Below are 228098 nucleotides of genomic sequence, written 5' to 3'. Positions count from 1 at the left end.
CGATTGGAAACTTATGCCGCGAGGGGCCTCGAGCGGGCGTACCGATTTATTACCCAGCTCCGGCGCGGATCGCAAGATCGTGGTCGTCGAGAAACGCCTGACCGAAGGTGCGGGATTCGATTCCGTCGAAGATGCTTTGCGTCAGCAGTTTTCGACGTTCGAAGACCCTTTGCGGTTCGGGGAGTTTTCCGTGCTCGACGATGGTGCAGGAAAACAGGCAGTGGTGTATCTCGAGTTTCCGGACGATTTCTCCGAGGTGCGTTGGCACGTGTACGTCGACAACGGATGGCAAGTGAGTATCGGCTGCCAGTATCTTCGCGGCGAGTGGGACAGTCTCGAAGCGGACTGCCTGCGGACGTGGCAGTCACTCGAATTCACGCCGTGACCTCGGATCGGTTGGTTCTGAAAATATTCTTCGGTCGGGCCGGAACCGTTGGCACTGAGGTCGCGTCAAAGTATGTGTAGCGCACATCAGGGAGTGCCGCTCGACCCCGGTGCACGTCCGACGGACAAGCCGTCGTGTGTGATCGCCGATACCGAACGGTACTCACCGAATCCAGGGGGACGACATGGGCTTTACCGCAACTACCGCTGAATTGATCGATTCGGCGGGGACCATCGACGGACATCTCGGTGACATCAGAGGACTGGTCAACGCTGTTCGGTCGGAGGCCGACGCTTCGCACAATTCGTGGAACGGCGCGGCGCAGGTCGAATACGCAGGGATCATGGAGCGATACAACAGCGCGGCCCTGAAGTTGGACACTGCTCTGACCGACATCTGCGAGCAGATCAAGCAGGCTGCGGGAACTTTCGACTCGACCGAAGACGACAACGTCAGCTCGCTTCGCGGCGCGACGGTGAACATGTCCTGACCGTCAGCTCTTCACCGTGCGATCAAGCAGTTCTCAGCCAGTAGTTCTCACAAGATCTCTTCAGTCACACCGAACCGGGAGCAGTTATGTCCGACAGGATCAAGTACGACTTCGGCGGCCTCGCAATGCTGTCCGATCAGATGAAACAGCAGGCCAAAGCGATCAACGACAAGCAGGGCGACATCAAAGTTGTCGTGGACAAGCTGCAAGCAGGCTGGGAAGGCGCAGGTTCCGAAGCGTGGAACGACGCACAGCGCCGCTGGGCCCAGGCCTCCGAAGAACTGAACATGGTTCTCGCGCAGATCGCCGGAGCGACGGCAAGCGGCTCGGAGAAGATGCAGGAAGCTGATCGGATCGCCGCAAACGGGTTCGGTCGCTGACAGCAATCATGTTGCGATGACACCCGACTGCCCCGGTACCGACAGGTGCCGGGGCAGTCGTGCTGGGCGAAGATGCTGTTGACAGGGATGGCCGCGCTTTGACCTGGCCGCGCTTTGACCTGGCCGCGCTTTGACCTGGCGGTGGGTAGACCGGTATCGTCTATCGGTGGCGTGCCGTAGGGCTCCGGCAGAAATGCGTGGAGACCGGCGGTTCTCGGGTCTCAACTGGCCGCCGAGGTTCGTTTACGCGATACGCACATGGTCAGCAGTGGAATGAATTAAGACGAGGAAGATCTGTGTCTACGTACACCCCGAAGGCCGGAGATGTGACCCACTCGTGGCACGTCATCGACGCCACTGACGTGGTGCTCGGCCGTCTTGCCGTTCAGGCAGCGAACTTGCTGCGTGGCAAGCACAAGCCCACCTACGCGCCGCACATCGACGGTGGTGACTTCGTTGTCATCATCAACGCTGAGAAGGTTGCCATCAGCGGCAACAAGCTCCAGGGCAAGAACGTTTACCACCACTCCGGATTCCCGGGTGGCCTGAAGTCCCGCACTGTCGGTGAGGTCCTCGACAGGACTCCCGATCGTCTCGTCGAGAAGGCCATTGTCGGCATGCTCCCCAAGACGAAGCTCGGCCGCGCAATGAGCAGCAAGCTCAAGGTCTACGCGGGCCCGAATCACCCCCACACCGCGCAGCAGCCGGTGCCGTTCGAGATCAAGCAGGTCGCACAGTGACATCGCCGGAAGAGCAGAACGTGTCCGAAGAGAACATCGAAGCAGTGGAAGAGCTTGTTTCCGCTGACGCAGTCGAGGTCGTCGAAGAGGTTGCTGCAGCTACGCTCGCACCGATCGTCCTCGATCGCCCGGTCCAGACCGTCGGTCGCCGCAAGGAGGCTGTCGTTCGCGTCCGGATGGCTCCCGGCACCGGTCAGTTCAAGCTCAACGGCCGTACGTTGGAGGATTACTTCCCCAACAAGGTTCACCAGCAGCTGATCAAGGCTCCGCTGGTGCTCGTCGAGCGTCCCGAGTCTTTCGACATCATTGCACTGCTGCACGGTGGCGGCCCGTCCGGTCAGGCAGGCGCTCTGCGTCTGGCTATCGCGCGCGCACTCATCGAGGTAACCCCTGATGATCGTCCGGCCCTCAAGCGTGCAGGCTTCCTGACGCGTGACGCCCGCGCTGTCGAGCGTAAGAAGTACGGCCTGAAGAAGGCCCGTAAGGCATCGCAGTACTCCAAGCGCTGATGCTTTGCCGAGGTTGACCCAACGGGTCTGCTTCGGCACCTGTTCACCACAAGAGCGGGCGTCCATCGTTACCGGACGCCCGCTCTTGTGTTTCTCGAAGAAATTCCATGCTCGAAGTTCCACTTTCGAGGTTCTCAGGATTCAGGAGTCGTTCTATGGGTCGGTTGTTCGGTACTGATGGTGTTCGTGGACTTGCCAATTCGGATCTGACTGCAGATCTTGCATTGAGATTGGCAGTTGCCGCAGCGAGCGTACTGACAGCCGACACCTCGGATGCACGTCCGACCGCCGTGGTCGGTCGCGACCCCCGCGCCAGCGGTGAGATGCTTCAAGCCGCGGTGACGGCCGGGCTGAGTTCGGCCGGCGTCGACGTGCTCGACGTGGGTATTCTTCCCACTCCCGCAGTTGCATACTTGACGGCAAAGCTCGACGCCAGTCTCGGTGTCATGATTTCGGCATCGCATAATCCCATGCCGGACAACGGAATCAAGATCTTTGCAGCCGGTGGACACAAGCTGGACGACTCGGTCGAGGTAGCGATCGAGGACGCGCTCGACGGCACCGCGCCACCCGTCCTTCCGACAGGTGCCGGAATCGGCCGAGTCCGTACGGTCGACGACGCAGCTCAGTTGTACCTGGCGCATCTGGCGAGCGCGGCGAGCGAGCCACTCGCCGGACTAACCGTTGTCGTCGACTGCGCCAACGGCGCTGCTTCCGCGCTCGCACCGGTTGCCTACGCCGCAGCGGGTGCTCGCGTCATCGCGATCAGCGCCGATCCCGACGGCCTCAACATCAACGACGGTTGCGGATCGACACACCTGGAGAATCTTCAGAAAGCCGTGGTCGATCACGGGGCTGACTTAGGGCTCGCGCACGACGGCGATGCCGACCGCTGCCTGGCCGTCGACGAGACCGGCGCGGTGGTCGACGGTGACGCGATCATGGCAGTTCTGGCGATCGCGATGAACGAGGCCGGAGAGTTGGTCGAGAACACTCTCGTCGCGACCGTCATGAGCAATCTCGGTTTGCACATTGCGATGCGCGAGGCCGGTATCAACATCGTGACGGCTGCCGTAGGTGACCGCTACGTCTTGGAAGAGCTGCGCGCGGGTGGCTACAGCCTCGGCGGCGAACAGTCAGGCCATGTTGTGTTGCCGGCGTTCGGCACCACGGGCGATGGGATTCTCACCGGTCTCCGGCTGCTCGGACGCATGGCTCGTACGCGTAAGTCGGCATCCGCACTGGCCGCAACGATGACCACCCTCCCGCAGGTACTGATCAACGTAAAGGTCGGGGACAAGGCGACGGTGGCAGCATCGCCGTCGGTACTCGCAGCTGTCGCGGACGCCGAGCGCGTTCTCGGTGACGGTGGTCGAGTGCTCCTGCGCCCGTCCGGGACAGAGCAACTGGTCCGCGTCATGGTCGAGGCCACCGAACTTCCGCTCGCGCAGAAGTTGGCCGACGAGTTGGCTGAGATCGTCGGTTCGGTGTAGTTCTTCGTGACGCGTTCGCTTTTCTGAGAAAGTCTCTACACGTTCGCGTATTTGAGGGAACGCAATCGCGCCCGGCTGCGTCCAAGGAGTCAAAGGCCCCTCGACGTGCGAGTGGTTCCGGTGAAACTTGGGGGCGCTCGTGGACGTCGACCGTGCTGGAACAGACGAATTGGCACGCCACGCGGTGTCTGTGGCTCAGGGTCTGCGCGATTCTGCGGAACCGCTTCGGCGTTTGCGATGGGGCGGTGCCGTTTCGGGTCGTGACTACGTCGAGCACGGAGCCGCTTTGGCGTCGGCATTGGCGGTCCTGAATTCTCGTCTGACTGGGCGTGCCGATCTTCTCGATACGCTGGGGCGCCGGCTTTCCTCCTCGGCTCAGGTGATCGCTGAGGTGGACCGTGAGGGTGCGCAGCGGTTGCGGGATTCCGGCGGGTCGGCCTCGTGATATCGAACAGCCATACAGCCCAGGCAGTACCGAACGGCTACTACTCTTTCGAAGATATTCTTGGACTGCGTGATTCACTCGTGCGTCCCGACGAAATTCTGGACGCCGGCGCTCGAGGGCTGCAGTTTTTCGACCGATTTCACGACCTGGCCACTCGGTTGGGGTTCGAAGAACGAGTTCTCACGTCTTACGAGGATTCGTATCGCGCAGAGGCCGGCATCGATTTCGAGCCCCTGGCGCGAGACGTGTCGGACATGGCTGGGGCGGTGGATGGTTCGGTCACGGAGATCGCGATGCTGACGGTCCTGGCGGAGAATCTTCCTGCGGTGTGGAATGTTTCCGACGTCGACGCGGTCGTAGATCAGGCCTTCGCGGCGCGGCAAGAAGCTCGGTCCGATGCGGATTCGGCGCCATTGTTGATCGTGCTGGCCGATGAACTCGCACAGACTGTTCGAAGGGCTCTGGCAGACAAGGCTTTCAAGGTGGCCAGTCTGGACCGGGCGACCATCGGCGGTCTGGGTGTGGGGGAGATCGATCAGCTGGCCCGCATCGCTTCCGGCGGTCGAGGCTCGGCGCCCTGGCTGGACACAGTTTTTCGTTCGGCGTATCTGGAGGCTCGCGACGAATTCGACAGGGCGTGTGCGCAGTGCGCGAGCGCGGTAGGCGATGCTTTTGATGCCGCGACTGCGTGGGTGACAGACGCGTTCCCGTCGACCTTGCCGGTCGCCGAGACGGACGAATCCGGTACCGCGGCTGCGCCGATCTCTTTCTCGATCAGCGGCAACACGTGGGGCTTCTCGATTGCGCCCGACGGTCGTGGGGTGAGTCTCGATGTCGCCGGCGCCGACGGGAACTCTGTGTCGGTCACCGTGGAGTTGGACGAAAATGGTTGGCCGAGAATAGTTGTTGATGCCGGTCAGGAGTCGGCCATGCAGGAGACACACCCGCAAGAAGCGTCCCAGCCCGCGACACTCCAGCTCGATATTCCCCAGCCTGATATTCCCCAGCCCGAGGTGCCGGTTGAAACCACCGCCGAAGTCTCACCAGCGCCGGACCTGGAGCCGCCTGTCACAGTCCCTGATGAGTCGGTCGCGGTCCCCGACGGAGAGACGGGTGCGGAGCTGGCCGGAGCTGGTCCGCTGTGAGGTCCGTGCACGCGCCGTTCGAAGCGATCCGTCGAACCCTCGACTCTCAACTCGACGACTTCCGTGAGCGCAGAGCAGCCGCGGCGAGCGAGGAATCGCGCCAGGAGTCGCCGTCGCCGCGGTATGAAACGACATCTGCCGAGAACGGCACGGATGGGACCGCCAGAGCCGGCCCGTATCTGCGATCCGCCTCCGAGCCGACGAAGCCGAGCCCGCCGACGAAGCCGAGCACGGACCCCTACTTACGCAACAGTTGGCTGGCCCGCGCGTCGGAGTGAGGGTCGACCGGGAGCAACGGCGCCGTATGCGGAATCTCGACGTCGGGATCAGCGAAGTCCTTGTACTTCTTGTCGCCGGTCAGATGGAACAACAGGAAGCCCGTGAGCAGGCACCGTGTGGCGGACTGTGTCTTACGCTCGGATCCACCGAGTCCCAGGGCACCGAGGAGTCGTCGGCCTTCGATCAGTCCGGCGTCTTGGCCGTCGTTCACGGTGCGTGCGACGACGGGACCGCCCCACTCCACGCTCAGAGGGCGGGCATTGCTGGTCAAGGAATCGACGTCGTCTTCGCCGGCGAGGATCAATCCGGGCGCTGTGATCTTCGACGCGTAGTTCTCTGCCTTGGGTGCTGTCGGGGCCGGGAACAGTGCGGCTACCGCACCGACATCCCCGCGCTGCGCTGCGGCCAGTACCGCCGCGCCCGCGCCCATGCCGTGACCGGCAAAGGCGACCCGATCGGGTTGGACGCTGATCTGGCCGGGGCCGAGTCGGACGCCGACGCAGATGTCGAGCGTCGCCCGAAGATCTGCAGCCAATCCGAGATGTGACGGGACCGGACCGCGTTCGCTGTCGGGCGCCGCTGCGACAATTCCCCAGGAAGCGAGGTGCTGGAGTGTTTGCTCGTACTTGTGTGACCCGACCATCCACCCGTGCGCGAAGGCAACGGCGGGGAGATTGAAACCGGTTTCGGGCGTGTACACGACGCCCGGCTGTCCGGCCAGGGCGAGGTTGCCGCGGAGAACTCGGTGCGGGCCGCGCTTGGACAGCTCACGTGTCAGTGTCTTCAGTTTCGGTGCCACGGGTGAAGACGTTATCCGATGAGCCGCCTCGTGTATGCGGAGCGGACACCGCAACCAGGTGGGGGATGTCTTCGGAACCGCAAAATGCGCCCACCACTGATGTCCAAGTACCCTGAGTCACCATGTGCGGAATCGTGGGATACGTCGGCCACCGCCCAGCTCTGGGCGTTGTGGTGGAGGCTTTGCGACGAATGGAGTATCGCGGGTACGACTCGTCGGGAATCGCGATTCTCGACGGAACCGGTGGGGTCGAGATCGAGCGTAAGGCCGGCAAGTTGGCCAACCTCGAGGCGGAGCTCGGCGAGTACGGTGCGGATCACTTTGTCGGTACGTCCGGTATGGGCCATACCCGTTGGGCGACGCATGGGCGTCCGACGGACCGCAATGCGCATCCGCATCGTGATGCCTCGGGCAAGCTGGCTGTCGTTCACAACGGAATCATCGAGAATTTCGCCCCGCTGCGTGCGGAGCTCGAGGCTGCAGGCGTCGAATTGCAGAGCGACACGGATTCCGAGGTCGCAGTCCACCTCGTAGCCCGGGCGTACGCGCAGGGGCAGACGGCAGGCGATTTCATCGAGAGTGCGCTGTCGGTGGTTCGTCGGTTGGAAGGTGCGTTCACACTCGTCTTCACGCACGCCGATCATGCAGACACGATCGTTGCCGCACGCCGCTCCACGCCGCTCGTCGTCGGTGTCGGTGAGGGCGAGATGTTCCTCGGCTCCGACGTCGCTGCATTCATCGAGCACACACGCGATGCGGTTGAACTCGGACAGGATCAGGCAGTGGTGATCACTGCCGACAGCTACCGGATCTCCGACTTCGCGGGTAACGAGGCAGAGGGACGCCCGTTCCGCATCGACTGGGATCTCGCGGCCGCCGAAAAGGGTGGTCACGATTACTTCATGCTCAAGGAGATCGAAGAGCAGCCGACCGCTGTCGCAGACACGCTCCTCGGCCACTTCGAAAACGGGAAGATCGTTCTCGACGAGCAGCGGTTGTCGGACCAGGAACTGCGCGACGTCGACAAGGTGTTTGTCGTCGCCTGTGGTAGTGCCTACCACTCCGGTCTGTTGGCGAAGTACGCGATCGAGCATTGGACGCGTCTACCTGTCGAGGTCGAACTCGCCAGCGAATTCCGTTACCGCGACCCGGTTCTCGATCGTTCGACGCTTGTTGTCGCGATCTCGCAGTCGGGAGAGACGGCGGACACGCTCGAAGCTGTCAAGCATGCCAAGGATCAGAAGGCGCGGGTTCTCGCGATCTGCAACACCAACGGTGCGCAGATCCCGCGTGAGGCCGACGCCGTCCTCTACACCCGGGCAGGACCGGAAATCGCGGTCGCGTCCACCAAGGCGTTCCTTGCGCAGGTGACCGCGAATTACCTCGTCGGATTGGCATTGGCGCAGGCGCGCGGCACCAAGTACCCGGACGAGGTCGCCCGCGAGTACGCCGACCTCGAAGCGATGCCCGCATTGGTCAGCAAGGTACTCGAGACGGCAGAACCGGTGCGCGCGTTGGCGCGCCAGTTCGCGCACGCGTCGACCGTGCTGTTCCTCGGTCGCCACGTCGGCTACCCGGTGGCGCTCGAGGGTGCACTCAAGCTCAAAGAGCTTGCCTACATGCACGCCGAGGGCTTTGCCGCCGGTGAGCTCAAGCACGGCCCGATCGCGCTGATCGAGGAGGGCCTGCCGGTCATCATCGTCATGCCGTCGCCGCAGGGTCGCGCTGTGCTTCACTCGAAGTTGGTGTCGAACATCCAGGAGATCAAGGCACGCGGTGCGACGACGATCGTCATCGCGGAGGAAGGCGACACCGTCGCTGCGGCGCATGCGGATCACCTGATCGAGATTCCGGCGTCACCGACTCTGCTGCAGCCGTTGCTGTCCACGGTTCCGTTGCAGATCTTTGCGGCCGAGGTTGCCGCGGCGCGCGGATACGACGTCGACAAGCCGCGTAACCTGGCGAAATCGGTTACGGTCGAATAGCTTTCGCCAAAAACACGGGCCCCGCAGTCGAAAGACTGTGGGGCCCGAGTGCGTTACTGCGCCGCAACGACGACGGTTCCGCGCATCTCGGGATGAGGTGTGCAGGTGTAGTCGTAGGTCCCGGGTTCGGTGAACGTGTAGGTGTAGGTTCCCGACTTCTTGAGTGGGCTGCGGAGTTTGCCCTTGGCGTCACCGAGGCCGCTGACGTCGTGAGCCATTCCGTTGTCGTCGAACACCCACGTGACCGTCTCGCCGACGTTCACGGTGATGGAAGCGGGGGAGTACGCCATCCCGGAGATTGTGACCACAGGTCCGCTGGCCGTCGTTTCCGGAGTCGGTGGCGTGGAGTCGGTCGTGGAACTGCACCCGACCAAGCCGAGAGCGAGCACGAGTCCCGCGATTGCCGGGCGAAGACGTGATTTCATGGTTCCGAGGGTAGCGACGGCAACTGAAGGGTTCCGACATGCGTGGGTTCTACACAGCCGATCAGGTGCGAGCAGCGGAGGCGCCACTGCTCGACAAGCTGCCGGACGGGGTACTGATGCGTCGAGCGGCCTACGGTCTCGCGCGAGTCGTCGCGGACGAATTACGTTCGCGCACAGGATCAGTCGCACATCGGTCCGTGACGCTTCTGGTCGGTACCGGCGACAACGGCGGTGACGCCCTGTGGGCCGGTGCGTTGCTCCGCAAACGAGGTGTGAGTGTCCGGGCCGTGCTGCTCGACCCGGCCCGCGCTCATCGGGCGGGCCTCGACGCTCTTCTGAAGGCCGGTGGCCGAGTCGCCGCCGAAGTCGGGTCGCCGGATCTGGTGATCGACGGCATCGTCGGGATTTCCGGGCACGGCGTTCTGCGGCCGAATGCGGCTGCGCTCGTCGGCCAGGTGGATGCGCCGATCGTGGCGGTCGATCTGCCGAGCGGCGTCGACGCGAACACCGGCGCAGTGGACGGTCCGTCGGTAAGCGCTGATGTGACAGTCACCTTCGGTGCGCTCAAACCGGTACATGTACTCGCGGCTCCGCTGTGTGGTCGTGTCGAACTCGTGGACATCGGATTGAGCGTCGGTGAACCGGAGTTCGGCTCACTCGATCCGGCCGAGGTCGGCGCGCTGTGGCCGGTACCTGGTCCGGAGGACGACAAGTATTCGCAGGGTGTGGTGGGCATCGTTGCGGGAAGCGAGCAGTATCCGGGCGCGGGCGTGCTCTGTACCGGCGCCGCGGTGACCGCGACCTCCGGTCTGGTCTGCTACGCCGGGCACGGAGCCGCAGAGGTGCTGTCCCGGTTCCCGGAGGTGATCGCCAGTGAGACGTTCGAGGCTGCGGGGCGAGTTCAGGCCTGGGTGGTCGGCCCAGGTATGGGTACCGACGATGCCGCTGCGCGACTTCTCGCGTCGGTACTCGCTACCGATGTGCCTGTTGTCGTCGATGCGGACGGACTGACCCTGCTGGCTCAGCGTCCCGAACTTGTCGCAGCACGGGCCGTGCCGACACTTCTGACTCCCCACGCCGGCGAGTTCGCACGATTCACACCCCTCGGCGACGACAGAATCGCAGCCACGCGCGCTCTTGCCGGACGACTCGGAGTCACGGTGCTACTGAAGGGCCGTACGACGGTGATCTCGGATCCGGGCGGTGAGGTCCTGGTCAACGACGCCGGCGGCTCCTGGGCGTCGACGGCAGGCTCGGGTGACATCCTCTCCGGTGTGATCGGCGCTTTGCTGGCTGCGGGTCTGAGCCCTCTCGAAGCCGGGGCCGTCGGCGCGCGGGCCCACGCGTTGGCTGCGAATATCGCCGCCGCGGGCGATCAGAGCGATGTCGCCGGAGCACCGATTTCGGCGTCACCCCTGCTGGGAGGACTGCGCGAGTCGGTGCGTGTGCTCCGCTCTTTTGTCCAGAACTGAGTGTGTTCAAACCCGAACACGTGTCCGATCCTGTGTGGGTGGCAGGATTGTCGCCATGACGCTTGCCCAGGGAAGAGCACCGAAGGAGCCTGCGGAGGGGAAGTCGAGCCAACTCGACATCGCAGTATGGCCGCAGACAGAGGCAGTCGTCGATCTGGACGCTATCGCGCACAACGTGCGAGTTCTGCGTGAATTTGCCGGGGATGCAGCGTTGATGGCGGTCATCAAGGCGGACGGATACAACCACGGCGCAGTTGCGGTGGCACGGACGGCACTCTCAGCCGGAGCCCGGGAACTCGGCGTCACCACCATCGCCGAGGCATTGGTTCTTCGCGAGGCAGGCATCACCGCTCCTGTCCTGGCCTGGTTGCACGGCGTCGACGCCGATTTCGCGTCGGCGATCCGCTCCGACGTCGAGATCGGGGTCTCCTCGCCGCGACACCTGGCTGCGGTGGTCGACGCGGCACGAGTTCTGGGACTACCGGCGACGGTGACGCTCAAGGTGGACACCGGTCTCAATCGCAACGGCGTATCGAGAACCGAGTGGCCGCAGATGCTCGACGACCTCGCCGCTGCCCGGGACGAGGGCACGATCCGGCTACGCGGAGTGTTCTCGCACCTCGCGCACTCCGACGAGCCACATCACGACGTCATCGACATGCAGAAGCAACGCCTGATCGACGCGGTTGCCGACGTCCGTGCCCACGGATTCGACCCCGAAGTTGTTCATCTTTCCAACTCGGCAGCGACGGTTACCCGCCCTGACCTGCGATTTGACATGGTTCGACCCGGAATAGCGATATATGGATTGTCTCCGGTGCCCGAACTCGGAGATTTCGGTTTACGACCGGCGATGACGCTGCGAGCGAAGGTGATTCTGGTGAAGAAGGTGGCCGCCGGAGAGGGCGTCTCCTACGGGCATCAGTGGGTCGCACCGCACGACACCACTCTTGCTCTGCTGCCCGTCGGCTATGCCGACGGTTTGTCTCGTTCACTGAGCGGCAAGTTCGAAGTGCAGTTGGGCGGTAAGCGTCGCCAGGCAGTCGGGCGTATCTGCATGGACCAGGTGTTGGTGGACCTGGGGCCGGACGGCGACGGAGTTCGCGAAGGCGACACCGCGATCTTCTTCGGCAACGGCGATCACGGCGAACCCAACGCGCAGGCCTGGGCCGACGTACTCGACACCATTCACTACGAGGTCGTGACCGGAATACGTGGACGCACAGTGCGTACGTACATCGGGGGAGAGACGTCATGAAGACTGCAGGAAAGATGAGCATTCTCGGTGGCCTGCTCAGCGCTGTGGCACTCGGGTCGATGGCCGGCGTGAACGCATTCAAGACCGCGACGCGTCCGGGCCGGGAAATCTACGCCGACGAGGACTTCGACCTCATGACGCGCGACCGCAAGAGCACTGTGCGCTCCGAGGACGGCGTCGAGCTGGCAGTTCGCGAAGTGGGGCCGGACGACGCTCCGCTGACAGTCGTTTTCGTGCACGGATATTGCCTGAGCGCGCTGTCCTGGCATTTCCAGCGCCGCCAGCTCGAAGAGCGATGGGGCAACAAGGTTCGCATGGTGTTCTACGACCAGCGCGGACACGGAGATTCGGGTATGCCGCGCTCGAAGAGTTGTACGGTTTCGCAGCTCGGCCGCGATCTCGCGACCGTCGTCGAGGCCAAGGTACCCAAGGGCCCGATAGTTCTCGTCGGTCACTCGATGGGCGGTATGACGGTACTCGCGCTCGCCGGGCAGCGACCCGAATGGTTCGAGGGCCGAGTGATCGGCGTCGGGCTGGTCGCGACGACGGCGGCAGGTCTGGCCGAGACCGGTCTGACCCGCAATCTGCAGAACCCGATCATCGACGGATTCCGGTTGGCAGTGCGCACCTCACCGGGAGTGGTTCAGCACGCCCGGGGCGCTGCGCGAGTATTGATCACGCCGATCCTGCGCGCGGCGTCGTACGGCACCGATGTGAGCCCGCGGCTGCATGAACTCTCGGACGGCATGCTCGATCGGACCTCGGTCGTGACCATCGTGAATTTCCTGCGGACGTTGGAACTGCACGACGAGTCCGCGTCCCTCGAGGTCCTCGCGCACACACCAGCAGTGGTGATCTGCGGCGATCAAGACATGATGATTCCGTTCATCAGCTCCAAGCGTCTCGCTGCCGATCTTCCCGAATCCGAACTCGTGCGAGTTCACGGGGCCGGCCATCTGGTGCAGCTCGAGTTCCCGGCGATCGTCACCGACGCAATCGACAAGCTGGTGCAGCGTGCGAAGGTCGAAGAGCGTTCCGATGTCGGCTGAGAACTTCACCGGACTTCCCGAATCCGGACAGATCACGTTGGAAACGGCCGAGGACACCGAGGCTTTCGGCCGACGATTGGCGGCGGGGCTTGTTGCCGGCGACCTGGTAGTGCTCGACGGACCGCTCGGGGCAGGCAAGACAGCGTTGACTCGCGGGATCGGAGCGGGCCTCGGCGTGCAGGGCCGGGTGACGTCCCCCACGTTTGTCATAGCCCGTGAGCATCGACCGGGCACCCGTCCCAGCGGCGGCGATCCCGTCGGCATGATTCACGTCGATGCATACCGACTGGGCGACAGCGGACCGCACGCACTCGACGAACTCGATGCTCTCGACCTCGATACAGACCTCACCGACGCAGTGGTGGTTGTCGAATGGGGTGGCGACGTTGTGGAAAGGCTCGTCGAACGGCACCTGCGAGTGCAGCTTCATCGGGAACCTGAATCAGATGTGCGGACGGCCAGCTGGGCCTGGACGTAGTGAAACGGAGTTTCGGGTCACAGACGTAGTGAAACGGAGTTTCGGGTCACAGGCGTCGTGACCCTCCCAGGCCGGAAGTAGTTCTTCACGTGCGGGTACCCTGAGAAATCGTGCTTGTTCTCGCAATTGACACCTCCACTCCGGCAGTCACTGCCGGGGTCGTCTCCCTGTCGGCTTCGTCACCGGAAACAGTGGAGACGCTTGCCGTGCGTGTCACGGTCAATCCTCGTGCGCACGCCGAGGTCCTGACTCCTCACGTCCTCGAATGCCTCGCCGAGGCAGGGCTCACACCGGCCGAGTTGAACGCCGTCGTAGTGGGTGTCGGGCCGGGGCCGTACACAGGCTTGCGTGTCGGCATGGCGACTGGCGCTGCCTTCGGCGATGCTCTCGGTGTTCCCGTGTACGGCGTCTGCAGCCTCGACGCCATCGCGGCTGCGGTACCGACCACGGAGAGCTTGCTCGTCGTGACCGACGCGAGGCGTCGGGAGATCTATTGGGCGCGCTACGACGGCGGTGCGCGCGTCGAAGGGCCGGCTGTGAATTCCGCCGGCGACGTTGATCCTTCGCCCTCGACGCTGATTGCCGGATCCGCGTCGCACGTGGACTTCTTCGATCTTCCCGTCGAACCGGCTGAGACACCGTCACCGGCCGGGTTGGTTACAGTCGCTGCTCGCGAGGTTCTGGCCGGCTCGGTTCCTGCCCCGCTCGAGCCGCTGTACCTCCGACGCCCGGATGCGAAGACCCTCGCAGAACGTGGCAAGTGAGACAGAGCCGGTGAAGTGACAGAGCAGATGAAGTACAGCATCGAGCCGATGAATGTCGATGACGCCGAACGGTGTGCGGAGTTGGAACGCGCCTTGTTCGCGGGCGACGGGCCATGGAGCGCGCAAGCTTTCGTCTCGGAACTTGCGGGCGCACATAATCATTATTTCGTTGCCAGAGAACCCGACGGTCATGTCCTCGGCTACGCCGGAGTCGCATTGTTGGGGGCGTCGCCGAACATGGAGGCCGAGGTTCACACCATCGGCACGGATCCTTCGGCTCAGCGGGTGGGAATCGGCAGCGCGTTGCTCGATGCGCTTCTGACGCTGGCGGATTCACGGCAGTGCCCGGTGTTCCTGGAAGTGCGTACCGACAACGAACCTGCGATCGCGCTGTACCGGCGTGAAGGATTCGAGATCGTCGGAACGCGAAAGAAGTACTACCAGCCCAGTGGGGCAGATGCGTACACGATGCGACGGCCCGCCGTGCTCGGTGTCCGCGAAACTGAGGAGCAGCAAGCATGATCGTCATGGGTGTCGAAAGCTCTTGCGACGAAACAGGAGTCGGTATCGTTCGCTGGAACGGCGATGGAACCTGCGACCTGTTGGCCGACGAGGTGGCCTCGAGCGTGGATCAGCACGCCAGGTACGGCGGAGTGGTTCCCGAAGTAGCCTCGCGGGCTCACCTCGAGGCCATAGTGCCGACGATGCGCCGCGCCCTTGCCGTCGCCGGTGTCGAGAAGCCCGACGCGCTTGCCGTCACCATCGGACCTGGCCTGGCCGGCGCGCTGCTGGTCGGTGTTGCCGCCGCGAAAGCTTATGCGGCAGCATGGAACATCCCGTTCTATGCGGTCAATCACCTCGGTGGTCACGTCTCTGTGGACACTCTCGAGCACGGTCCGTTGCCCTCGTGCGTCGCATTGCTCGTCTCCGGTGGTCACACGCACCTGCTTCACGTCGAAAATCTGGGTAAGCCCATTGTCGAACTGGGCACGACTGTCGACGACGCCGCCGGCGAGGCCTTCGACAAGGTGGCCAGACTGCTCGGACTCGGATTTCCCGGCGGACCGGCACTCGATGCTGCTGCGCAAGAGGGAGATCGGAACGCAATCGCCTTTCCTCGTGGCATGACCGGCCCGCGCGATTCGCGGCACGACTTCTCGTTCTCGGGACTCAAGACGTCGGTCGCTCGCTATGTCGAATCGAAAGAGCGTGCAGGCGAGTCCTTTTCGATCCCGGACATCGCTGCCTCGTTCCAGGAAGCGGTTGCCGACGTACTGACGATGAAGGCAGTGCGTGCAGCCAAGGATGTCGGAGTCGACACGTTGGTTCTCGGCGGCGGTGCCACGGCCAATTCACGTATCCGCTCACTCGCCGAGCAGCGCTGCGCCGAAGCTGGAATCACGTTGCGAATTCCGAAACCTCGACTCTGCACGGACAACGGCGTCATGATCGCTTCGTTGACCGCCCACCTCATCGGGAACGGCGCAGGCCCTTCGGAACTGAGTGTTGCGACCGACCCGGGGTTGTCGGTCTCGGTCAGCCAGTTGATGCGCTGAGAATCAGGCTGCGCTGAGAATCAACCGACTGGGGCCGGTTCCGGATCCGGTGTGGTCGCGGCACCCGGTTCGGGCGTCGAGGTGTTCGGTTCACCGGGCTTTGTCGTCGGATTACTCCCACCGGGGGTCGTGATTTCCGTTTCGGTGGAACCGGATCCGGGATTTTCCGGTGTCGTCGGGTTTTCGCCGCCGCTCTCGCCCGGGCCGATACCGCCGCCCGGGTTGCCCTCGGTCGGATCGATCGGTGGCGTCGCCTCCGTGTCAGGGAGCGTCGGCCACCATGCCGGCGGATCGGGCAGTGTGATTCCAGGGATGGTCGGCCAACTCGGAGTGGTTGTTGTCGTGGTCGGCGGCGCGGTTGTGGTCGAGGTGTCCGGTATCGGCGCCGGCGGAAGCGTGTACTGATGCGTTGTGTGCGTGTGCGTGTCGTACGGCTGTGAGTCGAACGGCGTTGTGGGATAACCGTACTGCGGGTACGTGCTACCCGCTACCGAAGGTAGGGGATCATGAGACGGGATGATTGTCGAACCGGTGCTCAGCGTCGCTTCGGGGCTCACCGTCGTCGTGGTCGAACCGGTTCCGGCGGGCGAGACTGCGGTGTCATCGGTCGGCACCAATTCCTTTGCGCCGTAACCCAGTACAAGTCCGCCGACGACGAGCGCGCCGATCAGAGCGCCCGAGACCTTGGCTGTGGATCCAGAGCGCTGTGCAGTTCCGGAGCCCAGCAAGGGGAAACGGATTGCGGTGATCGAATCGGCAAGGAGCGCAGCACCTTTGGTTGCCGCAGTCTCGGGCTCGTCGATCTCGACCAGGGGGAGGTCGACGGCAGCAGCGACAGCGGACCGCACGGCTGGAATGTGTGCGCCACCGCCGATGAGTACGACGGCACCGACGGGCCGAGGCGAGCCGTTCACGACTTCACGGATGAAGGCGACAGCGCGCTCGATGTCCGGGGCAATGATGGCCTCGAACTCGTCGCGCGAGATCGACATCGCATCGACGGGAAGGTCGATGGTGACCTTGGCGGCCGTCGACAGTTGTTCCTTCGCGACGTGGCACCGGGCGGCAAGTAGTTCCGCGTCGGTGTAGCGGCGCAGGTGCCCTGCGGCCTTCTCCGTGACGAACTCGACGAGAGCCCGGTCGATTCCGGCCCCCGCGAGGGCGTCGATACGGTCGGAATGCAGAACTTCACCGGTGTGGTCGACGACGGACACGGTCAGGCCCTGATCTCCGACGTCCACCTGAGCTGTCGTGTCGTACCGCTCTGTTTTCCCGGTCTCGGCAAGGTAGGCGTGTACGGCGGCAGGTTCGGGGATGGCACGGACCTGCTTCGGCGAGCGGGAAAGCGACGACCTGATGCTCGCGAGTTGGTCGTCCGTGCGATAGCTGACACCGATCGAGCGCGGCGCCGCAGATCCGTCCGTTACCTGCGTCGTCATCAGCTTGATGGAAGCGCGAACGAGGTCGCCGACGTTGGAATTGGCCTGATCGGCCGAGACGAATCGGGTCTCGGCAGGCACGGCTCCTGGTGTGTTTGTGCTGGTATCGGTGTCGACGAGGGCTGAATAGACTCCGGAAGATCCAGTGGAAATTCCCAGTGAACAACTCATCGCGCACCTCCTCACAGTCAATACCGGTCAGTGTTCAATCGACCGCCGTTATATGAACGTTACAGAAGGTTCGTGAGGATTGCTCAGTGCTTTTCGTCTCTGTGATGCTCATTTCGGACCGAAAGGGTGGTTTTACCTGGGAAATTGTCGATCATTGATTCATGCAGAAAAAAGGCGATTCTCCCCACATCGACGGGGGGCGGCGACGCGCGCTGATCCGTGGCGCCGTTCTTCGACCCACGCTGACGGTGATCGCCTTCGGATGCGCATATTTCTTCCTGCCGTGGATCGACGTTCACACGGCGGGTGCGATCTCTCTCTTGATCGGTGGCGGCGCCGCGGTGCTTGCCGTTACCACCTGGCAGGTGTGGCGAATTCTGCGTTCCGATGTGCCTTCTCTGCAGGCGGTGGAAGCTGTGGCGGTGGTGATGCCGACGTACTTGTTGTTGGTGTCCATCACCTATTTTTCGGTCGAGCATGCGAGCGCCGGCAGCTTCACTGAACCACTGTCACGGATGGCGGCGCTGTATTTCTCGCTGTCCGTCTTCTCGACCGTCGGTTTCGGCGACATCGCGGCGCAAACGGATCTGGCCAGGGGGCTTGTGAGCCTGCAGATCATCTGCAATCTGGTGTTGATCGGGTTCGGTGTTCGATTCGTGGTTGCCGCAGTGTCGTGGGCGAAAGCGCACCGCTCGGGTTCGAGCGGACCTGAAATCGCCTAGGGCACTGCGGCAATCGGGATCATCGTCCGGTGTGAACCAACAATTCGACGTTCTGATCGACGCCGGTACCGGTCAACTTCGGGTCGCGGTGGATGTCGTTGAACGACAGTTCCCGATACAGCGAGGCGAGCCCGGCTGCCGACTTGTCGCTGTAGTCGACGGAATTGGGACTCTCCGCCTCGAAGAGCGTCGCAAGCAACGACACCGTTCCGTCGTTGTTGTCCGCGATCTCGACGATGCGTCCGAGTTGCGGGTAGTCGATGTGAGAGGCGGTGTTGATCTCCCAGAAGCCCTGCTCGGGGGTCGCTCCGGGCCACGGGGTGATCTTGTTCTCGTGAGTGTGTCCGTTGACCCATGCGAGCACGTTCGGGAAGCGGTGCAGCAAGTCGAGAAGCTGGGAACCGCGGAAGCGCGGCTCGAGGATGTTCTCGGGGTCGGGAATGAGATTGTCCATCGTGTCGCTTGTGTGGTGACTGAACAGTACGAAGTACGTGTCACTACGCGACTCGGTGACACGCGAGCCCGCTGCGTCGTAGTAGGTGCTGCTGCCGGCGCGCAGGGTGCTCTCGATCCACTGGAACTGAGCGGCGCCCAACGAGCCGTCGACGAAGCCCGCGCGGTTGGTGGAGTCCATGCTGATGCCGACGACGCCCGGTGCGATCTCGAACGAGTAGTAGCCGATCCCGGTTTCGCCGGCGTCGGGGGCGAAACCGTGCCCGACGGGGCCGGGGCCGGTGTGCGCGGGATCAAGATGTGCGGCGATGAACTGTCGCGGTGTGAACGGTGCGCGCGACGGGTCGGGGGTGACCTGGCGCGGCGGCGTCGTGAAGGCGGACAGGATTCCGGGAATCGCACTGGGATCGAACTTGGTGGCGATGTCGATCTGCTTGGCCTGCTCGGGTGAACCGGGCACCTCGAATTTGAGAGATCCCGTGTACATCGCCTCGAGCGGCGGGATGCCGCTGGGCACCGTGCCGGACACCGAATCGTCGTGATTGCCGAACACGCAATACCAAGGGATGTTCAGGCCGGGGCTCGACACGGGAGTGAAAGCGGCACCGAAGAAATCGGGGATCTCGGGGAAACCGGCCTTCTTGTACATGTCGAGCATCGGTGACTCAGGGTTCCAGTACAGATCCGCGCCGGAGTTCTGCACACCCTCGTAGCGATCCTTGGCGCCGGTGTTGGCAACGACGGTTCCGCCGTTGAGGGAGGTGAGGAACCAGTCGAGTTCGGCGAATTCTTTGTTGTCCGTGTTGTCGCCGGTGGTGACAACGGCATCGAAGGGTCGCGACGTGTGTGGGCCACTGCCGATCGAATTGACTCGTCGGACAAGTGAAATCAGCCCGTGTGCCGTCAGGGTCTCCTGTGGGCGGAACGCCGAGCCGGTGATCTGGTGGACGTACTCGAATCGCATGGGGGACTGGGCGTCGACGATGTGGACGTCGGTCAGCTGCACGAGCGAGGCGAGTGCGGTGCGGCGATCCTCGCGTCCTGACTTCGGCTCGGCCAACTCGCTGCGCACGATGTTCGCCCAACCCGGCCCGGCGGTGAGCTTGGTGTAGCCGCTGCTGCTGACGGGGGTGGACACGGACTCGAGAGTGGTGCCAGGACCTGACGTCGGAATGGTCGACGCGCCTGCATATTGCAGGCCCCACGGCTTGCCAAGGCTGACCGCGCCGACGGCGCCGAGTCCGGCGAAGGTCAGAAAACTACGGCGATTGATGTTCGTCACGAAGTGAACAATAGGTGAACGTGGTGGACGGCTGTCCTGTTTCGCTCTGGACGAAGAGAAAAATGCGCCCAGTCCTTGAGGGTTGGCACTCTCACGTATAGAGTGCCAATTGGCGCTGATCGAGTTCCGGCACCCGCGACGACGGGACTGCAGTGACGCGCCGTAAACGGCATACCCAAACAGCTGTCCGAGGATCGCCTCGGACGCACATACCCCAAAGTGGAGGGCTCATCGTGGCGAGCGTCAACATCAAGCCGCTCGAGGACAAGATCCTCGTCCAGGCCAACGAGGCTGAAACGACGACGGCTTCCGGCCTGGTCATTCCTGACACAGCCAAGGAAAAGCCCCAGGAGGGCACCGTCGTTGCAGTCGGCGAAGGCCGCGTCAACGAGCAGGGCAACCGCATCCCGGTCGACGTCAAGGAGGGTGACACGGTCATCTACTCCAAGTACGGCGGAACCGAGATCAAGTACGCCGGCCAGGAATACCTGATCCTGTCGGCACGCGACGTGCTGGCTGTCGTCTCCAAGTAAGACACACGTGATCCGCCCCGGAGTCCACACAGGATCCCGGGGCGGAATGCGTTCACGCCCCGAAGATTCAGGAGCTGACAGAACAGATGTCCAAGCAAATTGCGTTCAACGAGACCGCACGCCGCGCTCTCGAAGCCGGAGTCGACAAGCTTGCCGACGCCGTCAAGGTGACCTTGGGCCCGCGTGGACGCCACGTCGTGCTCGCCAAGGCATTCGGCGGCCCCACCGTCACCAACGACGGTGTGAGCATCGCCCGTGAGATCGAGCTCGAAGATCCCTTCGAGAACCTCGGCGCACAGCTCGTCAAGAGCGTCGCCACCAAGACCAACGATGTTGCCGGCGACGGCACCACCACCGCGACCGTCCTGGCCCAGGCCATCGTCCGCGGCGGACTCAAGAACATCGCTGCGGGTGCAAACCCGATGGCGCTCGGCGTCGGCATCAACGCCGCAGCCGACAAGGTCGTCGAGGAACTGCTCGCCGCAGCCACCCCCGTCGAGGGCGAGAAGTCGATTGCTCAGGTCGCTACGGTCTCCTCGCGTGACGAAGAGATCGGCAAGCTCGTCGGCGAGGCACTCACACGTGTCGGAACCGACGGCGTCGTGACGGTCGAGGAATCCTCCACCGTTGCAACCGAACTCGTTGTCACCGAAGGCGTTCAGTTCGACAAGGGCTACCTCTCGCCTTACTTCGTCACCGACATCGATGCGCAGAAAGCCGTCTACGAAGACGCGCTGATCCTGCTCTTCCGCGAGAAGATCAGCTCACTTCCCGACTTCCTGCCGCTGCTCGAGAAGGTTGCCGAATCCGGCAAGCCGCTCTTGATCATCGCCGAGGACGTCGAGGGTGAAGTTCTCTCCACCCTGGTGGTCAACTCCATTCGCAAGACCATCAAGGCCGTCGCCGTCAAGGCGCCGTTCTTCGGTGATCGTCGCAAGGCATTCCTCGACGACCTCGCAGTCGTCACGGCAGGCACCGTCATCAACACCGACGTCGGTCTTTCCCTCAAGGAAGCCGGCCTCGAACTGCTCGGTAGCGCTCGCCGCGTTGTCGTCACCAAGGACGAGACGGTCATCGTCGACGGTGCAGGCACCTCTGACGACATCGCGACCCGCGTTGCGCAGCTGCGTCGCGAGATCGAGAACACCGATTCGGATTGGGACCGCGAGAAGCTCGAAGAGCGTCTGGCAAAGCTGTCCGGCGGCGTGGCCGTCATCAAGGTCGGCGCAGCCACCGAAACCGATCTGAAGGAACGCAAGTTCCGCGTCGAGGATGCGGTCAACGCAGCCAAGGCAGCAGTTGCCGAGGGCATCGTCCCCGGTGGCGGATCGGCTCTCGTACAGGCCGGTACGGCACTGATCGGGAACCTCGGACTGTCGGGCGACGAGGCCACCGGCGTAGCCGTGGTCCGTGAAGCCCTCAACGCACCGTTGTTCTGGATCTCCAGCAACGCAGGCATCGACGGTTCCGTCGTTGTCAGCAAGGTCGCCGAGATGACCAAGGGCGAAGGCTTCAACGCCGCCACCCTCACTTACGGCAACCTGCTTGCCGACGGCGTCGTCGACCCGGTCAAGGTCACTCGCTCGGCAGTGGTCAACGCCGCTTCCGTCGCGCGCATGATCCTCACCACCGAGAGCGCCGTCGTCGAGAAGCCGACCGAGGTAGTTGCCGACACCGGACACGGTCACAGCCACTAATTCGCTGCTCGTAGTTTCGACAAAGAAGAGATCCCCCACCGGAAACCGGTGGGGGATCTCTTCTTTCGTTCGGTGATCAGATGAGCGGGATCGTCGCGAACGGCTCGCTGGTCGGCTGCTGCGATCCGCCGGGAGGTTCGACCGTGAACGCCAACTTCGTGTTCGGGCCGATGCCGTCGAGCACCACCTGGGTAGTGGGTTTGACGTCGCCCGGAGCCATCGTCCCCATCGGGATCATCGTGGTGCTGTCGGTGTCGCCCGGCACCAGCCACATCTGGTAGACGGTATCCGGACTCGGGGGAGTCACGTCGTTCATCACGAGGACTGCGGCGTCTTCGGAGGGCGAGAACAGCGTCGTGGCACTTCCGCCGCCCGGGATTTCACGCGTCGTGGCATGAACGTCGGGTGCTGCCATGATTTCGGATGCGGGGTTCTGCGGCGGCGTGTTGTCGGACAGCGTGCGTCCGATTCCGATGCCGCCGACCAGGATTGCGACTGCGGCGGCCGCCGCAAGAGCCATGGTCCACGGGCGTCGACGGTTACGACGCTCGGCCAGCGAGATCGGGGCGTCGGCAGCAGCGGTCTGTTCCGAGATCGAGGCGAGGACGCTGCTGCGCAGTGACGGCGGGGGCTCGACGGCATCGACAACGGTCATCGCAGCCATGGTTTCGGCGGTGAGTCGGACCTGGGCGTCGAATTCGGCTCGGGTCGCGGAGTCCGAAGCGGCAAGTCGTCTGTCGACCTCACGGCGCTCGTCGAGGTCCAACGCATCGATCGCGTAGGCGTACGCGTAGTCGATCAGCTCTTCGTCCATCTCACATCACCCCCAAACATCCACGTAGGCGCAGTAGTCCGTCGCGAATTCGCGACTTGATCGTGGGAATCGCCACGCCGAGATCTTCGGCCACCTCGCGGTACGTTCGGCCGCCGTAGTAGGCGAGAGTCACCGATTGGCGCTGAGTGTCCGTCAGCGATTCGAGACAGTCGGTGACAGCACGATGCTCGTCTCTTCGTGTCACTTCGTCGCTGACGACGTCGAACTCGGGAGTCGCATTGGTGGTGTCGTAGAGAGCCTGTCGATCCGAACTCGACTGTTCGGAGCGGACGCGGTCCACCGCGCGGCGGTGAGCGAGCGTCAGGAGCCAGGAGAGTGCGGACCCCTTGGCCGGATCGAAACTGTCGGCCGATTTCCAGGCTTGGAGGTAGACCTCTTGGACAGCTTCCTCGGAGAAGCCTGGATCACGGAGTACACGCAGAACCATGCCGTAGACGCGGGAGCTGGTTCGGTCGTAGAACTCGGCAAAGGCGCTCTGGTCGCCGTCGGCAACGTTCGCGAGGATCACTGCCAGCTCGCGTGATTCCACGATTCGCGCGGTGCGGGCCGCAGAATTGTCCGTCGGGCATGCGTCGGCCGCATCCGACGCATGGTCTGGCTCGCTCACGAAGAGTTGTCTCGCTTCATCGCGTACAACCGTAGCGTGCATGTCCGGTTCTTTTCTCTCGGCCCGCCGTTGGCCGCTGTGCGCCTTTATTAACCGCGGGGGGTTAACAAAGGCGCACAGCAGGTGGGGACTACTGCGGCATCAGCACCGAATCGATAAGGTAGACGGTGGCGTTTGCGGTCTTGACTCCACCGCAGACGACGGTTGCGTCGTTGACCTTGATGTTGTCACCGGATCCGGTGACGGTGACCGTTCCGCCCTCGGCGGTGGGGTGCGTTCCGTCGATCGCGTCAGGGGCGATCTGGCCGGGAACCACGTGGTAGGTGAGGATCTTGGTCAGCGTGGCGCTGTCCGTCTTGAGGCTGTCGATCGTGGCGGGGTCGATCTTGGCGAATGCCGAGTCGATCGGTGCGAAGACGGTGAACTCGCCACCGTTGAGAGTGTCGACCAGGTTGACGTCCGGGTTGAGCTGGCCGGAGACTGCCGCGGTCAAGGTGGTGAGCAACGGATTGTTGGATGCCGCTGTGGCAACCGGATCCTGGGCCATTCCGCTGACCGATCCGGCGCCGCTCGGCACTGCAGCTGCGTAGTCGGCACAACCTGCGCCGACCAGATCAGAAGCGGGCTCTGCCATCGCGCTGCTGGGAGACATGCTCGATCCCATGGGCGAAGACGTCATGGCGGCGCTCGAGGTGTCGGTCGACGAATCGTTGTCGTCGGAGGAGCAACCGACGACGCCGAAGACGGCGAAAGAGGCTGCTGCGGTGACTGCCAGAACTCGAGTAGAGGTGTTCATGGGTCTGCCTTCCTGAAGGGATGTGCTGAGGTGCACTGTCAGAAGGCATTCGGAGTCGGTTGTCGACAGGATGGGTCGGTGTCGGAAATTCTTTTCACGAACTGATGTGGGCATGCAAAAGCCCCCGAAAACTCTCGGGGGCCTTGTGCTCTCGACCTGCGCGTATCAGGACGCTATGCGAGTGGTGCGACGGTGGCGTGCGTGTAGTTCACGTTCGGTTTCCGACATTCCGCCCCAGATGCCGTACGGCTCGGCGACGGTCAGCGCGTGGCTGCGGCACTGCATCAGTACCGGGCACTGACGGCACATTTCTTTTGCGCGGGTTTCGCGCTGGGCACGTGCTCTACCGCGTTCGCCATCAGGATGGAAGAACATCGAGGAGTCGACTCCGCGGCACAGACCGTGCATCTGCCAGTCCCAGATGTCTGCGTTGGGGCCTGGAAGGTGATTCGGTGCAGGCATGTTGACTCCTTACTGCAAGCTCGCGTTGATCAACGAGCGGACCAAGTTGCCCGGAGGTTATCCGGGCCTTCTGAATCGTTCACGCTTGCTAACCGTAAGGGTGCTGAGTAAATCGCGTCAATAGGCTCGTTCAGTGGTGATCGGCATATATCGAAATGCGAGAGTTAACGAAGTATATATTTACATTTCGGTTCCTTCGTGCGTTGTGCTGCGCCGATGTCGGAATCGGGTCGATCGATGGGCTGACCGAGAAACCTGGCTGCTCGAGATGCGAAACCCACAGATCAGGGATATGTTTGCTGCTGATCGCCCGGCGAAATCACTCCGTCGTTCAGCTCGGTTTGCGTCATTTGTCCGATATTGAGCGAACGAGGTTTCGCTCCATTTCGGGACTTAGTGCCCAAGTTTCAACTAGGACATCTGTCCAATAAGTAATGCGCAGTTAACGTCACGGATATATGCCCGTTAAATATCATTACGAGTACATTTGGCAAATCTCAGTTGAATATCTGATTAACTCCGACAAACTTGCCTTTTGGTGTTTCTGTGCGGGTTAGGCACTGGTCGTGCGCTTGTCTTCTGGTGCTGCTGCGATGATCTACCTGTGTCGACACCTGCGCGCCCTGAAGCATCTGTACGATCCAAGACCCTCGAGTCCGCCGCATTCGGCGCGGATCCGGGCCTCGACCGGCTCCCGGCGCCCGGCTCCACCCGGGATTGGTGGACAACGGCAGTAGTTCTGGGTGGTCAGGGGCACTACGCCCGAGCGCGGGCGGCCTTGGATGTCCTGGACCGGCGCACGTCGGGGTTCTCGACGCATTCGGATCGAGTCCTTGCCTCTCTGTCTGCCAGCACAAGAGCGTCGTTTCTTCGTCAAAGCGGACGCCATGCGCTCGCGGCCACGTGGGACGGGTGTGCATTGGCGATAGTCGACGGCCTGCCCGTCAACCCGGAGGCTGCCTGTGATGCGCTGACCGGCCTGGCCGCGGACGCCCTCGGCTGTGGCCGGCTCCCGCTCGGCTGGCGGCTGCTGGGGGAGTGTCGGCGTCGTCTCGACGACGACGGTGCACTGGTTGTCGACGGTGGGCTGTGGCGGCAGGAAATTCGGATCGAATGGGTCTCGGCGGAACTGGCGCTGGCGGGAGGTGACTTCACGCGCGCCGGCAGACACGCAGAACGCGCCGTCGAATTGTCAGGGGAATCGGAGTCCGTCCGGCACCGCGTGAAGTCGGGTCTCCTGCGCAGCGCCGCTCTGACCGGAACAGGCCCGAGCGCTGCCGTGGAGTCGGCAGTGGATGTGCTCGCACAGTGTCAGCAGTACGGTCTGCTGCCCCTGGCCTGGGCGTCGTCGATGTTGATCGAGGGTGTGACCGGCGGGAGGACCTCGCCGAGTGCCCGTGAGATCGGCGATCTGATTGCGATGCGAGGTGGATCACTCCTCCCTTTGTCGTAGCCGCTTCGCTGAAAGTGTCCGGAGAACATTCCAGACAGGGGTGATTCGATATCGCGACTGCTGGGCGGGCATGCGGAGACCAGCCGGTCCGGATGGTTACTCTTAGAGGGTTCCGCTGAGAGCGGGAGCACACCCGCTCGGGAGGTGCCACTGTAACGCCAGGATTTTCGCTGACGATGACAAATACGAGCGATGAGTTGGACACCGCGGTCGCCGCTGCTGCGCAGGGCGACCGTACAGCTCTAGCTTTGGTTCTGGAGAACATCCGACCGATGGTGGTGCGCTACTGCCGCGGTCGAGTGGGTGCGGCCGAGCGAGGACACCTGTCCGCTGACGACGTCGCACAGGAAGTGTGTCTGGCCGTGATGACCGCGCTGCCGCGTTATCAAGACCAGGGACGCCCGTTCATGGCCTTTGTGTACGGAATTGCGGCACACAAGGTTGCGGACGCACATCGAAGCTCCGCCCGTAACAAGTCGGAGCCCGTTTCCGAAGTACCGGATGTAATAGCACTGGATGATGGTCCCGAACAGCGAGCACTCGATTCGGAATCCAGTAGACAGATGCACGAACTGCTCGGCACACTTCCGGAGAAGCATCGAGAAATCTTGATACTTCGCCTGGTGGTCGGGATGTCGGCCGAGGAAACGGCCGTCGCCGTCGGTAGTACCGCCGGAGCTGTACGAGTCGCTCAGCACAGGGCGATCGCGAAACTGAAAAAAGAAGTAACGAAAGCAGGTGAGAGCTTTGGCTAGAGACGAGGAGCGTGACGCTTCGAATCTCGGTGATCTCGCCGACGACGGTACGCCAGTGGATTTGGCTGCGGTTCGGCGTGACGATGCGCTGATCGAATCCATTTCGAGTGGTGGACCGGTAGCAACCGATAGCACCGAACAGTACGAACTTGCGTTGATTCTCTCGCAATGGCGTGACGATGTCGTTGCGACTCCGATGCCCGAGGGTCCGTTGTTGGACGATGTCATCGCTGCGATCACAGCGACGCCGTCCGGCTTCTCCGATCGTCAGCGTTCCCGTTCTCGATTGCGTGTGGTTCGTCCGATCGCCGCCGCTGCAGCTGTTGCAGCAGTGGTCTTCGGTGGCGCCACGGCGATGGCGTACGACGCCCAGCCCGGCGATGCTCTCTGGGGCGTCAAGCAGGTCGTCTTCACCGACGAGGCAAACTCGACGGTAGCGAAAATCGACACGACATCCGAGCTGGAAAAGGCCGAGCGCCTGTTGGCTGCTGGGGACATTCCCGCGGCAAAGATGGTGTTGGACAACGCAGCTCACCGTGCCGATGCGGTCAAGGACTCGCAGGACAAGACGGATCTCGTCGAGCGTTGGGGCAAGTTGATGACGCAGGTCCAGGAGACCACGTCACCCGCCATACCGCCGTCGACGAGTGGTCAGCCGGCTGGCCCGACCACTTCGATCACGGCAATTCCGGGCTCCTCGGTCAAACCGCTCAATCCTCAAGGACCTGGCGAACCGACAAGTTCGACCAAACCAGATCCGGGAGTGCAGCTGCAGTTGCCGCCGACGTCGGCGTCGTCGACACCGTCATCGTCGCCCACGACAACGACCACGACAACAACGACGACAGCCACGACAACGACGTCGCTGGCCCCGGCCTCGTCGCCGTCGGGTGATTCTTCTTCACCCCCGCCCTGATCGCATCGTTTCGATCTAAGTCATACGAATCGAAGTCATACGAATCGAAGTCATACGAAAGTGGCCGACAAGCAATTGCTTGTCGGCCACTTTCGAATGAACTTGGTGGGGTTTCGCTCAGTTGTCGAAACCGTCGCCGTGCATCGCCTCGTTCATCGACGCGTCGGCATATCCGCGGCAGTAGTCCCACGTGACATATGCCTCAGGCATGGGGTCGTAGGCGGGCTCGTGGGGGCGGACGGTTCCGTCCACGAGGAGCTGGAGCAGGTTTGCGCGCAGCATGTCCCAGTCGTGGTAGTGATCTTGTTGGCAGTCCTCGCAGCACACTACGAGACCGCGGATGCCGCGGTGAGCGAGGAGTGCCTCGTAAACGGCGAGGTCAGCGAGATCCTCCTCGACCGCTTGGCGTTCGTGGGGGTCGAGTGGTTGGCCCGGCTCGATGGCATCGAGAGCCGCGGAGGGGTCAGCTGGGTCGCCGGCGAAGGGATCTGGCGGCAGACCGGGGGGCAGTTGATCACGCACAGCACCACGGTACGCAGGTCAGGGGGGTCAGCGCCACTTGTTACGCGTACCCGCAGCGTGGGTGGGATGGTTCGGACCTTTGAGTGAGCCGATACCATGGTGTGCAACGCCGGGAAAAGGTGCCAGGAATATCTTTCTGTGCAGGTGCCTTCTATCCGATATCCAGCTTTCGTAATCCGTTTCGAGGCGGCTGCTACAGCGGTCGCCCTGGGCGAATCTAGGTCCATGGAGGGTCCTGACCGCATGAGTAGTTCTGCAGGACATGTACACACCGGAGGAGACGACCCCAACAAGGTCGCGATGCTGGGACTGACATACGACGACGTGCTGCTGTTGCCTGCCGCGTCCGACGTCATCCCGAGCCAGGTCGACACGTCCAGTCAACTGACTCGCGACATCCGTCTGCGGATCCCGTTGGTCAGTTCTGCGATGGACACCGTCACCGAGTCGCGCATGGCAATTGCGATGGCACGCGCCGGCGGCATGGGTGTACTGCACCGCAACTCGTCGGTCGACGTCCAGGCAGGACAAGTCGAGACCGTCAAGCGCTCCGAGGCCGGCATGGTGACCGATCCCGTCACGTGTAAGCCGACCGACACGATGGGCGAGGTCGACGCGAAGTGCGCTCGCTTCCGCATCTCGGGTCTGCCGGTCACCGACGACGCCGGCCAGCTGGTCGGCATCGTCACGAACCGTGACATGCGTTTCGAGGTCGACCAGAACCGCCCGGTCGTCGAGATCATGACGAAGATGCCGCTGATCACCGCTCAGGAAGGCGTCACCGCTGACGTGGCACTGGGCCTTCTTCGTCGGCACAAGATCGAGAAGCTGCCGATCGTCGACGGAAACGGCAAGCTCACCGGTCTGATCACGGTCAAGGACTTCGTCAAGACCGAGCAGCATCCCGACGCCACCAAGGACCGTGACGGGCGACTGCTCGTCGGCGCTGCAGTCGGTGCTGGCGATGACGCCTTCCAGCGCGCGATGGCGCTCACCGATGCCGGTGTGGACGTACTCGTGGTGGACAGTGCGCACGGGCATTCGTCCAATGTTCTCGACATGATCGCCAAGCTCAAGCGTGAACTGGGCGAGCGGGTTCAGATCATCGGTGGCAACGTCGCTACGCGTGCGGGTGCTCTGGCTCTGGTCGAAGCCGGCGTCGATGCCGTCAAGGTCGGAGTCGGCCCTGGTTCCATCTGCACCACCCGCGTCATCGCCGGTGTCGGTGCCCCTCAGGTCACGGCCATCCTGGAAGCGGTTGCCGCGTGCAAGCCTCTCGGTGTGCCCGTCATCGCTGACGGTGGACTCCAGTTCTCCGGTGACATCGCGAAGGCTCTTGCCGCAGGTGCGTCGACGGCCATGCTGGGTTCGCTGCTGGCCGGTACCGCTGAATCGCCCGGCGAACTGATTCTGGTCGGCGGCAAGCAGTTCAAGAGCTACCGCGGAATGGGTTCGCTCGGCGCGATGCAGTCGCGTGGCGAGGCCAAGTCGTACTCCAAGGACCGGTACTTCCAGGACGACGTACTTTCCGAGGACAAGTTGGTTCCGGAAGGCATCGAAGGACGTGTTCCGTTCCGTGGCCCGCTCTCGCAGGTGACGCACCAGCTCACCGGTGGTCTGCGCGCTGCCATGGGATACACGGGGTCGGCGACGATCGAGCACCTGCAGAACGCTCAGTTCGTCCAGATCACGGCGGCCGGTTTGAAGGAAAGCCATCCGCACGACATCACGATGACTGTCGAAGCACCCAACTACACCGCTCGTTAGCAACCAGTACACGAGAAAGGGGCGCGCGTGCGCGACCTCGTTGAGATCGGCATGGGTCGAACGGCCCGACGTACCTACGAGTTGGACGATGTGAACATCGTTCCCTCCCGGCGAACCCGTTCGTCGAAGGAGGTGTCGACTGCTTGGCAGCTCGACGCTTACAGGTTCGACATTCCAGTCCTCGCACATCCCACCGACGCATTGGTCTCACCGACCTTCGCGATCGAGCTGGGTAAGCGCGGCGGCCTCGGTGTCATCAACGGTGAAGGCCTGTGGGGCCGTCACCCCGATGTCGAGGAGAAGCTCCGGCGTCTCGTCGAGATCGCCGAGAAGGACGGTGGGGTCGACGCGGCCATCCGTTATCTGCAGGAGTTGCACGCGGCACCGCTGCAGGCCGGTCTTCTGGCCGCCGCGGTCGCGCAGGTCCGTGATTCGGGGGTCACCACTGCCGTTCGCGTCAGCCCGCAGAATGCGCGCGCACTGACGCCTGAGCTGATCAAGGCCGGAATCGACCTGTTGGTCGTCCACGGCACGATCATCTCGGCCGAGCACGTCGTGCACACCGAGCAGGAACCACTCAACCTCAAGACGTTCATCTCAGAGCTCGACGTTCCGGTCGTCGCGGGTGGGGTCAGCGACCACCGCACCGCCCTGCACCTGATGCGTACCGGCGCCGCCGGCGTCATCGTCGGGTACGGCTCCACCGAGGGCGCAACCACCACCGGTGAGGTCCTGGGCATCGGCGTTCCGATGGCCACGGCCATTGCCGATGCTGCAGCAGCCAGGCGTGACTACCTCGACGAGACGGGTGGACGCTACGTCCACGTCATCGCCGACGGTGACATCACAACTTCGGGTGATCTGGCGAAGGCCATCGCCTGCGGTGCCGACGCTGCCGTTCTGGGCACGCCGCTGGCCGTGTCCGCCGAGGCGCCGGGTGGCGGCTGGTACTGGCCGTCCGCTGCGGCTCATCCTTCGGTTCCGCGTGGAGCACTTCTTCCGGTTTCCTATGGGGAGCGTCCGAGTCTGGACCAGGTTCTGAGCGGCCCTTCGGACGATCCGTACGGTTCGCTGAACTTCGTCGGTGGTCTCCGTCGGTCGATGGCGAAGGCCGGATACTCCGATCTCAAGGAGTTCCAGAAGGTCGGGCTGACAGTCCGCGCGTAGTCTGTACCTTTCTGTGGCCTTGGTTCCTCGTGAACCGGGGCCACAGTTCGTTGTGCAGGACTTTCTTCCGTTCCTGATACTTGCGGTTACGCTTATAAGACCCCTTGTGGTGGTAGTCACAAGGAATAGGTGCATACTGGCGGGTAACTACGGTTCACGGTGGAGGTGTCCTGATGGGCAAGCAACGGGCAACGGACTACGACGTACTGATCGTCGGATCCGGGTTCGGCGGAAGCGTGAGTGCGCTTCGTCTCGTGGAGAAGGGCTACAAGGTCGGCGTCATCGAAGCCGGCAGGCGGTATGCCGACGAAGACTTCGCGAAGACCAGTTGGGATCTCAAGAAGTTCCTCTGGGCTCCGAAGCTGGGTTGCTTCGGCATTCAGCGCGTCCATCTGCTGCGCGACTGCCTCATTCTCGCGGGAGCGGGTGTCGGCGGCGGTTCGTTGAACTACGCCAACACGCTCTACCAGCCGCCGGAGCCGTTCTTCCAAGACAAGCAGTGGGCGCACATCACCGATTGGCGCAGTGAACTCACGCCGTACTACGAGCAGGCTCAGAAGATGCTCGGTGTGGTCCGCAATCCGCACATGACGCCCGCCGACGAGATCATGAAGTCGGTCGCCGACGACATGGGCGTCGGAGACACGTTCATCCAGACGCCCGTCGGCGTCTACTTCGGTGAGCCGGGCAAGAAGGCGAAGGACCCGTACTTCGGCGGCGTCGGCCCCGAGCGCACCGGTTGCATCGAGTGTGGCGAGTGCATGACAGGCTGCCGTCACGGAGCGAAGAACACGCTCCTCAAGAACTATCTGGGCCTTGCCGAGACAGCCGGCGCCGAGATCATTCCGATGACCACCGTGTCCGGGCTTCGTGAGGCTCGCGACGGTTCGTGGGACGTGTTCACCGAGCGAACCGGTGCATTCGGACGCAAGAACCGCCGCACGTACACGGCTGCGAACGTCATTCTCGCGGCCGGAACGTGGGGCACTCAGCATCTTCTCTTCGACATGAAGGACACCGGAGCGCTGCCCAAGCTCTCCGACAAGCTCGGCGAGCTGACGCGAACGAACTCCGAGTCCATCGTCGGCGCAGGCAAGTACAAGGTCGATCCTGCTCTTGACCTGACCCGCGGAGTGGCGATCACGTCGTCGTTCCACCCGAGCAGTGACACTCACATCGAGCCGGTCCGCTACGGCAAGGGTTCCAACGCGATGGGACTCCTTCAGACCTTGATGACGGACGGCGGCGGCACGACACCACGGTGGATCAAGTTCCTCGGTGTGGTCGCGAAGAACCCGTACCAGATGCTGCGCATGCTGACGGTCAAGGACTGGAGCGAGCGCACGATCATTGCACTGGTCATGCAGAACCTCGACAACTCCATCACCACGTACACGAAGAAGGGCTTGTTCGGTCGACGCAAGGTCACCAGCAAGCAGGGCCACGGTCAGCCGAACCCGACGTGGATTCCGGAGGGCAACGAGGCGACGCGTCGAGTTGCCGCGAAGATCGACGGCGTCGCAGGCGGTACGTGGGGCGAGATCTTCAACGTGCCCCTGACGGCGCACTTCCTCGGCGGTTGCGCTATCGCGTCGGATTCCGATCACGGGGTCATCGATCCCTACCACCGCGTCTACGGCTACCCGACGCTCAGCGTCGTCGACGGCGCAGCGGTCTCGGCCAATCTCGGTGTGAATCCGTCGCTGACCATTGCCGCTCAGGCCGAGCGCTCGGCCTCGCTGTGGCCGAACAAGGGGGAGACGGACCTGCGTCCCGCTCAGGGCAGCGGCTACGAGCGTTTGGCTCCGATCGCACCCAAGTCACCCGTGGTGCCGGCGTCGGCTCCGGCTGCCCTGGTTCTGCCGATCGTGAAGATCACCGGCGGCAAGACTGCTACCGCTGTTCCGGCGGAGCCTGCAGCCGGATAAGGTCGCCGCAAACGAGGATGGGGCGTGTCGTCGAAGATTCGACGACACGCCCCATCTCTGTTTCAGGGTGTCAGCCTCCGAGTGACCCGAACAGGGTGCCGAGGTCGAGGCTGCCGGTCCCGCCTCCGGGTCCGCCGTCCGTATCACCGGGGACGGTCAGGGTCTGCGGCGCAGATGCGGAGGACGTGTAGCCCGAAGCGCCCACGAATTCGGCAGTGACACTGTAGGTCCCGGAGTTGTAGAACGTCGCCGGTACCGTCGCGACACCGTTGACCACGTCGACCGGTCCACCGATGAGGGTGTCACCGACCTTGAACTGGACCTTGCCCGTGGCGCCGGCCGGATCGACCGTTGCCTTGAGCGTCACCGGGGTGTTCTTCTGGACGGTTCCGACGGCGTCGAGAACCGTAGTCGTCTCGACGTCAGCCGGAGCCGGTGTCGTGACACTCACCGGGAAGGCCGGGGCAGCAGACGGCGCGAATCCTGGTGAGCCGGTGAACTTCGCGACAACCTTGTGCGTTCCGGTCGAGGCGAAGGTGTACGGAGCGACGGCAACTCCGTCGGTTCCGACTGTGGCACTGACCGTTTCGGTGCCGTCGACGATGAAGTCGACGGTGCCACCGGTTCCCTGCGGATCGACCTTGGCAGTGAGGTTCACGTCCTGACCGACCTTCGCGGTCGACGGCGAAACCGTGGCAGTGGTGGTCACGGCGTCAGGCGGTGCGTCCGTCGTGACGGTCACGATCTTGGCCGACGCCGACGTCGACGCCAGGAATCCGGGTGCGCCGCTGTAGCTCGCGGTGATGGAGTGCGGCCCGTCCTCGGTGAAGGTCGGGGAGATGCTGGCCGATCCAGCCGTTACCGGCACTGCGTCCTCGAGTGGGTTGTCGCCGTCGAAGAACTGGACGGTTCCGCCGGTTGCGCCGCCACTGATGTTGGCTGACAGCGTGACGGGCGTTCCGTTCTTGGCGTTGGCCGGTCCGACGACCGTGGTGGTGGTTGCCTTGTCCGCCTCGATGATTCGCGTGGTGGCGAGGGGTCCGGCGCCGCTGTTGAGGGGGCCGTTCTCGGCGTCACGCGGGGTGCACCGCGTGGGCGCCCAGGCGGTGATGACCAGGGTGGCCTTGGGGAGGAATGTGAGGAAGTTGCGATCGTTGTTCCAGGCTCCTGCGCTACCGCCGGTGCGTACCTTCATGGCTACCTCGCCCGAGTCGCCGGCCTTGAGAACTGCCTTGACCTGGGGGAGTTGGAACTGGGTGTAGCCGTCGGCATTGTTGGAACCGTCGACGTTCTTGCCGGTCGCCTTGACGACGATTCCGCCTTCGGAGCTGGTGCTCGAGCTGGGGCTGTTTCCGATGACCTGGTTGTTTCCGGAGAGGCGCAGAATCGTTCCGTTGGGATCGACGTTGCCGTTCTCGTTGACGCGCAAGATGTTCGGCGCGGCACCGCTGAGCCCCGCCGAAGTGCCGGGGACGATGGTGGCTTCCACCAGGGTGGCGTTCGCAGGAACGTCGACGTCGACCTTGATACGGGAGACGTTCTGGACGGTCGCCCCCGAAGCGGAGCCGGGAAAGGCGATGGGACCCGGTTGGATGGTGACCTCGAAGGTTTCACCGGCTCCGATGGATTCCGGCGCGTCGACGATGACCGAGCCGGACTGGGACTGCGTGGTCGGACCGGCGACAGCGGACGGGGTTGCCAGGCAACTCGTGCCGAAGGTTGTTGTCACCGGGGCTGCCGATGCGGGGATTCCCGCGAGGATCACGCCACTGGCGAGTGCCGTGACGGCGATCGGCGCCGCGATGCGGCGTCTGGAATGCACGAACATGGATTCTCCTGAGTTCGGTACGGGAGTGGTGTCCAAAGCTGATGTGGGGGACTAGCTTCCGAAGAGCGGGATGAGTCCGCTGAGCGAACCGGTGTCCACGCTTCCGGTGCCGCCGCCGTCGGTCGGTGCGGTGCCGACCTGCACGACCGTCGGGCCGGAGACGGAGTTCTTCCAACCGGCGTCGCCGACGAAGTTGGCAGTGAGGCCGAAAGTTCCCTCGTCGTCGAAGGTGTGCGTGAGCGTCGCGACACCGTTGACGACGGCAACGGGTGCGCCGATGGGCGTCGTGCCGGACTTGAACTGGATCATTCCGTTTGCTGTTCCGGGTGCGACGGTGGCCTTGAGCTGCAATGCCTTTCCGACCTGAGCCGAGCCGCTGACGGTCAGAGACGTCGTGGTGTCGGCGCGAGCGGGCTCGGGATCGGTCACGTTCACCGTGAACGAGGTGGACGTGGAGCCGATGAATCCGGTTCCGCCGGAGAACTCTGCCGTCACGGCCGCAGCGCCCGCTGATGCGAAGGTGTGCGGGAGAATTGCAACGCCGTCACCCGTGCCGACGGGTGCCGTACCGACCTCGCTGCCGTCGACCTTGAACGTCACGGTTCCGCTGCTCGGGATGGGGGAGACGGTGGCCGAGAGGTTGGTCGGTTCACCGACTACTGCGGTGAGCGGTTCGACAACTGTTGTCGTGGTTCCCCAATCGGGATCGCTGACGTCGAGTTGGGTTGCGGTGGAGACGGAATCGCCGTAGCCGGCCTCGCCGGTGAACACTGCGGTGAAGCTGTGTGTGCCGGAAGCGTCGTAGCTGCGCGTCAGGGAAGCTGTCCCGTTGGCAACTGCTACCGGTGCGCCGAGATTGGTTTCGCCGTCCTTGAACTGCACCGTGCCCACGGCGTTTGCCGGTGTGACGACGGCGCTCACGGTGATGCTGTCACCGACCAACGCGGCGTTCGGAGCCGAGATCGTGGTGGTGGTGTCCGCGGAGACGTCGACGGTCTGGACTCCGGAGGTCGAACTGTGGAATCCCGACCCGGCGTTGTACGCGGCGGTGATGTCGTGTGCGCCGACGCTGGCGAAGGTGTGGGACAGGGTGGCGCTACCGCTCGAAACCGTGACCGGTGAGCCGATGTCGTTTCCGCCGTCCTTGAACTGGACGGTGCCGGTCGCGTTGGACGGCGCAACTGTCGCGGTCAGGTCGACCGGAGTGCCGACCTTCGCTGTTGCGGGTGCAACCAGTGTGGTTCCGGTGGCGACCGACGGGTCGACTACCTGGACGTTGACATTGATCGGGTTGAGGCCCTGCTGTGAGCTGAAGGCGTTGACATCGAAGAGCATGCCGCTGTCGTACGTCCCGAAGGCTGTTCCGACGGGGACCGTGTAGGTCGCCTCGAGGGTGACGGGTTGGTTCTTCTTGACCACGAATCCACCGACCAGGAAGGTGCAGCCGCTCGAGCACTTCGCGGTGACTCCGCCATCTGATTCGTTGCTGATCGTGGCCCGGTTGGTCACACCCAGGTAGGTGGCCTTGGCGCTGCCTGGCACGAGGACAAATCCTGCGGGAGGTATGTCACGGATCTTTGCGATCGACCGTTCGATGCCGCTTTCGTTGTGCTTGATCTCGGTCTTGTACGTGACGGTGTCACCTGGGTGAACTGCCGCGTTCCCGATGACACTCTTCGTGAAGATCAGGTTGTCGGTCGTGCCGGTGAAGGTGGTCGGCGGGGCTTCGTCAGCAGTGGCCGGCGTGCCGAGGACTAGAAGTCCGGCGGCTGCCGTCACGGCCGCGACAGGTATGGCGAGTCGTCGTATGAATCGACGCACAGGTCCTCCTCGAGGTGAGCGCCGTTCGGCGGCGCCGGCCGTTTGCGATCGTGATCCTGATCACTTGACGGGCGAGATTACCTTTACTGGACGTTTGGTTCAGGCGAATCGGTCAAACGTCCAGAAAATTCACCCTTCGTCCATTTCGGGCTCTGGCCTGCGATGATGTCGACGAATTGATTGCCGAGGCTAAGGTGCGGGCAATTGAGATGCCGTTGACCTGGACGATGGTCTAGATTGACGTGCCGTCGCCCCTCAGTTGTCAGGGTCGGGCTTTGTAGTGATGTACCTCGCGCCTGCTCGCTCGCGGAGTGGACTGAGTCCATGCGTGCGCAGAAGCGCTGGCTGCGGCGATTAGACTGCACCTGTGGCAGATATCGAGCAGCAGAGACCAGTTCTTGTCGTCGACTTCGGAGCGCAGTACGCGCAGTTGATCGCACGGCGAGTTCGCGAAGCCAAGGTCTACTCGGAGGTGATTCCGCACACCACGACCGTCGAGGAGATCGTGGCCAAGAACCCCTTGGCTGTTGTGCTCTCGGGTGGGCCCTCGAGTGTCTACGCAGACGGTGCCCCCAAGCTTGATCCCGCACTTTTTGATCACGACATCCCGGTTTTCGGAATCTGCTACGGATTCCAGGCAATGGCAGGCGCTCTCGGCGGCACCGTCGCCGAGACCGGTACCCGCGAATACGGCCGTACCGACATCGCGGTATCCGGCGGATTGCTCCACGACGGTCTTCCCTCGACGCAGCCCGTATGGATGAGCCACGGCGACGCCGTCACCGAAGCGCCTTCCGGCTTCGAGGTGACCGCGAGCAGCGATGGTGCTCCCGTCGCAGCGTTCGAGGACCGCGCCCGCAAGCTCGCCGGTGTGCAGTACCACCCCGAGGTTTTGCATTCACCGCACGGTCAGCAGGTCCTGAGCCGCTTCCTGCACGAGATCGCAGGCATCCCGGCGGCATGGACGGCATCCAACATCGCCGACGCGCTGATCGAGCAGGTTCGCGAGCAGGTCGGAGACGGACACGCCATTTGCGGTCTGTCCGGTGGCGTCGACTCCGCTGTTGCCGCTGCGCTTGTTCAGCGCGCAATCGGCGACCGGTTGACATGCGTCTTCGTCGATCACGGTTTGATGCGCGCCGGTGAGCGCACGCAGGTCGAGCAGGATTTTGTCGCGGCAACCGGCGCTCGCCTGATCACGGTGGATGCTGCCGACACCTTCATCGGTGAGCTGGCAGGGGTCACCGATCCCGAGACCAAGCGCAAGATCATCGGCCGCGAGTTCATCCGCAGCTTCGAAGGCGCAGTCAGTGATGTTCTGGGCGAGAACGCATCTCACGGTGCGACCGTCGACTTCCTCGTCCAGGGCACTCTGTACCCGGACGTCGTGGAGTCCGGCGGCGGCACGGGAACCGCAAACATCAAGAGCCACCACAACGTCGGCGGACTTCCGGAAGACCTGCAGTTCAAGTTGGTCGAACCGCTGCGTCTGCTGTTCAAGGACGAGGTCCGTGCCGTCGGACGCGAACTCGGCCTGCCGGAAGAGATCGTCGGACGCCAGCCGTTCCCCGGTCCCGGGCTCGGCATCCGCATCATCGGTGAGGTCACCCGCGATCGCCTCGAAATCCTGCGTCAGGCAGATTCCATTGCGCGCGAAGAGCTTACGTCTGCAGGCTTGGACGGAACGATCTGGCAGTGCCCGGTGGTTCTCCTCGCCGATGTCCGCAGCGTAGGTGTGCAGGGCGACGGCCGTACTTACGGTCATCCGATCGTGTTGCGTCCGGTCTCGAGTGAAGACGCGATGACCGCGGACTGGACGCGTCTGCCGTACGAGACCCTCGAGCGCATCTCGACTCGAATCACCAACGAGGTTGCGGACGTGAACCGCGTAGTCCTCGACGTGACGAGCAAGCCACCGGGAACTATCGAGTGGGAATAAAAACAACTGTGCGCCTTTGTTAACCCCCCGCGGTTAATAAAGGCGCACAGCAGTTTTACTTGCGGTTTCGTCGATTCGGCAGGATCACCAGCAGTAGTCCTGCCACGACGGCGGCACCGACGAACAGCCAACGGAATTGAATATTCGTTGCCGGTGCCAGGGAGAACGGGCCGACCAACGCCCACACACTGATCAACAGTGCGGCCAACCCTGCGATCAGCAGAAGTGCTGAGGGGCGCTTGGATTCTCGGATCTCGTCCGGGTCTGTGGTCTCGTCGAAGTCGCTCATGATTGCGTCACCTTCAGGCTGCCGAACGTTGCTTTGGCGTTGATGGTCAGTGTGGGTGAATCCGGTGTCACATCACGGCCCGGGTGTATTCCGCCGTCGAGGCAACCTGATCCGTCACCCATGACGACGGTGCAGCTGTTCTTGACGTTGACGGTTGGTGGCACGATGACGGTGAACTCGCCGAACGACGCCGCGACGTCGATGGTCTTGTCCTCGGTGAACTTGACCCCGTTGAGGTCGAGAGTGAAGCTGCCGAAGGCTCCCGAGTACGACGGGTCCAGCTCGGAAGCTGTTGCCGGAGTCCACCTTTGCTCACCCGAGGCGTCGAACTCGATCGGGTAGACCAACGAGGCGAGAAGCACGAAACCCACGAGTGGTCCGGTGACGACCAGCAGGCCGTACCCCTTGCGGAAGAATGCCCCGAGGATCAGGCCGAGGGCGATGACGGCGAGTCCGACAGCACCGACTCGGCCGGGAGTGAACCACTCGTTGCCGGTTGCGGCGCCCGCTGCCCCGGTGACGGCGGCGACGATGATTGCGAGTCCGAGGACCGTCAGCGTCCAACGCGAGCGACGCTTACGTGGTGGCAAAGGCAGCAGCGGCGTGGCCTTGACTGCCGGGTCCGGGAGATCCCAGGCGAACGGAGCGACACCGAGCGGATCCCAGGAGGGCGGTGTGATGGCGGCCTCGCCGATCACCTCGGTCGGATTGGTCGTGACCGAAGGTCCCGGGTCCTTGGAGAGGTTGATCGTCGGATGATCGGCTTGGGATTGCGGTGACTGCTGTGATTGCTCAGCCGGTCGTTCCTCGGGCACGTAGCTGTCGGGAAGTTTGGTGTACGGCGTGTACATGGGCGGCTGATTGGGTGCGAAGTATCCGGGAGTGAACGGCCCGGGCGTGAAACCCGTGCCTGGATACGCGGTACCCGCACCGACGTACGGTGACGTGCTCTGTGGCAGCGCAGGCGGGACAGGCGCTCGTTGGTAGAGCAGCCACAGGCCTCCGACCATCAGAATCAGCCCGATCAGACCGGAACCACCCAGGCCGACGCCGACGGGGCCGACAGTCGTAGCCGCGATGGCGAGAGCCACCAACAAGACGATGGTCTTGGTGCTGGAATCGGAGCTGTGTCCGCGGCCCATCAACGACTGCGCTGGGGACGATCCGTCACCGGCGCGGGCGAGCACCAACCAGCCGGCGAGGTAGAGAAGGATGCCTGAGCCGCCGAAAATGGTGGAGGCCACGAACGCCACACGAACCAGAATGGGGTCGATGCCGTACCGGTATCCGATTCCGGCGCATACCCCGGCCACGTGACCTTGTGCCGGCAGACGCACGGGGCGGGTCCGCCACAGATCCTGGATCTGTTCTTGGAAAGTCGGATTGTTCATGAATCAATCCTGGCTTCCGAGGCGGCCTCCGCGCATCAGGGCCAACCCTGATCTTTCTGGTGATCGTGACCAGGGGCAGCGCCCTGATTCAGGGTTGGACCCTGATGTGTGTCTGCGTGGTTCGTGCCAGTATCGACTATGTGCAATATGTGTCAGATCCGCCGTTCGTGAGCGGACCCGCTCCCGGGTTTCCAGGAGGCCCGCCTGTCAACGGGGTACCGGCGCCCGCCGTACCCATGAAGAAGGGTGTGCCCATCCCGGGCGGCGTTCCGCTGCGAAAGTTGGAGCGGCGCTCAGGCGGCCGCATCGTCGCCGGTGTCGCTGGCGGTATCGCCGATCATCTCGGGATCGACGTCCTGAAAGTTCGAGTCGCCTTCGCGATTCTCGCGGCGATGGCCGGGTCCGGCATCGTGATTTACGGCGCCCTCTGGATCTTCACCTCAGCCGGTACGGACACCCAGAAGCCGTCCGCCGCCGAGCGGCAGCGGGCGTACGGATTGATCGCACTCGGTTTGGGCGGTGCTGCGGCGTTGTCGTGGTTGTTCAGTGGCACGGCGGGTTCGGTGCTCGCGCCGTTCTTCGTCGTAGCGATCGGTGCTGCCTTGGTGTGGCGCGAATTCGACTCCGACGGTCCGCGTACCGTCATCGGCTTGCCGCAGCGGCCAACCGTTCTCACGTGGGCGCGCGTGGTCGGGGGCGCCACGCTGATCGTCCTGGGTCTTGGCGTCGTCGTCCTGGCGCAGGTCGACCTCGAAGCATTGCGATCGTCCCTGTTGGCTGTGGTGGTCACGCTCATCGGTGTCGGATTGTTGACAGTGCCGTTGTGGCTGCGGATGTGGCGTGCTCTCGGCGCCGAGCGTGCGGCCCGAATTCGCAACGACGAGCGTGAAGAGATTGCGTCGCATCTGCACGACTCCGTGCTTCAGACTTTGGCGCTGATCCAGAAGCAGTCCGACAATCCGCAAGAAGTTGCGCGCCTGGCCCGTGGTCAGGAACGCGAGCTGCGCAAGTGGTTGTTCAGCGGCGGCGATATCGATCACACGAGTTTGACCGAAGGCCTGAAGATCATCGCCGGCGAAGTGGAAGACCAACACGGTGTCACGGTCCGTCCCGTCACGGTCGGCGACGTGCAACTCGAAGGCGAGGGCGTCGAGAACGGTCTGCCCAAGGAGGCGTTCACCGCGCTCCTCGGTGCGACGCGCGAAGCTCTCGTCAACTCCGCAAAGCACTCGGGGGAGAAGGAAATCAATCTGTTCGCCGAGGTCGAGGGCGACCAAGTCAGTGTGTTCGTGCGTGATCGCGGCGTCGGATTCGACGTCAATGCTGTGCCGGAGGATCGTCAGGGGTTGGCCAAGTCGATTCGTGGTCGCATCGAACGTCGAGGTGGCCGGGTGGTGGTTCGGTCCGACATCGGAAAGGGCACGGAGATCCGCGTGCACATGCCGCTTGGTGACTCTGCTCTAAAGTGGGACGAGACTGCTGACCGTGTCGACAACCCCGAGGAACAGCCCCAGTGACTTCGCTTGCGCCGCCCCCGTACCGCGTATTTCTTGTCGACGATCATGCAGTGTTCCGCTCCGGGGTGAGGGCGGAACTCTCGCGCGAAGCAGACATGGACGTCGTCGGTGAGGCCGGCGGCGTCGCGGAGGCAATCGCGGGTATCAACTCGACGAAGCCGCACGTCGTTCTACTCGACGTCCACATGCCCGACGGTGGTGGAGTGGCAGTTCTGCGGGGAATCGATTCCGGTCCGGTGTGCTTGGCGCTCAGCGTTTCCGACGCGGCCGAAGACGTGATCGCGGTGATCCGCGGTGGTGCTCGCGGGTACGTGACCAAGACGATCTCGGGATCCGAACTTGCCGAGGGCGTGCGACGCGTTGCCGGTGGTGACGCAGTGTTCGGGCCGCGCCTGGCAGGCTTCGTACTCGACTCCTTCACCGGACGTTCCAATGCGCCGGAGCCGCAACTCGATCCGGAACTCGACTCGCTGACCCCGCGCGAACTCGAGGTGCTGCGCTTGCTGGCACGTGGGTACACCTACCGTGAAATTGCGGAGGACCTGGTGATTTCCGTGAAGACGGTCGAGACTCACGCGTCGAATGTCCTGCGAAAGACTCAGCAGTCCAATCGCAATGCGCTGACGCGTTGGGCACATCGCCGCCAGATCGACTGAATTTCCGCGCGCTCTTTCGCGATTGCGTGTGAAGGCGCACCATGGACCGATGACGGAACCACTGGCGCTCGCGTCGAGACGTGGGCGTTGGGTTGTCGCCGCTACCGTTCTCGGCTCGAGCATGGCCCTCCTCGACGGTACGGTTGTCAACATTGCTCTGCCGCATATCGGTGAAGAATTAGGTTCCGGTGTCGCAGGGCTGCAGTGGACGCTCAGCGGATACACCCTGGCATTGGCTTCGCTGATACTGCTCGGGGGAGCACTCGGAGATCGTTGGGGTCGGCGACGGGTATTCGTGTGGGGGACGGTCTGGTTCGCGGTCGCGTCGTTGCTCTGCGGAATTGCACCTGACATCACATTTCTGGTGATTGCACGGATCCTGCAGGGCGTGGGGGCGGCGCTGTTGACGCCTGGCAGCCTTGCCATCATCTCCGCGTCACTTCGTGAAGAGGACCGCGGCGCAGCCATCGGATTGTGGTCGGGTTTAGGTGGTGTCGCCGGCGCCGTCGGACCGCTTTTCGGTGGTTGGCTGGTGGAAGTGGCGGGATGGCGATCGGTGTTCCTCCTCAACATTCCGCTGGCGATCGTCGTGGTGTGGGCAGCGGTGCGCCACGTGCCGGAGAGCCGGGACCCGCATCCACCCGAGCATTTGGATCTGCTCGGATCCGCCTGCGCAGTAGTTGGTCTCGGCGCGCTGACGTACGGGCTTATCGAGGTCAACCCGACAGTCGGGCTGATCGGAGTGATCGCTCTGTGCCTGTTCGTCGTGGTGGAACGACGCTCACCGAGCGCCTTGGTGCCGCCGTCGCTGTTCCGTTCGAGGATGTTCGTCGCAGCCAATCTTGTGACACTTGCGGTCTATGCGGCACTTGGCGGTGTGTTCTTCCTGCTCGTGCTGCAACTGCAATTGGTTGCCGGGTACTCGCCGGTGGCAGCCGGTGTCGCAACCGTGCCGATCACCTTGGCGCTCTTGCTGTTGTCATCGCGGGCGGGAAGCTACGCCCAGACCCACGGACCGCGATTGCCGATGACGGTCGGCCCGGCGGTTGCTGCGGTGGGGTTGGTGCTGATGACGCGAATCGGCCCGGAAGCGTCGTACCTGACCGTCGTGTTGCCGGGTGTTCTGGTGTTCGGACTCGGCCTTGCGGTGATGGTGGCGCCGTTGACCACCGCGGTGCTCGGCTCGGTGCCGGTCGAGCAGTCGGGAATTGCGTCCGGGGTGAACAATGCCGTTGCCCGCACGAGCCAACTTCTTGCCGTTGCGGCCTTGCCGGCGCTCGTGGGTATCGACGCCGCGAGCCTGGTCGATCCGACGAGTTTCTCCGACGGTTTCCGGTACGCGATGTACATCTGTGTGGCGCTGCTGTTGGTCGGTGCGGTGATCGCCGCAACGCTGATCCGTACTCCGACAGTAGAGCCCGTTCAAGAGGCGGATTCGGTTGCCTGCAAGCCGCATTGCGATCTGACGGGACCTGCGGTGCAACCGAATCCGTTGAGGGACTAGACGCTGATGTCGCGATCTCGGCTGGGCACCAAGGGGATTGCCGCGGCTGGAAATGCTGCGACTATCGCGAAGGCGAGCGGGTAGCCCACTGCGCCGATCAGCGCACCGACCACCGGGCCCACTGCTGACGCGGCGATGAACTGGCCGGTGTTCTGTGCGCCCAACGCTTTTCCTTGCCATTTCGGCCCGGCAGCTTCGGCGACGGATGTGAACGCCAACCCGTTGTCGGCGACGCTGACGGTGGTTGCCAACAGCAGGATCAATGCCGGAACACCCCATGGCGCCGCGTCGGCTGCTGCCATTGCCAACATGACCGCAGATGCAGAAACCGCTACCAACCGCAGCGGGCCCACTCTGCTTCCGGCGTGATCACTCCAGATGCCGACAACGATGCGTCCGAGCGCGCCCACGAACTGAGAGATCCCGATCAGGAGACCCGCGGGCGCAGCGTCCCATCCTTGCTCGCTGATCAGCCAGACCAGACCGAATGTCGAAAGGGTGAACTGCGGAAACACCAGCAGTGCCGAGACGACATGGATGCGCCAGAGGAACCAGTTCGAACGATACGGATTTACCGTTTCGACCGGGATATCCGTAGGCCGCGCCGCCGGCCGCGGGGGATTGATCAATGCGACGGCGCAGATCAAGGCGAGGACGCCGTTGAGAGCCACCGACAGCCCGACAGCCGAACCGATTCCTACGTTCGCAGCGAGAGTCGGGATGGTCAGCGACGCAATGGTCACGCCCAGGGGCTGTGACATCTGCCGGATTCCCATCGCGAGGCCGCGCCGATCCTTGGGAAACCAGCCGACCACAACACGTCCACTGGCAGCGTTGGTGCTCGCCGCAGCCATTCCGCCCAGCAGAAACGCGATCCCGAGGAGGGTGTAGTTGTCGGTGGTGGTCGCGGCCAGCGCGGCGATCGCCGTCAGACCGAGCCCGATGGAGATGACCCATTTCTCGCCGAATCTGTCAGCCACCGCTCCCCACGCCACCAGCGTGAGAACCATGCCGAAAGTGGGTGCAGCGGCCAGGGTTCCGGCTTGCGTCAGCGAGAGGCCGTGCTCGGAATGCAGCAGCGGGATCAGGAAGGCTGGGGTGCTGACGAAGACTGTGCCTGCTGCCTGGGCGGCGACACCGATGCCGAGCATCGTCCAAGCCTTCGGGGAGACTGCCGTCTTTTCCAACCGCGACGCCTGCGTCATGGTGCCCTCCGATTTCTGCGCTGTCCGATGTGCCCAGGCTACGCGCGCGGTTTCACATGTTGAAACCGTAATCCCACTATTTGGTAGGACGTCGGCGGTGCTGGGTTGCGACGTGCCCACCCCTTTTCGAGCGAACGGTACGACGATCGCCTTCGATGCGCTGAAAGGTACGTTCGCTCGGGGAGGGGGTCAGCGACGGGGCAGGCGAACCGTGAAGACCGTGCGCCCGTCCACCTGGTCGACGCCGATGGTGCCGCCGTGCAAGTGCACGTTCTCGACGGCGAGGGAGAGTCCGAGCCCGCTGCCCTCGCTGCGCCCGCGCGCAGTGTCGACCTTGTAGAACCGCCGGAAGATCGCCTGCCGATCTTCCGGTGAGATGCCGGGGCCGTGGTCGACGACGGTGATGACGGAGAAACCGGGTTCGACGCTCAACTCGACGCGAACCGGGGGCGCTCCGTGGCGCAGTGCGTTACCGACGAGGTTGGCGACGACGATGTCGATTCGACGCGAATCAACTCTGGCACTGACATTTTCAAGTGCGCGGAGTTCGACGGTTTCCGTCCAACCGCGGCTCTCGAGTGTGCGCTCGGTCAATTCGACGAGGTCGACGTCGTCGAGGACGAGGTGTGCTTGCTGAGAGTCGTGGCGAGACATTTCGATGAGGTCTTCGACCAGCCGAGTGAGCTTGCCGATCTCACTGCTCACGATGCGAGCGGCAGCGGCGGCGTCGGGCGGAAGATGGGGGATCTCTTCACGGAGAATTTCGCTGACCGGAACCAACGCGGCCAGCGGCGTTCGAAGCTCGTGGGAGACGTCGGCGACGAACCTTCGCGACTGCTCTTCCGATTCTTCCAGGCCTCGGATGACCGCTTCGTTGCGAGCGACCATGTTGTTGAACGTTGTTGTGACCTGGGCGAGTTCGGCTACTCCGTCTTCGGGCAGCCGGACACTCAGGTCGCCGTCGGCGGCACGGGCGGCGGCTTCGTCCAGGCGTTTGAGCGGACGGACAAGCGTCGACGCAATCCAAAGCCCGAGCAAACCGCTCACCAACACGCCAGCGGCGAGGGTGAGGCCGACAGCTCGAAGCAGGTCGTCGAACTTGTCCTGCACTCCTACCAGCGGCCGGATGGTGACGGCTTTGACCAGTGTCTCGTTGTCGTAGCCGTCGTCTGCGCTCATGTCCACGACATTGACGGACATACCCAACATGATTCGCTGGGAGTCGAGTCTCTCGAAGCGGATCAGTTGGGGACTGTCCAAACCGTCCTCGAAGCTGGGCGGGATGGTCGCCGCATCCACGGATCCTTGACGGATGACCTCGCCGTCGGCGATCAGTGTCATGTCGGATTGGAAAATCTGTTCCAGGTTGGCAGTTGTCAACTCGTCTACCGGCACCCCGTTGCTGTACTGCATTTCGTCTCGAAATTGTGCCGTTGCGACGTCCTGAGCGTTGGAATAGATCCACGACCGCGCCATGAACGAGACGACGCCTGCGGTTGCCCCGGCAATGATCACGACGATTGCGATGAACACGAGCACGAGCCTGGTCCGCAGACCGTCGACCTGAAGCCAGGGCGGTCTCATCGAGCCGAGCTGGTGTTGAAGCGATACCCGAACCCGCGCACCGTTTCGATGACGGTCGGTGCGGCCGGGTCGTCTTCGATCTTTCCGCGCAGCCGCTGCACCGCAGCATCGACGATTCGGGAATCGCCCAGGTATTCCTGGTCCCAGGCCGCGGACAACAACTGTCGGCGGCTGAGGACCTGCCCCGGGTTCTCGGTCAGCGCGAGTATCAGTCGGAGTTCGGTCGGGGTCAGGGTCAGCAGCGTCCCGGCTTTGCGGACCTGCAATGACGACCGATCCAATTCCAGGTCGCCGAACGTCTCTGCACCCGGCGGCACATCTGGACGCGTTGTTGCGGGTGCCGAACGCCGCACGACGGCTTTGATTCGAGCGTCGAGGACACGCGGACTGGCCGGTTTGACGACGTAGTCGTCGGCGCCGGCTTCGAGTCCGGCAACGGTGTCGATGTCGTCGGATCGAGCGGTCAGAATGATGATCGGGATCGAACTGCGGGTGCGGATACGGCGGCAGATCTCGTAACCGTCAGCTCCCGGCAACCCGAGGTCGAGGAGGACGAGGTCGGTGGCGCCCAGGGCGTCGTCGAAATCGCCGTTACCGTCGGGGCGATGGCTGACGTTGTGCCCGAGTCGGTTCAGTCCCAACGTGATTGCCTCGGCCACGGCTGGATCGTCTTCTATGAAAAGAATGCTCACCATGAGCTCACCTTGGACTCGCCATGATCAGGGGCCTTCTGCGGTCGGAGGAATCTCGGTCAGCCAAGGGTACAGGGATCACACTCGCGAGAGTCGCTCGTTGCCTGAGTCTGCCAGTACCGCATGCCGGGCGATGCTGGTGTTCAACGGAAATGCCGACACAGCGAGGGTGTAGCAGCCGACGAGCAGTAGCGCACCGATCACGTCACTCGGCCGGTGCCATTGCAGCACGACTACGGAGATCGCGGTTCCGATGGTGACCAACGCACCGTTGACCGCAACGACCGCCCGCCACCTCGAGGGTGTGACGATCACGATCGCGCAGACCAGAGCAGCGATGGCCGTCAAAGTGCCGCTGGGGAAGGAATTGTGCATCACCAGACCGTTCAGGTCCGGTCGATCCAGCGATTGTTTGAGAACCCAGGCCGTCGTGATGGGGCCGAGGGTCACGACGACGACGCGTAAAGCTAGCGCAATCGGGTTGTTGCGCAATGTGATCATGAGCGCCACGAGCACTCCTCCCACTATCAGTATCGGGGTGACGAGGCCGATGAATTCGGCGGAGAACACGCTGAGGCGTTCGGAGGTGGCCGCGCCCACCATGAGTTGTTGGTCGACGATCTGACCACCGGTGGTGTTGACCGCCAATTCGAATTCGACGACTCCGAGAATCAAGAGTGCCAGTGCGGCAATCAGTCTCGCTGGTTTGACTCGTGTCATGATCAGCGTTCCGCTCTCTCGTCCGAAGGGTTGCTCAGTTGTGGCGGGCATTCCCCGCCGGGAGTGGTTGCCAACTCGAAATGCCACATCTCGTTGGCATAGGTCTGGCAGAGGCCGTAATCGCTGCCGTGCTGGATGAGCCAGTCGTCAGCGTCGGTCGGTCCGATGTCGACGGCTTGTCCGCTGACATGCTTCGACAGACTCGGGGAGTGCACCCACTTGGACGCTTCGTCCACGCTGCCATACCTGACGACGGCTTCGTCGAACAGACGCTGCTGGTATGCCGCGGACCGCCAACCCGATGTGACGTGCATGTCCACCTCGGATGCCTGTGCGTCGGCCGCTGCCGACTGCAGTGCAGCGAGCAGGGCCGAATCGAGACGGGCCAGTGCGGGCACATGAGTGTCCTGCAAGCTGATGCCGTCCTCGATCTCGCCGCCCGAAGGTCCTGAATCTGGCTGAGTGGCAAGGTAGTTACCGCTCTTCGGTTGCGCTTCTTCCGTGTACGAGCACGCGCTGAGCGTGACCGTACCGAGCACGACTGCACCGAGTGCGACGAGGCGGATGATTCCGCAGGGGCTGGGCATGCACCAGAGCCTGCTCGGTCCATGTCACCGACAAGTGGTCACCGTTCGTCGACGGTGTCACGGTCTGCAACAGCTTTGTAACAGGACGGAACGGGGCTGGTGAGCGCGCGTTATGCGGGGCGCGGGATCGATGCGAAAGTCGAGAGTTCGAACCACGAAGGCAAGCTACGACGCAATGCTGTCGGCCCCGAAATGATGACGTCACCGGACCGTATTGCGTCCGACCAGGTCAGGTTGCCGCGCCAGATCTCGGTCATCGGTCGCAAGCCCGCAGAGACCGACACTGCAACGTCGAAACCTGGATCGATATCGCACATGTCCACCTCGCCGGAATTGATGACGAGCCACCAGTTCCGGGAATGTCCACGCACTCCGGAGAATGCGAAGTGCACCACGGTCTTGCCGTCGGGCACCACGGAATGATCCACCCGGCGATGCATGTCCCACAGCAGCAGTTTCGGATCCAGATCTTCGTCGCCCAGCTCGCCGATCCATCTGGTGCCCCAGATGCCGAGAGCTTCGACCACAGGACGCAGTTCGCGTCCGGCTTCGGTCAGACGATAGCTGACGACGCAGTCGGTTTCTTCTCGCTCCACGATGCCGGCGACCGCGAGCTGGTGAAGCCGGGTCGAGAGCAGTGTCGGTGACATTCGCGGAAGCCCGCGGCGGAGATCGTTGAAATGCTCGCTTCCCATGATCAGTTCGCGGAGGAGAAGCAGTGTCCACCGCTCGTCGAGTAGCTCCATCGCCTTGGCGACGGGGCAGAACTGGTGGTACGAGGACCCCATCTCTCGATCGTAGGCCTCCGGGGTGCTCCGGTACAGATTTCGTACTGGAGAGGCGTGAACCGTCGTCGTAGCGTCGAAGTAACGGCATCAACGTTGTTGGGCTCCGAGTACGAAAAATATTGAAGGAGAACGGTAATGAGTGAATCAACGGGAACGCTCGGGCTGGACCGGGAGCTGAAGGCCAAGCACCGGGCAATGTGGGGTCTCGGTAACTATCCGGCGGTGGCGGCGCAGGTCATCGCGGAACTCGGACCTGTATTGGTACGTGAATGCGGCGTGCAGAAAGGAGATCGGGTGCTCGACGTCGCGGCGGGGTCCGGCAATGCGGCGATCCCGGCGGCTGCGCTGGGTGCGCAGGTGATCGCCACCGACCTGGCTCCCGAACTATTCGTGGCAGGAAAGGAGGCCGCGGCTTTCGCAGGTGTCGAACTCGATTGGCAGGAGGCCGATGCCGAGGCTCTTCCCTTCGGCGACAACGAGTTCGACGTGGTGCTCTCGTGCGTCGGCGTGATGTTTGCCCCGCACCATCAGCGCGCCGCGGACGAACTTCTGCGAGTATGCCGATCCGGCGGAAAGATCGGAGTGCTGAGTTGGACTCCAACGGGATTCATCGGCGAGATGTTCAAAACGATGAAGCCGTATGCGCCGCCGCCACCGCCCGGCACCCAACCGGCGCCGTTGTGGGGCGACGAGAACCATGTTCGTGATCTGCTCGGCGATGTCGACGCCAGGACAGACGTACTGCGTGTGGAGACATTCAGCGGACCGGAAGATTTCCGTGATTTCTTCAAGAAGAATTACGGGCCGACCATCGCGGTGTACCGGAACATCGGCGACGATCCTGACCGAACGCAGGCGCTGGACCGAGATCTGCTCGAGTTGGCGAAAAAGTACGGCAGCGGAAGCAAGCCGTTCGTGATGGAGTGGGAGTACCTGCTTCTCACCGCGACACCAGACGGGGGAGGCGCGTGATGACGACGGTCGAGTTCGCGCCGCTGAAATCGGCGATCACAGGTTCTGTGTTCAGCCCCCGAGATCCGGAGTACGACGACGCCAGGTCGATTTGGAACGGGCAGATCGACCATCGGCCGGCGGTGATCGCCCGGTGCCGGTCGGCGTCGGATGTGTCTGTGGCACTTGCATTTGCCAGAGCCCATTCCTTGGAGGTTTCGGTCAGAGGTGGCGGGCATTCCTATCGCGGCGCATCGGTCTGTGAAGGCGGTGTGATGATCGATCTCAGTGCGATCAACGTGGTAACCGTCGCCCCGTCAGCGAAGCGAGCCAGGGTCGGCGGTGGTGCGACGATTGCCGACCTCGACACGGCGACGCAGGAACACGGGTTGGCGGTGACCGGCGGCGTGATCAGTGATACCGGCGTCGGTGGCCTGACGCTCGGTGGTGGCATGGGATGGTTGACTCGCACGCTCGGCCTGGCGATCGACAATCTGGTGTCGGCAGAGGTGGTGCTCGCCGATGGTTCGATCGTGCGAGCCTCCGAAGACGATCACAGCGACTTGTTCTGGGCACTGCGCGGCGGCGGCGGGAACTTCGGAGTGGTCACCGAATTCGAGTACCGTCTGAGCGAGATCGGTCCGGAAGTGCATCTGGGACTGTTCTTCTGGGGGATGGAGGACGGACCGGCAGCGCTTCGTCTTTGCCGCGAGGTGGTGCCGGCCCTACCGGGAAACGCCGGTGCAATGGTTGCGGTCAGTTTGTCCGCGCCGCCGGCACCGTTTGTCCCGGATCAGTTTCACCTGCTTCCCGGATACGCGTTACTGGTAGCCGGTTTCGGATCGGAAGAGGAACACTCGAATGCGATTGCGCCGATTCGAGATGGGGTGCCGACGCTGTTCGAGTTCGTCACCCCGCTCCCGTACACCGGTTTGCAATCGATGCTCGACGACTCGGAACCGTGGGGTGCATACGCCTATGAGAAGGCTTTGGACCTGGTGGATTTCTCCGACGACGTGATCGATGTTCTGACCGAACAAGCGGGCAAGAAATCGTCGCCGATGTCCTTCATGCCGATCTTTCCGCTGCAGGGAGCTTTCGCTTCCGTCGGTGAGGACGACACTGCGTTCGGTGGTTCTCGCACACCACATTACGTGTGCAACATGACGGCGACGGCCACCGATGCCGGGACACTGGAACTGGACCGATCGTGGGTGCGTGAGACCTGGGAAGCCTTGCGTCCGTTCTCGTCCAATCAAGGCGGGTATGTCAACTTCATGACCGATGTCGACGAGGACCGAGTGCGAGCCTCCTACGGCGCGGCGAAGTATGCGCGATTGTCCGCAGTCAAGGCGAAGTACGACCCGGACAACGTGTTTCACCTCAACGCAAATATTCTGCCCGCGTAAGGCGTCCAAGTCAGAGTGCGAACACCAGTCAGACCGTGAATACCAGGATGACGACGATCAACGCGGCCAAGATGATGACGGCAACCATGCCGGTCATGGCGAGGGGAGCCCAGGCCACTACCTTGTCGCGAGTGCTGGCATCGGCGGGGCCGGTCGGTATTCGCGGCGGCCAGGAGAACATGTCCATCGGACTGGGAACGTTCCGTAATGGCGTGTTCTGTTGCACTGCAGGAAGTCCGGTGATCGTGGATCCGGTCAGGCGATTGCGGCGGTGTGGGTCGGCAAGTTGTGTGGTCCGGTGAGCCCAGGCCGGTACGGCGCCCTCGGACGAGTAGACGGGAGCGTCGATCAGCTGCTCGATCGTGCCGCCGCCCGTCGCGGCTGCAGCGAGAGCGTCGCGTGCCTGAGCCATCGTCGGCCGACAGGTGGGGTCCGGCTCGAGGAGCTGAAGGAGAACGTCGGTGAGCGGTCCGGACTTGGTGGGTCGGTAGATCTCGGCCTTGGCGACACGATGCAGTAGAGCGATGGCGTCCGAGTCGATGCCGAAGGGCGGTTGACCCTCGATCACCGTGTAGAGCGTCGACCCGAGTGAGAAGACGTCACTGGCCTCGGTGGGATCGTCGCCGCGGGCAACTTCGGGTGCAAAGTACGCGGGAGTGCCGGTGATGACCTCGTCCTGGGTGTCGGATACGTCGCTCTTTGCGCGGGCGATGCCGAAGTCACTGATCTTGACGGTGCCGAGAGACTTGCCTCGGTCGGCGATCAGGATGTTGCCGGGCTTGATGTCGCGGTGGACGATGCCGGCGGCGTGCGCCTCGGTGAGTGCCGCAGCGATCTGCGCGCCGATCTGCGCGACCTCCAGCGGTGGCAACGTGTCGGCCAGGTTCATCGCCTGGGCGAGGCTGCGGGCGGGGAAGTACTCCATGACCAACCACGGTTCACCGGACTCGATCGCGACGTCGTACATGGCGATGGAGTGGGGGTGGGTGAGCTTTGCGGCGTTCCTGCCTTCGCGCAATGTACGTTCACGGACCTCTTCGGCCGTTTCGCTGTCGAGGCCTTCCGTGCTTGTGACCTGTTTCACCGCGACGTCACGGCTGAGGAGGGTGTCGCGGGCCAGCCAGACGGCGCCCATGCCGCCGTCGCCGATCTTGGAGCGGAGTCGGTACCGCCCCGCCAGCAGGTATTCGGGCCCGATGCCCCTCCCGGTCTGCTCCTGAGCTGTCACGTCTCAAGGTTAATGGATTGATGCCACTGTGACGCTCGAGGCTCCTGTGAACTGGGTTTTTTGCTCTGCTTGACGTGTCGGGGGTGACACGGTTTACTGAAAACAGTTCGAAAATATGTTCGAAATTGCTGTTCGTTGGATGCATGTCAGACCCGACTTCCCCGCGGTTTGCCGGCTGGTTATGGATTGCTGCCGAGTGAGTTTTTCCGGTGTTCCGGAGGATGGGGATGACCGAGGTGACCGAGTTGGTGGAGCTGTCGGCAGATGCGGCGGGGTTGTCCCGTCAGGATCGGCTGGCACAGCTCCGCCGACAGATCGCGTCCATTCCCTCTCGCGGCGATACGTCGTTTTCGGGACCGAGTGTTTCCGTGGCTGGTGTTTCCGGGACAAGTGCAGCAGCCTTCGAGAGTGTTGCCGACCGGGACATACCGGTCGTGGACCGCGCGCACAAGGCTGGTGTTCTCCCAGTGCCGGAAGGTATCGGGGCATTGCTACCGCAGGGCGGTTTGGTGCGCGGAACCGTGGTGTCCGTCGAGGGCGCTGCTTCCTTGCTTTTGGGATTGGTCGCGTCCGTGACGGCGTCCGGAGGGCATGTGGCAGTCATCGGGCAACCTCGACTGGGATTGCTGGCGGCGTACGAGATGGGTGCGCAACTGGAACGTCTGGCACTCATTCCGGCGCCTGGGCCGGATCCGGTCGAGATCGCTGCTGTGCTGCTCGACGGTATGGATCTGGTGATTCTGGGATTGGCGGGTGCGTCGGTATCCCCGTCGCGTGCGCGAGCGGTGGTGGCGCGCGCCCGGAGCAAGGGCTCGACTCTTGTTGTCACCGAAGGTCACTGGGACGGGGCCGAAGTTCGGTTGGACGCTCGGGTTCATGGTTACGGTGGGTTCGGTCAGGGCCGTGAGTTGGGGCGTGGTCGGCTCAGTTCCCTGAGCCTCGCGGTTCGTGCTCGGGGGCGCTCGTTCCAGCCCCGGACCACGCGTCTGGACATCTGCAGTGCAGCCGGGCGGGTCGAGTGGGTACCTTCCCGGCCGGTCGAGGCCGTGTCGGAGCAGGTGGTGTCGTCGCGGGTGGTGTCACTGTGAGCAGAGTTCTGGCGTTGTGGTGCCCGGACTGGCCGGCGGTGGCAGCGGCAGCGCTTGCCGATCTTCCTGCCACGCATCCTGTCGCGGTCACCTCGGGTAATCGGGTGATCGCATGTTCGGCGACGGCCCGCGCGGAGGGAGTGCGACGAGGCCTGCGCCGACGCGAGTCGCAGGCCCGCTGCCCGGAACTGTATGTGGCGATGGCAGATCCGGAACGCGACGCCAGATTGTTCGAGCCGGTCGCCGCGGCCATCGATGCGGTGGCACCGGGAGTCGAGGTACTCCGTCCGGGTTTGTTGGTGCTCAGTGCGCGAGGTGTCAGTCGGTACTTCGGTTCGGAGGAAGCCGCAGCGGAGCGATTGGTGGATCAGGCATCTGCTGCGGGCGTCGAGAGTCAGGTGGGTGTGGCGGATCAGCTGTCCACGGCGGTCATTGCCGCGCGCCGGGCAGCGCTGGTGCCGCCGGGGGAGGGAGCACGGTTTCTGGCGCCGCTACCCATGCCGGAGTTGGCGGCCGAGCCCAGCCTCTCTGCGCCGCATCGCGGAGAGTTGGTTGATCTGCTGCGCAGGCTCGGGATCAGGACCATCGGTGCTTTCGCAGATCTACCGGCAGTGGACGTCGCTTCGCGTTTCGGTGCCGATGCGGTGCTCGCGCATCGTGCCGCGCGTGGTGAACCCGAGCGGCCACCGTCGGCGCGGACGCTTCCGCCGGACCTGGAAGTGGAGCAGCATTACGATCCGTCGATCGAGCGGGTGGATGCCGCAGCGTTTGCCGGGCGTGCCTTGGCAAGTCTGCTGCACGACAAGTTGTCCGCCGCCGCGGTCGCGTGTACGCGTCTGTCGATTTCGGCCAGCACGGGCAACGGTGAAAATCTTTCTCGGACTTGGCGTTGCGCCGAACCTCTGACACCGGAGGGAACGGCCGATCGAGTGCGATGGCAACTGGACGGCTGGCTCACCGGGCGCAGTGAGACCCGGCCGACTGCAGGCATAGCGGTGTTGCGTCTGGAACCGGTGGAGGTGGTCAGTGCCGGTGCCTTGCAGTTGGGACTGTGGGGCGGTGTCGGCGACGAGGAGGAGCGGGCCAGGCGAGCATTGGTGCGCGTGCAAGGTCTTCTGGGCGGCGAATCGGTTCAGGTCGGTGTCCTGAGCGGTGGTCGAGGGCCCTCGGAGCGAATTACCCTGTTGCCCTTGGGAGACGAGCGGGTAGCTGCCCATGATCCGACAGCCCCGTGGCCTGGTCGTCTGCCGCAGCCGTCTCCGGGGTCGATTTTCGTCGACAATCCCAAGGTATGGCTGGGGGATGTGGCCGGCAACGCCGTGTATGTCACCGAGCGCGGTGTCTTCAGTTCGCAGCCGGGAAGGCTGAAGTGGGGGAGCAAGGAATGGGCAGTGCAGGGATGGGCCGGGCCCTGGCCGGTGGATGAGCGATGGTGGGACGCGGCCTCGGCGCGCACGGCGGCGCGTGCTCAGGTTCTGCTGGAGGAATCGCGGGCGCTGTTGATGATCTGTGAAGGCGGTGGATGGTCGGTGGAGGGTGTGTACGAATGAGTGCGCAGGTACAGCCAGCTGTACCGGACATGGTCGAGTCGGCTGTACGAACAGTAGGGGCGCTGGCGCCATCGTACTGACGCTTTCGGGCACCTAGCGTTGATGACATTCAAAAACTCACTGTTGCAATGATTCTCGTCGTTGCAACTCTTCGCGAGGAGTGTCATGAAAACGGCGGGCCGATCTGACGTTTCGGGAACCGATCGACTTCACTACCAGCCGACGGAGCTACGCGGCGCACAACTTCTGGCGTACGACGAAGCCGGCGAAGGCCGAATCGTGGAGGTGTTCGGGGACGTCGCCACAGCTGAGCACATCGTGATCTTCGTGCCAGGCAACGACAACGGCCTGGGAAACTACTTCGACGAGAACCGTCCGACAGGACCGCGAGCGAGCGGATGGACACTGGGAAGGACACTCCGAACGCTCGGGCCGAACGACCGCGTCGCGGTGATCGTGTGGGTCGGTTATCGGACGCCGTGGGGATTTCTCGAGTCGTTCTCGCGGACTCTTGCAGAACGCGGTGCGATCGATCTGGCGCGGTTGACTCGTATCCTGCCGCGGTCGGCGCATGTCACGCTCGTCGGGCACAGCTACGGGGCGGTGGTGTGCGGACTCGCCCTCCCGTCGGCGCGCGCGGACGATTGTGTGGTGATCGGCAGCCCGGGAATGGGGACCAGGTCGCGCAAGGACCTGTGCTTTGGCGGAAATCTCTGGGCTGCTCTGGGGCCGTCGGACTGGATCCGGTACTTCCCGCGCGTGAAGATCGGTCGTCTCGGGCACGGCCCGTCTCCAGTCCGAGCGCAGCACGGAGCCATAGTTTTCGACACCGGCGCCATTCGAGGGCATTGCGGATACTTCGCCGATGCAAGCGAGTCGCTGCGCAACATCGCGAGGATCGGGCTGGCTCGCTACGACGAGGTCACGAGACCAGGGGAGTTGCCGCCTCAGCTGACCGCGTCAGCAATCCGCGAGGACAGGTCTATCCTGGGAACTCGTGAGTGTCGCTAACGTACGAAGTGCCGGCGGGGTCCAGATCAGCTACCGCGATTCCGGCTCGCATCCCAGTGTGGCAGATCTGCCTCCGGTAGTTCTCGTGCACGGGATGGGCGGCGACAGCGGTACCTGGGACAAGTTCGCGCGGACCTTGCGTTCGCGCAACCGACGAGTTGTCTCGGTCGATCTTCGCGGCCACGGCCGGAGCGCTAGGGCGTCGTCGTACCTGTTCGACGAGTTCGCGGACGACGTCATGGACGTGTGTGATCATCTCGAACTCGATCAGGTGGATCTGGTCGGCCATTCGCTCGGCGGGCACGCGGCGTCGTTGATCGCTCAGAAACGTCCCACCGTGGTGCGGAAGTTGGTCATCGAGGAAGCGCCGTTACCACTACGTGCGGGTGACCCGGAACAGGTGTTCGCGAGGAAATTGCCGAGTGTGCCAGAACTGTGGCACGCCACAACAAGTTTGGTGCGACATCCGCGAGCCGCGCTGACGTTCGATCGCTCGATGACGCGGTCCGCGCTCGAGCAGTTCCGCCGACCGGATCCGCAGTGGTGGGATCGCTTGCCACTCATCGAGGCCGACATGTTGTTCCTGCGTGGAGGTCTGGGCGGGATGGTGGACCCCGTTCGCCTCGACGCTGTTGCGGCCACGGTCGCGCGCTGCGAATTGGTCTCCTTCCGCACCGGCCACAGTGTCCACCGCGACGGTCACCGTCAATTCGAATCCGTTGTGTTGCCGTTCATTTCCTGAAAGCGGAATATCAGATCAGTTCCGGAAAGAACCCATCCACAACGCGTGTGGCACCGAATGTACTTCCATGCATACCAACGGCAACGACTGGTCCGCACACGAATACGTCGACGCGGTAGCACGATCCGTTCACGGTGAGACAGTTCGATGGCCGCAGGGCCCGAGTATGGATGCGGTGATCGTTCTCCCCGTTCATGCCCGAAACCATCCGGGGAAGAACGCAGTTCTGCTCTGGAATCACGACTTCGGTTGGTCGTGGGGCGTCGAGGAGGCTGATGTGCGAAGAACGATTTCGATAGTCGACACTCTCGGCATCGGCCGTACACCGGATCCGCTGCGCTGTGCGGATCGGGTAATCGAGTTGATCAGCGCTCAGGCAGTTTGCTCGAGCATGTGTAGCGAACACTGATTCGGTCAACTCTGGGGCGACAACGCCTCCGAGAGGACGACGCCCGTGAACCCAGAGAACGTTCCAGCCTCGCATTGTCATTCATTGCCACGCCGGACGTTCCTCGGTGGCGTCGGTGCTCTTGTCCTCGCCGGAGTGGCAGACGTCGCAACCGGCGCGGTGAGCGCGGCGCCGGCACAAGCAGCGCCCGCCGATCGGTTTCCACAGAAACCCAACATCGTTGTCATCATCACCGATCAGGAGCGCAGGCCGATGTACTGGCCGCAAGGTTGGGCTGATCAGAATCTGCCCAACCGCAAGAGGATTGCCGATCACGGGCTGACGTTCGACCAGGCGGTGTGCAATACCGCGATGTGCTCGCCGAGTCGCAGTACGTTCTTCACCGGCCTCTACCCCGCGCAGCACCGGGTCACGAGAACGCTCACCGAAGGCGGCACTGTTTCACCCACCGAGCCACAGTTGCAGGTCTCCGAACAGAACATGGCAAAGCTGCTGGCGTCGGCCGGCTACAACGTCCAGTACCGGGGGAAATGGCATCTGAGCAAAGGCGTCGACGGCGGTGATCCGACCAGCGAGGACGTGGCGGGATTCGGCTTCGAAGGGTGGATTCCGCCGGACGCGGGCCAGGACACCAATCCGGATCATTTCGGCGGCGGGTGCGCAGACCATGATCGCCGTGTTGCCGAGGAGGCAGTCGATTTTCTCTCCGGACCAGCAGTCACGTCCGGACAGCCCTGGGCGCTGATTGTCTCGTTCGTGAACCCACACGACGTCCTCGCGTACCCCCAGACCTGGAATGCGATGAACGGAACGTGCGACAACTACGGATCGGACGCACCAGGCGCCTTCGAGCAAGGAATCGACCTGCCGCCCACCTTCGACGAGATCCTGGCGCTCAATCACAAACCGACAGCACAGGTTCAGTCGGAATTGCTGCTTGCAGCCGGGCTCGGGCCGCTGCTCGGACCCGATCAGGCCCGCAACTACATCAACTTCTACGCCTACATGCACAAGGTTGTGGACGAACACATCGGCAGCGTGCTCGACGCGATCGAGGCCACTCCACAGATGCTCGACGACACGGTGATCGTTCGCATGTCCGACCACGGGGAGATGGGGATGAGCCACGGAGGTTTGCGGCAGAAGGTGTTCAACGCCTACGAGGAAACGCTGCGCGTTCCATTGGTCATCAGCAACCCCTTGCTGTTTCCCGAGCCCGTTCGCACCGACGCCCTGGCGTCGTTGATCGACGTGATGCCCACGCTCGCCACTCTCGCCCAAGCGCCCGCGCGTGAATCGTGGAACTTCTTGGGCACCGATCTGACACCGGTCGTCGTCGACGCTGCCGCCTATCCGCAAAGTCCCAGCGCACAGGTTCAGGACACGATTCTGTTCACCTACGACGATCAGAACTGCGCAACGCCCGACGGTCAGAACATCGTCACGCAGCCTAATCACATCCGGTGCATACGTGAGAGTCGATGGAAGTACACGATGTACTTCGATCCCGCGGGAGTTGCTGCGCCGCAATACGAACTCTACGACTTACAAGCCGACCCTTTGGAATTGAACAATCTAGCCAATCCGCTCAATATCGGCTCGTATCGGCCAGATCTGGCGGCTCAGATGAACGCCAAGCTCTTCGCAGTGATGGAGACCAAGGGCGTTTCTCTGAAGGAATAGATCGAATTTCGCCAAAACTGATTCACGTTTCAGTTCTGCGGGCATGCTGGTGGGGCATCTGTCTTCGGTTCGGGAAGAAGGAATGTCATGACTGTCACCTCGCCGGGGCGAGAAGGTTTCAGTACTCTTCGGTCGGGAGGGTTGAACTGGGATTCGTTCCCACTCCGATTGTTCACCAAGGGAAATGCCAAATTCTGGAACCCAACCGACCTCGATTTTTCCCAGGATGCCCGCGACTGGCAGGAGTTGACCAGCGAGCAGCAGCGCAGCGCCACCTTCCTGTGCGCGCAGTTCATTGCCGGTGAAGAAGCCGTCACCGAAGACATTCAACCGTTCATGAAAGCGATGTCGACCGAGGGCAGGTTCGGCGACGAGATGTACTTGACGCAGTTCTGTTTCGAGGAAGCCAAGCACACCCAGGTATTTCGGCTGTGGATGGACGAAGTGGGATTGACCAGTGACCTGCATTCCTACGTCGCTGACAACCCGTACTACCGGCAACTGTTTTACGAGGAGTTGCCTTCGTCGCTACGCATTCTCGAGACGGATCCCAGCCCGGTCAACCAGGTGCGTGCCAGCGTCACGTACAACCACGTCATCGAGGGCAGTCTGGCGTTGACGGGCTACTACGCCTGGCAGAAAGTCTGTGCGACGCGCGGAATCCTGCCTGGCATGCAGCAATTGGTGCGGAAGATCGGTGACGACGAACGACGGCACATGGCTTGGGGGACGTTCACCTGCCGAAGGCACGTCGCCGCCGACGATCACAACTGGGACGTCGTCCAGCAGCGGATGGGTGAACTCATGCCCATGGCGCTCGGAATGATCAACTGGGTCAACGATCAATTCGAGGTGCAGCCGTTCGGTTTGGACAATCAGGAGTTCCTCGAGTATGCCGCAGACCGTGCGCAGCGCCGACTTTCGGCGATCGAGTCTGCGCGCGGGCGCGACGTCGCCGAGATCGACCTCGACTATTCGCCGGAAACTCTCGAGGAAAAGTTCGGGGCGGAAGATGCCGCTGCGATGAGTGAGGCGGCCGGCTGAAATCGAGTTCTATTGGGGCCAAGCCGAGTTCTGGATGACCTCGACAAAATCGATGTGCCGAAATCCCGGTACAAAATGTTCGAGCACGTCACCGTTGACCGTTCCGAACGTGCTCTCGGGGCGGTGCTTGAAACCGTCGGTGAAGGCCTTCAAGATCTGATTCTTGAAATCCGGACGGGGGTGGGCCGCGGTGACGGCGTCGATGTCGGCCCGGTCGAGTTCGCTGTATCCGATTCCGAGTACATCGGTCTCCACACCCGCTGTCACCAAGGCGATTTCGGGCTCCAATCGGGAGGGAACTTCGGGCGTCGTATGTAAAGCGATGCCTTCCCACACTGTGCGGATGTCGGCTTCGTCGACTCCGTAGCCGGTGAGGAATCGCCGTGCTTCGTCCGCGCTGTCCAATTCGAATCGTGCCGTACTGTCTCGGAACTTCTCGGTGAGCCCCAGATCGTGGAACATTGCGCCGACGTAGAGCAATTCGGGGTCGGCGTGCAGTCCCAAACGCGCACCTTGCAGCGATCCGAAGAGGAAGACGCGTCGCGAGTGGTGAAACAGTAACTCGGACGCCGTATCTCGGACGAGTTCGGTGGCGTCGGCAGCCATCTTCGAATCGGGGATTTTCACACCGGCAATGATCGTGTTCATCGGTACCTGCTCTGCTCGTCGCTGCTGCGAATTTCTCGGTCTATCCCAGTGTCGGTCGAGCACGCACGCGGGCGCACCCTGATCTCGGCCATACTGTCCACAGATCAGGACGAAGGGGAGTGATCGTGACCGCAGTGCATCGAGTTGCCGTCCTGGTGTTCGACGGCGTCAAACTGCTCGACGTCGCAGGTCCGAGTGAGGTGTTCGCAGAAGCCAATCGCGGCGGAGCGAACTACGAGTTGGTGATCTGCTCGGTGGGTGGACACGATGTCGACTCGTCGACCGGCATGCGCATTCCGGTCGACTGCGACGTCGCAGATTCCGGTTCCTTCGACACGTTGCTTGTCATGGGTGGCGACGTGTTCCCGTCCACGCCGGTGAGCCCGGAACTACGCGAGGCAGCACGTGACCTGGCAGGGCGTTCGGGGCGGGTTGCCTCGATCTGTACCGGGACTTTCATCCTTGCGGCGAGTGGACTGCTCGACGGACGCCGCGCAACGACGCATTGGCAACACACGGCAACGCTGGCGCGCGCCTATCCGCAGATCACGGTAGTTCCCGACGCCATTTTCATCGAGGACGACACGGTGTTCTCATCTGCGGGTGTGACCGCCGGGATCGACCTCGCGCTCGCATTGCTCGAGCGAGATCATGGTGCAGAGATGGCCCGACGCGTCGCGCAGCTTCTGGTGGTATTCCTCCAGCGTCCAGGTGGGCAGTCACAGTTCTCGCCGTCGTTGAGCGGGCCGCGGCCCCGGGTGCCCGCGCTTCGCGCAGTAGTCGATGCGGTGGCGGCCGATCCGGCGGGGGAGTACTCGGTCGACGAACTGGCTGCCCTGGCGCATCTGAGCCCACGGCATTTGACGAGGCTCTTTCGCGAGGAACTCGGTACGACGCCGGCCAAATACGTCGAGTTGATCCGTTTCGATTCCGCGAAAGCACTCCTCGATGCCGGCCACTCGGTGACCGAAGCCGCGCAGTTGGCGGGATTCGGCAGTTCGGAATCCCTACGCCGAGCGTTTTCGACGCATCTCGGAATCTCGCCGCAGGTGTACCGTCGTCGTTTTCAAGCTTTCGGCTGAGACTGACTTTCGTGCTTGCCTTGCGGCGGGCTCATGCCCTGCCTGTCGAGCCAGGCAAGGCTGTAATCCGCGATCTCACGCCAGCCGTGGTCGATGGTCAGAGAATGCCCCCGATCGCCGAAGACCTTGTATTCGTTGACCGTTGGAGCCTTGGCGTACTTCTTGAACGAGCTGTCCGAACTGGCTTTCGGTACTGTGCGATCCTTGCCGCCGCCGATCATCAGGAGTGGCCCACGGCGGGCGTTGAAATCCACGGCAGCGGGGCTGTGAGGCGCGAAGTTGGCGAGTGCTGCCTCGAACAACGGCCGACCAGGGGCGGGAATCGCATACTGCTCGAACAAGGCGTCGGACTCGTCCTTGGACACGGCGCTGGCAAAGGACTTGTGAAACGACTCTCTGTTGTGGGAGTACGCCTTCCGGTAATTCCCGGGGTTGGACAGGACCGGGAAGACGCTGCCCAGTTGAACGAGGGGAAGTTTCAACACCCCTTTGGGCTGAGCCGGGTCGATGGCAATTGCCGCGGTCGCCAACTTCTGGCCCAGCAGTTTCTGCGCGATCAAACCTCCGAACGAATGCCCCACCACGATCGGTGGTTCGTCGAGATCGGCGATCACCTTGGCGTAGTGATCGGTCACGTCGTCGATGCCGTGTCCCGCGATGTCCTGCGGGTGTTCGCGCGTCTCACCCACCGTCGACGCGTCCCCTGGCCACCCCGGCGCCATCGTGGAGTACCCCTGCGCGTTGAAAACCTGTGCCCAGGAATCCCAGGTGGTCGGGTGCATCCAGAGTCCGTGGATGAACAGAACTGTCGGGTTGGACTTGGGCGACATGCGCGCTCCCCGCTATCGGACCGATGATCGATACGGGATGCCCGCTTTTTGCAACCTCATGCACATTTTCGGCGAGCTTTTCCGTCGGGCCGTTCCGTTCTGTTGTGCGAAGATGGCACGATCGTGGAATGGCACCAACTGGATCTGCGAAGGCGATGGCATTGTGGACCACCGCTTTTGTTGTCTCACAAGCGAATATTGCTCGCCTACTCGGGCCGGTGGCTCCCAAAGTATTGGAAGTGCAGACGGCGTTCTCCGCTCGCCGGTACGTCGAGATCTTGGACTCCATGGACGTAGAGGCCACGGCGCGATTTCGCAGTCACTACTACCCCGACTTCGTACATCCCGCGATCTACGCGATAGCTTTGCGGTCAGCAAGCAAGCGGCTCGGGGAGCGGGTTCCCCTTTCCTCCTCAACTCGGCGCGTCCTTGCCGTCGCACCGGTACTGTCGGCGGCCGGCGACTACGTCGAGAACGTGGTCGGACTCCATTTCCTCGATCATCGCGACAGCATCACCGACTTGAGGGTTCGCGCCGCTTCGACCGTCAGTATTGCCAAATGGCTGCTCGCACTCGGAACTCTCGGATATTTGTCGCAGGGTTTTGTCAGAGTATGGGTATCGAGAATGTGAGGAGCACTGATGGCAGTCGAACTCGATACCGAATACTTCGCTGACGGAGAAGAGTTCCGTCGTTGGCTGTCCGAGAACCACGAGGTGGTCCCCGGCCTTTGGCTGAAAATGGCCAAGAAGACCTCGTCGCACAGCTCTATCGACTACGACCAAGCGTTGGACGTTGCCCTGTGCTTCGGCTGGATCGACAGCCTCGCACGGCGAATCGACGACGATTTCTTCGTACAGAAGTTTTCGCGACGCACCGCGCGGAGTCCGTGGTCCAAACGCAACGTCGAGATCGTCGCCCGCCTCGATGCCGCGGGACTTCTCGAGCCATCCGGCATCGCCGAGATCGAGAAGGCCAAGGCCGACGGTCGGTGGGATCGCGCGTACGAGGGATCAGCCAAGGCCGAGGTCCCGAAAGACTTTCTCGATGCGCTTGCGGAAAACCCGAAGGCTCGCGAGTTCTACGCGACGCTCAATTCCACCAACCGATTCACCATCGCGTACCGACTGCAGGAGGCAAAGCGTCCGGAGACGCGAGCCAGGCGGATCGAGAAATTCGTCAACCAGCTTGCGGAGGGCAAGAAGTTCTACTGAGCTGCCGCGTCACTGAGCCACAGGCACTTGCGAATCGACACCCAGCGCGGCTGACACAATAGGGCACGTGATCGAAGCCGAAACCTGTTCCGCACTGTCTGCTGTCGACGAACCGCTGGCCGGCAGCGCTGCCGTCGTGCGGGGTTGGGTGTGTCTCGAATTCAACGCAGCCTGGGGTCGTGACGTGCTGGACGGAACGGCGTTGGGGGAAGAGCTCGCTGCCGAGCTGAGCCGACGAGCCGACGCTGCCGACGTACGAATCATGTTCGTTCGGCGACCCGGGCGCACCGATCCGATGACTGATGGACACACCGTCCTGCTTGCGCGCTCCGATCCGAGCGACTCATGGTGCGAAAGATTGCGCATCGGTTCACCGACAGACCTGCTGGATGTCGATTTCTCTCTGCTGGATGGGCCGCCACCAGGATGGGGCGAGCAAGTGACCGAGCCGGTCGTATTGGTCTGCGCTCACGGCAAGCGCGATCAGTGCTGCGCTGTATTCGGCAGGCCGATTGCCGCAGCGCTCATGTCGTCCTTCGGGCCTCAGGTGTGGGAGTGTTCGCATACCGGCGGGCACCGATTTGCGCCGTCGATGATCCTGCTGCCGAGCGGCAATACATACGGCCGTCTGTCCGCAAGTGAGAGTGTCACGGCCGTGGAGATGGCTTCCCGAGATCAGGTCCATTTGCCAGGCCTGCGTGGACGGAGTTGCTGGTCTCCTGCGGGGCAGGCTTCGGAAATTGCTGTGCGACAACAAATCAGCTGTGGAATCGACCAGTTGGCTGTCATCGAGCAGGTGAGTGACGGGACATGCGTCGTCGCACATGTGGACGGCCGGCGATGGGCCGTGGAGACTGCAGTCTCCGAACTCGCGCCGCGTCCACCGAGTTGCGGCGCGGCGCCCAAGCCGGTCAGGCCCGTTGTGGTCACGTCGATTCGAGATCTGTGATTCCCTCGTCGGTTTGTACGGCCAGTCTCGATGAACTCGGGTGTGGGTCATCGCTACCGCAACAGGAACGCAATGACTGCGGGTGGTAATTGACGTTGTCCGAGGAGGTTTACGCGTTGGCATCCGTCGAGTTCGACTGCCATCCGAGTGCCGCCCGATCCGTCGGGACGAAGTACGTCGATCGAAGCGATGTGTTGGGCGACGAGATCGCATGGGCCTGCAGGTGGCGCGGTGGATGCAGCCTCCATCAGACCAGTACTCTGCTGGCGTGACAAGCGGATTCGGGACTCGGGCAGCGGCGGTTCGGTGGAATAGCGGCACACCCGTAGTCTGCCGACGTCAGAAATCGGTGTAGCCAAAGCTGTTTCCGTCAGTGGGCGCGCGTGAGTGTCTTCGTATTCTTCCATGCGACTCATGTCAACTTCAGTGGTCGTCGCGAACGGTTGTCCGATCGAGTCGGGGCAGATTCCTGCACCATCGGCGGACGCACCGTCGACCAAGTGTTGTTCGCGGCTGTCCTCCTGCAATCGGTTCAGGGCTGCGTGTGGTTTCTCTTGCAGGCCGCAGGGCGCGGTCGGCCAGGTAGGGCGTATGGCTGCTCCTGCTTCGTCTACCAGCCACAAACCGGCTGGCGGGACGAGACGGTACGCGCAGTCGGCTCGGACGTTGGCAGGAAATCGACGAGACTGTTCGCGGAATGCTTCGTCCACCGCGTGGATGTCCCCCTCGAGGCGTACGGCGTCGATCGATAACCCGCCCTCGGACGTTTCTCCGCGTTCGCATCGAACAACGGCAACGGGGCTGAAATCAGGAGGGGGGTAACCACTTCCCTCAGGGCGAAGAGCGATGCTGATGTCGCGTGCCTCGGGGGCTACGAGCGCGGCGGCGATATCAGGAGCGAGACAGTCCGCTCGATCGACCGCTGTCGCGACCGGTGGAGTGAAAGATTCATAGTCTCGAACGCCGGTCCAAACCAACGTAACGGCGACGACACTGACGACGACGATAAAGACCCCAGCTGTGAAACGTCCACTCATACATCGACACTATGTGCTTTTGCGATGGATTGAGGCGAAGTCTCGACCATTGCGGGGGCGACGTAGCATCGCTGCTATGACAGTCGATTTGGTTGCGCCTGACGAGGCCTTGTGGGTGTCCTGGTTGGAGTCGCGTGACGAGTGGGGCGGACCGCAGGCGGATCAGCCCGGTTCGGCCTTGGGAGTTGCGCAACGTCTGGATCTCGACCTTGCATCCCGCGATGGGTTCGGGCACTGGGTGCAGGAGTTGTTGGCGCAGCCTGAGGCGTTGCCGGGGCCCGACATTGTCCCGGCAACCAACTGGTGGATCGTTCGAGACGGCAGGTATCTCGGTGCTATCCAGTTGCGACACAGCTTGAATGAGTTCTTGGCTGATCTTGGTGGTCATATCGGCTACGGGATCCGGCCGTCGGAACGCCGGAAAGGGATAGCGTCGACTGCTCTGCGGGAGGTGCTCACGTACGCCGGCGACCCGGTAGGGCTCAGTCGCGTCCTGATTACCTGCGACGAAACGAACGAGGGTTCGCGCAAAGCAATCGAACGGTGCGGTGGTCTACTCGACAGCGTGCGCCCAGCTGATCAGTCGTCGCGCAACCTCGGTCATACGGGGGATACGCTTCGCTACTGGGCGGCCACGGGCCGGTCAAGAGTCAGTTGACCCCTTTTTGACCGTCAACGGGAAGTCACGGTCGCAGGGTAGGCAACACGGGCCGCGATACTCTCGCTGAGGTCGTGGATTTCTGCGGCGAGGACGTCTCGGCCCTTCGTGTCCGACTCGTGAACGAAGGTTGTCGATCCCAGTGTGGCACCGCAATATTCGATGATGCCGCGCTCGATCTGTGTCCGGAAGGCCTCGTACACGCCGTGTCGGTCGAAACTCTCAGCGTCGTCACCTGCGACCGGAATCAGGTGGACGGTGAGTCGGTCCAGTTTCTTCACGAATTCGCTTCCCGGGGTGTATTCGTACGCCCATCCGCTGACGAAGACTCGATCGATCCAACCTTTGAGTAGTGCGGGCATCGACCACCAGTACATCGGAAACACGAGAATCAGATCGTCTGCACGATCGATTCGGTCCTGCTCGGCTACAACATCGGCCGGGGGAGTCCCGTTGCCGCGGAACAGGTTCACATCGGCTTCGGAGAATCGGGGATCGAAATTCTCGGCATGTAGGTCCGCGATGTCGACGTCGCCGCCCAGGTCGCGGATCGCGTCGGCGGTAGAACGGGCGACATGCTGGGTAAGTGACTGTGGATCGGAGTGGGAGACTACGACGAGTGTGGTCATGAGCGTTCCTTCGGTAGCTGGTGCGCTTATGTACTAAGAGTAGGTTACTATTGGTATATAGCGCAAGGAGGTGTCCGATGGCACGTACGAGACTGTCGCGAGCCGGCAGGTACGAACAGCTCGTCGAGGTGTCGTGGGCATTGGTGCGAGAGGAAGGCGCAGACGCGCTCACCCTTGGCAGGTTGGCTGAACGTGCCGGCGTTGCAAAGCCCGTTGTCTACAGCCATTTCGCCTCCCGCGCCGCGTTGTTGGCAGCCCTGTTCAAGGAATTCGACGATCGTCAGACGGTGATGCTCGAGGAGTATCTCGATGCCGCGGATGAGTCTTTGAGCGGACGCGCGAATGCCATCGCCGACTCCTACGTCGGATGTTCGCTGGCCCAGGGGCGTGAGCTGACGGGTGTGCTTGCAGCGCTGGAGGGTTCGCCCGAACTGGAGCGAGTCAAGCGTGAATCCGAACACGCGTATTCCGAACGATGTCGAGAGGTGCTGGCTCCCTTTGGTGTGGGCGGCGGACTTGCGCAACCTTCGATGACTGCAATATTCGGTGCTGCAGAGGCACTCTCGCATGCGGCTGTAGCGGGAGCGCTCTCGCCCGACGATGCTCGAAGCGAACTTGCCGCACTGATAGTCGCGGTGGTCGCCCGGGCCTGAGGTCACCGGCTATTGCGGGCGGTCGTGATCGGGCCGCCCAGGATCGTCATAAACTGACGTGCCCATCCAGTTCGACGCGCTCACGCATGGATTCGGATATCGCTGTCAGAGTTCTGACGAACGCGTCGATGGCGGGAGCAAGTGGAGGTTTCCCGTAGGTCGAGACGGAGATAGTGCGCCGCTCGCCGGGAATGCGGTGTGCGCGAATATCCGGGTTCTGATGTGCCTGGAGAGCGAGGGCCGGAAGGGTGCTGACCCCGCTTCCGGAGGCGACCAGCGCTTGGACGGCGACGTAGTCGTCGGTCTCGAACTCGATCCGCGGAATGAATCCAGCTCGATTGCAAGCGGTGAGGAGGTGGGCGCGGCAGCTCGGGCAACCGGCAATCCAGGTCTCGCTGGAGTAGTCGCTGAGCTGGCTGGCGGCATCTGGATCCCGCGCGGAGGTGATCAAGTACAACGGATCTTCCAGCAAAGTCGTCTGCGCGACATGCTTGAGCCCGACTTCAGGGGTGTCCTCATGCGCGAAGACAACAGCTACGTCGACATCGTTGTTACGAAGCAGTGCAAGTGCTTTGGGTGGTTCTGCATCAACGAGGCTGATGGACACATCGGGGTACTGGGACGTGAACGCTGCCATCGCCTGCGGAATCAAACTCGCCAAGGCTGACGGGAATGCGGCCAGTCGTACCCGCCCGGCCCTCAGTCCTGCGTACGTTTCGACTTCCGCTACTGCTGCATCGACGTGGCCGAGGATCTCGGTGGCTCGCCGAACCAGTACCGCACCGGCATCCGTCAGACGTAGCCCACGACCGGCTCGCTGGAACAGCGGAACCCCGACTTCCGATTCGAGTTGTCGAAGGTGGTGGCTGATGGAGGGCTGTGCGTAACCGAGAGAATCGGCGGCGGCTGTCACCGATCCTTCCTGCGCAACAGCGACCAAAACCCTCAGCCGAATTAGATCGAGCATGCCGAAATCATAGAAGATTTCGATGCTTTTGACGAAAACACGTATTGGACCTATGAATCAGTGTTTGGAAAGGTGCTCCACATGGCACAGGCACCTGATCTCGCGGCAACAACCGAGCTACAACCACCCACGTGGGCAGACATCGAGCGTGCCAGTCAGGTCGTCCGTCGGCATCTACCGGTCACGCCCCTGATATCGCACCCGACCTTGGGTGCGGGCTCGTGCAGCCAATTGTTCGTCAAACACGAGAACGTGCACCCCACGGGTGCGTTCAAGGTTCGCGGCGGACTGAATCTGGTGGCAGGATTGGATGAGGCGACGCGGGCGCGGGGGATTGTCGGCTACTCGACCGGAAACCACGCTCAATCCTTGGCGTATGCAGCAGCGGGTGCGGGCGTGCGATGTGTGATCGTCATGCCGGTTGGGGCGAATCCCGTCAAGGCTCACGCTGTCCATTTGCTCGGAGCCGAACTCGTCGAGCACGGTGTGAATTTCGACGAGGCACGTGCTCACGCCGAGTTCATCAGCGAACGTGACGGCCTGCGTCTCGTCAGCGCCGCCAATGAGCCGGCCATCCTTGCCGGTGTCGCTACTGCTTACGTCGAACTCGTCGAACAACAACCCGATCTGGACGCGGTGGTAGTCCCAGTCGGTGGCGGCAGCGGCGCCGCGGCGGCGTGTCTCGTCGCCAATGCGCTCGCACCGCACCTAGAGGTGTTCGCAGTGCAGTCGGAGGCCGCGCGAGCCGCACATGACTCATGGAGTTCCGGCACGTGCGTCGAGCGCCCGAACACCACCCGTGTCGAGGGGCTTGCGACCGGTGCCGGGTTCGCACTGACTCAACGTGTTTTGCGTGAACGACTCGGAGGCTTCCTGCTCGTCACTGACGACGACATCACCCTCGCGCAGCGGGCGTTGCTCTACGACGCTCACACTTTGAGTGAAGGCGCCGGTGCGGCCGCACTTGCTGCGGTCTATGCGCATCCGAATACCTTCGCCGGCAAGCGCGTTGCTGTTGTCTGCACGGGCGCCAATGCCTCCGAGAGTGAAATCCGCAGGGTCGTCGGCTAACCGGTGGCATGATCGGAACCATGGGCCAGTTTGGTAGGGCGGCACCAATTTTGCTTCGCGTATGTGTGTCTGGAACAAGATTTCGCTTCCACGATTGAGCAGAGTGAACAGGGTCGCATCTCGCGACAGCAAGGCCACCGTGGAGGAGACGTGATGCTGCCGACAATCGTCGTTCGGGACGGGACTGTGCTCGATGGTAGAGGGAGTCCGCCCAGGAAAGCGGATGTTGCGATCGCCGGTGACACGATCGTGGAAGTCGGAACGATCGGTGCTGTGCCGGGGGCGAGCGACATCGATGCTCGCGGTTGCATGGTGGCTCCCGGTTTTGTGAATGTGCTCAGCCATAGTTACCTCACGCTGCAGCAAGACCCACGAGGATTGTCGGACTTGTATCAGGGGGTCACAACCCAGGTCTTCGGTGAAGGCGTGTCTCTCGGACCGGTCACAGGTTCTATGACTCCGGCGATGCTCGGATTGGGTGCGATTCCACTTGGGGTGCAATCACATTGGCCGAGGTTGCATGATTTTCTCGAATCCTTGGAGACGAACGGCGTCGGTTTCAACGTGGCGAGCTTCGTCGGCGCAGCGAATCTGCGCATGGTGGTTGCGGGTGTGGACAATCGTCTGTTGAGTGAACAAGAGCTGGCCGAAGCGTGTGCCCTGCTCGACGAGGAGCTTGAAAATGGAGCTCTCGGAGTGGGTTCGGCTCTGATCTATCCACCCGGAAGCTATGCAGATACCGGCGAGTTGCGAGCATTTTCGCAGGTGCTCGCCAGACATGATGCCGTCCATATCTGCCATCTCCGAAGCGAAGGGCAGAGGTTTCTCGAAAGCATCGAGGAACTGATCGATATCGCTCGAACGACAGGAGCGCGCGGGGAGATCTACCACCTCAAGGTTGCTGGTAAGTCGCACTGGCACAAAATGTCCGAGGCTCTGCGATTGGTTGAGTCGGCTCGCGAGGACGGCGTGCGAATCACCGCGGACGTATATCCGTACGAGGCGGGGAACACGTTGCTCAGTGCCGCGTTGCCACCGGAGTTTCGGTGTCGTGACACCACGGCCGGGCGCACGCACCTGAACTCGACCGGTGTCCGAGACCAGATCCGCGAGAGGATCCATCGTGAGGACGAGGACTGGGAGAATCTCTACGCTGCGTCCGGAGGTGCCGATGGGGTGACGATCTTGTCTGAGGTACCGGCACTCGGGATCCGAGCGGGGGAAGCTCTGGGATCTATTGCTCGGAGGATGGGGCATCACGACCCGGTGGACACCATACTGGCTGTTCTCGACGCTCTCCCCACAGCCGAAGCTACCTATTTCATTGCGTCGGAGGACAACACGCGAATTGCCTTCGAGCGTCCCTGGGTTTCGGTTGGTTCCGATGCCGATGCTCAAAGCACGGAGACCCTTTTCGCGGGGCAACCCGTCCACCCCCGTTCATTCGGAACTTTCGCCCGTATTCTGAGCCGCTACACCCACGGCATTGGCGGGCAATCAGTCGAGGAATGCGTTCGCCGAATGACCAGCCTTCCTGCTGAAAACTTCGGTTTGGCGAAGCGGGGCTACATTGCGCCAGGGGGATACGCCGATCTGGCGATCTTCGACCCCTCGCAGGTAGGGGATCTCGCGACATACGACAACCCAAGAGTGTATGCGACCGGAATGCGGCACGTTGTGGTCAATGGGCAACCGGCACTGTCGGACGGGGTGCCGACGGGGAAGCTTGCAGGGCGCGCACTTCGGCGCTCGCGCAACGGGTTCGATGCAGTGAGGTGACGAGCCGGCACCGGGGTCAGCTCCGGATCGGCGAAGCGGCCACTGCCGGGAACGACCCTTCAGCGGCCACTTCGCCGGACCACGTGAGAGCCCTCAGAATTTCGCCGGGGTCTGTGGAACGATCATGGCCACCAAAGCCGCCGCAGCCGTCGCGCCGACCAGGACTCCGAACGCGGCCATGTACGAGAACTGGTCCACCATCCATCCCATCACGAGGGGGGTGATGAAACCGGCAAGCTGTCCACAACCGTTGATCAAACCCATTCCGGAACCGAGGAATTCGGCGGGCAATGCCCGCAACGGGAGGGCGAAGATCGACATCGAGCACAGTCCGCTGACGCCCATCGCGAGGGTTTGATAGAACGTGAACATCGCGACGGTATCGGTGGTAGTCATCAAGAACAGCAGAATGGCGGAGGTGGCCATGCACGGAACGAGCAGAATGCGCGCGCTGTCGTGGAAGTACTTGTCCACCAGACGTCCACCGACGACGATGGCCAATGCCGTGACGACGAACGGGATCGCCGCGAAGATTCCCGTATCGATCAGCGAGAGCCCCTTTTCGTTGAGGAGGTAGCTCGGCACCCAGGTCAACAGCCCATATCCGGCCATGTTGGCCAGACAGAACAGAAGTGCGAACTTCCAGACCGAAACGGACTTGAATACCGCGGCGCGTGAGTGTTCACTGGCGAGCGGTTGCAGTGCGGCCTCCGGATCTTCCGTGATCTCTGTGTCCAACGGCGCCGGGAGCACCAACCAGACGACTGTGCCGATCACGGCGCCGACTATGGCCACTAGCCAAAATGCGTCCCGCCAACCGACGGCCATGAGAACTGGAGCGATGATCAATGGTGCGATGCCGGGGCCCAGGTTGTTTGCACCGATCATGAAGCCCATGGCCGTGGCGCGAGTTTTCGGACGGGTTCGCTCAGCCAGAGCTTTGAACGACGCTGCTGGGAAGAGACCCTGGCTGAGCCCGAACATCGCACGCATGACCATCAGCGAGACGAGTCCCCAGGCGAATCCTGTCAGTGCGGTGAACACCGACCACAGGATCAACGCAACGATCAACAGTGGCCGGGGTCCGAATCGGTCGGCCAGCATGCCGCCGGGGACCTGCCCGAGCATGTAAAAGATGGCGAAGATCGACACGACTCCGCCCAATTGCGTATTACTGAGGGAGAATTCGTCTCCGATCATCGGCAGTGCAAGCCCGATCATCACGCGATCTATCATGTCGATCATCCAGATCGTACTGAGCAGCCCAACAGTCATAGTCGTTGTTCGACGAATTGACTTGTTGTCCAATATGTTTTGTATCGACTTGCCGCCGCTATGCGAGGGTTCCTCAACTGTGGCGCGTTCCGGCTTCATCATGCCTCCTGAATTGCGTTGTGCCGCATGGACTGATGAAGTGTGGCAGCGGACACGTTGGCCGCATTGGTCCGTTCGGCCAATAACCAACCGAATGTTTCGTCGGTCGGTACAGCGTCACTCGGGTGATTCCGGGTGACGCTGTCACCAGAGCTAGCTGCACAAAGCTTTGTCCACGGTGTCTACGACGTGTTGGGTGGCGGACGCAGTCGAGGGAAGAGCAGTCACCGCAAGGTTCACGGCGCGCCCGTTGTCGGTGATGCCGCCGCGGGTCTCGTAACCGACTATGTCGCCGCCATGGCCCCAGTAGACCCCGCCGCACGAGAGAGTCCTGCTGGTGAGGCCGAGGCCGTACTCGAGTCCGGTGGGCCCGCCGACGTGGACGGTGGTACGCATCTGATCGAGTTCGGCTGCGGGGAGCAGTCGTCCGTCGAGTAGCGCGTGGAGGAACTGGTTGAGGTCCGAGGTGGTGGAGATCAGCTGCCCTGCGGCCCATCCCCACGACGGGTCCATCTCTGTGACGTCACTCAGTGGGCTGTCTGGTGCGGTGCGGTGGTATCCCTTGGGATGGGGACCCCGGATGGTCATGTCGCCCGGGGATGGGAAGTAGGTGTCGCGCAGGCCGATCGGCGCGAAGATACGTCGATTCATCTCCTCGGCGAGGGGGCGGCCGGTAACCTTCTGTACGAGTAGGCCGGCCAGAATGTAGTTGGTGTTGCTGTACCCCCAACTCGTTCCGGGCGGTGCGTCGGCGGGGTGTTGGAAGGCGATGTCGAGCAAATCGTGGGGGTCGGCGTAGCGGTATCTGATCTCTTCGTCATTGACGTGTATTCCGTACTCGGGGAGTCCGCTGGTGTGTTGGAGGAGTTGGCGGATGGTGATGTTGTGGCCGTCGATCCCTTCTCCGCGGACGAGTCCGGGTAGGTAGGTCTCGATGGGGGTGTCGAGTTCGATCTTTCCTTCGGCGACCAGTTGCAGGACCACTACTGCGGTGAAGGTTTTGGTGTTGCTGCCGATCCGTATCTGGCCGTTGTGCGGCACCTCTGATCCGGTGGTCAGGTCACCGACTCCTGCGGTGTAGTTGCGGGAGTTACCGTTTCGGTCTTGGACGCTTGCGAGGGCGGCGGGTAGTCCGTCCTCGCTCACCAGTGCGTCGAGGGAGCGTTGAACCGCGTCGGACTCGGTGGAGGAAGAACCGACGGTATCGGGACTGAGGGCGGACGACGGCGAGCAGGACGCCAGCGTCATGGCACCGAGGGCCATCGCGGTAACGACCGAAAAGGTCCGGTGCCGTTTGCGGTCCCGCCGTCGATCTGAGGAAGGGAAGACCTTTCGAATATTGTTACGCATCAGTAGAACTCCTGAGGATTGGTAGGGGTCGGGACATCGTTCGATCGGGAAGAATCGTTGTTCGATGTTGCGCGCGAAGTCGTGCACGAACATGTTTCCTTCACTCCGCGCACATCGCTGCGTCGACAACTCGCTGTGCTCCTACGAAGGCGTCCTCGCTCATCGGGATGTGATTGAGGGTGAGAGTCACAGCGCGTCCTGTGGTATCGACTCCGCCCGAGGTGCCGAAGCCGGGAATTCCGCCGCCGTGACCCCAGATCTCCTTCCCGCAGGAGCTGTTCACGCGGACCAGCCCGAGTCCGTAGCTGTCCTGCGGGCTCCTGTCGAACGGCACGGTGTGCTTCATCTCGGCGAGCCTGTCATTCGAGACGAGATCGCCGCGTAGCAAAGCCGTGAAGAAAGTGTTGAGGTCGGCGCCGGTTGCGACCATCGCACCTGCGGTGTCGGCCCACGACACGTCGCCATCGGTGACATCGACCTGAATGCCGTCAATCGGGTGATAGCCCTGTGCATGAGAACCGCGGATCTGTGTCTCGCGGGAGGCGGGAAAATAGGTGTCCTTCAGTCCGAGCGGATCGATTATGCGGGTGGTGATCTCCTGCGCGGCAGGGCGTCCTGTGACCTTCTCGATGAGCATCCCGAGCAGAATGTAGTTCGTGTTGAATAGACAGCCTTGTCTTTGGCGGCCGGGCCGGGTGGAAGAGACATCGCGATATCGACCAGTTCAGTGGGGGAGAAGTGCTCCGATGGTTGTGCGCTTGTCCCCACCAGCAGCTGGCCGGGCTTGATGTCTTCCGGCCGTGCTCCGCCGGCGGCGAGGTAGTCCGTCAGTCCACTGGTGTGCTGCAAGAGATCTCGAATGGTGACTCGGTTGCCGTTGTTCCCGTTGCCTACGACCGTTCCGGGCAGGTAGTGCTCGATGCTTATATCGAGGTCGAGCAGTCCGTCGTCGACGAGTTGCATGACGACGGTCGAAACGAAGGCCTTTGTGTTGCTGCCGATTCGGACCCGCGCATCATCGGGGACAGGCTCGCCGGTGGCGGTGTTTCCCATTCCCGCACGAATGATGCAAGTGCCCCGCGACGGGTCGGAGATCACGAGTTGTGCGCCGGGGATCCCCTGCTCGATGACGCCGTCGGGCGCCTGTTGCACGGCAGCGTCGCTTTTCCGAGTGGAATCAGTGGAGTCAGTGGTGTCACCACATCCGCTGACGCTCAATATGAGGGCTGCAGCGGTGACTGCCGGAAGTGCGGTGAGCAGGGGGCGACGTCGAAGGGTGGTCATTGGTTGTGGCCTCCTGTTGTCGGATCTCATGGTGAGTTCCATATGCAGAGAACAGTATTGACGTGCGTACGCCTCCTCCATGGTGCGAAGTGCAGTCTCTCGGTGGTGCGTGCCGGAGCGTATGGGGTGTAGCTGGCTGCACCTCGGAGTCCCGCGTCTCGCAGCCGATACTGTCGGTTTGACGAGTTATTCCGGAGTAGGCGACTTTTGGCGATTGACAGGAGAGCCTCAGCGGCAAAGGGCGATATCCACCGCGTGTTCGAGTTTTCTCCGGGTGGCATCGTCGGCGACTTGCATGGTGACCGCGAGGTTCGCTTCGCGTCCGTCGTCGGTAGCGCCCCCGCGTGTCTCGTATCCAGGGAAACTGCCGCCGTGGCTCCAGGACAGGCCGCCACACGGTAGCGGACGGCTGACCAATCCAAGTCCGTAGCGGGCCCCGGGTCCGAAGGTTTCCTCCGCGGGGACGGTAGTGCGCATCTGGTCGAGTTGGGCTGCGGGGAGCAGTCGTCCGTCGAGGAGTGCGTGGAGAAACTGGTTGAGGTCCGAGGTGGTGGAGATCAGCTGCCCTGCTGCCCATCCCCACGAGGGGTCTATCTCTGTGATGTCGACGGGAGGCGCGTCCGATGACTCCCGGTAGTAGCCGCGGGGGTGGAGTTCCGAGATCTTCTCGTCGTATGGTTCAGGAAAGTACGTGTGCTGCAAGTCGATCGGCGCGAAGATTCGCCGGTTCATCTCCTCGGCGAGGGGTTTTTCGGTGATCTTCTGTACGAGTAGGCCGGCGAGGACGTAATTGGTGTTGCTGTACTTCCAACTCGTTCCGGGGGCGAAGTCGGCGGGATGTTCGAGCGCGATGTCGAGAAGTTCGCGTGGATCGTAGTATCGGACTTCGTCTTCCAGGTAGTTGCTGTAGTTGGGGAGTCCGCTGGTGTGTTGGAGGAGTTGGCGGATGGTGATGTTGTGGCCGTCGATCCCTTCTCCGCGGACGAGTCCGGGTAGGTAGGTCTCGATGGGGGTGTCGAGTTCGATCTTTCCTTCGGCGACCAGTTGCAGGACCACTACTGCGGTGAAGGTTTTGGTGTTGCTGCCGATCCGTATCTGGCCGTTGTGCGGCACCTCTGATCCGGTGGTCAGGTCACCGACTCCTGCGGTGTAGTTGCGGGAGTTACCGTTTCGGTCTTGGACGCTTGCGAGGGCGGCGGGTAGTCCGTCCTCGCTCACCAGCGCGTCGAGGGAGCGTTGAACCGTATCGTGCCCCGCAGCGGCAGTATCGGCGGTCGACGAGCACGCACCGAGGGTGACCACGCTGAGAGTCATTGCGACGGAACAGAGGGCGCGGTGCCGTTTCCGGCCTTGTCTTCGGGGTGAGTTAGGTTGGCCCTGTCGACTGTGGCGACGCATCAGTAGAACTCCTTGGAGAGATTGATCGGTCTGGACACGATCGTGTCTGCTGGAGGATCGGTCGCGCATCGCTCCGACGCGGGAAAACCATCTCCCTCGATTGGGGGAGGCCATCGCCGAGCGGCCCAGTCATACTGGTCGAATCATGATCACAGGATTACGACCGCTGATGCGGGGCTCTACATACTCAGCTGTGCTTTTCGCCTTTTGTGGTGTGTTGGCGAGCCTGCCACTTCTGGTGGTTGCGATGTTGCCTGCTCTCGCCTGGCAATCCGCACCCGAGTTCGTCCGGGTGCTTTCGGTCCTGCTCGTATGGGTGACTCTGGTAGGAGCACTCGGCCTGGCGCATCCTGTGCGACGCGCGCTCATCGTGTCTGCCCGCCGACTTCTGCAGGTGTCGCTGCCGAGCCCAGCGCTCGGACACCGTACTCCCAACCTCTCGGACATTGATCGTTGGCGTGCCCCGCTCTGGATTGTCCTGCATGTCATGGTGGGCTGGATGGCGGCGCTCGCGATCATCGTCCTTTTCATCATGGGGATTTCGCTCCCAGGGAACTGGCTCGGCGGCACGGCGCGAATCAGTCTGTTCGATACGTCGGTTGACGTGACGGGTGGATGGACCTGGGTTGTGGCGGCCGGCTGCCTCCTGCTTGCGGCAGGAATTTGTGTCCTGGTGGCAACACTGCTGAGGTGGCTGGCGCCACGACTGTTGGGGCCGTCCACGGCCGAACGGCTCGCGCTGGCGGAAGAACGTGAACTGCAACTGGCCGAACGTAATCGGGTCGCTCACGAGTTGCACGACTCGATCGGGCACACGCTCACCGCCGCCACGATCCAGGCGGCGGTGGCGGGCGAGGTGCTTGCCTCCGATCCTGCCGCAGCGAGGGCCGCCATGCGTAGCATCGAGGAGTCGACACGGGCAGCGCTCGAGGACCTCGACTACGTACTGGGTGTACTTCGCGAGGAGAGGCCTGGGGCTGTACCTTCTCGGACGCTGTCGGACTTGCCCGCGTTAATTGATCGGTTGCGGCATGCGGGGGCGGTTGTGGAGGTGAACCTGTCGGGTGACTTTTCACAGATCCAGGGGACACTCTCTCGCGCGGCGTACCGGATCCTGCAAGAGGGGACGACCAATGCTCTGCGGCACGGGGACAGCGGGCCGATCGAAATCACGGTGGCAGTCGGCTCGGAGAGCGTCGAGCTCAGAGTGGTCAACAGCATCGGGGCAGTGACGGGGGGAAAGGAAGACGTAGTTCGAAGATCAGGGCGCGGCCTGGGCGGTCTGGCCGAGCGCGTGCGACTCTTGAACGGTGAGTTCAAGGCTGGACCGGACGGAGCCCAGGGCTGGCGATTGAGTGTTCAGTTGCCGGTACGGGTGGCACGATGACCGAAGCCAACTGGAGTGAGGACGCCTCCAACCCTGCAAGCATGCCAGTCACCCTGCTGATTGCGGATGACGACGACGTCACCCGCAGCGGCCTGCGTATGCTGCTCGCAGCTCAGCCCGGGATTGTGGTCGTCGGCGAGGCTTCCGACGGTATCGAAGCAGTGGAGCTTTCGCGGCAACTTCGTCCGGATGTGGTGCTGATGGACGTGCGGATGCCGCTGCGCAACGGTATAGAGGCAACCCGGCACCTCCAGGCCGAGTGCATCGAACCGCCGAAAGTCTTGGTAATCACCACTTTCGAGAACGATGGCTACGTCACGGCCGCACTCAGTGCGGGTGCGAGTGGCTTCGTGCTGAAGCGGCTCCCAGTCCCGCAGATCGCAGCGGCAGTACGGGTAGTGGCGGCGGGCGAAGTGATCCTGTTCCCTGCCGCGCTACGCCGTATGGTTACGCCCCGTCCATTGGTTTCCGCCGAGGCGTTCCCGAATGCAGCGCTGACAGCAAAGGAGGAAGAGGTACTGCGGTTGATGGCCACCGGGCTGTCCAACTCGGATGTTGCTCAGGTTCTGGTGGTGAGCCTGGAGACGGTGAAGACGCACGTTGGAAATGTGCTGGCAAAGCTCGGTGCTCAGAATCGAACGCACGCTGTCGTCATCGCCTACGAGTCTGGTCTGGTGGTCCCGGGATCAGGCACCGATACGGAACCCTGTGCAGCTGGCGGTTGATTGCCTTTGCCAGCGTGACCCCGGTGAGGATTCGCCGACTGAACCCGCAGACCCGTTCCTCTTGTCCGTTCCTCTTGCGAATGCCCTCGGGGGCGAAGTCGCACGGCCGGTCACCAGTGTGTCCCGGGCACGAGTCGGGCAGCGCGTCGGCCGAGTTTGCGGATGCGCGAACGTGAATGGTGCTGACGCGTCGGTGTTGCCGGAACGTCTGGCGGAGTTTCCTTGTCTACCTGACCCTTTGCCGCCGGAGAATCGGGGAAGGCCTGGTACATCTGGTTGAGAATCCGGTCCTTGGTGTGCGGTGCGAACAGGGTTCCCAGATCGCCCAAAGTTCCCAGTGGCACGTCGATGCGTTTGGGGCGGTCGATCAGCGCGCGGATCACCATGGCCGCAGCTTTTTCCGGGCTGGTGATCGGGCCGTTGTTGTATTCGCCGGTCGGAGCGATCATCGGTGTTTCGACCAGCGGCATGTGGATAGTCGTGAAAGTGATTCCATCTGCCAGGGTTTCGGAGGCGGCTACGTCCGAGAAACCGTCGAGAGCAGCTTTGCTCGCCACGTAGGCCGAGAATCGGGGCGTCGCCGCCTGAACTCCCGCGCTGCTGATGTTCACGATGTGGCCGAAGCGCCGAGAACGCATGGTCGGCAACAATGCCAGAACCAATCGCACAGCGCCGAAGTAATTCACGGCCATCGTTCGTTCGTAGTCGTGGAAACGATCTGTGGAGTGGTAGATACCGCGTCGGATTGATCGGCCGGCGTTGTTGACCAGCATGTCCACGTGATCATGTTCTGCCAGAATGCTTTTGATCGTGTGCTGGACCGATTCGTCGTCCGTGATGTCGCAGGGATAACCGAATGCCTTGCCCCCGGCTGATCGAATCTCCTGTACCGCGGCATCGAGTTCGTCGGTGCGGCGCGCGATCAGGAGAACGGTGGCGCCTTTCTGAGCGGCGGCAATGGCAGATGCCTTGCCGATTCCGGACGAGCCTCCGGTGATCAGAACTATCCGACCGACGAGTGGTCCTTCGGGATGCTTGCGACGTGCGCGATTGGGATCGAGGTTTGCGCGCCAGTACTTCCACAACACAGTCGAATACGACCCGAACTCGGGGACCGCCAGTCCCGATCCAGATAGGGCGGCAACGGTTCTCGCGGAGGTGAATGTCGGCGCCATCGTCATGTTGTCGAGTAATGCTGCAGGCATGCCGATTCGATCGAGGAAGACCTTCCGTGCCGATTCTGCCGAATCCATCGGCAACGGCGAGACGAAGGGTTTGGCGATCACGCCCGGCAGGCTGAGTGCGGGCCGCGGCGCTCCGGCGGCCTTGGCGAGTCCCGCATAGATTTCGCGTACCGGTTGAGGTTTCGGATTCACGAGATGGAATGCTTCGCCGTCATGGCCGGGTACATGCATCAATTCGACGAGGGCGGCCGCCACGTAATCGACGGGCACCACGTTGGTCGCGCCGAGGTTGGGGATCGGGACGGGGAGTGCTGCAGGTAGTTTCGCGAGTAGCGCCAGCCCTGGGAACAAGTAATACGGACCGTCGATCTTGTCCATCTCTCCGGTGACGGAGTTACCGACCACGGCAGAGGGCCGATAGACACGCCAGGTGAGGCCTTCTCGTTCCCGAACGATTTTCTCGGCCTCGAACTTGGTCCGGTGGTACGGCGTGGGAAAGCCTTGACCGCAATCGAAATCGGTTTCGCTGAAGGTTCGCGGGTAGTCGCCCGCAACTGCGACTGATGACACGTGATGAAGAGTGGCCCCCAGCTGTGCAGCAAGGTCGACCACGGAGCGTGTGCCCTCGACATTCGTCGAAGCCTGCTCGTCTCCGGCGGTGATGTCGTAGATCGCGCCGAGGTGAAGGACGTGGTCGGCAGGTGGGGGAGAATCGATGCCCAGCCCAGGCTCGGTCAGATCTCCAATGAGCGGATGCACGCGATCGCCGCCGGGAATTGCCGACACCTGTTCTTCGAGTTTGGCGACAGAACCGGCTCTGACCAGCACATGGATCTGAGCAGTTTGATCACGCTCGAGCAGGAGTGGCAGTGCAGCTCGTCCGAGAAATCCGGTACCGCCAGTGACGATGTATGTGGCCATAGTCGGTAACTTACTCCAAAGTAAGATCAGCGGCTAGAGGGAAACGAACATCAATGCGTCATGACCCCGTCCTCGGCGTCGAAGTCGATGCCCGCGGAGATGATTCCGGAGAACAAGAACGCGACGGCAAGCGCAAGAGCGGGGATTGCAAGGATCCATTCGAAAATTGTCATGCTCCAAGTCTGACGAAATCAGCTTCGGAGAACATCGCCCTGCGGAGCGATTTAGACGATCGGGCAGTCATCCTCGAGGACGACTGCCCGATCAGGGAAATCCACTAGTGCGCGATCAGTGGCCAGAAATCAGTGGCCGATGCCGACCTTCGCGTGAACCTTTTTCATCCATGCGGGAGCCCACCAGTTCGCTTCGCCCATCAACTTCACGAGCGAGGGCACGAGCAACATGCGGATGATGGTCGCGTCGACGATCAGTGCGACGATCATGCCGACGCCGAGGAACTTCATCACCGACAGCCCGGACATCGCGAAGGCCCCGGTCACCACGATCAGGAGTAAGGCGGCAGCCGTCACGATGCGGCCGGTGCGCTCGGTTCCGAACTTGACCGCTTCCTCTGTCGTCGCACCCGCGTTCTTGGCCTCGACCATCCGGGACATCAGGAAAACCTCGTAGTCCGTGGACAATCCGAAGACCACCGCCAGGATGAGCACGACGAACGTCGCTTCCAGCGGAGTTTGACTGACCCCGAGGAGTTCGACGCCGTGTCCGTCCTGAAAGACGAAGGTGAGGACGCCGAAGGTGGTCGCGAGGCTCAGGGCTGCCATCAGCACCGCCTTGATGGGCAGGACCACCGACCCGAATGCAAGGAACAACAGAATCAGGGTGGATCCGACCATGATGAGGATCATCACCGGTAGCCAGTGCAGGACGGCGTTGTTGCCGTCGTCGACCATGGCTTGACCGCCGCCGACAAGCAGCACCGTTCCGTCCGGAGCGGAGATCGCTCGTAGATCCGTGACTGCGGCGCTCTGTGATTGGGGTGTAGAGCCCTCGCTGTACAGCGCCTGAACCGCGATGAGTTGATTGGTGCTCGCAACCACGGTTGCCTGACCGATGCCCTCGACCTGACCGGCGGACTCGGCGATCGCTGCACCTTCGGCCGGGGTGAGAGTGTTCCCGTCCTCGGCCTGCAGGATCATCGTCGCGCCGTTTCCGGTCTGCGGGAAGTCGTTGACCAATGTATCCATCGCGACGCGAGCGGGGTCGTTGTCCGGCAAGGCGGTGTACGAGAGCTCTCCCAGACGGGCGCCGAGCAGAGGCGAGGCCATCACGAGCAGCACGGCGACGATCGTCACCGAGACCGCCACCGGACGCTTCATCACCCACGTGACGACGCGGCCCCAGAACTTGCGCGAGCGTTCCTCGCCGCGTTGTGCCGCGTCCTTGCGCCACGTCAGGGCATTGATGCGGTGACCCAGAATGGCAAGCAGCGCAGGCACAGCAGTCAGCGACAGGACGGCCGCGCTCAGTACCGCAGCGATCGCGCCGAAGCCCAGAGACCGGATGACGGCCTGGGGGAAAACGAGCATGCCGCTGAACGCACAGATCAGCAGTAGACCCGAGAACATGACGGTGCGACCCGCCGTCAGAACTGTTCGCTGGGCAGCAGCTCCCGGATCCGAGCCTGAATTCAGTTCTTCACGGAACCGGCCGACCACGAAGAGTCCGTAGTCGATCGCCAGTCCCAACCCGAGAAGAGAAGCGACGTTGATCGAGAATGAGGACACATCGGTGATCAAGGTGAGGATCCGGAGAACCGCCAATGCGCTCAGGACGCTGAGTACGCCCACGAACACCGGAACCGCGGCAGCGACGACGCCGCCGAAGATGAAGACCAGCAGCACCAGAGTGATCGGAATGGCGATGGCCTCGGCAACAACCAGGTCTTTCTCGAGTTTGGTGTTGAATGCGACGCCGACGACGGTGTTGCCCGCGAATTGTGCCTCGGCGCCTTCGACTTCGAGCTTGGGCAAGAGATCGGCGAAAGTGGCCGGCGTGACTCCCGAGTCCGGTGCCAACGTGATCGCAACGGCGCCCATGGATCCGTCGTTCGAGAGCAGACTGGCCTTGGCCGCCGCGTCCGTTCCCCAATACGACTTCACCGACGCCGTCGGCACTTCCGTTTTGAACTGGTCGACCGCGGCCGTCACTGCCGGCCCGATGTCGTCCAGGGTCTTACCGCCCGTGGGCGAATAGATCGCGATGATGTCCGGGGTCTGTGGGCCGAGATTGTCTTCGATGATGTCGGCGACCTTCGCGGAGTCGCTGCCCGGATCGATGAATCCGCCCTGGCTGAGCTTGCCGAACACTCCGAGTCCCCACACCCCACTGATGAGAACTATCAGAACCGCGAGGCTCAGTACCCACCATTTCCGGGCAACGACGGTTTGGGCCCAGCGTGTCATGTATCAACTCCGGTGTGTGGGGGCGTCTGGCCAGATCGACTGTAGTGGGCGTTTGGTCTTGAATCGGAAACGTCATGCATACTGCTCGAAGCACTTGCAAGCCACGCGTGTGGGGGAAGCCGGTCCGAATCCGGCGCTGACCCGCAACGGTAGGTCGATTCTCGGTAGTCACCGAGCGTTGGCAAGCCCGATTACCCACCGCGCGGTGTGCGACATCCATTCGTCGTGGTCTACGAAAAGGAAGTCCAGCAGGAGCTCTGGCCGAGGATCAGCGTGCGGGCGGAGTTGTCTGTCGGATTCTCATTCGTGGCTCAGAGCCCTTACGAGGTCCCCGTGTCACTTCAGTTCTCCCCGTCCCGTGCCGCCGCCGTTCTTGTTGCGGTCGCCTTGGTTTCGGCAGGTTGTTCCAAAGGCGAAGCTGCTGGCGGTTCTTCAACCACCGAATCCTTTGCACAGCCAGTTTCCGTCACGAACTGCGATCGGGAGGTGACGTTCGATTCGCCACCGCAGCGGATCATCACGATGAACGATCACGTCACCGAAGTACTCATCGAGATGGGCGTCGGCGACCGTATCGTCGGGATGGGATATGGCGACAGCACGCCCACCCCGGAGACTGCCGAACAGTTCGCGAAAATCACCAACCTGGCCAAGGAATACCCGACAGCCGAGCAGATTCTCGACCTCGACCCCGATTTTGTCGTCGGCGGTATGAGCAGCGCGTTTCAGGAGAAAGAAGGGCGTTCGCGAGACCTGTTCGCCGAACGCGGAATCAACACGTTCCTCTTCTCCGAGTACTGCGGCCAAGGATTCCCGAACATCTCGATGCTGGAAAACGACTATGCGCAATTGGGGCGGATTCTCGGCGTCGAAGATCAAGCAGCCGAGGTGACTGATCAAGTAACGCAGGGGCTCGATGCGGTGAAGGCGGCAGTCGGAGATGCTCCGCCGGTGCCGACATTCTTCTATGACGGAGGGAAGGACGTTCCGACGACGATCGGCGGGGTGGGCGTCGGGCAACTCGTCGCTGGTTACGCGGGAGCGACGAACATCTACTCCGAGGGCGAGCGTCCGTATGTCAAGACCACGTGGGAGGTTGTGGGGGAGCGCGCGCCACAGGCGATCGTCGTCCTGGACTACGGATCTGAGAACGCCCAAGCGAAGATCGACTTCCTGAAGTCACATCCCGTCATGGTCACCACTCCCGCCGTCCAGCAGAATCGATTCGTCGTCATTCCTCTTGACGACTTTTTCGAGAGCCCGCGTCTGGTGCGTTCGGCCCAGACCATCGCGGCAGGCCTGCATCCGGGCGTAGTTCCGGCACAGTGACCAGGTCGCGTTCAAGCTATACAGCTTTGCTTGCTGTGCTCTGTGTCGCGCTTGCCGTCGTTATGGGGTTGGCCGTCTCCTTGGGATCGGTTCGCATTCCCGTCGGTGACGTCTGGGCGATAGTCGGAGCCCGTTTGGCTCCAGGGACTTTCGAGACATGGTGGACCGCGGCGCGGGAGTCGATCGTGATCGATTCTCGCCTACCGCGTGCCCTCACGGCTGCGGTGGTGGGTGCGTCCTTGGCGATGTCGGGTGCTGTTGCTCAGGCTGTCACCCGTAATCCGCTTGCCGATCCGTATCTGCTCGGAGTCTCGTCGGGCGCAGGATTCATGGTGGTTTTGGTTACGGTTCTGGGGATCGGAGCCGGAATGCTCGGCGTATTCACGATTCCTGTTGCCGCGTTCATCGGAGCGATGATTCCGTTGTTCCTGGCGTTGCTGATTGGTGGTAGATATCCGCAGCCGACTGCAATCATTCTTGTGGGTGTTGCGCTCGGACAGATATTTTCGGCATTGATCACTTTTTGTCTTTTGGTGATAGCGGACGAGCGTCACATCACAGGAGTTATGCACTGGCTCGCCGGTGGATTCGGTGATGCGCGGTGGTCGACGTTGATCTTCCCGACAATCACGCTGGTCGTCGTCGGTACCGCGCTCCTGTTCAGTTCGCGATGGATGGACGTGTTGCAGACCGGTGACGACGGGGCTGCTGCACTCGGTATGAACGTCAGACGGTTTCGTGTGTTGTCCTTGCTTGCGGTCTCCGTACTGGCCGGCGCAGCTGTCAGCGTTGCCGGCGGAATCGGTTTCATCGGTCTGCTGATCCCGCATCTGGCCGGTTTCATCGTCGGCACCAGAGCAATTCGACTGCTCCCTGCCGCAGCCTTGCTGGGCGCTGTCGCCATGGTTGCCGCAGATACCGCTGCGCGCTCGGTGGCGCAATCCACTGAAGTCCCGGTCGGGGTGATCACCGCCCTCGTCGGTGCGCCGATTTTCGTCTGGATGCTCTACCGGCAGTATCGGAGGCTCGAACAGTGACACAGGCCAGAGCAGTGACACAGGCCAGAACAGTGACACAGGCCAGAGCAGTGACACTCACGAAGGATGCCGAAGCTGCGCCACTGCTCGAACTCGTCGAGACCCGGGCGCGGCTCGGTAGTCGCGAAGTGTTGCGCGGCATCACTTTCGCAGTTGCGTCCGGTGAAATATTGGGCTTGGTCGGGCCGAACGGCAGTGGCAAGACGACGGCGCTGCGCTGCTGTTACAACGCCTTGACGCCAACAGGTGGCGCAGTTCTGATCGATCAGGCCGACTCGACGACGCTCTCGCGCAAGGACATCGCCAAAACCATCTCGGCGAGCGTCCAGGAACCTACTGTCTCGGCGGGTCTTTCGGTTCGTGAATCGATCGCACTCGGACGAACTCCGCACCGTAGCTGGTTGGACCGAAGCACGGAGCGGGATACCGCCATCGTGGACCGGTGCATCGAGCAGGTCGGTTTGGTCGAGCTTGCCGGACGAGACGTCTCGACCCTGTCGGGTGGTGAGCGGCAACGTGTCTCGATAGCTCGCGCGTTGGCTCAGGAGCCCAAGGTTCTGCTGTTGGACGAGCCGACCAATCATCTCGATCTTCGGCACCAGCTGATCGTGATGGAATTGCTGGCCGAGCTTGCTTCGGCGGGGCTCGCGGTTGTGGTCACGATGCACGATCTACGGTTGGCAGTCGAGTACTGCGACAACCTTGCTGTGCTCACCGATGGTGAACTCCGCGCGTGTGGGTCTACCGTCGAGGTGTTGGACGAGCCGTTGTTGGCCGAGGTTTTCGGTATCAGGGCGCGAGTCGAACGCGGAGTACGCCCGCGGATGGAGATATTGGGGCTGGCATGACGGAATCTATAGCCGGGGTCTACGCCCGTATGGCAGCAGCTGTGCCGTTCTTCGACGACCTGACTGCGTATCCGGATACGGTACCCGCGGTGTTGATGACCGACCCCCAGTGGTTGGCAGCTCGCGTCGCCGATACGGCCAGGCGATGGGGGAGTGCGGACAGTCGAGTCAACGGCACGTTGTGGTGGTACTCGGCCAGCTCAACGCTGGCAGGCATTCCGATCGGAACCGGAATGGCTACCGGGTTCGCGGCCGATCCGTCGCTGGATGGTGGACGGATCTTCCTGCGTGACAACGGCTATCTGGGTGGGTTTGCTGCCGGTTCGGTCATCCCGATCTCGCAGAGTGTGGCGGAGTTGGGTCGCGCGATGTTCGGCTCGCTCGGTCCCGTGATCGAGGTACTCGCCGACGTGTCCGGCGTTCGGCAGCAGGCGCTGTGGGCGATCGCGACGGACTCCATCGCCAATCGCAGCCTTGACGCGGCCGGTAGCGCGCGGGAGCGTGGAAGTGCATTTGCTGCCGGCCTGATCGATGTTCTCCGCGGTGAGAACCCGGGCATTCCGGCCCCGCGTTTCGTCGATGTCGACCGCAGTGAAAGTGTTGTGCGCGTTTCCAATCCATTGATGCCGGTGGCATTCGGGCGACGTAGATTCACGCAGCGGGCGTCGTGCTGCCTGATCTACGAGGTGCCCGGTGAAGGCAAGTGCACCAGTTGCCCGAAGCGCGCACCCGAAGATCGGGTGCGCGCCTTGGCAGCTCTGGTGTGACTGGACCCAGGAATTACCGGGTCGGGTGTTTCTCAGGTCAGTGCGCTGCGACCTTGGAACGGTCGAGACCCAGCGCGTCGGTCATCGTGAAGAACAGATCGGTTTGGTCCGTGAGGCCACTGACGTTGGCGGCGTGGGGGCCGAAAGCTGCTACGCGCAACTGAGTTCCGGTATGTCCTTCGGACTCGACGGCCGGATCCTCGGACGTTCCGTAGCTGATCGTCATCTCCGAGCCGTCCTTGGTGGTCAGCTTGCGGGTCAGGCCGGGGTAGACGATTTCCTGGGCGCGCTCAACCGGGATGTTCTGGTCCTTGGCGATGGTGGCGATGTCGTCGGCGCTGACATTGGTGACGATCTGACTGGTGTGAGCGTGGTCGGCCGTGACGATGACCAGGGTTTCTCCGTCGGTCTTCGCGAATTCGAGTGCCTTCTGCACAGCTTCGTCGAGGTCGACGGTTTCACCGATCTGACCGCACGCGTTGGCTGCGTGATCCTGCTTGTCGATCGAGGCACCTTCGACCTGGAGGAAGAAACCGTTGTCGTTGACCTTCAGCAGATCGATGGCCTTCTGAGTCATGTCCGCGAGCTTGGGTACGTCGGAGGTTCGCTTGGGGTTGTCGACGCAGGTTTCGGCGGGCTGCAGGTAACCGTCACGGGTGGCGACGGATCCTTCCCAGCGGACGGGCATGTTGCCCTCGGCGAACAGGCCGAGCACGGGCGCATCCTGATCGGCCTTGCCGACCTCGTTCATCTCGGCGGCGTTCTTCACCAGCTGGTAGCCGCGAGCCGCAGCCTGCTCGTTGAGTGTCTTGCCCTGCCAGTCACCGGCTTTCGCAGTCTCGGCGAAGGACTTGGCACCACCGGCGAAGGTGACGTCGGCGCGGGTGTCGAGGAGCTGTTCGCTGATCGATCCCTTGCCGCCGTTCTCGAGGGCGTTCTCCGGGCAGGACTTGGACGTCGTCTCCGGCCCGTAGCACTTGCGGCCACTGACGTGCGCGACCTGCACTGCGGGGGTGGCGTCCTGCACCTCGGCGGTGGAGACGTTGCCGGTGGCCTTGCCGTTCGCCTTGGCGATCTCGAGGACGGTCGACTGGGCCTGACCCTTGATGTCGACGGAAATCGCGCCGTTGTAGGTCTTGGTGCCGGTGGACCACGCCGATCCGCTGGCGGCGGAGTCGGTGACGTAGTCGGGCTTGCCGTCCTTGGTCAGTGCGTAGTGCGTGTACTGGCCGGTGATCGGCAGGGCGTCGAGACCGGGGAAGCTGCCGGCAGCACCCTCGGCGTAGTTGCGTGCGGCGGTGATCTCCGAGTCGCCCATGCCGTCGCCGATCAAGAGAATGACGTTCTTCGCGCCGGAAGCGTTGACGGCGTCGCGCACTGCGGCCGACTGATTACCGTCGATACGACGAGCACCACCGTTCGAGGACAGTTCGCCGGTCGCGGCTCGATCGACGGTCGTTCCGTTCGAGCGTGTTGCCTCGTCGGCACTGCTGCTGCAGCCGGCAGCGGCCAGAACGGCGACGGCGCCGGCGACGGCCGTCAACCTACGTGTGTTGCGCGAGAACGACATACGAGTAGTACTCCTGGAAACAGTGTGGATGGAGATGATGAACGCCGCTAATGATCTGGGTCCAAAGTGAACGGAGTGCAGACATGCGTACATCTGAATGTGACGAGACGGTGAGGGTTGAGGTTCGCTCTGTTGACTGCGAGTGAGTGACCTGTCAGACTGAAACTGCATCGAACATCAGTTCGATGCATGTGGTGCGTCTTCCCTTTCGGCATCCTCGAGCAGTCGGTCGTCCGTGACGGCCGGCTCGATCAGGTGCGAGGTCAGTGTGGGTTGGGGAAATGGGCCGCCGACGTGGTCCGAGATGGAACGGGTGCTTTCAGGGCGGCCCGGCCGCGTGGAACACGAGGATTTGTTCCCCGGCGATGGAAGCGACAGCCCCGCCTGGTCGCGAAAGCGCGGCGAGTACCACGCTGGCGAGCTCACCCGTGGCACCGGCGTGGTTCCTTACGCAGAGTTGCATGCTCACTCGGCCTTCAGTTTTCTCGACGGCGCATCGTCGCCGGAAGAGCTGGTCGAAGAAGCAGTGCGTCTCGGGCTCGAAGCTATCGCCGTCACCGACCACGACGGGTTCTACGGCGTGGTGAGGTTTGCGGAAGCCGCACGTGAATGGGGAATGCGCACCGTGTTCGGGGCCGAGTTGTCTCTGGATTCGGTACCCAGAACCGGGACGGCTGATCCCGGTGGAACGCACCTCCTGGTACTTGCCCGTGGGCAGGAAGGGTATCGCCGTCTCTCGCGGGAGATCGCCGCCGCGCATTTGGCCGGCGGTGAGAAGGGCAAACTGCAGTACAACTACGACGTGCTGACCGAAGCGGCCGGTGGGCACTGGCAGATCCTGACCGGGTGCCGCAAAGGTCATGTGCGGCAGGCCTTGACGTCGGGTGGTCGCGAAGCTGCGGCGGAGGCCTTGCAGGATCTGGTCGAGCGTTTCGGGGCGGAGCGAGTGTCGGTGGAGCTCACCCATCACGGGCTGGCGGAGGACGACGAGCGCAATGCAGTTCTGGCCGAACTGGCGAGAGAGCGTGGATTACGCACGGTGGCGACCACCGCCGCGCACTTCGCCGCTCCGCCGCGTCGACGCCTTGCCATGGCGATGGCAGCTGTGCGATCGCGTCAAAGTTTGGACGAGGCGGCCGGATGGCTGGCCCCTACCGGCGGAGCGCACCTGCGGTCCGGCGCGGAGATGGCGACACTGTTCTCGCTCTATCCCGAGGCCGTCAGTGGTGCCGCCGATCTGGGACGTGAGTGCGCTTTCGATCTCAAGCTCATCGCACCCAAATTGCCGCCGTTCGACGTTCCCGCGGGGCATACCGAGGCGTCGTGGTTACGTGAGCTCACCATGGTGGGAGCCATGGAACGCTACGGTCCACCGGAAAGTGCACCGAAGGCATACAAACAGCTCGAACACGAGCTTGCCATCATCGCGGGATTGAATTTTCCCGGATACTTCCTGGTGGTGCATGACATCGTCTCGTTCTGCAAGAACAACGACATCCTCTGTCAGGGAAGAGGTTCCGCCGCGAACTCGGCGGTGTGTTATGCGATCGGCATCACCAATGTCGATCCGGTTCGCAACAAATTGCTGTTCGAGAGGTTTCTTGCGCCCGAACGTGACGGCCCGCCCGACATCGACGTGGACATCGAGTCCGACCGCCGGGAAGAGGCTATCCAGCACGTGTACGCGAAGTACGGGCGTACGTATGCCGCGCAGGTCGCCAATGTCATCACCTATCGAGGAAAGTCGTCGGTGCGGGACATGGCTCGGGCACTTGGCTTTTCGCAGGGCCAGCAAGATGCGTGGAGTAAGCAGGTCGGCCGGTGGGGTGGTATCGACAAGAACGCGGATACCGATATTCCGCGTCCGGTACTCGAACTGGCGGCGCAGATCGAAGGCTATCCGCGGCACCTGGGCATCCACTCAGGCGGCATGGTCATCTGTGATCGTCCCATCGCCGACGTCTGCCCGGTGGAGTGGGCGCGGATGGCCAATCGCAGTGTCCTGCAATGGGACAAGGACGATTGTGCTGCCGCTGGGCTGGTCAAGTTCGATCTGCTCGGTCTCGGCATGCTCTCCGCTTTGCACTACATGATGGATCTGGTGGCCGAACACAAAGGCATCACAGTCGATCTGGCGCAACTCGATCTGTCGGAAACAGCGGTGTACGAGATGCTGCAGCGGGCAGATTCGGTGGGGGTGTTCCAAGTGGAATCACGTGCGCAGATGGCGACACTGCCGCGTCTGAAGCCTCGAAACTTCTACGACCTGGTGGTCGAAGTCGCGCTCATCCGTCCGGGGCCGATTCAAGGCGGATCAGTGCATCCGTACATTCGTCGGCGCAACAAACTCGAACCTGTGTCCTACGAACATCCTTCGCTCGAGAAGGCACTCGAACGCACGCTGGGAGTTCCGCTGTTCCAAGAACAGTTGATGCAGATGGCCGTCGACGTTGCGGGTTTCACACCGTCCGAGGCCGACCAATTGCGTCGGGCAATGGGATCGAAACGCTCGACCGAGAAGATGGAGCAACTGCGGGCGAGGCTGTACCAGGGCATGCGAGACCTACACGGTATCGGTGACGAGGTTGCCGACCGGATCTACGAAAAGCTGTATGCGTTTGCCAATTTCGGTTTCCCGGAAAGCCATTCACAAAGTTTTGCCGCGCTGGTCTTCTACTCCTCGTGGTTCAAACTCCATCACCCCGCTGCGTTCTGCGCTGGGCTTCTGCGCGCGCAGCCCATGGGTTTCTACTCACCGCAGTCCCTGGTTGCCGATGCGCGCAGGCACGGAGTGCAGGTACACGGTGCCGATCTCAACGTCAGCCTCGCGCACGCCACTGTCGAAGCAGGTGGATTCGAGGTTCGGCTGGGATTAGGGGAAGTGCGCAACATCGGCGATGCACTGGCCGAGAAGATCGTCGAACAGCGCGACCTCGGTGGACCGTTCACGTCGTTTCTCGATCTGACCGGGCGGGTGGAACTGACTACCGCACAAGCTGAATCGCTGGCGACCGCCGGGGCGCTGGCCAGCTTCGGTATCTCGCGTAGAGAAGCGCTGTGGGCAGCGGGCGCTGCTGCGGGGGAGCGTCCCGACCGCTTGCCCGGTATCGGTGCATCGGTCACAGCTCCCACTCTGCCCGGCATGAGCGACGTCGAACTGGCGGCAGCGGATGTCTGGGCGACAGGAGTATCTCCCGATACCTACCCGACACAATTCCTTCGCCCACAGCTAGACGCGCTCGGCGTGGTGCCGGCGTCGAGACTTCTCGACATCCCGGACGGTGACCGTGTGCTGGTGGGGGGAGCGGTCACACACCGGCAGCGTCCGGCAACAGCTGCTGGCGTCACGTTCATCAACCTCGAGGACGAAACCGGCATGGTCAACGTCGTGTGTTCGGTGGGGTTGTGGGCAAAGTACCGAAAACTGGCAAATACGGCGCCGGCGTTGCTTATTCGAGGAAAGGTGCAAAATGCAGAAGGCGCTGTCACCGTCGTGGCAGACCGGATGCAGCTGATGGATCTGCGAGTCACGGCCAAATCGCGAGACTTCCGTTAACGCCTGATTCTGGCCACCGTGTTAGTGCCGAGAGACAGTTTTGTGCCGAGGGGACAAATGTCGAGCGCAACTCTGACCCCCGAGCATATGGCGCGGGTCACATTTACTCCCTAGGGTTGTCGCTTGAGCGCGATCGATTCACCACACGCAGCCAGGGCCGGTTGCCTTGCAGGTGAATATCGTCGCCTTCCAAACACGCTGAACCCAAAGCACTTCGAATCGAACAGGAACTCCATGAGCACAGCGATCCTCGTCGCACACGTACACCCCACCGATCCGTCTTCGGAGGAAGCATTCAACCGCTGGTACGACGACGTGCATATTCCGCAGGTCGTCGAACGAGTGCCCGGGGTTGTCTCCGCCTCCAGATTCTCTCTCGCGGATGTGCAGTTGCTGCCCGAGGAGGCCTTGCCCGCTCGCCGCTACCTGAGCATCTATCAGCTCGACACGGAAGATCTCGCAGGGACTGCCCAGGCATTGGGAAGTGCTTTGGGCGACGGAACTCTCGACATGTCCGAGGCCATCGCGACCACCGGTGACACCGGACCCGAATTGCTCTTCTACGTCCCGACCGAGAACTGAAGGAAGCAGCCGACATGTCAGATCTACTCGCGAACAAAGTCGCGATCGTCACCGGAGCAGGCGCAGGCATCGGTGCGGCCATTGCCCGGGCATTCGGGGCGGAGGGTGCACGCGTCGTAGTCTCCGACATCAACGGTGACGCAGCACAGACCGTGGCGGACTCGATCGAGGGCGCCATCGCGGTCACCACGGACGTCACCGACGAACAGCAGGTCAAAGATCTTGTCGCCAGAGCGGTCGAAGAGTTCGGCGGACTGAACGTCGTAGTGCCCAACGCCGGCATCGCCACCACGACTCCACTGATCGAGACCTCGTTCGAGGACTGGCGGAAAGTCATGTCCGTCAACCTCGACGGAGTGTTCTTGACCGTCCGCCATTCGTTGCCCGCGCTCGTCGCATCCGGTGGCGGTTCGATCGTGAACATTTCGTCGATCTCGTCGACCACCGGCTCGCCTTTGATCGGCAGCTATGCCGCAGCCAAGGCTGCGGTTCGCAATCTCACCGAAACCCTCTCGGCCGAACTTCGCTTCCATGGAATCCGCGCAAACGCGTTGCTGCCCGGATTCATCGATACCGACCTGGTCAAGAGTCACCAGCAAGACTTCGAGAACGCCCTCGGCCTCGAGTCCGGGGGATTCGACGACTTGATGGTCACTAAGCAGACACGCTACGGGCGGACCGAGGAAGTGGCCGCCGCAGCAGTGTTCTTTGCGAGCGACCAGTCGTCGTGGTGCAACGGCAGCAGTCTGGTTCTCGACGGAGGGTTTACCGCCTCCCTCCTCTGAGTCGCAGCACCATTCCGAACATCACCCGATCATCATTCGTGCGAGGATCCACACCATGACCAACCGCGCCGTGTACGTACTTCCGCCTGGAGGATTGAACAACCTCGAATCGAGGACGATCGAGACCCCCGGGCCGGGTGTGGGTGAGGTGACGATCGCGATCCACGCGAATTCGCTCAATCACCATGACTACCTCGTAGCGACCGGCGAGATAGCGACCGACGGTCCGCGGATCTTGTTGTCCGATGCTGCCGGGGAGGTCGTTGCCGTCGGAGACGGCGTAACGCAGTTCGCTGTCGGGGACCGCGTGATGAGCACTTACCTACCGCATTGGCGCAGCGGTGCACCGGATTTCGACGGATTCGGAAATTCACCCGGTGACGGTGTCGACGGGTTCGCCCGTGACACCGTCACCGTGCCGGTATCGGCCGTGACGGCGATGCCGCGAAACTACACCTACGAGGAAGCCGCGACCCTGCCTACCGCGGGATTGTCTGCGTGGCGTGCACTGTTCGCGGGCGTCCCGATCATCCCCGGTTCGTCGGTGTTGATCCCTGGGACCAGCACGGTAGCGCTGTTTGCCGTCCAGCTGGCCAAAGCTGTTGGAGCTCGGGTGATCGCAACGTCGTCGGCCCCCGACAAGATGGCACGATTGGTCGAGCTCGGTGCCGATCACGTGGTCAACTACCGTGAGCGCCCGGACTGGGGAACGGAAGCGATGCGGCTCAGCGGCGGGATCGACCTCGTCCTCGACGTCGGCGGGCCGTCCACCCTCGGCCAATCTCTGGCGGCAGTCCGACCAGGCGGGCGGATCTGCGCGCTTGGCATCATGAACGGCCCCTCGTCGTCGATCGACCTGACTTCGCTACTGACCAAACAGGTCACCATCGAAGGCGTCCTGGTGGGCAGTCGTGCCCACCAGGAGGAGATGGTCGCCGGGTTGGAGAGCCTCGCGCTTCGTCCCGTCATCGATTCTTCCTACAGCCTCGACCGCCTCGCTGACGCATTCGAGCAACAGAAATCAGGGCAGGCCTACGGCAAGATCGTCATCACAAACCCTTGACGGCTTGCCGGTCCCAGTGGGGATCGGTGAGAATTTCCGCCGAGTCGCCGACAAAGGCTGGTGCAGCAGTCTGGTCGCCGCTCAGGGTGAACCTCAGCCACGCGGTGAGGTAGCCACGAAATCCTTCACCGTCTGCGGCCCAATTGTGGCTGACTCCAAGCAGTCTGCCGCGGACCGCCGGCCCAGTGGTTTTGTCGAAGTACTCAGCTTGCGGATCGGCGGTGGAGACCGGGTCGTCGGCGCCGGTCATGAAGAACGTCGGTCCGGTCAACTGGGCCACGTCGATCACGTCGACAGGTCGCGAGGCCCACCACGGGTCAGGCAAATCGAGTACCGCCGTGGCGGTGATCAGATTCGCGGACTGGGTTGCCGCGTTGATCGCGCCACCGGCGCCCTGGGAGTGTCCGACCGAGGCAATGTTGTCGGTGTCGATCCGCTGGTGAAAAATGCTCTCAGCGTTGGTGTTCTGATCGACGACGTACTGGGCAGCCCCCAAGATCTCCGTCCCGTCGCCGGTGACGCTGCTGTCGGCCACCACAACGACAAAACCCCAAGAAGCGAGATGCTGCAGGAGCGCTTCGTACTCCTCGTAAGTCGCATAGCTGCCGTTGCCGAAGGTGACGACGGGATGCCGTTCCTCGACTGTGGCGATATCGGTGGGATAGAAGAGCTGATACCCCGTCACCGATTCCTCGGTGACCTCGTGGGAACCCGGATTCGCGAATATCTCACTGACCGACTGCTGTACGACGGCCTCGGTCGTGGACACGTCGGAAGTTGTCGGAACCCCCGCGGTGGCATGAGTGACGGCACCCGAGAGCGCCAGTACACACGATGCAGTCACGACGGCGATCGAGTATGTGGTTCGAGAAGGCATGGGCACAAGTATGTCTTGTACGGTCGTGGTCGGTCAGGCCGAGACGCGTGTGGGCCGTTCTTCGCCGATTCGATCCTTGATGAGGAAGATGGCGATTACCCCGAACACGACCAAGAACACCGTGAGTAGAGAGGTGACGGCGGCGGCGCCACTCACTTCCGTCGTCACCGAGGTATCCAGCCCGCCGGTCGAGAGAATGGTGGTGGGGTCGGTGAGGCCGTGTAACACCATTGCGGCCCAGATCGTGCCCGTCACACGCATGGTCAGGTACATGCACATGCCGAATCCGAACGTGTAGACAACGGTGACAAGGACGGTCGACGGCTTCATCCCGGCGATCAGGTTGACCGTGTGCATGAGTGCAAACACCAGTGAAGACACGACGGCGACGAAGCGTTCGCGGTGGCCGGCGTCGCGCAGCATCTTCACTGCCAGACCGCGTGTGGCCAGTTCCTCCGTCAGTCCGACACACGCACCGAGTACCAGCAGGGCGATTATCTCGCCGGTGGTCCACGCGCTCCAGTCAGTTCCCGCGAGATGCGCAACAATGGCGGCGACCACGATTATCGGACCGATCCACATCCAACCCCGCCCACGAATGGGCTGTGGGCCGAAGATATCGCGCAGCCAGCCGACCTTGGTCGCGAAAACCAGCAGGGCGATTCCGCCGATCGCGATGGGCAATGCGACGCCGAAGATGATGCTGGAGGCCCTCGCGACGACGTTGTCCGTGTCGATCTGGTCTGCAAAAACCCGAGAGGTAACCTGCCCGACAGCGAGATAGAAGGCCAGGTAGCCGACGATCAGCAGGAGTACTTTCCACACCGTGGGGCGACTCCAAAAACCGGACTTTTCGGGAACCGTATTGGTCATTGTCAGATCGTAAAGGGAGTCGCAGGAACGCGCGCGGGTACCGTCTATTCGGACAGCAGCAAACATGAAGGCGGGCGCAGAAATAATGTTGGAAGTCGATTTGAATGCACTGGACACGGCTTTGGCAGCGGGTGAGCCGTTGATCGACGTCCGTGAGGCCGACGAGTTCGCTCAGGTTCGAGTTCCGGGTGCGACGCTCATTCCCCTCAGCGAATTCGTCGCTCGTGTAGGCGAGATTCCGGACGCCGAAACTGTTTACGTCATCTGCGCTGTCGGTGGCCGTAGCTTGCAAGCGGCAGAGTATTTGCAGGCTCGCGGCATCAATGCGGTTTCGGTGGCCGGTGGAACGATGGCGTGGTACCAGTCGGGGCGCCAGGTCGAGACCGGAGCCTAAGGCGTAACCGTTGGGGCAGCTCCAGTTTTCCGGAGCTGCCCCACCAGGTCACTTCCGCCAGAACAAGTGGTGCGTCACGCCGCTCGGGCTCGGCACTATTTCGAGGTTGAAGCGGTCTCGTAGCTCGTCGGGTGACTCCCACAGCCGTAGACCGGATCCGAATTCGACCGGGCAGACGACCACGTGCATGGCGTCGACAAGGTCCGCGTCGAGGAACTCACGGATAGTGCTGACTCCACCGCCGAGCCGAACGTCCTTGCCCTCCGCCGCCTCACGCGCCTGTTCGAGGGCCGTCGCGGGGTCGGCGTCGACGAAGTGGAATGTCGTGTCCGAGAGTGTGAACGAGGGCCGCACGTGGTGGGTCAAGACAAATACCGGGGTGTGGAACGGTGGCTCGTCGCCCCACCAGCCCTGCCACTCGAGATTCTCCCAAGGACCACGTTGAGGGCCGAACTTGTTGCGGCCCATGATTTCGGCACCGATGTTGTTGGAGAAGTCCCGGGTGAAATAGTCGTCTAGGCCTCGGCTGCCGCCGGGATCGGTGCGATTGGGCCAGCTGGCCGTAGCTCCCGCCCACGCAAACATTTCACCGTGGTCGAGGCCGAACGGGCTCTCGAAGCTTTGGTCCGGACCGCATGCTATTCCGTCTCTGGAAACGCCGAAATTCTGCACTCGCAATAACTGACTCACCGTGTACTCCCGCTCTCGACAATGGTCTACGTGAGTACAGACCGTACGGCGACCTGAAACTCATCGCTGCAAACTCGTCGATACAAATTCATGCTGCTGCGGGGAGAGCGCCACTGCGGATCGAGCGGACGGTCCGTACCGCGACGGTTGCCCAGATCGGGATGAGCACAGTCAACAGTGCAAGCGCGATACCCAGGATTGCTGTGGAACCAGTGGCGACTCCGAAGGCGTTCGCGCCGACAGCACAGGCTCCGATGGGGAATGTGAAGCTCCACCACCCGAGTGAGAAGTCCAAGCCGCGGCGCAGTGCGTGGACGGTGACGGTGGTGACTGTGGCAAAGGCGATCACGCCGATGATTCCGACGACGGTTCCGTACGCGATTCCGAATTCGTGCAGGGCGTCGGCATGCTCGGTACTGAGTGCATGCCGGGAGGCGGCGGCCAACAGGTTCGATGCAGCGATCGACTGCCCGATCACGCCCAACGGAATCCACAGTGAGGGAATGGCATTGAACGGGATCACATCAACGCCTGCCGAGCGGTTGCGTGCGAACTGCCTGGCGACGGCCACCAGAATGCCGATGGCGGCGGTCAGTGCCAGAGCGAACAGGATGTAACAGAAGACCAGTACCGCGATGCGCAGTGCGCCTTCAGGCATGTGGGTGCTGACCGCTGCGCCGGTGGTGGCCGAGACCATCGGAGGTACGACAGGCATGAGCCAGAACGGCATAGCCGTTGCCATTCCCGCATCTCGAACCAGACGAATCATCATCACGACGTAGGTGATCAGACCGAGTGCCGTGCCGAGTGTCCACAGTGTCAGCGACACGGTGATCGCTACGTCGTGGCCGAGGAAGTCCGGGCCCGTGATGCCGGTTGCGGATCCCACGGTCAGAAGTGCCATTGCGACGGCGCCGTAGAAGGGGAACATCGCGGGGCTGTGCAGGTAGGCGAGGGCCTGACATCGATGTTGTGACCAATGGGTGGCGAATGCTCCGATCAGGGCGCACAGTACCAGAACCGCCAGCACCCAGAAGATCTCCGAGACCAGTTTCAGGCCCTCGATCTCCGGTTCCAGCGAAGCCGCGGCCACCGACACGATTCCCGTTCCCATCGCTGCCGCGAACCAGTTCGGGGTGATGTGGGCGAAGGTGGGACTCGTGGTGGTGGTCATGTATTTCACTGTCGTCTCATCCGGTTCGTACCGGTAGACCGGTTGTCCTTGAATGCCCACAAACTCGCCTTGTGGGTCTAATCTTGGGTTATGTCGTTGTCTCCTCGGGTGCCGGAACTCAGTGCCCTCGACGTCCTGCTTTCCGTGGGGCGTCTGGGCAGCATGGGTGCTGCCGGCCGGGAGCACGGGCTCAGTCAGCAGGCAGTCAGCGCCCGGGTGCGTTCGGTCGAGCGTCAGCTCGGAATCAAGGTCTTCGATCGCGCAGCGACGGGTGTACGGCCCACTGCCGAGGGCGGACTGATTCTCGAATGGGCCAGCCATATTTTGGTCAGTGCCGAGGAAATGGCGTCGGGAGTTGCCGCTCTTCGCGGTGAACGCGACGCGGCCGTCACGGTCGCGGCCAGCATGACCATTGCCGAGTATCTGGTCCCCGGGTGGACGGTTGCGATGCGCCACAAGTTCCCCAACGTCGTGGCGTCGGTGAGTCTGCACAATTCCTCGGACGTCTCCGCTCAAGTCCAGGCAGGTAAGGCTGATATCGGATTTGTCGAAGGGCCGGATGTGCCGTCGGCGCTCGCGTCGTGCGAGGTGGCGCGTGATCACCTCGTGGTGGTGGTTCCACCGGGGCATGACTGGGCGAATGGTGCGCCTGTTCCGGTCGCGGAACTCGCACGCACACCGCTCATTCAGCGCGAGTCAGGGTCCGGCACGCGTCTGACACTCGAGAATGCTGTTCCCGATTGTGTGCCGCCGTTGCTCGAGCTCACCTCGTGCACCGCGGTCAAGGCTGCGGTGGTGGCAGGCAACGCCCCGGCCGTTCTGTCGTCGCTGGCTGTTGCCGCCGACCTGACGGACGGCCGACTGGTCGCGGTCAACGTCGACGGCTTGCGGATGCCGCGGCGACTGCAGGCCGTCTGGGATCCCGATCGCGGATTACGCGGTGCAGCAAGAGATTTCCTCGACATCGCGCTCGGTTCCAACACCGCTGTTCATTCGCGCTGACGGGTCCGGCGGTTAAGTGACGGTGTCGATCCCCGCGAGGATGAGGTTGATGCCTGCCAGAAACTGCTCGCGGTCGTCGTGGTCTCGCAGTTGTGCCGTCACCTGATTGAGGAACGGGTACTTCGCGGAGTCGAGTGCTTCCCACCGCGTGGCGACGGTCGCGAGGAATGCGGACCGATCTGTCTCACGGGGGAGCAGACGGGCGCCCGCGGCGTACTGTCCGGCGAGACCGAGCACGTAGTTCAGGAGCGCGGACGCGCAGTCGAACTGTGCCGATTCGGGAACGCCGAGCGCCTGAAGTTGCTCGCCGAGACTTTCGAAGATCTGCATCACCGCTGATTGCCACGGCTCACGTGAGAGTTGGGTGCCGACCCAGGGGTGGGCGTCGATCGCGTCGAACACGCCGAGGGTGATGATCCGGATCGCCTCACGCGGTGTTGCGCTCTCCGTTCCTTCGGTTGTCACGCGGGCGATGACGTCGTCGGTCGCCGCCGCGAGCAGGTCGCTCTTGTTGGCAACGTGCCAGTAGATCGCCCCACTGCCTGTTGTCAGGCGTGCGGAGAGAGCACGGAATGTCAGCGCGCCTTCACCCTCGGAATCGAGGATCTCGATCGCGGCCTCGACTATCCGCTCCTTCGAGAGCGCATCCGTGCGTCGTTCGGCCCGCTGATTTCTGGTCGCCATACGCACCATCTTGACATATCTGGAACGGCGTTCCAAGATTGTTGTTGGAACGTCGTTCCAATTCATTGGAAGGAATCAACATGAACACGTCAATCTCGATCATCGGGGCAGGCCTAGGCGGCCTGACCCTCGCGCGCGTACTCCACGTCCACGGAATTCCCGCGAAAATTTACGAGGCGGAACCGTCGGCAGAGGCCCGTACGCAGGGCGGACAACTCGACATCCACGAACACAACGGCCAGGCAGCGCTCGAGGCTGCCGGCCTCACCGACGAATTTCGCGCGATCATCCACGAGGGCGGCGCCGCGTCGCGCGTACTCGATCAACACGCCGCCGTGCTCCTCGACGAACCCGACGACGGCACGGGAACACGTCCCGAAGTGCTCCGCGGAGACCTCCGTCGAATCCTGCTCGATTCCCTTCCCGACGGGACGATCGAATGGGGACGCAAGGTCGAAAGTGTGCGCTCGCTCGGCTCACCCGACACAGCCGACGGCCGCCACGAGTTGACCTTCGCCGACGGTTCGACAGTGACCACCGACCTTCTCGTCGGTGCAGACGGTGCCTGGTCGAAAATCCGGCCGCTGCTCTCCGATGCAATGCCCGACTACGTCGGAACCACGTTCGTCGAGACCTACCTCTACGACGTCGACGAGAAGCACTCGGCGGCAGCCGCAGCGGTCGGTGACGGGGCGATGTACGCGCCCGCGCCCGGACAAGCGATCGCGGCGCATCGAGAGGCGGGGGACATCCTGCACACCTACGTTCAGTTGAACCGTTCGGCGGAATGGTTTGCCGGTATCGATTTCAACGACGCTCCCGCTGCGACAGCGCGGATCGCGGCCGAGTTCGACGGTTGGGCAACGGAACTCACGGCGCTGATCACAGACGGTGAAACCGCTCCGATTCCGCGGGCGATCTACGCCCTTCCCGACGCGCACCGGTGGGATCGCGTGCCTGGGGTGACGCTCCTCGGTGATGCGGCTCACCTGATGGCCCCGTCCGGTGAGGGCGCGAACTTGGCCATGTTCGACGGAGCCGAACTGGGAAAGGCGATCGCCGCGCAATCCGACGACATCGAAGCGGCACTCGCCGAGTACGAAGAAGCGATGTTCGTGCGCAGCGCATCCGAGGCCGCGGACTCGCACGTGATCCTTGATCTCTGCCTCGGTGACCATGCACCGTACTCACTGGTCGACTTCTTCACCGGTGCTGCTTCCGTATCCGGATAATGGGCGAATGCCTGTCGATTCCTCTCCCGCGTCTGCCGCGATTGCACACGTGCACGACCTCTCGAAGGGCGGCCCGCTGGACCGAAATCACCGGGTGACGTTGCACTTTCATCCAGACCTCCCGTTTGAAAGTGGCCTGACACTGGCCTCGATCGCACGTCAGGGCACCTACGTGACCCAGTTCGAGACTCGTACGAGCAACGGGGGACTGACGGCACACCACGGCGGCGACCGTTGGCGCTGGGAGAGTCGGACGCTCGACCGCACCACTTTCTGCTTCCCGGACAGCGTCTTCGAGCCCAGCCTCTTCGGAACGGCGGAAGCGATGAGCTTGGTCGACGCCGCAGGAGCCACCGAGTTCGCGGATCCGCTCGACCACTACATCGAGGCGCACGTTCACGGCGTCGTCGACATCGGAACGGACGTCGAGGCACTCGTTCTGGATCCGAGTTACCGGGGCACACAGGTCGAAGAGATCGCCCACTCGCTCACGTGCCCGGTGTTGTGGCACTACGGTTACGCGGTCGACGCCGACGAGGTCGCCGAACATCCCGACTATCGGGGAGCAACCATCGTCGACCTTGCCAGAGAGGTTGCGCTCGACGGTCGACTGACGCCTGCCATCCTGGGTCTCGCCCGGCGCGGCTCCTACGATCCGCAGGACGTCAAAAAGGTCTGGCACTACATCGCTCGATTCGGCGGCAGGGCGTAGAACTGGGCATTCGCGTATCCCGCCCGTCAACGACTGCTGGTTCCGGGACCGCACATCAGTCCGAAGGCGGCGGTGAGGAAAGAGTGATTGATACGCAACATCGGGCATGAACTCCCGAAACAACTGCATCCGAAGATGGAAGTCGACCTTGATCCTCGGTCGAAGGGATGCATGAATCGATGGGCGCTCAACTCACTACCACCAGTGTCGACACCCTCTGCGCGTACTGCGGCGTGGGCTGTGGACTTGTCCTCGACATCATCACCGATCCCGAGACCGGGCGTCGGAAGGCGGCGAAGTCGTTCGGTTCGAAGACACATCCCACCAATTTCGGACGTTTGTGCACCAAGGGCACCACGACGGCGGACATGCTCGCCGGCCCGGGGCGCATGGAATCTGCGTATCGGCGTCCGCACCGAGGTGAGGCGATCGAAGCTGCGGACATGAGCGCAGTCATCACCGAAACCGCCCACCGCCTGCGGGCAATCATCGACGAGCACGGCCCCGACGCATTTGCGTTGTACGTGTCCGGGCAGATGTCTCTCGAGGCCCAGTACCTGTCGAACAAACTGGCCAAGGGCTTCATCGGCACCAATCAGATCGAATCGAATTCCCGACTGTGCATGGCCAGTGCCGGCACCGGATACAAGCAATCGCTCGGGGCCGACGGACCGCCCGGTTCCTATCAGGACTTCGAACATGCCGACGTGTTCTTCGTGACCGGCGCGAACATGGCGGACTGCCATCCGATCCTCTTCCTTCGAATGCAGGAGCGGGTCAAGGCGGGCGCGAAGTTGATCGTCGTGGATCCTCGACGCAGCGCCACCGCAGACAAGGCGAACTTGTTCCTGCAGATCGCCCCCGGCACCGATCTCGCACTACTCAATGGACTTCTCCACCTACTCGTCGTGAACGGGCACACCGATCCGGACTTCATCGCCGAATTCACCGAAGGCTGGGAGGTGATGCCCAGCTTCCTCGCGGAGTACACACCGGAGAAGGTCAGCGAGATCACCGGCATCCCCGAAGTCGACATTCGCACCGCAGCGCAATGGATCGGTGAGGCCGACAACTGGATGAGCTGTTGGACAATGGGTCTGAACCAAAGCACCCACGGCACGTGGAACACCAACGCCATCTGCAACCTTCATCTGGCGACCGGTGCGATCTGCACGCCTGGCAGCGGCCCGTTCTCGTTGACCGGTCAGCCGAACGCCATGGGTGGGCGTGAAATGGGCTACATGGGGCCAGGTTTGCCAGGTCAGCGCGCCGTGATGGTCGACGCCGATCGCGACTTCGTCGAGGAGCGATGGGGGATCCCGCAGGGTTCGCTGCGCACCGAAACCGGCGGTGGGACCATCGACCTGTTCTCCCGAATGGCGGCGGGTGAAATCAAGGCGTGCTGGATCATCTGCACCAATCCTGTTGCGACGGTGGCCAACCGCAAGACCGTCATCGACGGATTGGAGAAGGCTGACCTCGTCATCACCCAGGATGTGTTCTTGGGCACCGAGACCAACGAATACGCCGACGTCCTGCTGCCGGCGTCATTGTGGACAGAGTCCGACGGAGTGATGATCAACTCCGAACGCAACCTGACGCTCTTCCAACAGGCACTGGATCCGGTCGGGCAGGCGCTGCCTGATTGGCAGATCATCGCCCGAATCGCTTGCGAGATGGGCTATGCGGAGGCATTCACCTACACCAGCGCCGAAGAGGTGTTCGAGGAGATCAAGCAGTTCTGGAATCCGAAGACCGGCTACGACTTACGCGGCGTCACCTACGAGCGCCTCCGCAGATCGCCGATCCAGTGGCCATGCCCGCCCGAGAGTAATCAAGACCGTCATCCCATCCGATACCTCAATGACGGTGTCAGTCAGAGGCTTCTGGTCCGAGAGGACGGCAGCACTCCGCGTCTCGCGTTCCCCACCGCCACGGGCCGTGCGATGTTCTTCGCCCGGCCACACATGCTTCCCGCCGAAATGCCCGACGACGACTACCCGTTCCTGCTCAACACCGGTCGTCTTGCGCACCAATGGCACACCATGACCAAGACCGGCAAGGTGGCCAAGCTGAACAAACTCAACCCCGGGCCATTTGTCGAGATCCATCCCGACGACGCCACACGCCTCGGCGTCGTCGACAAGGACGCGATCGAGGTCGCCTCACGCCGTGGCCGCGCAGTGCTCCCGGCCGTGGTCACCGACCGAGTGCGTCCGGGAAACTGCTTCGCACCGTTTCACTGGAACGACGCCTTCGGCGAGTACCTCTCGATCAACGCCGTCACCAACGACGCCATTGACCCTGCCTCCCAGCAACCGGAGTTCAAAGCCTGTGCCGTCACTATGACGAAGGTCGCCGTGAACACACCCGAAACGGAGCTCGCCGAATCGCCGTGGGTGGCTCCCGTGGCGGATGATCGGGCTTTGTCACGAACCGATGTCCTCGCTGATGTCATCGGCCAAACAGGAACACCCGCAGTGGTATTCGATCCGCTCCAGCAGAGCTATCTGGCAGGTCTTCTCGCGGCGTTGCGTGCGGATGCCGATCGCACTCCCGGGGTGCCGACCTTGCCTCCGGCTGCACCCTTCGATGCCGAAAAGAGGATGTGGGTAGACGGTGTCTTGGCCGGCCTGTACTCACGGGCCTCGCTCCCTGACACTGACGGGCCCGCGTTGTCATCAGGTACGGACACTGCCTCCGAGCGGGCGCCGATCGTCGTGCTGTGGGCATCGCAGACCGGCAACGCGGAGGAGTTTGCCGCCGCCTGCGCTGCTCGACTCAGCGAAGTCGGCTTACCCGTGGTGATGCACGCAATGGACGAGTTCCCGGCTGCCGACCTGGCGGCCACCCGAGAGGTCCTGCTGATCACCAGTACTTCCGGTGACGGCGAATCCCCCGACAACGGCAGCGGTTTCTGGGATGCCCTGGCTGCTGACACAGCGCCTCGGATGGGCGAAACACGTTATGCAGTCATCGCTTTCGGTGACTCGAACTACGACGACTTCTGTGGACACGGCCGAAAACTCGACGCTCGCCTTGCTGAACTGGGAGCCAGTCGTATCGTCGATCGCGCCGACTGCGAGCCCGATTTCGAAGACACTGCTGCTGGATGGCTCGATGCGGTCACGGCCGAACTTCAGAGCACGGAGGCTGGCAAGTCCACCGACGTCGTCGTTGCAATGAAGAACTCCGGCACAACTGCTGTGGCCGCGCCGATTTCACCGGCGATGTCGGCGCCGCTGCAGTACAACAAGAAGGTGCCACTGACTACCGCTTTGACGCGCAATGTCGTGCTCAACCGGCCAGGCTCTTCCAAAGACGTGCGGCAGTTGGGTTTTCACCTTCCGGACGACACGGTCAGTTACGAAGCCGGCGACGCTCTCGGAGTCTGGCCGCGAAACAGCTCCCCGTTTGTCGACGAGTGGCTCACCCTTACCGGCCTCGACGGTGAGGAGGCCGTCGATCTGGGGCAGTACGGCGCGATGACCTTGCGTACCGCGTTGACGGAACGCCTGGAGATCACGCGAATCTCGAGCGACATGATTCGGTTCGTGCATCAACGAACGCGCGATGCGGACCTGGCCGAGTTGATGAAGCCGGAGAACATCTCCACGCTCAAAGACTGGTCGTGGGGACGACAGTCCGTCGACGTCCTTGCGCAGTCGCCGGTTCGTGCTTCGACCGACGAATGGCTCTCGTTACTCAAACCGCTTCAGCCGCGGTTGTATTCGATTTCTTCCAGTCCGAAAGAGAACCCACGCGAAGTGCAGTTGACGGTGTCCGCCGTCCGATACAACGTCGCGGGCGTCCCACGCCGTGGAGTGTGCTCGACGTATCTCGCAGATCACGCTGACGGTGATGACATCGGAATTTACGTGCAGAAGTCGACTCACTTCCGGCCTCCGTCCGATCCCGAGACCCCGATGATCATGGTCGGTCCGGGGACCGGCATCGCGCCGTTCCGCGCTTTCCTGCACGAGAGGAGGGCGTTGGGGCACACGGGTCCTAACTGGCTGTTCTTCGGGGAACAGCATGCGGCGACCGACTTCTACTACCGCGAAGAAATCGAAGAATTGCGGAAGGACGGTTTCCTGACCGAACTCGACCTCGCATTTTCCCGGGATCAAGCCGACAAGGTCTACGTGCAGGACCGGATGCGTGAGCGGGGCGCGCTGCTGTGGGAGTGGCTGCAGAAGGGCGCACATTTCTACGTCTGCGGCGATGCCAACCGGATGGCCAAGGACGTCGACAACGCCCTCAACGGTGTAGTTGCTCAACACGGAAAACTGGCCCCTCGTAGTGCCGAGGCGTATGTGAAGGCTCTTTCGGCGGAGAAGCGCTACGTCCGAGACGTCTACTGACGCCGATCAGACGGCGCCCTTGAACCCATGCTGGCGCCAGGCCTCGTACGTCACCAGGGCGGCAGCGTTGGACAGGTTGAGGGACCGGCGTCCGGGAAGCATCGGGATACGCAGACGCTCGGTGATGTGTTCGTCCGTCAGCACTTCCTCGGACAATCCGGTGGGTTCGGGCCCGAACAGCAGGACATCCCCTGGTTGGTAGGCGATATCGGCATATGACGTGGTCGCGTGCGCGGTGAAGGCGAATACGCGAGCGGGGGTGACGGCTTCCCAGGCAGCGGCCAGGTTTTCGTGGACCGTGACAGTCGCCAGATCGTGGTAGTCCAAGCCTGCGCGCTTGAGCTTCGGCTCCGACAAGTCGAACCCGAGAGGGCCGACCAGGTGGAGTTCGCAACCGGTGCCTGCGACCATGCGGATCGCGTTTCCGGTGTTGGGTGGGATGCGGGGCTCGTGGAACATCACTCGGAACACTCGAGGAACTGTACCGGGCGGCATATCGGCACCCGCGTCTGCGAGAAGAGCGGTTGAGAAGTGTGGGCGAATTGGTAACAAACCGGCCAGTCCGTGCGAACCTATTTCCGGCACTCTTCTCAGAACGGACTTTTCATGAACCCTCCCGCCGGTTGGAACCCCGACCCCTTCGACCCCACGATCGACCGTTACTGGGACGGTCAGCAGTGGACCGCACAGACACGGCCCAAGGGCGTCGACGCACCTACTCAAGCATTCGGTACTCCGACGCAGGTCTTCGGTGCACCGGGATCGGCGGCGCCGGACGCAAACGCCGAAGAAGGAAGCAAGCGGCGGAAGTGGCCGTGGATCGCCGGCGCAGCAGTCGTGGGACTGGTGGCCATCGCTGCGGCGACGGGAGCAGGCAAGTCGGAAGAAGCGACGACGCCTGCTGCGACCTCTTCGACGACAGCTGCAGCGACGACAACCAAGAGCACTGCCCCGTCGACGACAAAGACCACAACGTCGTCCGCCCCGCCGACCACGACTACAGCGACGACGCTGCCGACCACGACCACCACCGTGGCAATCGTGCCGCTGGTGCCTCAGGTTCCGGAGACCACGACAACGCCGTACGTTCCGCCCGCTCCGGCCTACACGCCCCCGAAGACAACAGAACCGGCGTACGTTCCGCCGCCGGCCAAGGTGCCTGACGCGGGGGTGTCTTACGCCAACTGTGCAGCCGTGCGAGCGGCCGGTGCTGCCCCGATCTACCGCGGCGATCCCGGCTATTCGTCCAAGCTCGATGGCGACGGTGACGGCGTGGCCTGCGAGCGCTAGGCGGTCGAACCTGTGTCGGTGCGGCGGGGCAGTATGGACGGCATGCTCCCCGAAGAATCCGACGATGTCGTCGGCGAAGACTATTCAGACGCGCGGCTGTCCGGGCAGAAGTGGCGTCAGCGCACTTTCACCAATTGCAATTTCCGAGACGCCGATCTCACCGGACTCACGACGGAGTCGGTGGTGTTCACGGATTGTGATTTCACCGGCACCGATCTGGGGGAGTCCGTGCACACGGGAACAGCGTTCCGATCCTGCAATTTTGCGCGGACCAGTCTGTGGCACAGCACGTTCCGGAACTGCAGTCTGCTCGGGTCGACGTTCGACGGTTGCCGCATCCGGCCGTTGACGCTCGACGAAGTCGACTTCTCGTTGACCTCACTCGGCGGGGCGGACCTGAGGAAGATCGACTTCACCTCATGCCGCTTCCGTGAAGCAAACCTGGTTCGGGCCGACATGAGGGGCGCGGTGCTGGCGTCCGCGGATCTGTCCGGTGCTCGCACGGGTGGACTCAAACTCGAAGGTGCAGACCTGCGCGGTGCGCGGATCGATCCGAGCCTGTGGACGTCCGCATCCGTCGGAAACGCGCAGATCGAGTTGATGCAGGCGGTGGCGTACGCGTCGGCGCACGGTCTTGTCGTCGACATGAAGTAGGCGCGACGCCTACCCGCAAACGGGCTGCATCACCCCGGCCGAGTATCGAGTACGCCCTACCGGCCGACCACACTCCCACAGCGCGCCAGCCAGCAACTTGTCGAAAAGCGACAAATTGTCGAAGACTGCACTGGTTGGAGCCTCGATTGCGCGTGAATGCGCATGTGGTTGGTCGTAGTGCGGTCGTGCGGATAGACTGTGGCGCTTTCGTTTCTTTCGTTTTACACTTGGCTATGAGCATTACTACTGCACGGACTGTGTTGCCCCCGACAGATCCGACCGGTGAGACGGAAGTCCGCGCGCTGTTCGGGGCGTTCGAGTCCGCGATCGATTCCTCGGTCACGCTTACTGTCGGCAATAAGAGTTTCGTTCTGTCGGATGAAGTGGTGGCGCTCATGCGTGAGGCACTCTCGGCGATGGCGGACCATCAGGCGATCACGATCTCGAAGAGCAACACCGTGCTCTCGACTCAAGAGGCTGCGGAGTTGCTGGGAGTTTCACGTCCGACGTTAGTGCGGTTGCTCGAAGAGGGCGAGATTCCGTTTGAGAAGCCCAGTCGGCATCGACGGGTCTATCTTGCGGACCTCCTCGCTTACAAGGATCGGATCTCCGGGCAGCGTCGCACTGTACTCGCCGAAATGACTGCTGACGCTGCGGAAGATGATGGCTTCCACACCGTCAACGGTTTCATCGAGACTCGTTGAGCAGGCCTATCGAATGACCTTCCCTGTCGTGGTGGACGCGTGCGCTCTGATCCCGTACCACCTTTCGGATTTGCTGCTCCGACTATCCGATGCCGGCTTGTTCGAAATTCAGTGGTCGAAGGACATCCTCGACGAGGTTGAACGAAACCTCCCGAAATTGGGTGTGACCCCGGAAAAGGCTGCGCGTCGTGTTGCACAGATGCAACGAGCATTCCCGCTCGCCCTGATCGAGGGATATGAGGGCCTGATTCCGGCGATGACGAACGACAAGAAGGACAGGCACGTCCTCGCCGCAGCCGTGCGTAGCGGTACAACGGTGATCGTGACAGCCAATCTGACGGACTTCCCGGCTGCATCCTTGGCACCTTACGGAATCGAGGCAGTTAATCCTGATGAGTTTCTTCTCAGTCAGCTTGATCTGGACGAAGAAACCGTCCTCGACTGCCTCGAGGAGCAGCGCGAGGACTACAAGAGACCGGCGTTGTCGTTCAACGAGTTCTACCGATCCTTGAACAAAGTAGCCCCGAAATTCGCTGACGACGCCTCGGCGCTGGAAGCGGCCCGATACCCGGACGAGGTGCCATTGCCGCTCGAGATTGTCGACGGGGAAGACGCAATGTACGCCTTTTTCCCGGACGGGGAGCCGACTCCGTACGAGCCACTCGGATCGGCGTTCATATGGTGGACGGCGTCCATGAACAGAGCCGAATTCCTCAACGCGCTAAGGAATTTAAGCGTGAATCCGGCTGTTTGGGGCGACTACAAAGCAGCTACCGAAATGCTCCAAGGCTGGTCGATGATGCAGTTCGTCGAGTACAACAAGGATGCGCCCGACCGCGTCGCGTACGTAAAGTTTATGCAGGACACCGGGCACACAATGCGTGCGTTCGGGCCAGCGCCGTTGAAGACGGCGATGATTCTTACTTTGCGGCGTTGTGCCGACGGGATCTGGCGCGTGTGGTCGCTGGGAGAGCGGGTATTTCCTTCTGCCGACGAAGTTCTTGCAGACTGACTATGCGCCGGTGCAGTGATTGGAGCGCTCATCGCTACCGCCGGTGCACAATCGCAGTTGCCTTCTGACTGGTTCACGATGACCACTGCATCTACCGCGTCGATTCTGGACAATCCGAGACTGATCGCCACGACGCCCGATGGATCAGCGACTTTCGCCTGTTGCCGTGTTCAGCGCTTTAAGCGCTCCTCGAGGCGCACGGTCACCCGCTCGCCCGTGTCCTTGCCGATGGCTTTGCGCAGATCGGCTTTGACCGGCAGCTTGTGGTTGCCGTCGCCCAACGCCATGAACGAACTCTGGAACGGATGTCCGTCGATCGTCCCGCGCACCTTGACCAGGCCGCGGGTGCCGAAGAACTCGGCGGACTCCGGCCAGATCACATAAGTCCACCCGCCCTTGGCGTCACTCTTCTGCAGGGTGGCCGTGAATTCCTTGTCCAGCAACATGATGTCGGTCCTTTCGAACTCGTCCCAGTCGATCAGCGGATGAATTCCCGAGCAAGGAGATCCATCAACAGTCCGTCCTTCCACACACCGTGGCGATCTCGCGAGTACTCGCGCATCACCCCGACGTCCTTGAATCCCACAGATCGGTAGCAGGCGATGGCGACGGAGTTGTCGACCTCGGGGTCGATGACAAGACGGTGGAATGCGAGGTCGTCGATCAGATGGGCACACAGCACCCGTATCGATTCGCGACCGAACCCTTGGCCGTGGAAGTCGGGATCGAGAAACAAGTCGAGCCCGGCGTGGCGGAAGTCGGGGTTGTCCTCAGCTTCGTACCACTGGATGAAGCCGATCAGTTGGTCGCCGTAGAAAATGCTGTAGCGCGTGGTGCCGGCCTCCGGTGCCGCAGGCCAGTCGTCGTCGGGATTTTGCCACCACTGCACGACGTCCGGGTGCAGGTGAATTGCCCGCAGACGGGCGTGATGATCGGGCACGAGCGGGGAGAGGACCACTCTCGGGCCGCGTAGTTCCGGAGCCGTTGTCACTCATCGACCCTAACCTGGAACAATGGTCGCCGTGACTGCAACGATCCTCGACGGCAAAGCTACCCGCGACGAAATCTTCGAAGACCTGAAGGTGCGGGTGAGCGCTCTGAAGGCAGAGGGCATCACGCCCGGCTTGGGCACCATCCTGGTAGGCGACGACCCCGGATCCGCTGCTTACGTGCGCGGCAAGCACAACGACTGCGCCAAGGTCGGTATCAATTCTTTGCGACGCGACCTGCCTGCCGACATCACGCAGGAGCAGCTCAACGCGACGATCGACGAGCTCAATGCCAATCCCGAGTGCACCGGCTACATCGTGCAGTTGCCCCTTCCTAAGCACCTCGACGAGAACGCGGCCCTCGAGCGCATCGACCCTGACAAGGATGCCGACGGCTTGCATCCGGTCAACCTCGGTCGACTGGTGTTGGGCAAGGAAGCGCCCCTTCCGTGCACCCCGCGTGGAATCCTGCATCTCCTGCGCCGTTACGAGGTGCCGATTGCCGGCGCACACGTGGTGGTCGTCGGACGCGGTGTCACGGTCGGTCGCCCGATCGGACTGTTGCTGACGCGTCGTAGCGAGAACGCCACGGTCACGCTCTGCCACACCGGCACCCGCGATCTCGCGGCCGAGGTTCGCCGCGCCGACATCATCGTCGCAGCCGCCGGCGTTCCCGGCCTCATCACCGCCGACATGGTCAAGCCCGGGGCAGCGGTCCTCGACGTCGGCGTCAGTCGCACCGACGACGGCCTGCGCGGCGACGTCGCAGCCGACGTCAGCGAGGTCGCCGGCTTCGTCTCACCCAACCCCGGTGGTGTCGGACCGCTGACCCGCGCGTTCCTGATCACCAACGTGGTCGAGCGCGCCGAGCGGGTTCTGGCCGGAGTCTGAGTCCGATGTCCTCACTGGTCGGCCTCGCGAAGAAGAATCTGCCCATGCTCGCGGTCCTTGCCGTGATCGCGGCAGCTGTTGTTCTCGTGTTGGCCGACCGGTGGCGCCGCGGCGCTCTCGTCTTCGGAGTTGCCGTCATCATCGGTGCTGCCGCGCGGTGGTTCGTTCCCGAGAATCGTGTGGGGTTGCTTGCCGTGCGCGGAAGGGTTTTCGACACCGCGGCGATGGGCGTCATGGGAGCGTTGATCGCGACGCTTGCCCTGACCATCGATCCGCTCGGTACCGACTGAGAAGGTCAGTCCCCGTAGAACGAGCGGATGTCGATGTCGCTCAAGGGGATCCACTCCGGTGACTGAATGGATGCCGACTTCTTTCCGGCCTTGTCCGGTACGCTTCGCAGCGTCACTGCGAGGACCGGTTCCTCGTCGATTCGCCCGGCCAGGGCATAGATTGCGGCGAGATGGTGAACGCACGGCGAGCGTCGACCTGAGCAGTTGCAACTGGCAGTGCACTCCGAAAGATCAACGGCTACTGCGATATTTCGAGACAGTAGTTCGGTGACGACGCTGTCCGGTAGTTCGCCGGTGGAGACGGATCTGTTGGCCTTTCCCGCCGAGCGGAGAAGGCTCTTCACTGCAGCGATTTCGGATTTGGTCCACAGTGGGACACCAATCGTCACCGACGAGGTTTTTGCTTTGGTGCTCACCTCGGCGACGACGGTCCCCGATGAGACCGCGGTGAATTCCACCGACCCGTTGCGTGCGAGGGTGCGAGCTGTCGGCAGGGATGGGTTCGGACCGGATGCCGCTGTCCGTTCCACCGTGCGCAGCCACGCCCGACCCCAAGCGGTGACGCCGAATTCGTTGGCCATCAGATGATCACCGCGCCGTCGAGTTCGAGAAGTTCACGCAATTCGGTGTCGGGAAGATCTGCCAGGGCGGCCTCCACGTTGCCGGAAACGGCATCGGCTACGGCTCGTTTGGACTCGTGCATCGCTGCGATGTGATCCTCCACGGTTCCGCCCGTCACCAAGGTGTGGACGTTGACGGTGCGCTTCTGGCCGATGCGGTGTGCCCGGTCGGTTGCCTGATCTTCGACGGCTGGGTTCCACCACCGGTCGTAGTGCACGACGTGACTTGCGCGGGTGAGGTTGAGTCCGAAGCCGGCGGCGCGCAGGCTCAGGATCAGAACCGGCGGAGAATCCGCGTCGTTCTGGAACGCGTCGACCATCCCGTCGCGCTTGTCGGTGCTCAGGCCGCCGTGGAGGAAAGGCACGGCGCCGATTCCCAATTCGGATCCCAGGTGCCGCGAAAGCATCTCGCCCATCGTCCGGTACTGCGTGAATATCAGCGCGCGATCGCCGTCGTCGACGATCTCGGCGATCATTTCCGTTGCGCGGTCGAGCTTTCCGGATCTTCCGTAAAGGTCGTCCGTATCGCCGGTCACCTGCGCGGGGTGATTGCATACCTGTTTGAGGGTGGTCAGCAGCGCAAGGATGTTGCCGCGTCGGGCAATTCCCGTGCCCAATCCGGTGTCGAAAGCATCGGCGACTGCCGACCGATAGATCCGCGCCTGTTCCGATGTCAGAGTGCACGAGATGGTGGAGAACTGCTTGGGTGGAAGATCCTTGGCCACTGCGTCTTTGGTTCTGCGCAGAATGAAAGGATCGATGACCGCGGCAAGCCTGGTTGCCGCGGTGGCGGATCGACCGGATTCGATCGGGACGGCGAAGCGTTGACGAAAACGTGCGCGAGTTCCGAGGACTTCGGGATTGGCAACGCGAAAGAGTGACCACAACTCCTCGAGGCGGTTCTCCACCGGCGTGCCGGTCATCGCCACCTTGACGTCGGCCGACAACTGCATTGCCGCTTTCGCAGCGAGGGAAGCGGGGTTCTTGATCTGCTGCGCCTCGTCGAAGATCACCGAACTCCAGTGGATCGGGCTCAATTGGGCTGCGTCGGAACGCAAGACGCTGTAGCTGGTCAGAACGGTGGTGCCGGCGGGGATACGAGTGGGAAGCGCGCGAGCAGTCCCGTGATGAACATGCAGTGGCAGATGCGGAGCGAATCGCTCGATCTCGCGGCGCCAGTTTCCGATCACCGAGGTGGGACACACAACCAGATGCGGACCGTCGTCGGCGCGGATCGCGATCATCGAAATCGCTTGCAGTGTCTTACCCAAACCCATCTCGTCGGCCAAGATCCCACCGCCCGAACCCGACAGCGCCGTCAGCCAGGTAACTCCCTGCATTTGATACGGGCGCAGAGTCGCCTGAATCTTTGCTCGGCGAAGGCTGTCCAGGGCTGTACGCGCATCCGTGAACAACTGCACCGTGGACCGGGCGCTTCGGATCTTCGTGTCGTCGCGGTCGATCGCCGCATGCGCCGCGGTTGGAATGTCATGCGCGCCGGTCTCGATGACGCGCTTCCACGCAAGCAGCGACGGTCCGAGGTCGCCGCGACCTGCATCGAGGTTGTTGAAGGCGTCGATCGCGGTGGTTAGGTCGAGCAGTTGCGCTTCGACGTCCGTTGCTGTGATCGACTCGTCGACCGGGATCGCAAGCCTGCATACGCCCGGCGACCCGCTCGGCATCCCCAGTGTCGACAGTCGCGCTGCCGGGTCTGCGTCACCCCAGAACGCGAAGGACATGTGCTCGGGAATGTACGTAGCCTGCAGGCGCGTCGAGCATGGCTGATTCACGTTCGCCGATGTTAGCCGCGCCGGCTCACGTTCGCCAATGAAAATGTCGGGAAAACCCGCAGATCAGCTGTGGTTTTCCCGACATTGACGAATCCTGAAAATGTGGCTCTGTCCCGGATCAGCGAGCCGTGCGTGCGAACTCCATCGTTCGGCGAAGGAGTCCGGCGACGGCGTCCGCCTCCGTCAGGAAGCCGTCGTGGCCGTCCTTGGACTTGAGAATCTCGAGGCCGCTGCAGGTGGAAATTCCGTCGGCGATCTCCTCCTGCAAACGGAGGGGATACAGCCGATCCGAATCCACGCCGCCCACGACGACCGGTGCCGTGATCGATGCCAACGCCGCGGCAACGCCGCCGCGTCCACGGCCGATGTCGTGCCGGTTCATGGCCTCGGTCAGGAGGACGTACGTGCTCGGGTCGAAGCGGTCGACCAGCTTGTCCGCCTGATGTTCCAGGTAACTCTGCACAGCGTATCGTCCACCGTTCCACGGGTTTTCGTCGTTCTGGGCGGAGTTCTCGAAGCGTGCGTCCAGTTCGGACTCGGTGCGGTACGTCAGGTGCGCGATGCGACGAGCGATGCCGAGCCCGGCGCGAGGTGCCCGCCCCGTTCCGTGGTAGTCACCGCCCTGCCAATCCGGATCGGAGACGATGGCAGCGATCTGCGTCGTCTGGGTGCCGATCTGATCTGCGGTGGCCCGTGAACCGGTTGCGAGAACCAACGCGGAGCGAATGCTGTCCGGGTAGGTAACTGCCCATTCGAGGGTGCGCATGCCGCCCATGGATCCACCGACCACCGAGGCCAACTGGTCGATCCCGAGGAGATCGACGAGCTTCTTCTCCGCCGCGATCTGATCCCGGATGGAAATTTCCGGGAAGCGACTGCCCCACGGCTTGCCGTCGTCGGCCAGTGAACTGGGACCGGTCGTGCCGCGACAACCACCGAGGACATTGGTTGCGACGACGCACCATTCCCCGGTGTCGATCGGTTCGCCGGGGCCGACCATTCCGTTCCACCAGCCGGGGGAGGGCTGATTCGCGGAGATCGGACCGGTGACGTGCGAGTCTCCGGTCAGTGCGTGCTCGACGAGTACGACGTTGTCGCGGTTCGGGGACAGCTCACCCCAGCGCTGAACGGCGAGCGAAACGGATGGGAGTACCGCGCCGCTTTCGAGTTCCAGGGCGCCGATGTCGACGAACCCCACCTGACCGTCGGCTGGGGGCAGGAGGTCGATCCTGGGCTCCAATTCGTTCACGGTCACGAGTTTGCCACCGCAGCCAGGCCGACGGTGAGATCGGCGAGGATGTCGTCGATTCCCTCGATGCCGACCGCGAGGCGGACCAGTCCGGGCGTGACACCCGAAGCGAGCTGCTCTTCGGGGGTGAGCTGCGAGTGCGTCGTCGACGCGGGGTGGATGACGAGTGAGCGAACGTCACCGATGTTGGCGACGTGGCTGTGCAGCGTCAGGGCGTTGACGAATTTCTTGCCCGCATCGATCCCGCCGGGCAGCTCGAAGGTTACGATGGCGCCGGTTCCCTTGGGCGTCAGCTGCTTTCCACGTTCGAACCAGGGTGAGGAGGGGAGTCCCGCGTAGGAGACGGAGGCCACCTCGCCGTGGCCGTCGAGGAATTCGGCGACCTTCTGTGCATTGGATACGTGGCGCTCGATGCGCAGGCTCAAGGTCTCGATGCCCTGCGCGATGAGGAACGCGTTGAACGGCGCCACGGCGGAGCCGAGATCGCGCAGCAGTTGGACGCGCGCCTTCAGTGCAAACGCCGGTGCACCCAGGTCCGCGAAGGTGACGCCGTGATAGCTGGGATCAGGCGTCGTGAAGTTCGTGTGGCGACCCTGCGTCCAGTCGAAGGTGCCACCGTCGACGATGACGCCGGCGATCGCGGTGCCGTGTCCGCCAAGGTATTTCGTGGCGGAGTGAACGACGATGTCGGCGCCGTGTTCGAGTGGGCGTAGCAGGTACGGCGTCGCCACGGTGTTGTCCACGATCAACGGAAGACCGTTCTCGTGGGCCAGCGACGAGATGCCGGGTAGATCGAGGATGTGGTTCTTGGGATTGGCGATCGTTTCGCCGTAGAACGCCTTCGTGTTCGGGCGAATGGCTTCGCGCCACTGGTCGATATCGTCGGGATCTTCGACGAACGTGACTTCGATGCCCAGCTTACGAAGTGTGTAATGCAGCAGGTTGTACGTGCCGCCGTACAGGTACGGGCTCGAGACGATGTGATCGCCGGCCTCGGCGATGTTGAGGATCGCGATGGTCTCGGCAGCCTGACCCGAGGACAGGAGGAGTGCGGCGACTCCGCCTTCCAGGGCGGCGATCCGCTGCTCGACGGCGTCCTGCGTCGGATTCATGATTCGCGTGTAGATGTTGCCCGGCTCGGCCAGGCCGAACAGTGCGGCAGCGTGATCGGTGCTGTCGAAGACGTAGCTGGTGGTCTGGTAGATCGGCAGAGCGCGCGCATGGGTGGCGGTGTCCGCTGTTTGCCCGGCGTGCACCTGCTTGGTCTCGAACGACCAGTTCGCGGTCGGATCCGAAGCTGCTGCGGCGTCGGCTGTGTTGTCGGTCATGATTTGTTCACTCCAGTGGTCTGACGGATAGATGTCGGACGGGGGCGAATGATCGCCGCCCCGTGCTGGGGTCTATCTACAAGTGCGACACATACTGAAATACCTCCGTGGGGCTCGGCCCGGTCTGGGGTCCGTCCCTGTCGGACCCGCGCTTGTCACCCGAATTGCGGTGGAACTGCGCGAGCAGATCCACGTCGGGAAACCTGGTCATCACCCGGGGCACCCCACCGCGGTTGGAGGGTTGCCGTCCAGCGAGCCGGGGCTTGACGCTGGCACTCATGACCAAGTCGGATTCTACCGGGAAGTGAGCGCAGTCCTGACACGGGGCGAAATGTGAGCCGCAACCGCACGCGCGGCAGAGCGACGTAGCCCACTAGCAGGCAAAAGTTACTCGTGAGTAGAGACCGGTGAGTGGACCTGCCGGTTGCGGCCTCACGGGTTAGCAGTACGCTTGTCTTGTTTGGGACTCATCTCCCGAGATCAGTCCACACCGTCTAGGTTTGATAATCGAACCGTTCGCGGACCCACTCACAAAGTGTGACCGCAACCGTGTAACCAGGGAAACTTCCTAGGAGGACGCGAAGCACCCATGTCCAAAATCAAGGTTGAGGGCACCGTCGTCGAACTCGACGGCGATGAGATGACGCGCATTATCTGGCAGTTCATCAAAGACAAGTTGATCCATCCGTATCTCGATGTGAACCTCGAGTACTACGACCTCGGTATCGAGTACCGCGACGAGACCGACGACCAGGTCACCATCGACGCAGCGCACGCGATCCAGAAGCACGGCGTCGGCGTCAAATGCGCCACGATCACGCCGGACGAGGCACGTGTCGAGGAATTCGGTCTCAAGAAGATGTGGCGTTCCCCGAACGGAACGATCCGCAACATTCTCGGCGGCACGATCTTCCGCGCACCGATCATCATCTCCAACGTTCCGCGACTCGTTCCGGGCTGGACCAAGCCGATCATCATCGGCCGTCACGCATTCGGCGACCAGTACCGCGCCACAGACTTCAAGGTCCCCGGCCCCGGCAAGGTGATGATCACCTACACACCCGAGGACGGCAGCGCACCGATCGAGCACGAACTGGTCAACTTCCCCGAGAATGGCGGCATCGTTCAGGGGCAGTACAACTTCAACGATTCCATCCGTGACTTCGCTCGCGCGTCGCTCACCTATGGTCTGCAGCAGAACTACCCGGTGTACCTGTCCACCAAGAACACCATTCTCAAGGCGTACGACGGTGCCTTCAAGGACATCTTCCAGCACATCTACGAGACCGAGTTCAAGGCTGAGTTCGATGCCGCAGGTCTGACCTACGAGCACCGCCTCATCGACGACATGGTCGCTTCCGCACTCAAGTGGGAGGGCGGCTACGTCTGGGCATGCAAGAACTACGACGGTGACGTCCAGTCCGACACCGTGGCCCAGGGCTTCGGCTCGCTCGGCCTCATGACGTCGGTTCTGCTGACACCGGACGGACGGACCTGTGAGGCAGAGGCTGCTCACGGCACCGTGACGCGTCACTACCGTCAGCACCAGCAGGGCAAGCCCACCTCGACCAACCCGATCGCGTCCATCTTCGCGTGGACCCGTGGGCTCGAGCACCGTGGCAAGCTCGACAGCACTCCTGAGGTCATCGGCTTCGCGCAGGCGCTCGAAGACGTTGTCATCAAGACCGTCGAAAGCGGCCAGATGACCAAGGACCTCTCGATGCTGGTCGGCGGAGATCAGGGCTACCTGACCACCGAGGAGTTCCTCGGCGCACTCGACGTGAACCTGCAGAAGGCCATGGCCGCGAAGTAGATTCACCGCTTCACCTTTCGAATGGGACGTCCGGGAAACCGGGCGTCCCATTTGTGTTCGCGGTCTCACGTGAGTGAACTCACCCGCTCTCACTTGGAAGTTCAACCAGGTGTGAGATCACAATTGATCAGTGACTTCGTCTACCCTCTCCCGTTCTGACGCCTCGACACCCGGGGTTCGTTCCGCCAGAGGTCCGGCGATGCTCGCTCTCGCCCTCGGCGGTTTCGGTATCGGCACCACCGAGTTCGTCGCCATGGGACTGCTCCCGGAAATGGCATCCGGGCTCGGTGTCTCGGAACCCATCGCAGGCCACGTGATCTCCGCGTACGCGCTCGGGGTTGTCGTCGGCGCTCCGCTGATCGCTGCTCTCACCGCACGGGTACCGCGCCGCACACTGTTGATCGCGCTCATGGTCGCCTTCACCGTCGGCAATGCCGCCTCGGTTTTCGCTCCCTCGTACACGACGCTGATGATGGCTCGCTTCGTCGCCGGATTGCCGCACGGCGCGTACTTCGGAGTCGCCGCGTTGGTCGCAGCTCACCTGGCCGAACCGGGAAAACGCGCCAAGGCCGTGGCGATGGTCATGATGGGTCTTTCCGTGGCCAACGTGATCGGGGTACCGGTCGCCGCCTGGATCGGTCAGGCACTCGGCTGGCGCAGCGCCTTCGCTTTGGTCGCCGTGATCGGGGTGGCAACCGTTGCTTCGCTCTTCGTCTGGATTCCGCGTTTGGACGGCATGCCGGTGACGAATCCGATCACCGAACTCGGAGCGCTGGGCCGCGTCCAGGTGTGGATGACGCTGATCGTGGGCATGGTCGGGTTCGGCGGCATGTTTGCCGTCTACACCTACATCAGTACGACGCTCACCGACGTGTCCGGGCTCGGCGCTTCGTTCATTCCCCTGGCACTCATGCTCTACGGACTGGGCATGGTGGCCGGCAACTTCGTCGGCGGATACCTCGCGGATCGCGCATTGATGAAGGGTCTGTTCTTGTCGATGGGATCCCTCGTGGTGATCCTCGCGGTCTTCGTGATCGCTGTGCGCAATCCCTACACGGCACTGATCTTCGTCTTCCTCATCGGTCTCGCGGGGTCCTCGATGGTTCCAGGTCTGCAGACACGGCTGATGGACGTCGCCGAGGACGCTCAGACCCTGGCTGCTTCTCTCAATCACGCCGCGCTGAACATCGCCAACGCCTTCGGAGCGTGGATCGGCGGCGTCGTGATCGCGGCCGGTTACGGGTACACGGCGCCGGCGGCAGTGGGGTCTTTGCTGGCGGTCGCGGGTCTTGCCGTGCTGGCGATTGCAGTGATTCTGCAGCGTAGGGCCGTGCGTTGACCTTGGCGCCGATCCGCGTCGGTGGAATCGGCTACGGTGCTTGCCGTGCCACAAACTGCTGACTCCCACATTCTTGCTCCCCACACCATCACGTCCGTGAACGTCAACGGCGTTCGAGCAGCGGCCCGCAAGGGCATGCTCGATTGGCTGGAGAAGACGTCGGCGGATTTCATCTGCCTTCAGGAAACGCGTGCGTCGGACGATCAGCTTCGTGAGACCCTCGAACCAGCACTCGGCAACGGATGGTTCCTGGTCTCGGCCGAACCGTCCGCGAAGGGACGCAACGGAGTCGCGGTGCTCTCACGCACCGAGCCCGACGCGGTACGGATCGGTCACGGAGATGACGAATTTCTCGAAGCCGGCCGGTACATCGAAGCGGACTTCGCCGATCTGACCGTCGCGAGCTTGTACCTGCCCTCCGGTGAGGCGCTCACACCGAAACAGGAGGAGAAGGAACGCTTCATGGCGTCCTTCGCGGTACACCTCGCCTCCACCGCCGCAGCGGCCGAGGCTGCCGATCGTCACGTGGTGATCAGCGGCGATTGGAACATCGCGCACACAGAACTCGACCTCAAGAACTGGAAGACCAACAAGAAGTCTTCGGGATTCCTCCCCGAGGAGCGTGCATGGATGGACCTTCTGTTCGCCGACGACTCCGCATGGGTGGACGTCTTCCGCACCCTTCACCCCGGTGTCGATGGCCCTTACTCGTGGTGGTCGTACCGCGGCAAGGCATTCGACAACGACTCGGGGTGGCGTATCGATTACCAGGTTGCCACCCGCGGCTACGCCGAGCGGGCCAAGGTCGCGGTCGTGGAACGCGCTGAGGCTTACGACCTCCGTTGGTCGGATCACGCACCTGTCACCGTCTCGTACCGGTAGGAACGCAGATGCCTGAAGGTCTGAAGATGCCGAGCGCAAAAACGCGCAACGCCATCATCACCGTCGTCGTTGCCGTGGTGGCGCTTGTGCTGGCGGTGACGCTTTCTTCTCGCGACTCCGACAGTTCGGCGTCGTCGGTCACCAAGTCCTCGAGCGTCCAGTCCTCGGGTGTTCAAGCCAAGCCTGGCGCCACAACCAAGGCTGCGCCGTCAAGTTCGGCGCCGTCGAGTTCCGCTGCCAAGACAACGCAGCAGGCAAACAGCGATGCGCCGGCGCGAGTTCTCGCCACGCTCGTGGAGATCGACGCCGGGAGGTGGCCGGATTCTGCCAACGCGCCGGGCACCAAGGGCGGCATCACCTTCCGCAACAGTGAGGGGCGTCTACCTGCTGTCGGTGCGGGTGGTGGACGTGTCGTCTATCAGGAATGGGACGTCAACGCGAAGAAGAACGGCCAAGGCCGCGACGCCGAGCGAATCGTCACCGGCAACGAGGGTTCGGCGTGGTACACCCTCGATCACTACGACACGTTTGTGAGGATTCGCTGATGTCCGACTCGTCTACCGTCAGCGTGGCGCAGTGGCTGGACCCGTCTTCCGACGTGACTTCGGTGGCCCTGCGCGGCGAGCAAGCGGTCGCGGATGATCTTGCGCGTGAACTCCGTGGCGAGAATTTTGTCGTTCGAGTGGTTCGTGGCGAGAACATGCGGACAACGGCGCAGGTCTTCGACGAGTTCGCGGCGGCCTTCCAGTTTCCGTCCCACTTCGGGCGAAACAAGGATGCTTTCGACGACGTCATGCGAGATCTGGACGATGTACTCGGATTGGGCGCCGGATATGTAGTTGTGGTCCGAGGCGCGGGTTCTCTACTGTCCGAGCAACAGGATCAGTTGGAGTGGTTCCGCGGAACCATGGACTTCTACTCGGAAGAACGGGAACCCGTCGTTTTCCGGACCGTCTACCAGTTCGGTGAGGACGACCCCGTCGCCACCGGTGAAGACCTCGTCGAACTCGACTACCCGGGCACCACGCCACTGCACTGATTTCCACTCGTGAAAAGATCGGAACCATGTCGACCCCTGCAGAACAGAAGCCCACCGCAAAGCCTCGCGTGCTTTCCGGAATCCAGCCGACGTCGGATTCATTCCACCTCGGCAACTACCTGGGTGCACTGCAGCAGTGGGTTCCGTTGCAGGACGATTTCGACGCTTTCTACTTCATTCCGGATCTTCACGCCATCACGGTGACGCAGGACCCGAAGGAACTGCGTCGTCGCACCAAGGTTGCGGTGGCTCAGCTCCTCGCAGTGGGTATCGATCCCGATCGGGCGACACTGTTCGTGCAGAGTCAGGTACCCGAGCACACGCAGTTGGCGTGGGTCCTCAACTGCATCACCGGTTTCGGTGAAGCCAGCCGCATGACTCAGTTCAAGGACAAGTCCGCCAAGCAAGGCAGCGACAACGCCAGTGTCGGTTTGTTCACGTATCCGGTTCTGATGGCCGCGGACATCCTCCTGTACCGCCCGCAACGAGTCCCGGTGGGCGAGGATCAGCGCCAACACCTCGAACTCGCACGCGATCTGGCCGGCCGGTTCAACACCCGCTACGGCAAGGCGTTCGTCGTTCCCGAGCCGCAGATCATCAAGGGCACGGCAAAGATCTACGACCTGCAGGATCCGACCGCGAAGATGAGCAAGTCCGCTGCCAGTGCGGCCGGACTGATCAATCTGCTCGACGATCCGAAGGTGTCGGCGAAGAAGATCAAGTCGGCCGTCACCGACAACGAGCGCGAGATTCGCTTCGACCCGCAGGCCAAGCCGGGCGTCAGCAACCTACTCACCATTCAGTCGGCTCTCTCCGGAGTGCCGATCGAGACTCTGGTGGCCGGTTACGAAGGCAAGGGGTACGGCGAGCTCAAAACCGATACCGCTGATGTCCTGACCGAGTTCGTCACCCCGCTCAAAGCGAAGGTGGACGGTTACCTCGCAGACGAGGCGGAGCTGGATCGCATCATCGCGGCCGGAGCGCACTGCGCCCGCGAGGTGTCTTCACGCACTCTCGCCGCTGTCTATGACAAGGTCGGATTCCTGGCACCGAAGGGCTGACCGACGCGAATTCGGACTCACGACGCCTGACCGAACATGAGGGGGACGGCAATGGCTGACACGGACGACGACGCACCCAGCTTTCTGGAGAAGCAACGGGCAGCGCGACCCTGGCTCGATCATCTGGTTCGCGCCGCTGGACGGTTCCAAGAGCAAAAGGGCGACTACTACGCTGCGGGAATCACGTACTTCAGCGTTCTGGCACTGATTCCGATCATGATGGTCGCGTTTGCCGTGGCTGGTTTCGTATTGGCCGGGCATCCCGAGTACCTGGAGTCGATTCAGGAGCAGATCACCAAGAGCATTCCTGGCAGCTTGGGTGACACCATCAACACGCTGATCGATTCGGCTATCGATTCGCGCGCCAGCGTCGGAATCTTCGGTCTCCTGGGTGCCGCGTACGCGGGTCTGGGTTGGATGGCAAACGTTCGCGACGCGCTGACGGCCATGTGGGAGAGCAAGCGCGAGCCGAAGGGTTTCGTGCGTACCAAACTCGGTGACGCAGGGGCACTTATCGGTCTCGCCCTCGCCATGGTCGTCTCGCTCGGAATGTCAGCACTGAGCAGCGGGCCGGTAGCCACTCAGATCGTGAAGTGGCTCAACCTCGAGAACATCACCGGTGTCGGTGTGGGGCTCAGAGTCGTTTCACTGTTGCTGTCCCTGCTGGCGACGTGGGCGGTGTTCCTGTGGGTGATCGCCCGGCTACCGCGCGAGCCAGTCACGCTGCGTAGCGCCGCGCAGGCTGCGCTTATCGCTGCGGTTGTGTTCGAGATCTTCAAGCAGGTGGGTGCGATCTACCTCGCTGCCGTCACCGGCGGCCCGGCGGGCGTGGCATTCGGCCCGATCATCGGTTTGCTCGTGTTCGTGTTCACGGCGTCGAGGATGCTGCTGTTTTGCACGGCGTGGGCGGCGACGACAAAGGAAAGCATGGCTCTGGCGTTCGTTCCGCCGCCGGATCCGGCCGTGATCTCGCCGCGCGTGGTTGTCAGCGATGGTGCTTCACCGTCGCGTGCCGTTGCATTGATCGCCACGGGTGCGGTTGCCGGCCTGGGTCTTTCGGGCTTGCTGCGTCGTCGGCCGCGCTAGCGCCGTCGACGGTTGAGGGCGACTGCTCCCGCTACCAGCGCGATCACCACTACTCCGCCGACCGCACCGATGAGGATGCGGTCAGTGGTGTCGGACTCGGCGTCGGTAGCGGTGGGTGCAGCCGAGATCGAGCCTGGTGCAGCGGCGGACGGTGTGCGAGTGACATCGGGCGTGGAATCGTCGGTCGATCGGTCCGTCAACGAGCCGACGGTTGTGCTCGCGGGGAGTGCATATCCGTAGTCGAGTAGACGGGCAGCTTGTTCCCACGGACGGATCGGCTTGGCTTCGCCGCCCATCAATGTCACCAGTAGTTTCCGGCCGTTACGCTCCGCGGCACCCACGTACGTGTGGCGGGCGTCGTCGGTGAAGCCGGTCTTGCCGCCGAGTGCACCGTCGTAGTTGTAGAGCAGCTGATTGTCGTTGGCGAGAGTGAATCCGGGCCGGTCCTGATCATCGGGAATTGTCGGGTCCTTGGGGAAGCCGGGGAACTCGACGGTCTCGGTATGGATCAGACCGGCGAATGTCGGGTTCTGCAGGGCGGTATGGAATATCACGGCCAGGTCGTACGGTGAGCTGCTCATCCCCGGGCCGTCGAGTCCGGACGGAGTTGCCGTGCGGGTATCGAGGGCGCCGAGGTCGGCGGCGAGGGCGTTCATCTTCGACACGGCCGCAGCGTCTCCGCCGAGTTGGCGGGCAAGAGCATGCGCTGCATCGTTCCCCGACGCCATTACCAGACCTTGCATCAACTGCCGGTTGGTGTACTTACCGCCCTTGCCGATGCCGACGGCACTGCCTTCGGCGTCCGCGTCTTCGGCCGTTGCGGTGATTTCGGTGTCGAGATCGAGTTCGTCGAGCGCGACGAGAGCCAACAGCATCTTGATGGTGCTGGCCGGGCGGTAGCGACCGTGCGGATCTTTGGCGGCGAGGACCTCACCGGTTTCAGCGTCCGCAAGTACCCATCCGGATGCCGCGATGTCGGCCGGGAGCGGGGGAGCGCCGTCAGGGAGCACAACGCCACACCCGCCGAGCTTGTCTCCACCGACGGGGCTTTCCGGAATCGGTACAGCAGTTGGGGCCGTGGATCCGGGCGCGGGAGCTTCGGAGAGATCGATCGCCGGTGCCGGGCTACTCGTGAAGGGGCAGCTGTCGGTGTTGGGTGTTGTGAACGGCGCCTCGGTGGTGGTCGGCGGCGGCGGGGCCGGTTGGGCGCCGGCGATTCCCGAGCTACCTACGACACCGGAAAACGCAATGCTCCCTGAGAGCACTGTTCCGGCCACTGCCACTGCACACTTTCGACGCCACATCATCGATATACGAGGGTATGCGAACCAGAGTGAACGTCCGAATCGCCACGCAAGCGCGGGGACCGAAAACAGACGATTCGGTTTGTACATCGGTCATAGTGGACGGACGCCGGATGAGTTCCCCGACCACGCACAGTCTGCAACAGTGGGGTAGTCGACTACTCGAATGGCGCACACGCACTGACGACAGGGGATCGGTATGGGCAAGATCGTGGTGACAGAATTCGTGTCTTTGGACATGGTCATGGAAGCGCCCGGTGGCGAACCGGGTTATGCGCACACTGGATGGGTCTTTCCGTACCAGGAGGGCGATCAGATGAAGTTCAAACTCGACGAAACCCTCGCCGCGGACGTCCTTCTACTCGGGCGGCGGACCTATGAGAGCTTCGCCGGTGCCTGGCCTGAGCGCGAAGACGACCAAGGCTTTGCGGACAAGATGAACGAGATGCCCAAGTACGTCGTCACGAGTTCGACCGAACCGCTCGAATGGAACAACTCGACGGCGCTCGACGGTCCCATCGAGGAATCCGTTCCGAAGCTGAAGGAGCAGATCGACGGCGAAATCCTGGTCGCGGGAAGTCGGACGCTCGTCCACGCGTTGCTGTCGGCGGGTCTGGTCGACGAGCTGCGCCTGATGGTCTTCCCGGTCATTCTCGGGTCCGGCGGGAGGGTCTTCCCCGAATCGGCCGACAAGATCGTCCTCGAGTTGAAGGACGATCGTCGATACGAATCCGGAGTTCAGGTACTGACGTACCACCCCACCGTCGCGTAGCCCTGTCGAAAACATCTGTGGCCGAGCCTCTTCGAGAGTCTCGGCCACAAATGTCTTGCCGGCTAGCTGTTCTCGGGGAAGCCGAGGTTGATACCGCCGTGGCTGGGGTCGAGCCAGCGACTGGTGACGGCCTTGCCGCGCGTGAAGAAATGAACACCTTCGGTCCCGTGTGCGTGGGTGTCGCCGAAGAGGCTGTTCTTCCAGCCGCCGAAGCTGTAGTAGGCCATGGGAACCGGGATGGGGACGTTGATGCCGATCATGCCGACCTCCACCTCGTTCTGGAAGCGTCGGGCAGCGCCGCCGTCGTTGGTGAAGATGGCGGTGCCGTTTCCGTACGGATTGTTGTTGATCAGTTCGAGGGCTTGGTCGTAGGTGTCGACACGCACGACGGACAGGACAGGTCCGAAGATTTCGTCCGTGTAGATCGACATGTCGGTGGTGACGTGGTCGATGAGGGTGGGCCCGAGCCAGAAGCCGTCAACTCCACCATCGGCCTGAACTGTGCGTCCGTCGACCACGATGGTGGCGCCGTCCTTCTCGCCGGCATCGACGTAGGAGGCGACCTTGTCGCGGTGCGCCTTGGTGATAAGCGGACCCATGTCGGAGTTCTTGGTGCCGTCGCCGGTGACGAGGGGAGTGGTGCGTTCGACGATCTTGGCCACGAGTTCATCTGCAATGTCGCCGACCGCTACGAGGGCGGAGATTGCCATGCAGCGTTCGCCGGCGGAACCGAATCCCGCGTTGACCATTGCGTCGGCGGCGAGGTCGAGGTCTGCGTCCGGTAGAACGATCGCGTGATTCTTGGCGCCGCCGAGTGCTTGGACGCGTTTGCCGTTGGCGGTGCCGGTGGCATAGACGTACTGGGCGATAGGGGTGGAACCGACAAACGAAATCGCTTTGACTGCTTTGTTTTCCAGGAGTTCGTCCACGGCGAGTTTGTCACCTTGGAGGACGTTGAAGACACCGGGAGGCAGACCGGCCTCGGCCCAGAGTTCGGCGAGCCAGATAGCGGCGGTGGGGTCCTTCTCCGAGGGCTTGAGAATCACGGTGTTCCCGGCGGCGATGGCGACCGGGAAGAACCACATGGGGACCATCGCGGGAAAGTTGAAGGGGGAGATGATGCCGACGGGGCCGAGGGGTTGGCGGATGGAGTAGACGTCGACCTTGGTCGAGGCGTTCTCGGTGTACCCGCCCTTGAGGAGATGCGGTATTCCGCAAGCGAATTCGACCACTTCTTGCCCGCGGCTGATTTCGCCGAGGGCGTCGGAGAGAACCTTGCCGTGCTCGGCTGTGATGATCTCGGCGAGTTCACCTTTGCGAGCATTGAGGAGTTCGCGGAAGCTGAACAGTATCTGTGTGCGCCGGGCCAATGAGGTGTCACGCCAGGCGGGGAAGGCTGCGGCAGCCGCGTCGATGACGGTGCGGGCGTCCTCGAGGTTCGCCAGGGCCAGTCGGCCGGTGATCTGTCCGGTGGCGGGGTTGGTGACGGGGGCGGTGTCCTCGGACGTTCCGGCGAACGGCTTGCCGTCCAACCAGTGCGCGATGACACGAGTATCAGTGCTGGTCATGGTATTTCCTAGTGGTCTGGTGACTCAGGAGTTCGGGGAGGTGTACTTGGCGACGTAGTCGTTCATCGTCTCGCGCTGGTATCGGGAAACCTCGTGCGCGTTTTCGTTCTCGGCGAAGACGCTCGACACCATCACGGTGTTCTCACGTTCGTAGAAGCCGAGTTTTCCCAGGCCTCCGAAGAATTCGTCCCAGTTGACGTCTCCGTCACCGATCTTGAGATGTTGATGCACTCGAACGGCGTTGCCTGGCGGGTTGGTGATGTAGCGCAGTCCGTGGGAACGGTGATGGTCCATGGTGTCCGCCACATGAACGAGACGGACCATGTCGCCGGCGGCCTCCATGATGGCGGGGAGGTCCCCACCCATGTGGAATTGGTGGCACGCCACGATCACCATGCCGAGGTTCTTGGAGTTCACGCCGCGGATCGTGCGGATCGCGGCAAGTCCGTCTTCGACAAAATCGTCCGGGTGTGGATCGATCAGGACGTCGATTCCCTCGCGCTCGATGATCGGAACCAGTTCCTCCATCGAACGATAGAACGCACGCTCGGACTCTTCGGCATTTTCGGGGCGGCCGGAGAATTCGGTGTTCATGACGTTGACTCCGAGGTCGACGGTGATCTGGATGGCCCGTTTCCAGTACCGCACTGCTGCTTCGCGGGCGTCCTCGTCCGGGCCGGACCAGCGAAGGACCGGGAGCACCGAAGCGATGCCGACTCCCGCACTCGCGCAAGCCTTCCGGAATTTGGCGACGAGTGCGTCGTCAGCTTTCGGGTGATTGAAGAACGGGATCATGTCGACGTGCGGTGTGAGTTGCAGGTACTCGTACCCGAGATCGGCAACAACCTGAGGAAGCTCGAGCAGTGAGTAATCGTGGTGGAACGGTGTGGGATCGAGTGCGACCTTCATCGCTTACGCTCCGGCTACCGAGGTTCGCGGAACCATGTCGACAACGACGCGCTGACCCGACTCCAGAGACTTCACACCAGCGGCGCAGACCGCGGCCGCGGCGTAGCCGTCCCAGGCGCCGGGGCCGTCGATGTAGTGACCGGTGTCGGCGCCGGTCTTGACTGCCTTGATCCAGCGGGCGAACTCGGTGTCGTACGCCTGCCCGAAGCGTTCGCGGAATCCTGGGGTGATCTGCCCACCCCAGTTGCCGGGCTTGCTCTTTCGGATCAGTCCCACGTCGAGTCCGACCATCGCGCTGCCGAGCTCGCCGACAACCTCGGTGCGCACCTCGTATGCGACGCCGGTGGTGACAAAAACCTCGGCGTCGACGTGCCTGCCTGACTCGGTCTCGAAGATCGCGATCTGCGGGTCCTGAATACCCGCGGGAGCCAGCGAATTCGCGGCCGGTCGGATGATCTGGACGGAGGTGATTTCTTCGTCGAGCAGGAAACGTGTCACGTCGACCTCGTGGACGAGTGAGTCCTTGACGATCATCGCGCTGTCGAAACCCTTCGGAACCGCAGGATTACGATGCGCACAGTGCACCACGAGCGGGCGACCGAGATCGCCGCTGTCGATCAAATCCTTGAGCTGGGTGTATTCGTGGTCGAATCGCCGCATGAAGCCGACCTGGATCAACTTCTTGCCCAGCGCTGCTTCGGCTTTCACGATCGCAAGCGAACTGTCCGCGTCGGTGGTCAGCGGCTTTTCGCAGAGAACAGGCTTGCCCGCTTCGAGGCAGGCAAGAACCTGCTTCTCATGGGTCGGGCCCGGGGTTGCGAGAACAACGGCGTCGACGTCTTCGGCTGCGATGGCATCGAACGGATCGACGACGACGCGCGCCCCTGGCGTCAGTGCTGCGATTTCCTCGGCGCGGGCCAGCGAGTAGTCGTTGACGACGGTGACGCGGGCACCGCCGATCTTGTTGGTGATGCGGTCGACGTGATCGGCCCCCATGATGCCGACGCCGAGCACTGCGATCCGGAGATCCTGGTTGTCAGACATGCGGTGGTACTCCTCGATTGTGTTGCTCAGCTGAAACGGACGGCGGGGACGCCACAGGTGGACAGGTATTTCCGGGTGCGCGCTGCGATGGGCAGCGGTGCGTCGGGATGGCAGGGATACATGTCCTGCTCGACGATCGCGAACACGTCGATGCCGAGCTTCTCGATGGCCTCGAGAAGCGGTGGCATGTCGGGGATTCCGCGCGGCGGTTCGATCATGGCACCGAGTTTGACGGCCTCACCGAACGGCAGGTCCTCCGCCTCAACCTTGGCGACTATCGCCGGATCCACCTGCTTGAGGTGTAGGTACCCGATGCGCTCCGGATGTTTGTCGATAATTGCGAGATTGTCGCCGCCGCAGTAGCTGATGTGGCCGGTGTCGAGACACAGATTCACGAAACGCTCGTCGGTCCCTTCGAGGAACTTGTAGACGTTGTCCTCGATGTCGACGTGACTGTCGGCATGAGGGTGGTACTGCGCCATGACGCCGTACTCCTCGAGCATTGCCTTCCCGAGAGCGTTCATGCCGTCGGTTTTCTTACGCCACTGCTCGGGCTTCAGATTGCGGTCTTCGAGTACCGCTCCGGTGGAAGGATCGCGCCACATCTCAGGAATGACCACCACGTGCTTGCCGCCGACGGCTGCGGTCAACTTGGCGACGTCCTTGATCTGATTCCAGACGGCATCCCAGGAATCGTCCTGGTGCAGGTGTTCGAAAACGGTACCGGCCGACAGCTTCAGGCCGCGGGCACCGAGTTCGTCCGTCAACTTGGCTGGATCGGTCGGAAGGTATCCGAACGGGCCGAGTTCGATCCATTCGTAACCCGACGCGGATACCTCGTCGAGGAATCGTGTGTAAGGGGTCTGCTGTGGATCGTCCGGAAACCACACGCCCCAGGAGTCGGGGGCTGATCCGACGCGAATCGCGCTCATGTCTAGATTCCTTTCGCGGGCAAGCTTTATGGGGTGTGGTTGTGCGGAATTTTCATTCGGATGGACGGAGGTACGGTCGCTGGATCTTCTTCCAGGACTCGTAAGTTGTCCGTGCTTTCTTGGTGGACTCCAGTTCGGAGGTGGCCGATACCGGTACATCCCACCAGGATTCGCTGTCCGGGGCGCCGATCAGCGGATCGGTTTCGACGTGGATGACCGTACTGGTGTCGCTTGCTTTGGCAACCTTGATCGCTTCGGCGAACTCGGCAGCGGTGTTGGCGCGGATGACGTCGACACCGAGGCTGGCGGCGTTCGCGGCCAAATCGACCGGGAGAACCCCTCCGTCGAGACGTCCGTCATTCGAGCGGTAGCGGTACTGCGTGCCGAAGCGCTGGGAACCGAGCGACTCGGACAGCGAACCGATGGAGGCAAATCCGTGATTTTGCACCAAAATGACGATGACCTTGAGGCGTTCCTGCACGGCGGTGACCAATTCGGTGGCCATCATCAGATAGGAACCGTCGCCGACCATGACGAACACGTCGCGATCGGGACAAGCCATCCGGACGCCCAGACCACCGGCAACTTCGTATCCCATGCAGGAGTATCCGTATTCGACGTGATAGCCCTTCGAATCGCGAGTACGCCACAGCTTGTGGAGGTCACCCGGCATGGACCCGGCAGCGCACACCACGACGTCACGTGGATCGGACAGAGTGTTGACCAGACCGATCACCTGATTCTGATTCAGCGACCCGTCGGCTGCAGGCTCGGCCGGGTTGTAGACCGATTCGACGACAGCATCCCAATCGCGAGCGAGTTCACCGATCCTGGACGCGTACTCGTCGTCCACCCGGTAGTCGCTCAGCGCGAGCGCCAGGGCGTCGAGAGCCTCACGCGCGTCGGCCACCACACTGACACCGCCCTGCTTCACGGAATCCAGTGAAGCGACGTTGATGTTGACGAAGCGAACGTCTGGATTGGTGAAGGCGGTGCGGGATGCGCTCGTGAAATCGCTGTACCGCGTACCGATTCCGATGACGACGTCCGCCTCGGTGGCCAGAGCGTTTGCAGCGGTGGTGCCAGTGGACCCCACCGCTCCGACGGATTGTGGATGGTCGTAGACCAAGGAACCCTTGCCGGCCTGGCTCTGCCCCACGGGGATTCCGGTCTGCGCGCAGAACGCTGCCAGAGAGTCCGTGGCCTGGCTGTAGATCACGCCGCCGCCGGCGACGATCAGCGGCTTGCGAGCCGAACGGATGATCGCGGCGGCGCGTTCGATCACCGATCGCTCGGGGAGCGGACGGGCCACGTGCCAGACTCGTTCGGCGAAGAACGACTCCGGCCAGTCGAAAGCCTCGGCCTGTACGTCCTGCGGGATGGCGATGGTGACTGCGCCGGTCTCGACGGGGTCGGTGAGAACTCGCATGCCGGCCAGCAGAGCGCTCGGCAACTGTTCCGGGCGCCATACCCGATCGAAGTATCGCGAAACCGGTTTGAAAGCGTCGTTGACTGTGACGTCACCGCTCGACGGGAGTTCGAGTTCCTGCAGGACCGGGGCACTGGCTCGCGTCGCGAAAGTATCTGCGGGCAGAAGTAATACAGGTAGACGGTTGATGGTGGCCAGTGCCGCGCCGGTGATCATGTTGGTGGCGCCCGGGCCGACGCTGGACGAGACTACCCACGTCTGCAGGCGGTCCTTCATGCGGGCGTGGGCGACCGCCGAGTGCACCATCGCCTGTTCATTGCGGCCGAGCACGTAGGGGAGCGTCGGCTCACGGCCGGCGTCGAGGTCTTGGATTTCGGCCTGCAAGAGTGCCTGCCCCAACCCGGCGACGTTCCCGTGCCCGAAGATTCCGAAGCAGCCGGCAAACAGCTTGGTGCGCTGGCCGTCGCGTTCGGTGTACTGGTTGGCGAGGAAGCGGACGACAGCTTGAGAAACGGTGAGGTGAACGGTCGGCTCGTCGCGAGGTAGACGATTGCCGATTGCGTTGTTGGTGGGTGCCACAGCTTTCACTTCCGTCAGTTGTGGGACTGCAACGGCAGTCGAGGGTCGATGTCCTGGTGATCCCAGCTTCCGCGCAGCCAGGTGTGTTGCGGATCGTCACAGATGTTCCACGCCCGGATCTCGCCCGAACCTGCCATGACGTTGAGGTAGTACATGTGGTGTCCCGGAGCTGCGATGGACGGGCCGTGATAGCCGTGCGGCACGAGGACGACGTCGCCGGAGCGGACTTCCTCGAGCACCTCGATAGGTCTCTCGGCGGTTCCGTACACGCGGTGGTAGCCGAATCCTTCGGTGCCGGTGGGGCTTCGGTCGATCTCGAAGTAATAGATCTCTTCGAGGGCCGATTCGACGTCGCTGTTCTCGTCGTGTTTATGGCTGGGATACGACGACCAGTTCCCGCCGGGGGTGATGACCTCACACGCGATGATGGAGTCTGCCTCGAAAGTGTCTGCGGTGGCGAAGTTGTGAACCTGTCGGCTGCAGTTCCCGGCGCCGCGGAGCTCGACTGCAACTCCTGAAGCGGGACCGTAGCGATGGGGAAGCTTGGCGCCGGCGCGGGCTCCGCACAGAGCAAAGCGGCCTCCGTCAGCGCTGCTGACCGAGTAGTCGGCGTCGCGTCCTACGTACGCAAAATCACTCGGACCGTCGAAAACCGATGCGCGGCCAGTCAGGGGAATCTCGGTCCCTTCGGCAACAACCACGGCCGAACCCGCCAGTGGAACGACGATGATCTCGTTCTCGCCGGACTGCAGGTGGACGTTCGCACCCGGGGCGAGTTCGAGTGTCCACAAGCTGGATTCGGTCCACCCGGCAGACTCCGGCGTGACCACTGTCGTGAAATCACCGTCGGCGGAGGAGCCGGCGGGGACGTAGTACTTGCTGAACATCTTGCTCCTGCCAGGTCGGTTCTAGTGGACGAGCTTGACGGCGGTGTCGACGGCCGCGGTGACGTCGCTGTCTGGTGGGTAGAGCAGCGCACGCCCGACGATCAATCCGCGCACGGACGGCAGCTGAAGGGCAGCGTCCCACTTTGCGTACGTCTCTTCCGGCGCGATCTGCGGATCGCCGCCCAACAGGAGCGTCGGGAGAGTCGTCGCATCCATGACGCGTTCCATCTCCTCGACGACCGGCAACTTCATCCACGTGTACGCCGAGGTGGAGCCGAGGCCCTGGGAGATATGGATGGACTTGATCACGGCGTCGGGGCTGAGATCGTTGACCACCTTGCCGTTCACGCGACTGGAGAGGAACGGCTCGAGCATCGCGATCAGTCCGGCCGCGGCCAGTTCGTCCACGGCTTCCGCACATGCCGTCATGGTGGGCAGAGTGCCCGCGTCGTCGAGTGCGATGCGCAGCAGCATCTTTCCGCCGTTCATGCCGAACTTTGCGGTACCGGCCGCGGTGTAACCCGTCATGCGGTCGTCGAGTTCGAAGCTGGCGCCTGCCAGGCCGCCGCGGTTCATCGACGAGAAGACGACCTTGTCGTCGAGGGCGCCGAGGAGGAGCAGATCGTCGAGAATGTCCGCAGTACCGAGAACGCCGTCGACTCCGGGATTGTCGAGAGCAGTGCGCAACCGGTCCAGCAGATCGGTACGACTGTTCATCGCTGTCGGCTTGCCGCCGACAGACAGCGCCCCACGCGCCGGATGATCGGCAGCGACGATCATGAGCCGGCCGTTGCCTCGAACAGTGGCGCGAGGAGTTCGTGCAGCCCAAGCCTTTTCGATGATCTGCGGATCGCTCGCACGCAGTTCCGTCACTTCGGCGTAGGTGGTGGCGAGGGGGCGGGCGGCGAGCTTGTCAGACATTGACTGCCTCCGTGGCTGTGGCTTCGGCGAGATCGTGGACTTCTTCGGCGGTCGGCATCGCAGTGGAGCATTCGAGCCGAGATGCGACTATCGCGCCGGCCGCGTTGGCGTAGCGCAGTACCTTCTCCAGCGGCCACCCGGCCAACAGTCCGTGGCACAGTGATCCGCCGAAGCTGTCGCCTGCTCCCAGCCCGTTGACCACGTCGACGGTGTTGGGCGGCACGGTGATCGACTGCTTACGCGTTTTGCCGAGTACACCCTTCGGGCCCTGCTTCACGATGGCCAGTTCGACTCCGAGGTCGAGAAGCGCGTCCGCAGCCTTGTTCGGGTTGGTCTCACCGACAGCGATTTCGCACTCTTCACGATTCCCGACCGCTACCGTCACGTGTGCGAGGGCGCGCTGTACCTGCGTGGTCGCGTCCTGCGGCGTCGACCAGAACATCGGGCGGTAGTCCAGGTCTAGAACGGTCAGCGGGCGGCGTTCGCGGGCTTCCCAGGCGGCGAAGTGTGCGCTGCGGCTCGGTTCTTCGGACAGCCCCGTCACAGTCGACCAGTACAGCGAGGCTGTTCGAACGGCGTCGAGGTCGATGTCTTGCGGGGTGATCCGAAGATCAGGCGCATGCGGCTTGCGATAGAAGTACAGAGGAAAGTCGTCCGGGGGGAAGATCTCGCAGAACGTCACCGGTGTCGGATACTCCGAATTGGTGACGACAAACCTGTTGTCGACACCGAGACGTGCCAATTCGCGTGTGACGAACTTCCCGAAGGGATCGTTGCCGACGCCGGAGATCAATGCTGCTCGCCGACCGAGGCGCGCGGCCGCCACCGAGACATTGGCTGCGCTGCCGCCGAGGAACTTGCCGAACGTCTCGACGTCCTCAAGTCCGACACCGGTCTGAAGTGGGTAGATGTCCACACCCGATCGGCCGATGGCAAGCACGTCGAAGGGTGCGTCAGGGATGTGTGACCCGCTCTGGTGAGTGTTGATGCTTGTCAAAACTGACTCCCGAGAGTTCGTGGTGGGTTGCCCACGCAGGGCACCGATGTATGACTGAAACTGTGCGCCGCGACACAGCGATTGTCAATAGTTTGTCTGGACATTATGACTTGCGGTCAAGTGAATGTTAGTGTTCGCATACACTGCCGAGAGAAGTAGCGTCGATACGGCGCCTTCCCAAGTCAGAGATCGGAGTTGACCGTGGTCGCAGCACTCGCCGTCGAGTTGGACCGCTCGAGCCCAGTGCCGCTGTATTTTCAGCTGGCCCAGGCAATCGAGGGCGCTATTCTCGGTGGCGACCTTGCCCCAGGCGATCGCTTCGAGAACGAATTGGCGTTGGCCAAACGGCTCAATCTCTCGCGTCCGACCACACGACGCGCGATTCAGGAACTGGTGGACAAGGGCCTGCTTGTTCGCAAGCGGGGTGTCGGAACTCAGGTGGTGCAGAGTCCGGTGCACCGCCCTGTCGAGCTCACCAGCCTGTTCGACGATCTGGCGAGGGCAGGCCAGGCGCCGACGACAAAGCTGCTCGAGTTCACGGTGGGAGTTCCCGGCGAAGATGTTGCCGCGGAACTCAACCTCGAACCTGACGCCGAAGTGGCCACCATCAGGCGTCTGCGGAGCACCAACGGTGAACCGCTGGCAGTGATGACCAATTACATTCCGGTGGACATCGCACCCGACCCCGAGGAGTTGGAGACGCAGGGGCTCTACCAGACCTTGCGAACTCGCGGCGTTCACATCCGTGTGGCGCGGCAGCGAATCGGCGCTCGGGCGGCGACTCGCGAAGAAGCAGGATTGCTCGACGAGAAAATGGGTGCTGCCCTCTTGACCATGAGCCGCACTGCATTTGACGATTCAGGTAGTGCCGTCGAGTACGGCAGCCACTGCTACCGGGCGTCGCGTTACTACTTCGACACCACTGTGGTCGACCGCTAGATCTCGATCCCGGTGACACGAGTACCCGCCTGACCGCGTCAGTGGGGGTGATTTGTGACCCCAGAATTTCTGCGATCCTTCGATCATATGACCCGAACGGAGCCTCATGACAGGCATTTCTGTAGCAGTTGCCGGATTCGGATGGATGGGCCGCGTACACACGCAGGCGTATCTGCGTTTGCGGCAGCACTATCCCCAGCTTCCCGTGATCCGCCTCGCTGCCGTCGCCGACGAAGTGCCGGGCCGAGGGGAGGAAGCAGCGGACCAATTCGGTTTCGACGCTTTCACCCAGGACTGGCGCGATATCGCAGCCGATCCGGCGATCGACGCGGTGAGCATCACGGCCCCGAACTTCTTGCACCGTGAAATCGGCGTCGCAATGGCAGAGGCCGGCAAACACATCTGGATCGAGAAGCCCGTCGGGTTGTCCACGGAAGACGCGAAAGCTGTTGCAGCAGCTGTCTCGAAGGCCGGTGTGCAGTCGAGCGTCGGCTTCAATTATCGAAACGCGCCGGCCGTGGCCCTGGCAAAGAGCCTGATCGAGTCGGGGGAGTTGGGCACGATCACCCATTCGCGTTTTCGCTTCCTCAGCGACTACGCGGCGCACCCCGAAGGCGCTTTGAGTTGGCGGTACGAGCGTGAGCGCGGCGGCGCCGGCGTCCTGGGTGACTTGGCTTCGCACGGTATCGATCTCATCCGTCATCTCCTCGGAGACGTCGACGCCCTCGTTGCGGATACTGCCATCTTCATCCCGGAGCGGGCGCGACCGTCCGCCGCAACCAGTGGACATGCACGGGCCATCGGCGGAGAGATGGGGGCTGTCGAGAACGAGGACTTCGTCAGTGCACTGCTGCGCCTCGGTTCGGGTGGCCGCTGCACCCTCGAAGCGTGCCGAGTCGCCGTGGGAGAGCAGAACAACTACGGATTCGAGATTCACGGCACGAAGGGCGCCGTGTTCTGGGACTACCGCCGGATGGGTGAACTGGGCACCAGCCTCGGCTCGAAGTACCAGGACCAATCCGTCACGACGGTTTTGGTCGGCCCAGAGTCGGGTGAGTTCGGCCGCTTCCAGCCCGGCGCGGCCAACGCGATGGGCTACGACGACCTGAAAGTGATCGAGGCTCGCAATTTCATCTCTTCGATCGTGGACGGAGCGCCGCAGGGCGCGACCATCGCTGATGCTGTCGCGTCGGCGCAGGCTCTGGACGCGATGGTCGCCTCGGTGTCCTCCGGCGGTTGGATCACTCTCGGCTGATCGACAGCGTCTCCGAAAGGCTCTGGCGCAGTGACATTTCCCCGCGGGCTGGCGCTGCTGGTGGCAGCAGCGCTGTTCATGGAGATGCTCGACGCGACGATTCTCACAACGGCGCTGCCGTCGATCGCCGAATCATTCGGAGTCGCTGCCGTCGACGTCAATGTCGCCGTTTCTTCGTATCTCTTGGTGTTGGCAGTCTTGATTCCGGCGAGCGGATGGATGGCCGACAGATTCGGAACGCGGCGTGTCTTCATCTCCGCCATAGCCGTTTTCACTGTGGCATCGGTGGGATGTGCTCTCAGTACGTCCCTCCCGATGCTGGTGGGAATGCGCGCATTACAAGGGGTAGGCGGCGCCATGATGGTGCCGGTGGGGCGGCTCGCAGTATTGCGGGTGACGTCGAAGGCGGAACTGGTACGGGCAATCGCCTACCTGACGTGGCCGGCGCTCACAGCGCCGGTTCTCGCGCCCGCTCTGGGTGGAGCCATCGTGTCGATCGCGTCGTGGCGCTGGATATTCCTGATCAACGTCCCGATCGGGATCGTCGGGTTTCTCCTTGCATTGCGCATGGTGCCTGAAATTCGGGAAGCGCAAAAACGAAGCCTCGACTGGCTGGGCCTGGTGGTGATCGGAGCAGGCGTCGCCGTGCTCGTTGTGGCACTCGACAGCGTGCACAGTTCCGGGACCGATTGGATTCGAGTGGGCCTCGGGATCGTTGTGTCTCTGATCTTGTTGACCTTGGCCGTCATTCACCTCCTCCGGTCGGATCACCCGCTCATTGCGCTCGGGGTCCTGCGGCTCCGATCGTTTCGGATTGTCGCGTCGAGCGGCTCGCTGTACCGGCTCGTGATCATGGGTGTGCCGTTTGTGCTGCCGCTGTTGTTCCAAGTGGGATTCGGAATGTCGGCGTTCAAGGCTGGTCTGCTGGTGATGGCTCTGTTTGTGGGCAACATCGCGATCAAACCGCTCACCACGCCGCTCATGCGCAGGTTCGGGATCAGACGAGTTCTGGTGGGGAACGGCGTTCTGTCGGTGGTGTGCTTCGGTGCGCTGGCACTGATTTCGTCGTCGACACCGGACGGAGTTGTCGCCGTGGCGCTGTTCGTCAGCGGCGCGCTGCGATCAATCGGGTTCACCGCGTACAACAGCTTGGCATTCGCCGAGGTCGACTCGGGGGAGCTGACCGATGCCAATACCTTGCATGCAACCCTGCAGGAGCTGGCGTCCGGTCTGGGTATTGCGCTGTCCGCGTTGGTGATCACGCTCTGCACGCCACTGGCGGAGTCCGGCGATCTTGGCGGAGGAGTGCCGTTTTCGCTGACACTGGGTGTTCTCGGGCTCATGCTGGTGCCGACGGTGATCGAGAGTTGGCGGCTCCCGCACGGTACAGGCGCTGCGGTGTTGGCGCGCCGATGAAGAGGGGCCTCCCGCCACATTCATCATAACGCGGGACCGGGGGCTTGCCGCAAGGCCCGGGTGATGGTGCAGACTCGGCTGCTGCGAGCAAGCAAATGCCTTGCCCGGAGGAGGGGTTTGCATGAGTGACGTCATCATCGTCGGTGCCGGACCAACCGGATTGATGCTGGCAGGCGAGCTCCGGCTACACGGCGTCGACGTCGTTGTCATTGACAAGGACGAGGAGCCGACCCGGTTCGTCCGTGCCCTCGGCATTCACGTCCGCAGCATCGAAATCATGGAACAGCGCGGGTTGCTGGACAAGTTCCTCGCGCACGGCCGCAAGTACCCGCTCGGCGGATTCTTCGCGGGGATCAGCAAGCCGGCACCCGCTCACCTCGATACTGCGCACGGATACGTACTGGGCATACCTCAGCCCGAGATCGACAGGATTCTTGCCGAACACGCCACCGACGTCGGCGCGGACATTCAGCGAGGGAAGCGCGTCGTCGCAATCCGTCAAGACAGTGACAACGTCGCAGCGGAATTGTCGGACGGCACAACACTTCACGCGCGGTACCTCGTAGGCTGCGACGGTGGGCGTAGCACCGTTCGGAAGCTGATCGACGTCGGGTTTCCCGGCGAGCCGTCGAGCGCCGACACGCTGATCGGCGTAATGGACGTGACAATGCCGGCTGATGAACTGGCCGCCGTTGTCGCCGAAATCCGGGAAACGCACAAACGATTCGGAGTCGGTCCCGCGGGCAATGGTGCTTTTCGCGTCGTGGTACCCGCGGCCGAAGTTGCCGACGGTCGCGCGGTTCCGACGACGCTCGACGACATCAAGCAACAGCTACTGGCCATTGCCGGCACCGACTTCGGTGTGCACTCGCCGCGGTGGCTCTCGCGCTTCGGTGACGCCACCCGACTGGCGGAGCACTACCGCCGTCACCGGGTTTTCCTCGCCGGCGATGCCGCTCACATCCACCCACCGATGGGCGGACAAGGCCTCAATCTCGGTGTCCAAGATGCCTTCAACCTCGGCTGGAAGCTCGCCGCAGAGATCAACGGTTGGGCGCCGGAGAGCCTGCTCGACACGTACGAATCGGAACGGCGTCCGGTGGCTGCCGACGTTCTCGACAACACGCGCGCGCAGGCGGAGCTGATCTCCACCGCAGCCGGTCCACAAGCTGTGCGACGCTTGATCTCCGAGCTGATGGACTTCGAAGACGTCAAGCGTTATCTGACCGAGAAGATCACTGCGATCTCGATTCGCTACGACTTCGGCAAAGGTGACGACCTACTCGGTCGGAGGCTGCGGAACATCGCGTTGACGCGCGGCAACCTGTACGACCTGATGCGATCCGGCCGCGGACTTCTGCTCGACGGACTTCTGCTCGACCAGGGTGGCCAACTGTCGGTAGATGGTTGGAGTGATCGCGTCGACCACGTGGTCGACACCAGCACCGAATTGGACGCACCGGCCGTACTGCTTCGACCGGATGGTCACGTGGCATGGGTCGGGGATTCGCAGGCGGAGTTGGATACTCAGCTGTCCAAGTGGTTCGGCCGGCCGGCGAGGGGCCCCGTGTGACTCTTCGGATTCGGCAACCGAGCACCGTGGCGACTCGGACGCACTACCGTTGACGACTATGAGGCGAAGGTCAGCACAGGTTGCGGCTGCGGCAGCGGGCTCTGTGGGAGCGCTGATGCTGACAAGCTGCACGACCAATGTCGATGTGCCGAAAACCTTTGCCGCCACGATAACGGTGACCGGTCAGGCAGAGCAGGCCGAGACGGTCTCTGGAGAGTGCGTGATCGACATGATTCGTGTTGCTCCGAACGACCAGATTCAGATTTTCGGGGGCAGCGGCGCTGCATCCACAAGGTCGACACTCGAGGTCGAGGCAATCGATCAACTTCCCGACGGAATGAGCACCTGCTCCTACACCGCACATTTTGATGCCGTCCCCGCAAACCAGAGAAACTATGAGGTGAGCTTGGGCCACTTCTCTCCGGAGTCCTTCAGCTCAGATGAGTTGGAGAACGGTATCACCTATCAACTTCGCCGGCCCTGACTGAACCAGTTCTCCCTCGCGTTGTATCCGGTCCGACTTTCACTCAGCTCGCTTGGTGGTCCCGTCGCCTCCGCGCTGTCGAGCCTTACCGGGGTTGATGTGGAGCCGAACACCCTCGTAGGCGACTGTGTACGGCACATCGTCGTCGTTGTCCGGGTCGCCGGAGTCCGCAGGATCCGGAAGTTCCGCGATCTGTTCGATGACAGTCTGTGCTCGCGCCGCACCGGGATCGAACATCTCCTGAAACGGCCCGACGAACGACCCCCCAAGCCCGCGGCGCCTTGCCCGAACAGCCGCCCACCCGAACACCGCCAACGGGCCGATCATGGCGAACAGCACTAACAAGTCCCACCCCATGCCACGAGCGTACCGACTGACCGGCATTGGGCGGTCCAAGTCTCGTCAGCGCTGTCGTCCCTCAGGCCATTCGTCTCTCGGACTGTGCCTTCAGCAACTCGGCCAGATGGTCAGGCGAGATCCGCTCGCGAACCGCCTCCGTCACGAGTTCTGCCTGCGTCTGAGGCGCGAGGCCGTCGATCGGTTGGTCTCGGTCCAGATTGGTCGGGAAGGCGTAGCCCTCAGCGGAAGCGGCGACGGCACAGCGAACGGACTCGTCGGAACCTGCTTCGCTGAGGGCGAGCAGTGCCGGATAGATCGCGTTGACGAGCGCCTCCCGGTCGATGGTTCCGAGGGCGCGACCGAAGGCTGACGACACCTGAAGAAGATTTGCCATGCGCAGGACGTTGGCGGATTTGTTGTGGCCGGCGGCGTGGAACAGTGCAGGGTTGAAGAAGACGGCATCTCCCTTCTCCAAAGGTAATTGGACGTAATTGGCCTCGAAGTAGTCCTTGAACTCGGGACGCTCGAACGCGAGGTATCCGGATTCGAATTGTTGGGAGTACGGCAGATATTTCGTCGGGCCCGTCTCGACCGGCATGTCCACATGGGCGACTGCACCTTGCAAGGTGAGGGCGGGGGTCAAGCGGTGCACATGCGCCCGAAACTTCGCGGCTACGTCGCTCGACATGAAGCCGAGGTGGTAGTCGCGATGCGGGTTCTGCGCGGATCCACCAGGATTGACGACGTTGACGTCTGACGTCACCTGATACATGGGGCCGAGCCACGCTTCGGAAGCCAGAGCGACGATGCTGTTCGAGTAGTAGTCGACGTAGGCCCCGGGATCTTCGAGCGCCAGCTTCAGCTGTGCGCCCCAGATCCGGTCGTTGGCTCCGGGTTTGGCGAAGTGATCTCCGGACGTCACGCCGGATTCGTGTTGGCGCGCAATGAGTTCACGAAAGACTGCACTGGCGCGATCCAATACCTCCGCGTCGAATGCGCCTTGGAAGACCGTGATGCCGGGCCCGGTGAGTAACGCACGGGCGATCTCGTCCTGAATCTCCGCGCGGATTTCAGGATTCGACGATTGTTCGACCAATGCCTTCGAGTCGTACAGCAGGACCCCGTCGGCCACAGAATCGGCGTATCGGTAATCCACCAAGTCTGTCTCGTATGCGACCAAAGCGGCGAAGTCTTCGATGTTGCAGTTTTGCCGGTGCAACCTACCCGCGGACGGCACGGTGTGGTCGGTCAGTGCTGGAGTCATTCGGGGACCTTTCCTGCGGGATTCAAGATGCGCTGTGACTCAAACACTGCCAAGGAAAAGCCATCGAAACTACCCCTGAAATCCATCAAAAAGACCTCGAGAAGCGTCCCCCATGGTTTCGACCGAGACAGTTTCTCCTTCGGAGTGCATCGACTTGATCACTGCCGCAGCCACGAGGTTTGCCTGCAGTCCGTCGGCTGCTGTGGCCAACGTCGACGGTCTACCGGTGCTCAACGCGTCGATCCACTCGTGAAGTTGGCGCCGATACGACTCGGCAAAACGCGGAATCCAATCCGCCGCATAGCCGTACGAGTGGGAGCGGTCCGTGTCGGTGTGAATGACCACGGGTTCGGCGAGGCGAGCCGCGCCGATTTCGCCCACGACCTCGCACCGAGTGTCGTAGCCGTACCGCGCGTTCAGAAAGATCTCGACCGTGGTGAGAACGCCGTCCGCGGTGCGAAGCATGATCACTTGCGGATCCTGGCGATCGGTCACGAGTGAGCTGGAGCGCCCGCAGTGCCAACTGGCCGCAACGACGGGGGAGTTCAGGATCCACGGCACGATGTCGAGTTCGTGAATCGCGGAGTTGGTCACCGTGGATTCCGAACTGCCGCCTGGGTAGGTGCTGACTGTTCGACTCGAGCAGTGCACGATCAGTGGGTCTCCGATACGGCCCGAATGTGTTTCGGCCTTCAGCGCTACGTATCCCGGATCGAACCGACGCATGAAGCCGACGCTCACCAGAGGGCTTTCGGGGTTCTCGGCTGCAACAACGCGTCGGCAATCCTGCGCTGTCACTGCAAGAGGCTTTTCGCACAGAACCGGTTTTCGGGCTTCGATCGCAGCAAGGGAGAGGTCGGCATGCGTCGAATCGTGGGAAGCGATGACTACGGCATCCACGTCAGCGTCGTTGATCAGTTTCAAGGGATCGGTCACCCACCGTGCTCCGACTGCCGACGCAACCGACACTGCCCGGTCCTGATCGAGGTCTGCGACCACTGAGACCGTTGCCCCGGAGACCGTGAAATGCAGATTGTGGACGTGGTCGGCGCCCATGACGCCGGTTCCGATCACACCGACACGAATCGACATGAGGTTCCTACTTCCAGAGAGTTTAATTGGACAACATAATGTCCTTACATAGTTCGCGATTCGACTCTACAGTTCGAGGCATGACTTCTTCTACCGTTCTGGAACTCCCTCGCACCCGGGTCCCCGATCCGATCGACGCCCCGACTTTGCGCTGGGGGATCCTCGGTCCTGGCTGGATTGCACAGCGCTTCGTGGAATCCCTGCAGACCAATACAGCTCAGGAGGTGACGGCAGTTGCTTCGCGTGGACTGGCCCGAGCGCAGGCCTTCGCGGACCAGTGGGGGATCCGACGCGCTCACGGCAGTTACGAAGCTTTGCTTGCCTCCGAGGAGGTGGACGTCGTCTATGTCGCAACCCCGCACACTGCTCATTTCGATTGCGCGATGGCGGCATTGGATCACGGAAAGCATGTTGTGATCGAGAAACCACTTGCCTTGAACGGCGGACAGGGACGTGCCATTCAAGAGAGGGGAGCAGCGCTCGGATTGTTCTGCATGGAGGCGATGTGGACGTCCTTCCTGCCCAAGTTCGATGTGATCGACCAGATCATCGAGGCTGGACTTCTGGGAACCATACGTACGGTTCTGGCAGATCACGGTGAACGGTTCGAGACCGATCACCGTATTTACGATCCGGCGCTCGCGGGCGGGCCGCTTCTCGACCTCGGGACCTATCCGGTCAGTCTTGCGCATCGAGTGCTGGGTGTTCCGACTTCGGTTTTCGCTTTCGGTCAGCCGGCGAACGACCAAGTGAACGGCCAGATTTCCGCGGTGCTCTCCTGGTCCGGTGTAGCTCAGGCGAGTCTGAGCACCACCATCCTCGCTGACACACCCAACACCGCCTCGATCTGCGGTGACAAGGGGATGATCGTTCTGGACTCGATGTTCTACCGCCCCGGGTCCTTCACGGTCCGGCTCGGAGACGGAAGTTCTGCGCGCTACGACGACCCGGTCGACGGATACGTCGGCGGTCTCGCGTTCGAGGCTGCCGACGCGGCGCGGAGGATCACCGCCGGGGATGTCGAGTCGCCGGTCCATCCGCTCGACGCGGCTGTTGCGACGCTCGACATCCTCGACGAGATCCGCCGTCAGGTGGGGATTACGTTCCCGGGGAAGGCCTAGAGTGTGAAGGCTTTCCGGAAGGCAGTGAGCGCGGTGTCATTGTCTCCCGACGCCCAACCCTCCAAACCGATTGTGCCGGTGTATCCCTGGTCAGCGAGAACGCGTGCGATGGCGGGGTAGTTGATCTCGCCGGTTCCAGGTTCGCAGCGCCCAGGTACGTCGGCCACCTGAATCTCGCCGATGTTGTCACCACAACGCCGCACGAGTTCGATGAGGTTTCCTTCGCCGATCTGTGCGTGGTAGAGATCGAGCATCATCTTGAGGTTCGGGTGTGAGACGGATTCCACCAGTGCCAGAGTGTCTTTGGCTCGGGCCATCGGAACTCCGGGGTGATCGACAATCGTATTGAGATTCTCGAGGCAGAAGACAACTCCGGCGTCTTCGCCGAGGCGCGCGATCTTCTCGAGTGCGCGGCCGGCGGTCAGCCACATCGCCCCGGTAGTTCGATACTGCGGGCGAGCAGCCTGCCCGTCGATCAGCTCACCGGTGTGGAAGTTCAGCCGGGGAACGCCGAGTTTCGCTGCCGGAGCGAGGCACAGCTGCGCCGTGCGTACCAGTTCGGCGCTGCCCGCCTCGTCGAACAAATCGCCGTGCAGGTAGCCGGTCATCGAGGAGAACCGAGCTCCGGTGGCGACAAGAGCGTCGAGGTCCTTGTCCTGCCAACTCCAGATCTCTGCAGCAAATCCCGCATCCGAGATCCGCCGAACACGCTCGACGAAGGGGAGTTCGGTGAACGTCATTTCGGCGGAGACCGCCAAGTCGAACGGGCTCATCGCGGCACCGACAGTAGCGACACCGGCAGCCCGGTTTCCACGGATTCTTTTGCAGCCAAGGCAATTTCCAGCGCGTTGCGGGCATCGAGACCGTCAACTGACGGCGCAGTACCGGAGCGGACGCAATCGGCGAAGTGTGCCAGTTGAGCGACATATGCGTCATGGAAGAGTTCGATGTTCACCCGGGGTGTGTCGGCCAGAACACCCGGCGAGCTGTACTGACGCATCGCGGTCCGAGTGACCTCTCCTGCACTCACCATTCCTCCGGAACCGAAGACTTCACCGCGCACGTCATAGCCGTAGGTGGCCTGGAAGTTGGCCTCGGCCGACGCGAGGGCGCCGTTGTCGAAGCGCAACTGAACCATCGACGTATCGAGGCACCCCTGCTCCTTGTACTGCGGATGGATGAGAGCATCGGCCTGCGCGAACACCTCGACGACGCGTGCCCCCGGGTTGAGCCAGAGCAGAGCGTCGAAGTCGTGAATCAGCGTCTCGTTGAAGATGGTCCACGGCTTGACCCGAGCAGCGACGTCGGCGGTGATGCCCGGATCGCGGGTCAGGGAACGCAGTAGCTGTGGGGTCCCGATCCCGCCGGTGGTGATCACGTCGTGGGCTGCCGCGAAATCAGCGGCGAAGCGCCGATTGAAACCGACCTGCAGCGCAACGTTGTTCGCAGCGCACGCGCCGATTGCGCGATCGGCGTCTTCGAGCGTCAAGGCCATCGGCTTTTCGCAGAAGACATGCTTGCCGGCCTCCGCTGCTGCTACCACGAGATCGGTGTGAGTTGATGCGGGCGTACTGATGAGCACCGCTTCGACATTCGGATCGGCGATCAGTTCGAGTGCATCGGTATACGGGCGAGCGTCGGGCCTGACACGCTCGATCAATGACGCCGCAGCGCCGGCCGCGGGGTCGGCGACGGCGACCAGACGGGTGCCGGGGATGCGCAGCGCGACGGACTCGCCGTGGAAACGGCCGATCCATCCGGCGCCGATGAGACCGACTGCAACAGAGGCAGACATGGGGGCTCCGTTCGGAGTGAGAATGAGGAACTAGATCGTTCTAGTGGTGCCAGTAAAGCGCCGGTTGCGGCGCGCGTCAACGTTTGCGTGCATATTTGCTGGAACGATCTAGTCTGTTGAGGTGAACAGTCGACGCCCCACCTTGCAGGATGTTGCCGATCTGGCCGGAGTGTCACGCGCACTGGTGTCCATCGTCATTCGTGATGTCCCGGGTGCCAGCGATGCGACGCGTGTACGAGTCAAGGCGGCCGCGGACCAACTCGGCTATCGACCCGACAACGCTGCGCGACTGCTGCGTCAACATCGCAGCCGCTTGATCGGTGTCAGTTACGTTGCGGCGCAAACATTTCACGCGGAACTGCTCGATGAGATCTACGACGCAGCGGAAAGGTTGCGCTACGACGTCGTCCTCAGTGCCGTCTCGGATCGCAGGCCTGGCTCGCGCGCCGTGCGTACCCTTCTCGATGACCGATGCGAGGCGATCTTGCTGTTGGGTTCGCAGGCGCCGGAATCGGAGATCGTCGACCTGGCGGCCAAGGTTCCCGTCGTCGTGCTCGCGCGGAAGATGCCCTCAGTGCATGTGGACGTTGTCCGCACGGACGACGAGGCGGGCGCCGTGATGGCCGTGAATCATCTCGTTGAACTCGGGCACCGCTCGATCGTCCACGTCGACGGCGGACGCGGTCCGGGTGCCCAGGAGAGGCGTCAGGGCTACCGGAAGGCCATGCGGGCGACCGGTCTGGAATCGCGGATCCTTCCGGGCGGTCTCACGGAGGCGTTCGGGGCAGACGCCGCGCGGTCGATGGTCGAAGAAGGGCTTCCCAGTGCGGTCTTCGCTTTCAACGATCGTTGCGCGCTCGGAGTCCTGGACGTCTTCTTGCGTGCCGGGGTCTCGGTGCCCGGCGACGTCTCCGTGATCGGATTCGACAACAGTGCATTGGCAGGTTTGGCGCACATCGATCTGACCAGTGTCAGGCAGGACACGGCGTTTCTGGGCGGCGCCGCGGTGGAGCGGATCTCCGAACGCCTCGACGGCGGAAGTGGACTCTTGGGCAAGGACATAGTCGCGCAGCCACAACTAGTAGTTCGAGGTTCAACTGGACCTGCAGCGCGTTGACCTGGCGTTTCCACGGGATCCGGGTTGTCCCGTCTTTGATAAGCAGTCCTAATGTCAGAACAAACTATTGACATTCGACTGTGACGGGTATTACATCTTTCACATACAACCGAGCACCATCCGTTCGCGGGCCGTTGGTTGATGTCGAGAGGGAGTTCACATGTCGTTTCTCACGGGGCGCAAGAGCGTTGCCGTACTGGCCGGAGCCTCAGTCGTGGTCTTGGGTCTGGCCGCCTGTTCAAGCACCGGCGGTAAGCCGGATTCTTCCGGATCCGGAATGGGCGCGGGTACGGCGGACACGCCCCGCGCCACCATTGCGATGATCACCCACGAAGTTCCCGGTGACACGTTCTGGGATCTGGTGCGCAAGGGCGCCGAAACCGCAGCGGCGAAGGACAACATCGAACTTCGGTACTCCGCCGATCCCGAGGCACCGAATCAGGCCAACCTGGTTCAGAGCGCGATCGACAGCAAGGTCGACGGGATTGCAGTCACCCTCGCGAAGCCTGACGCCATGGTTGCCGCGGTCCAAAGTGCCACCGCCGCGGGCATTCCGGTGGTCGCCCTCAACTCGGGCCTCGAAACCTGGAAGGACATGGGCGTCAAGGAGTACTTCGGTCAGGACGAGTCGATTGCCGGTGAAGCTGCGGGCGAGCGACTCAACACCGAAGGAGCGACCAAGGTGTTGTGCGTCATTCAGGAGCAGGGCAACGTGAGCCTCGAATCACGTTGTGCCGGCGTGAAGAAGTCGTTCAAGGGAGCGACGGAGATTCTCAACGTCAACGGCAAGGACATGCCGTCGGTGGAGTCGACCATCACCGCGAAGCTTCAGCAGGACCCGGCCATCGATCGAGTCCTCGCTCTCGGTGCGCCGTTTGCATTGACGTCCGTGACGTCGGTCGGCAACGCAGGCAGCAAGGCGAAGGTGGTCACCTTCGACACCAACGCGGCTCTCGTCGACGCCATCAAATCCGGTGACGTGCAGTGGGCAGTGGACCAGCAACCCTTCCTGCAGGGCTACCTCGCCATCGATTCGCTGTGGCTATACCTCAACAACGGCAACGTGATCGGCGGCGGCCTGCCGACGCTGACCGGACCCGCGTTCATCGACAACACCAACATCGACTCGGTCGCCGAGTACGCCAAGAACGGAACTCGCTGATCCGGGCGCACGGAGGGCTGAGAATCCGCCCGCCGTGCGCCTGTCCAGCACGGAAGGGAAATCATGTCCACTCAGGCAGATCTCGACCTTGCCGCCCACAAAGTCGTGACCGATGAACGGGTGAAGGAGCAGAAGCGCATTCAGCGTCTGCTGCTCCGCCCCGAGATGGGTTCACTTGTCGGCGCCATCGCTATTTTCATCTTCTTCTGTATCGTCGCGGCGCCGTTCCGTACGCCGGAAGCGCTTGCGACAGTGCTCTACTCGAGCTCCACGATCGGCATCATGGCTTGTGCGGTCGCCCTGCTCATGATCGGCGGCGAGTTCGACCTCTCCGCCGGCGTCGCGGTCACCACGTCCTCGCTGGCAGCGTCCATGATCGCCTACAACCTGCACCTCAATCTGTGGGTGGGCGCAATTCTGGCGCTGGTGGTTTCGCTCGCGGTCGGATTCTTCAACGGTTACCTCGTCATGAAGACGAAGATTCCCAGCTTCCTCATCACCTTGAGTTCGTTCCTGATGTTGACCGGCATCAACCTGGCCGTCACCAAGCTCGTTAGTGGTCAAGTGGCCACACCCAGCGTCTCCGACATGGCCGGATTCGATTCCGCCAAAAAGGTATTCGCGTCGTCCTTCTCGGTATTCGGCGTGTCCGTCAAGATCACCGTCGTGTGGTGGCTGCTGTTCACCGCGATTGCCACGTTCATCTTGTTCAAGACCAAGATCGGCAACTGGATCTTCGCGGTCGGTGGTAATCAGGACAGCGCACGCGCGATCGGTGTGCCGGTGACGGCAGTCAAGATCGGTCTGTTCATGACCGTCGGCTTTGCGGCCTGGTTCGTGGGCATGCATCTGCTGTTCTCGTTCAACACCGTTCAGTCCGGTCAGGGAGTCGGTAACGAGTTCCTGTACATCATCGCCGCAGTCATCGGCGGTTGCTTGCTCACCGGTGGTTACGGAACCGCGATCGGCGCTGCGATCGGCGCATTCATCTTCGGTATGACCAACCAGGGCATCGTCTACGCAGGCTGGAACCCGGACTGGTTCAAGTTCTTCCTCGGCGCCATGCTGCTCTTCGCGGTCATCGCCAACAACGCATTCCGCAACTACGCTGCGAAAAGGTGACACATGAGTACCACAGCTGAAGTTCCCGCTCTCTCGAACTCGGGCGGCAACGTGCCACTGATCGAGCTCAAGGACGTCGGTAAGCAATACGGAAACATCATCGCGCTCAAGGGAATCAACCTCCGCGTCGGCGCGGGTGAGGTGACCGGCGTGCTCGGTGACAACGGCGCAGGCAAGTCCACACTGATCAAGATCATCGCCGGCCTGCACCAGCAGAGCGAAGGTGAACTGCTCGTCGACGGCGAACCGACGACGTTCCATTCTCCGAAAGAAGCGCTTGGCAAAGGCATCGCGACGGTCTACCAGGACCTCGCCGTTGTTGCGCTGATGCCGGTGTGGCGCAACTTCTTCCTCGGGCAGGAACTGCGCAAGGGCGGACTCATCAAGTCGCTCGACGCCAACGCCATGCGTGCGACGACGCTCTCGGAACTGTCGAAGATGGGCATCGAACTGCCCGACGTCGACGCACCGATCGGCAGCCTTTCCGGCGGTCAGCGTCAGTGTGTTGCCATCGCACGCGCCATCTTCTTCGGCGCGCGCGTGCTGATTCTCGACGAGCCGACAGCAGCGCTCGGCGTCAAGCAATCGGGAATGGTGTTGCGCTACATCACCGCTGCCAAGGAGCAGGGTTTCGGCGTCATCTTCATCACGCACAACCCGCACCACGCGTACATGGTCGGCGATCACTTCGTTCTCCTCAACCGAGGACGTCAGAAGCTCGACGCCAAGTACGACGACATCTCGCTCGAAGAACTGACCAAGGAGATGGCAGGCGGTGACGAGCTCGAGACACTGACCCACGAGCTTCGCCGCTAGATCAGAACGTCACGACTACTGCCTCGGTTCGAATCGAACCGAGGCAGTAGTCGTTTCGTCAGAGGGTGGTAGTCGGCCGAACCCCGAGGCCGGAATGCGTGTACGCCTCGTCGATCATCGTCATGTTGGCGAGCGCGTCGGCCGGGCCGATGGGAAGTGTCGAGTCCCCGGCCAGATGATCGGCCAGGGCCTCGAGTTGGTAGGTGTACGACGACTTGGTGCCCAGATGCTCGACGATCGTGCGCCCACCGGCCGTGACGGAGACGCGGTCGTCGACGTCCGGCTGCAGGAAGTTGTGCACCAGGACGTCCCCTTCCGTGCCGAAGACTTGGAAGGTGAAGTGATAACGCTCGTCCAACATCGTGGTGACCACGGATGCCGTGGCGCCGCTGGGATATTCGAGTTCGATGTCGAACCACGAATCAACTCCCGGAACGTATTCCTCGTGACGGGTCGCGGTCACTACCGGCGCCCCACCGCACACGTCACTCAGCATCCGGGAAGCGTGTAATCCGTAGCAGCCCAGGTCCATCAGAGACCCTCCCGCCAACGCGAGTTCCCACCGCGGATCGTTCTCGGCGGGGGTCGGCATCCGCAGTACCGTTTCCACTCGAGTTAGTTCGCCGACGGCGCCATTCCGAACCAGATCCAGCAGGCGCCGGTTCACCGGATGAAAGAGGTAGTGGAAACCCTCGAGCAGCGTCACTCCGCTCACGCGTGCTGCCTCGACTACCGCCTGTGCTTCCGCCGCGTTGCTCGAAAACGGTTTCTCCGTCAGCACGTGCTTGCCCGCCTGAATGCCGGCGAGATTCCACGGGCCGTGCAGGCTGTTGGGCAGCGCGTTGTAGACGACGTCCACCTCCGGATCCGAAATCAGCTCCGCGTACGAACCGACCACCCGTTCGATCCCATGCTGGGCCGCATAGGCTCTGGCACGCTCGGGGTTGCGTGCGGCAACGGCCACCAGGCGGTGCCCGGTGGCCGTTGCAGGTGTGATCATCGCGTTCTCGGCGATTCGTGAGGCTCCCAGAATGCCTATTCGCAACGGGGTAGGTGTCACAGAACCGACCGCAGGTACTCGACGCTGGCTCGCACGTCGCGCACCGGCCCCTCGTCCGATGGCGCCTCGGTCAAGATGGTGTCCTGCTCGAGCACGTACCACCCGTCGAAACCGTGTCGCTGCAAGATGGCCGTGACACCGGCGATGTCGACGTCGCCACCACCGAGCGGACGGTACATTCCTGCCTTGACGCCGTCGGTGTAGGTGAGTTCGCCGCTGCGAACGCGTGATGCGAGGGCATCGTCGACGTCCTTGAGATGTACGTGGGTAATGCGCTCGGGAGCTTGACGCGCCAGGTCGACCGGATCGGTCCCGCCGATCAACAGATGGCCGGTGTCGAGACACAGTGGGATGGCCGAGCCGTCGAGCACGCGCAGGACCTCGTCGCGCTGCTCGATCATCGTTCCGACGTGAGGGTGGACGACTGCTCGAATGCCGCGCTCGGCCGCAGCGTCTGTGAGCCGATCGAGATTGTGCAGCAGGGTTTTCCAACTCTGCTCGTCCAATTCCGGACGTGAATCGTAGCCGTCGGAGCCCGTCGCGGCAGCGAGAACCAAAACCTCGGCACCCGAGGCGACAAAACCGTCGAGGATCGGGGAGATGCCGGGCACCGGATCGTGATCGTGATCGTGCAGCAGAACCGGTGCGAACCCGCCGACTGCGCTCAGGTCGTGATCCGCGAGCACCTTGGCCATCTCGGCGGGTGCTGTCGGCAGAAAGCCCTCCGGACCGATTTCCGTTGCCGCAAGACCGACTTCGCGCATTTCACGGAGAACCTGCGCGGGGTCGAGCTGGTAGCCCCAACCCGGGACTTCACACACACCCCAGGAGATCGGTGCGCCGGCGATGCGAGGAGTGCTCATGTGTGTGCCTCATTCTTGTTGTGAAGGAACAGATCTTTGACTTCGGTGATCGTGACGGGCCGGCCCTCGCGCAGAGAGTGCGTTGCAGCTTCGGAGATCCAGGCCGACTCGACTGCATCCGCGGGAGTACAGGGTGATTCCCGACGCCCGGCGACAACGCCGAGGAATGCTTCGAGTTCTGCACGGTAGGCGGAAGTGAAACGGTCCATGAAAAACGTGTACGGCTCCTTCGAGGGAAACGAGATTCCGGGGTCGAGCGAGCGGAGCGGCAAACGGTCGTCGAGTCCCGCAGCGACGGAGTCTCTCGAGCCGAGGACTTCGAGCCGGCAGTCGTGGCCACGGCCGTTGTAGCGAGTATTCGACACGACCGCGATGGTCCCGCCTTCGAACGTGAGAACCGTTGCAGCGGTGTCGACGTCACCGGCATCGGCGATCGCGCGATCACCTTGATTCGAGCCGGTGGCAAAGACCGTGGTGACTTCGCGGCCGCTGACCCACCTGACGATGTCGAAATCGTGGATCGAGCAGTCGCGGAAGATGCCGCCGGAGTGTTCGATGTACGAGATCGGTGGGGGAGCGGGATCGAGGGTGGTCGACCGGAGAGTGTGGATCCAACCGAGCTGTCCGGATCGAACTGCGTCGTATGCCGCCACAAATGACGGATCGAAGCGGCGCTGAAATCCGATCTGGACCGGTACCGAGGTCTGCTCGACAGCCTCGAGTACACGAACGGAGGATTCGATGGAGTCGGCGACCGGCTTTTCGCAGAACGTCGGGATACCCCGGCGGACAGCGGCTTCGATCAAGTCGGCGTGCGAACTCGACGACGCGGCGATCAGAACGCCGTCGACTCCCGAGGCGAAAAGGGACTCCGGGTCGGCGGCGGACTCCACGTCGAGTTCGGTTGCCACGTCGGAGGTGCGAGGTGCGTCGGCGTCGGTGACCACCAGCGAGTCGACGCCGTCCATCGTGAGCAGGTTTCGGGCGTGGTAGCTGCCGATTCTTCCGAGCCCGATGACTCCGATACGAGCGCCCATCAGTCCAGCCCTCCGAAGACGTTCTGGTCCCAGTCGACGATCGAACCCGTCACGACTCCGCTGCGATCGGAGAGCAGGAAGACGACGAAGTCGGCGATTTCGTCGACCTGACCGAGCTTGCCCATGGGAAGGGTGCTGCCCGCACGTTCCTGCCAATCGTCACCGGCGTCGTGAAAAGCTCTCTGCGTGAGGTCTTCCCCCTCGGTCTGTGTCCACCCGATGTCGAGACCGTTGATCCGGATACGATCCCAGCGATGCGCATGGGCGGCGTTGCGGGTCAGACCCGCCAGCCCGGCCTTCGCTGCCACGTACGGCGCGAGATACGGCTGCCCGCCGAGTTCGGACGTGGAGATGATGTTGACGATGGACCCGGGGACCGCACGTTCGCGCATGTCTTTGACTGCTGCCTGCATCGTGAAGAACGGACCACGAAGGTTCACCGCGATGTGCTGGTCGAAGAGCTCTTCGGTGGTGTCGAGCAACGTGCCGCGCGAGGTGAGCCCGGCAGAATTGACGAGGGCATCCACGCGGCCGAAATGTGAGATCGTCTCGGCAACGCTGGCGAGTGCGGAATCCGTCTGTGCCACATCGGCTTCGATGAAGTGGGTTCCTGGAAGTTCTGCCTCGAGAGTCTTTCCGACGTCAGGGCGTCGGCCGGTGAAAGCCACCTGCGCGCCCTCACGGACAGCGGCACGTACGACGCCGGCGCCGACGCCTTGCGAGCCACCACTGACCAGTACGACAGTGTCGGCTAGGAGTGCGGGCCTGATTACGCCCGGCGGAGAAGTCATGGGTTTAGTCTGGCTGTGACGAAGACCTCGAGCAACAGCGAAAAACCATCAAATATCCATCATTGTGAGGTAGTTGTGGCGCATCGATTCAAAGTGCGGGAGATCGCCCAACAGTCGGGCCTGAGTGAGGCCACCGTCGACCGGGTGCTCAACGACCGTCCTGGAGTTCGCGACGGCACACGATCGGAGGTTCGCCAGGCGATCACGGACCTGGAACGTCAACGCTCGCAACTGAAACTGGTCGGTCGAACATTCATCGTCGACGTCGTGTTGCAAACTCCCGCACGGTTTTCCGACGCCGTCCGCGATGCGCTCGAGGCCGAACTGCCGACCCTTGCGCCCGCTGTGGTGCGGTCCCGGTTTCACTTTCGTGAGACCGGTTCGGTAGAAGCGATGACATCGACGCTCGACAAGATTCGCCGACGCGGGTCCCACGGTGTCATCGTCAAGGCTCCCGATACTGCGGAAGTCGTGGCGGCGATCGATCGGCTCGTGACGGCAAAGATTCCGGTCGTCACGTTGGTGACCGACGTTGCCGGCAGCAGGCGAGCCGCTTACATCGGCATCGACAACCGCGCCGCCGGAGCCACCGCCGCGTATTTGATCGATCAGTGGCTGGGGGATCGGGACGGCAACGTGCTGGTCAGCATGAGCAGCGGATTCTTTCGCGGAGAGGAAGAACGGGAGATGGGATTTCGCTCCGCCATGCGCGTTTCGGCTCCGCATCGACGTTTGATCGACATTCCGAACAGTGACGGTTTGGACCAGACAAGTAGGAAACTGGTGCGGGCAGCGCTCGAATCCGATCCGCAGATCCGTGCTGTGTATTCGATCGGTGGCGGCAACCTGGCTACGGTCGACGCGTTCGAAGAACTGAATCGAGAGTGCTCCGTCTTCGTCGCCCACGATCTCGACGGAGACAATCGAAAGTTGCTGGGGGAGAGGCGAATATCGGCGGTGCTACACCACGATCTGCGGGCGGATCTTCGCACTGCCGCTCAGGTGGTCATGAAAGAGCACGGCGCCATGGGCGCCCACTTCGGTTTTACGACGTCACCGGTTCAGGTCGTGACTCCGCTCAACATGCCCCCGACATAGCTGTGCGCGGTCAAGGAGTCCGGAGACTCCCTAACCGCGCACAGGCCGAAGGCCAACTATCGAGCGAAGAGCAGCGCTCGCTTGACTTCCTGAATAGCCTTTGTCACCTGGATGCCGCGGGGGCACGCGTCGGTGCAGTTGAACGTGGTGCGGCAACGCCACACGCCGTCCTTGTCGTTCAGGATGTCGAGACGCTCGGAAGCGGCCTCGTCACGGCTGTCGAAGATGAACCGGTGTGCGTTCACGATGGCAGCGGGACCGAAGTAGCTGCCGTCGCTCCAGTACACGGGGCACGACGTGGTGCAGCATGCGCAGAGGATGCACTTGGTGGTGTCGTCGAAACGAGCACGGTCGTGCTGGCTCTGGATGCGCTCACGAGTGGGCTCGTTGCCACTGGTGATGAGGAACGGCTTCACGGCGCGGAATGCGTCGAAGAAGGGCTCCATGTCGACAACCAGGTCCTTCTCGACGGGCAGGCCCTTGATGGGCTCGACCGTGATGGTGACAGGCTTGCCGTCCTTGGGGAGCATGTCCTTCATCAGCAGCTTGCAGGCCAGACGGTTCACACCGTTGATCCGCATGGCGTCCGATCCACAGACTCCGTGTGCGCAGCTGCGACGGAACGTGAGGGTGCCGTCGAGGTAGCCCTTCACGTACAGCAGCAGGTTGAGCAGACGGTCGGTGGGCAGTGCCGGAACCTGGAAACTGTCCCAGTGCTGGCCCTCGCCCGATTCGGGGTTCATCCGCGCGATCTTGAGGGTGACCATGACGGCCCCCTCGGGAACAGCGGGGAGTTTTGGTGCATCTACAGCAGGCGCAGACATCAGTACTTACGCTCCATCGGCTCGTAGCGGGTCTGGATCACCGGCTTGTAGTCCAGACGGATGTCGGAGAGCAGGCCGTCACCCTCCTTGTACGCCATCGTGTGCTTCATGTACTCGGCGTCGTTGCGATCCGGGAAGTCCTCGCGAGCGTGGCCGCCGCGCGATTCCTTGCGGTTGAGGGCACCGACGACGGTGACCTCTGCCATTTCGAGGAGGAAGCCCAGCTCGATGGCCTCGAGCAGGTCGCTGTTGTAGCGCTTGCCCTTGTCCTGGACCGTGATGTGGTTGTAGCGCTCCTTGAGAGCACGCACATCCTTGAGTGCCTGGGTGAGGCGCTCTTCGGTGCGGAAGACGGAGGCGTTGTTGTCCATCGACTGCTGCAGCTCGGTGCGGATGTCCGCAACGCGCTCGTGGCCGTGATCGGACAGGATGACGCCGACCCAGTCTTCGACCATCGCGGCCGGGGTTTCCGGCAGGTCGACGAACTCGGTGGAGTTCGCGTACTCGGCTGCAGCGATGCCGGCGCGGCGGCCGAACACGTTGATGTCGAGGAGCGAGTTGGTGCCGAGGCGGTTTGCGCCGTGCACGGAGACGCAGGCACATTCGCCGGCGGCGTACAGGCCCTTGACGACCTCGTCGTTGTTGCGCAGAACCTCACCGTTGATCTTGGTGGGGATACCGCCCATGACGTAGTGGCACGTCGGGTAGACGGGCACGGGCTCCTTGACGGGGTCCACGCCGAGGTAGGTGCGCGAGAACTCCATGATGTCGGGGAGCTTCTCGTCGAGAACTTCCTCGGGGATGTGCGTCACGTCGATGTAGACGTAGTCCTTGTTCGGGCCGGCGCCGCGGCCTTCGAGAACTTCGAGGACCATCGAACGAGCCACGATGTCACGCGGAGCGAGGTCCTTGATGGTGGGGGCGTAGCGCTCCATGAAGCGCTCACCGTCGGCATTTCGGAGAATGCCACCTTCACCACGGACAGCTTCCGAGATCAGGATGCCGAGACCGGCGAGTCCTGTCGGGTGGAACTGGTGGAACTCCATGTCCTCGAGGGGCAGGCCCTTGCGGAAGATGATGCCCATGCCGTCACCGGTGAGGGTGTGCGCGTTGGACGTCGTCTTGTACATGCGTCCCGAGCCGCCGGTCGCGAAGATGATCGACTTGGCGTGGAAGATGTGCAGCTCGCCGGTCGAGAGCTCGTAGCAGATGACACCGGTGGCAACCGGGCCGTCTTCGGTCTCGGTGATGGCGATGTCGAGCGCGTAGAACTCGTTGAAGAACTCGACATCGTGCTTGACGCAGTTCTGGTAGAGCGTCTGCAGGATCATGTGACCGGTGCGGTCGGCTGCGTAACACGCACGGCGGACGGGTGCCTTGCCGTGGTCACGGGTGTGTCCACCGAATCGACGCTGGTCGATCTTGCCTTCGGGCGTGCGGTTGAACGGCAGGCCCATCTTCTCGAGGTCGAGCACCGCGTCGATGGCCTCTTTGGCCATGATCTCGACGGCGTCCTGGTCGGCGAGGTAGTCGCCGCCCTTGACGGTGTCGAAGGTGTGCCACTCCCAGTTGTCTTCCTCCACGTTCGCCAGTGCGGCACACATGCCGCCCTGGGCCGCGCCGGTGTGGCTGCGGGTGGGGTAGAGCTTGGTCAGTACGGCCGTGCGGGCACGGGGGCCAGCTTCGATTGCCGCACGCATGCCTGCGCCGCCGGCGCCGACGATGACCACGTCATAACGATGTTCCTGCATGAAGTCTGTGCTCCCCTAGCTCGCCGAGATATTGGGGTCGAAGGTGAAGATGACGTACGTGCCCAGGCCCATGATCAGGATCATCGAGAGAACGAGGATCGTGGTCAGCCAGAAGCGCGTGGAGTCCTTGCGGGAGTAGTCCGCGATGACCGTGCGCAGGCCGTTGCCGCCGTGCAGCTGTGCCAGCCACAGCATCGTCAGGTCCCAGAACTGCCAGAACGGGCTGGACCAGCGACCTGCGACGAATGCGAAGTTCAGACGGTGAACGCCACCGTCGAGCATCAGCATGATGAACATGTGGCCCAGGACCAGAACGATCAGGGCGACGCCGGAGAAGCGCATGAACAGCCATGCGTACAACTCGAAGTTGTTCCGAGCCTTCGCACGCGGGGACCGCGGGTTGTCCAGGCTTGCGGGACGGTCGTATGAGGTGCCCAGGCTCTTGGCTTCGGGTCCGTGAGTAGTCGCCATGTCAGTGCTCCGCAAACATGTTGATGAGGATGCGTCCGGCGCCTGGGATCATCACCAGGAACCAGATCGTCAGAATGGTCCAGAGCATGACGCGCTGGTACTTCGGGCCCTTCGACCAGAAGTCCACCAACATCACGCGCACGCCGTTGAGGGCGTGGTAGAGGACTACGCCGACGAGGCCGATCTCCATGAGGCCGACGAGGGGGTTCTTGTACGTGTCGATGACGGCGTCGTACGTATCGGGATTGACCCGAACGAGTGCCGTATCGAGAACGTGTACGAATAGGAAGAAGAAAGTAGCGACGCCTGTGATCCGGTGTAGAACCCAGGACCACATTCCGGGGTCGCCCCGGTAAAGCGACCTCGTGCGCTCCTTCTGAGGAGCGGCTTCAGTCGTAGTACTCATCGAGTGCTGTGCCTCCAACGTCATTGGTGGACGCGTCGAGCCTGCAGAGAGCTTCGATGTACCTCAGCCCGGGCTCGACGGGATCCTGAACCGACTTGACTCAGACTCTAAACCTATGTGAAACCGGGAACTAATCAGATGCGGGATTCGTACGCGTACCAAACTCTTTGTAAGGTTTGCCTTTCCAATCTTCGGGAGACGGTTACGGCGTGGTTTCTGCATCCATTCAGTCAGCGTGATTGGATAACGAACCATGGGTGACATCGACTGGAAGTTGTTGCGGCACAACGCGCAAGTGGTCATGCGGCAGGCCTATGCGCCGTACTCGGGGTATGCGGTGGGTGCAGCGGCCCTGGTAGACGATGGTCGAATCGTCTCAGGATGCAATGTGGAAAATGTCTCATACGGTTTGAGCCTGTGTGCCGAATGTGGACTCGTCGGTAACTTGGCCGCCACCGGGGGTGGGCGGCTGGTGGCCTTCACATGCTGCGACGCGAAGGGCTCGATTCTGATGCCCTGCGGCAGGTGTAGACAGCTTCTTCTCGAGCATGGCGGGGGTGAGATGCTTGTCGACACCAGCAGTGGCTTCAGGCCGCTGAGCGAGCTGTTGCCCGATGCTTTCGGGCCGGAACAAGCAGAGGGGCTCCGCCATGTTTGACGCAGTTTCCATCATCGGCGCCAAGCGTGACGGCCGCGAATTGTCGGGGACCGAGATCGACTGGGTAGTTCAGGCGTTCACGCAGGGTGTCGTCGGCGACGAACAGATGTCGGCGCTCGCGATGGCGATCTATTTCCGCGGAATGTCGCGGGCGGAGACCGGTCGATGGACCGAGGCGATGATCGAATCCGGCGGGAGGATGGACTTTTCGGACTTGCCGCTGCCCACCGTCGACAAGCATTCGACCGGTGGAGTGGGGGACAAGATCACCCTTCCGCTCGCGCCCCTCGTCGCTGCGTGCGGTCTTGCAGTCCCGCAGTTGTCGGGACGCGGACTGGGCCACACCGGTGGAACACTCGACAAGCTCGAGGCCATTCCGGGTTGGCGCGCCGAGCTCACAGCGGCGGAGATGGTCGACATTCTTTCGGACCCGAAAATCGGTGCCGTGATCTGCGCTGCCGGAGCGAACCTGGCCCCGGCCGACAAGAAGCTCTACGCGCTGCGCGACGTGACCGGAACGGTGGAATCCATTCCGCTGATCGCAAGTTCGATCATGAGCAAGAAGATCGCCGAGGGGACCGGCGCCCTGGTGCTCGACGTCAAAGTCGGTTCCGGAGCGTTCATGAAGGACCTCGGCGACGCACGCGAGCTGGCTCGCACGATGGTCGAATTGGGCAACGACGCCGGTGTGCGCACTAGCGCCCTCATCACCGGGATGGACACTCCACTGGGACTGACGGCCGGCAACGCTCTCGAAGTACGAGAATCCGTCGAGGTGCTGGCCGGCGGGGGTCCGTCGGACGTCGTCGAGCTGACCCTTGTCCTGGCTCGGGAAATGCTGTCCGCGGCCGGGATCGACGGTATCGACCCGGCAGACAAACTTGCCGACGGCACGGCCATGGACCGGTGGCGCGCGATGATCGGCGCACAAGGTGGGGACCCGCACGCAGCACTGCCGGTGGCCCGGCACAGCGACGTCGTCACCGCGGACCGAGACGGCGTGCTGACTCGACTCGACGCCATGGCGGTGGGCGTCGCAGCCTGGAAACTCGGAGCCGGACGCGAACGGCAGGGTGAAGCCGTGCAGGCCGGTGCCGGCATCGAGATGCACGCAAAGCCGGGCGAAGTGGTCCGCGCCGGGCAGAAGCTGATGACTTTGCACACGGACACTCCCGAGAGATTTGACGCAGCGCGTCGAAGCCTCGGTGGTGGCTGGTCCATCGGGACCGAATCCGACACCGTTTCGCGGCCGCTGCTCATCGAGCGAATTGTGGGTGATTCGCGTTAGCGTTGGCGAATGAACGCACCGGAGTTGACCACGATCCGCAGCGCACCCAAAGTTCTTCTCCACGACCATCTCGACGGAGGACTCCGACCCGAGACCGTTCTCGAACTGGCCGAGCAGTGTGGCTACGACGAGCTGCCGGCGACTTCGGCATCCGAACTGGCACAATGGTTCCGAACTGCCGCTGACAGCGGTTCACTCGAGCTCTACCTCGAAACGTTCGCGCACACAGTCGCCGTGATGCAGACCCCGGAAGGGCTTGCGCGGGTGGCACGTGAGTGCGCCGAGGATCTGGCCGACGACAACGTCGTCTATGCCGAAATCCGTTTTGCGCCCGAGCAGCACCTGGAACAGGGCCTGAGTTTGGACGAGGTCGTCGAGCACGTGCTCGAGGGCTTCCGGGCCGGCGAATCCGCTGCCAGGGTCGCGGGACGGGAGATCCGAATCGGGTGTCTCCTGACAGCGATGAGGCATGCCGCCCGGTCGCGGGAGATCGCCGAACTCGCGGTGCGATTCCGGGATCGCGGAGTGGTCGGGTTCGACATCGCCGGCGCCGAGGCCGGGAACCCACCGAGCCGGCATCTCGACGCTTTCGAATACATGCGTGATGCGAACGCTCACTTCACGATCCACGCGGGTGAGGCCTTCGGATTGCCGTCGATCCACGAAGCGATCGCGTTCTGCGGAGCGGACCGGTTGGGACATGGCGTGCGGATCGTCGACGACATCGAGGTAGGCGGCCACGGTCGGGCAGAGTTGGGTCGGCTCGCAAACTACGTCCGTGACATGCGCATTCCCCTGGAACTGTGCCCGAGTTCGAACGTACAGACCGGAGCCGTAGCCGCCCTGGCGGACCATCCGTTCGGACTGTTGGCGGACTTGCGCTTCCGCGTGACCGTCAACACCGACAACAGGCTGATGAGCGACACCAGCATGAGCCGGGAAATGGCGGCGTTGGTCGAGACCTTCGGTTACGGCTGGACCGATCTGGAACGCTTCACCATCAACGCGATGAAGTCGGCCTTCATCCCGTTCGACGAGCGCCTCGCGTTGATCGACGACGTCATCAAGCCGGGTTACGCCGTGCTCATCGGCTAGATGACGCGCACCGACTACTCAGGTCGCAACCGGGCCTCGAACTCACGCTCGAGTTCACGCCAGGCCTCGGATTCCTTGGTGAACGGCGCACTCGGAGCCATCCGGGAGGGATCGGGATTGAGAAGGTAGGAGACGTACCAACCCAGCTCGTTCGACGCGGACAGAACTTCCTCGGTGGAGTCGTCGTCGGCGAAATCTGCTGCATCGGTGAACAATTCGACGGCAAGCTCCAACTGCTCGGCGTCGACCACGTCCGGGCCCTGCGCGAGGTCGTCGGCGATGCCGGGCAGAACGTAGACGTTCTCGTCCGTGACTTCGATTTCGAGTGAACCGTCGACGGCAGCATTCTGAATCTCGCCGTACGTGCTGACCTGCGAGAGATCGTGTTCGTGGTTGTCCGCGAGATAACGAGCGAGTGCGCGCTCGCTACGGAAGACGGTGATCAGTCCGTCCTTGCCGAGGAAGATCGCCTGATCTCCCATGTAGCAGCGCAGAGTGTAGAAAGTCTCGGCCGAGGTGATGATGCGGATCGGATCGACGCCGACCTCGCCCCAGAAGGTCTCGACTTCGTCTTCGTCCACGTCGAGGTCGTCCTCGTCGAATTCCTCGTCCTCGCCCTCCTCGGCGACATCGTCGGCGTCGACGGTGTTCTCGGCAGCAGCGAGCAGTTCAGCTTCCGCGACCGCGACGGCGGCAGCGTCGACCTTCGGGGAGGTGACCACCTTGTCGATGGCGTCGAGAACGGCGTCCCAGTCCTTGACGATTGCGGCACCGACCTGATCCCACAGCTCCAGTCCTTCGCGACCTTCGAAGGTGCCGGCGCCGGTGGCCAGCGCGCCGAGTACCGGATGGCCGCTGAAGAAGCGGATGACCGCGTCGAGTTCGCACACCTCACCGATGTTGCGAGCCATGTTCAGGGTGTCTTCGAGTTCCGAGACCACCAGTGCCTCAGGGTCACCTGCGGCCAACTCGGGCACGCCGACGAAGTCGAAGGTGAAGTTCTCTTCCGGCTCGAGCTCGGCTGCCGACAGTCCGGAGACGACAGCCCACGCCGGATGCTCGACCAGGTCGTTGTCCGAGTCGGTGCGGATGAATGCCGCGAGTTCCGCGACGGAGGAGAACCCGTAGAGGTCTTCCTCATGGCCGAGAAACGCTTCCCACTCGTCGTCGCCCTCGCGCCAGCGGGGTGCCCACAAAGTGACGAGGTCTCCGTCGGTGAGTCCGATTTCGATAGGGACGATGTCTCCAGCCATGGGCGGAAGCCTATCCACCGCAGAGCGAAAGGCATAGCGGGGGTTGGTCACGTTTGTTTCAGCGACACGCGGAGCTCACCCACCAGCCGTTCTCGTTCATCATTGGACTGCTGAACTGCCTGGTGAATGGTTGCCACCGTCAGTGCGGCTACCGTGCGCGAATCCATGGCGGTGATCGCATCGGTGATCCGCAAGTCGACCAGAGCGCCCAGCCCGTCGACAGTCGCTGTGACTATCCCACCTTCACTCGAGACGACCGCCCGCAGAGCGGTGACCCCGTCGACGGCGTCCTGCAACAGCCCGGTCCGGTGTTTCGCCAGCTCCATGATTCGATCCATCTCGTTCATATCGAACGCATCCAGCTCGACGGCAGGCTCTGGTCCTCTGTGGCGTCGACATCAGCCAGTTCGTCTCGCGTCGCGAGACCGAGTCGATCGAGGATCGCCGCCGGCACGCCGGTCTGCTCGAGCTCCACACGATGGCGGACACCGGCTTCGATTGCAGCCTTCGAGGACAGAGCGAGTATCTGCTGCGCCAACCGTGCGCCGCCGTACCGCAGTTCGCCCTGGCTGATCCGCAGGTCCACGGGGACAGCATGCTCCGTGGCACGGACCGCGATGGTTCCGGCGCGGTTGACGGCGACGGCTGTGATGATCGGCGGCGATTCCCGCAGGTTCTCGGACATGTTTCCTGTCATTCGGTCGGGCGGTAGAAGCCGTGAAAGCCCATGCCGCTGTTCGTGGTTCGGATGGAACTGACCTCGACTGGGTCACCAGCTTCGACCATCTGACCGTTGCCGATCACCATGGCGACGTGTCCGTCCCAGACCGCGAGGTCGCCCGGCATCAGATTGTTCTGATCGACCTGGTTCCCGATTCCTTGTTCCTGGGCCAACCGCGGAATATCGACTCCGGCTTGGCCGTACGCCCACTGCGTCAACCCGCTGCAGTCCAGACCGACTCCGGGTGTCGTGCCTCCCCAGGCGTACGGGACTCCCTGTTGAGTGAGCGCGTTGCGTACGGCGGCAGCGGCCTCGGCGTTCGGTGCGGTGGCGATCGAGCCGTCGGGGAGTTCAACCTCTACACCGCCTGCGGAAGCGGAACCACCAGCGGAACCCGAACCACCTGAGGAACCGGAGGTGCCGGCCGAACCCGAGGCGCCTGGCGCGGGTTCCGGTATCGGGACGGGTGGGATCAGCGCGGACATCTTGTCGGTCGACCCGGCCAGTTCACCGCGTACCCGCTCGACTACCGAGACCGCCCGCCCGAGGTGCTCCAACGCGGCCGACAGCAACATCAATTGCCCCATCGGCGTCGCGAGCGTCGGCCCGGCCTTGACGGCGAGCGCCAGAAAGGACTGAAGAATCTCACCGAGTTCGGTCATTCCCGCGGACACGGACGTTGTGGCTTCGTCCACGACACCGGCGATGTTGCTCCCACGATCGGCGAGGTTTCGCGTCGACGTCTGCGTCTGCTCGGTTTTGGTCACCGCGGCGGTGAGGGCATTCGACGAACTCTGGGTGGACGCCAGTTCGCTCAGTGCGACGCTTCCCAATCGGTACGCGATCTCGAGGGCGTCCGAAGCGATGCGGATTCCGACGTCGGGTCCGCCCGGGTCGGCGACACCGGTCCCCACGACGTCGACCAGATCGATGATCGGCCGAGCGAGAGCGTCGACGTCGATCATGAGCGTGCGGCTTCGACGAGAGCCGTTCGGACGGATTCCTCGGAGTCGAGATAGGCGGCGTGGGCGTCAAGGGTGGCGGACTGGACGCCCACGATCACGGCGGACAGTCGATCGATGTCGTCGACATGCGCTTGTTGTGCTCGGCCCGCGACGCGAACGAAGTCTCCGCCGATCAGCCCCAGCACAGCGGACAGAGCGGTGTGATCGCCGCCGGCCGCGTCCTGTCGAGCTTGCGCGACGTTGTCTGCCACCGTGCCCAACCGCGCGGCGAACTCCGCGATGCTTTCGGTGTGTAGATCCAGATTTGTCAACTTGTCTTCCCCCCGTTGCACTTACTCCTTCTTGGACGCCGCGCGGGGTGCTTCGGTTCCCGAGGAACTATTCTGATGGTCATGCAAACGCACGTAGTCGACCATCCGCTCGCGGCGGCCCTCTTGACGACAATGCGTGATGCACGCAGTGAGAACGCGACGTTTCGTTCCGCACTTCGCAGGCTCACGCACATGCTGGTCTACGAGGCCATGCGTGACGCGGAGGTAGAGGAGTTCCCGGTCGACACCCCGGTAGCAGCGACGACGGGCATCCGGCTCGCGAAGCCGCCTTTGCTGGTGCCGGTGCTGCGCGCGGGTCTTGGCATGGTCGAACAAGCCAGTGCACTGATCCCGTCGGCCGGCGTTGGCTTTGTCGGAATGGCCCGTGACGAAGAGACACATCAGCCGGTTCCGTACCTCGAATCCCTGCCCGCCGATCTGTCCGGTATCCCGGTATTCGTGCTCGATCCGATGCTCGCGACCGGTGGTTCGATGGTGCACACCATCGACTTGCTGGTTGCGCGTGGCGCGACCGATGTCACGGCAGTGTGCGTCGTAGCTGCTCCGGCCGGCGTCGACGCGCTGGCAGCCTCCGGACACCCGGTACGTCTGGTCATCGCGAGCATCGACGACGGACTCGACGAGAACGCTTTCATCGTCCCGGGTCTCGGTGACGCCGGCGATCGGCAGTTCGGACCCCGCTAGAGCGAGAGGGCGAAGGCTCGGAGTTCGGCCAGCCGAGCCTTCGCCTGCCCGCGCGCGTTCGCGAGATCGCTGCGGTCCGCCACCGGGACCACGACTTCGAGGTAGCACTTGAGCTTGGGCTCGGTGCCGGACGGTCGCACAACCACGCGGATCGACGGTCCGTCGAATATCACTGCGTCGGTGCGCATACCGCCGCGAACCAGGGACAAGTCTTTGGCGGTCACCGGCTCTCCCGCGAGCTGGCCGGGCGGATCGGCGCGTAACCGTTTCATCATTTCGGTGATGTCGCTCGAGCCCTCGACGCGGCGGGATACTTGGTCCCCGCGATGCAGTCCGAATTCGACGGCGTAGTCGTCGAGAACATCCAAGAGGGTTCTGTTGCTGCCCGCGAGGGTGGCAGCCAGATCGGCCACCAGTACGGCAGCCGAGATGCCGTCCTTGTCTCGCACCACATCCGGATCGACGCAGTGCCCGATCGCCTCCTCGTAGGCATAGACCAGACCGTCGCCGGCGCGCGTGAGCCACTTGAACCCGGTGAGTGTCTGCGCAAACCTGGCTCCGCGGGCTTTCGCCAACTTCGAGAGCAGAGTCGAGGAGACGATCGTCGTCGCCACCAACGAATCTTCGGGCGCGGTGCTCAGCACGTGGTCGGCCAGGACGATCCCGGTTTCGTCGCCGCGCAACATGCGCCACTGATCACCGTCGCGAACTCCGACGGCGCAGCGGTCGGCATCCGGGTCGAGTGCGATCGCCAGATCCGCGTCGACACATCGGGCGAGTGCGAGCAGACGGTCTGCAGCGCCGGGCTCTTCGGGATTGGGAAACTCGACGGTCGGAAACGTGGGGTCGGGATCGAACTGCTCCGCCACGACGTGCAGATCCGCGAACCCTGCTGCTCGCAGAGCTGATATCGCGGTCTCGCCGCCGACGCCGTGCATTGCCGTGAGCGCAATCCGGATCGAGCGGGCGTCGCCGTGCGGGAGGGTCGCGATGCGCGCGATGTACTCCTCGACCAGGGAATCGTCGACGGGAAACACCGGCATTCGAGGGACGTCGGCGGCGCCACCGATGCGGGCGATCTCGCTCTCGATTTCACGATCGGCGGGGGAGACGAGTTGCGCCCCACCCGAGAGGTACACCTTGTAGCCGTTGTCGGCAGCAGGATTGTGGGAGGCGGTGATCTGGATACCCGCCGCTGCCCCGAGCCTGCGCACCGCAAACGCCACCAGCGGTGTCGGCAATGGACGGGGGAGCAGGGTCACCTCGAACCCGGCTCCCGCCATGACTTCAGCGGCGGCGAGAGCAAATTCCTCGGAACCGCGCCGAGCGTCGCGGCCGACGACAATGCGGGAGCCGCCCTGGCAGCGAGCTGTCAGCCAGGCCGCCAGTCCGGCCGTGGTCCGGATGACGACCGCGAGGTTCATGCCGTTGGGGCCGCCGCGCACCGGCCCTCGAAGCCCAGCGGTGCCGAACGCCAGTGGCGAGGAAAAGCGTTCGGCCAGTTCATGTTCCGAAAGGGCTGTCAGTTCTGCGCGGGTGACTGGGTCCGGATCGGCGTCGATCCACTCGGTGACGTGGGTAGGTGTCACAGTTGCTCGACCAGTTGACGCAACAGCACTCCCATCCGGGCTGCCGACGCTTTGCCTGCCGCCAGCACCTCCTGATGGTCCAGCGGGGCACCAGTGATTCCGGCGGCCAGGTTGGTGACCATCGAGATGCCGAGAACGCGGGCGCCGAGCGCGCGGGCCGCAATGGTCTCGTGCACCGTCGACATGCCGACCAGATCGGCGCCGAGTGTACGAAGCATTCGAATCTCGGCCGGAGTCTCGTAGTGCGGACCGGGAAGCCCGGCGTAAACACCCTCGGCAAGGTCCGGGTCGATCGAGCGAGCCAGCGCGCGCAGTTCCGGCGAGTAGGCGTCGACCAGGTCGACGAACTCCGCGCCGACGAGCGGGGACCGGGCCGTCAGGTTCAGGTGGTCACTGATCAGCACCGGTTGGCCGACGGCGTAGTTTTCAGCAATACCGCCGGCCGCGTTGGTGAGGATGACGGTGTCGGCGCCGGCAGCGATGGCCGTCCGGACCGGGTGGACGACGGTGCCGAGATCGTGGCCCTCGTACGCATGCGCGCGCCCGAGCAGCAGCAGGACTTCGGTATTCCCGACGCGCACCGAACGAATGGTGCCCGCGTGCCCGAGCGCCGACGGCGGGGCGAAGCCAGGCAGATCGGCCATCGAGACTTCAGCCGTCACGTCCGCACCGGCGTCGCCGAACACGTCTGCGGCGTCGGTCCACCCCGACCCGAGCACGATGGCGACTGACGGTGACGAAGAACCCGTCATGGCGGACAGAGCAGCGGCGGCGGCCTCGGCGATCGTTCCCATGTGAGCAACCCTACTGAGGAGTCGGGTCGGTTCGCCGGGTGAGTTGGCGGGCGTTACTCTCCCATCCATGCCTTATCTCGAACGCGACGGCGACGTATTCATCCTGTACCTCGGCAACGAGGGCGAAACGGACAACGAGAACCGCTTCGGCCCCGAGTGGATCGACGCTGTTCACAGCAAGCTGGACGAGGTCGAAGCGCACGAGGGGCCGGCAGCCCTGGTGACCACGGCGACGGGCAAGTTCTACACGAACGGCCTGGACACGACGTGGATCTTCGGCAATCTCGACGGTCTTCCCGGTTACCTGGACAAGGTCCACACCATCTACAGCCGGCTGCTGACCTTCCCGATGGCCACGGTCGCGGCCGTGCAGGGGCACGCATTCGGCGCCGGCGCCATGCTCGCGTCCTCGCACGATTTCCAGATCATGCGCGCAGACCGCGGCTTCTACTGCCTTCCCGAGGTCGGACTGAACATGCCGTTCACAGTCGGGATGTCTGCATTGCTGAACAGTCGTCTGCCCAAGCAGACGGCGGTCGACGCGATGACGACGGGGCGTCGATTCGGCGGCGCCGACGCGCTGGCTGCCGGCATCGTGCAGGAAACGGTCGACGGCGACGGAGTGCTCGCGGCAGCAGTGGCCAAGGCGTCGGCACTGACGTCGACTCACGGCAAGAACTTGGCGGGAATCAAGGCAGGCATCCACCGCGATGCACTTGCGGACCTCGCTCAGGTGACTGACAAGAGCAACTTCTCCTTCGGGTGAGACAATGATCGCGTGAATCAGAATGTCGACAGCGCAGTCAGGTCTGTAGAGGCCGATCTGATTGCGCTGTCGCATTCGATTCACAGCGACCCGGAACTCGCCTTCGAAGAGTTCCGCAGCGCTGCCAAAGTGTCGGACCTGCTGGCGCAGCACGGTTTCGCGGTCACTCGCGGGATCGTCGATCTGCCGACGGCTTTCGATGCCACCTACGGCAGCGGAGAGTTGGTCATCGCGATCTGCGCCGAGTACGACGCGCTGCCCGAGATCGGTCATGCCTGTGGGCACAACATCATTGCCGCAGCTGCGGTCGGAGCCGGCATCGCGTTGGCTACCGTGGCCGATGAACTGGGGATCACCGTCCGAGTGATCGGTACTCCGGCGGAGGAAACCGGTGGCGGCAAAGTTCTGATGCTCGATCGTGGTGCATTCGACGGCGTCGGCGCGGCCATGATGGTTCATCCAGGACCGATCGACATTATCGGTGCCACCTCCCTGGCCCTGGCGGACATCGCGGTCAGCTATCACGGTCGCGAGGCGCATGCGTCTGCTGCGCCTGAATTCGGTCGTAATGCCGCCGACGCGGCGACGCTCGCTCAGGTGGCGGTCGGACTGTTGCGTCAGCACCTGCAGCCAGGCCAGCAGATTCACGGAATCGTCAGTGACGGCGGCACGGCTCCCAACATCGTTCCGGCCCGGTCCGAACTGCTCTACTACCTGCGTGCCGAGACGGCCGCGTCGTTGGCCAATCTGTCCGAGCGTGCTGACGCCTGCTTCGCCTCGGGCGCACTCGGCACCGGATGCACCCACGAAATCCGCACGGTATCGCCCACTTACACCGAGTTGACCCCCGATCCGTGGCTGGCGGCGGCGTACCGTGAACAGATCGTCGATCTCGGACGGGTCCCACTGGCGGTGGAATGGGAGCGCTCCCGTCCGCTGGGTAGTACGGATATGGGTAATGTGACCAATGTGATTCCGGGAATTCACCCGGTCATAGGCTTGGATTCATCGGGGGCAGTGACACATCAGCCGGAGTTCGCGGCGGCGTGTATCACCACCTCCGCAGATCGAGCGGTAGTCGACGGTGCAATTGCGTTGGCCCGCACTGCTGTCCGGGTAGCGTCCGATCCAGAACAACGCGCCCGTCTGTTGGAAGGGGTAGATCGCCGGTGAACGCGGCAATCGATACGTGGATTCACGCGCACACCGACGACCTCGTCGCGTGGCGTCGACACATCCATGCCAACCCGGAGTTGGCTCGCCGCGAATACGCGACCACCGAATTCGTCGCGACCCGCCTCACTGCCGCCGGGCTGTCGCCGAAGATCCTTCCCGGTGGCACCGGCCTCACGTGCGACATCGGACCGGAAGGTCCGCGAATCGCACTCCGCGCCGACATGGACGCTTTGCCGATGCAGGAAGCGACAGGGGCGACGTATTCGTCCACGGTCCCCGGTGTGTCCCATGCGTGCGGGCACGACGCCCACACCACCATCCTGCTCGGCGCCGGACTGGCTCTGGCCACGCTGCCCGAACTTCCCGTCGGGGTTCGGCTGATCTTCCAGCCCGCCGAGGAAGTCATGCCAGGCGGAGCACTCGACGTCATCGCGGCCGGCGCGCTCGACGGTGTGTCCAGAATCTTTGCTCTGCACTGCGATCCGCGACTCGAGGCAGGCCAGGTGGGCATGCGTCTGGGCGCGATCACCTCTGCTGCAGACACCATCGAGGTCGTCCTCGATTCTCCGGGTGGGCACACGTCGAGGCCGCACCTGACCACGGATCTGATCTACGCACTCGGCACAGTCGTGACCGGGCTGCCTGGAATGCTCAGCCGTCGTATCGATCCGCGTACCGGCACCGTCATGGTGTGGGGCGCGGTCAGTGCAGGTCAGGCGCCCAACGCGATTCCGCAGACCGGCATGATGACGGGCACGGTACGTACCGGCGATCACGACACGTGGGAGTTGCTCGAACCGCTCGTGGAAGAAATCGTCCACGGATTGCTCGCACCCACCGGCGTTCGCTACCAACTCAACTATCGTCGCGGAGTGCCACCGGTCGTCAACGACGAGGTGTCCACCCGGATGTTCGAGGACGCCATCGCGACCGTCGGACAAGATGCTCTGGCGGACACCCCGCAATCCGGTGGTGGCGAAGACTTTTCGTGGTACCTCGAAACCGTGCCGGGTGCCATGGCGCGGCTCGGTGTGTGGTCGGGTGAAGGCGATCAGCTCGACATCCACCAACCCACTTTCGATCTCGACGAGCGTGCACTCGGCGTCGGTGTGAAGGTTCTCACGAGCCTGGTTCTGGGATAGTTCCGGTTCCCGTCGGGGGTACCGTTTTTCGTTCGTTCGAGTGAAGGTACGGGCATGTCCATAGGTGTGGGAGTGCGAATCGGCACATTGGTGTCGACGGCTGTCGTTGCGTCGAACGATCCGGGTTCGGCCGATCCGGTGGTGTTGGTTCGGGACACGATCCTCAATCAACGCAAGGACGGAACGACGGTGCTCGGTGGCACCGAGCAACTGGGTGCCGGTCGTGAGTTCGCCGAGAGCTGGTCGGGTTTTGTCGGTCGCGTCGGGGACCCGAGTGGCGTCGCAGGAACGGCCGATACTCGTTACCGCGCCGAGGATTTGGTGGCGACCTCGATTCGCTGTCTGCTGCAGGAATGTGAGCCGCTGCCCGATCGCGGTGGCCGGAGCGGGGGAGCCCCCGACATCGTCGCCACGTACCCGTCGCGCTGGGACTCGTCCACTGCCGCTCTCATGCAGGATTCTCTGGTCTACGCGGGCCTCGAACGAGTCACACTCGTCTCGGATGCCGAGGCGGTTTCGGCGTGGTTCGAGTCGGAAATCGCGGCGCTCGCCGGCACGCTCATCGGCATCTATCACGTGGACGACACCGGAGCAGCAGTCACACTGGTGCGTTCGGGTGTCGCCGCGGGCCGCGCATTCGGCTTTGCCGGCGACGGGAGTTCGCCGAGTTCACGCCTCGCGACGGCCCTCGGTGCGTTCGGCTGGATGCCGGAGAACCTGGACGCCGTAGTCGTCACCGGTGACGGAGAACCGGCGACGGACAAAGCAGCCATGATGTCCATAGCTGCCGGGATTGCCGAAAAGCTCGGTGTCAGATGTGAACTCGGTCCAGGACCCGAGCAGTCGGCCGCGCTGGGAGCTGCAATCCTCGCTGCCGGATTCACCTCGACGTCGCACACGATCGTGCCGATCGGGTTGCCGCCTTCACATGACGTGACCGAGGTGTTCGACACTCTGGGACGCGAGAAGGTGGCGGCTGAAACCGCAGCCGGGGTGGCAACAGCCGAGCCGGAAACTGCAGTTGTCGCAGGCGAATCGGCGTCGCGCGGTTCGAAGCGCATTCTCGTCGGAGTCGCGATTGTGGTCGTGCTCGCGGCACTCGCGGTGCTCGCGTATTTCCTGCTGCTTTGAGCAGGACGGCGATCTAGTCCGTCACTCCGTTACAGCGCTTAATCGGTCACTCCGTTACAGCGCTTAATCGGTAACTCCGTTACCCGGACCCACATTGCGGCTGTTTCGCGTCCGCAGTTCACGCACGTACTCGGCCGGCGCTCCGGCAATCTCGGCAGCGTCGGCCATCACACCGATGTAGCGGGCGGACGGCAGTCCGCCTTCGTACGCATCCATGACATAGAGCCACGCGAGGACTGCATCGCCGGCCGTGTCGACCCGTACTCGGATCTTGCGGTGCAGACCCAGTTCGGCGCCTTCCCAGCGGTCCAGGCTTACTTCGTCCTCTTCCGGGACGTCGTAGAGAACCACGAAAACACTGGAGTCAGGATCTTCGACGACGGTGGCGAGAGCGCCCTCCCAGCCGATGTCCTCGCCGCTGAAGGTCAGGCGCCAGCCTCGCAGCCACCCTGTCCCGGACATGGGCGAGTGTGGGCAGCGCAACAACATCTGCTCGGGATGCATGTTGGAACCGTAAGCGGCATAAATCGACACGGGCGCAAGCCTAAACCGTGGTCCGAGGGTGTGGCGAAGCGGACCACCGGACGCAAGTAATCTGGTACAAGCACTGCGCGACACGTAGTGCTCGAATAGCGTGACACTGGTCGACGGGAGACCCCTGCCGGCCACGCGAGGACTTGGAGGACACATGACCCGGATCGTGATCATCGGTGGCGGACCCGCCGGCTACGAGGCGGCACTGGTAGCCGCGCAGCACGGGGCCACGGTCACCCTGGTCGATTCGGACGGCGTCGGCGGTGCGTGTGTGCTGTTCGACTGTGTTCCGTCGAAGACATTCATCGCGTCCACCGGAATCCGCACCGACATGCGTCGTGCATCCGATCTCGGCATCACCTTGGATCCGGAGCAGGCTTCGGTTTCACTGCCGAAGATCCATTCCCGAGTCAAGAGTCTCGCGTTGTCCCAGTCCTCGGACATTCGCGCACGGTTGCAGACGGTTGGTGTCGAGGTTCTCTCCGGCACCGCCGAACTCACCGATCCGCTCCTCGGAATGGCGGCGCACCAGGTTCGCGCGACGCTCGGAAGCGGCGAGCAGAAGACCATCGACGCAGACGTCGTGTTGATCGCCACCGGCGCCAGCCCCCGCATCATCCCGGGAGCCGAGCCCGACGGTGAGCGAATCATGACGTGGCGTCAGCTCTACGACTTGGACGAGCTGCCCGAGCACCTGGTCGTGGTCGGTTCCGGTGTCACCGGTGCCGAGTTCGTCTCCGCGTACACCGAGATGGGCGTCAAGGTCACTCTCGTGTCCAGTCGTGACCGTGTTCTGCCCGGCGAGGATGCCGATGCGGCACTTGTACTCGAGGACGCCCTCGCCGAGCGCGGCGTCTCCCTCGTCAAGCATGCCCGCGCGGACGCCGTCGAGCGCACCGAGAAGGGCATCGTCGTCAAGCTCTCCGACGGCCGCACGGTCGAAGGAAGCCACGCTTTGATGACCGTCGGTTCCGTTCCCAACACCAACGGTCTCGGCCTGGAACGGGTCGGCATCGAGTTGGACAAGGGTGGATACCTGCGTGTCGACCGGGTTTCGCGCACCACGGTTTCCGGAATCTACGCAGCCGGTGACTGCACCGGGCTTCTTCCGCTCGCCTCGGTGGCGGCGATGCAGGGACGCATCGCGATGTACCACGCACTCGGTGAAGGCGTCAGCCCGATCAAGCTGAAGACTGTCGCGTCGGCCGTCTTCACGCGCCCCGAAATTGCAACGGTGGGTGTTTCGCAGGCGGCGATCGACAACGGAGAGGTGCCTGCTCGCACCGTCATGCTGCCGCTCAACACCAACCCGCGTGCCAAGATGTCCGGTTTGCGTCGCGGTTTCGTGAAAATCTTCTGCCGCCCGGCTACCGGCGTGGTCATCGGCGGTGTTGTGGTCGCACCCACCGCTTCGGAACTGATCCTGCCGATCGCGATCGCTGTGCAGAACAACTTGACGGTCAACGACCTGGCTCAGACGTTCTCGGTGTACCCGTCGTTGACCGGGTCGATCACCGAAGCTGCTCGTCAGCTCATGCGTCACGACGACCTGGACTGACAACCGACCAGAATTTTCTTACAATGTGAGAACTCTGTTTCACATACTGAAGTATTGGTGAGATAGTCGAGATACCGGCCGAATCAAGGGTCGGTATCTCGGCGCTCTCCCGCCCCGTTGACCCAGGACGGCTCAGGGTGTTATTCCTCTGACCTTCATTCTGCGTGCCTGGGAGCTTCACATGACACACGCCGCGCTGTCCGCTCGTATGGACGGACTCCGTAGTTCTGCAATTCGCGATCTACTCACCCTGACTGCCCGACCCGACGTCATCAGTTTGGCCGGCGGGCTACCCGATCCCGATTTCATTCCGCGGGAACGAATCTCGAAGGCGGCACACGACGCACTCGGTGACCCCTCGTCCGTCCAGTACGGCGAGACCTCCGGCCTGCGGCGCCTCCGTGAGGTGATCGCCGAGCGCGAATCCACGAAAATCGGGCGATCACTCGACGCGTCCGAAGTTGTGATCACACACGGTTCTCAGCAAGGTTTGAGCTTGCTCGCGCAGGTGCTCCTCGATGTCGGTGACGTCGTTGTCGTGGAGGAACCGGCGTATACCGGTGCGCTGCAGGTCTTTCGGACGGCGCAGGCCCGTCTCGTTCCGGTCCGGCTGGACGAGGACGGGATGGACATTGCCGCGCTCGAGGCCAAACTCGACGCCGGTCTTCGGCCCAAAGTTGTTCACACCGTGAGCAATTTCCACAACCCGCGCGGCGCGGTGCTCTCCGCGCAGCGCCGAACGCACCTGGCCGCACTGGCCGACCGATACGGATTCTGGGTTCTCGAGGACGACCCGTACGGCGAGCTGTACTTCGGCGACCAACCGCCCGCGCCGCTGGCTGCACTGTCGGACAGGGTGATTCGGCTGTCCAGTGCCTCCAAGGTGTTGGCGCCGGCGCTGCGCGTCGGCTGGCTGCACGGCGATCGGCGAGTCTGCGAGGCCGTCGAACTGATCAAGCAAGGCGCTGATCTGTGCGGTTCTTCGCTCACCCAGCAGATCGCCGCTGACCTCTTCTCCGACCGCGAGTGGTTCGACGCGCATCTCGACAAGCTCCGGGCGGGATACGGAGCCAGGGCGAAGGCAATGGTCACGGCCGCCGAGACGGAATTGGGTGGTCGTGCACGCTTTTCCGAGGTCCGCGGCGGTATGTTCTGCTGGATGGATTTTCTCGACGACGTCGATACCACCGAACTCCTGGGGGTCGCACTGAAATACGGAGTCGCTTTTGTCCCAGGTTCGGCGTTCGCAGTCGAAGCGGACCTCAGCCGAAGCGCTCGACTGTGTTTCGCGACGTATCCCGAAGCCGTGCTGGTCGATGCCGTCGGCAGGCTCCGGGACAGTCTCAGCGCAGGTACAGCCTGACCTTGTCGATCGTGTTGCGGAGCAGATCGATCTCCGTGCTCGACGGTGGGGTGGTGACGGTGACATGGTCGGCGACGGCCAGGTCCCATCCCGTCGACTCCCGTACCTGATCGACAGAGATTCCCTCGTGGACGCTGGTCAACTCCAGTTCGCCGCCGGGGCCCTGGTGTGTCAGGACGCCGAGGTTGGTGAATACCTTGGTCACTCCTGCACCTGCCGGCATGATGCCCTTTCCGCTGGCGAGGGCGCGGGCGGGGCTTGGCGAGGTGCAGAAGTCGAGCTCGGCCGGAAAGGAACTGAGGTCGTGGCGACGCATCACGACGAAGATTTCGGCGGCGTTCGCGATGATCTCGACAGCTCCGCCCGCTCCGGGCAGTCTGACCGTCGGATTCTTCCAGTCACCGATGAAACTCGTGTTCAGACTGCCCGTTCGATCGATTTGAGCGGCCCCGAGAAATCCGACGTCGACGTTGCCACCTTGCAGGACATAGCCGAAGAGCGCGGCCATGCTCAGCACGGATTCGGCGCCGGAGACAACCACGGAGTCGGCGATACCCTCGGCCATGGCTGACGGGTGCGCGCCGCACACCCCGGACTCGTAGATCAGCTCGACGTCCGGATTCGACGTGTGCCTCGCGAGATCGACTGCGAGCGTGGGTAGCCCAACTCCGGCAAAGACTCGGCGCTTACCGGCCAATTCGCGTGCCGCGACGGCGACGATGGTCTCGGTGGAGGTGGTAGCCCCGGTGTCGATCGTGGTGGTCATAGTCTGCTCCCGTAGTCGACAGGTGTGGAAAGTTTTGATCCGACTTCGAGATCGGTCCAGTAGTCTGCTCCGAGTTTGGCGAGATACTCGCTGTGACTGTCGAGTGCGTACACCCAATCGTCGAGCCAATCTCTCAGCCGTGAAGGATCTTTGGAGATTTCGGTCCAGCGTCGGTAGAAGCCGCAATCGCGGTCGTAGTATCCCTGTGCGTACGACGGGTGCGCGCCGCGCGGGCAGACGACAACCGCGTCGACCGCGTGCGAGGGAATCAGAGTTCGGCTGGGGTCGGACCTGATGACCTCGTCGTCGACCAGTTCTTCGACAACGACGATCGCCTTCTTCGCGGCGTACACGGCTTCTTGCTGCACACCGGCGATGCCCCAGATCTGTGCGTTCCCGGACGAATCCGCCCGCTGTGCACCGATGATCGCCACATCCGGATTCAGTGGCGGCACGACGTAGACGCTCCCGCCGCCGTACGGGTCGTCGACGAGTCTCAGTTGCGGGTTGAGCGCGGGCAGATCACTCCCGGCGTACGACCGTAGAGGGAAGAAAGGAAGCCTGGCGGCTCCAGCCTGATACCGGCAGACCATGCCGTAGTGGCTGTATTCCTCGACCTCGAGGGGGAGCGGGTCCTGGTTCTCGATGCGTCTGCGTAACTCGTACAGAGACCCCGCGGACCCGCTGGCGAAGAACGATGCAACCAGCTTTCGGACGCAGCCGGCGGCGACGAGCTGATCGGAAACGATGTCCGGCGTCATTCGGCACAGCGTGAGGTCCTTCCTGCCCTGCCGGATGATCTCGTGTGCCGCGGCAAAGGGGATGAGATGCGAAAATCCCTCCAGCGCAACAGTCATGCCGTCTCCGACGTATCGACCGATGGCCTCTTTCATCGAGAGGGTCTTGTCCACGTGTGTACCTCTTCTTGTTCTCTCGCGCACTCGGTCGGTTTCGGAAACTTGACAGGGTCGGCCGGCGTGGCGCAACAATGTCGGGTGGAAATTCATCAGATCAACGCATTTCTCGCGGTGGCTGAGGAGCTACATTTCGGCCGTGCGGCGCAGCGGCTTCGGATTGCGCAACCGCCACTGAGTCGAACGATCAGGCAATTCGAGAAACAGCTCGGTTCGCCGTTGTTCGATCGAAGTACTCGAACCGTGCGGTTGACTGCTGCCGGCGAAGCGCTGCTGCTTCCGGCGCGCGAGATACTGGACGCGTGCCGGATGGCCGAGATCGCGGTGTCCGCGGCAGGCAAGGGAACGACAGGTCGCGTTCGCCTGGGTTTTGCGGGTACCTCGTCGCATCTGCTCGTCGGGCGGTGGGCGAAATTGGTGAGAAAGACCAATCCCGGTATCGAATTCGTGCTCGACAGTTCCGCTTTCGCGAACGAGGCGTTGTTGATGCTGCTCGATCGACGACTCGACATCGGGATGGTGCGGTGGACCGTCCCACCGCTCGGGATCACGTCGAGGCTGATCGCTGAGGAGGACTTTCTGGTTGCCATGTCGAAAGACCACCCGTTGGCGTCGAGGGACTCGGTTCGGTTGATCGAATTGGAGTCCGAGAATTGGGTGACGCTTCCGGCGGAACCCGGGTCGATTCTGCGGGAATCTCTGCTCACTGCGTCGAAGAACGCAGGGTTCCTCGCCCGAATCGTGCAGACGGCACCGGATTCGATGTCGTTGATCGCGCTGGTGTCCGCGGAAATCGGATGCTCGTTGACCATTTCCTCGGTAGCCCAGAGCATCGTGAACCCGGATGTGGTCTTTGTTCCCGTCATGGATCCACCTCCTCCTCTTCAACTGCGTATCGCCTGGCGAGAGGGAGACGACAGACCTGCTCTTCTCGAAGTGTTGAAATTGTCCGAGCAGGCGCTGCCGTCCCTGGCTTAGACGGTTGCCCGACCTGAAGGAATTTCACCCGCTTCGGATTTCGACGAGTTCGCAGTTTCGGCAAGGGTGTTCTCGAGTTCGAGTTCGTCGTAATCCGCCTGCTCGGCCGTCGAGAGTTCGCTTGCGTTGTATCCGGTACGGCGGAGCAGGAGAAGGGTGCAGATCAGCGAGACAAGTGCGTACAGCCCGGACACGATCGCGACCCCGACGATGTTGCCGGAGGTGTTGAGCATCCACTGCGCCAGTACCGGAGTTCCGCCGCCGACGATGAGGGAACACAGTTGGTACGCCGTCGACAGACCGGTGTAGCGGATGTTGGCGGGGAAAGCCCGAGCGAGAACGCCGGCGATCGCGCCGTAGAACATCGAGTGCGGGATCGTGGCCAGACACATCGCGACGACTGCAATGGTGAAGTTCCCGGTTCTGATGGCGAAGAACATCGCGGGCATGAGAACGAACTCCGGTATCACCATCAGACACATAGCTTTTCGCATGTCAATCTTGGAGACCAGGACGGCGCCGAACGGTTGGACGATGAACTGCACGACAAGTGCGATCGCGATGGCGGCGAGGAAGGTTCCTCGGTCGTATCCGAGTTCTTTCGTAGCCCAGGACAATGCGAAGGTGTTCTTGAAGTAAGTGACCTGTGCGAGGGGGAGTGCGCCGGCGCCGAGGAGAACCAGTACCCAATGCTTGCGCAACACTTCGGCGAGCGGAAGTTTGACGACCTTCTTGCGGGCGAGAACGGCTTTCATCTCGTCGGACTCTTCGAGTTTGAGGCGAATGATCATCCCGAGAATGACCAGGCCTGCCGAAACGAGAAATGGGATTCGCCAGCCGTAGAGGAGGAATGACGGAATCGGCATCGAAGACAGCAGGAAGAATGCGATGGTGGCCAACAGATTTCCCGCGGGGGAGCCCTGTTGAGCGAACGCGGAGTAGAGGATGCTCTTGCCCTTCGGTGCGTTCTCGCTGGCGATGAGCACTGCGCCGCCCCACTCGCCACCGACCGCGACTCCCTGGATGACGCGAAGGGTGACCAGGCCGATCGGCGCCCAGATCCCTACCTGTGCATAGGTGGGAAGGAGTCCGATGCCGACGGTGGCGACGCCCATCATCATCAAGGTGATGACCAGAGTGTTCTTGCGTCCGATCCGGTCGCCGAGGTGTCCGAAGATGATCCCGCCGATCGGCCGGGCGAGGAAGCCTGCCCACAGAGTGATGAAGGCGAGAAGCGTTCCGACTCCGCTCGGGAGAGTGTCGGAGAAGAAGATGTCGCCGAACACCAAGGCAGCTGCGGTGCCGTAGATGTAGAAGTCGTACCACTCGATAGTGGTTCCGATGAACGAAGCGATACCGGCTCTTCGTGCCTTGGCGTTGATCTCCTCGGAACTGCGAGAGGGTGAACTCATGCGTGGCGACCTTTCTCTGCATCATTCGCGGCGCCGAAACGTGGCGCGCCTGAATGAGATTCGCAGAGTGGTGTAGGTCACGTCCAATACCAAGTTGGTCGCCTATTGATACCTCTGGAGTATCAATAGGCGACCAGGATCAACTGTTCCGGTATGGAAGATGTCTGACGGGGGAGCCGGTGTCAGTCCGAGCGATCGGGGTGATTACTCGGACCAGTTGTACGTCCTTTCGACGGCCTTGTTCCACTCCGCGTACAGCCGTGCTCGTTCGGACTCGTTCATCGCCGGTTCCCACGTCTGGCCGACGGCCCAGTTGTTGCGGATGTCTTCGGTGTCCGCCCAATAACCGATGGCAAGGCCCGCTGCGTATGCAGCACCGAGTGCTGTTGTTTCGTTGACCACCGGACGGATGACGGGAACTCCGAGGATGTCCGACTGGAACTGCATCAGGGTTTCGTTGACCACCATGCCGCCGTCGACCTTCAGGGCGGACAGTTCGACGCCCGAATCCGCACGCATCGCGTCGATGACCTCGCGGGTTTGGTATGCCGTCGCCTCGAGTGCCGCGCGGGCAAGGTGTCCCTTGTTGACGAAGCGCGTCAGGCCGACGATGACGCCGCGTGCGTCCGGTCGCCACCGAGGTGCGAACAGTCCGGAGAACGCGGGCACGAAGTAGGCGCCGCCGTTGTCGTCGACACTTGCGGCGAGCGGCTCGATGTCCTTGGCGTTCTGAATGATTCCGAGATTGTCCCGAAGCCACTGGACCAAGGATCCCGTCACCGCGACGGAACCTTCGAGTGCATAGACGGCGGGGGCTTCGCCGAGTTTGTAGCAGACGGTGGTCAGCAGTCCGTGCTTGCTGTGAACCGGCTTCGTTCCCGTGTTGAGAAGCATGAAATTGCCGGTGCCGTAGGTGTTCTTGGCTTCACCCTCGGAGAGGCAGGCCTGACCGAAGGTCGCTGCCTGTTGGTCACCGAGAATTCCGGCGACCGGTACGCCGGCGAGATTGCCGCGAGGGCGGCCGGTGCCGTACACCTCGGAAGAACTACGGATTTCCGGGAGCATCGACATCGGGATTCCGAAGTCCGCACAGATCGATTCGTCCCACTGGAGGGTCTCGAGATCCATGAGCATCGTGCGTGACGCATTGGTGACATCTGTCACGTGAACACCCTCGGTCAAGTTCCACACGATCCACGTGTCGACAGTGCCGAAGCACAGCTCCCCGGCCTCCGCTTTGTCTCTCGCTCCGTCGACGTTGTCGAGAATCCAGCGGATCTTCGGCCCGGCGAAGTAGGTCGAGAGCGGTAGTCCGGTCTTGTCTCGGTACTTGTCCGGCCCCTCGTCTCCGCCCAGTTCGACGCACAGTTGATCGGTGCGCGTGTCCTGCCACACGATCGCGTTGTAGACCGGCTTGCCCGTCGAACGCTCCCAAACGACGGTCGTCTCACGCTGATTCGTGATTCCGACGGCACCGATGTCGGCGCGTGTGAGATCGACCTTCGCGAGCGCTCCGGCGACCACCTCTCGGGTGTTGATCCACAGCGCAACCGGGTCGTGCTCGACCCAACCGGCGCGCGGGAAAATCTGTTCGTGTTCTTTCTGCGCAACGCTCACCACAGCGCCGTCGTGATCGAAGATCATGCAGCGGCTCGACGTCGTGCCTTGGTCGATGGCGGCGATGTATTGATTCACTGTGCTCCTAGGTTCGGGCGCGTTCGCGGTAATCCGTGCGCTGTCGCAGTATGTGGATCAAGCTACTAGCCTGTAAACGGATTCGTCGTCGACTTACAGGAGACCGGGTTGAGTAAGCAGCAAGGTGCGCAGTTTCTCGGCCCGCAGCAGCGTGAAGCTGCTTGGGAACAACTTCAGACCGAGCAATTCGACGTCGTCGTGGTCGGTGGCGGTGTGGTCGGTGTCGGAGCTGCACTCGATGCGGCAACCCGCGGACTCAAGGTTGCGTTGGTCGAGGCTCGTGACTACGCATCCGGCACGTCCAGCCGCTCGTCGAAGATGTTCCACGGCGGTCTCCGCTATCTCGAGCAACTCGAATTCGGTCTCGTTCGTGAGGCGTTGCGTGAGCGCGAACTCTCGCTGACCACGCTGGCGCCGCACCTGGTCAAGCCCCTGAAGTTCCTCTTCCCCTTGGCTCACCGCGTGTGGGAACGCCCGTACATGGCCGCGGGAATCTTCCTCTACGACCGGATGGGTGGCGCAAAGTCGGTCCCCTCCCAGAAACACCTCACCCGGGCGGGCGCACTGCGCATGTCGCCGAGTCTCAAGCGCAGTTCGCTGACCGGTGGCATCCAGTACTACGACACGGTCGTCGACGATGCTCGGCACACCATGACCGTCGCACGCACCGCTGCACATTACGGCGCAGTCGTTCGAACGTCGACCCAGGTCGTGGGCTTTCTGCGCGAGGCGGACCGGGTCTCGGGAGTTCGTGTTCGCGACTGCGAAGACGGACGTACCGCCGAGGTCAAGGGGCATGTCGTCATCAACGCGACCGGTGTCTGGACGGACGAGATCCAAGCGCTCTCACGTCAGCGTGGACGGTTCCGGGTGCGGGCCTCGAAGGGCGTACACATCGTCGTCCCACGCGATCGCATCGTCAGTGAAGCCGCCATCATCCTGCGTACCGAGAAGTCGGTGCTGTTCGTCATTCCGTGGGGCAGTCACTGGATCATCGGCACCACGGACACCGACTGGAACTTGGATCTCGCTCACCCAGCGGCAACCAAAGCAGATATCGACTACATCCTCGGTCACGTGAACTCCGTCCTGGTCACGCCGCTGACGCACGCCGACATCGACGGTGTCTACGCAGGCCTGCGTCCGCTGCTTGCCGGTGAGAGCGACGAGACGTCGAAGCTGTCGCGCGAGCACGCCGTTGCCCGTGTGGCTCCAGGCCTGGTCGCCATCGCCGGTGGAAAGTACACGACGTATCGGGTCATGGCGGAAGACGCCGTCGATGTCGCAGCAGAAGACATTCCGGCGCGAGTGGCGTCGTCGATCACGGAGAAGGTGCCGCTCGTCGGCGCCGACGGATACTTCGCGTTGATCAATCAGACTGTGCAACTGGGCGAGCAGTACGGCTTGCATCCGTATCGCGTCAAGCACTTGCTCGACCGCTACGGTTCACTCATCACGGAGGTCCTCGAACTCGGCCGACAGACGCCGGAGTTGTTGCAGCCGATCACAGATGCCCCCGATTACCTTCAGGTCGAGGCTGTGTACGCGGCTGCGGCCGAGGGGGCACTGCACCTCGACGACATCCTTGCCCGCCGCATGCGCATCGCCATCGAATATCCGCATCGCGGTGTCAACTGCGCGCAGCAGGTCGCCGGCTTGGTGGCCCCGATTCTCGGTTGGGATGCCGCCACCGTCGAACGCGAGGTCGACACGTATCGAGCGCGCGTCGAAGCGGAAATCGAGTCTCAGACCCAACCGGACGACGAGTCGGCCGACGCCTTGCGCGCCGCAGCGCCGGAGTCGAGGGCCGAGATCCTCGAGCCTGTCGTCGTGGTGCCGGATCGCGTTTGAGTCGCCTGTCGTTTGTTCTCGGTCCGCCGTGGGTAGACGGGTGTCGAATCACCACCCGTGTCAGCACAGACCGGTCGAGCGTCGCCCAGGAGGATCCCAATGTTCGGTAATCGGTCGCGATCTGCTGAGGAACACATAGCTACCGGCTATCTGGTCACTCACCTGTGCGGGGCGATGGTAGGGCTGCAACTCTCACGGTCGCTCTCGGACTCGTACGGCACCTGGGCTGACGGTGAGTTGGATTCGTTGCCGGGCGAGCTCGAGTACGAGATCGAACAGTTGCTCCAACTGATCGAGGACACGCAGGGCATATCGCTGCCGCGGTACTCGAAGATCGACGCGACGGTCAATCGGATCAGACGTCTCGTCCACGTCGACGCCATCTGGCGCAACCGCCTCGTGAAGCTGGCGACACTCGAGATCATGCGGACGGCTCTGTGTGGCAAGAGTGCGATGTGGGAGGTCTTGCGAGACATTCCGGCCGGGGAGACGGAGGAGCAGTACCGCGAGCTCAACGACCTGGTATCCAAGCAGATCACCACCGTGACGGCTCTGCATCACCGCGCAGCCACGGAAGCTTTTCAGGGGACGGACGGCCGGGAATCGGCCAGGGGCGGCGACCCTATCCGCTCGAGTAAGTAAGGTTTGTACCGTTCGATGAAGAATTCGATGAACGGTAGACCCCGAGGTGTATGGAGATGGCTGAGCGCGACCAAGCACTGACAGATCCCAAGGCAGTGTTCGCGGCGTTGGCGGAGATCCTCTACTCCGCAGCAGACAGCGCCGAGGTGTACTCCGCGATTTGTTCGGCGGCTGTCGAGTTGATTCCCGGTTGCGATCACGCAAGCCTGATGCTGCGACGGGGAAACACCAACGTCACGGTAGCGGCAAGCGACGAGATTGCCGAGCACGCAGACGATCTCGAGCGGGCCACGGGGGAGGGGCCGTGCATCGACGCCCTCGACACGGAGGCGCCGCAACTCGAGTCGGACCTTCGCACACCGAGTCAGTGGCCTGAATTCGCTCGGAAAGTAGTGGCGGAGACACCCATTCGCGGATCGATGGGGTTCCGACTGATGGTCGATCGTCAGAAGTTCGGTGCCCTCAACCTCTTCTCGGATACTCCGGGGGCTTTCACGGAATCCGCTGCCGACCACGCGATCATGTTGGCGTCGTTTGCGTCCGTGGCAGTCACTGCGCTCACGCGAGGCGAGGATGCCGATTCGTTGCGGCGCGGTCTGGCCAGCAGCCGAGAAATCGGTCAGGCAGTTGGTCTGTTGATGGGACTACATCGTGTGTCCGACGACGAGGCCTTCGACATCCTGGTGCGAACCTCGCAGAACATGAACGTCAAGATCGCCGAGTTGGCACGCAAAGTCATCGTTCAGCATCGTTCGACTCTCGACTGAGCGCTTCGTTCGTCCGGGGCGAGCCGAGTAGTTGAGACCGCTTGCGATCCACAGTCTCTCGGAGAGTCGTCACCACAGCCGCCACTTCCGGGCGTCGCAGAGATTCCGAACGGGCCACCAACCAGTAGGAAAGTCTGACCTCGATGTGAGCCGGTAGCACGCGAATCAAATCTTCGTGCTGCTCGGCCATGAAGCAGGGGAGTAGGCCGATACCTGCGCCGGCCCGCGTTGCCTCGATGTGCACGAACACGTTGGTGGACGTGACGGCCTCCCTCATGGAGACCGTGAGCTTGCGAGCCAGATCGAGTTCGTCGACCTGCAGCATCGAGTCGATGAAGTACACGAGCGAGTGATCGGCCAGATCTGCGGCACTCTCGGGAACAGCATTCTGACGTAGATAGTCTCGGGATGCGTACAAGCCCAGCGCATAGTCGGCCAGATGGACTGCCTCGGCGCGGTGAACTTGAGGCTTGCCGACCACAACCTCGATGTCGAGCCCCGAGCGTATCTGTGACGCCTTTCTGGTTGCGACAACTATCTCCACGCTGACACGGGGATGGCGTCTGCGAACCGCGGCGCCGGCGGGGGCCGCGATGTAGGCGCTGAAGCCGTCGGTGGCCGAGACCCGCACGACGCCGTCGAGTTGCTGCTGACCGGTGGAGTCGAGTGCCAGTTCGTTCACCGCAGCCTCGATGCGCTCGGCTGCGCTGAGGGCTTGTCTGCCCAGGTCGGTCAACTCCCAGCCGCCGGACGAGCGAACCAGGACACGGCCGCCGAGGCTCTTCTCGAGCGAGGAGATGCGGCGCGAGATAGTGGTGTGATTGAGGCCCAGGTCGTCGGCGGCGGTGTTGAAGCGCCCGGTGCGACCGACCGCGAGAAGCACCAGTAGGTCGTCCGGGCTCAGTCCGAGAGTCATATCTGCATTTTTGCACCTATGTGGTGCGGGATTTGTCATTGTCGTGCCAAGAATCTGCACCGATACTCATCGAGTCACAAAAAATGTGCGAGCGGTCACATTCCTGATCGTGAAGAGCAGGCGAATCGCGAACTGAAGACGAGGGAGTCCACGATGAGCGTCGACAACATGCCGAAGCCCGAGAGCGAAGCCCCACCATCGGGGCTGAAGAAGGTGGTCGGCGCCTCGATGGCGGGCACCGTGGTCGAGTGGTACGAGTTCTTTCTGTACGGCACGGCGGCCACGCTGGTCTTCAGCAAGGTCTTCTTTCCCGGCGGCGGCAATGAGCTGGATGCGATCATCGCGGCTTTCATCACCTACGCCGTCGGATTCGCCGCCCGGCCACTCGGCGGTATCGTCTTCGGATACTTCGGAGACAAGTTCGGCCGGAAGCAGTTGCTGCAGTTCAGTTTGCTGCTGGTCGGTGCCGCGACATTCCTGATGGGCTGTCTGCCCACCTACGGTCAGATCGGTTACTGGGCACCGGCACTACTGGTCACGCTGCGCTTCATTCAAGGATTTGCAGTGGGCGGTGAATGGGGTGGGGCGGTACTCCTTGTCGCCGAGCACAGCCCGAATCGATCTCGCGGGTTCTGGTCGTCCTGGCCTCAGGCCGGCGTGCCGATGGGCAACCTGGTCGCGACGGTTGTGCTGTTGATCCTGACGTCTACGCTCTCGGACGAATCGTTCATGAGTTGGGGTTGGCGCGTGGCCTTCTGGCTCTCCGCGGTCATCGTTCTGGTCGGGTACTACGTTCGGACCAAGGTCACCGACGCTCCCATTTTCATCGCGGCACAGAAGGAAGCAGAGCTGGTCAAGGCAACCTCGTACAGTGTTTTCGAGGTGGTCAAGCGCTACCCACGAGGAGTGCTGACCGCGATGGGCCTGCGTTTCGCCGAGAACGTCATGTACTACCTCGTGGTGACCTTCTCGATCACCTATCTCAAGGTCGTCGTCCATGCGGACACGGCGCACATTCTCTGGTGGATGCTGATGGCACACGCCGTACACTTCGCGGTGATCCCGTTGGTAGGCAAGCTGTCCGACACGATCGGTCGACGTCCGGTGTACATGATCGGCGCCGTCACAGCCGGAACGTGGGGATTCTTCGCCTTCCCGATGATGAACAGCGGACACAACGCCGTCATCCTGTCGGCAATCATCATCGGACTTGTCTTCCATGCCTTCATGTACGCCGGACAACCCGCGATCATGGCCGAGATGTTCCCGACCCGGATGCGCTATTCCGGTGTCTCCCTGGGGTATCAGGTGACTTCGATCGTCGCCGGCTCGTTGGCTCCGATCATCGCAACAGCACTACTGAGCAAGTTCCACTCCTCGGTCCCCATCGCGATCTACCTGCTGCTGGCTTCCCTGGTCACCATCGTCGCAGTCATTTTCGCGCGTGAGACCAAAGGAATCTCGCTCGAATCCGTCGACGCCGCTGACGCCCGTGTTCTCGCCAACGAGCGGGCCGGTGTTCCCGCGTGACGCTCTCTGGCAAATCGGCGCTGGTCACCGGTGGTGCGAGTGGGATCGGCGAGGCTTGTGTACGGATGCTCGCTGCCCGCGGCGCCCACGTCACCGTCGCTGATCTCGACGACGTCGCAGCGAAGGCGCTGGCCGAGGAGATCGACGGCACCGCATGGGCCGTCGATCTCCTCGACACCGACCAACTCGTAGATCTGGCGCTCGAGACGGACATCCTTGTCAACAATGCAGGTATTCAACGGGTCAGTCCCATCGAGGATTTCGACGTCGAAGACTTCCGGAAGATCCAGCGCCTCATGGTCGAAGCGCCGTTCCTCCTCGCTCGGTCCGTTCTGCCGTACATGTACCGCAACGGTTTCGGCCGCATCGTGAACATTTCCTCGGTCCACGGGCTCCGTGCTTCGGCATTCAAGAGTGCGTACGTCACTGCCAAGCACGGACTCGAAGGGTTGTCGAAAGTTGTTGCACTCGAAGGCGCCCCGCACGGCGTCACCAGCAACTGCGTCAATCCTGGCTACGTCCTGACACCCCTCGTACAATCCCAGATTGCCGACCAGGCAAAGGTTCACGGCATCAGTGAATCCGAGGTTGTCGAGAAGGTGATGCTCACCGAGAGCGCGATCAAACGGATGGTCGAGCCTGCGGAGGTTGCATCGCTGGTGGGATGGCTGACGTCGACCGAGGCGTCGATGGTGACGGGGGCGTCGTACACCATCGACGGTGGGTGGAGCGCCAGCTGAACCACTCAGGCTGCTGAGTTGTTCAGGCTGCCGGGTTCAGGCTTCGGGGATCTCGATTCCGAACTTCTCGCGGGTGATGACCTCGGGCTCGGGACCGCCGCGCACTCCGGTGTCGAGTGCGTCGATTGCGGAGAGTTCTTCGGCTGTGAGTTCGAAGTCGAACACGTCGAAGTTCTCCGCGATGCGCGAGGGAGTCACCGACTTGGGGATCACCTGTCGGCCTTGCTGAAGGTGCCAGCGCAGCATCACCTGCGCGGGAGACTTGCCGTGAGCGGCCGCGATCGCGCCGATGGTGGCGTCTTCGAGAGTCGAACCGTGGGACCCGTCGCGGTAGAACGTGATTCCGCCGATCGGTGACCATGCCTGCGACAGAATGCCGTGATCGGCGTCGGCCTCGAGCAAGGCCGACTGCCTGAAGTACGGATGGACCTCGATCTGGTTGACCGCCGGCACGACGGACGTTGCGCCCAGGAGCCGGGTGAGGTGGTCCGGCATGAAGTTACTGACTCCGATGGCTCGGACCTTGCCGTCTGCCAGCAGCGTTTCCAGTGCCTTGTACGCGTCGATGGTGCGTTCGAACTCGCTCGGCAAGGCTTGGTGGAGTATGAGGAGGTCGAGGTGTTCGACACCGAGCTTGCCTGCGCTCTTGTCGAAGGCGTGCAGAGTCTCGTCGTATCCGTAGTCGGTGATCCAGACTTTCGTTTCCACGAAGATCTCGTCGCGATCGAGGCCGGATCGCCGGATCGCCTCACCGACGCCCTTCTCGTTGCCGTAGGCCGCAGCAGTGTCGATATGGCGATAACCCGTCGACAGCGCGGACTCGACGGCGGCGACTGTTTCGTCCGGCGGTGTCTGGTAGACGCCGAAGCCCAACGCCGGAATGTCGAGACCGTTGTTCAGTTTCAGACTCGGAATGCTCATGTCGTCCACGGTAGCGACGGACCGGGTTCCGCGGGAGTGACTGCTCAGCCGGGTAACGGCAGTACCTCCCTCAACAGGCAGGCATTCAATTCGGTTGGCAGGTACCGCCGATCGGTAGCGCCTGCGCTCGTTCACCTACCCAGCGGCCGATGTCGTTGAGCATCGCAGTACCGTCGGCGAAGGTGCCCGAGTCCGGCTTGGCTGCGATGGCGACAGCGAGTTGTCCGGTGCCGCTGTTGATGATCCCGAATTGGCGTACCAGATAGCCGCCGTCGGTGTCCGGACCCCACCCGCCCTTGAAGCGAGCGGCAGGAATCACTCCTAATCCCCACTGTTGGTCTGGGCTGATGCTGCCCATGAGTTCGAAGACTTCGGCGGCGTCGCTCCGGCAGGGCAGGGTGGCGGCGAATTGTGCTTGGACGGCAAGCGACCATTGTGTCTGGCCGAACGAGCTGAATTCTGGTCGTAGCGTGCGTGATTCCACAGCAGTGGACGAATCTCCCGAGGCTTCGAGGACTGACTCGACCTTCGCTGCAGCAGTTGCCGGATCGCCGAGATCGCGCCACAGTTCCTCGGCTGATTCGTTGTCGGAGGTTGTGACCGCCCGTTCGACCGCGGCGAGTTGTGTGTTGTCGGTTTCATGGAGGGCCGCGATGGACAGTGGGACTTTGATGGTGGACCAGGCGGCTCCGCTTTGCCACTCGCCGGCAACGAGTGACTGACCGCCGCCGACCGGAACGAGGGCGATACCCACCGCGCCGCCGAGGGTGTTGCTCAGGGCGTCGAACCCGGCGAGCGGCCCGACATCGTTTCCCGGGGCGCCGGGCGTCTCCGTCGGCTCCGGTGGAACGACAACGATCTCGGTGATCGTCTCGACCTTCTCCGACGACTCGGCCCGCGTCGGAATCGTGCAACCGGCGAGGGCTGCCGCAGAAACCGCGGCGAGTGCAACCGCCAGGAGGCGTCTGCGCGTCCCGCTACCAGCTCCGACGCGCTGCTCAATAGACATAGACCACCGCATTGTTTCCGCCGGTACACGTGATGACCTTGGTGCCGACACAGTTCATCGAGTACCGAGTTCCCGTGACCGGACTGACTGCGCTGATGGAGACCGGGCCGCCGCGTCGGCCCTGGCTCACATACTGGTAGCGCACTTCTTCGGCGAACTCACACGACGTCACGCTGGTGCCGACGGCGGACGTTGTGAATTCACTGTTCGAGAACACTGATCCACAACGCGCTGCGTTGGCGGGAACCGACTCGTTGGGCGCGGGTGTGACGACGCCGTTTTGTGGCGCGGCCGCAGGTGAGGTGATCACCACGGTTTCCGTGCGCGCGGTGTTCTTGTCGGAATTGTCGTTCAGGACAAGGGGGAGCACCCATACGAAAACCACGACGGCAACGAGTGCGACTGTGACAACTCCCAGGAGGACCCACAGCCAGGCATACGACTTCGGTGGCCGGGGCGGCATCGGCGAATACCCGGCGCCTTGACCGTATGCGGGCCGTGGCGGAGTGTAGGCCGGCTGATGTCCGGAGTACGGCGCGTGACCAGGTGTGACGCCTGGTGGTGGAGGAGGGGGTGGAGGGAGAGGTGTCGTGCGGTTGGGGTCGTTGTTCCAGGGATACGGCGATTGCGGTGTCGTCATTTCGGGCTGCTCCTCTGCCTACTGGATAGAAGTGGGCCGAGTTAGTCGTCGATCACCGCACATCGAAATTTCCGATTGTTAGGTTTCTGCGAATTGCCCGTCTTATTTATATACGACCGGTCTGACTTCTTTTGCTCTTGTGGCTCGTCAGTGCGTGAGCACTATCTTCAATCCGACGATCAGAGTTGCGACGGCGGCCAGGGCAAAGGCCGCGAGGTGTGTGTTGGTACCGACTTTCTCACCGTGAAGTCGGCTGATCACGTAACTGGTGGACCCGATGCGCAGGATCAAGACGATTTCCGCGATCAACTGCGCCGTCCGCGGTTCCAGGATGTTGAACCACGCCGTCGCGAGAATGACGACAGGAACAACCGCGGAGGTGAGGATCGGGACGGAATCGCGAAGCGAGTCGATTCTTTCCGCGGTGGTGAGGCGGCGGTCGTTGCGAATGCTCTCGCCGACGCTCTCGGCGAATGTGTGGGCGATATACGTCGACAATGCCGTGCCGACCACGATCGCGGCGCCCAGCGATTCCTGAGATTTCGTCACCGGTATGAGTGCGGCGAGGACAAGAATGTTGCCGTAGATGTACGCGGTGGTCCTCGCCGCCACACGTTCTTGTCCCAGCGGTGAACCGTGAGACGTGATCGGCCGGTTCAGCAGGGTTCGCAGGTCCCACTCCATGCTCAGAGCATGGCAGATCAGACCCTCGGGCTGTAGTGCATCGGATTATCTCGCTGTTCGAGCGGGGGCAGATTGCGCGCCGGCGTGTGGACCAGTGGTGCGTCGGCGGGGATCCGGCCGCTCGCTCGGTCCCATCCTGCGCGAGCGCGTGGCTGATACCGGTATCGCCACGGCACCAATCGGAAGACGGCGTTGACGCTTCGGCCGACAGTGGTGTGAATTCTCTGATCTCGGCTACTCCACGAGTAACCGAGAAGGTCGCGAACAGGTTGGTCGTACATGCCCACCGTCAGCCACACGAATCCGCGTGCGAGGGGAATCCGCGCGAGTCGCCACAACGGATCGGGAAGCCAGGTCATGTACGGGGGTTTTCCGAGGCCGGACAGGTCGAGGACGTCGCGGGTTGCCTTGTTGTCTTCGAGTACGTTGCGGCACATGTGGTCCCAGTACTCCTGAAATGCTTCCCAGGTCTCGGGAACCGGGCGCATGCTCATTCCGTACAGGCGATACCACTGAATGTGTTCGGTGAAGAGCTGTCGTTTCTGGGCCTCGGTCAAGCCACCGGAGAAGTTGTCGGCCGTGACGATGGTGCCCATGAAGAACGTTGCATGCGCCCAGTAGAAGGTGTCGGGATCGAGGGCGTGGTATCGGCGCCCCAACTTGTCGACGCCCTTGATACGCGTGTGATATCCGCGGACTTCTTCGGCTGTCTGCTGCGCGCGATCGCCGTCGAAAACCACGCCCGCAATGGGATACAGCGAGCGGTACAGCCGTTCCCAGCGCTCGTCGAAGAACTGCGAGTGCTCCTCGACACCGGCGCCGAGCCCTGGATGCATGTTCTGCATCGAACCGGCCCAGACGCCTTGGAGCATCCCGCGCCAGTCGCCGAAATACTTCCAGGTCAGGGAATCCGGACCGAGAGGAACCGGGGTGCTGCTGTCATCAAGTTGACTACGCATGTTGTCAGATTAGGATCGACAACAGCGGTAGTCAAGGATCGAATACCGGTTGAAATCGAATTCCGGTTGCATCGAAGAACAAGTGTCGGCGAAGTGGGGAAGTTGTGAGCATCGAAGAACGCAGGGCCACTCGAAAGGCGACGTTGTTCGACGTCGGAGTGACACTGCTCGGTGCGGTCGACGGTCCGGCCGTCAACGTGCGTGCGGTCTGCAAGGCCGCCGGTCTGACCGAGCGGTATTTCTACGAGAGTTTCACCGATCGTGATCAGTACGTCGTCGCGGTCCACACATTCGTTGCCGAGCGCGCGCAGTCGGCGCTTGCCGCGGCAGTGGAGTCGGAGACGACATCCGAGGCCGTCGCCACGGCTGCGGTCGACGCTTTCGTCAAGCTCATGGTCGACGATCCGGCGATGGGGCGAGTACTTCTGATCGCTCCGCTCTCCGAACCTGTCTTGAGTGGACGCGGTATCGAATCGATGCCGGCGTTCGTGGATCTGGTGTACGACCAGTTGTCCGAGATAGCTGATCCGGTGGACAAGCAATTGGTGGCAGTCGGACTGGTCGGGGCGTTGTTCACGCTGTTCATCGGTTACCTCGACGGCACGATCGTGGTAGACCGCGAACGATTTGTCCGCCACTGCGTCAGGCTGCTGATCAACGCTAATCAGGCGTGAACGGCTGGCACGCAGGGCAGAAGAAGATATTTCGCTCGGTGAGCTGATCCGGTCCCAGGGTGTCTTCTCTGATGCGGGTTCCGCATCGGCGGCACGGTTTTCCGCGCCTGCCGTACACCCATGTCTGCCTACCTGGACGGGTGTCGCCGGTCGTGACCCGGATGCGACGCGCCTTGTTGACGTTGATGGTGCGGAACGACAAGTCCACTATCGCGTCGAGATTTCCGGCGAGGCGCGTCGGTGTTTTCGGGTGAATGCCTCGTAGGAAGCAGATCTCGTTGCGGTACACGTTGCCCAGCCCGGCCATTACCCGCTGATCCAGGAGCGCAATTCCGATCGGTTCGGAGTCTGCAGCGCGAAGATTCTGGGCGGCCACGGAACTGTCCCAGTCGGGCCCGAGCAGGTCCGGTCCGAGATGCCCGACAGCCTCTTGTTCCTGCCCGAGTTCGAGGATCTCGGTAATTCCCAGTGAAAAGCCCACTGCTACAGAGTCTTCGGTGGCCAAGATGATGCGTGCTTGATGGGCGGGTCTGCGCCAGCGCTCGCCGGGGCGATAAATCTGCCACTGACCTTCCATTTTCAGATGCGTGTGAATTGACGCCTCGCCCACTCGGATCAGGAGATGCTTTCCGCGGCTGGCGACGGAATCCACGCGATGGCCCGACAGATCAACGGTGGCATAACGAGGAACGCGGACGTCGCAGGTGGTGAGTACCTTCTCGGCTAGGGCCGCTCGCAGTTCGTTGGCAGCCCGCCACACGGTATCGCCCTCAGGCATGGTCGCCGCTCCCACACTTCAGGATCTCTACTGCCACGATCTCAATCATCATGACCTCAATCATCATGACCTCAATCCTCATGACCGCAACCGGAATCCGCGAGGGGTAGCCGCGAAGCCGGCTTCGACCAGGACCGGAGCGAAATCGTTGCCGTGGATGGTCTCTCCGTCGACCTTCTCCACTACCAACTTGTCGATAGCGCGAGAAGTCACCTTCTGAGCGAGTGACAGTGCTGCCATGCGCAACGTTCCGCCGTCGTCGGTGAATGTCAGGATCGTGCGACCGCCGCGCTCGACGAACAGAACCAACTCACCCTCCACCAGAACTACCAATGCGCCGGCTTTTCGTCCAGGCCGGTGCCCAGGGGATTCCTCGCCCCCCGACGCCGGCCACGGCAGCGCCGCGCCGTACGGGTTTGCCGGATCGCACGCCGCGAGAGTGACTGCAGCCGAAGAGGTGTGGCGTCCCTCGATGGAATCACCGAACGTGCGCAAGCGGTCCACCACGGGAGGCGTGGAGAACTGGGCGCCGCCCAAGGTGTCCACGAAGTATCCGCGTCGAGCGCGACCGTTGTCCTCGAACGTGCTCAGTACCTTGTAGATCAACGCGAAGCCGCCCGGCACGTTCTCGCTCATCACCGAACCGCGGGTGACCACGCCGTACCGTTCGAGCAACAGATCGGCCGTGGCGTGCGCCCGGATGGTCGGATCCGGTTCGACGGCTGGCAGTTGGAACCACCGACCGGAGGCGGTTGCCGGTCCGGTGCGAGCGGGCGTGGAAGCGCGGGCGATTCCGCGGTACGGACGGGCCCGCGGAACACGGCGAGGTGATCGGTGACTGGTTTTTGTTCTGGTGGTGTCGGAGAGAAGTGCGCGAAGCGGTGCGACGGTGTCGTTTCCGATGTGTCCGAGCCACACCAACTCCCACAGTGCCGTCGTCACTGCACTGTCGACCGTGTCCGCAGCCGACTCCGTAGTTCGCAACGCGTCGACCAACTGGCGGAAGAAGTAGGCACCGCCGCCGGACAACAGGTCGAGGATGCGCTTCTGCAACTCCGAGACGTCGGTGTCGGCAGGTGAAGTGAGCGTGATCGGTGCCAGGTCGGCGGGGTGCAGCACTACCCACCCGTCCTTGCCGGAGATTGCTCCGGATCCGGACCACAGGACTTCACCCGTCGACGTCAGTTCGTCCAACATCGCGGGGGAGTAGTCGGCGACGCGACTCGGCAGGATCAACGATTCGAGAGCCGACGCCGGAATCGGAACTCCGGCGAGTTGATCGACCACCGTTGCAACACCGTCGATTCCGCGAAGCGTGCCGCCCACGTGCTGCCAGCCGGGAAGAAATCGTCCGAGCGTTGCGGTACTGACCGGCTCGACCTCTTGGCGCGCAGCAGCGAGCGAGCGGCGGCGTAGGCGACGCAGGACCTCGGCGTCGCACCATTCGCTTCCGGTTGACGCCGGACGGAATTCGCCTTCGAGGACACGCTTTTCGAGTGCGAGTCGACCGAGAACGTCACGTGCGACAGAAACACCGATACCGAACCGGGCGGCCGCGTCGGCGAGGGTGAAGGGGCCGTGGGTGCGGGCGTAACGGCTCAAGAGATCGTCGAGAGGTTGGTCGACCGGCTCGATGAACGCGGCGGGAACGCCGATCGGTAGGGGAACGCCGAGTCCGTCGCGAAGGCGCGCGGCGTCTTCGACGACGGTCCACCAGTTCTCACCCGCATACGAGACGTGTAGGGCACGTTTGTCGGCGACCAACTTCTCGAGCCACGAGACCGGATCCTCGAGACAGCGTTCGGTGACTTCTTCGGTGGTCAGCGGGCCGAGCATGCGCAGGAGGTCGGCAACACCCTCGAGATCCTTGGCCTTGCGGTCGGGCGCGAGCCGTTGCAGCTCACTTTCGGCCTGCTCGATCACTCCGGCGTCGAGTAGCTCGCGCAGTTCGACGCGCCCCAGCAGTTCGGCCAACAGCGTGGAGTCCAACGACAGTGCGGCAGCGCGTCGCTCGGCGAGGGGGCTGTCGCCCTCGTACATGAATGCGCCCACATAGTTGAACAGGAGCGCACTCGCGAACGGAGACGGCGAGGCCGTCTCCACCTCGACGATCCGGATCTGCCGTTTCTCGATCTTGCCGAACAGTTCCTTCAGTGCAGGCAGGTCGTAGACGTCCTGCAAACACTCCCGCACCGTCTCGAGCAGGATCGGGAATGTCGGGAACTTGCGGGCGACGTCCAGCAGTTGTGCTGACCGCTGACGCTGCTGCCACAGCGGTGCACGTTTGCCGGGATTGCGGCGGGGGAGAAGTAGTGCGCGGGCGGCACATTCGCGGAATCGGGAAGCGAACAGCGCGGAGCCGCCCACCTCCTGGGTGACCAGATCTTCGATGTCTTCTACGTCGAAGGTGAACAGTTCGGCGCCGGGAGGTTCGTTCTCGGTGTCCGGGAGCCGGATGATGATGCCGTCGTCGGAGGCTGTCGGGCTGGAATCGACGCCGTATCGTTCCTGGAGGCGTGCGCCGATCGCGAGGGCCCACGGCGCGTGAACCCGTTGGCCGTACGGGGAATGCAGCACCAGACGCCAGTCACCGAGTTCGTCGCGGAAACGCTCGACCACCAGCGTGCGATCCGACGGCACCTGACCGGTGGCATTCTTCTGCTCGCCGACGAGTTGAATCAGGTTGGTGGTGGCGTTGTGATCGAGCCCGCCGACTCGGCAACGCTCGACGACGTCGGCCTCGTTACCGAGGGCCGTCTCGCGGACGAACTGTCCCAATGCCTGCCCGAGTTCGGCAGGGCGGCCGAGTCCGTCGCCGTGCCAGAAGGGCAAACGACCCGGCATGCCGTAGGCGGGGCTGACCAGAACCCGATCGAAGGTGATCTCCTCGATCCGCCAACTGGTGGCGCCGAGTGCGAAGACGTCGCCGACCCGGGACTCGTAGACCATTTCTTCGTCGAGTTCGCCGACGCGTGATGCTTTCTCGCCCACCATGTAGACGGTGAAGAGGCCGCGGTCGGGGATGGCGCCGCCGGAAGTGACGGCCAAACGCTGCGAACCCGGGCGGCCCGTCAAAGTGTTGGACTCACGATCCCAGACCAGGCGCGGACGTAACTCGGCGAACTCGTCCGAGGGGTACCGCCCGGCGAGCAGATCCAGAGTCGACTCGTACGCCGAACGGGGAAGTGTTGCAAAGGAACCGCTTCGGCGCACGGTCTCGAACCAGTCGTCGACGTCGATCGGTTCGAGGGCGGTGGCCGCTACCGTTTGCTGGGCGAGGATGTCGAGAGGATTGGCTGGAACGGCCATCGCTTCGATCTTGCCTTCGACCATGCGCTCGACCGTCACCGCGCAATGAATCAGGTCGGTGCGATGCTTGGGGAAGACGACGCCTCGCGATATCTCACCGACCTGGTGGCCGGCGCGACCGACACGTTGCAGGCCGCTGGCAACCGAAGGTGGTGCCTCGACCTGGATGACCAAGTCGACGGCGCCCATGTCGATTCCGAGTTCGAGACTGCTGGTGGCGACGACGCATCGCAATCGACCCGATTTGAGGTCGTCTTCGATGAGGGCGCGCTGGTCCTTGCTGACCGATCCGTGGTGGGCGCGAGCAAGGAGAGGTTCCGCGCCGTAGTTGACCTCGGTGGGAGCCCCGATCTGCGCGGGTGGTCGTGGCAACTTGTCGACGACGAGGCCGGCGCGCTCGGCATGAATTTCGTTGAGTCTGGCCGTCAATCGTTCGGCGAGGCGGCGAGAGTTGGCGAACACGATGGATGATCGGTGATCGAGAACGAGGTCGACGATCTGTTCCTCGACGTGGGGCCAGATCGAACCGGCTTGCGGGGTGGGGGATTCGGAACCGTCGGCCGGCGTCGCGATTCCCAATTCGGTCATGTCCTCGACGGGAACACGGACGGTGAGGTCGAAGGTCTTGGCGGCAGGCGGCGCCACGATCCGAATGGGTGCCGAACCGGCGAGGAACCGCCCGACCTCCTCGTGCGGACGAACCGTGGCCGACAATCCAATGCGCTGCGCCGGACGCTCGAGCAAGCCGTCCAGACGTTCCAGGGAGAGCGCAAGGTGTGAGCCCCGCTTGGTACCCGCCACCGCGTGAACCTCGTCGACGATCACGGTGTCGACGCCGACCAGTGTTTCCCGGGCAGCGGAGGTGAGCATCAGGAACAACGACTCCGGCGTCGTGATCAGGATGTCCGGAGGCCGCTTGATCAACGAGCGCCGATCGGCCTGGGAAGTGTCACCGGAACGGACACCGACGGTGATCTCGGGCGGAGTGAGGCCCAGACGCTTCGCAGTCTGTGTGATGCCGACCAGCGGTGCGCGAAGGTTTCGTTCGACGTCGACACCCAGCGCTTTGAGCGGCGAAATGTAGAGGACTTTGGTGGTGCGTTCGCCCTCGTCCTTGGCTGCGAGCTGATCGAGCGCCCAGAGAAAAGCGGACAATGTCTTGCCTGATCCGGTGGGTGCGACGACAAGTGTGTGAGAGCCGCTCGCGATGGATTCCCAGGCACCGAGCTGCGCAGCGGTGGGAGCGCTGAAGGCACCGCCGAACCACTCGCGGGTTGCGGGCGAGAATCTGCCGAGGACGTTGGTCACGACCACCATATTGCCCCTTCCCACCGACAGCGTGTTCGTGCCCGCGGCCGAAGTGCAGAGCATACTATTTGCCCTGTTATAGCGATTCTCTTGTCCTCGAGAAGGCGAGTGCCTGATGGAAGCAGTCAAGATTGTCCTCGAGCTGGCGGTAGTGCTCGGGGCGATTGTCATGGGTACCAGATCGAGCGGTGTCGCTCTCGGTCTGTGGGGCGGCGCAGGTGTTGCCGTCCTCGTGTTCGTCTTCGGAGAGGACGTCGGCAGTCCGCCGGTCGACGCTCTCCTCATCGTCCTGTCCGTCGTTCTCGCGTCGTCGATGATGCAGGCGGCCGGTGGTATCGACTGGATGGTCACCATCGCAGCCAAATTGATCGAATCCCGACCGAAACAGATCACGCTGATCGCGCCGTTGGTGTCGTTCCTGTTCTCGGTCGGTGCCGGTACGTCCAACATCCTCTACCCGCTGCTTCCCGTCATCTACGACGTCTCGTACAAGAACGGGGTGCGGCCGTCACGGCCGCTGTCGCTGTCAGTCGTCTCCACCGGCGTGGCGTTGGCGTGTAGCCCGGTGTCAGCGGCGATGGCGGCCATGGTCACACTCACCGACGTCGCGCCCTACGATTTCGAACTCATCGACATCATCAAGATCACCTTCCCGGCGGCCGTGGTCGGCATCGTCCTCTCGTCCATCGCGGTCAACCGCCTGGGTAAGGACCTCGACGACGACCCGGAGATACAGGCGAAGTTGAAGTCGGGCGAGTTGGCCGGACCGGGTGCAGCGTCCAAGACCGAACTCGTCTCGACGAAGACCGGACGAAACGCGGCACTGATCTTTCTGGCCGGCGTTCTGGCCATCGTGATCTTCGGTCTGTTCAAGGGAATTCGCCCCGAAGCCGCCGACGGCACTCCGATGGGGATGACACCGATCATCGAGATGCTGATGTTCGTCGTGGGTACGTTGATCCTGTTGGTGTGCCGCCCGAATGTCGCCGACGTGCCGTCCTCGACAGTGTTCCGTGCCGGTATGGTCTCGGCCATCGCGTTGTTCGGTCTGGCATGGCTGACGGACACGTTCATCAGCGCCCATTCCGAGCTGATCACGAGCACCGTCGGCGACTGGGTCAACGCCGCGCCGTGGATTTTCGCGCTCGGTGTTTTCCTGGTCTGTGTGCTGACGACCAGTCAGTCGACAGCGACCAGGACCATTGTGCCGATCGGTCTCGCAGCCGGGATCGCACCCGGCCTCGTGAGCGGCATGTGGGCCGGAGCGTTTGCCGGCGTCTATCTGTTGCCGACAAACGGTTCGCAGATCGCGGCGGCGAACTTCGACCTCTCGGGCAGCACGAAGCTCGGTTCCAAGCTTGTCGACCACTCGTTCTTCCTGCCGACCATCATTTTGGCCGTCACGACAATTGCGGCCGGCGCGTTGTTCGGAGTGGTGCTCGGCTGAGTATTGCGGCTGAGTCAGCTGTTGCGGTAGTGGTCCCAGCTCGCCTTGCACGCGTGGGCGAGCTGGTCCACCCGTTCGGCGTCGGGTGTAGGCCAGTCGACGCCGGGTTCCATGATGTAGGCAGCCAGTTCGTCTCCCAGCAGGAATTCTCGTTTGAATTCGGCCTGTACCGCACTCAACGTGATTCCCGCCTCGGCTGCGCGTGTATTCAATTCGGCGAATCTGGCTCCGGCAGCGATGATTTCGAAACTGCCGAGGTACGGCTGATTGAGCGCCACCGCGTCCGGATCGTCGACCTGAAATCCCTTGCGATGTGAGACTGCGAGTGTGCGAATGAGCTCCGGATCCATCGTAACGGGATTGTCTGCGCGTCGATTACCGTCGTGATCGCCACGATTGGAGAGTGCGACGACGTCGGGGAGTCGATCTGCTTCCGGCCGTTCGACATTGACGGCGCCGTCGCGGCGAGTGGTGTGATTCATCGTGTCGTGGAACGACAACGTCGTGAACGAACGGCCGAGTTCGAAGCTCTTCTCGACCATGGTTTCGATCAGTGCGTCGCGAGTTCTCTCGTAGACGCCCAAACCGTGTTCGGCTGTCTCGGTGAAGGTTTCGGCGAGGTTCTTCCAGCCCGCGTCGTCGGTCGGCTCGAGCAGTAGTGGGTAGAACGAGAAGGTGACAGGGCGAACTGCGTCGACACCGGTGAGGTCCGCCTTGTTTCCCGCTCCGGCCTTGTGCACGCGGGCGAAGGCTTCGCGTAGTGACGCCTCCAGGTTCTCGGGCTTTGCACGGTTGGGATCACGAATCATGCGGGGGTGCGGGTTCTCCACGTACACGATGCGCGAATCGATTTCGGCCCAGCGGCGCACGATGGGACTGGTGGACATGTCGGTGAAGTCGAACTGCAGGCGCTGGGTGAACTCGGGTGCGAGAAAACGTGAGAGTTCTGCTGGAATCGCGGAACCCGAGTGTGGGCAACTGACAAGAAGGTCGGCTTCGGCGACGGCGTCGTCGAGACTGCGGGAGTCGCGATCGGCATAGAACGTCAGGTTCTCCGGCGTGAACACGGTTCCGGCCGGGATGAGTACTGGTTCTCCACTGGTCATGATCCCCAGCGTAATCGAGCACGACCGTGCATACTCAGTATCCGCTGAGTCGTTCCACGAGAGCAGTTTTGATCTCCGGTCGACCAGCCGCGACCAGAGTGAAGGTGGCTTCACGCATGAGCCGCTCGGGGGTGTTGCTGCCGACCAGGGCGCGGCTTCCGGTCGCAGTCACGAGTGCGGCCGACGCTCGTATTGCAAGTTCCGATGCGCGAGCGCGTGCAGCCGAAATGTCGCCGCCGGCGCGCAGTGCTGCATCGAGATCCGCGCGCGCCGTGGCGGCTTGTTCTTCGAAAGCGCCGGCGTCGACGCCGAGATCCGCAAGTTCGGTAACAGCGCGGCGGGTGATGCCCATGGCCATCGCGCCGTTGAGCCACAGGCCGGGTAGCTGGGTGCTCTGGAATTGTTCGTCGCTGACGACGGAACAGACGTCGGTATCGGGGATTTCGAAAGCGTCGAACACGATTCGGACGGTGTTGCTCCCGCGCGCCGCGATCAGGGGAAGCTCCTCGATCGTCAGCCCCGGCGCTTCGCCAACCGGTACAACGGAATGAACGATGGAATTGTCGAACTCGTCCCGCGCCGACACCAGGAGAACATCGACGATGCCCCAACCGGTGACGAAGGGTGCGATTCCGTCGAGGACGTAGCCGTCGTTCACCCGCTTTGCCCACAGGAGCGGCGGGCGGGGGATGGCGCCGGCATACGCAACTCCGCCGCGAATCGTTCCGGAAACGAGGCCATCCCAGTATTGTTCGCGCAGAGACATATTGGGACTGGCTGCCAGGGCTCCGACGACGCCGTGATGCTGCATCCAGGTGAACGTCGTCGCGAGGCAACCGCCGCACAAGGTTTCGAGGACGTCGACCAGTTCTTCGCTGGTGGGGCCACCGTCACCGAGGGCTGCGATGCCGTAGAAGCCGTCGGCGGCGAGCGCGTCGAAATGGCTGCTGGGGATTTCTCCGTCGGCGTCGACGCTGTCGGCGACGGGAAACAGAACGGTGTCGGCGATTTCGCGCGCAAGTTCCGGCCACATGGTCACGCTGTCAGGGTAAGCCGTGAGCGTGGGTTGTGGTGTGGAACTACAGCCGCGCATCTAGAACGAGGGAGGTGAGCTCACGATGAGGAATCTTGCGACCGCATCGGTGCGATTGAACCACCGGTGCGGGATGGTCGAGGTGTAGAGGAGGGTGTCGCCGACGTGAAGAACGTGATGCTCGTCCAGTCCCACCTCGACCTCGACAGATCCTTCGAGAACATGAATGAACTCTTCGCCGGCGTGCTCTGTGTGCTCACCTGCCTCGGAATGAGGTGCTGCCGTGATCTCGTTGGGTTCCATGGTCCGTGAGCCGGTGGAGCAGAATCGAATCACCGAATCGTGTGCCAGTTCGAAGGTTCGCCCCTCACCGGCGCGGACGAGGCTGGACGGAGTTCGCTCACCCTGTGCCAAGAGTGCGTGCGCCGTGGTGCCGAGCGATTGCGCGAGGCGATGAAGGTTCATGACACTGGGTACTGCGTGGCCGTTTTCGGTCTGGCTCAGGAAGGGCTGCGACAAGCCCGACTTCACGGCAACCTCGCGCAACGTCAGTCCGGCTTCTTTTCGCGCCGTCCGCACGGCAGCCCCGATTGCGGTCGCTATCGCCTTCTGGTCGTCGTCCATGTGCCGAAGATAGCAGTGCTCTGGTGAAAGTTTTGATTACACAGACGAAACAAATTCGACCACGGTAAGAAATTATCGACGTGCTGAATAGTCCCGTACACGAAACACTTCCAGCTTCGGACGGAGATCGGCGCATGGCCATCCATCCTGTCGACCAGCGGCTCCCATTTGCCCGCCAGTCTGCTTTTGCTCTTCAGCACGTCCTCATCATGTACACCGGCTGCATCACGGTTCCGCTGGTTTTCGGTGCGGCAGTAGGACTGGACCGCAGCACGGTAGCGATGCTGATCAGTGCGGACTTACTCGTTGCAGGCATCATCACGATCATCCAGAGCCTGGGCGTCGGGAAAGTCGCCGGTGTGCGCCTGCCGATCGTCTGCGGTGCGACGTTTGCCGGGCTGACGCCGATGATTCTGATCGCCAAGGAGTACGGCCTGCAGGCCGTGTACGGGTCCATGCTGGTCGGTGGTGTTGTCGGCATAGCTTTGGCCGTACCGTTCGCCAAGATCGTCCGATACTTCCCGCCCCTGGTCACCGGCGTCGTCCTCACCGTTATCGGCATCTCGTTGATCGGGGTCGCAGGAGGCTTGATCGTCGGTAACGACCCCACCTCCCCGTCGTTCGCCGACCCGAAGAACCTGGCGCTGGCTGCGGCAGTCGTCGTAGTCGCGGTGGCGTTCATCTGCCTCGGCCGAGGGATGTGGACGCAGCTCGGTGTGCTGATGGCATTGGTGATCGGTACCGTGATCGCCATCCCGATGGGCCTGATCGATCTGAGCGGCGTCGGCGGCTCGGCGTGGGTGGGCTTCCCGATGCCGTTCCACTTCGGTGCTCCGGAGTTTCCCGTCACCGCCGTGGTGGCGATGAGTATCGTCATGGCAGTCGTTTTCGCCGAATCGACGGCCAGCATGCTGGCCGTCAGCGAGATCACCGGAAAGCCTTTGAAGAAAGCAGATCTCGCACGAGGGCTGGTGGTGGACGGTATGTCGGGAGTTCTGGGCGGGATCTTCAACGCATTTGTCGACACCGTCTTCTCACAGAATGTCGGCGCCGTTGCCACTACCCGGGTGTACAGCCGGTACGTGACCGCTACCAGCGGCGCCATTCTGATCGTCCTCGGTCTGATCCCGCGAATGGGTGAAGTGGTTGCCGCCCTTCCCGATCCGGTGGTCGGCGGCGTGGGAATCATCTTGTTCTCGACGGTCGCGGTGGTTGGAATCAATACATTGCGCAAGGTCGACCTCAGCGACCCGATCAACACCACGATCGCCGCCGTATCCGTGGGGATCGGTATCTTGCCGGAATTTGCGGAGGGCATGTTCGAGCGGTTCCCCTCCTCGGCCCAGATCCTCCTCGGTAGCGGCATCACCTTGGCTGCGGCCTCGGCTTTTTCGCTCAATCTACTGTTCAACCACACCAGGCTCGGTGAACTCGCCAGGCGATCACGCGAGAGCCTCCACCCCACTGCACAAACTGAACCCGCTACCAGCTCTGCAGGAGACGTCAGTGCCATCGTCACAGTCTGAAATTTTCGAAGTTCCCGTCGTCGACATCTCGCCTTACGTGCTCGGAGGCGCCGACGAGGACAGGGCGCGAGTGGCTGCCGAAGTCGACCATGCCTGTCGGACTGTAGGTTTCATGCAGATTCGGGGCCACGGCGTGCCGGCCGACGTATCCGCCGGTCTCGCCGAGGCCATGGACGACTTCTTCCGGTTGCCGATGGAGACGAAGTCGGGTCATCGTGTCGAAGGTGCGAATCGCGGATACAGCCCGCCCAAGAGCGAGTCGCTGAGCCTGAGTCTCGGCGTCGAATCCGCGACTCGGATGAACGACTTCTTCGAGGCGTTCAACGTAGGAACCGAAGCTCGATCGTTTACCGAACTCGAACTTTCGGAGGAGGATTACGGAATCAACCTGTGGCCCGCTGTTCGCGGATTCAGGGAGCGCGTAGAGGACTACTACGCCCACGGCGTGCGTGTGGCACACACACTGACCACAATATTCGAAGATGCGCTGGGTCTGGCCCCGGGATTCTTCGAGTCGATCACCGACCATTCCATCGACGTACTGCGGATGAACAACTACGCATTGCCGCAGGGGACGGTGACATTGGACGGCGAGTTGAAGGGAATGGGGGAACACACCGATTTCGGGCTGGTCACCGTGTTGTGGGCGGATCAGGTCGAGGGTTTGCAAGTGCTCGGGAGCGACCGACGCTGGCACGACGTCTGGCCGGAAGACGATGCGCTGTTGGTCAACCTCGGGGATCTCACCGCCCGACTGACCAACGATCGGTGGATGTCCACTCTGCACCGGGTCGCGCCGCCGGTGGTGAACGGCACCATCAAGCGTCGGCGATCCGCGGCCTTTTTTCACGACGGAAACGTCGACGCGGTCATTGCGACTCTGCCGAGTTTTCAGGACGACTCGGGCTTGGAATACGAACCCATCACCGTTCGCGATCACATCAAGGCCAAACTGGCCGGGTCGCGGCAGGGAAGGTCCAATACCGCCGCAGTTCGTGAGGCGGCTCGGGTGCTTGCGGCGGCAGAGTTCGAGGTCAAGCAGTGAGCGCTCGGAACATCGTCTTGATACACGGCGCCTGGGCAGGTGGTTGGGTCTGGGATCGTGTGTGTGGCCCTTTGAAGACTGCCGGTTTCGATCCTGTCGTGGTGGAGCTTCCCGGCACGGGGAGTTGGAACCCCGACGACGTGATCGATCTTGCCGCTGTTACCGAACATGTTGTGGCAGTGGTCGAGTCACTGGACGGTCCGGCAGTCCTGGTCGGCCACTCGGGCGGCGGCATCGTGGCCTCACAGGTGGCCGAGCGGATACCTTCGCAAGTAACGGGTCTCGTGTACGTCGCAGGGATGATGCTGCCGTCGCAGATGGATTTCGGAATGCTCTGTGCAGAAGTCGGTTTGGCAAGTCCGGTCGGAATCTCGCGTTGGCTGGTCCCCGTCGGCGACGGCGACGCAACGGCAGTTCCGCCGGAAGCCGGTGCCGCCGTGTTCTTCCACGAAGCGCCGGTCGCCGATGCGATCGGTGCAGCGCGCATGCTGGCCCCACAATTGGAGTCCGCCCGCCTGATGGCCCCGGTCTGGACCGAAGAGCGGTTCGGAACCGTGCCGAGGCGCTATGTCGAGTGCACCCTGGATCGAACCGTGCCGATCGAGGCTCAACGTGCCATGCAAAGACTCGTCCCCGGCGCCCAGGTGGTCAGCCTGGACACCGATCACGCACCGCAGTTGTCGGCGCTCTCGGAGCTGATCGACGCGATCACCGATTTCACCCAGCTGGTGTTCAACCGAACTCGACGCCTTGAGCCAGCGGCAGTTGGTCCGAGTAGTTGACGGTATTGGTGGCTCGGCGCATGTAGGCCTTCCACGAATCCGAACCCGACTCGCGACCGCCACCGGTCTCCTTCTCCCCGCCGAAAGCGCCGCCGATCTCCGCACCCGACGTTCCGATGTTCACGTTCGCGATACCGCAATCGGAGCCGTCGGCGGCGAGAAAACGCTCGGCTTCACGCTGATCGAGTGTGAAGATCGAGGATGAAAGTCCCTGAGGTACACCGTTGTGTAGCGTGATGGCGTCGTCGAAATCGGTGTATGTCAAGACGTAGAGGATGGGTGCAAACGTCTCCGCCCGCACCACCTCGGTCTGTGCGGGCATACGAACGAGAGCGGGCGTCACGTAGAACCCGGATTCGCCGACGCGGTCGCCGCCGCACACCACGGTGCCGCCGTCGGCGCGCGCGGCCGAGAGGGACTTCTGCATCGCTTCGAACGCAGCCTCGTTGATCAGCGGCCCGACCAGAACACCGGAATCGAAGGGACTGCCGACCTCGAGCTGTGCGTACGCGGCCGCAACGCGCTCGACGACGTGATCGGCGATCGACTCGTGCGCGATGAGCCGACGAAGTGAGGTGCACCGCTGCCCCGCAGTTCCGGCGGCGGAGAACACGATTCCGCGTACGGCAAGCTCGAGATCTGCCGACGGTGTGACGACTGCGGCGTTGTTGCCACCCAACTCGAGGAGGCTTCGCCCGAAGCGTTCGGCGACCCGCGGAGCCACAGCGCGGCCCATTCGCACGGAACCGGTGGCGCTGACCAAGGCCACCAGTGGGTTGTCCACCAAGGCCTCACCGACATCGCGTCCGCCGATGATCAACTGGTGCACGTCGATCGGTGCATCACAGTCGGCGAGGGCGCGTCGGAGGAGGGCGTCACATGCCAGCGCAGTCAGCGGCGTGGTCTCCGAAGGCTTCCAGACGACGGCGTCACCGCACACGAGAGCGATGGCGGTATTCCACGACCACACCGCGACGGGAAAGTTGAACGCGGAGATGACCCCGACAACGCCGAGAGGGTGCCACGTTTCCGTCAACCGGTGTCCGGGACGCTCGGACGGCATGGTGCGTCCGTAGAGCTGCCGGGAGAGACCGACGGCGAACTCGCAGATGTCGATCATCTCCTGTACCTCGCCGAGAGCCTCCGAGGTGACCTTGCCTGCTTCGAGGGTCACGATCTCCGCGAGGTCCTCCTTGTGCTCGGTCAGTAGGCTGCCCAGCCGGCGCACGACCGCGCCGCGTGCCGGAGCGGGGACGGTGCGCCAGGTGAGGAACGCGCGATGCGCCGCGTCGACGGCGTCGTCGACTTCTCTACCGGAGTGCTGCCGAACGGTACGCAGTTGCGTACCGGTGATCGGGGTATGTGCGCTCAGGTCGCCGGCGGGCCACTCGACACCGCACGCGGCAAGGGCGCTTTCGGCGCGATCGGCGAGGCTCGAAGAATCAGGCAGGTTCACTGGGGAGTCCTCTGTTGTTGTGGGCGGGAGTGGTTGTAGGCGGGAGAAAGCGCGGCACGTGACGCCTCTTGTTGTGCGTGGTACAGCTCGAACGGATCTTCGATGGTGTGGTCGATGGCGCCCTCCAATCGATCCTGCCCGTATTCGGCGCCGGGCGCATCGGAAACGAATCCGGTCACCGAATCGAGATTGGATGCGAAGATGCCGGCCGCGGAGGCCGGTAGGAAGTCCTCGTAGACGATGGGATCGCGGACGAGCGTCGACCCTTCGTTTCGGTACGTGAAGTAGGCCAACCCCGCCGCATCGAGTCCGTCCTCGGAGTGCGGAAATTCGCTGTCCCAGTGTGCATCCTCCGGCCTGGCGATCAGTCGGTCGTAGATCTCTCGACCGCTGCGGGTCAACGCGATTCCGCGGGCCTCCACCTCACCGAATCTGACGCGGACCGGTTCTGTGGTGATCGATCCGTCCGGCCGGCGGAAGCGCCTGTCTTCGGCCAATGCGCGAAACGACGTCTGCCGCAGAAGCAGTGGCGGTCCACTCCATCTCGGCGGGCCTTGGATGCGGTCGATCATGGTGATGCCGCGCTCGGTCATGCGGCGGTACAACTCGTCGATGTCGAGTACCCGCGGGGTGAGGTGATTGACATGTGTCGAGCCCTGCCCCGCAATGTCTGCAGCGACCGGTGAGATCGCGGCGAGTTCGCGGTACCAGGCCGCGTCGATGGGATCGGTGCCGAGCCGAAACGCGGAGGTCGCCGCGTCGACGAAGTGTGTCGCCTCGGGCTCTGGCAGGCCGCCCTCGCGGCTCGATTGCCGTGCCCATTGAAGAAGTTCGGGAGAGAACAGGGTGCGGCGACGCAGAAACGCAGTGATCCGACGCTCGAGGTCGGTGTCGAAGAACCTGGAATCGGAGATGGTCAGTACCGAGGTGAAAACGCGAAACGGGTTCCGGGCGAGTTCGGCGGGATCGGTCGGGCGAAATGCTGTCGAGACAACAGGAATAGGGGAGTCCGTGAGCCGGAGGTCGTAGTAGCCGACCGGAAACATACCGAATCCGCCGAAGACGATGGCCACGTCACGCAGTTCGTCGAGGGTGCCCAGTCTGATGGCCCCGTGACGCTCGGCGCTGACCCGCGCGAGAGTGCCCAGACGCTCCGCAGAATCCGGATGTGCCGCGGCAAAATTACGGTTCACCTGCAGCGTTACGTCTACCAGCGTGTTGTAAGCGGGGACCTCCTCGCCGTACATCCGTGCAAGCGTCGCAGCGAACCGTGCACGTAGCTCCCAGGTTTCAACCATACGAATGTCCGATTGCGTTAGCCTGCGCAGGTGCGAGAAACAGAAACCAGTGACGTTGCCGGTGTTCCGGTCGACGAAACCGATCGACTTTTGATGCGTGAATTGGTCTTGGACGGGCGTGCCACTCTCGCGAGTCTTGCTGAGAAGGCTGGACTCTCGATCTCCGCAGTCCAGTCGAGAGTGCGTCGTTTGGAATCTCGCAAGGTGATTCGTGGGTACTCGGCGAAGATCGATCCGGAGGCACTCGGTCACAATTTGTCCGCATTTGTCGCCATCACTCCTCTCGATCCTTCGCAGCCCGACGATGCGCCTGCTCGCTTGCGTCATCTGCCGGCGGTCGTCTCGTGTCACTCGGTAGCCGGGAGTGAAAGCTACGTCCTCCTGGTCCGGGTGGCGTCACCTCGGGCGTTGGAGCGATTGCTGCAGGAGATCCGTACGGCAGCCAACGTCAACACACGAAGCACCATCATCCTACAAACTTTTTACGACGAATGACGGGTGTTCAGTAACTTTTACGGTCTTCTATCGACACTTTCGTAAAATTGACATAATCTTCGCGTATGAGTACTGCGATGCGAGACTTCGGTGACAGTGCGCTCTTTCCGGTCTACGAGGTGTTGAAAGCCAGCATCCTCGTCGACGGATTCGATCTGATTCTCGACGTCGAAGGGTCGAGGGGTTCCTATCTCCGCGACCTGCGGGACGGAACCGAGTATCTGGACATGTTCGGTTTCTTCGGCTCTTCCGCCCTGGGGATGAATCACCCGGCGATCACAGGCGACGAGGAGTTCCAGCAGGAGTTGGCCGTCGTGGCCTCCAACAAGCCGAGTAATTCCGACATCTACACCGAACCCATGGCGCGCTTCGTTGCGGCTTTCGCTCGCGTCCTGGGGGATTCGGCACTCCCACACTTGTTCTTCGTCGACGGCGGCGCCCTTGCGGTGGAAAATGCGCTCAAGGTTGCCTTCGACTGGAAGAGTCGGTTGAACGAAAGTCGTGGATTGTCAGGAGATCTGGGGACGAAGGTCCTGCATCTGAGCGAGGCTTTTCACGGCCGCAGTGGTTACACGATGTCACTCACCAACACCGAACCGGGCAAGGTCGCGAGATTCCCCAAGTTCGACTGGCCACGAATCGGTTCACCGTATCTCGCCGACGGCCGCGATGTCGAAGCGGCGGAGAGGCAAGCTCTGGGGCAAGCGCGCCAAGCGTTTGCCGACAACCCCGGCGACATCGCATGTTTCATCGCAGAACCGATCCAGGGTGAGGGCGGTGACCATCACCTCAGGCCGGAATTTCTGCAGGCGATGCAGGAGTTGTGCCACGAAAACGACGCCCTCTTCATTCTCGACGAGGTGCAAACCGGGTGCGGAATCACCGGAACTGCTTGGGCTTACCAACAATTGGGTCTTCATCCGGATGTGGTGGCTTTCGGCAAGAAAACGCAGGTGTGCGGCATCATGGCTGGTGGTCGCGTGGATGAGGTGCGCGACAACGTGTTTCACGTCAGTTCCCGGATCAATTCGACGTGGGGTGGCAACCTCACTGACATGGTTCGTGCCCGGCGAATACTCGAAGTCATCGAGCAGGACCGACTGATCGACCGGGCGCGATTCACGGGTGCGCATCTCCTTGCCCGGTTGACCGAAGTCTGCGAACAGTACGCGGCGGCGACCGAGCCACGAGGTCGTGGGCTGATGTGCGCGATCACGTTGGCAGACAGCGACCTTCGCGATCGCGTCGTGCAGCGACTACGAGAAGACGAGCACGTGATGATTCTGCCCACCGGGAAGAGGGGAATCCGATTCCGGCCCGCGCTGACCGTGACGACCGGAGAGCTGGACGACGCAGTCGATGCAGTCGAGCGCGTACTTGCTCGCGAGACTTAGGGTCTCTGCAGCTCGCCCCACACCCGGTCCGGTGTCATCGGAGTGGAGTACATCCGAACTCCACATGCATTCGCGATTGCGTTTGCCAACGCCGGTGCCACCGGATTGAAGGGTGCTTCACTCATCGATTTTGCGCCGAAAGGCCCCAGCTTGTCGTACGTGTCGGCAAACAGTACTTCGGTGATCGGCAGATCCCCGATCTGTGGAACGTGGTAATTGCGCAGCTGCGGATTGATCACCCGGCCTTCCTCGATGACGATCTCCTCCGACAGTGCAGCACCCAGGGCTTGTCCCACACCGCCTTCCACTTGCCCTCGGAGCTGGGCCGGGTTCATGACGGTTCCGGCGTCGGCGGCCTGAACGGACTGCAGAATCTTCACCCGGCCGGTGTACGTGTCGACGGCGACGCGAAAACCGTGGACGTTGAAGGAGACCGAGCGGGGCGTTCCGTCGTGACGGCCGTCCGCGGTGAGCGGGCCGCCTTCGAGCAGTGTCGGAAAATCGATGCAACCGAGCGAGGATTCGACCCCGTCCGGCGAAAGATCGCGGACCTGCGCTCCGTGCCCGCTCACTCGTACAGCGCGGGTCAGTATCCGCTCACGGAGGCGTTCGCAGGCGATCAGGAGAGCCTTTCCGGCAACTACCGTTCCCGTCGACCCGAACGCTCCGGTGTCGTATCCACCGGCGTCGGTGTCGGATTGAACAATCCTGATGCGATCCACTGTCGTCCGCAATTCCGTGGCAGCGATCTGTTGATGAACCGTGGTGGTTCCGTTGCCGAACTCGGCAGTCCCGATGTTCACGACGTACCGACCGTCGACCTCGAGTGAGACCGAGGTGTCGGAGAAGTGACCGCGCGGCGGAATCGTCGCGATCATCGCAATCGCCATGCCCTGGCCGGTCTTCCAACGGGACCCGGTCGGTGCCTGTTCTCCGCGTCCGCTCGAGAGCGCACCGTCGACGAGGTCGATGCACTGGTCCAGCCCGTAGCTGCCGAACTCGAGATCGCCGTCTTCGACGTGCCAGTCGACGAAGTCGTCTCCAGGCAGGACGACGTTGCGCCGCCGAAAATCGAAGGGGTCCATGCCGAGACGCTCCGCGAGCTGATCCATGGCCGACTCGACGGCGAAGATGATCTGACCGAGTCCATAACCACGGAAGGCCCCGGACGGAACGTTGTTCGTGTAAACCGCCTCGGCATCCACGCGTTTTGTCGCAGCGCGATAGACCGCCATGGATTCGGCGCAACCGTGGAACATGACTCCGATCGAATGGTTCCCGTACGCCCCGGCGTCGGAAAGGACGTCGATGGCGAGCGCGGTGAGGGTGCCGTCGGCGTCGGCGCCGGCACGTACCGAGACCCGCATCGGGTGCCGCGACGGTGCGAGGGTGAACTGATCGCTTCGACTGAACTCGTAGGTCACGGGTCTGCCGGTTCGCAGGACGGCCAGTGCGACCAGATCCTCGGTGAGTAGTTCCTGCTTCCCGCCGAAACCTCCGCCCACCCGCTTGGCGAACACGCGGATGCGGCTGCGGTCGAGGTCGAAGATGTGGGCCAACTCGTCGCGAACCAGGAACGGCACCTGCGTGCTACTTCTGATGACGAGGCGGTCATCCTCGTCGAGCCATCCCACTGCGCCGTGGGTTTCCAATGCCACGTGCTGGACCCGTGCGGTTCGCCACGTGCCCTCGACGACGGCAGCCGCATCCTGCAGCGCGCGATCCAGGTCACCGACACCATCGTGAAGTGCTGCAACCACATTGCGGGAGGCCGCGGCGATCCGGGAACTCTCGTCCTTGTCACCGTGCAGGAGCGGAGCGCCGGGGGAGCGCGCACGGTCGGGTTCGAAAACCGCGTCGACGACCTCGTAATCCACCTCGATCAGGGCGAGGGCACGCCAAGCCTGCTCAGGGGTTTCGGCGATGACCGCGGCGACGCGTTGGCCGCGGAAACGGAGAGTGCGATCGAACACCCGTGTGTCGTCGGGATCGTCGTTGCGGTCCTCGTGCCGAGCAGTCGAGAACAACACGTCCGGACTGTCACGGAAGGTGAGTACCGTCACGACGCCTGGCGCCGCTTCGGCTGCCAGCGTGTCGATCCCGGTGATGTGCGCGTGTGCGTGCGGACTCCCGAGCACCGCGGTGTGAAGCAAGCCGTTCGGCATCTCGCCCGGGGCGAAGTCCATCGTGAACTGCTCGGTACCCGTGACGATTCGAGTGGAAGCCGGCGCGGCGATCGAACGGCCTTGGGCCGAGCCCAACGCGGCCGTCTCCGTGTTCGCAGTACCCGCCAGGGCGTCACGAATCGATCTGTACCCAGTGCAGCGGCACAGGTTGCCCTTCATCGGGCAGGCGAGATCGGTCTTCTGCTCCGGAGACAGTGCCGATGCCGTGACCACCATTCCTGCTGTGCAGAAACCGCATTGGAAACCGCCCGCATCCACGAAGGCCTGTTGAGTGGGATGCAGACTCTCAGGTGTACCGAGACCGGCGGCGGTGACGATCTCGCGTCCGTCGACGCGATGGGCTGGAAAGATGCACGAGTGGGTCGGGTGCCCGTCCACGAGCACCGAGCACGCCCCACAGTCCCCGGCGTCGCACCCCTTCTTGACGGAGTTCGTTCCATGCTCGCGGAGGAGGGTTCTCAGGCACTGCCCAGGGCGGGGTTGGTCGTCGCGGGGAACTCCGTCCACCGAGTACTTCATTCCAGTTCACCTCGGATTTCTTCGGCGAGGAGCGCAGCCATCGCCTGCCGCCATGGCGCAGTTCCATGAACATCGGTGAAGTAGGCGTCTTCCGGAATCCTGTTGCGCAACGCATTCGCGAGTGCAGCGGTGTCGGGGAGCTTGTCGAATTTCAGAGCGTACGGACGTCGGGTGGCAGCGGTGACCGCCAGTGTGAAACCGTCGACGCCGCACCGGCCGGCCACTGCGACGGCCGAGCGCCCGAGCGACGTCTGCGCCAGTTTCCGCATCGCGGTGCGTGCGGTCAGTGCATGTGTGGGAATCCGGATACTGCGGATGATCTCGCCGGGGCCGAGAATGTTGCGAGAATCGTCGATGACGAATTCGACTACGGGTAACGAGTATTCGGTTCCGTCCGGGCGCCAGTTCGTCAGATCGGCATCGAGGGCAGTGCACAGCGTCGTCATGGCGCCGGCCGGGAAGGACAGTGCGATGTTGCCGCCGACTGTCGCGTATCGCAGCACTTTCCACGATGCGAGCAATGCATCGGCGCACTGGCGGAAGAGCGGAGCGGCGGTCCACGACGCGGGCAGTTCGGCGCGGCACAGTTCCTCGATCGTGCAGGTGGCCGCGATCTCGATACCGTGATCGCTGACCTCGACGGCTTCCCAATCGAGACCCGACAGGTCGACGAGCGTGGTCAGGTGTGGCTGCGGTTCCGAATACAGCCAGGTGCCACCGCCGATGAACCCGATTCCGGGTGATGCGCAGGGGATCTCGGCTCGGCTCCGCGGCACCAGTACTTCGTCGACACTGTGCAGATCCATCGCGCTGTCACGCCTTTCCGAGGAGGTCGCGGTGTGCTCGTGCGACATCCGAGGCCACGACATCCTCGTCGACGGTGGTGACTCGGCCGTCGGCAATGACGATTCGACCGTTCACGAGCAGTAACTTCAACGGGGGAGTCGAGCCGAGTACGAGCGCCGCCACCGGATCGGTGATGCCGGCATGGGCGACGGTGTCGAGCTTCCACACCGCCAGGTCGGCAAGCTTCCCGACCTCGATCGATCCGATCTCGGTGTCGCGGCCCAGAACTCGTGCGCCGCCGACAGTGCCAAGTTCCAATGCTTTTCGCACGGTCATCGCCTGCGGGCCGCCCTTGGCACGAGCGAACAGAAGTGCGTGACGCGACTCCTCGATCAGGCTGCACGCTTCGTTGCTCGCCGCGCCGTCCACACCGAGGCCCACGGTGACCCCGCCGTTCACCAGATCCACGGCACGGGCAATACCGGCTCCCAGTCGCGCATTGGAGGTCGGGCAGTGCGCCGCCGCAGTTCCGGTTCGGGCCATCGTCTCGATACCGGCGTCGTCGAGATGGACTGCGTGTGCGTACCAGACGTCCGGGCCCACCCAGCCGACGCGTTCCATGTATTCGACAGGTGTGCAACCGAAAAGCTCTTTGCAGAAGCTTTCCTCGTCCAACGTCTCGGCCAGATGCGTGTGCATCCTGACACCGGCTTCACGCGCCAGCGTCGCGGACTCGCGGAGTAACGACTCCGTCACCGAGAAGGGTGAGCAGGGTGCCACCGCGATCTGCAGCATCGATCCGGGACTCGGGTCGTGCCAGCGATCGATGACGGCCCGCGTTCCGGTCAGGATGTCATCGAGGTTCTCCACGACGTGATCCGGTGGTAGGCCGCCGGAACTCTGGCCGAGATCCATCGACCCACGGCACGGATGGAATCGGAGACCGACCTGTGCGGCAGCATTGATCTCGGCCTCGAAAACGTCCCCGGCATCGCGGGGAACGACGTAGTGGTGGTCGGTGGTGGTCGTGCACCCGGTCTTTGCCAACCAGGTGAGCCCGCCCGTGGCCGCCACGTGTACGGCGTCGGCGTCGATACCCGCCCAGACGGGGTACAGGGTGGTCAGCCACTCGAAAAGCGTCGAATCCGCAGCCAGGCCTCGGGTGATCCATTGGTAGAGATGATGATGTGTGTTGACCAGACCCGGCGTGATCAGGCAACCGCTCCCGTCGATCACTTGCGCACCCGGGTATTCGGGTGGCTTTCCCGCGCCGACGTCGACGATCTTGTTGCCAGAGATCACCACATAGCCGTCGGAGTACTCGGAGCGGTCACCGTCCATCGTGACCACATGGGCGCCTGCGACGACGAGTGTTGCCCCTGGGGCTGATTCGGTCACGACAACCAACCGGCATAGGTGGTCCACGACGGTCCCGCGTCCGGCGCGTCGGATCGGCTGACCGCAGCTTGGATCAGCCCGTAGGGACGATCCGCAGCGTGGAACACCTCGTTGTCGTTCTCCACACCGAAGCGGCCGAGTGCATATTCGAAATGATGCTTGTTGGGTGCCGAGAGTCGAACCTCCGCAATGATCGGGAATTCCTCGAGAATTGCCTTACCGATGTGGAAGAGCGTCTGCTGCAGGGCAAGTGAATGTACCTGTGCGAACTGTTTGACGATCTGTGCCTTGATGCCCACGTAGACCGATTCCCAATCGACGTCGGTGGTGACGAATCGCCACTGGGCGACCAACGTCGTTGCCATGACCCGGTCGTCGGTCGGCTCGAGAACGGTGTACGGGTCTTCGAGAAAACCCGAGAACTCACTACCGGTCGATTTGAGGATCACCAGGTCCTTCAAGCCACCGATCACCCATGTCCCGGTATCGGAGATGGTGATCGACGCCGTTCGAACTTCCTGACCCTTCCGGATCCAGGTGTAGTCGTGCTCGCTGCCGTCGACAACCGCACGCTCCCAGGCATATTCCTCGATCTCGATCCGCGCGCCACTGACCGGTTCGATGTCGTCGACGAAATGACGAGCGAGTTCGAGTCCGTACGTCTCGATCGAGATCAGACCCTTTTCCTTGGCGTAGGAATAGGCCGTTTGTTTCTGCGTGTCGGTCGGCAGAACCTTCGACTGATCGCCGGTGAGGTACGCGTCGGCGAAATCTCCACGCAGGCAGGTGGAGACGTTGATGTCGTGGATCTCGTGACGAGGAGTGTCGCGATAGATTCGGACTACCCGATTTTCCGCTTTGCCGTACTGGTGGCCCGAGAGTTCGATGGATCCGCTCAACCGGTCGGTGTTCGTACTGCCGGTCGTCATGTTGCCGGTTGTGATGTTGCCGGTTGTGATGTTGTCGGTAGTCACGTGTTCAGCTCCCGCGATAGGTGGAATAAGCAAAGGGCGACAGCAACAATGGGACGTGATAGCCCCGTGCGGTGTCGTCCACCCGGAAGGTCACTGTCACTTCCGGGTAGAAGTTCTCTTGTCCGTTGGTCTCGAAATACGTTCCGGTGTCGAAAGTCAGGGTGTAGTGACCGGCGGTCAGGCCGCCCGGAGCAAGTTCGGGGATGCGGCCGTCGGAATCGGTCTCGGCAGTGGTGATCGTGGCGCCGCCTCGATCACGAAGTTCGACGCGAATCCCCGCCGCGGGATTGCCCGTCGTCGCGTCGAGAACGTGTGTGCTCAGGGTCTTGCTCATGCTGCGCCTCCGGCGAGTGAATCGATCAGACGGGCAAGTCTGATCCGATTGATGGCGGCCAATTCGGTTCGAAGTACGGAACGCTCGGTCGCCGGGTCGTTTCGGAGACGACCTCGAAGGATGTCGAGGAGCTCCGTTCCAGATTTCCCCGACGCGCAGACCAGGTAAACATGGCCGAATTTGTCCTCGTACTCGGCGTTCTTCTGCCGAAGTTCCGCGAGTACGTCTTCTGTCTCGGACGAAACGCCTGACTGTTCCCGGGTCGAGGACGCGCTCTCGCTTCGGTCGCCGATTCGTGGGTGGCCGGACAGTGCGTCGTCGATCTCGGACTCGGGAAGCTCGGCCAGCACTGCATCTGCCGTGTCGAACAGAGCCTTCAGATCGGCGAAGGGGCGCGACGTGGCGATTTGCTCTGCCCACATGGCGGAATGGCAACACTCGAGCAGGGCCGCGACTGCCTGGTGGTCACCGAGCGCATCGAAGGCTCCGAGACCACTGGAATTCGTTGTAGGCATGTCCACAGGATTACTTGAGCATGTTACGGATCTGTAGCGCAGCAATTACGGGAGATGATGTGTCTCGATCTTATTTCTCCGGCCGCCCTTTTCCGGTGACAGATACATTCTTAGGTATGACCGATACTCCCAAGTTGTCTTCCGTCGTACCGTCACTGGCGAACCTCCGAGACATCGGCGGCCCCGAATCGAGCTTCGGTGGCACCGTCCGCACCGGGAGCGTGTTCCGTTCCACCGATCTGGCATCGCTCAGTGCGGAGGGCGCACAGACCCTCGCCGATCTGGGAATCGTCACGATCTACGATCTGCGCACCGAATCCGAACGTGAGACGGCGCCGGACCTGACGCCGGACGGTATCCGGGAACTCGGCCTGGACGTGTTGGCGGACAAGCAGTATCGCGCCATTCCAGCTCAGATGCAGCAGATGATCGCCGACCCGGCATTCGCTGCCGAAGCGTTGGGTAGCGGCCAGGCACTCGAATACTTCCAGGGAAGTTACCGCGATTTCGTGACCTTGCCGAGTGCAGTCACGTCGTACCGGCAACTGTTCGTCGACTTGGCGCAGCCGTCCAGTTCGCCGGCACTCGTTCACTGCACCACGGGCAAGGATCGCACGGGTTGGGCAGCGGCCGCGTTACTGCTGTTCCTGGGTGCCTCCGAGGACGCGGTCTTCGCGGACTACCTCGAAACCAACAAGGTGCTGTTGCCGATGTTCGCGCCGCTCCTCGAGCGATTCGAGGCCAAGGGAATCGATCCGACCCTGCTCGAAGGTGTCCTCGGTGTCAGGCGCGAGTACCTGGAGGCGTCGATGGCAGAGCTTGCGCAGGTCCACGGATCGATCGAGGCGTACTTCACCGACGGCTTGAAGATCGACGCGTCGACTCAGGACCAATTGCGGAGCAACCTGCTCAGCTGATCAGGACCTGCTCGGCTCGTCGTCGCGGGCGCTTCGACGCCGCATCACGAGGCTGACGATACCGATTCCGATGGCAATGCCGAGCAGGTCGGCGGTGCCGTCCCAGATCGAACCCGAACGCGAAATGGGCAGCGCTGCTTGAAGAACCTCGGATGTCGCGGCGAAGATCACCAACCACACCGCCGTGAACCACGCCGGGATCCGGGCGTGCAGCGAGGTGATCGCCAACACCGCGAACATCAACGTGTGGGTGATCTTGTCGGTGTTCTCCGGGCTCGACGGAACAGCGGAGCCCGGAGAGAACAGCATGATCAGAGCAATGACCACGGCTATCGCCAGCGGCCAGTATCGGTTGTTCTTCAATTCGTCTGCCCCTCGACGACAACGAGTCCGAGTGCACCTTCGGCGAATCTCGTGACGGCCTCGGCAGCTGTCGCGAGTGCCTCGGTGTGCCCGTCGCGGGCCCAGCCGGTGAGCAGGGCAGTGGAGTCGAGAGGCGTCAGAACGACCTCGGCGAGGAGCTCACCGGTGTTGGGTTGGCACACGGCCCAGGAGTAGACGCTGTTTTCATGCCACTGAACGCTCCGCTGACTCACGTACTCGGGGTCGGTGATACCGCCGTCGGCAAGCGCTGGGCGGTCGTCCACACGCTCGTCTGCGCGCAACGCCCGCAGATACCAGCCACCTGCGTTGATCTCGATCGGCTCCATCAGTCGGAGTCCCGCTCGCGGCGGCGCTTGGCTTTGCGTTCCCTGTCGGTGCCGAACAGCAGCGCACCGGCAAGGGGAATGGCGAGGAACCACAACCAGGTACCGGTGACGAAGAACAGGATCACCGCGAGAATCGGAATGACGGCCATGATCCGTCCGGACCAGTCGGGGTTGAACCTTCGCTCCGCCGGTGCGTCGGGAGGCGTCACCATCGACAGGGGAGCGGTGCCGGGGGCTTGATAGTTGCCCGGTAGATCGGCGAACACTGGCACGAGTTCACTGCGAGTTGTTGCGGCACTGACGATTCCGCTTCTCTCGTCGAATTCCGTGACGGTGAGGCGCCCTGCAGCGAAGTGCTCGCTCAGGAGATCGAGTGCCTGCTCGCGTTCTGCAGTGCCGATGCGAATGTCGGGGACGTCAGCCATCGTTACAGCCTACTCAAACGACTGTGCGCCTTTCCGATAGTGGGGACTACCGGAAAGGCGCACGGGGCCGGAGGCCCTACTTCAGTTCAGCGAGAACCGTTCCCTGCGTGATTGCTGCACCCGGCTCGACGGACAGTCCGGTGACGACACCGGCCTTGTGCGCGTTGACGGGGTTCTCCATCTTCATCGCTTCGAGAACCGCGATCAGATCGCCTTCGGCGACTTCCTGGCCTTCGGTCACTGCGACCTTGACGACGGTGCCCTGCATCGGAGCGGTGACAGCGTCACCCGATGCTGCACCTCCGCCGGCGCCGCCGCGCTTGCGAGCCTTCGGCTTCTTGCGGATCGCACCGGAGGCAGCGCCGCCGCCGTTGCCGAGCGAGAACTGGCCCGGGAGGGAAACCTCGACGCGACGTCCACCGACCTCGACGACGACGTTCTGACGCGGCAGAGCCTCGTCCTCGTCGTCGGTCGGGGCACCGGAACCGGCGTAAGGCTCGATGGTGTTTTCCCAGTCGGTTTCGATCCACTTGGTGTAGATGTCGAACTTCTCGCCGTCACCGACGAATGCCGGGTTCTCGACGATGTGGCGGTGGAACGGGAGGACGGTCGCGAGGCCGTCGATCTCGAACTCGGCCAGGGCGCGCGATGCCCGCTGGAGGGCTTCTTCGCGGGTCGCTCCGGTGACGATGAGTTTGGCGAGCATGGAGTCGAACTGTCCGCCGATGACGTCGCCGGCGACAACACCGGAATCGACGCGAACGCCGGGGCCCGTGGGCTCGCGGTAGACGGAGACCGGGCCGGGGGCAGGCATGAAGCCGCGTCCGGCGTCTTCACCGTTGATGCGGAACTCGAAGGAGTGTCCACGCGGGGTGGGATCTTCCTTGATGGAGAGTTCTTCGCCGTTGGCGATGAGGAACTGCTGACGCACGAGGTCGATGCCCGCGGTCTCTTCCGTGACGGGGTGCTCGACCTGCAGGCGGGTGTTGACCTCGAGGAAGGAGATGGTGTCGCCCTGAACCAGGTACTCGACCGTTCCGGCGCCGTAGTAACCGGCTTCCTTGCAGATGGCCTTCGCGGACGCGTGGATGCGTGCGCGCTGGTCGTCCGTCAGGAAGGGGGCCGGAGCCTCTTCGACGAGCTTCTGGAAGCGACGCTGCAGCGAGCAGTCGCGGGTACCGGCGACGACGACGTTGCCGTGCTGGTCGGCGATGACCTGAGCTTCGACGTGGCGGGCCTTGTCGAGGTACTGCTCGACGAAGCACTCGCCGCGACCGAAGGCTGCGATGGCCTCACGGGTTGCCGACTCGAACAGTTCGGGGATTTCCTCGATGGTCTGCGCGACCTTCATGCCGCGTCCACCGCCGCCGAAGGCAGCTTTGATCGCAACCGGTACGCCGTATTCCTTGGCGAATGCGACGACCTCGTCGGCGCCCTTGACGGGATCCTTGGTGCCGGCCGCCATCGGTGCCTTCGCACGCTCCGCGATGTGGCGAGCGGTGACCTTGTCGCCGAGGTCGCGGATGGACTGCGGCGAGGGACCGATCCAGATCAGGTTCGCGTCGATGACGGCCTGGGCGAAGTCGGCGTTCTCGGAGAGGAAACCGTAGCCGGGGTGGATGGCGTCGGCGCCGGACTTCTTGGCTGCGTCGAGGATCTTGTCGAACACGAGGTAGGACTCGGCGGACGTCTGTCCACCGAGGGCGAATGCCTCGTCTGCGAGCTTCACGAACTGCGCTTCTGCATCGGGCTCGGCGTAAACGGCAACGCTGCCGTAGCCGGCATCCTTGGCCGCCCGGATGACCCGTACCGCGATTTCACCGCGGTTCGCGACAAGCACCTTCGTAATGTGCGCGCTGGCATGACTGGGCACTGAGCCTCCTGTGGTTCGCATAGTCTGTCTCCGCGGTGTATTCCTCTGGGATTTCACCATCGGGGGATTGGCATCACTTCGGAGTGTATGCATCGCTTCGGCGCTGGTTGTAACCGGATCGCTAAAGCCCACTCCGGCTTAGGAAACGGTTTCGAAAACTACCGATGAGTAGCTGTCGGAGGTGCCGGTGTCCGGTTCGGTGACGATTTCTTCGACGGTCCGGCGCAGTGCGGCCACGTAGGCGTGGACCGCGGCATTCGCCGTCTCGTTGCCTGGGTACCTGACTGCGAGGTTGAGGCCCTGGGGTGTGCGGTTGATCCAGATGTAGACGTCGTGTGTGTATGCCTTGCTTCGGAGTGCTCTGGCGTTCCATTCGGGCCACTGTGCGGCCTCGGGTACAAAGCGAACGTCCATGTAGGACACCACGAATCGCGGTCGGATGGGCGTTCCGAGGTGTTCGCCGATCCGATCGAACGGGACAGCGGCGGCAGGCTTGACCGAAGCGATCGAGTCGGCGGCGCGCTTCGCGAGGTCGCCGAACGAACAGTCCGATCCGACCACGAACTCGACCGGGCACAGTCCGACGAACCAGCCCAGCGCACCCGCCCATTCCTGGGCGCTACGGGTGTGAACCGGAGTCACGACCTCGAATCGATCGGCTGCCGCGACTTCACGACCGACAGCGGCAAGGCCGCCGAGTAGTCCGGCGAAGTACCCCACGCCAGAGGCTGCGCACGTAGAACTGAAGGCCTTGGACTGGTCAGCGTCGAGAAGCCAGGTCGACAAGCCGTTCTGAGATTCGTTTCCACGTTCACCGATCGGTAGCGGGAACTGAGGTAACCCGTCACTTCCGAGCGCGCCGCGCCAGATCTCGACCGCAGCCTTTTCGGCCTCCATATCGGCCATCTGCTCGCGTTCGACGGCACCGAAATCGACGTAGCTGCCCACGGGGAACAGATTCGCCGCACTGCCGGTCGCCGCCTCGCGGTACAGCGCTGCGATCTCGTGAGCGACGAGGACGATGGAAAAACCGTCGATGATCGAATGGTCCGCTGCGAAGAACACGGTGAACGGACCGTCGCCACCGCGCGGCGTCAACGTCGCGAAGACGTACGACGGCCAGCTGTGCGGCGACGCGTAGTCGTCGAACAGGCGGTGAAGGTGATCGAAGTTGTCCTGGCTGGACGCGTCGTAGCCGTGGCTGACGACCCCGATGTCGATGCCGCCGATCGGGACGGTGTGCCGGGTGATCTCGCCGCTCGAGGGTTCGAGGACGGTATGCGAGCGCAGAACTTCATGACGGTCGATCCACCGGCCGAGTGCAACTCGGAAGGCATCGACGTCGAGCGGGCCGGAAATCTCGAAAGCTGTTCCCAGCCAAGACTTGTCGCCTGCGCCGGCAGCGGAACGGTTGAGATGTGCCTCGTGAATGTAGGAGACGGGCCGCGGATCCGGAACCCAGGGCCCGGTTGCGCACGGCAACCATTCGACGAGTGCGCCGGCCGGAATCGCATAGTCGGCCAGTTCGGTGAACTCCATGTTTTCAGCCCCGCAAGTGCCGCTTGATGCGCGCGAGCATGGCCGACATTCCCCGCAGACGGAGCGGGCTCACAGCTTCTGCGAGACCGAGTGCCGAATAGAAGTCGTCGGGTACACCGAGGATCTCGTCGGCGCTGTGACCGTCGAGCCCCTGCGCGAGGATCGATGCGAAACCACGCGTGGTGGGAGCCTCGGGGGGAGCGCTGAAGTACAGGCGAACGTTGTCGCGGTCCGAATCGTCGACCGAGAGGAACAGCGGCGACTGGCATTCGGGGACCGGCTCCATCGCGCTCTGTTCGAGCTCCGCCGGCAACGGCGGCAGTTCTCGGCTGAACTCGAGGAGAAGGGTGAGCTTGTCCGAGGCTCCGACGGCTGCGAAGTCTTCGACGATCTCGGCCAGAGCTGAAGGTAGAGCGCTCATGACGCCGATACGGAGGAAGGAACGGCGCCGGGCTCTTCGCCCTGGACGATCGGGACGCGCACGGCATTGCCCCACTCGGTCCATGAACCGTCGTAGTTGCGAACGTTCGGGTAGCCGAGAAGGTGGGTCAACACGAACCAGGTGTGACTGGAACGCTCACCGATGCGGCAGTACGCGACGATGTCGTCGTCGGCCGACAGGTCGCCGTAGATCTCGCCGAGTTCCGCGCGGGTGCGGAAGCGGCTGTCCGGGGCCGCTGCCTTCGCCCAGGGAATGCTGAGAGCGCTGGGGATGTGTCCGCCGCGCAACGCACCCTCTTCGGGGTAGTCGGGCATGTGGGTGCGCTCGCCGGTGTACTCCTGCGGAGATCGCACGTCGATGAGCGGCCCGTCGCCCAAGTGTGCGAGAACGTCGTCCTTGAATGCGCGAATGGGAGCGTCGTTGCGCTCGACGACCGGGTAATCGGTCGACGTGATTTCGGGAACGTCGAAAGCGGTGTCGCGGTTCTCGGCGATCCACGCGTCGCGGCCACCGTCGAGCAGGCGGACGTCCTCGTGGCCGAACAGGGTGAAGACCCACAGTGCGTACGCGGCCCACCAGTTGCTCTTGTCGCCGTAGATGACCACGGTGTCGTCGCGGCTGATGCCCTTGCGGTTCATCAACTCCGCGAACTTTGCGCCGTCGATGTAGTCGCGGGTGACCGGATCGTTGAGGTCGAGATGCCAGTCGATCTTGACGGCACCGGGGATGTGGCCGACGTCGTACAACAACACGTCTTCATCGGATTCGACGACCTTGAGACCCGGCGCGCCGAGATTCGCCGAGAGCCATTCCGTCGAGACCAACCGGTCGGGATGCGCGAACTCGGCAAACGCGGTGGAGGGATCGGGGGCAACGGGCACGGGCGTACTCCTGAAGACGAATCGTTCGGTTCGAACACGGACTTGATCGATTCTATGCGCTGTGCGCAAGGCGAGACGCCTGGAAGCAGGTTCTGCCTGCTCGTACCCGTTGCCGAAACTAAATTCTCGGTGTTCCTGCTCCGACGCTCGAATCTCTCAATTGTTCGGTGACACTTCCGATCGGCGTCACGCCCCGGGCGCAGACTTCTCTCAGAATCCGGTCGAGCTCGGTGAGGAAATTCACCATGGTTTCGTTTGCGGTGTCGGTGTCCGGGAAGCGAGAGCGCAGCGAGAGACCGCGGTTCGTCCGCGAAATCCAGAACTGGGCATCGTCGGCGACCGTCACGTTGCTGATGTGATGAGCGTTGAGGAGATCGTGATCGTCGGTGCCGGGAAGTTTGCGGTAGTCGATGTACGACACCATGAAGACGTCGGTGCGCGTGCGTCGAATCTTGTCGCCCAAAGCATCTCGAACCTGAGCCATGGTGACGCCTTCGAGCGTCAACGCAACTCGGAACGACGCGTGCGTATGTGCAAGGGATGCACCGAAATCCGCATCGGGAGTGATCTGCACCGTGATCGGCGCACTCGTGGTGAGCCAACCGATCGCGTCGGCCCATCGCGGATCTTTGCGGATGTGCAGTGGGAATTGCAGCGGAAGTGTCGACTGTCCAGTGTGCGAGTGAACGGAAAGGCCCATCGCAGTGAGGATTCCGGTGAAAACGCTACCGCCGGCGGAGAGGCAGATCTCGTCGAACGTCGCCGTCAATTCCTCGTCGAGCAGCACGCGCACATCGGCGCCCTGCGGCGCGGGCTTTCCTCCTTCGACGCCGAGATCCAAGGGGAAACTCGGCGATGTACCGCCGCAGATCTCGTAGAACCTGGCCCACTCGCGGATTCGGGGGTCGTTGTCGACGGGAAGCAGAGCGTCGGCCTCCAATTCGCAGTACCGCACGAAACTTCCCGGGTCACCCAGCCGGTTCATCACTGCGTCGACGGCCTCGCGGTGGCCGAGTTCGGGGAGGACGATCAGTCCCTCGTAGATCTGTCGCAGTTCCCCGAGGGCGATGACCAACGAATAACCGTCGACGAGTGTGTGATCGAACGCGCTCAGAACCGTGTAGTGCTCTTCGCGTTCGACCGTGGCAAACGTGTAGGCAGGGAAGGTCAGAGGATCGCACACCGTCGTGAATCGCTTCTTGAGGTGCGCTCGTAGGTCTTCGGTGGAATCGAATTTCAGAGGCTCGGAAGTCTCGATGTGTGTGCCGTCAGGGTCGAGTCCCATTCGGGTGGTGGTGAACTCGCCCACCTCGAATCCCGTGTGCAGCGTGTCATGGCGACTGATGAACAGGCGCAGTGCGAGATCGAGTGCCGGCCGATTCAGTTCGCCGGGAAGGTCGAATGCGGCTGCCATCCACACACTTCGGCCCATGCCGTGTGTTCGCGCAGTTTCGAGATGAAAATGCTGGTTGTACGACGGTGGTACCTCCGACTCCGTGACGGCGCCGTCAGCGGGTTGGAGTGACCATTCGGTGACGATTCCGGGCTCGAGTCCGTATCGATCGATCGAGGTGACATGCATCAGGACACTCCCTCTGGTGCGGAGAACGAGTAGTCGCCCTGAGCTGCAACAGTTTTGATGATGTTGGAGACGTGCTCGGCGAAGCGGGTGGCCGACTCGTGGGCAATGGGGGTGTCGGGGTGTGACACGGCGATCCACGTACCGGTGTGCATCCGGTTGATCCACATCGACGCGATCTGAGTCTCTTTGCCGCCGACGA

Annotated in this window: 217 protein-coding genes, 1 pseudogene and 2 riboswitches (2 of these 220 cut by a window edge); of the genes and pseudogenes, 110 read left to right on the top strand and 108 right to left on the bottom strand. The window is 62.8% G+C overall.

Translation table 11 applies throughout. The features are described from left to right. The 8 genes from ACWF6P_RS14200 to ACWF6P_RS14165 all read left to right on the top strand — a co-directional run. Positions 1-385: the end of a type VII secretion-associated protein gene (locus tag ACWF6P_RS14200; protein ID WP_452621412.1), read on the top strand. Its footprint begins 1118 nt before the window's first position; the window shows 385 of its 1503 coding nt (coding positions 1119-1503); its start codon lies beyond the left edge, outside the window; it ends in the stop codon at positions 383-385. Between the two features lie 184 nt (positions 386-569). Then, positions 570-875: a WXG100 family type VII secretion target gene (locus tag ACWF6P_RS14195; protein ID WP_003940986.1), complete on the top strand. Its 306-nt coding sequence runs from the start codon at positions 570-572 to the stop codon at positions 873-875. Positions 876-961: 86 nt separating this feature from the next. Further along, complete coding sequence (locus ACWF6P_RS14190; RefSeq protein ID WP_003940975.1) at positions 962-1255, top strand: WXG100 family type VII secretion target; 294 nt, start codon at positions 962-964, stop codon at positions 1253-1255. Positions 1256-1551: 296 nt separating this feature from the next. Continuing rightward, positions 1552-1995 carry a 50S ribosomal protein L13 gene (gene rplM, locus ACWF6P_RS14185; protein WP_019747566.1) on the top strand — a complete coding sequence of 148 codons (444 nt, stop codon included), beginning with the start codon at positions 1552-1554 and terminating at the stop codon, positions 1993-1995. Beyond that, positions 1992-2504 (top strand): 30S ribosomal protein S9, encoded by a 513-nt coding sequence (gene rpsI, locus ACWF6P_RS14180; protein ID WP_230812265.1) that lies wholly within the window; start codon positions 1992-1994, stop codon positions 2502-2504. Before rplM ends, rpsI begins: the two co-directional genes overlap by 4 nt. Positions 2505-2659: 155 nt before the next feature. Beyond that, a complete protein-coding gene (glmM, locus tag ACWF6P_RS14175) occupies positions 2660-3997 on the top strand; it encodes a phosphoglucosamine mutase (protein ID WP_378447808.1) in 1338 nt (445 codons plus the stop codon). 139 nt (positions 3998-4136) lie between these two features. Beyond that, positions 4137-4442, top strand: a complete 306-nt coding sequence (locus tag ACWF6P_RS14170) for a hypothetical protein (RefSeq protein ID WP_378447807.1) — start codon at positions 4137-4139, stop codon at positions 4440-4442. A gap of 80 nt (positions 4443-4522) precedes the next feature. Beyond that, positions 4523-5587: a hypothetical protein gene (locus ACWF6P_RS14165; RefSeq protein ID WP_452621411.1), complete on the top strand. Its 1065-nt coding sequence runs from the start codon at positions 4523-4525 to the stop codon at positions 5585-5587. Positions 5588-5633: 46 nt separating this feature from the next. On the opposite strand, the gene ACWF6P_RS14160 is transcribed toward ACWF6P_RS14165, so the two are convergent. Together ACWF6P_RS14160 and ACWF6P_RS14155 are read right to left on the bottom strand one after the other, a co-directional pair. After that, positions 5634-5819: a hypothetical protein gene (locus ACWF6P_RS14160; RefSeq protein WP_452621410.1), complete on the bottom strand. Its 186-nt coding sequence runs from the start codon at positions 5817-5819 to the stop codon at positions 5634-5636. A 6-nt stretch (positions 5820-5825) separates the two neighbouring features. Further along, positions 5826-6665 (bottom strand): poly(ethylene terephthalate) hydrolase family protein, encoded by an 840-nt coding sequence (locus ACWF6P_RS14155; protein ID WP_283303192.1) that lies wholly within the window; start codon positions 6663-6665, stop codon positions 5826-5828. Positions 6666-6787: 122 nt separating this feature from the next. Between ACWF6P_RS14155 and glmS the strand changes: the two genes are divergently transcribed. Further along, the gene (glmS, locus tag ACWF6P_RS14150; protein WP_378447804.1) at positions 6788-8650 is read left to right on the top strand and encodes a glutamine--fructose-6-phosphate transaminase (isomerizing); all 1863 of its coding nucleotides are present in this window, start codon (positions 6788-6790) and stop codon (positions 8648-8650) included. Positions 8651-8703: 53 nt separating this feature from the next. Here the strand turns inward: glmS and ACWF6P_RS14145 are convergent, their stop codons facing one another. Continuing rightward, on the bottom strand, positions 8704-9075 hold the full coding sequence (locus ACWF6P_RS14145) for a plastocyanin/azurin family copper-binding protein (protein ID WP_378649340.1): 372 nt from the start codon (positions 9073-9075) through the stop codon (positions 8704-8706). A gap of 38 nt (positions 9076-9113) precedes the next feature. On the opposite strand from ACWF6P_RS14145, the gene ACWF6P_RS14140 reads away from it, so the two are divergent. From ACWF6P_RS14140 to tsaD, 7 genes are all read left to right on the top strand, one after another. Then, positions 9114-10547, top strand: a complete 1434-nt coding sequence (locus ACWF6P_RS14140; RefSeq protein WP_452621409.1) for an NAD(P)H-hydrate dehydratase — start codon at positions 9114-9116, stop codon at positions 10545-10547. 55 nt (positions 10548-10602) lie between these two features. Continuing rightward, positions 10603-11805: an alanine racemase gene (alr, locus tag ACWF6P_RS14135; protein WP_452621408.1), complete on the top strand. Its 1203-nt coding sequence runs from the start codon at positions 10603-10605 to the stop codon at positions 11803-11805. Beyond that, positions 11802-12854 carry an alpha/beta fold hydrolase gene (locus ACWF6P_RS14130; RefSeq protein WP_452621407.1) on the top strand — a complete coding sequence of 351 codons (1053 nt, stop codon included), beginning with the start codon at positions 11802-11804 and terminating at the stop codon, positions 12852-12854. The genes alr and ACWF6P_RS14130 overlap by 4 nt, the downstream gene beginning before the upstream one ends. Further along, a complete protein-coding gene (gene tsaE / locus ACWF6P_RS14125; protein ID WP_452621406.1) occupies positions 12844-13332 on the top strand; it encodes a tRNA (adenosine(37)-N6)-threonylcarbamoyltransferase complex ATPase subunit type 1 TsaE in 489 nt (162 codons plus the stop codon). Before ACWF6P_RS14130 ends, tsaE begins: the two co-directional genes overlap by 11 nt. A gap of 110 nt (positions 13333-13442) precedes the next feature. Continuing rightward, on the top strand, positions 13443-14096 hold the full coding sequence (gene tsaB, locus ACWF6P_RS14120; protein WP_452621405.1) for a tRNA (adenosine(37)-N6)-threonylcarbamoyltransferase complex dimerization subunit type 1 TsaB: 654 nt from the start codon (positions 13443-13445) through the stop codon (positions 14094-14096). Between the two features lie 27 nt (positions 14097-14123). Further along, positions 14124-14618: a ribosomal protein S18-alanine N-acetyltransferase gene (gene rimI, locus ACWF6P_RS14115; protein ID WP_378549971.1), complete on the top strand. Its 495-nt coding sequence runs from the start codon at positions 14124-14126 to the stop codon at positions 14616-14618. Next, entirely contained in the window at positions 14615-15652 is a 1038-nt protein-coding gene (tsaD, locus tag ACWF6P_RS14110) for a tRNA (adenosine(37)-N6)-threonylcarbamoyltransferase complex transferase subunit TsaD (protein ID WP_452621404.1), read from the top strand. Before rimI ends, tsaD begins: the two co-directional genes overlap by 4 nt. 20 nt (positions 15653-15672) lie before the next feature. On the opposite strand, the gene ACWF6P_RS14105 is transcribed toward tsaD, so the two are convergent. Then, complete coding sequence (locus ACWF6P_RS14105) at positions 15673-17172, bottom strand: Hsp70 family protein (RefSeq protein ID WP_452621403.1); 1500 nt, start codon at positions 17170-17172, stop codon at positions 15673-15675. A gap of 251 nt (positions 17173-17423) precedes the next feature. Between ACWF6P_RS14105 and ACWF6P_RS14100 the strand changes: the two genes are divergently transcribed. Further along, on the top strand, positions 17424-17984 hold the full coding sequence (locus ACWF6P_RS14100) for a potassium channel family protein (RefSeq protein WP_452621402.1): 561 nt from the start codon (positions 17424-17426) through the stop codon (positions 17982-17984). Positions 17985-18003: 19 nt separating this feature from the next. Here ACWF6P_RS14100 and ACWF6P_RS14095 read toward each other — a convergent pair whose 3' ends face one another. Beyond that, positions 18004-19719: a TIGR03767 family metallophosphoesterase gene (locus ACWF6P_RS14095; RefSeq protein ID WP_452621401.1), complete on the bottom strand. Its 1716-nt coding sequence runs from the start codon at positions 19717-19719 to the stop codon at positions 18004-18006. Between the two features lie 233 nt (positions 19720-19952). Between ACWF6P_RS14095 and groES the strand changes: the two genes are divergently transcribed. Together groES and groL are read left to right on the top strand one after the other, a co-directional pair. Continuing rightward, positions 19953-20252, top strand: coding sequence for a co-chaperone GroES (groES, locus tag ACWF6P_RS14090; RefSeq protein WP_003940763.1), 300 nt, complete (start codon positions 19953-19955; stop codon positions 20250-20252). Positions 20253-20338: 86 nt separating this feature from the next. Beyond that, positions 20339-21949, top strand: coding sequence for a chaperonin GroEL (gene groL / locus ACWF6P_RS14085; protein WP_452621400.1), 1611 nt, complete (start codon positions 20339-20341; stop codon positions 21947-21949). Between the two features lie 76 nt (positions 21950-22025). Here groL and ACWF6P_RS14080 read toward each other — a convergent pair whose 3' ends face one another. The 4 genes from ACWF6P_RS14080 to ACWF6P_RS14065 all read right to left on the bottom strand — a co-directional run bounded on the left by ACWF6P_RS14080 (position 22026) and on the right by ACWF6P_RS14065 (position 24649). After that, the gene (locus tag ACWF6P_RS14080; protein WP_452621399.1) at positions 22026-22763 is read right to left on the bottom strand and encodes an anti-sigma factor; all 738 of its coding nucleotides are present in this window, start codon (positions 22761-22763) and stop codon (positions 22026-22028) included. Between the two features lies 1 nt (position 22764). Beyond that, the gene (locus ACWF6P_RS14075) at positions 22765-23433 is read right to left on the bottom strand and encodes a sigma-70 family RNA polymerase sigma factor (RefSeq protein ID WP_452621398.1); all 669 of its coding nucleotides are present in this window, start codon (positions 23431-23433) and stop codon (positions 22765-22767) included. Positions 23434-23521: 88 nt separating this feature from the next. Then, on the bottom strand, positions 23522-24187 hold the full coding sequence (locus tag ACWF6P_RS14070; RefSeq protein ID WP_230812285.1) for a fasciclin domain-containing protein: 666 nt from the start codon (positions 24185-24187) through the stop codon (positions 23522-23524). Positions 24188-24352: 165 nt separating this feature from the next. After that, positions 24353-24649 (bottom strand): WhiB family transcriptional regulator, encoded by a 297-nt coding sequence (locus tag ACWF6P_RS14065; protein WP_003940939.1) that lies wholly within the window; start codon positions 24647-24649, stop codon positions 24353-24355. A 604-nt stretch (positions 24650-25253) separates the two neighbouring features. Here ACWF6P_RS14065 and ACWF6P_RS14060 point away from each other — a divergent pair. From ACWF6P_RS14060 to ACWF6P_RS14050, 3 genes are all read left to right on the top strand, one after another. Continuing rightward, on the top strand, positions 25254-26102 hold the full coding sequence (locus ACWF6P_RS14060) for a hypothetical protein (RefSeq protein WP_452621397.1): 849 nt from the start codon (positions 25254-25256) through the stop codon (positions 26100-26102). 176 nt (positions 26103-26278) lie between these two features. Further along, entirely contained in the window at positions 26279-26857 is a 579-nt protein-coding gene (locus ACWF6P_RS14055; protein ID WP_003940953.1) for a sigma-70 family RNA polymerase sigma factor, read from the top strand. After that, positions 26841-27773 (top strand): anti-sigma-D factor RsdA, encoded by a 933-nt coding sequence (locus ACWF6P_RS14050; protein ID WP_452621396.1) that lies wholly within the window; start codon positions 26841-26843, stop codon positions 27771-27773. The genes ACWF6P_RS14055 and ACWF6P_RS14050 overlap by 17 nt, the downstream gene beginning before the upstream one ends. A 117-nt stretch (positions 27774-27890) precedes the next feature. Here ACWF6P_RS14050 and ACWF6P_RS14045 read toward each other — a convergent pair whose 3' ends face one another. After that, a complete protein-coding gene (locus ACWF6P_RS14045) occupies positions 27891-28295 on the bottom strand; it encodes a DUF5319 domain-containing protein (protein ID WP_452621395.1) in 405 nt (134 codons plus the stop codon). 243 nt (positions 28296-28538) lie between these two features. On the opposite strand from ACWF6P_RS14045, the gene guaB reads away from it, so the two are divergent. The 3 genes from guaB (at position 28539) to ACWF6P_RS14030 (ending at position 33157) form a co-directional block, all read left to right on the top strand. After that, entirely contained in the window at positions 28539-30062 is a 1524-nt protein-coding gene (gene guaB, locus ACWF6P_RS14040) for an IMP dehydrogenase (protein ID WP_283303226.1), read from the top strand. Between the two features lie 27 nt (positions 30063-30089). Beyond that, on the top strand, positions 30090-31229 hold the full coding sequence (locus ACWF6P_RS14035; protein ID WP_452621394.1) for a GuaB3 family IMP dehydrogenase-related protein: 1140 nt from the start codon (positions 30090-30092) through the stop codon (positions 31227-31229). Positions 31230-31402: 173 nt separating this feature from the next. Continuing rightward, positions 31403-33157 (top strand): GMC oxidoreductase, encoded by a 1755-nt coding sequence (locus tag ACWF6P_RS14030; protein ID WP_452621393.1) that lies wholly within the window; start codon positions 31403-31405, stop codon positions 33155-33157. A 70-nt stretch (positions 33158-33227) separates the two neighbouring features. On the opposite strand, the gene ACWF6P_RS14025 is transcribed toward ACWF6P_RS14030, so the two are convergent. Further along, entirely contained in the window at positions 33228-34985 is a 1758-nt protein-coding gene (locus tag ACWF6P_RS14025; protein ID WP_452621392.1) for an Ig-like domain-containing protein, read from the bottom strand. Positions 34986-35036: 51 nt separating this feature from the next. Further along, entirely contained in the window at positions 35037-36806 is a 1770-nt protein-coding gene (locus ACWF6P_RS14020) for an Ig-like domain-containing protein (protein ID WP_452621391.1), read from the bottom strand. A 367-nt stretch (positions 36807-37173) separates the two neighbouring features. Between ACWF6P_RS14020 and guaA the strand changes: the two genes are divergently transcribed. Beyond that, positions 37174-38745, top strand: coding sequence for a glutamine-hydrolyzing GMP synthase (gene guaA, locus ACWF6P_RS14015; protein WP_452621390.1), 1572 nt, complete (start codon positions 37174-37176; stop codon positions 38743-38745). 55 nt (positions 38746-38800) lie between these two features. On the opposite strand, the gene ACWF6P_RS14010 is transcribed toward guaA, so the two are convergent. Together ACWF6P_RS14010 and ACWF6P_RS14005 are read right to left on the bottom strand one after the other, a co-directional pair. Next, positions 38801-39034, bottom strand: a complete 234-nt coding sequence (locus tag ACWF6P_RS14010) for a hypothetical protein (RefSeq protein ID WP_452621389.1) — start codon at positions 39032-39034, stop codon at positions 38801-38803. After that, positions 39031-40425 carry a PspC domain-containing protein gene (locus ACWF6P_RS14005; RefSeq protein WP_452621388.1) on the bottom strand — a complete coding sequence of 465 codons (1395 nt, stop codon included), beginning with the start codon at positions 40423-40425 and terminating at the stop codon, positions 39031-39033. Before ACWF6P_RS14005 ends, ACWF6P_RS14010 begins: the two co-directional genes overlap by 4 nt. 236 nt (positions 40426-40661) lie before the next feature. Here ACWF6P_RS14005 and ACWF6P_RS14000 point away from each other — a divergent pair, with 236 nt between their 5' ends. From ACWF6P_RS14000 to ACWF6P_RS13990, 3 genes are read left to right on the top strand one after another with little or no spacing between them, the layout of a single operon-like run. Continuing rightward, the gene (locus ACWF6P_RS14000) at positions 40662-41942 is read left to right on the top strand and encodes an ATP-binding protein (RefSeq protein WP_378534594.1); all 1281 of its coding nucleotides are present in this window, start codon (positions 40662-40664) and stop codon (positions 41940-41942) included. Then, the gene (locus ACWF6P_RS13995; protein WP_003940972.1) at positions 41939-42598 is read left to right on the top strand and encodes a response regulator; all 660 of its coding nucleotides are present in this window, start codon (positions 41939-41941) and stop codon (positions 42596-42598) included. The genes ACWF6P_RS14000 and ACWF6P_RS13995 overlap by 4 nt, the downstream gene beginning before the upstream one ends. Positions 42599-42647: 49 nt before the next feature. Next, positions 42648-44102, top strand: coding sequence for an MFS transporter (locus ACWF6P_RS13990; protein WP_452621387.1), 1455 nt, complete (start codon positions 42648-42650; stop codon positions 44100-44102). On the opposite strand, the gene ACWF6P_RS13985 is transcribed toward ACWF6P_RS13990, so the two are convergent. The 6 genes from ACWF6P_RS13985 to ACWF6P_RS13960 form a co-directional block, all read right to left on the bottom strand. Further along, complete coding sequence (locus ACWF6P_RS13985; protein WP_452621386.1) at positions 44099-45307, bottom strand: MFS transporter; 1209 nt, start codon at positions 45305-45307, stop codon at positions 44099-44101. The two genes, ACWF6P_RS13990 and ACWF6P_RS13985, sit on opposite strands and share 4 nt — an antisense overlap. Before the next feature lie 189 nt (positions 45308-45496). Next, positions 45497-46891, bottom strand: a complete 1395-nt coding sequence (locus ACWF6P_RS13980; RefSeq protein WP_452621385.1) for a sensor histidine kinase — start codon at positions 46889-46891, stop codon at positions 45497-45499. Continuing rightward, positions 46888-47586: a response regulator transcription factor gene (locus ACWF6P_RS13975; RefSeq protein ID WP_452621384.1), complete on the bottom strand. Its 699-nt coding sequence runs from the start codon at positions 47584-47586 to the stop codon at positions 46888-46890. Before ACWF6P_RS13975 ends, ACWF6P_RS13980 begins: the two co-directional genes overlap by 4 nt. 75 nt (positions 47587-47661) lie before the next feature. Beyond that, positions 47662-48303: a phosphatase PAP2 family protein gene (locus ACWF6P_RS13970; protein WP_452621383.1), complete on the bottom strand. Its 642-nt coding sequence runs from the start codon at positions 48301-48303 to the stop codon at positions 47662-47664. A 2-nt stretch (positions 48304-48305) separates the two neighbouring features. Beyond that, complete coding sequence (locus tag ACWF6P_RS13965) at positions 48306-48890, bottom strand: M15 family metallopeptidase (protein ID WP_452621382.1); 585 nt, start codon at positions 48888-48890, stop codon at positions 48306-48308. 110 nt (positions 48891-49000) lie between these two features. Continuing rightward, on the bottom strand, positions 49001-49678 hold the full coding sequence (locus ACWF6P_RS13960) for a winged helix-turn-helix transcriptional regulator (protein ID WP_452621381.1): 678 nt from the start codon (positions 49676-49678) through the stop codon (positions 49001-49003). 135 nt (positions 49679-49813) lie between these two features. On the opposite strand from ACWF6P_RS13960, the gene ACWF6P_RS13955 reads away from it, so the two are divergent. Further along, on the top strand, positions 49814-50650 hold the full coding sequence (locus ACWF6P_RS13955; RefSeq protein ID WP_452621380.1) for a class I SAM-dependent methyltransferase: 837 nt from the start codon (positions 49814-49816) through the stop codon (positions 50648-50650). Then, positions 50650-52038: an FAD-binding oxidoreductase gene (locus ACWF6P_RS13950; protein WP_452621379.1), complete on the top strand. Its 1389-nt coding sequence runs from the start codon at positions 50650-50652 to the stop codon at positions 52036-52038. The genes ACWF6P_RS13955 and ACWF6P_RS13950 overlap by 1 nt, the downstream gene beginning before the upstream one ends. Before the next feature lie 28 nt (positions 52039-52066). On the opposite strand, the gene ACWF6P_RS13945 is transcribed toward ACWF6P_RS13950, so the two are convergent. Continuing rightward, positions 52067-53266, bottom strand: a complete 1200-nt coding sequence (locus ACWF6P_RS13945) for a serine/threonine-protein kinase (RefSeq protein ID WP_452621378.1) — start codon at positions 53264-53266, stop codon at positions 52067-52069. Between the two features lie 227 nt (positions 53267-53493). On the opposite strand from ACWF6P_RS13945, the gene ACWF6P_RS13940 reads away from it, so the two are divergent. From ACWF6P_RS13940 to ACWF6P_RS13910, 7 genes are all read left to right on the top strand, one after another. Beyond that, complete coding sequence (locus ACWF6P_RS13940) at positions 53494-54354, top strand: hypothetical protein (RefSeq protein WP_314675641.1); 861 nt, start codon at positions 53494-53496, stop codon at positions 54352-54354. Next, positions 54351-55904: a DNA polymerase Y family protein gene (locus ACWF6P_RS13935; protein WP_452621377.1), complete on the top strand. Its 1554-nt coding sequence runs from the start codon at positions 54351-54353 to the stop codon at positions 55902-55904. Before ACWF6P_RS13940 ends, ACWF6P_RS13935 begins: the two co-directional genes overlap by 4 nt. Before the next feature lie 165 nt (positions 55905-56069). Continuing rightward, positions 56070-56915, top strand: coding sequence for an alpha/beta hydrolase (locus tag ACWF6P_RS13930; RefSeq protein WP_452621376.1), 846 nt, complete (start codon positions 56070-56072; stop codon positions 56913-56915). After that, positions 56902-57657: an alpha/beta fold hydrolase gene (locus tag ACWF6P_RS13925; protein WP_378447771.1), complete on the top strand. Its 756-nt coding sequence runs from the start codon at positions 56902-56904 to the stop codon at positions 57655-57657. The genes ACWF6P_RS13930 and ACWF6P_RS13925 overlap by 14 nt, the downstream gene beginning before the upstream one ends. 67 nt (positions 57658-57724) lie before the next feature. Beyond that, positions 57725-58066, top strand: a complete 342-nt coding sequence (locus ACWF6P_RS13920; protein WP_317556436.1) for a DUF6292 family protein — start codon at positions 57725-57727, stop codon at positions 58064-58066. Between the two features lie 45 nt (positions 58067-58111). Continuing rightward, positions 58112-59749, top strand: coding sequence for a sulfatase-like hydrolase/transferase (locus ACWF6P_RS13915; protein ID WP_452621375.1), 1638 nt, complete (start codon positions 58112-58114; stop codon positions 59747-59749). A gap of 87 nt (positions 59750-59836) precedes the next feature. Next, on the top strand, positions 59837-60793 hold the full coding sequence (locus ACWF6P_RS13910; protein ID WP_317556439.1) for a R2-like ligand-binding oxidase: 957 nt from the start codon (positions 59837-59839) through the stop codon (positions 60791-60793). 9 nt (positions 60794-60802) lie between these two features. On the opposite strand, the gene ACWF6P_RS13905 is transcribed toward ACWF6P_RS13910, so the two are convergent. Continuing rightward, a complete protein-coding gene (locus ACWF6P_RS13905; RefSeq protein WP_452621374.1) occupies positions 60803-61441 on the bottom strand; it encodes an HD domain-containing protein in 639 nt (212 codons plus the stop codon). A gap of 125 nt (positions 61442-61566) precedes the next feature. On the opposite strand from ACWF6P_RS13905, the gene ACWF6P_RS13900 reads away from it, so the two are divergent. After that, on the top strand, positions 61567-62523 hold the full coding sequence (locus ACWF6P_RS13900; RefSeq protein ID WP_452621373.1) for a GlxA family transcriptional regulator: 957 nt from the start codon (positions 61567-61569) through the stop codon (positions 62521-62523). On the opposite strand, the gene ACWF6P_RS13895 is transcribed toward ACWF6P_RS13900, so the two are convergent. Beyond that, complete coding sequence (locus ACWF6P_RS13895) at positions 62508-63353, bottom strand: alpha/beta hydrolase (RefSeq protein ID WP_452621372.1); 846 nt, start codon at positions 63351-63353, stop codon at positions 62508-62510. The genes ACWF6P_RS13900 and ACWF6P_RS13895 overlap by 16 nt on opposite strands. Positions 63354-63481: 128 nt before the next feature. Here ACWF6P_RS13895 and ACWF6P_RS13890 point away from each other — a divergent pair, with 128 nt between their 5' ends. From ACWF6P_RS13890 to ACWF6P_RS13880, 3 genes are read left to right on the top strand one after another with little or no spacing between them, the layout of a single operon-like run. Continuing rightward, a complete protein-coding gene (locus ACWF6P_RS13890; protein ID WP_452621371.1) occupies positions 63482-63985 on the top strand; it encodes a hypothetical protein in 504 nt (167 codons plus the stop codon). A 9-nt stretch (positions 63986-63994) separates the two neighbouring features. Then, positions 63995-64567: a YdeI/OmpD-associated family protein gene (locus ACWF6P_RS13885; RefSeq protein WP_378447765.1), complete on the top strand. Its 573-nt coding sequence runs from the start codon at positions 63995-63997 to the stop codon at positions 64565-64567. A gap of 58 nt (positions 64568-64625) precedes the next feature. Then, positions 64626-65516 (top strand): sucrase ferredoxin, encoded by an 891-nt coding sequence (locus tag ACWF6P_RS13880; RefSeq protein WP_452621436.1) that lies wholly within the window; start codon positions 64626-64628, stop codon positions 65514-65516. A gap of 53 nt (positions 65517-65569) precedes the next feature. On the opposite strand, the gene ACWF6P_RS13875 is transcribed toward ACWF6P_RS13880, so the two are convergent. Beyond that, positions 65570-65932, bottom strand: a complete 363-nt coding sequence (locus ACWF6P_RS13875; RefSeq protein ID WP_452621370.1) for a hypothetical protein — start codon at positions 65930-65932, stop codon at positions 65570-65572. A gap of 697 nt (positions 65933-66629) precedes the next feature. Between ACWF6P_RS13875 and ACWF6P_RS13870 the strand changes: the two genes are divergently transcribed. Then, positions 66630-67211 carry a GNAT family N-acetyltransferase gene (locus ACWF6P_RS13870; protein WP_452621369.1) on the top strand — a complete coding sequence of 194 codons (582 nt, stop codon included), beginning with the start codon at positions 66630-66632 and terminating at the stop codon, positions 67209-67211. Positions 67212-67225: 14 nt separating this feature from the next. Here the strand turns inward: ACWF6P_RS13870 and ACWF6P_RS13865 are convergent, their stop codons facing one another. Next, entirely contained in the window at positions 67226-67840 is a 615-nt protein-coding gene (locus tag ACWF6P_RS13865) for an NAD(P)H-dependent oxidoreductase (RefSeq protein ID WP_452621368.1), read from the bottom strand. A 77-nt stretch (positions 67841-67917) separates the two neighbouring features. On the opposite strand from ACWF6P_RS13865, the gene ACWF6P_RS13860 reads away from it, so the two are divergent. Next, entirely contained in the window at positions 67918-68493 is a 576-nt protein-coding gene (locus ACWF6P_RS13860; protein ID WP_452621367.1) for a TetR/AcrR family transcriptional regulator, read from the top strand. 46 nt (positions 68494-68539) lie between these two features. On the opposite strand, the gene ACWF6P_RS13855 is transcribed toward ACWF6P_RS13860, so the two are convergent. Then, on the bottom strand, positions 68540-69460 hold the full coding sequence (locus ACWF6P_RS13855; protein WP_452621366.1) for a LysR family transcriptional regulator: 921 nt from the start codon (positions 69458-69460) through the stop codon (positions 68540-68542). An 81-nt stretch (positions 69461-69541) separates the two neighbouring features. Here ACWF6P_RS13855 and ACWF6P_RS13850 point away from each other — a divergent pair, with 81 nt between their 5' ends. Further along, positions 69542-70531, top strand: a complete 990-nt coding sequence (locus ACWF6P_RS13850; protein WP_452621365.1) for a threonine ammonia-lyase — start codon at positions 69542-69544, stop codon at positions 70529-70531. 153 nt (positions 70532-70684) lie between these two features. Further along, positions 70685-72310, top strand: coding sequence for an N-acyl-D-amino-acid deacylase family protein (locus tag ACWF6P_RS13845; protein WP_452621364.1), 1626 nt, complete (start codon positions 70685-70687; stop codon positions 72308-72310). Between the two features lie 93 nt (positions 72311-72403). Here the strand turns inward: ACWF6P_RS13845 and ACWF6P_RS13840 are convergent, their stop codons facing one another. The 4 genes and pseudogenes from ACWF6P_RS13840 to ACWF6P_RS13825 all read right to left on the bottom strand — a co-directional run bounded on the left by ACWF6P_RS13840 (position 72404) and on the right by ACWF6P_RS13825 (position 77632). Continuing rightward, positions 72404-73555, bottom strand: a complete 1152-nt coding sequence (locus ACWF6P_RS13840; RefSeq protein WP_452621363.1) for an MFS transporter — start codon at positions 73553-73555, stop codon at positions 72404-72406. Between the two features lie 282 nt (positions 73556-73837). After that, entirely contained in the window at positions 73838-75034 is a 1197-nt protein-coding gene (locus ACWF6P_RS13835; protein WP_452621362.1) for a serine hydrolase domain-containing protein, read from the bottom strand. A gap of 100 nt (positions 75035-75134) precedes the next feature. Next, a pseudogene (locus tag ACWF6P_RS13830) lies at positions 75135-76318 on the bottom strand (serine hydrolase domain-containing protein). 228 nt (positions 76319-76546) lie between these two features. Further along, entirely contained in the window at positions 76547-77632 is a 1086-nt protein-coding gene (locus ACWF6P_RS13825; RefSeq protein ID WP_452621361.1) for a serine hydrolase domain-containing protein, read from the bottom strand. Between the two features lie 277 nt (positions 77633-77909). Here ACWF6P_RS13825 and ACWF6P_RS13820 point away from each other — a divergent pair, with 277 nt between their 5' ends. Both ACWF6P_RS13820 and ACWF6P_RS13815 read left to right on the top strand, forming a co-directional pair. Then, positions 77910-79103, top strand: a complete 1194-nt coding sequence (locus ACWF6P_RS13820) for a sensor histidine kinase (RefSeq protein WP_452621360.1) — start codon at positions 77910-77912, stop codon at positions 79101-79103. Further along, a complete protein-coding gene (locus ACWF6P_RS13815) occupies positions 79100-79828 on the top strand; it encodes a response regulator (RefSeq protein ID WP_452621359.1) in 729 nt (242 codons plus the stop codon). The genes ACWF6P_RS13820 and ACWF6P_RS13815 overlap by 4 nt, the downstream gene beginning before the upstream one ends. A 110-nt stretch (positions 79829-79938) precedes the next feature. Here ACWF6P_RS13815 and ACWF6P_RS13810 read toward each other — a convergent pair whose 3' ends face one another. From ACWF6P_RS13810 to ACWF6P_RS13800, 3 genes are all read right to left on the bottom strand, one after another. Further along, a complete protein-coding gene (locus ACWF6P_RS13810; RefSeq protein WP_452621358.1) occupies positions 79939-81933 on the bottom strand; it encodes an SDR family oxidoreductase in 1995 nt (664 codons plus the stop codon). 50 nt (positions 81934-81983) lie between these two features. Then, on the bottom strand, positions 81984-82106 hold the full coding sequence (locus ACWF6P_RS13805) for a hypothetical protein (RefSeq protein ID WP_003940840.1): 123 nt from the start codon (positions 82104-82106) through the stop codon (positions 81984-81986). 129 nt (positions 82107-82235) lie between these two features. Continuing rightward, on the bottom strand, positions 82236-84356 hold the full coding sequence (locus ACWF6P_RS13800; protein ID WP_378636473.1) for an MMPL family transporter: 2121 nt from the start codon (positions 84354-84356) through the stop codon (positions 82236-82238). A gap of 69 nt (positions 84357-84425) precedes the next feature. Further along, positions 84426-84573: riboswitch (cobalamin riboswitch) on the top strand. Positions 84574-84689: 116 nt separating this feature from the next. Between ACWF6P_RS13800 and ACWF6P_RS13795 the strand changes: the two genes are divergently transcribed. From ACWF6P_RS13795 to ACWF6P_RS13780, 4 genes are read left to right on the top strand one after another with little or no spacing between them, the layout of a single operon-like run. After that, the gene (locus ACWF6P_RS13795; RefSeq protein WP_452621435.1) at positions 84690-85685 is read left to right on the top strand and encodes an ABC transporter substrate-binding protein; all 996 of its coding nucleotides are present in this window, start codon (positions 84690-84692) and stop codon (positions 85683-85685) included. Then, positions 85682-86722 (top strand): FecCD family ABC transporter permease, encoded by a 1041-nt coding sequence (locus ACWF6P_RS13790; protein ID WP_452621357.1) that lies wholly within the window; start codon positions 85682-85684, stop codon positions 86720-86722. Before ACWF6P_RS13795 ends, ACWF6P_RS13790 begins: the two co-directional genes overlap by 4 nt. Positions 86723-86772: 50 nt before the next feature. Continuing rightward, positions 86773-87570 (top strand): ABC transporter ATP-binding protein, encoded by a 798-nt coding sequence (locus tag ACWF6P_RS13785; protein ID WP_452621356.1) that lies wholly within the window; start codon positions 86773-86775, stop codon positions 87568-87570. Beyond that, positions 87567-88337, top strand: a complete 771-nt coding sequence (locus tag ACWF6P_RS13780) for a (2Fe-2S)-binding protein (protein WP_452621355.1) — start codon at positions 87567-87569, stop codon at positions 88335-88337. The genes ACWF6P_RS13785 and ACWF6P_RS13780 overlap by 4 nt, the downstream gene beginning before the upstream one ends. Before the next feature lie 37 nt (positions 88338-88374). Here the strand turns inward: ACWF6P_RS13780 and phoA are convergent, their stop codons facing one another. Further along, positions 88375-89907 (bottom strand): alkaline phosphatase, encoded by a 1533-nt coding sequence (gene phoA, locus ACWF6P_RS13775; RefSeq protein ID WP_452621354.1) that lies wholly within the window; start codon positions 89905-89907, stop codon positions 88375-88377. A gap of 268 nt (positions 89908-90175) precedes the next feature. On the opposite strand from phoA, the gene ACWF6P_RS13770 reads away from it, so the two are divergent. The 4 genes from ACWF6P_RS13770 to ACWF6P_RS13755 all read left to right on the top strand — a co-directional run bounded on the left by ACWF6P_RS13770 (position 90176) and on the right by ACWF6P_RS13755 (position 95893). Next, on the top strand, positions 90176-93463 hold the full coding sequence (locus ACWF6P_RS13770) for an error-prone DNA polymerase (RefSeq protein ID WP_452621353.1): 3288 nt from the start codon (positions 90176-90178) through the stop codon (positions 93461-93463). Positions 93464-93697: 234 nt separating this feature from the next. Next, entirely contained in the window at positions 93698-94045 is a 348-nt protein-coding gene (locus ACWF6P_RS13765; protein WP_378545216.1) for a hypothetical protein, read from the top strand. Positions 94046-94059: 14 nt separating this feature from the next. Then, a complete protein-coding gene (locus tag ACWF6P_RS13760; protein WP_452621352.1) occupies positions 94060-94830 on the top strand; it encodes a glucose 1-dehydrogenase in 771 nt (256 codons plus the stop codon). Positions 94831-94885: 55 nt separating this feature from the next. Further along, complete coding sequence (locus ACWF6P_RS13755) at positions 94886-95893, top strand: zinc-dependent alcohol dehydrogenase family protein (protein ID WP_452621351.1); 1008 nt, start codon at positions 94886-94888, stop codon at positions 95891-95893. Here the strand turns inward: ACWF6P_RS13755 and ACWF6P_RS13750 are convergent. Together ACWF6P_RS13750 and ACWF6P_RS13745 are read right to left on the bottom strand one after the other, a co-directional pair. Continuing rightward, positions 95880-96770, bottom strand: a complete 891-nt coding sequence (locus ACWF6P_RS13750) for a poly(ethylene terephthalate) hydrolase family protein (RefSeq protein ID WP_452621350.1) — start codon at positions 96768-96770, stop codon at positions 95880-95882. The two genes, ACWF6P_RS13755 and ACWF6P_RS13750, sit on opposite strands and share 14 nt — an antisense overlap. 33 nt (positions 96771-96803) lie before the next feature. Next, entirely contained in the window at positions 96804-97643 is an 840-nt protein-coding gene (locus tag ACWF6P_RS13745; protein WP_452621349.1) for a CPBP family intramembrane glutamic endopeptidase, read from the bottom strand. A gap of 85 nt (positions 97644-97728) precedes the next feature. Between ACWF6P_RS13745 and ACWF6P_RS13740 the strand changes: the two genes are divergently transcribed. Beyond that, positions 97729-98037, top strand: coding sequence for a rhodanese-like domain-containing protein (locus ACWF6P_RS13740; protein ID WP_230813203.1), 309 nt, complete (start codon positions 97729-97731; stop codon positions 98035-98037). A gap of 48 nt (positions 98038-98085) precedes the next feature. On the opposite strand, the gene ACWF6P_RS13735 is transcribed toward ACWF6P_RS13740, so the two are convergent. After that, on the bottom strand, positions 98086-98727 hold the full coding sequence (locus tag ACWF6P_RS13735) for a dihydrofolate reductase family protein (protein WP_452621348.1): 642 nt from the start codon (positions 98725-98727) through the stop codon (positions 98086-98088). Between the two features lie 88 nt (positions 98728-98815). Continuing rightward, on the bottom strand, positions 98816-99901 hold the full coding sequence (locus ACWF6P_RS13730) for a TDT family transporter (RefSeq protein WP_452621347.1): 1086 nt from the start codon (positions 99899-99901) through the stop codon (positions 98816-98818). Between the two features lie 90 nt (positions 99902-99991). Between ACWF6P_RS13730 and ACWF6P_RS13725 the strand changes: the two genes are divergently transcribed. Further along, positions 99992-100903: a LysR family transcriptional regulator gene (locus ACWF6P_RS13725; protein WP_452621346.1), complete on the top strand. Its 912-nt coding sequence runs from the start codon at positions 99992-99994 to the stop codon at positions 100901-100903. Between the two features lie 12 nt (positions 100904-100915). On the opposite strand, the gene ACWF6P_RS13720 is transcribed toward ACWF6P_RS13725, so the two are convergent. Then, positions 100916-101596: a TetR/AcrR family transcriptional regulator gene (locus ACWF6P_RS13720; RefSeq protein ID WP_452621345.1), complete on the bottom strand. Its 681-nt coding sequence runs from the start codon at positions 101594-101596 to the stop codon at positions 100916-100918. A gap of 71 nt (positions 101597-101667) precedes the next feature. On the opposite strand from ACWF6P_RS13720, the gene ACWF6P_RS13715 reads away from it, so the two are divergent. The 3 genes from ACWF6P_RS13715 (at position 101668) to ACWF6P_RS13705 (ending at position 107895) form a co-directional block, all read left to right on the top strand. Continuing rightward, the gene (locus ACWF6P_RS13715; protein WP_452621344.1) at positions 101668-102819 is read left to right on the top strand and encodes an FAD-dependent oxidoreductase; all 1152 of its coding nucleotides are present in this window, start codon (positions 101668-101670) and stop codon (positions 102817-102819) included. 7 nt (positions 102820-102826) lie between these two features. Continuing rightward, positions 102827-103531: a DUF3626 domain-containing protein gene (locus ACWF6P_RS13710; RefSeq protein WP_452621343.1), complete on the top strand. Its 705-nt coding sequence runs from the start codon at positions 102827-102829 to the stop codon at positions 103529-103531. A 179-nt stretch (positions 103532-103710) separates the two neighbouring features. Continuing rightward, the gene (locus tag ACWF6P_RS13705; protein ID WP_452621342.1) at positions 103711-107895 is read left to right on the top strand and encodes a molybdopterin-dependent oxidoreductase; all 4185 of its coding nucleotides are present in this window, start codon (positions 103711-103713) and stop codon (positions 107893-107895) included. Between the two features lie 6 nt (positions 107896-107901). Here ACWF6P_RS13705 and ACWF6P_RS13700 read toward each other — a convergent pair whose 3' ends face one another. Then, complete coding sequence (locus tag ACWF6P_RS13700; RefSeq protein ID WP_452621341.1) at positions 107902-108366, bottom strand: tRNA (cytidine(34)-2'-O)-methyltransferase; 465 nt, start codon at positions 108364-108366, stop codon at positions 107902-107904. Between the two features lie 135 nt (positions 108367-108501). On the opposite strand from ACWF6P_RS13700, the gene ACWF6P_RS13695 reads away from it, so the two are divergent. The 4 genes from ACWF6P_RS13695 to ACWF6P_RS13680 all read left to right on the top strand — a co-directional run bounded on the left by ACWF6P_RS13695 (position 108502) and on the right by ACWF6P_RS13680 (position 111555). Then, positions 108502-109185, top strand: coding sequence for an excalibur calcium-binding domain-containing protein (locus tag ACWF6P_RS13695; protein ID WP_452621340.1), 684 nt, complete (start codon positions 108502-108504; stop codon positions 109183-109185). A 33-nt stretch (positions 109186-109218) separates the two neighbouring features. Next, complete coding sequence (locus tag ACWF6P_RS13690; RefSeq protein WP_452621434.1) at positions 109219-109839, top strand: pentapeptide repeat-containing protein; 621 nt, start codon at positions 109219-109221, stop codon at positions 109837-109839. A 233-nt stretch (positions 109840-110072) separates the two neighbouring features. Further along, positions 110073-110543 (top strand): helix-turn-helix domain-containing protein, encoded by a 471-nt coding sequence (locus ACWF6P_RS13685; RefSeq protein WP_452621339.1) that lies wholly within the window; start codon positions 110073-110075, stop codon positions 110541-110543. Next, a complete protein-coding gene (locus tag ACWF6P_RS13680; RefSeq protein WP_452621338.1) occupies positions 110500-111555 on the top strand; it encodes a PIN domain-containing protein in 1056 nt (351 codons plus the stop codon). The genes ACWF6P_RS13685 and ACWF6P_RS13680 overlap by 44 nt, the downstream gene beginning before the upstream one ends. Before the next feature lie 170 nt (positions 111556-111725). On the opposite strand, the gene ACWF6P_RS13675 is transcribed toward ACWF6P_RS13680, so the two are convergent. Both ACWF6P_RS13675 and ACWF6P_RS13670 read right to left on the bottom strand, forming a co-directional pair. Next, positions 111726-112001, bottom strand: a complete 276-nt coding sequence (locus ACWF6P_RS13675) for a DUF1905 domain-containing protein (RefSeq protein ID WP_452621337.1) — start codon at positions 111999-112001, stop codon at positions 111726-111728. Between the two features lie 32 nt (positions 112002-112033). Further along, positions 112034-112546, bottom strand: coding sequence for a GNAT family N-acetyltransferase (locus ACWF6P_RS13670; protein WP_452621336.1), 513 nt, complete (start codon positions 112544-112546; stop codon positions 112034-112036). Positions 112547-112577: 31 nt separating this feature from the next. Here ACWF6P_RS13670 and ACWF6P_RS13665 point away from each other — a divergent pair, with 31 nt between their 5' ends. Further along, complete coding sequence (locus ACWF6P_RS13665; protein WP_174519480.1) at positions 112578-113435, top strand: bifunctional methylenetetrahydrofolate dehydrogenase/methenyltetrahydrofolate cyclohydrolase; 858 nt, start codon at positions 112578-112580, stop codon at positions 113433-113435. A 5-nt stretch (positions 113436-113440) separates the two neighbouring features. Further along, entirely contained in the window at positions 113441-113725 is a 285-nt protein-coding gene (locus tag ACWF6P_RS13660) for a DUF3017 domain-containing protein (RefSeq protein ID WP_230812347.1), read from the top strand. A gap of 5 nt (positions 113726-113730) precedes the next feature. On the opposite strand, the gene ACWF6P_RS13655 is transcribed toward ACWF6P_RS13660, so the two are convergent. From ACWF6P_RS13655 to ACWF6P_RS13640, 4 genes are all read right to left on the bottom strand, one after another. Continuing rightward, entirely contained in the window at positions 113731-114306 is a 576-nt protein-coding gene (locus ACWF6P_RS13655) for a hypothetical protein (protein WP_452621335.1), read from the bottom strand. After that, complete coding sequence (locus tag ACWF6P_RS13650) at positions 114306-116135, bottom strand: DEAD/DEAH box helicase (RefSeq protein WP_452621334.1); 1830 nt, start codon at positions 116133-116135, stop codon at positions 114306-114308. Before ACWF6P_RS13650 ends, ACWF6P_RS13655 begins: the two co-directional genes overlap by 1 nt. Positions 116136-116253: 118 nt before the next feature. Beyond that, positions 116254-117390 (bottom strand): homoserine O-acetyltransferase MetX, encoded by a 1137-nt coding sequence (metX, locus tag ACWF6P_RS13645; RefSeq protein ID WP_452621333.1) that lies wholly within the window; start codon positions 117388-117390, stop codon positions 116254-116256. After that, the gene (locus ACWF6P_RS13640; RefSeq protein WP_452621332.1) at positions 117387-118712 is read right to left on the bottom strand and encodes a bifunctional o-acetylhomoserine/o-acetylserine sulfhydrylase; all 1326 of its coding nucleotides are present in this window, start codon (positions 118710-118712) and stop codon (positions 117387-117389) included. Before ACWF6P_RS13640 ends, metX begins: the two co-directional genes overlap by 4 nt. A 143-nt stretch (positions 118713-118855) precedes the next feature. Beyond that, positions 118856-118996, bottom strand: a riboswitch (SAM riboswitch). A 305-nt stretch (positions 118997-119301) separates the two neighbouring features. Between ACWF6P_RS13640 and ACWF6P_RS13635 the strand changes: the two genes are divergently transcribed. From ACWF6P_RS13635 to yhjD, 7 genes are all read left to right on the top strand, one after another. Next, positions 119302-120525 carry an NADP-dependent isocitrate dehydrogenase gene (locus tag ACWF6P_RS13635; RefSeq protein WP_378447725.1) on the top strand — a complete coding sequence of 408 codons (1224 nt, stop codon included), beginning with the start codon at positions 119302-119304 and terminating at the stop codon, positions 120523-120525. Between the two features lie 199 nt (positions 120526-120724). Beyond that, positions 120725-121864 (top strand): MFS transporter, encoded by a 1140-nt coding sequence (locus ACWF6P_RS13630; RefSeq protein ID WP_452621433.1) that lies wholly within the window; start codon positions 120725-120727, stop codon positions 121862-121864. A gap of 36 nt (positions 121865-121900) precedes the next feature. Beyond that, positions 121901-122746, top strand: a complete 846-nt coding sequence (locus tag ACWF6P_RS13625; protein WP_452621331.1) for an exodeoxyribonuclease III — start codon at positions 121901-121903, stop codon at positions 122744-122746. An 8-nt stretch (positions 122747-122754) separates the two neighbouring features. Next, complete coding sequence (locus ACWF6P_RS13620) at positions 122755-123291, top strand: ribonuclease domain-containing protein (RefSeq protein WP_452621330.1); 537 nt, start codon at positions 122755-122757, stop codon at positions 123289-123291. Then, the gene (locus ACWF6P_RS13615) at positions 123291-123785 is read left to right on the top strand and encodes a barstar family protein (RefSeq protein ID WP_452621329.1); all 495 of its coding nucleotides are present in this window, start codon (positions 123291-123293) and stop codon (positions 123783-123785) included. Before ACWF6P_RS13620 ends, ACWF6P_RS13615 begins: the two co-directional genes overlap by 1 nt. Before the next feature lie 26 nt (positions 123786-123811). Next, a complete protein-coding gene (gene trpS, locus ACWF6P_RS13610; protein ID WP_452621328.1) occupies positions 123812-124846 on the top strand; it encodes a tryptophan--tRNA ligase in 1035 nt (344 codons plus the stop codon). Positions 124847-124897: 51 nt separating this feature from the next. After that, complete coding sequence (yhjD, locus tag ACWF6P_RS13605) at positions 124898-125932, top strand: inner membrane protein YhjD (RefSeq protein ID WP_452621327.1); 1035 nt, start codon at positions 124898-124900, stop codon at positions 125930-125932. Here yhjD and ACWF6P_RS13600 read toward each other — a convergent pair. Continuing rightward, positions 125929-127239, bottom strand: a complete 1311-nt coding sequence (locus ACWF6P_RS13600; protein ID WP_452621326.1) for a D-alanyl-D-alanine carboxypeptidase family protein — start codon at positions 127237-127239, stop codon at positions 125929-125931. The genes yhjD and ACWF6P_RS13600 overlap by 4 nt on opposite strands. 196 nt (positions 127240-127435) lie before the next feature. On the opposite strand from ACWF6P_RS13600, the gene ACWF6P_RS13595 reads away from it, so the two are divergent. Beyond that, complete coding sequence (locus ACWF6P_RS13595; protein ID WP_452621325.1) at positions 127436-128008, top strand: dihydrofolate reductase family protein; 573 nt, start codon at positions 127436-127438, stop codon at positions 128006-128008. Between the two features lie 62 nt (positions 128009-128070). Here the strand turns inward: ACWF6P_RS13595 and ACWF6P_RS13590 are convergent, their stop codons facing one another. From ACWF6P_RS13590 to iolC, 8 genes are read right to left on the bottom strand one after another with little or no spacing between them, the layout of a single operon-like run. Beyond that, positions 128071-129576, bottom strand: a complete 1506-nt coding sequence (locus ACWF6P_RS13590) for a CoA-acylating methylmalonate-semialdehyde dehydrogenase (RefSeq protein WP_452621324.1) — start codon at positions 129574-129576, stop codon at positions 128071-128073. A gap of 24 nt (positions 129577-129600) precedes the next feature. Next, positions 129601-130485, bottom strand: coding sequence for a sugar phosphate isomerase/epimerase family protein (locus ACWF6P_RS13585; RefSeq protein ID WP_452621323.1), 885 nt, complete (start codon positions 130483-130485; stop codon positions 129601-129603). 3 nt (positions 130486-130488) lie between these two features. Beyond that, positions 130489-131529 (bottom strand): Gfo/Idh/MocA family protein, encoded by a 1041-nt coding sequence (locus tag ACWF6P_RS13580; RefSeq protein WP_452621322.1) that lies wholly within the window; start codon positions 131527-131529, stop codon positions 130489-130491. 26 nt (positions 131530-131555) lie between these two features. Continuing rightward, positions 131556-132461 (bottom strand): sugar phosphate isomerase/epimerase family protein, encoded by a 906-nt coding sequence (locus ACWF6P_RS13575; protein WP_452621321.1) that lies wholly within the window; start codon positions 132459-132461, stop codon positions 131556-131558. Positions 132462-132513: 52 nt separating this feature from the next. Further along, positions 132514-134469, bottom strand: a complete 1956-nt coding sequence (iolD, locus tag ACWF6P_RS13570) for a 3D-(3,5/4)-trihydroxycyclohexane-1,2-dione acylhydrolase (decyclizing) (RefSeq protein WP_452621320.1) — start codon at positions 134467-134469, stop codon at positions 132514-132516. Between the two features lie 14 nt (positions 134470-134483). Then, positions 134484-135356 (bottom strand): 5-deoxy-glucuronate isomerase, encoded by an 873-nt coding sequence (gene iolB, locus ACWF6P_RS13565; protein WP_287977257.1) that lies wholly within the window; start codon positions 135354-135356, stop codon positions 134484-134486. A 21-nt stretch (positions 135357-135377) separates the two neighbouring features. Then, the gene (locus ACWF6P_RS13560; protein WP_452621319.1) at positions 135378-136277 is read right to left on the bottom strand and encodes a Cgl0159 family (beta/alpha)8-fold protein; all 900 of its coding nucleotides are present in this window, start codon (positions 136275-136277) and stop codon (positions 135378-135380) included. Continuing rightward, on the bottom strand, positions 136270-137274 hold the full coding sequence (gene iolC / locus ACWF6P_RS13555; protein WP_003940877.1) for a 5-dehydro-2-deoxygluconokinase: 1005 nt from the start codon (positions 137272-137274) through the stop codon (positions 136270-136272). The genes ACWF6P_RS13560 and iolC overlap by 8 nt, the downstream gene beginning before the upstream one ends. Before the next feature lie 201 nt (positions 137275-137475). Between iolC and ACWF6P_RS13550 the strand changes: the two genes are divergently transcribed. From ACWF6P_RS13550 to ACWF6P_RS13530, 5 genes are all read left to right on the top strand, one after another. Continuing rightward, positions 137476-138213 carry a GntR family transcriptional regulator gene (locus tag ACWF6P_RS13550; protein WP_452621318.1) on the top strand — a complete coding sequence of 246 codons (738 nt, stop codon included), beginning with the start codon at positions 137476-137478 and terminating at the stop codon, positions 138211-138213. A 106-nt stretch (positions 138214-138319) separates the two neighbouring features. Next, positions 138320-139468: a Gfo/Idh/MocA family protein gene (locus ACWF6P_RS13545; protein ID WP_452621317.1), complete on the top strand. Its 1149-nt coding sequence runs from the start codon at positions 138320-138322 to the stop codon at positions 139466-139468. Positions 139469-139498: 30 nt separating this feature from the next. Beyond that, positions 139499-140884, top strand: coding sequence for an MFS transporter (locus ACWF6P_RS13540; protein WP_452621316.1), 1386 nt, complete (start codon positions 139499-139501; stop codon positions 140882-140884). Between the two features lie 121 nt (positions 140885-141005). Next, positions 141006-142457 (top strand): rifampin monooxygenase Iri, encoded by a 1452-nt coding sequence (iri, locus tag ACWF6P_RS13535; RefSeq protein ID WP_452621315.1) that lies wholly within the window; start codon positions 141006-141008, stop codon positions 142455-142457. A gap of 103 nt (positions 142458-142560) precedes the next feature. Then, positions 142561-142941 (top strand): hypothetical protein, encoded by a 381-nt coding sequence (locus ACWF6P_RS13530; RefSeq protein WP_378545116.1) that lies wholly within the window; start codon positions 142561-142563, stop codon positions 142939-142941. A gap of 39 nt (positions 142942-142980) precedes the next feature. On the opposite strand, the gene ACWF6P_RS13525 is transcribed toward ACWF6P_RS13530, so the two are convergent. The 3 genes from ACWF6P_RS13525 to ACWF6P_RS13515 all read right to left on the bottom strand — a co-directional run bounded on the left by ACWF6P_RS13525 (position 142981) and on the right by ACWF6P_RS13515 (position 145636). After that, positions 142981-143298, bottom strand: a complete 318-nt coding sequence (locus tag ACWF6P_RS13525) for a hypothetical protein (RefSeq protein WP_241199139.1) — start codon at positions 143296-143298, stop codon at positions 142981-142983. 61 nt (positions 143299-143359) lie between these two features. After that, a complete protein-coding gene (locus tag ACWF6P_RS13520; RefSeq protein ID WP_452621314.1) occupies positions 143360-144544 on the bottom strand; it encodes a phytanoyl-CoA dioxygenase family protein in 1185 nt (394 codons plus the stop codon). Between the two features lie 69 nt (positions 144545-144613). Then, positions 144614-145636 (bottom strand): Gfo/Idh/MocA family oxidoreductase, encoded by a 1023-nt coding sequence (locus ACWF6P_RS13515; RefSeq protein ID WP_452621313.1) that lies wholly within the window; start codon positions 145634-145636, stop codon positions 144614-144616. Between the two features lie 80 nt (positions 145637-145716). Here ACWF6P_RS13515 and ACWF6P_RS13510 point away from each other — a divergent pair, with 80 nt between their 5' ends. Continuing rightward, positions 145717-146757, top strand: coding sequence for a Gfo/Idh/MocA family protein (locus ACWF6P_RS13510; protein ID WP_452621312.1), 1041 nt, complete (start codon positions 145717-145719; stop codon positions 146755-146757). Here ACWF6P_RS13510 and ACWF6P_RS13505 read toward each other — a convergent pair. Next, positions 146754-147530 (bottom strand): TIM barrel protein, encoded by a 777-nt coding sequence (locus tag ACWF6P_RS13505; protein ID WP_452621311.1) that lies wholly within the window; start codon positions 147528-147530, stop codon positions 146754-146756. The two genes, ACWF6P_RS13510 and ACWF6P_RS13505, sit on opposite strands and share 4 nt — an antisense overlap. After that, entirely contained in the window at positions 147527-148552 is a 1026-nt protein-coding gene (locus ACWF6P_RS13500) for a Gfo/Idh/MocA family oxidoreductase (protein WP_452621310.1), read from the bottom strand. The genes ACWF6P_RS13505 and ACWF6P_RS13500 overlap by 4 nt, the downstream gene beginning before the upstream one ends. 121 nt (positions 148553-148673) lie before the next feature. Between ACWF6P_RS13500 and ACWF6P_RS13495 the strand changes: the two genes are divergently transcribed. The 4 genes from ACWF6P_RS13495 to ACWF6P_RS13480 all read left to right on the top strand — a co-directional run bounded on the left by ACWF6P_RS13495 (position 148674) and on the right by ACWF6P_RS13480 (position 152769). Then, positions 148674-149669 (top strand): LacI family DNA-binding transcriptional regulator, encoded by a 996-nt coding sequence (locus ACWF6P_RS13495; RefSeq protein ID WP_452621309.1) that lies wholly within the window; start codon positions 148674-148676, stop codon positions 149667-149669. A 160-nt stretch (positions 149670-149829) separates the two neighbouring features. Continuing rightward, positions 149830-150831, top strand: a complete 1002-nt coding sequence (locus ACWF6P_RS13490) for a substrate-binding domain-containing protein (RefSeq protein ID WP_003941029.1) — start codon at positions 149830-149832, stop codon at positions 150829-150831. 63 nt (positions 150832-150894) lie between these two features. Then, entirely contained in the window at positions 150895-151953 is a 1059-nt protein-coding gene (locus tag ACWF6P_RS13485; RefSeq protein WP_069145865.1) for an ABC transporter permease, read from the top strand. A gap of 3 nt (positions 151954-151956) precedes the next feature. Then, positions 151957-152769, top strand: a complete 813-nt coding sequence (locus tag ACWF6P_RS13480) for an ATP-binding cassette domain-containing protein (protein WP_007727336.1) — start codon at positions 151957-151959, stop codon at positions 152767-152769. Positions 152770-152827: 58 nt separating this feature from the next. Here ACWF6P_RS13480 and ACWF6P_RS13475 read toward each other — a convergent pair whose 3' ends face one another. The 4 genes from ACWF6P_RS13475 to ACWF6P_RS13460 are packed head-to-tail and all read right to left on the bottom strand — an operon-like array spanning position 152828 to position 156520. After that, positions 152828-153829, bottom strand: a complete 1002-nt coding sequence (locus ACWF6P_RS13475) for a Gfo/Idh/MocA family protein (protein WP_452621308.1) — start codon at positions 153827-153829, stop codon at positions 152828-152830. Then, positions 153826-154692 carry a TIM barrel protein gene (locus ACWF6P_RS13470; RefSeq protein WP_378447699.1) on the bottom strand — a complete coding sequence of 289 codons (867 nt, stop codon included), beginning with the start codon at positions 154690-154692 and terminating at the stop codon, positions 153826-153828. The genes ACWF6P_RS13475 and ACWF6P_RS13470 overlap by 4 nt, the downstream gene beginning before the upstream one ends. Then, positions 154689-155729 (bottom strand): Gfo/Idh/MocA family protein, encoded by a 1041-nt coding sequence (locus tag ACWF6P_RS13465; protein ID WP_452621307.1) that lies wholly within the window; start codon positions 155727-155729, stop codon positions 154689-154691. The genes ACWF6P_RS13470 and ACWF6P_RS13465 overlap by 4 nt, the downstream gene beginning before the upstream one ends. Beyond that, on the bottom strand, positions 155729-156520 hold the full coding sequence (locus ACWF6P_RS13460; protein WP_378545083.1) for an SDR family oxidoreductase: 792 nt from the start codon (positions 156518-156520) through the stop codon (positions 155729-155731). Before ACWF6P_RS13460 ends, ACWF6P_RS13465 begins: the two co-directional genes overlap by 1 nt. A gap of 75 nt (positions 156521-156595) precedes the next feature. Between ACWF6P_RS13460 and ACWF6P_RS13455 the strand changes: the two genes are divergently transcribed. Next, positions 156596-157618 carry a LacI family DNA-binding transcriptional regulator gene (locus ACWF6P_RS13455; protein ID WP_452621432.1) on the top strand — a complete coding sequence of 341 codons (1023 nt, stop codon included), beginning with the start codon at positions 156596-156598 and terminating at the stop codon, positions 157616-157618. Positions 157619-157674: 56 nt separating this feature from the next. Here the strand turns inward: ACWF6P_RS13455 and ACWF6P_RS13450 are convergent, their stop codons facing one another. Genes ACWF6P_RS13450 through sdhC form a run of 4 tightly spaced genes read right to left on the bottom strand, consistent with a single transcriptional unit; the run spans position 157675 to position 161070 of the window. Next, positions 157675-158442: a succinate dehydrogenase iron-sulfur subunit gene (locus tag ACWF6P_RS13450; protein WP_003940925.1), complete on the bottom strand. Its 768-nt coding sequence runs from the start codon at positions 158440-158442 to the stop codon at positions 157675-157677. After that, positions 158442-160193 carry a succinate dehydrogenase flavoprotein subunit gene (gene sdhA, locus ACWF6P_RS13445; protein ID WP_019747692.1) on the bottom strand — a complete coding sequence of 584 codons (1752 nt, stop codon included), beginning with the start codon at positions 160191-160193 and terminating at the stop codon, positions 158442-158444. The genes ACWF6P_RS13450 and sdhA overlap by 1 nt, the downstream gene beginning before the upstream one ends. A 15-nt stretch (positions 160194-160208) precedes the next feature. Continuing rightward, entirely contained in the window at positions 160209-160664 is a 456-nt protein-coding gene (locus ACWF6P_RS13440) for a succinate dehydrogenase hydrophobic membrane anchor subunit (RefSeq protein WP_003940699.1), read from the bottom strand. 1 nt (position 160665) lies between these two features. Beyond that, positions 160666-161070, bottom strand: coding sequence for a succinate dehydrogenase, cytochrome b556 subunit (gene sdhC, locus ACWF6P_RS13435; protein ID WP_020969155.1), 405 nt, complete (start codon positions 161068-161070; stop codon positions 160666-160668). Positions 161071-161323: 253 nt separating this feature from the next. Here sdhC and ACWF6P_RS13430 point away from each other — a divergent pair, with 253 nt between their 5' ends. Genes ACWF6P_RS13430 through ACWF6P_RS13420 form a run of 3 tightly spaced genes read left to right on the top strand, consistent with a single transcriptional unit; the run spans position 161324 to position 164111 of the window. Next, complete coding sequence (locus ACWF6P_RS13430; protein WP_378447696.1) at positions 161324-161728, top strand: cytidine deaminase; 405 nt, start codon at positions 161324-161326, stop codon at positions 161726-161728. Then, positions 161721-163016, top strand: coding sequence for a thymidine phosphorylase (locus tag ACWF6P_RS13425; protein ID WP_378447695.1), 1296 nt, complete (start codon positions 161721-161723; stop codon positions 163014-163016). The genes ACWF6P_RS13430 and ACWF6P_RS13425 overlap by 8 nt, the downstream gene beginning before the upstream one ends. A gap of 9 nt (positions 163017-163025) precedes the next feature. Next, entirely contained in the window at positions 163026-164111 is a 1086-nt protein-coding gene (locus ACWF6P_RS13420; protein WP_452621306.1) for an adenosine deaminase, read from the top strand. 14 nt (positions 164112-164125) lie between these two features. Here ACWF6P_RS13420 and ACWF6P_RS13415 read toward each other — a convergent pair whose 3' ends face one another. The 5 genes from ACWF6P_RS13415 to ACWF6P_RS13395 are packed head-to-tail and all read right to left on the bottom strand — an operon-like array spanning position 164126 to position 167382. Next, entirely contained in the window at positions 164126-165364 is a 1239-nt protein-coding gene (locus ACWF6P_RS13415; protein ID WP_452621305.1) for a primosomal protein, read from the bottom strand. A 47-nt stretch (positions 165365-165411) separates the two neighbouring features. Further along, positions 165412-165690 carry a YbaB/EbfC family nucleoid-associated protein gene (locus tag ACWF6P_RS13410; protein ID WP_378534217.1) on the bottom strand — a complete coding sequence of 93 codons (279 nt, stop codon included), beginning with the start codon at positions 165688-165690 and terminating at the stop codon, positions 165412-165414. 17 nt (positions 165691-165707) lie between these two features. Then, on the bottom strand, positions 165708-166049 hold the full coding sequence (locus ACWF6P_RS13405) for a hypothetical protein (protein WP_378534215.1): 342 nt from the start codon (positions 166047-166049) through the stop codon (positions 165708-165710). 8 nt (positions 166050-166057) lie between these two features. Further along, complete coding sequence (locus tag ACWF6P_RS13400) at positions 166058-167050, bottom strand: C40 family peptidase (RefSeq protein ID WP_452621304.1); 993 nt, start codon at positions 167048-167050, stop codon at positions 166058-166060. Beyond that, on the bottom strand, positions 167047-167382 hold the full coding sequence (locus tag ACWF6P_RS13395; protein WP_452621303.1) for a type VII secretion target: 336 nt from the start codon (positions 167380-167382) through the stop codon (positions 167047-167049). The genes ACWF6P_RS13400 and ACWF6P_RS13395 overlap by 4 nt, the downstream gene beginning before the upstream one ends. Before the next feature lie 60 nt (positions 167383-167442). Here ACWF6P_RS13395 and upp point away from each other — a divergent pair, with 60 nt between their 5' ends. Next, positions 167443-168066 carry a uracil phosphoribosyltransferase gene (upp, locus tag ACWF6P_RS13390; RefSeq protein WP_007727319.1) on the top strand — a complete coding sequence of 208 codons (624 nt, stop codon included), beginning with the start codon at positions 167443-167445 and terminating at the stop codon, positions 168064-168066. On the opposite strand, the gene ACWF6P_RS13385 is transcribed toward upp, so the two are convergent. Together ACWF6P_RS13385 and ACWF6P_RS13380 are read right to left on the bottom strand one after the other, a co-directional pair. Beyond that, positions 168063-169655: a phospho-sugar mutase gene (locus tag ACWF6P_RS13385; protein WP_452621302.1), complete on the bottom strand. Its 1593-nt coding sequence runs from the start codon at positions 169653-169655 to the stop codon at positions 168063-168065. The genes upp and ACWF6P_RS13385 overlap by 4 nt on opposite strands. Further along, entirely contained in the window at positions 169652-170449 is a 798-nt protein-coding gene (locus tag ACWF6P_RS13380) for a purine-nucleoside phosphorylase (RefSeq protein WP_452621301.1), read from the bottom strand. The genes ACWF6P_RS13385 and ACWF6P_RS13380 overlap by 4 nt, the downstream gene beginning before the upstream one ends. Before the next feature lie 67 nt (positions 170450-170516). On the opposite strand from ACWF6P_RS13380, the gene ACWF6P_RS13375 reads away from it, so the two are divergent. The 4 genes from ACWF6P_RS13375 to ACWF6P_RS13360 are packed head-to-tail and all read left to right on the top strand — an operon-like array spanning position 170517 to position 174664. Next, positions 170517-171215, top strand: coding sequence for an enoyl-CoA hydratase-related protein (locus ACWF6P_RS13375; RefSeq protein WP_003940710.1), 699 nt, complete (start codon positions 170517-170519; stop codon positions 171213-171215). Between the two features lie 12 nt (positions 171216-171227). Continuing rightward, positions 171228-172388, top strand: a complete 1161-nt coding sequence (locus tag ACWF6P_RS13370; protein WP_452621300.1) for a M20 family metallopeptidase — start codon at positions 171228-171230, stop codon at positions 172386-172388. Next, positions 172385-173533, top strand: coding sequence for a M20 family metallopeptidase (locus ACWF6P_RS13365; RefSeq protein WP_003940741.1), 1149 nt, complete (start codon positions 172385-172387; stop codon positions 173531-173533). Before ACWF6P_RS13370 ends, ACWF6P_RS13365 begins: the two co-directional genes overlap by 4 nt. Positions 173534-173587: 54 nt before the next feature. Beyond that, a complete protein-coding gene (locus ACWF6P_RS13360) occupies positions 173588-174664 on the top strand; it encodes a hypothetical protein (protein WP_378447684.1) in 1077 nt (358 codons plus the stop codon). 63 nt (positions 174665-174727) lie between these two features. Here ACWF6P_RS13360 and ACWF6P_RS13355 read toward each other — a convergent pair whose 3' ends face one another. Then, entirely contained in the window at positions 174728-175198 is a 471-nt protein-coding gene (locus tag ACWF6P_RS13355) for a gamma-glutamylcyclotransferase (protein ID WP_230812432.1), read from the bottom strand. 154 nt (positions 175199-175352) lie between these two features. On the opposite strand from ACWF6P_RS13355, the gene ACWF6P_RS13350 reads away from it, so the two are divergent. Continuing rightward, complete coding sequence (locus ACWF6P_RS13350) at positions 175353-176756, top strand: NAD(P)H-quinone dehydrogenase (protein ID WP_230812434.1); 1404 nt, start codon at positions 175353-175355, stop codon at positions 176754-176756. Between the two features lie 181 nt (positions 176757-176937). Continuing rightward, positions 176938-178119 (top strand): aminotransferase-like domain-containing protein, encoded by a 1182-nt coding sequence (locus tag ACWF6P_RS13345; RefSeq protein ID WP_452621299.1) that lies wholly within the window; start codon positions 176938-176940, stop codon positions 178117-178119. Here ACWF6P_RS13345 and ACWF6P_RS13340 read toward each other — a convergent pair. Next, the gene (locus ACWF6P_RS13340; RefSeq protein WP_378447682.1) at positions 178100-178885 is read right to left on the bottom strand and encodes a CoA-transferase subunit beta; all 786 of its coding nucleotides are present in this window, start codon (positions 178883-178885) and stop codon (positions 178100-178102) included. The two genes, ACWF6P_RS13345 and ACWF6P_RS13340, sit on opposite strands and share 20 nt — an antisense overlap. After that, entirely contained in the window at positions 178882-179796 is a 915-nt protein-coding gene (locus ACWF6P_RS13335) for a CoA transferase subunit A (RefSeq protein WP_452621298.1), read from the bottom strand. Before ACWF6P_RS13335 ends, ACWF6P_RS13340 begins: the two co-directional genes overlap by 4 nt. Positions 179797-179880: 84 nt before the next feature. On the opposite strand from ACWF6P_RS13335, the gene ACWF6P_RS13330 reads away from it, so the two are divergent. After that, positions 179881-180777, top strand: coding sequence for a LysR substrate-binding domain-containing protein (locus tag ACWF6P_RS13330; protein ID WP_230812442.1), 897 nt, complete (start codon positions 179881-179883; stop codon positions 180775-180777). On the opposite strand, the gene ACWF6P_RS13325 is transcribed toward ACWF6P_RS13330, so the two are convergent. Both ACWF6P_RS13325 and glpK read right to left on the bottom strand, forming a co-directional pair. Beyond that, positions 180774-182189 (bottom strand): MFS transporter, encoded by a 1416-nt coding sequence (locus tag ACWF6P_RS13325; protein WP_452621297.1) that lies wholly within the window; start codon positions 182187-182189, stop codon positions 180774-180776. The genes ACWF6P_RS13330 and ACWF6P_RS13325 overlap by 4 nt on opposite strands. Before the next feature lie 204 nt (positions 182190-182393). Next, complete coding sequence (gene glpK / locus ACWF6P_RS13320; RefSeq protein ID WP_452621296.1) at positions 182394-183884, bottom strand: glycerol kinase GlpK; 1491 nt, start codon at positions 183882-183884, stop codon at positions 182394-182396. Positions 183885-183992: 108 nt separating this feature from the next. Between glpK and ACWF6P_RS13315 the strand changes: the two genes are divergently transcribed. The 3 genes from ACWF6P_RS13315 (at position 183993) to ACWF6P_RS13305 (ending at position 187144) form a co-directional block, all read left to right on the top strand. Continuing rightward, positions 183993-185735, top strand: a complete 1743-nt coding sequence (locus ACWF6P_RS13315; protein ID WP_003940825.1) for a glycerol-3-phosphate dehydrogenase/oxidase — start codon at positions 183993-183995, stop codon at positions 185733-185735. A 99-nt stretch (positions 185736-185834) separates the two neighbouring features. Then, the gene (locus ACWF6P_RS13310) at positions 185835-186377 is read left to right on the top strand and encodes a hypothetical protein (protein WP_452621295.1); all 543 of its coding nucleotides are present in this window, start codon (positions 185835-185837) and stop codon (positions 186375-186377) included. A gap of 50 nt (positions 186378-186427) precedes the next feature. Continuing rightward, positions 186428-187144, top strand: coding sequence for a GAF and ANTAR domain-containing protein (locus ACWF6P_RS13305; RefSeq protein ID WP_378545027.1), 717 nt, complete (start codon positions 186428-186430; stop codon positions 187142-187144). On the opposite strand, the gene ACWF6P_RS13300 is transcribed toward ACWF6P_RS13305, so the two are convergent. Then, a complete protein-coding gene (locus ACWF6P_RS13300) occupies positions 187113-188060 on the bottom strand; it encodes a LysR family transcriptional regulator (protein WP_452621294.1) in 948 nt (315 codons plus the stop codon). The genes ACWF6P_RS13305 and ACWF6P_RS13300 overlap by 32 nt on opposite strands. A gap of 153 nt (positions 188061-188213) precedes the next feature. Between ACWF6P_RS13300 and ACWF6P_RS13295 the strand changes: the two genes are divergently transcribed. Both ACWF6P_RS13295 and ACWF6P_RS13290 read left to right on the top strand, forming a co-directional pair. Next, positions 188214-189590: an MFS transporter gene (locus tag ACWF6P_RS13295; protein ID WP_452621293.1), complete on the top strand. Its 1377-nt coding sequence runs from the start codon at positions 188214-188216 to the stop codon at positions 189588-189590. Next, positions 189587-190330 carry a 3-hydroxybutyrate dehydrogenase gene (locus ACWF6P_RS13290; protein ID WP_452621292.1) on the top strand — a complete coding sequence of 248 codons (744 nt, stop codon included), beginning with the start codon at positions 189587-189589 and terminating at the stop codon, positions 190328-190330. Before ACWF6P_RS13295 ends, ACWF6P_RS13290 begins: the two co-directional genes overlap by 4 nt. Before the next feature lie 36 nt (positions 190331-190366). Here the strand turns inward: ACWF6P_RS13290 and ACWF6P_RS13285 are convergent, their stop codons facing one another. The 5 genes from ACWF6P_RS13285 to ACWF6P_RS13265 form a co-directional block, all read right to left on the bottom strand. Next, a complete protein-coding gene (locus tag ACWF6P_RS13285; protein ID WP_378447672.1) occupies positions 190367-191251 on the bottom strand; it encodes an aldo/keto reductase in 885 nt (294 codons plus the stop codon). Positions 191252-191336: 85 nt separating this feature from the next. After that, the gene (locus tag ACWF6P_RS13280; RefSeq protein WP_452621291.1) at positions 191337-192260 is read right to left on the bottom strand and encodes a hypothetical protein; all 924 of its coding nucleotides are present in this window, start codon (positions 192258-192260) and stop codon (positions 191337-191339) included. After that, the gene (locus tag ACWF6P_RS13275; RefSeq protein ID WP_452621290.1) at positions 192250-192900 is read right to left on the bottom strand and encodes a serine/threonine protein kinase; all 651 of its coding nucleotides are present in this window, start codon (positions 192898-192900) and stop codon (positions 192250-192252) included. The genes ACWF6P_RS13280 and ACWF6P_RS13275 overlap by 11 nt, the downstream gene beginning before the upstream one ends. Before the next feature lie 147 nt (positions 192901-193047). After that, a complete protein-coding gene (locus ACWF6P_RS13270) occupies positions 193048-193584 on the bottom strand; it encodes a hypothetical protein (RefSeq protein ID WP_378545015.1) in 537 nt (178 codons plus the stop codon). A gap of 17 nt (positions 193585-193601) precedes the next feature. Further along, positions 193602-194543, bottom strand: coding sequence for an oxygenase MpaB family protein (locus ACWF6P_RS13265; protein WP_452621289.1), 942 nt, complete (start codon positions 194541-194543; stop codon positions 193602-193604). A 104-nt stretch (positions 194544-194647) separates the two neighbouring features. On the opposite strand from ACWF6P_RS13265, the gene ACWF6P_RS13260 reads away from it, so the two are divergent. Then, on the top strand, positions 194648-195217 hold the full coding sequence (locus ACWF6P_RS13260; RefSeq protein ID WP_378447667.1) for a TetR/AcrR family transcriptional regulator: 570 nt from the start codon (positions 194648-194650) through the stop codon (positions 195215-195217). Here ACWF6P_RS13260 and ACWF6P_RS13255 read toward each other — a convergent pair. Beyond that, on the bottom strand, positions 195204-195995 hold the full coding sequence (locus ACWF6P_RS13255; RefSeq protein WP_378447666.1) for a DNA-formamidopyrimidine glycosylase family protein: 792 nt from the start codon (positions 195993-195995) through the stop codon (positions 195204-195206). The genes ACWF6P_RS13260 and ACWF6P_RS13255 overlap by 14 nt on opposite strands. A gap of 78 nt (positions 195996-196073) precedes the next feature. Further along, the gene (locus tag ACWF6P_RS13250; RefSeq protein WP_452621288.1) at positions 196074-200621 is read right to left on the bottom strand and encodes an ATP-dependent helicase; all 4548 of its coding nucleotides are present in this window, start codon (positions 200619-200621) and stop codon (positions 196074-196076) included. Positions 200622-200727: 106 nt separating this feature from the next. Between ACWF6P_RS13250 and ACWF6P_RS13245 the strand changes: the two genes are divergently transcribed. Continuing rightward, positions 200728-202059, top strand: a complete 1332-nt coding sequence (locus ACWF6P_RS13245) for an anaerobic C4-dicarboxylate transporter family protein (RefSeq protein WP_378534150.1) — start codon at positions 200728-200730, stop codon at positions 202057-202059. 14 nt (positions 202060-202073) lie between these two features. Here ACWF6P_RS13245 and ACWF6P_RS13240 read toward each other — a convergent pair whose 3' ends face one another. The 3 genes from ACWF6P_RS13240 to ACWF6P_RS13230 are packed head-to-tail and all read right to left on the bottom strand — an operon-like array spanning position 202074 to position 204822. Then, positions 202074-203165: an N-formylglutamate amidohydrolase gene (locus tag ACWF6P_RS13240; RefSeq protein ID WP_452621287.1), complete on the bottom strand. Its 1092-nt coding sequence runs from the start codon at positions 203163-203165 to the stop codon at positions 202074-202076. 34 nt (positions 203166-203199) lie between these two features. Next, the gene (locus ACWF6P_RS13235) at positions 203200-204198 is read right to left on the bottom strand and encodes an acyl-CoA dehydrogenase family protein (protein WP_452621431.1); all 999 of its coding nucleotides are present in this window, start codon (positions 204196-204198) and stop codon (positions 203200-203202) included. A gap of 60 nt (positions 204199-204258) precedes the next feature. Then, entirely contained in the window at positions 204259-204822 is a 564-nt protein-coding gene (locus ACWF6P_RS13230; RefSeq protein WP_007727247.1) for a helix-turn-helix domain-containing protein, read from the bottom strand. A gap of 134 nt (positions 204823-204956) precedes the next feature. On the opposite strand from ACWF6P_RS13230, the gene ACWF6P_RS13225 reads away from it, so the two are divergent. Genes ACWF6P_RS13225 through ACWF6P_RS13215 form a run of 3 tightly spaced genes read left to right on the top strand, consistent with a single transcriptional unit; the run spans position 204957 to position 208175 of the window. Continuing rightward, positions 204957-206348 carry a uracil-xanthine permease family protein gene (locus ACWF6P_RS13225; protein WP_452621286.1) on the top strand — a complete coding sequence of 464 codons (1392 nt, stop codon included), beginning with the start codon at positions 204957-204959 and terminating at the stop codon, positions 206346-206348. Further along, complete coding sequence (locus ACWF6P_RS13220; protein ID WP_452621285.1) at positions 206329-207393, top strand: isopenicillin N synthase family dioxygenase; 1065 nt, start codon at positions 206329-206331, stop codon at positions 207391-207393. Before ACWF6P_RS13225 ends, ACWF6P_RS13220 begins: the two co-directional genes overlap by 20 nt. Then, positions 207390-208175, top strand: a complete 786-nt coding sequence (locus tag ACWF6P_RS13215) for an alpha/beta fold hydrolase (RefSeq protein ID WP_452621284.1) — start codon at positions 207390-207392, stop codon at positions 208173-208175. The genes ACWF6P_RS13220 and ACWF6P_RS13215 overlap by 4 nt, the downstream gene beginning before the upstream one ends. Here ACWF6P_RS13215 and amaB read toward each other — a convergent pair. Further along, positions 208126-209631, bottom strand: a complete 1506-nt coding sequence (gene amaB / locus ACWF6P_RS13210) for an L-piperidine-6-carboxylate dehydrogenase (RefSeq protein ID WP_452621283.1) — start codon at positions 209629-209631, stop codon at positions 208126-208128. The two genes, ACWF6P_RS13215 and amaB, sit on opposite strands and share 50 nt — an antisense overlap. Next, positions 209628-210929, bottom strand: coding sequence for a 2-oxoadipate dioxygenase/decarboxylase (gene hglS / locus ACWF6P_RS13205; RefSeq protein WP_452621282.1), 1302 nt, complete (start codon positions 210927-210929; stop codon positions 209628-209630). Before hglS ends, amaB begins: the two co-directional genes overlap by 4 nt. Positions 210930-210959: 30 nt before the next feature. Between hglS and ACWF6P_RS13200 the strand changes: the two genes are divergently transcribed. Both ACWF6P_RS13200 and lat read left to right on the top strand, forming a co-directional pair. Then, on the top strand, positions 210960-211424 hold the full coding sequence (locus ACWF6P_RS13200; protein WP_003940830.1) for an Lrp/AsnC family transcriptional regulator: 465 nt from the start codon (positions 210960-210962) through the stop codon (positions 211422-211424). Positions 211425-211489: 65 nt separating this feature from the next. Continuing rightward, positions 211490-212818, top strand: coding sequence for an L-lysine 6-transaminase (gene lat, locus ACWF6P_RS13195; RefSeq protein ID WP_452621281.1), 1329 nt, complete (start codon positions 211490-211492; stop codon positions 212816-212818). On the opposite strand, the gene ACWF6P_RS13190 is transcribed toward lat, so the two are convergent. Genes ACWF6P_RS13190 through uraD form a run of 6 tightly spaced genes read right to left on the bottom strand, consistent with a single transcriptional unit; the run spans position 212815 to position 219530 of the window. Next, positions 212815-215523, bottom strand: a complete 2709-nt coding sequence (locus ACWF6P_RS13190) for a molybdopterin-dependent oxidoreductase (RefSeq protein WP_452621280.1) — start codon at positions 215521-215523, stop codon at positions 212815-212817. The two genes, lat and ACWF6P_RS13190, sit on opposite strands and share 4 nt — an antisense overlap. Beyond that, the gene (locus tag ACWF6P_RS13185) at positions 215520-216329 is read right to left on the bottom strand and encodes an FAD binding domain-containing protein (protein WP_452621279.1); all 810 of its coding nucleotides are present in this window, start codon (positions 216327-216329) and stop codon (positions 215520-215522) included. Before ACWF6P_RS13185 ends, ACWF6P_RS13190 begins: the two co-directional genes overlap by 4 nt. 7 nt (positions 216330-216336) lie before the next feature. Next, on the bottom strand, positions 216337-217650 hold the full coding sequence (locus ACWF6P_RS13180) for an 8-oxoguanine deaminase (RefSeq protein ID WP_452621430.1): 1314 nt from the start codon (positions 217648-217650) through the stop codon (positions 216337-216339). 53 nt (positions 217651-217703) lie between these two features. After that, a complete protein-coding gene (gene pucL / locus ACWF6P_RS13175; protein ID WP_378534573.1) occupies positions 217704-218636 on the bottom strand; it encodes a factor-independent urate hydroxylase in 933 nt (310 codons plus the stop codon). A 49-nt stretch (positions 218637-218685) separates the two neighbouring features. After that, the gene (gene uraH, locus ACWF6P_RS13170; RefSeq protein WP_452621278.1) at positions 218686-219015 is read right to left on the bottom strand and encodes a hydroxyisourate hydrolase; all 330 of its coding nucleotides are present in this window, start codon (positions 219013-219015) and stop codon (positions 218686-218688) included. Further along, positions 219012-219530, bottom strand: coding sequence for a 2-oxo-4-hydroxy-4-carboxy-5-ureidoimidazoline decarboxylase (uraD, locus tag ACWF6P_RS13165; protein ID WP_452621277.1), 519 nt, complete (start codon positions 219528-219530; stop codon positions 219012-219014). Before uraD ends, uraH begins: the two co-directional genes overlap by 4 nt. A 116-nt stretch (positions 219531-219646) precedes the next feature. Here uraD and ACWF6P_RS13160 point away from each other — a divergent pair, with 116 nt between their 5' ends. Continuing rightward, complete coding sequence (locus ACWF6P_RS13160; protein ID WP_452621276.1) at positions 219647-220447, top strand: tyrosine-protein phosphatase; 801 nt, start codon at positions 219647-219649, stop codon at positions 220445-220447. On the opposite strand, the gene ACWF6P_RS13155 is transcribed toward ACWF6P_RS13160, so the two are convergent. From ACWF6P_RS13155 to ACWF6P_RS13115, 9 genes are all read right to left on the bottom strand, one after another. Further along, positions 220448-220810: a VanZ family protein gene (locus ACWF6P_RS13155; protein WP_452621275.1), complete on the bottom strand. Its 363-nt coding sequence runs from the start codon at positions 220808-220810 to the stop codon at positions 220448-220450. It lies immediately after the preceding gene. Continuing rightward, complete coding sequence (locus ACWF6P_RS13150) at positions 220807-221157, bottom strand: hypothetical protein (RefSeq protein ID WP_378447650.1); 351 nt, start codon at positions 221155-221157, stop codon at positions 220807-220809. Before ACWF6P_RS13150 ends, ACWF6P_RS13155 begins: the two co-directional genes overlap by 4 nt. Beyond that, on the bottom strand, positions 221157-221582 hold the full coding sequence (locus ACWF6P_RS13145; protein WP_452621274.1) for a DUF1707 SHOCT-like domain-containing protein: 426 nt from the start codon (positions 221580-221582) through the stop codon (positions 221157-221159). The genes ACWF6P_RS13150 and ACWF6P_RS13145 overlap by 1 nt, the downstream gene beginning before the upstream one ends. A 76-nt stretch (positions 221583-221658) precedes the next feature. Further along, positions 221659-223455 carry an acetyl/propionyl/methylcrotonyl-CoA carboxylase subunit alpha gene (locus ACWF6P_RS13140; RefSeq protein ID WP_452621273.1) on the bottom strand — a complete coding sequence of 599 codons (1797 nt, stop codon included), beginning with the start codon at positions 223453-223455 and terminating at the stop codon, positions 221659-221661. 138 nt (positions 223456-223593) lie between these two features. After that, on the bottom strand, positions 223594-224994 hold the full coding sequence (locus ACWF6P_RS13135) for a condensation domain-containing protein (RefSeq protein WP_378447648.1): 1401 nt from the start codon (positions 224992-224994) through the stop codon (positions 223594-223596). Between the two features lie 4 nt (positions 224995-224998). Further along, a complete protein-coding gene (locus tag ACWF6P_RS13130) occupies positions 224999-225415 on the bottom strand; it encodes a SufE family protein (RefSeq protein ID WP_317553297.1) in 417 nt (138 codons plus the stop codon). Beyond that, positions 225412-226317: a sulfurtransferase gene (locus ACWF6P_RS13125; protein ID WP_452621272.1), complete on the bottom strand. Its 906-nt coding sequence runs from the start codon at positions 226315-226317 to the stop codon at positions 225412-225414. The genes ACWF6P_RS13130 and ACWF6P_RS13125 overlap by 4 nt, the downstream gene beginning before the upstream one ends. A 118-nt stretch (positions 226318-226435) precedes the next feature. Next, the gene (locus tag ACWF6P_RS13120) at positions 226436-227899 is read right to left on the bottom strand and encodes a condensation domain-containing protein (protein WP_452621271.1); all 1464 of its coding nucleotides are present in this window, start codon (positions 227897-227899) and stop codon (positions 226436-226438) included. After that, on the bottom strand, positions 227899-228098 hold the end of the coding sequence (locus ACWF6P_RS13115) for a condensation domain-containing protein (RefSeq protein ID WP_378447644.1). 1294 nt of this gene lie beyond the right edge of the window; only the last 200 of its 1494 coding nucleotides appear in the window; its start codon lies beyond the right edge, outside the window; its stop codon occupies positions 227899-227901. The genes ACWF6P_RS13120 and ACWF6P_RS13115 overlap by 1 nt, the downstream gene beginning before the upstream one ends.

It is taken from the genome of Rhodococcus sp. NPDC055024 (assembly GCF_053608585.1).
Note: the sequence above shows the minus strand (reverse complement) of the source record. Positions and strands in the feature narration are given on the sequence as shown.

Coding starts and splice junctions, on each gene's coding strand:
- ACWF6P_RS14195 (WP_003940986.1), top strand. CDS start 570: ATGGGCTTTACCGCAACTACCGCTGAATTGATCGATTCGGCGGGGACC.
- ACWF6P_RS14190 (WP_003940975.1), top strand. CDS start 962: ATGTCCGACAGGATCAAGTACGACTTCGGCGGCCTCGCAATGCTGTCC.
- glmM (WP_378447808.1), top strand. CDS start 2,660: ATGGGTCGGTTGTTCGGTACTGATGGTGTTCGTGGACTTGCCAATTCG.
- glmS (WP_378447804.1), top strand. CDS start 6,788: ATGTGCGGAATCGTGGGATACGTCGGCCACCGCCCAGCTCTGGGCGTT.
- ACWF6P_RS14145 (WP_378649340.1), bottom strand. CDS start 9,075: ATGAAATCACGTCTTCGCCCGGCAATCGCGGGACTCGTGCTCGCTCTC.
- ACWF6P_RS14140 (WP_452621409.1), top strand. CDS start 9,114: ATGCGTGGGTTCTACACAGCCGATCAGGTGCGAGCAGCGGAGGCGCCA.
- alr (WP_452621408.1), top strand. CDS start 10,603: ATGACGCTTGCCCAGGGAAGAGCACCGAAGGAGCCTGCGGAGGGGAAG.
- ACWF6P_RS14130 (WP_452621407.1), top strand. CDS start 11,802: ATGAAGACTGCAGGAAAGATGAGCATTCTCGGTGGCCTGCTCAGCGCT.
- tsaE (WP_452621406.1), top strand. CDS start 12,844: ATGTCGGCTGAGAACTTCACCGGACTTCCCGAATCCGGACAGATCACG.
- rimI (WP_378549971.1), top strand. CDS start 14,124: ATGAAGTACAGCATCGAGCCGATGAATGTCGATGACGCCGAACGGTGT.
- tsaD (WP_452621404.1), top strand. CDS start 14,615: ATGATCGTCATGGGTGTCGAAAGCTCTTGCGACGAAACAGGAGTCGGT.
- ACWF6P_RS14100 (WP_452621402.1), top strand. CDS start 17,424: ATGCAGAAAAAAGGCGATTCTCCCCACATCGACGGGGGGCGGCGACGC.
- groL (WP_452621400.1), top strand. CDS start 20,339: ATGTCCAAGCAAATTGCGTTCAACGAGACCGCACGCCGCGCTCTCGAA.
- ACWF6P_RS14080 (WP_452621399.1), bottom strand. CDS start 22,763: ATGGACGAAGAGCTGATCGACTACGCGTACGCCTACGCGATCGATGCG.
- ACWF6P_RS14075 (WP_452621398.1), bottom strand. CDS start 23,433: ATGCACGCTACGGTTGTACGCGATGAAGCGAGACAACTCTTCGTGAGC.
- ACWF6P_RS14070 (WP_230812285.1), bottom strand. CDS start 24,187: ATGAACACCTCTACTCGAGTTCTGGCAGTCACCGCAGCAGCCTCTTTC.
- ACWF6P_RS14065 (WP_003940939.1), bottom strand. CDS start 24,649: ATGCCTGCACCGAATCACCTTCCAGGCCCCAACGCAGACATCTGGGAC.
- ACWF6P_RS14055 (WP_003940953.1), top strand. CDS start 26,279: ATGACAAATACGAGCGATGAGTTGGACACCGCGGTCGCCGCTGCTGCG.
- guaB (WP_283303226.1), top strand. CDS start 28,539: ATGAGTAGTTCTGCAGGACATGTACACACCGGAGGAGACGACCCCAAC.
- ACWF6P_RS14030 (WP_452621393.1), top strand. CDS start 31,403: ATGGGCAAGCAACGGGCAACGGACTACGACGTACTGATCGTCGGATCC.
- ACWF6P_RS14025 (WP_452621392.1), bottom strand. CDS start 34,985: ATGTTCGTGCATTCCAGACGCCGCATCGCGGCGCCGATCGCCGTCACG.
- ACWF6P_RS14010 (WP_452621389.1), bottom strand. CDS start 39,034: ATGAGCGACTTCGACGAGACCACAGACCCGGACGAGATCCGAGAATCC.
- ACWF6P_RS14005 (WP_452621388.1), bottom strand. CDS start 40,425: ATGAACAATCCGACTTTCCAAGAACAGATCCAGGATCTGTGGCGGACC.
- ACWF6P_RS14000 (WP_378534594.1), top strand. CDS start 40,662: ATGAAGAAGGGTGTGCCCATCCCGGGCGGCGTTCCGCTGCGAAAGTTG.
- ACWF6P_RS13990 (WP_452621387.1), top strand. CDS start 42,648: ATGACGGAACCACTGGCGCTCGCGTCGAGACGTGGGCGTTGGGTTGTC.
- ACWF6P_RS13985 (WP_452621386.1), bottom strand. CDS start 45,307: ATGACGCAGGCGTCGCGGTTGGAAAAGACGGCAGTCTCCCCGAAGGCT.
- ACWF6P_RS13980 (WP_452621385.1), bottom strand. CDS start 46,891: ATGAGACCGCCCTGGCTTCAGGTCGACGGTCTGCGGACCAGGCTCGTG.
- ACWF6P_RS13975 (WP_452621384.1), bottom strand. CDS start 47,586: ATGGTGAGCATTCTTTTCATAGAAGACGATCCAGCCGTGGCCGAGGCA.
- ACWF6P_RS13970 (WP_452621383.1), bottom strand. CDS start 48,303: ATGACACGAGTCAAACCAGCGAGACTGATTGCCGCACTGGCACTCTTG.
- ACWF6P_RS13965 (WP_452621382.1), bottom strand. CDS start 48,890: ATGCCCAGCCCCTGCGGAATCATCCGCCTCGTCGCACTCGGTGCAGTC.
- ACWF6P_RS13960 (WP_452621381.1), bottom strand. CDS start 49,678: ATGGGGTCCTCGTACCACCAGTTCTGCCCCGTCGCCAAGGCGATGGAG.
- ACWF6P_RS13955 (WP_452621380.1), top strand. CDS start 49,814: ATGAGTGAATCAACGGGAACGCTCGGGCTGGACCGGGAGCTGAAGGCC.
- ACWF6P_RS13950 (WP_452621379.1), top strand. CDS start 50,650: ATGACGACGGTCGAGTTCGCGCCGCTGAAATCGGCGATCACAGGTTCT.
- ACWF6P_RS13940 (WP_314675641.1), top strand. CDS start 53,494: ATGACCGAGGTGACCGAGTTGGTGGAGCTGTCGGCAGATGCGGCGGGG.
- ACWF6P_RS13930 (WP_452621376.1), top strand. CDS start 56,070: ATGAAAACGGCGGGCCGATCTGACGTTTCGGGAACCGATCGACTTCAC.
- ACWF6P_RS13920 (WP_317556436.1), top strand. CDS start 57,725: ATGCATACCAACGGCAACGACTGGTCCGCACACGAATACGTCGACGCG.
- ACWF6P_RS13910 (WP_317556439.1), top strand. CDS start 59,837: ATGACTGTCACCTCGCCGGGGCGAGAAGGTTTCAGTACTCTTCGGTCG.
- ACWF6P_RS13905 (WP_452621374.1), bottom strand. CDS start 61,441: ATGAACACGATCATTGCCGGTGTGAAAATCCCCGATTCGAAGATGGCT.
- ACWF6P_RS13895 (WP_452621372.1), bottom strand. CDS start 63,353: ATGTCGCCCAAGTCCAACCCGACAGTTCTGTTCATCCACGGACTCTGG.
- ACWF6P_RS13890 (WP_452621371.1), top strand. CDS start 63,482: ATGGCACCAACTGGATCTGCGAAGGCGATGGCATTGTGGACCACCGCT.
- ACWF6P_RS13885 (WP_378447765.1), top strand. CDS start 63,995: ATGGCAGTCGAACTCGATACCGAATACTTCGCTGACGGAGAAGAGTTC.
- ACWF6P_RS13875 (WP_452621370.1), bottom strand. CDS start 65,932: ATGAGTCGCATGGAAGAATACGAAGACACTCACGCGCGCCCACTGACG.
- ACWF6P_RS13870 (WP_452621369.1), top strand. CDS start 66,630: ATGACAGTCGATTTGGTTGCGCCTGACGAGGCCTTGTGGGTGTCCTGG.
- ACWF6P_RS13865 (WP_452621368.1), bottom strand. CDS start 67,840: ATGACCACACTCGTCGTAGTCTCCCACTCCGATCCACAGTCACTTACC.
- ACWF6P_RS13860 (WP_452621367.1), top strand. CDS start 67,918: ATGGCACGTACGAGACTGTCGCGAGCCGGCAGGTACGAACAGCTCGTC.
- ACWF6P_RS13855 (WP_452621366.1), bottom strand. CDS start 69,460: ATGCTCGATCTAATTCGGCTGAGGGTTTTGGTCGCTGTTGCGCAGGAA.
- ACWF6P_RS13850 (WP_452621365.1), top strand. CDS start 69,542: ATGGCACAGGCACCTGATCTCGCGGCAACAACCGAGCTACAACCACCC.
- ACWF6P_RS13845 (WP_452621364.1), top strand. CDS start 70,685: ATGCTGCCGACAATCGTCGTTCGGGACGGGACTGTGCTCGATGGTAGA.
- ACWF6P_RS13840 (WP_452621363.1), bottom strand. CDS start 73,555: ATGATCGACATGATAGATCGCGTGATGATCGGGCTTGCACTGCCGATG.
- ACWF6P_RS13835 (WP_452621362.1), bottom strand. CDS start 75,034: ATGCGTAACAATATTCGAAAGGTCTTCCCTTCCTCAGATCGACGGCGG.
- ACWF6P_RS13825 (WP_452621361.1), bottom strand. CDS start 77,632: ATGACTCTCAGCGTGGTCACCCTCGGTGCGTGCTCGTCGACCGCCGAT.
- ACWF6P_RS13815 (WP_452621359.1), top strand. CDS start 79,100: ATGACCGAAGCCAACTGGAGTGAGGACGCCTCCAACCCTGCAAGCATG.
- ACWF6P_RS13810 (WP_452621358.1), bottom strand. CDS start 81,933: ATGGCCACATACATCGTCACTGGCGGTACCGGATTTCTCGGACGAGCT.
- ACWF6P_RS13805 (WP_003940840.1), bottom strand. CDS start 82,106: ATGACAATTTTCGAATGGATCCTTGCAATCCCCGCTCTTGCGCTTGCC.
- ACWF6P_RS13800 (WP_378636473.1), bottom strand. CDS start 84,356: ATGACACGCTGGGCCCAAACCGTCGTTGCCCGGAAATGGTGGGTACTG.
- ACWF6P_RS13780 (WP_452621355.1), top strand. CDS start 87,567: ATGACGGAATCTATAGCCGGGGTCTACGCCCGTATGGCAGCAGCTGTG.
- phoA (WP_452621354.1), bottom strand. CDS start 89,907: ATGTCGTTCTCGCGCAACACACGTAGGTTGACGGCCGTCGCCGGCGCC.
- ACWF6P_RS13765 (WP_378545216.1), top strand. CDS start 93,698: ATGAGCACAGCGATCCTCGTCGCACACGTACACCCCACCGATCCGTCT.
- ACWF6P_RS13760 (WP_452621352.1), top strand. CDS start 94,060: ATGTCAGATCTACTCGCGAACAAAGTCGCGATCGTCACCGGAGCAGGC.
- ACWF6P_RS13755 (WP_452621351.1), top strand. CDS start 94,886: ATGACCAACCGCGCCGTGTACGTACTTCCGCCTGGAGGATTGAACAAC.
- ACWF6P_RS13750 (WP_452621350.1), bottom strand. CDS start 96,770: ATGCCTTCTCGAACCACATACTCGATCGCCGTCGTGACTGCATCGTGT.
- ACWF6P_RS13745 (WP_452621349.1), bottom strand. CDS start 97,643: ATGACCAATACGGTTCCCGAAAAGTCCGGTTTTTGGAGTCGCCCCACG.
- ACWF6P_RS13740 (WP_230813203.1), top strand. CDS start 97,729: ATGTTGGAAGTCGATTTGAATGCACTGGACACGGCTTTGGCAGCGGGT.
- ACWF6P_RS13730 (WP_452621347.1), bottom strand. CDS start 99,901: ATGACCACCACCACGAGTCCCACCTTCGCCCACATCACCCCGAACTGG.
- ACWF6P_RS13725 (WP_452621346.1), top strand. CDS start 99,992: ATGTCGTTGTCTCCTCGGGTGCCGGAACTCAGTGCCCTCGACGTCCTG.
- ACWF6P_RS13720 (WP_452621345.1), bottom strand. CDS start 101,596: ATGGTGCGTATGGCGACCAGAAATCAGCGGGCCGAACGACGCACGGAT.
- ACWF6P_RS13715 (WP_452621344.1), top strand. CDS start 101,668: ATGAACACGTCAATCTCGATCATCGGGGCAGGCCTAGGCGGCCTGACC.
- ACWF6P_RS13710 (WP_452621343.1), top strand. CDS start 102,827: ATGCCTGTCGATTCCTCTCCCGCGTCTGCCGCGATTGCACACGTGCAC.
- ACWF6P_RS13705 (WP_452621342.1), top strand. CDS start 103,711: ATGGGCGCTCAACTCACTACCACCAGTGTCGACACCCTCTGCGCGTAC.
- ACWF6P_RS13695 (WP_452621340.1), top strand. CDS start 108,502: ATGAACCCTCCCGCCGGTTGGAACCCCGACCCCTTCGACCCCACGATC.
- ACWF6P_RS13690 (WP_452621434.1), top strand. CDS start 109,219: ATGGACGGCATGCTCCCCGAAGAATCCGACGATGTCGTCGGCGAAGAC.
- ACWF6P_RS13685 (WP_452621339.1), top strand. CDS start 110,073: ATGAGCATTACTACTGCACGGACTGTGTTGCCCCCGACAGATCCGACC.
- ACWF6P_RS13680 (WP_452621338.1), top strand. CDS start 110,500: ATGATGGCTTCCACACCGTCAACGGTTTCATCGAGACTCGTTGAGCAG.
- ACWF6P_RS13675 (WP_452621337.1), bottom strand. CDS start 112,001: ATGTTGCTGGACAAGGAATTCACGGCCACCCTGCAGAAGAGTGACGCC.
- ACWF6P_RS13660 (WP_230812347.1), top strand. CDS start 113,441: ATGTCCTCACTGGTCGGCCTCGCGAAGAAGAATCTGCCCATGCTCGCG.
- ACWF6P_RS13655 (WP_452621335.1), bottom strand. CDS start 114,306: ATGGCCAACGAATTCGGCGTCACCGCTTGGGGTCGGGCGTGGCTGCGC.
- ACWF6P_RS13640 (WP_452621332.1), bottom strand. CDS start 118,712: ATGACCGACAACACAGCCGACGCCGCAGCAGCTTCGGATCCGACCGCG.
- ACWF6P_RS13635 (WP_378447725.1), top strand. CDS start 119,302: ATGTCCAAAATCAAGGTTGAGGGCACCGTCGTCGAACTCGACGGCGAT.
- ACWF6P_RS13630 (WP_452621433.1), top strand. CDS start 120,725: ATGCTCGCTCTCGCCCTCGGCGGTTTCGGTATCGGCACCACCGAGTTC.
- ACWF6P_RS13620 (WP_452621330.1), top strand. CDS start 122,755: ATGCCTGAAGGTCTGAAGATGCCGAGCGCAAAAACGCGCAACGCCATC.
- ACWF6P_RS13615 (WP_452621329.1), top strand. CDS start 123,291: ATGTCCGACTCGTCTACCGTCAGCGTGGCGCAGTGGCTGGACCCGTCT.
- trpS (WP_452621328.1), top strand. CDS start 123,812: ATGTCGACCCCTGCAGAACAGAAGCCCACCGCAAAGCCTCGCGTGCTT.
- yhjD (WP_452621327.1), top strand. CDS start 124,898: ATGGCTGACACGGACGACGACGCACCCAGCTTTCTGGAGAAGCAACGG.
- ACWF6P_RS13600 (WP_452621326.1), bottom strand. CDS start 127,239: ATGATGTGGCGTCGAAAGTGTGCAGTGGCAGTGGCCGGAACAGTGCTC.
- ACWF6P_RS13595 (WP_452621325.1), top strand. CDS start 127,436: ATGGGCAAGATCGTGGTGACAGAATTCGTGTCTTTGGACATGGTCATG.
- ACWF6P_RS13590 (WP_452621324.1), bottom strand. CDS start 129,576: ATGACCAGCACTGATACTCGTGTCATCGCGCACTGGTTGGACGGCAAG.
- ACWF6P_RS13585 (WP_452621323.1), bottom strand. CDS start 130,485: ATGAAGGTCGCACTCGATCCCACACCGTTCCACCACGATTACTCACTG.
- ACWF6P_RS13580 (WP_452621322.1), bottom strand. CDS start 131,529: ATGTCTGACAACCAGGATCTCCGGATCGCAGTGCTCGGCGTCGGCATC.
- ACWF6P_RS13575 (WP_452621321.1), bottom strand. CDS start 132,461: ATGAGCGCGATTCGCGTCGGATCAGCCCCCGACTCCTGGGGCGTGTGG.
- iolB (WP_287977257.1), bottom strand. CDS start 135,356: ATGTTCAGCAAGTACTACGTCCCCGCCGGCTCCTCCGCCGACGGTGAT.
- ACWF6P_RS13560 (WP_452621319.1), bottom strand. CDS start 136,277: ATGTCTGACAAGCTCGCCGCCCGCCCCCTCGCCACCACCTACGCCGAA.
- ACWF6P_RS13545 (WP_452621317.1), top strand. CDS start 138,320: ATGACAGGCATTTCTGTAGCAGTTGCCGGATTCGGATGGATGGGCCGC.
- iri (WP_452621315.1), top strand. CDS start 141,006: ATGAGTGACGTCATCATCGTCGGTGCCGGACCAACCGGATTGATGCTG.
- ACWF6P_RS13525 (WP_241199139.1), bottom strand. CDS start 143,298: ATGGGGTGGGACTTGTTAGTGCTGTTCGCCATGATCGGCCCGTTGGCG.
- ACWF6P_RS13520 (WP_452621314.1), bottom strand. CDS start 144,544: ATGACTCCAGCACTGACCGACCACACCGTGCCGTCCGCGGGTAGGTTG.
- ACWF6P_RS13515 (WP_452621313.1), bottom strand. CDS start 145,636: ATGTCGATTCGTGTCGGTGTGATCGGAACCGGCGTCATGGGCGCCGAC.
- ACWF6P_RS13510 (WP_452621312.1), top strand. CDS start 145,717: ATGACTTCTTCTACCGTTCTGGAACTCCCTCGCACCCGGGTCCCCGAT.
- ACWF6P_RS13505 (WP_452621311.1), bottom strand. CDS start 147,530: ATGAGCCCGTTCGACTTGGCGGTCTCCGCCGAAATGACGTTCACCGAA.
- ACWF6P_RS13500 (WP_452621310.1), bottom strand. CDS start 148,552: ATGTCTGCCTCTGTTGCAGTCGGTCTCATCGGCGCCGGATGGATCGGC.
- ACWF6P_RS13490 (WP_003941029.1), top strand. CDS start 149,830: ATGTCGTTTCTCACGGGGCGCAAGAGCGTTGCCGTACTGGCCGGAGCC.
- ACWF6P_RS13485 (WP_069145865.1), top strand. CDS start 150,895: ATGTCCACTCAGGCAGATCTCGACCTTGCCGCCCACAAAGTCGTGACC.
- ACWF6P_RS13480 (WP_007727336.1), top strand. CDS start 151,957: ATGAGTACCACAGCTGAAGTTCCCGCTCTCTCGAACTCGGGCGGCAAC.
- ACWF6P_RS13470 (WP_378447699.1), bottom strand. CDS start 154,692: ATGAGCACTCCTCGCATCGCCGGCGCACCGATCTCCTGGGGTGTGTGT.
- ACWF6P_RS13465 (WP_452621307.1), bottom strand. CDS start 155,729: ATGGGCGCTCGTATCGGAGTCATCGGGCTCGGAAGAATCGGCAGCTAC.
- ACWF6P_RS13460 (WP_378545083.1), bottom strand. CDS start 156,520: ATGACTTCTCCGCCGGGCGTAATCAGGCCCGCACTCCTAGCCGACACT.
- ACWF6P_RS13450 (WP_003940925.1), bottom strand. CDS start 158,442: ATGTCTGCGCCTGCTGTAGATGCACCAAAACTCCCCGCTGTTCCCGAG.
- sdhA (WP_019747692.1), bottom strand. CDS start 160,193: ATGCAGGAACATCGTTATGACGTGGTCATCGTCGGCGCCGGCGGCGCA.
- ACWF6P_RS13440 (WP_003940699.1), bottom strand. CDS start 160,664: ATGGCGACTACTCACGGACCCGAAGCCAAGAGCCTGGGCACCTCATAC.
- sdhC (WP_020969155.1), bottom strand. CDS start 161,070: ATGAGTACTACGACTGAAGCCGCTCCTCAGAAGGAGCGCACGAGGTCG.
- ACWF6P_RS13430 (WP_378447696.1), top strand. CDS start 161,324: ATGGGTGACATCGACTGGAAGTTGTTGCGGCACAACGCGCAAGTGGTC.
- ACWF6P_RS13425 (WP_378447695.1), top strand. CDS start 161,721: ATGTTTGACGCAGTTTCCATCATCGGCGCCAAGCGTGACGGCCGCGAA.
- ACWF6P_RS13420 (WP_452621306.1), top strand. CDS start 163,026: ATGAACGCACCGGAGTTGACCACGATCCGCAGCGCACCCAAAGTTCTT.
- ACWF6P_RS13415 (WP_452621305.1), bottom strand. CDS start 165,364: ATGGCTGGAGACATCGTCCCTATCGAAATCGGACTCACCGACGGAGAC.
- ACWF6P_RS13410 (WP_378534217.1), bottom strand. CDS start 165,690: ATGGAGCTGGCGAAACACCGGACCGGGCTGTTGCAGGACGCCGTCGAC.
- ACWF6P_RS13405 (WP_378534215.1), bottom strand. CDS start 166,049: ATGTCCGAGAACCTGCGGGAATCGCCGCCGATCATCACAGCCGTCGCC.
- ACWF6P_RS13400 (WP_452621304.1), bottom strand. CDS start 167,050: ATGATCGACGTCGACGCTCTCGCTCGGCCGATCATCGATCTGGTCGAC.
- upp (WP_007727319.1), top strand. CDS start 167,443: ATGCAAACGCACGTAGTCGACCATCCGCTCGCGGCGGCCCTCTTGACG.
- ACWF6P_RS13380 (WP_452621301.1), bottom strand. CDS start 170,449: ATGGGAACGATCGCCGAGGCCGCCGCCGCTGCTCTGTCCGCCATGACG.
- ACWF6P_RS13375 (WP_003940710.1), top strand. CDS start 170,517: ATGCCTTATCTCGAACGCGACGGCGACGTATTCATCCTGTACCTCGGC.
- ACWF6P_RS13360 (WP_378447684.1), top strand. CDS start 173,588: ATGTCCATAGGTGTGGGAGTGCGAATCGGCACATTGGTGTCGACGGCT.
- ACWF6P_RS13350 (WP_230812434.1), top strand. CDS start 175,353: ATGACCCGGATCGTGATCATCGGTGGCGGACCCGCCGGCTACGAGGCG.
- ACWF6P_RS13345 (WP_452621299.1), top strand. CDS start 176,938: ATGACACACGCCGCGCTGTCCGCTCGTATGGACGGACTCCGTAGTTCT.
- ACWF6P_RS13340 (WP_378447682.1), bottom strand. CDS start 178,885: ATGACCACCACGATCGACACCGGGGCTACCACCTCCACCGAGACCATC.
- ACWF6P_RS13325 (WP_452621297.1), bottom strand. CDS start 182,189: ATGAGTTCACCCTCTCGCAGTTCCGAGGAGATCAACGCCAAGGCACGA.
- ACWF6P_RS13310 (WP_452621295.1), top strand. CDS start 185,835: ATGTTCGGTAATCGGTCGCGATCTGCTGAGGAACACATAGCTACCGGC.
- ACWF6P_RS13305 (WP_378545027.1), top strand. CDS start 186,428: ATGGAGATGGCTGAGCGCGACCAAGCACTGACAGATCCCAAGGCAGTG.
- ACWF6P_RS13300 (WP_452621294.1), bottom strand. CDS start 188,060: ATGACTCTCGGACTGAGCCCGGACGACCTACTGGTGCTTCTCGCGGTC.
- ACWF6P_RS13295 (WP_452621293.1), top strand. CDS start 188,214: ATGAGCGTCGACAACATGCCGAAGCCCGAGAGCGAAGCCCCACCATCG.
- ACWF6P_RS13285 (WP_378447672.1), bottom strand. CDS start 191,251: ATGAGCATTCCGAGTCTGAAACTGAACAACGGTCTCGACATTCCGGCG.
- ACWF6P_RS13280 (WP_452621291.1), bottom strand. CDS start 192,260: ATGTCTATTGAGCAGCGCGTCGGAGCTGGTAGCGGGACGCGCAGACGC.
- ACWF6P_RS13275 (WP_452621290.1), bottom strand. CDS start 192,900: ATGACGACACCGCAATCGCCGTATCCCTGGAACAACGACCCCAACCGC.
- ACWF6P_RS13270 (WP_378545015.1), bottom strand. CDS start 193,584: ATGGAGTGGGACCTGCGAACCCTGCTGAACCGGCCGATCACGTCTCAC.
- ACWF6P_RS13265 (WP_452621289.1), bottom strand. CDS start 194,543: ATGCGTAGTCAACTTGATGACAGCAGCACCCCGGTTCCTCTCGGTCCG.
- ACWF6P_RS13255 (WP_378447666.1), bottom strand. CDS start 195,995: ATGCCTGAGGGCGATACCGTGTGGCGGGCTGCCAACGAACTGCGAGCG.
- ACWF6P_RS13250 (WP_452621288.1), bottom strand. CDS start 200,621: ATGGTGGTCGTGACCAACGTCCTCGGCAGATTCTCGCCCGCAACCCGC.
- ACWF6P_RS13245 (WP_378534150.1), top strand. CDS start 200,728: ATGGAAGCAGTCAAGATTGTCCTCGAGCTGGCGGTAGTGCTCGGGGCG.
- ACWF6P_RS13240 (WP_452621287.1), bottom strand. CDS start 203,165: ATGACCAGTGGAGAACCAGTACTCATCCCGGCCGGAACCGTGTTCACG.
- ACWF6P_RS13235 (WP_452621431.1), bottom strand. CDS start 204,198: ATGTGGCCGGAACTTGCGCGCGAAATCGCCGACACCGTTCTGTTTCCC.
- ACWF6P_RS13230 (WP_007727247.1), bottom strand. CDS start 204,822: ATGGACGACGACCAGAAGGCGATAGCGACCGCAATCGGGGCTGCCGTG.
- ACWF6P_RS13225 (WP_452621286.1), top strand. CDS start 204,957: ATGGCCATCCATCCTGTCGACCAGCGGCTCCCATTTGCCCGCCAGTCT.
- hglS (WP_452621282.1), bottom strand. CDS start 210,929: ATGGTTGAAACCTGGGAGCTACGTGCACGGTTCGCTGCGACGCTTGCA.
- lat (WP_452621281.1), top strand. CDS start 211,490: ATGAGTACTGCGATGCGAGACTTCGGTGACAGTGCGCTCTTTCCGGTC.
- ACWF6P_RS13190 (WP_452621280.1), bottom strand. CDS start 215,523: ATGAAGTACTCGGTGGACGGAGTTCCCCGCGACGACCAACCCCGCCCT.
- ACWF6P_RS13185 (WP_452621279.1), bottom strand. CDS start 216,329: ATGGATCTGCACAGTGTCGACGAAGTACTGGTGCCGCGGAGCCGAGCC.
- ACWF6P_RS13180 (WP_452621430.1), bottom strand. CDS start 217,650: ATGGACGGTGACCGCTCCGAGTACTCCGACGGCTATGTGGTGATCTCT.
- pucL (WP_378534573.1), bottom strand. CDS start 218,636: ATGACGACCGGCAGTACGAACACCGACCGGTTGAGCGGATCCATCGAA.
- uraH (WP_452621278.1), bottom strand. CDS start 219,015: ATGAGCAAGACCCTGAGCACACACGTTCTCGACGCGACGACGGGCAAT.
- uraD (WP_452621277.1), bottom strand. CDS start 219,530: ATGCCTACAACGAATTCCAGTGGTCTCGGAGCCTTCGATGCGCTCGGT.
- ACWF6P_RS13160 (WP_452621276.1), top strand. CDS start 219,647: ATGACCGATACTCCCAAGTTGTCTTCCGTCGTACCGTCACTGGCGAAC.
- ACWF6P_RS13150 (WP_378447650.1), bottom strand. CDS start 221,157: ATGGAGCCGATCGAGATCAACGCAGGTGGCTGGTATCTGCGGGCGTTG.
- ACWF6P_RS13145 (WP_452621274.1), bottom strand. CDS start 221,582: ATGGCTGACGTCCCCGACATTCGCATCGGCACTGCAGAACGCGAGCAG.
- ACWF6P_RS13135 (WP_378447648.1), bottom strand. CDS start 224,994: ATGGAGTTCACCGAACTGGCCGACTATGCGATTCCGGCCGGCGCACTC.
- ACWF6P_RS13130 (WP_317553297.1), bottom strand. CDS start 225,415: ATGAGCGCTCTACCTTCAGCTCTGGCCGAGATCGTCGAAGACTTCGCA.
- ACWF6P_RS13120 (WP_452621271.1), bottom strand. CDS start 227,899: ATGCATGTCACCTCGATCGATCGATACGGACTCGAGCCCGGAATCGTC.